The following is a 230686-nucleotide window of genomic DNA, read 5'->3' as shown; positions in this document are numbered from 1 at the left end:
GAAAAAGATTTCCGTAACGAAGGAGCTTCCTCCGGTATATGCGGATGTCGAGGTTCCCGTCGTAAACGGCGGATTTGAGCAGGTGAATGGAGACGGTACGATTCCTGGGTGGCAAAGCTTCGGCTTCGGCACGGGGCAAGCCGGAATTTCGGTATCGCAGGAGCAAGCGAAGGAAGGGCAGAACAGTCTGTTAATCGCGGACACTTCAACGACCGCCGAGACCGGGGTGATCTCCGATCCGTTCCCGGTCACGCCGGGTGTGGAATATACGGGGAAGACGAATATTTATTTGAACGGCGGACGAACGATCTTCTCCATGAAATATTATGATGCGGCAGGCAAGGAAATCAAGGTAACGCCTGCGCCGGCCAACTATTTCTCGTCTCCGGTAAAGCAATGGGCGAATGCGGAGTTCAGCTCGATTGCGCCGCAAGGCGCGGTTTCCGGCAAGCTTGTGTTATTTTGCTCGCAATCGTGGGTAGGTACCGCTTTCTTCGATCATGTCAAAATGTATAAGAAGATCGCGGTGGAAACGCCGCCGCAAGGTCCAGTTGCGCAGGAGCTTGAAGTAACGAATGCGGGCTTCGAGCAGCCGCTTCAAGCAAACGGCGCCATTGCGGGGTGGGCGATTCGCAACCCCGCAACGCTCGAAGGCAAAGATGCAGTGATCGAGCTTTCGTCGCAAACGGTGAAGAGCGGCAGCCAAAGCATGCGGCTGTACGATAACGATACCGCTTTGGAAGTGGCGGTCGATTCCGATTTGATCCCTATTGTCGGGGGAAGAACGTATACGGTGGCGATGGACGTAAATCGCACCGGCTATCCTCCCGGGCGTTCCTCCAATCGTCCGATTGTGCAAGTTCGTTATCATGACGCCGCAGGCAAGGAGATGGCGGTTGTACCGGGCGTTACGATGAGCAAGGAAGTGACGACGGCGCTGAATCAATGGGGCTCCGTGTCTCTAACGACTCCGGCCCCGACCGGCGCGAAATTCATCCGCTTGACTATAATCGGCGCCAAAACTTATGTTGCTTCCGTATTTACGGATAATATCTCGTTGACGACGACCGTCGATGCGGAGGAGCGCTCTGTGATTATCCTTCGGCGGGAACCGTTGACGAACGTAAACGCGGGAACGGATGTCACATTTGATGTAACGGCAACGAACGGTTCGACGATTATTGTGAAGGAAGGGGAACGGACGGTTGCCCAAGCGGCCGGAATGGGAGAGGCGACGCCGTTAACGGTGACGATTCCGGCTCCCGCGGCAGGAACCCACGATTATTCGGTATATGCCTATGTGTCAGGGCTGGGCAAAAGCTCAGTTGTTTCATTGCCGGCCGTTACGGTGAAACCTGATCTTGCAGGTCCGTCCATTACGATTGGCGGAGTGACCGAGGGCGGCGATTACACGGACTCGGTTTCGCCAACCGTCGCGGTTGTGGATTCAGGCAGCGGCGTGAAGCAATTCTCCATCAAGCTGAATGGAGAAACGTGGGCTTCCGGCAAGCCGATAACCGCATCGGGAGCACACACGCTATCGGTAACGGCTGAAGACAAGGCGGGCAACACGGCAGCGAAAGACGTACATTTCAGCGTGTACGGCAGCACAACGCTTACCGTGGACAACGCGGCAGGGGTATACAGCGATGCGGCGGAACTGAAAGCATCGCTGACGGATCGAAACGGCAGTCCGATTGCCGGCGAATCGGTTGCGTTCCAGGTGAACGGTCAGCCGGTTGGCGCAGCTTTGACGGATGCGCAAGGGAAAGCTGCGGTTCCTTACGCCGTAGCGATTAGCGTCACGGATGCAACGTACGGGCAGAACGGCATTACTGCCGACTATGCGCAAAACAGCGCCAAATTTCTGCGCGGCGCGAGCGGCGAGGCACAATTGGCGGTAAGCAAGGAAAAGGCGGCTGTCGCTTACGCGGGCGATCGTACGTCTGACGAAGGGAACGCTCTGCTTCTGGCGGCGCAGGTGCGGCAGGAGGAGGACGGAAGCCCGGGCAAACTTGAAGGACTACCGGTCCGTTTCGTGATCCATGCGATCGGAACGGACGGTTCCAGAACGCGGATAGAGGCGCCTGGCTTGCAGGAAACGCACTCTACCGACAATCGGGGCCAAGCCTTCGTCAGGGTGACGCTTCCTGCCGGATTGTACGATATTCAAACGAGGCTTCTGGAGAACGGCTATTATACGGCATCGTCGGAAAGCTCCGACTTGGCGGTGCGCAGTGGCGCTCAAGGGGAAGTGCGTGCGGCAGGATTTATTCGGCTCCCGGCCGACAGTTTGTTAGGACGGGCCGGCGATAAACTGCACGTTGACGTGAAGCAGGGCGGCGATCAGAAACAATGGCACATGCGTGTTGAGCCGAAAGGTATAGATTGGAACATTACCTCGGTTGAATGGGTTGTCGTTTCCGGCAACAGCGTCTACCTGCAGGGCAAGACTTTGCTGAATGGGGCGGTTTATACGGTGCGTCTGATGGCAGGCGAAGCCTCCGGACACGGGGCGCTGTCGATTCGGATATGGAACGGAAGCGATTCAACCGTTCAACCTGTAGAGATATTACATGCGGACTTTACGGGTGATATCAAAGTGAAAAGCAAGTAGCCGTAACGGGAGAAAGATTACAGGATGTTAGCAGCAAATAGGATCTCATTGTCGCCGCGATAATCGCGGCGTTTTTTTTGCCCAAAAAACGATAAATGGTGCAATATGGTATAATGGGCTTGAATCGGGAGAAGAGGGAGAGGAGTACTGGAATGAAGATGATCGACTTGAGCGTTACGATTAGTCCGCGCATCCGCGAGCCGTTGCCGGCAAAGATCGATTACGCGTCCCATGAAGACGGAGCGCTGCAGGCGGCTGCCGCACTTGGCCTCAAACCGGACGACTTTCCGGAAAGCAAGGCTTGGGCAACGGAAACGGTAACGCTTAATACGCACGCGGGGACTCATATTGATGCGCCGTGGCACTACTGGCCGACTTCGGAAGGAGAACGGGCAAGAACCATTGACGAGCTGCCGCTCGAATGGTTTTATTCGGACGGCGTCGTGCTTGATTTCAGCGCGAAGCCGCCGGGTTATGAGATTACGACAGATGACCTGATCGCCGAGCTGAAACGGATCGGGTATACGCTGAAACCTTTCGATATCGTACTTATTCGAAGCGATGCGGATAAACGGCTATATCACGAGCATTATGCTTTCTTGCACGCCGGTGTTTCGGCAGAAGCAACGATTTGGCTGCTGGACCAAGGCATCAAAGTTGTCGGAACCGACGGCTGGGGTTGGGATATTCCGCTGAACCTTCAGGCGGAATCGTATAAAAAGCAGCCGCGTGAGGGCGTCTTGTGGTCCGCGCATTATGTCGGCAAAGACCGGGAATATTGCCAGATCGAGAAACTGGCCAATTTGGACAAAATTCCGAAGCCGTTCGGTTTCAAAGTTTGCTGCTTCCCGATCAAAGTGGAAAAGGCGAGTGCCGGCTGGACCCGTCCGATCGCCATCGTAGAGGAATAAGGCTACGACCCGCGCCAAATCTCGTTTTTACGGTCTCTTTCACCAGCCTCCGGAATTCCCCATCAGCGAGACGCCCTTACTCATTTTGATGTTAAGGAGTCCGATGTGAATATCGCCTTAAGCAAGTAGCAGCTTTAAAACAGCCTTCCGACATGCCGCGGAAGGCTGTTTCCGTTATTCGAACCGAGACGGTTTTTCATAAATTACGGGAATGGCTCGATGGAATAATCCCCTGTGTGACAAAGCTCACAGTTATCAAAAAGGGTATACTAGTACAATTGAACTATATTACATAGTTGTAGGAGTGCTTGACCATTTCAAAAGGGTGTGTTTCCCGTGAAATCATTGGTAAAAACGGAGCCATTCGAAGAGCTGAGTGTCGACGAGAAACGAACCCTATACGTTATCTTTTCCGGATTGCTCTGTATGGTGGCCATTACCGTGTTCTACGAGCCGATTTATAGGGTGTACAAACCGGAATACTTTGTCGTTATGCACACGATATTTGAAGTACTAAGCATAATCGTATCCTTCTCGATGGCGCTCCAAGGGTGGCTGGTCCTTCCCCACATGCTTTCCAGGCGAAGGCTGATGATTTCCTGTCTGTTCCTGATGATCGGTACTACCGATCTCATGCATGCGTTCACGTACGAAGGAATGGGGGCTTTTTCCAATGTACAGCTTGCCACCTGGCTCTGGATCATGGCCAGAACGTTGGAAGCTTTAGGCCTGCTATTCGTTTATGCGGTCCCGGACAATACACTCTCCGCGAATCGGAGAGCGATCGGATTCGGAATCTCCTTCATCGGCCTGGTGCTGCTCCTTACCTTTACTTTTTATTTCCGGGACAGCTTGCCCGTCTTGATTACGGCAGAACAAGGTCCGAACGTTTTCAAAAAGGGTCTGGAATACGGGCTCTGCTTCATCCGGATTCTGGTGATCGCACTTCTCTTCCGCAAGTATTCGATCGAAAAACAAGTTTCGTACTTGTCCATCATTAACGGCCTCGTTATATTGCTGTTCGGCGGATTTATTTTTACGCTGTATAAGGATGTTAGTGATATTTATAACCTTTTCGGACACTTGTATAAAATTGTCGGCTATTTTTACCTTCTGAAAGGAATCTATATGGCCGGGATTGAGGAGCCTTTCCTCAAAAGCCAAAAAGTGGAGGAGAAATTGTTCAAAGCCGCTTATTTCGATGATGTAACCGGACTTCCCAATCGGAAATACTTTCAGGAAAAGCTGGAGTCGGTTGTACATAACGCCGGAACCGGATCGACCGGCAAGGCCGTCATTCTGCTCGATATCGACCGTTTTAAAATTTATAACGATTCTTTGGGACATGCTTTCGGAGATATCATACTTGCGAATATCGCTAGCCGATTGCGTACGAATTGTTTAACAAACGTACTGATCGCGAGGATGGGTGGGGACGAATTCGCGTTTCTGTTGTCCGGCACAACGGATGCTGACGAGGTTGCGCAATATGCGGAAAACCTGATTCGGGAATTCGGAGCGCCTTTCCTGATCGATGGCAGGGGATATTCGATAAGTGCCAGTGCGGGAATATCGGAATTCGACGATCGATTTTGCACCGCCGGCACGATTTTGAAGCAGGCCGAAATCGCCATGTATCGCGCGAAGAAAAACAGAAGCGGATTTCTTTTCTACTCCCCGCAAATGAACGATGATAGTCCCTCCAAGCTCATGATGGAGAGCGATTTGCGCATGGCGCTTGAGCGCAATCAGTTTTCGGTATATTATCAACCGAAATTCCATATCGGTTCGAAAAAATTGATCGGTCTGGAAGCTCTTATTCGCTGGCAGCATCCGGTAAAAGGGCTCGTTTTGCCAGGGGCGTTCATTTCGACGGCGGAAGAAACCGGGTTGATTATCCCCATCGGCGAATGGGTTATGTTTGAAGCATGCAGACAGCTTAAAGCGTGGCAGGAAGCAGGGCTGTCCGATGCGACAATATCCGTCAATTTATCGCCGCTGCAATTTTATCAGGCAAACCTTGTTGCAAAAATAGAGCGTGTTGTTAGAACAACCGGGATCGATCCCCGTTGTCTTGAACTCGAAATCACCGAAGGTTTGATGATGGAAGAGGTGTATGCAAAGGATAAGTTGAACCAGCTTCGCGGAATGGGTATACAGATCAGCATCGACGATTTTGGAACGGGATACAGCTCGCTAAGTTATTTAAAGCGTATACCTGTCGACCGTCTGAAAATCGACCGTTCGTTTATTAAGGAAATTCATATCGATTCTATCGATACAGCCGTAGTTACGGCAATTATGGAGTTGGCCCGCCTTCTCAATCTGAAAGTGATAGCCGAAGGTGTTGAAACGAAGGAGCAGGTCGATTTCCTGATCGAAGCCCAATGCGATGAGGTGCAAGGTTACTATTTCAGCCCGCCTCTTGTGCCGGCAGAGTTTGAGAAACAATATGTGCTCCGAAGAACAGCAGATAAACGCTGAATTGCAGGCTTGGGATGCAAAGAGTCCTGATCGCCAACCTCCAATCCAAGACAGGTGATGCACAACCATGAAATCGATACGACAATCGGCCTTCCATCGAATGTCCGCGTATAAACTCACGTTTGCTTATCTATTGATCGGTGCGATATGGATCACCATTTTCGATTTGATCATCGCCGGCAATCGTTCAGATAAGACGGGGCAATTGACCGTAGAGCTCTTTAAAGATTTTGCGTTCCTGTCCATCTCATACGTTATGTTAATGATTACGATCTATGGGTACGAGAAAAAACAGGCAAATGTACGGCTGGAAAGACGCAAAGCGGAAGAAGTGTTGAATCTATACGGCAGAGTTTTCTATTCCGCGTCAGAAGGGATTATGATCACGGATCATAACGGACTCATTCAATACGTCAACCCCGCCTTTACCGGGATTACCGGATATGAGGCACACGAAATTATCGGCCGAAACCCGAATATGTTGAAGTCGGGCGTTCAAGGGACCGATTTTTATGACGGCATGTGGGCATCCATTCATGATTTCGGCAGCTGGTATGGGGAGGTTTGGAACAAGCGAAAAGACGGAACCGTCTACCCCCAATGGATGACCATTACGGCGGTTAGGGATGAACACGGCGAAATCACCAACTATGTCGGTATTTGTTCGGACGTGTCCGTTCTGAAGCAGGCGGAAGACGAACTGCGGCTTCATGCCAAAGTATTTGAAAACGCCAGCGAGGGGATCATCATCACCGATACGAAAGGCGAGATCATATCGGTGAATCCGGCCTTTTCCGAGTCAACGGGGTATGTCCGGGAAGAGGCGCTCGGCAAGACGCCGAAAATGCTGCATTCCGGTAAACAGGATGCCGACTTTTATATCAATATGTGGGCGTCGATTCACGCAACGGGGGGCTGGCAGGGCGAAATATGGAACCGGAAGAAAAACGGCGAATTGTTTCTCGAATGGCTGAGCATAAATGCGGTTCGCGACGATAAAGGGCAAATTACGCACTACATCGGCATTTTCTACGATATTACGGAGCGTAAACAGTCTGAGGAACATCTGAAATATCTCGCGCACTATGATGTGCTTACCGCTTTGCCGAATCGAACGTTGTTCCACGACAGGCTTCAACAGGCGATTCTATTAGCCGCACGTCAAGAGACGCGCGTCGCACTGCTGTTTATTGATCTGGACCGTTTCAAGCCGATTAACGATACGTTGGGTCATGCCATAGGAGATCAGCTTCTGCAGCAGGTAGCGAAGCGATTAAAATCTTGCGTCCGAAAAAGCGATACCGTCGCCCGTCTCGGAGGAGACGAATTTACCGTCATTCTCCCCCGATTGAGAAACGAGTCGGATGTTTCCATCGTAGCGCAAAACATCATCGACGCCTTGGCTGTACCGTTCCGGATCGGCGATCACGAAGTATTCATCACAACGAGCATCGGGATCGGGATATACCCTTTCGACAGTACGGACGCGGATTCTTTGATCAAACATGCGGATTGGGCGATGTATCGCGCCAAGTCGACACGCAACAGCTATAAATTGTATTCCGAGGAGATGTTCCAGCCCGTTACGAGAAGGATGCAGCTGGAAAGCGGCTTGCGCAGGGCGATCGAAAAGGGGGAGCTTTCCGTACGTTACCAGCCGCAAGCAGATGCCCAATCGGGTGCTCTCGCTGGAATCGAGGCGCTGTTGCGCTGGCATTATCCGGAATTGGGGGACATTCCCCCTTCCGAGTTCATTCCGATCGCCGAGGAAACCGGTCTAATTTCCGAAATCGGCGAGTGGGTCATACGAACCGTATGCAGGCAAAACAAAACATGGCAAGACAACGGGTATATGCCCGTAAAAGTTTCCGTCAATTTGTCGGCCCGGCAAATCCAACAGGAGCATCTGGTGGAGAAAGTAAAAGAAATTCTCGATGAAACCGGATTGGACCCGAAGTACCTCTGTTTCGAAATTACGGAGAGCATCAGCTTGCATAACATCGAGTTTATTTTGCAAGTACTGGGCGAGCTCCATGCGTTGGGAGTCGAAGTAGCCATCGACGATTTCGGAACGGGGCATTCGTCATTGAGCTATTTAATAAAATATCCGCTCCACGTTCTGAAAGTGGATAAAAGCTTCGTCCGCGGGGTCGATACAGAGCCGGTAAACCGATCGCTTGTCAAAGCGATCATTGATATGGCTCACGGCTTAAAGCTCAAGGTCGTCGCAGAGGGAGTGGAAACGCAAGAACAGTTGGAAGTACTGCAAAGCTTGGAGTGTGATTATATCCAGGGCTATCTGTTCAGTCATCCGCTTTCTTCCGAAGATTTTGAGAAGTTTTTACGCGCAGAAACGCACAAGAAAAGATAGATAAAGAAAATGAAAACAGGCTGTCTTGCCGGAAATGCATAATCCGGCGAGGCGGCCTGTTTTGTTGGGGCAAAAATGACGTACATTTCATGGATGATATGCCCTCATCGCCATCATTCGCGGTTCTCCAGTTTGGCCCTCTCTCTGTAAGCGGAAGGGGAAAGGCCTATTATTCGTTTGAAAATTCTTGAAAAGAGAAGAGGGTCCTGGTACCCGACAGAGCGTGCGATTTCGGCGATTCCAAGCAGCTGTCCGCGGAGAAGGCGGCAAGCTTTCCTCATCCGAACATCGGTCAAATACCGATAAGGAGACATGGACAGACGCTGCCGGAAGAGCCGGCATACGTATTTGGTGTCAAGCCCGATATGGGCCGAAATGTCCGCAAGCCCGATTGGATCGGCGTAACGGGCGTTGATGAAGGAGACGGCTTTCCTCACGTGAAGGCCGACGTCGTGGCGTAGCGGTGGCGTATCGTCCGGGACGGCCAACGTGCCGAAGATCCGGTACAGCAGCCCGGTGAGCAGGAGCTCTTTGGCGGGTTCTTCACGCAGGGCGAGCAAATCGTGAAACAGCGGAGCGACGGACACGGCCGGATCGGGAGACCGGACGGGAGCAGGTCCGGTGAACCCGGCCTGTTTGCCGAGTCGGGCCGCCATCGTACCCGCGAAGCCGAACCACGAATAGTGCCAAGGCTCGTCCGGATCGGGCCAATACGCATGGACGGTGTCCGGCACGACGAGGAACAGCCCGCCGGGTCCGACCGGCTCCCGGCTGCCCCCCGCCGAATAAGTGCCGTAACCGCTGTGGATGTAATGAAGAATGTACATATCCCGTACCGCCGGACCAAACTTCATAGCCGGGGTACAAACCTGCGTACCAACCTCGAGCACCGTGAGATCGGTCAGTCCGATCGGTTTCGTAAAAATAAACTCCATCCGATTCGCGCCGCCTTTCCATCATGTAGAGAAGATATGCTATAAGATGAAGAACTCTGACTATTTCATTATAAGGGAGGATCTATACAATCTACAGTAGGAGGGATCATGAAATGGAATACACTACATTTGGCCGAACCGGCCTTCGCGTGTCGAAGCTCGGTCTTGGCGGCGCACCGCTGGCTGGAGTTTTCGGACCGACCGATGAGCGTGAAGTCGAGAAGATGATCCATGAGGCGATCGACGGCGGCATCAATATAATCGACACGGCTCCCCGTTATGGCCGAGGTGAATCGGAACGACGGATCGGCCGCGCGCTGCGTGGAGGGAAACGCAATCAAGTTATTCTGGCCTCGAAAGCGGTGGGACCCGATGAATCGTTTCGTTATGAGGAGACGATCCGGTCCGTTGAACAAAGTCTCGAGCGGCTAGAAACCGACTGGATCGATCTCATGCAAATCCACGATGCCGAGCAGGTGCCGTACGAGACGATCGTGGGCGAGACGCTTCCGGCGCTCGAGAAGCTGCGGGAGGACGGTAAGATCCGTTATATCGGCGTCTCGACCCGGGTCCTTCCGCTCCTGATGCGCTTCGTCAGGCTGAACCGGTTCGACAGCATCCAGTTTTATGCGCGGTACATGCTGATCGACCATACGGCCAAGGACGAGCTGCTTCCACTGGCGGCGGAGGCGGGGATCGGCGTCATCAATGGCAGCGTGCTCGGACTCGGGCTGCTCGCCGACACGCCGGCACCGTTTCTGAACCGGACTATCGTGGAGGAAGCGGCGGAGCGTATCGAGCAGCTGCGCTTTTTGCGCAAGCGGGAGCCGCACGGTCTTGTCGAGCCGGCTATGCGCTTCAGCCTGGCGCAGCCGGCCGTTCACGTTACGCTTACTGGTGCGGCGACTCGGGAAGTACTCCGCACGAACATGACATACTGCGACGGGAAGGGACTGGAACCGGAGGAGCTGGATCGGGTGTACGCCCTGTTCCAAGGCAAGAAGCTGTTCAAAGAATAGGAGGAGCCCATCGTGAAGGAGCAGGGAAACGAACTGCCGCTGATCGAAGCGACAGAACGAATGGTGCCCCCGGCGTGGGCATTGAGGGAGCAATGGCTGATCACAAGCTTGAATCAGGCGGCGAAGGAGTTCGTCGAGCGTTATACTCAGCCGGACGGCAGTCTGATCTGGCAGAAGGAATGGCCGGGGATGGACGGCTCGGACGACCCGTATGAAGGGTTCATGAACCTGGCACTGCTTTACGTGTTAGGAGGAAGCCCGGAGTTGCACGACGTGTCGCGAAAAATATGGGAAGCCATCACATGGCAATGGACGGAGTACGGACAAATTCATAAAGAATTCGACGCCTACTACGATTGGATGCATCACGGGGAAGGATATTTATTCTTGTACTTCTTGGGGCTTGCCGGACCGGCAACATTGAAGGATCGGCAGCGGTCGGTTCGCTTCGCCCGCATGTATACGGGAGACGATCCGGATGCCCGGAACTACGATAAAGCACTTCGGCTGATCCGGTCGCCTCTGAACGGGAGCAGGGGGCCACGCTTTACCGTGTCGGAGGAGGATTGGAGCACGCATCGCGGCATCCTCGACCACTATCCGGCTCCTTACGAGGACATTCCGGGCGTAGATTATGCGAGCGGTAAGTGCTCCTGGTCGGACGACGAGGTGTATCGGCAGCTGATCGCGACGATGAACGAGCGGATGAACCGCGGAGACGTTCCTTTGAATCTGAACGCCAGCGGCTTGATCGCACACGCCTACATGCATACGGGCGAGGAGACGTTCCGCGAATGGGTGACCGATTATCTCGCCGCCTGGGAGGAGAGAACCCTTCTTAACGGCGGGATTATCCCTGACAATATCGGTCTGACGGGCAAGATCGGCGAATATAACGACGGCAAATGGTGGGGCGGGTACTACGGCTGGAGGTGGCCGCACGGCTTCATGACGATCATCGAGCCGCTGACGAACGCGTGCATGAACGCCGTTTTGCTGACGGGGGACATGAACCGCCTGGCGCTGGCCCGTTCCCAGCTCGACGCGAACTGGGAGCTGCGCCGGGAGGAGAACGGACAAGTACTCGTTCCGAACAAGCATGGGGATCGCGGCTGGAGCGATTGGCGCAAACCGCTGCTCAAGTATCCGATCTATCTATGGACGATGTCGATGGCGGATGAAGATTTGCGGCGGATCGAGCGGATTCCGAAGGATCACGACTGGAATGAAGTCATCGTGCCGGTCGTATCGGGGAGGGATGGCCGAACCGGAAGGGAGACGAAGCACTATATCGGCAACACGGAGCCTTGGTTCCAGTACATTCGCGGCCGCAATCCGGATTATCCGGAAACCATATTGGCCGCCAATATGGAGCTTGTCGGCCGGCAGCTGGAACGGATGCGCTCGGACGAGGGCGATCCGCGCAATTGGAGCAGCGGCTTCCATGACGGAAACTTTTCAAGCATTCATATTTGGCAGGAAATGTGCCCGCTATACTTCGAGGCCCTTGTGCAGTTGACGCTGGGCGGGCCAATGCACATCTCGCACGGCGGCTTGCAGCATGCGCGGGTGCGCTACTTTGACGCGCAGGAGCGACGCCCGGGTCTTCCTGCGGGGGTTTCGGCACTCGTAGAAGCGCTGGCGGCCGATAGCGCAACGCTTCAGCTCTGCAATACGAGCCTGTTCGACGAACGGGAGATCGTCATCCAGGCGGGGACGTTTGGCGAGCACCGGTTCATGTCAGCGCAGCGGCTCGGTCTCGATAACCGTCCGCAAGAGACGTCCGTCGAGATCCGGGACAAGTGGCTGGCTGTCCGTCTGAAGCCCGGAGCGGGCATCCGGTTGAGGCTCGGCATGGAGCGGTATGTAAATGCGCCAAGCTACGACGGGCCGTGGGAGAACCGTTATTCCTCCGTTCCGCTGTTAAGCGGGCGGAGCAGGCAAGGGGGCGAAGCGCCGTGTACGTAGACAGCCACGTTCATTTCTGGCAGCCGGAGCGCGGCGATTATGGCTGGCTGAAGCAGGAGAACGCGCTGCTTTATCGGGATTACTTGCCGGAGCAGCTGCTTCCGGAGCTTCGAACGTACGGTGTCGAGGCGGTTGTCGCTGTCCAGGCCGCCCCTACGGCGGAGGAAGCGGCGTACCTGCTTGACCTGACGCGGAGCGGTCCGGTTGCTGCGGCTGTTAGCGGCGGGCTTGACCCATTCGCGGAGCGCTTCGCCGAGCAGCTCCAGTTGCTGCAAGCGCACTCCCGCTTCACCGGGGTCAGGATCAACGGCAGCGCCTTTCGCGGGGGACGGTCCGCGGACGACCGGAACAAGCTGCAGGCAGCGCTCGGCCGTTTGCTGCAAGCCGGGCTGACGCTGGACCTGCTCGTCCAACCTGATGATCTGATGGGCGTCGCATCGTACCTGGAGAAGTTGCCTGCGTTGAAGGCGGTCGTCAACCATCTCGGTTGTCCGGCCGTCCGAGAGCAGCGAATGGAGCCGTGGCGGACCGGCATGGTACATCTTTCCCGGCTTCCCGGCGTGGCGGTCAAGCTTTCCGGCATGATCACGATGGCCGGCGGATCCTTTCCGGTCCTTCTTCAGCCTTACATTGACCGGCTGATGCAGCTGTTCGGCTGCGACCGGCTTCTCTTCGGCAGCGATTGGCCGGTAGCCTTGCAGGCCGGCGGCTATGGAGACGTCATCGCCTTGTTCGAGGCGCTGCTGCCGAACGAGCAGACCGAAGAGGAGAAAGGAAAGATTCGTGCGGGCAACGCCCGGCGTTTCTACAGGATCGAATCATGATACAAAGACGGATGTATCGGGCGCAGTTGAAGGAAGGGACACGCGACGGCTTCGTCCGGTTGTTGGAGGATACCGGTACCCGCTGGGGGAGGGAGCTTCGGCGGCAGGGCATGCATGGCGGCTGTCTGTTCGAGAAAGAGGGCGGTTTATTTCTTTATCTCGAGACGGCTGGCGAAGAATTCGAATGGGAATGGCCCGATGGTTGCCACGAAATGCTGGAGATATGGCCGGGGCAGAAGAGCGGCGGCCGACTGGCGGTGCCCATGCTCGATATTTATCACGACGGGGAGGCTGAGCCGTCGAAATCCCGCAGCGGGCATACCGTCCGGGAGCGGATCGGCTCGCTGGCGCGGCTGAAGCCGGAGATGTACGGCAGCTACGTCTTTTATCATCACGCCAAGCAGGAGGAGACGCCGGAAAGCTTTAATCCGACCTATATGATCGGCGCGCACGAAAATATAATCTTTTCGTATCAGGAACAACCGGCGCCAAGGGGCGAAATCCGGGCGACTCGAAGAACGTGGCCGGCGCCCATCGCTCCGAACAACTGGCACGAAATCATGCAGCCGCATTTCATTCCCTGGTCGGAGGGAGAACGGGGACCCGTCCTGTGGGAGAGAATGAACATTCTTCTTGACTTCTAAAAGGAAAATAAGAAGGCCGGAATACTTCCTTCCAGGAGAGTAGACCGGCCTTCATTATTTGCGCCGCGGCGTTGAACGAAAACAATCATAATACAATGTATAACAATCAAAATATATTGTAAAACGATAAATGTTATGTTATATTCAAGCTGACAATAACGAAGTGAGGTGCACATTATGAAACGAGGAACAACGCTCTTTTTAAAGGTAGCTGTTATTCTTATTGGAATCCCGGTACTTGCTTTGTGCATATTTTTGGTGCCCGAGATCGCGAATTATGCAGCGGAATTGTATCCGGATCATACTTACTTGAAATATCTCATTTTTATCGATTTGTATGTATCGGCGATACCTTTTTACTTTGCTCTGTATCAAGCTTTTAAACTTTTATGCTATATTGACAAGAACAAAGCTTTCTCGGAATTATCCGTACGAGCTTTAAAAAATATAACATACTGTGCTGTCACAATCAGTGGCGTATATGTACTGGGCATGCCGCTTTTCTATCTCATGGCGGAGAGAGACGATGCCCCGGGTGTCATCCTAATCGGATTGGTCCTGATTTTTGCCTCCATGGTGATTGCCGTTTTTGCTGCCGTTCTCCAAAAGCTTTTAAAAGAAGCGATTGATATAAAATCAGAAAATGATTTGACGGTCTGAGGTGAATAACATGGCGATTATAATCCATATAGATGTCATGCTGGCGAAACGAAAAATGAGCGTAACGGAACTTTCCGAAAGGGTTGGAATCACAATGGCCAACCTTTCCATATTGAAAAATGGAAAGGCCAAAGCGATTCGAATTTCAACTTTAGAGGCGATTTGCAAAGCTTTGCAATGTCAGCCCGGAGATATTTTGGAATACAAAAGTGACGAAGACCCCAATCATTAAATGAACAAGTCGGATCGCCGCTTATCGGAAGAGGGACTATGGAGGAAGAGGCTGCCGATTCGGCAGCCTTTCTTTGCAATCAAGCCAAATGTCTTATAAGTTACCCCACTCATTTACGGGAAGCGGAAGTTTTATCGTATAGCTTCCGCAAACATTTCCAGCAAATTTTCTCCGGTCGCGTGTTCACTTCGATCAACCACGGTTTTAGTTTATCGTCCAATCCGACATCGATCCCGAATAATCGAATGCCTGCGTATTTAGGTTCCAATCGTTCGCATACGCGTCTTCCCAACTCGTTAAGCTTTCTCTTGATTTTCGTTTTCGTCCCTCGGTCGGTGTATGGATCGAGCAAATCTTCGATCGATACGGCAGTCCCGCCGCTGCGTATGTTCGTTACAATTTTTTTCGGGTGTGCGGCGCGGCCGACGAAACCTTTATTCAGCCAAATGTTGTTCCGTTGCTTGGTCATCATTAACCGCACGTCAAAAGGACGCTTTTTCCATTGGAGCAGATTGATCGCCTGCTGCACGAGATAATCCGGACGAACTAGGTTTTCCGTTACATATGCGTAAAGCTGATCGTTCGAATTTAGCTTCTTTTGGCGGCTCCCGCTATGCACGACGAAGGCGGGTTTCTTTCCTTCGGCGATGGAATGAACCCGCATTATTCCTATACCGAAAGCACCCACATTCGGCTTTAAGTAAACCTTCTTATACTTGGAGAGCATGCTGATCAGGTTTCGTTTGTTCAATTTCATCGTATCGGGAATGTGGCTCTTCAGCTTACCGTCCTTCTTGAGCTCCATATAATGATCCCATTTGATCCCTTTCGCCGGTTTATTCATAAATCAGTCTCCTCGCTAGGTATTCCAATATACTATATTCACCTATATGGAAACGGATTGTAGGCGATCGTCCAGGGAGCGAGCAAACGGTTTTGGCTTGAATAAGTTGAGCATAGGGAAGAAGGGAGAGACGCGATGAAAATAACGATTGCCGCCGTCGGAGATATTTTGATGAAGAGTGAAATCGTATCTTCGGCTAAACAGCAGAGCGCTTATAAGTTTGAACCCATTTTTGGCAAGGTCAAATCTTATTTATCCAAGCATGATGTAACGATCGGCAATTTGGAGACGACGTTCTCCGGTAAGAGGACGCTTGGGGTAGTCCGAAGATGTCCTACGGGCAATTGCCCGAATGAGCGACGCCATCCGCAAACCGGCCGTCCGGTTTTCAATTGTCCCGACGAGCTGGCTTCGGCTCTTAAACGTGTCGGATTTCGCTTGTTGACCACGGCAAACAATCATTGTATGGACGGCGGAGCAGCGGGATTAAAGCGAACATTAGCCGTCCTTGATAAGAACGGCTTGAAGCATACCGGAACGTTTCGTACATTCGAGGAGTCGAAGCGGGATTTAATATTAAATGTGAAAGGTGTCAAAATCGGATTTTTAAGCTATACATCGGGGACGAGCTCCATTCATGTACCGCAGCGGTGGATGGTCAATCGCATCGATCCGAACAAGATGGCAGCGGATATTCGTAGATTGAAAAACAAAACGGATTTTATTATCGCGTACTTGCATTTCGGAAAAGAGTATCGTTCGTCGCCCAACCCTAAACAAAAGCGGCTGATCCATTTTTTATTTAAACAAGGCGTCAATGCCGTTCTGGGCGCACATCCTCACGTGCTTCACCCGGTCAGCGTGAGTCAGGAGCGTGACATCCACGGTCAAATGAGGCGACGAGTCGCCGCATCGTCCTTAGGCAACTTTGTGTCGACGCGGTTGAGAAACGATATGAATACGGTACATGGAAAAATATTGATTCTGACCCTAAAGAAGCAAAAGGGAGGGGTAACCGACATAACCAAAGTGGAGCACAAACCTACAATTGTGAAGCGGACGGTTCTGAAGGAAAGGACATTCTATAGTGTGGTACCTGGTCGGCAAAGGAGCGGTAGCGGGTGGTGAACTCGGACGATTAACTACTCTATCCGACAATCGTTGAACGATACGGACTCGAATGCTAAACATCATTTGGCTGCCGGCAGTTTAGGCAGCCTTTCGCATAAGAGCAGGTCAGGATACATTATCATAAAATATTCTTTCCCTTCCTTTTTTAAGGCCGATTTGGTATCGTTGGTTGACCGTAGACCTGAAAAGGGAGGAATCGAAGGCTGATGAATATAGCAAGTATCCGTTACGAACCATTCAGCGAAAAAGATTATCATGCCGTCAAACAATTGTTAAGCCATGACGTCGAGGCGGGTGAAGACATTCTTCGGGTGCTTGCCGAATATCCGAAATTGTTTATTACGGCGTATATAGAGGATAAGCTTGTTGCTCTGGCCCAAATGAACGAGCCTGCACCTCAGTCCTATTTAACGGTGTTTGTCGCTCCGCAGTTTCGCAGGCAAGGAATCGGTTCTGCAGTGGTAAACTATGTTGAATCCGAATTGCGGGCGGGCGGAACCCAAAAAGTCAGGAGTTCCTTTCGAGCCGGTCATCCATCCTCTCAGGCGTTTGCGCGCAAGCTCGGTTATGACAAATACTTTTCATCGACATACATGCAGAGAACCGGCGATCCCTTTCCTCTGGAGGAGCTTCCGGTGAGGCCGTATACGGACGAAGACTATTTTGCCAGTCAGTCGTTCTATGCTGCTGCTTTTCATGAAATGCGCGTCCGTGTAGGGTGCTTTCCTGATTCCGTAATTGCAGAGCCCAGTGAAAAAGAACGAAGCATTTGGAAAGAGGGTGCGGAAAACCGTTTCGTCTACGTATTAAATGGGGAAATCGTCGCCTATAGCAACCTTCCCGGTAATGAAATCGGCAGTGTTTCCGTCCGTACGGACTTTCAGGGGCGCGGGATCGGAAGAAAGTTTGTTATGTATTTATGCAACGAGATCTATCGGCGTGGCCATGCGAACGTCAACCTTTGGTGTGTTGTCGGGAATTATGCCAGAAATCTGTATGACAGCCTTGGCTTTACCGAAAAGTATACGATGGAATTCATGCGGAAAACGCTTTAATTTCTGCCGTATTCCCTTGACAGGAACACATTGCATACAACGATTAGTTAAATGAAACAGCGACAGTCCAGGACTCTTTTATCTCGTCCGCGGCTGTCGCTGTTTCATTTTTCGTTATGACGTTCCCGGCTCGCTCCGTTTCCCTGCGGCGCTTTGCTCCGAAACCTGCAGCAGCCGGTATTGCCCCGGCGTATGCCCGGTACGCGACTTGAACAGCTTGTTGAAGTAACTGACATTGGAATAACCGATTTCCCGGCAAACGTCCTCGAGCGTATATTTCGGCTGCCGCAGCAGCTCGCAGGCCCGCCCGATCCGAAGATGGATCAAATAGTCGTTGATCGTCGTGCCTGTAGCTTCCTTGAAAATTCGGCTCAAAAAAGAGGTGCTTCGCTGCACGTGTCCGGCTACCGTTTCGATCGTAATATTGTTGTTGTAGTTTTTCTCCATGAATTCGATGGCGAGCTGCAGCGTCATGTCGTTCAGCTTCAGCCGCTTCTCCCGGTTATGGGCGATGATCCGGGCGCACAACTCCAGCAAGCGGGTCTCCATATCGCGTATCGTCTGGATGCCGGTCGGCGTGAATGGCCGCTCGCCGAATACGACGGACATATCCCCTCCGGTTTGGACCAGCGTCTTGACGATTTCTCCGCTTAACTGGAAGAAGAGCTGCTGCACATTGGCTTTCCCCAGCCTGCGGGCGGTTACTTCCCGCGTTATCCGGCTGATGATCTCCGCGCATTCCGCTTCGTCCAGCTGCAGCAGCGCCTGAAGCAGCTTTGTTTCCAGCTCGTACGGGTAATAGTACGTTTCCTCGTCCTGCTTCCAGCTGCTTACGATCGAATAGGGCACAATTTCTCCCTTGCCGACATACATCTTGAGGCTGAGCGCTTCAACCGATTCCTCGTAAGCGGACTGGACCGACTGTACGCCGGAGTGGATGCGACTAAGACCGATCGTCGCCGTTACTCCATAACGGCCCTCAATCGCCTGCTGTAGCCTCCTGGCCAGCTCGACCGGAACTTCTTCCTCGCCGGACGGTACAGTGAGGAGGATGACGGTTCGTTCATCGTCCCTGGCAAAGATTTCGCCGTCGATTTCGGGTTCGAGCTCTTCGATAACGCCGTACTGTAACAGGTGAAAGCGAAGCTTGCCGGTCGAATCTTGAAGCAGCGCCGGCTCCTCCAGCTCGAGAGTAAGGATGGCAAACGTTGCAAAATCCAGCTTTAGCCCAAGCAGCTCCGCTGCGTCCTTCTCGAGTCCGGTATTCTGCCGGGAAACCGCTTTACCTTTGACAAGATCGCTCAAATATTTCTCCTTGATCGCCGACCGATTCGCTCCGAGGAGCGTCTCCACCCGCGTCTTCTCGTTTAGAATCGCTTCCCGGCTGTGCCGGAGCCATTCGAACGATTGCCGGATGAAGCTCGCTTCGTCGGCGGGCGGCGGGGCGGATTCCGGGCTTGCCCCATCGCCGGAGGACGAACCGTTAATATATGCTACGACGTTTTTCAGAGGGCGATACAGCCGCTGCGAAATATAAAATGATAGGGCCAGAGCAGCCGTAACGTATAGAACGGAAACGGCCGCCACAAGTATTTTAATCCGGTCCAAGCCTTGGAGAAGCATCGATTGCTTGGTTACATTGACGAACTTCCAGCCGGTCAGCTCGGAGGTCGTATAGGTGACGATCCAATGGCGATCGAAAACATACGATCCGCTTCCCGCAGAAGTTAACGCTGTGGCGTCCAGCCGGGACGCCAGCTGCGTTGCATCGTCCGTCTCGCTATAGAGCAGCTCGCCGTGCGGCCCGAGTACAAGAGTCGTCCCCTTCTTGTTGCGGTAATGGCCGAGATAGTCCCTAAAAAGCAAGTCGAGCTTCAAATTCATGAGGATGGCGCCTTCGACCGGGCCGATGAGCGGCATTTTCTGCATCAGGCTGGTGGCCGGCTTCCCCTGCGCAAGTCCGTTCGGACGTCCGGTTAGCCATACCGTCCGGCTGCCGGATTCCTCGTTCATCTCGGGAAGCCAGGAGCGGTCGGCGAACGAAGACAAAGGGGACATTTTGATATCGGACCGGGAGGTCAGAACGAGATCCAGCTTGCCGTAGGCGAGATAGATCGAATCGACATACGGGCTCAGCTTCTGCTGCTCATCCACGACACGGGACAAGTCGATCAGCGAGCCGACGCTTATCTTATCGTTAATCGTGTTGAATAAATACGACTGAGTCATGACCATGCTCGAGGCGATATTTTTGACGGCGTTCAATTCTTTATGAATCAGTTCCCGCTGCTGCTCCAGGATCGATTGATTGTACCCGATCGAGTTCTGGATACTCGTATCGGCCGAAATCATATACGTCACCGTGGAAATCGAGATGACGGTGACAAGAACGATGACCGTCATGGACAGCAGCAATTTGACGAATAAAGACCGGTTTCGGATTGCTTGACGACCGATCATTCTGACCCTCCTTTGTTTCTGTTAGCGTTTTCATTTAGAAAGGAAACCATTTGAGCACACGCCAAAATTATAGCACAGATCGCAAAGACGGGAAGGCAAGGGGCGAAAAACATACAAAAAATCGAATAACATAACGGCCGGAAACGAGCCTCCGAAAGGAAAAACATAATGGAAATCGAATGAAACGATTGTGCTGCCGCCCGCTGCGGGATATCGTAGAAATGTAACCGTTCGCAAGTCCCGGCCGGACAGCACTAGCGGGAAAACGTTTTACCAAACCAATAGCAGGGAGAGATTGTCGTGGGCTATATAAAAATGAAGCCTGTCGTGCTTTCCGTCATGGCAGCCGGTATGGCGGTCAGCCTTCTCGGCGGGTGCACTTCAGCAAAGAAAAACAACTCCGAAGCGGGTCCAAGCGGCACGGCCAAACCGATTGAAATTAAATGGGGGATTCACTTCCAAGCGGCGGCGGTCGTCGCCGATACGCAAGTACAGAAATGGCTGGAACAAAAATTCAACGTCAAAATCAAACCGGTCAAAGTGACGGACGCCAGCATCGCATCCGGTGATGTGCCTGACCTGTTCATGCTCGGCGATCCTTCCAATGTATCCGCTTACCAGGGGCAAGGCGTGCTCATGAGCATCGACCCGAATATGATTAAGGAGAAGATGCCGGAATACTACAAAGACGTAGAGCAGTCGAAGGCGCTGTTCCAAACGGTAACGTTCGGAGATAAGCTGTGGGCGATTCCGATGTTTATCGATTTGAAGCCTTACGATTTGACGATGCTGTGGCGCAAAGACTGGCTGGACAAGGTCGGGATTTCCAAACTGCCGGAGACGCTCGATGAGTTCGAGAAGGCGGTGTACGCGTTCACCAAGCAGGATCCGGACGGGAACAGCAAGAACGACACGTACGGCCTGACCGGTACGGCGACGTCAACTTGGTCGACAGGGTTCTATTCGATCTTCGGCGCCTATGGCGTGGAGCCTACCATGTGGCAGGAGAAGAACGGACAGGTCGTGAACGGATCGGTTATGCCGGAGGCGAAGGATGCCCTTGCCAAGCTGCGCCAATGGTTCGCCGACGGCGTCATCGACCCGGAGTTTATAACCGATACGCAGGATACGTACCGCAAGAAGCTGTACAACAATCGAATCGGCGTCATCGAGGAGCAGATCGGCAGGGCTGCGCTTGACGACGGGGCGACCGTCGTCTCGATGAAGGACGTAAACCCGAACGCCAAGCTCGTGCTGGGCAAAAATCCGGCTGGCCCCGGCGGCAGCGGAAGCTGGGATTGGGGGGTCAAGAGCAATTACGTCGTGATCGGCAACAAGGTGAAGGACGATCCCGCGAAGCTGAACAAAATTTTCGAGATTTTGCGGGCGGAGAGCAGCGACGAAGAGACGATCAATATGACGACTTTGGGCGTGAAAGGAACGCATTGGGATTTTGCGAGCAGCGGTGCGGCCTCGGGGGCAACGAAATATTTGCCCGGCTACGAGAAGCAGGAGCAGCGCGATTCGATCGGCGCACGCTTGTTCTCGCTCGGCAATATTACGACGCGCAGCTATCGCGACAAATATTCGAATCCGAAGCTGAACGAAGCGGTCCGCACGTATTCGTCCGCGCCGCGCTGGACCGACGCGCTGCTGTTCGCGGCGCTGCCGTCGGACGGCAAGTATAAGAAAGATTTGACGGCGCTGACGCAGAAGTATTTCGCCCAATTCATCAGCGGGGAGATCCCGCTCAGCGACTTCGACAAATATGTGGCGGAATGGAAAGCGAAGGGCGGAAACGATCTGACTAAGGAAGCGAACGAGATGTATCAGAAGCAGTTCAAAAAATAACCAGATAGCGAAGCGATTTCACGTCCCCGTCGACCAGGCGACCCGCTTTTTCTTCGGGGACGGATCGAATTCGGCTTAAGGACGTGCACAAACCAATGAAGACCATCATGAAGCATCGGGAGCTGCTTGCGCTCTATCTGTTTGCCTTTGCCTTTTTCCTCGTGTTCAAGTATGGTCCGCTGTACGGCGTAATGATCGCGTTCAAAGATTTTCGCGTCATCGACGGCATCTGGGGCAGTCCGTGGGTCGGACTGAAGCATTTTGAAGCGCTGTTTCAAACGGACGATTTCTACCGTTTGCTCAAAAATACGCTGCTGCTGAATCTGTATTTGCTGGTGTTCGCTTTTCCGGCCCCGATCGTGCTGGCGCTGCTGCTGAACGAGATCCGGTCCCGCTTTTTTCAACGTTTCGTGCAGATCACGATGTACATGCCTCATTTTGTCTCTTGGGTCATTATGTCGGGTCTCGTGATCTATTTCCTGTCGCCGACGACGGGCATCGTGGCCGTAATCGTGGAATGGTTCGGAGGAAAACCGGTTTTTTATATGGGGCAGAAAGAGTATTTTCGCTCGATTGTCGTCGTATCGGCCATTCTGAAAGATATCGGGTGGGGCTCGATTATATACTTCGCCGCGCTCTCCGGCATCCATCCGGAGCTGCATGAATCGGCGACCGTCGATGGGGCGAACCGCTGGCAGCGGATGGTTCACATCAGCATTCCGTCGATCATGCCGACCGTGGCGATTTTGTTTATTCTGAGCCTCGGCGGCTTCTTGAGCGCCAATTTCGAACAGATCATCAACTTGCTCAACCCCGTCACCTACGACACCGGAGACGTCATCGACACTTACGTGTATCGTGTCGGTCTTCAGCAATTCCAGTACAGCTACACCGCCGCAATCGGTCTGTTCAAATCGCTGGTAGGGCTCTTGCTGATCCTGGGGGCGAACTTCTTGGTGCGCAGGCTGAGCCGCGGGGAGAGCGGCCTATGGTAGGAGGAGGCGCAGCATGAGAACCGAAAGCTGGCAGGATAAGCTCACAGTTTGCTTGATTTATATCGTATTAGGCCTACTCGCAGTCGTTGTCGTATACCCGTTCATCCATGTGCTGTCGGTTTCGTTCAGCGGACGGGGGGAGGCGCTGCGCAGCGGCTTTCATTGGATTCCGAGGCAGCCTACTCTGGTCGCGTATCGGGAAGTCATGACGTATCCGTTCATATGGACGGGATACGGGAATACGCTCTTCCGTATGGTCGTCGGGACGGCGCTGACGCTGCTCGTCACCGTATGCGCCGCGTACCCGCTGTCGCGCAAAGATTTTCCGTGGAAGCGGGTGCTGGTGCTGCTCCTGCTATTCACCATGATCTTCGACGGAGGAATTGTTCCGAATTATTTGCTAATGAAAGATTTGCATCTGCTCAATACGCGGTGGGTTTATGTGCTGCCTCATGCGGCGAATGCGTTCCAGGTGCTGGTCATGATCTCGTTCTTCCGTTCCATTCCGGATGCGCTCGTCGAGGCGGCAAGGATTGACGGTGCTCGCGATTTGCGCATACTTACCCGGATTTTGTTGCCGTTATCGATGCCGGCTCTTGTAACAATCGGCCTCTGGTCGCTCGTGTATCATATCAATGCTTTTATGGACAACTTGCTTTACGTGACGGATCAAACGAAATTCGTCCTGCAGCAGATCGTGCGCCAAATCCTGATCGAGAACCGTCTGGATCCGTTTACGTCGGCGGTGAACGAGATCCCGCCCGCGCCGGAGAGCCTGAAGATGGCGGCTGTGATCGTCTCCGTGTTTCCGGTACTGGTGGTGTATCCGTTCCTGCTTCGCTATTTCGAGAAAGGAACGATGATCGGCTCGGTTAAAGGATAGCGCCGAGGTATAAAATGAAGACATCTGCCCATTATGCAAGGGGCAGATGTCTGTTTGCTTAAAGAGGTCGCCTCATCTTATGTCCCGCGGCGTATCGCTCTGCCTCCGCTGCCTTTCCCAAAGCCGAAGCCGCCGTTTACTTCTGTCATTTCTTCTTCAGATAACTCTTTAGGAAGATCGATTAACTCGATTTCTTGCTTATCTGCTTCAGATTTTTGCTCAATCGGTTTCTGAACCTCAGACATCCAAATCACCCCGCTAGTTCGATACAACAACTTTATCATCGTCGTATGAATACATCCATCCCCCAATCGGGGTATTCTCGAGAAAGGGACGATGATACGCTAACGACGCGGTCCGGCGGCTGCCCGTTTATCGTGATCATATAGCTTAAGGCTATAACAGGATATAATAAAACCGTATAACGCTATAGCCAATAATATGTGTTATCTTTCTATTATCGGACGATAGACGATACAAGTGATTCACTAGCCGCCCGAGGAATGGACAAGAAGGAAGTGCAGCCATGTTAAAGCAGAAAATTGCTGATAGACAGTCCGGCATCTTGACATACGGCATTACGCCGCCCAAATGGAATACCGACGCGGAGAAAGTGCTGGAAATCTCGCAAAAGCAAATCGCGAGATTGCAGCATCTCGGCCTGGACGGCCTGATCGTATACGACGTACAGGAGGAGGCCGACCGGGTCGAGGAGGAACGGCCTTTTCCGTATTTGCGGACGATTGACCCGAACGTTTACTGCAAAACGTATTTGCGGCAATGGGACGTGCCCAAAATTATATATCGCTGCGTCGGCAACAACACGGAAGCCGAGTTCGCCGAATGGGTCGCCGCGGATCCGGAGCAGGACCGGTTTTCCGTGTTCGTCGGGGCTTCTTCGAGCAAACAACAGGTTCGGCTAAGGTTGCCTGACGCGTATCGGCTCACACGAAGCTTGAACGGCAATTTGACGATGGGCGGAGTCGTCATCCCGGAGAGGCATATCCAAAAACAAGACGAGCATGTCCGGACGGTGACGAAAACGATCGACGGCTGCAAATTTTTCGTCACGCAGGCGACCTACAACGTGGAAGCGTCGAAAAACTTTTTGTCCGATTATTACTACCACTGCCGGCAGCAACAAATCGAGATGGTTCCGATCTTGTTTAACTTGGCTCCGTGCGGCTCGCACAAAACGCTGCAATTTATGAAGTGGCTCGGGATCAGCATTCCGCGCTGGCTGGAAAACGAGCTTGTTCATTCCCACGACATTTTGGATAAATCGGTTGCTTTGTCCCGCGACATTTTTGCCGAATTGTTCGAATTCGGCTTGGAAAAAGGAATCCCGATCGGCTGCAGCGTGGAGAGCGTCTCGACGCGGAAGGTGGAAATCGAGGCTTCCGTTCAATTGGTGAAGGAGGTCAAGGCGATTATGGAAAGTAATAGATCCTAATAAATGACAAGTAAGACACATGCCGGGAAGGTTGTTGAAAAAGTCTTCTTTACACTCGAATCCCATTTTGCGGATTCATGTCGGTGCCGAGAGTTTCGTTCGGATGACGGCACGGAGCACTGTTTCGTTTTTTGTACGACAAGGGCGTCTCCTTAGCCAGCCTCCGGAATTCCCGGTAGAAGGAAGAGGTGCTCTGAAATCCGCACTGCTCGCAGATGTCCTCGATAGGCAAGTCCGTCTGCACCAGCAGCCGCTGAGCAGCTTGAACGCGCAGATGGAGCAGGTACGTCTTGAATCTTTCTCCCATCACTTCGGCAAACAAATGACGGGCCCGTGACGGGCTGAGCGATATTGCTTTGGCGACGTCATCGAGACCGATGTTCTCCCGATAATGGGTTTGGATGTAAGCTAGCCCCGAGCGGACCGTTGCGTATTTGGCATAAACCCGCTGCCATACTCCGTTTGTTTCGGCATCGTAATGGCGCGCAAGCAAGGAGCAGATGTGAAACAACAAGCTTTTGATTAGTGTGCCGTAGGCCGGACGGCGCTCCGCAAGCTCCTCCTGCATTTGCAATATAAGCTTGCCGATTTCGCGAGCTACCGGGAGCTGCGCCGGTATGCGATGCGTAAACCGATCGCGGTCGTACAGGAACGGGCGGAGCAAATGGAAGTCCAACTGCTCGATCGTCGAGGCATGGAAAAATAAAAATAGATTCGAGCAAGTGAAGCCTCTGTACGATTTCGACGTGTGCCGCTCGACATTGTTGACGATGACAAGATCGCCGGGACCGATGTCGTATTCCCGGTTTTTGAAATAAAACACGCCTTTGCCGGAAAGGCAGTAGCATATCTCCAACGTGTCGTGCCAATGCGGAATTTCCGGAATCGTCGGCAACATCCAAGGAACGAGAGAAATCCCCGTCTCCGCGCTCGGTATATGATTGTTCCGTATCGCCTTGACGGACTGAATAATGTCCACTCGCCACAGCCCCCTCATGTTAGCGCCTCTCGGTACCAGTATAGGACCAAGACCTTCGCCATTCAATACATTCAGGAGCAAGCAGCCGTTTTTGGGAATAAAAGAGACGCTGCCGCCATTGTTTCATTTGCTGAAAGTTTTTAAGATGAATTACGATCGGCGATTGGAAAAAAGGAGGGCTTTCTTTGACAACTCATGAGACATTGCCTTACCGCTTCGAATTCGACAAGAACGAAGTGCCGCACATCGTGGAATGCAATGAACAGCACGGCTTTGCCATCGTAAAAGGGATGCTGCCCGGAGCTATGGTGGAAATGCTGAAAGCGGAAGTACGCCGCGTGCTTGAGCCCGTAGTGCAGTCATCCGGGGTCATTACGTACACGCATAACCATTTCATCGAGTTTTCTCCCGTTTACGCGTCTTTAATGACGTATGAGCCGTACATGCGCATCGCCCGCGCGCTGAACGGCGACGAACCGATCTCGTTGAACCGTTCCGCCGCCATTTACAAAAAAGCGGGCTGCGGTCCGATGGCGTGGCATACGGACTGGGGACCTCTCGAGCATCCGTATGATACGAACGCGGTCCTAAACAATTCAGGCGCCAGCTCCATGTGGTTTTATTTGAACGGCATCGACGACGTGCGGGGAGGATTGGCGATTATTCCGGACTCGCATACGGAGGATTGGGATGCTCCCGAGGGTTTTGCGTTTACGGAACGGAAAAAGTCGTTTTACAAAAAGGGCGCCGCGCCTACGCCTCATACGCGGATGGACGATGTGCCGGGATCTATGCCGGTCGTCGCCGAGCCGGGCGACATGATTCTGTTTGCGGAACGGACGTACCATGGAGTATATCCGCATCGAGGTACGGAAACCCGGTTGAGCTGCGGAATGAGCTTCCGTAAGCAAAGCTACAAGCCGGAGCAAGTATGGCCGTTGTCCGATTCGGCGAAGCGGTTCATCGACTTTTGCCCGTCCGAGATAAAGCCGTTCGTCGAAGGGTATATTGGAATGGGTGGGGATTGGACTAGCGTTCCCCGTTAGAGTAACCGGAAATCCGATAAAGCGGCGGAAAGGTGCGCCCGGGACGGCACGACTGTCTCGGGCCTGTTTCCGCTTCGGGGAAGAGACGGTAAACGATGTTGTATACGGTACGAGTATATACGCACATTCAAGGCTGGACATGCCCTATACAGTTAAAATTTCTAGCTTTCGTGATAACGTCGAGATATGAGAAAATGAATCAATCAGGAGACGACATTACTTATTGCGGGAGTGATATTGATGGAGCAGCTGTATAAGCCTATCATTGCGAGTAATTGGAGCGTGTTGTTCAAGCCTGAAAAAACCGGTTGTTATGTGAACGATCATACGCTGGTTCGGGACCGGGACGGATCGTGGCATCTCCATACAGGCATATCCGATTTCACCAGCATGTAAAACATTACGGATCCGCGTAAACCGCGGATTTTTTTATGTCTATAACAATATAAACATGTTTATATATAATAAATAATTATTGAATATCGATAAATCGTGTGTTAAAGTCATAATGGACAACTCCCGTATCCATCATTAAAGGAGGCAGTGTATGAGCAATGAACCTATCATCAGCTTGCGAAATGTGACCAAACGGATCGGCCGGACCACCATCATCGACGATCTTACGTTTGACGTTCCGCAAGGCGAAATTTTCGGCTTTCTTGGCCCGAACGGGGCTGGCAAAACAACGACAATCCGCATGATCGTCGGACTGATGTCGATCACCAAGGGTCAAATATTGATCAGGGGGAAAAATATTAAAACCGAATTCGAGCAAGCGATCCGGCACGTCGGCGCCATCGTGGAAAATCCGGAAATGTACAAGTATCTGAGCGGGTACCATAACCTCGTTCATTACGCCCGCATGGTGCCTGGAGTGACCAAGGAACGGATCGACGAAGTAGTTTCGCGGGTCAAGCTGGAAAACCGCATTCACGACAAAGTGAGTAAGTATTCGCTCGGCATGCGCCAGCGCTTGGGTGTCGCCCAGGCGCTGCTGCACCGGCCGTCCCTGCTGATTCTTGACGAACCGACGAACGGTCTTGACCCGGCGGGGATTCGCGAGCTGCGCGATTATTTGCGGCATTTGACCCGCGCGGAAGGAATCACCGTCATCGTCTCCAGCCATCTGTTGTCCGAGATGGAGCTCATGTGCGATCGGGTCGCCATCCTCCAGCGGGGCAAGCTGGTCGATGTGAAGCCGATTCAGCTTTTTACTCAGGGGAACGACGGGGCTCAAACCTATCTGATCGAAGCGCAGCCTCCGGAACAGGCGCTGGCAGCCATGAGGCAGATGGATGGGGTTTGTGTCCAGGGGGTCAAGCTCGTTCAGGAGGGGCTCGTCGAGGTCGCGATCGAGCGGGAACGCGTCCCGAACATTTTGGCAGAGCTGATGCAGAATAATATTCGCATCTATGGCGTCCAGTTGGTTCGCAAGACTCTGGAAGATCGATTCCTGGAAATAACGGGGGATGAGCAGATTGGTTAATCTGATGCGGAATGAAAACATGAAAATATACCGTCGTGTGCGAACGTGGATCCTGATTGGACTCATGGCCGCTTTTGTGCTTTTTGTCAACATCATGTCATGGCATTTTGATGGAAAAGAGGCGCAAGGCGAAGGCTGGCGGGCGGAACTGATAAAGGAGAAGGAGCACCGGAGCGAAAATCTAAAGAAGCCCGACCTGGATGAAGAGAGTCGAACGTACAACATGCAGCGAATTGCCGTCATCGACTATCATTTGGAGCATAACATTCGCACGACGGATGGCACGATGTGGGATGGCGTGAACGGCTCGGCCGGTCTGGTTCTTGTGATTACTGTCTTCACCATCATCATTGCGGGAGACAGTCTGGCAGGCGAATTCTCGTCCGGTACGATCAAGCTGCTGCTCATCCGGCCGGCCAGTCGGGTCAAGATTCTCGTATCCAAGTATATCTCCTTGCTCTTGTTCGGCATGCTGTTGCTGCTCATTCTGTTCGTCTTATCCGTCACGGTGAACGGAATCTTATACGGCTTCGGCTACATGGATCTGCCTTTGATCGATGTGACTGTAGAAGGGATTATTATCGAAAAGAATATGGTTCTCAACCTATGGAAAACGTATGTTTTCAACACCGTATCCACGGTCATGTACGTTACTATGGCCTTTATGATTTCATCCGCCTTCCGCAGCAGCACCATGGCGATCGGGTTTTCGATCGGTGCCCTGTTTGCGGGCAATATTCTTCTGGAGGTGCTGCACCGGTTCGATTGGAGCAAGTTTCTGTTGTTTGCGAACACCGATCTCACCCAACACCTGACCGGACATCCGTTCCAGGAGGGAATGACGCTTTCTTTCTCCATCGGGGTGCTCGCCGTCTATTTCCTCGTATTCAATCTGATCTCATGGATCATGTTCACGCGAAGAGACGTGGCAGCATAACGCCCGGCATCGCCGAGAGACACATTCTTCAAAATCAATCGCGGGTGTGCCCGGGCTCTATGACGTAAACGTGGGCGGGAAACGATAGTTCAAAGCCAACTGCTGCCGGATCGTGCCGGCAGCCTTTTCTTTTTAGCGCCGCCGAAGTTGTCATCCGGATGACAAAAGTGGTGACAACACGTTCCAAGAGATGGGTCGTTCGTTGCTATGTTGCGGATAGCGATTTCCCGATAATGAAATAAGCCGACACTGCACTCCTTGTGGCGTATGAAGCGCAAAAAAAGAGAAGGGATGATCGTATGAAAAAACATTACGATGTTATCGTCGTCGGGGCTCGGATCGCCGGCTCGTCGCTCGCCTACGAATTGTCGAAAGCGGGCTATGATGTACTGTTAGTGGATAAGAGCGCATTTCCGAGCGATATTTTGTCGACCCACAATTTTTTTGGAAACTCTGTTGCGATGCTGCGGGAGATGGGCGTCCTGGAGAGCCTGCTGCAAACGGGCGCACCGCTGTATAAACGGGCGGTCGTTCAATTCGAAGATGCCGTCATCGACGGAAAGTTCCCCGAAGTGGACGGAGAGACGGAGTGTTTGTGCATCAGACGAACGCATTTGGATCATATCCTGTTCGATCATGCATCTTCGCAAGACCGCGTCACTTCGATCGAAGGCTTTCGTGTTACGGATGTAATTCGGGAGGGGAATGCGGTAACTGGGATTTCGGGCGTTCACCGCAGCGGAGAAAAGGAGAAATTCTCAGCCAAACTTGTCGTCGGCGCTGACGGTCGCCGCTCGACTTTGCGGGGGCTCGTGAACAGTAAGCGCAAAATGGCCGTGCCCACCGACTTTGCTTCCTATGTCGGCTACTTCGCGGACTACGCGCAAGAGGGCGACATGCATGCGGAGCTGTACAAAATCAGCGACAAAATCGGCATCGTGTTTCCTACGAGCGACAATTTGTACGTCATAGGCGTTATGTTTCCGCTGAAGGATCAAGAATGGGGCGGGCGGTTCGCTCAATCTCCGGATACGGCGATGCGCGACCTGATCGACAGCGGTTTTGCGGACTCCCCCTTGCCGGCGCGGCTGCGAAAAGCATCGCTTGTCGGCTCGATACGAGGGTTGCGCGGCTACGATAACGATTGGTATCAAGGGATGGGTGCAGGATGGGCGCTCGTCGGCGATGCCTTGTCGTTCAAAGATCCCGCCGTCGGGCAAGGGATGCAGGATGCGCTTTACGGCGCGCGAATATTGACCGACGTTCTAACCCGTTATGACGACTGGAACTCCAACTGGGAGGAGATGATCCATAGTTACGATAGCTTGATGGAAGCGAAGATGAAGTCGCGCTTCTATATGGCGTGCCAGTTTACGAAGAATGTCCCGTTTACGCCGGAGCAGCGGCTCGTCAATCGGTTGATCGCCTCTCATCCCGAAGCGACCGAGGCTTTTCTCGGCATTTACAATCGTGCGGTTGAGCCGGAAGAATTCGAACGGATGATCGTGAGACTGCTGCCGGGATCGCCGGTGTGAGGGACGAAACTCTCTTTCCTCAAACAACCGAGCAAAACTAGCCGTCGCCGCACCATTTCATTAAAAGTCGCAAATAATGCGGCTTTTTATTTTTAACCAATGCACTAATTATAATATTAATGTAATCCAATGCATATAATTAAACATTGACTTACCAAAACATGAACAATATAATTTCTGTGTAACGGTACCTTGTATTAGATTAATCCAAAGTATGTTCCAATGTATATGATGACGTAAATGTATAATCATATATGCATTGGTGGCTTGCGGAAGTCGAGGGGGTGCGGCTTATCGATCGGACGTGATAAAATAATCACGGATGTTTATGACCGTGCAGAAGGGGAATTCAACCATGAAAGTAAGACCGACAAACGAACAATTCCGAGAAAAATTGGAGCAGGTGAAGGTTGCGCTGCGGAGCGAAATTATAGATGGAAAATACGCTCCCGGAGAATTTTTGCCGTCGGAAGCCTCATTGGCCGAGGCATTCGGGATGAGCAACAGATCGCTGCGCAAAGGTCTCGACTTACTGGTTGAGGAAGGCTGGATTGAGAAAATTCCCGGAGTGGGCAACAAAGTGTTGACGCGTCAAACCCGCGTCGTGCTGAAGCTGGTGTGCAATCAGGTTACTCATCGCAATTTGCTGCTGTCCGAGCTGTTGAGCCGCTTTCAGGCGCAATACCCGTGGATTTCCGTAGAGACCGAACTGTATTCTGAAATACCGGGCCCCGATTCCGTCAAGAAAATCGACCTGGTCATGATCGATAATTTTCAGTTTTTACAGGCGATAGAGAGCGGGGGCGCGGAGAAGCTGGAGCCGCTTCCGGTTCATACCGGCATCTTTTCGGCGGTTTCCCGGCCGTTCTTTTATGAAGGGCTGCCCTATATGCAGCCGATCATATTTTCGCCCATAGTGCTGTGCTACAATAAGGCGCATTTTCGCGAAAACGGCTTGCAGGAACCGAACGGAAGCTGGACATGGAACGATTTGGTGCAAAGTGCCGAGCTGCTGACTAACGGCAACGGCCGGTACGGCTTTTGCTTTCACGGGCCGGGCATCAACCGCTGGCCGGTATTTTTGCTGCAAAGCGGGGAGCGGTTCGAATGGTCCGGGCGCAAGCCCAACTCGCTTCGCGGCACGAAACTGCTAGAGAGCTTGAAGCTGTTCCGGTCGATCATCGAAAACCGCAACATGTTTCCGCTCTATTGGTCCGAGGACAGTCGCGAAATCAATCAGATGTTTCTGGAAGGCAGGCTGTCCATGACGCTTAACAGCTATATGGGGTTCAACCAGTGGATGGATGCGGACCCGGACGCGATTCCGGACTTCGATATTTCTCCGGTCCCTTTCATCGACGAGCCGAGAACGCTGGTCATCGCTCTTGGTTTGGGGATCGTCCGGCATACTCCGTACATGGAAGAGGCGAAGCTGTTTCTGGACTTTATGACTTCCTTCGGGACGCAGCAATTCATCCGTGACGAAACGGTCAGCATCCCGAGCCTGCAGGCTGTGCATTCGACGATAGCCCCGAGCTCGATGCAACGGCCGAACCGTTATCCGTTGTTTCGCGAAATGCTGTTTTCGTACCGCTCCTACAGCGACCTGAATATTCCCGCTTCGGCGTTTTCGAAGCTGTACAACCATTTTAAAGCCTACTGGGCGAATATTATCGACGAAGACGAGCTGTGCGCCAGAATCGACAAAACCCGGTTCGGCGAAACGGACGTCAGACAATCAATCGGCACGTAACCAGCATGGGAGGGAATCCATATGATCATGAAAAAAACGGGATTGGTATCTGCGGTGGCGGCTATGGTGGCATTGGCCGGCTGCGGCGGTGGCGGAGGAAATAGCGGCAAAGAAGCGGCGGGAAGCAACGCTCCGAAAGGTGCGGAGCCGCAAGCAACGCAAAGACCGGCCCGAAACGGACCGCTCGACATTACGATGTATACGGCGGGCGGATCCGTTACCCAGGAGGCGTTCGACGACATGTACGGGAACGCCTTGCGCAAAAAGTTTCCAGACGTCACCTTTACGTATATCCCGAATTCCAAAGGATCGCAAATTCAGGACATCATCACTTCGGGCACGAAAATCGACGTTATGTTCGATTCGATCGGCTATCAGGCCACACTCCGAAATTTGGACATCCAGGCGGACTTGACCCCGTTCATCAAAAGCTTCAATCTCAACTTGAGCAAATTCGAACAAACGACGATCGACTACCAGCGGAATAATGGAAGCGGTTCCATGCTGGGGCTTCCCGTCTGGACCGCGACCGCCGGCTTGTACTACAACAAAGATATATTCGACAAATTCGGAGTCGCCTATCCGAAGGACGGCATGACGTGGAGTGAATTGCTTCAGCTGAGCAAACAGCTTACCCGGAATGACGGGGGCATTCAGTATGTCGGCTTTGTAACGAGCCAGGCTAGCCATGCGACGACCAACCAGCTCGGACAGAAATTCGTCGATCCGAAAACCGGCAAGGCGCTGCTGGAAAGCGACGGCATGAAAAAAATGCTGAGCACACTCGCGTCTTTTTATCAAATTCCCGGGCCGACCTGGAACAGCACGAACCTTGCGGTCGCAGCCCAGCGGGCGATGTTCGAAAAAGACCGTACGGCGGCCATGTACACGAACTATAGCGGCGGCACGCCTCCGGCGGATATGAACTGGGACGTCGTTTCCGTGCCTTATTACGACGATGCCAAAGGAGTCGGCGCGCAAGCGTACCCGGCGTACTTATCGGTTTCCAAGCTGAGCAAAAATCCGAATTTGGCCTTCGAAGTAATCGAATATTTGGTGTCGGAGGAATACCAGCTGGAAAATACGAAAAAAGGCCGCGCAACCGTGCTGAACAATCCGGATATATTGAAGCAGTATGGCGCGAACGATCCGAAATTCAAAGGGAAAAACATCGCCGCCATGTTCCCGCAAAAACGCGCGGCACTCGGCGACTACTCGGCGGAAGAATCGGCCGCATCGGCGCAATTTTCGTCCGCGTTCAGCGCCGTCGTTCTCGGCAACAAAGATGTGAACACCGCTCTGCGGGAAGCGGCGGAAGCGGCGAACAAGGCGATCGAAACGCTGCAGGCGGCGAAGAAATAGGCGAACGCTCGACGGGTAACTTCGGATAGCAATGAGGGTACACGTTTGGAACTTGCATTGATAGACGACATGAGCAATAGCGCTAAAAAATCCCCATAGTATGGGGATTTTTTGTTCAAAACTACTATCTATACCATCGAACATTTGTACGATATAATAACCGTGTACCGCCGCGAATAGGCAGTTTAGGAGATGCGGCCGGAAGACTAAAGCGCACAATCGGAGAGAGACAGCATGGGAATCGAGCGGCGGTCCGTACAAGATGATCGAAGGCTTTCAAGAGAAGCGCGCGTCACACTAGTGATGCAGGGCTTGTTCATATTCGCGCATTCGATGGCGGGAACATTTTTAAGTTTGTATTTGTGGCGGCTTACGCACAGCTTATCGATAAACGGCATTTTTAATATACTCCTTTACACATTTACCGCTGTCGGCTTCGTCGTCGGAGGGAAGTATGTAAAGCGTAAAGGCACGATGACCGTATATCGGCTAGGCATTGCGCTGATTTCTTTATTTTACTTCGCAGTGGTGGCGGCCCGGGAGCGGGTCGTCGATTACTACCCGGTGTTCGGCGTGTTTTTGGGCCTGGCGGGCGGGTTTTATTGGATCGGTTATTGGACGCTCTCGTACGTCGTATCGGACGAGAAGAACCGGCTGCGGTATATCGGGCTTAGTTCGCTTACGTCCACGATCGCAACTTTGGCGGCACCCCTTACAGCTGCGGCTATATTCAGTTATTCCGAGGGTCTGCGCGGGTATGTGATCTTGTTTTCCGTCGCGCTTCTCGTGTTCCTGTGCGCCGCTGCGATCAGTACGCGGATCAAGGTGCCGGACACTAGAAGGAAAACTTATTATTTGAACCATATGGCTTCGCTCGTACGCAGGAACGCTTCGTTCAGGCGGTCGCTGATCGGCAATACGCTGCTCGGGGTGAAGCAGGGCGCGCTGCTATTTCTGCCTCCGATCCTGCTATATCAGGTGCTGCAGGGAGAGAACAAGGTCGGCGTGCTCAATGCGGCGCTCTCGTTTCTCGCCATTGCAGCCAGCTACTTGTTCTCCAAGTACGCGACGGCCGGCGGGACGAAGATGTACTTATTCGTGACGGTGACGCTTTACACGGCGGCTTCGTTGCTGCTCGTGTCAGGCATTTCGGCTTGGACGGTCATCACATTCCTAGTTATTCACTCGATCTGCGGTCCGATTAAAGCGGGTACGTACGACGGGTATTACTATAGGCTGATCGGGACGCTTCCGCTGAAGGGTGAGCTGCGGGTGGAATCCATGGTGATCCGCGAGGTATGCTGGAATGCAGGCCGCGCGTCCTTCCTTCTGCCGCTGCTATTGTTCGTCCCCGACTTGGAAACCGGTCCGCTGGCATGGATTGTTCTCGGCGCGATGGTATCGCAATATATGCTGGCCATGCTTCTGGACAAACGTTTTTCTTCTGCGTCTGCTATTGCATCTCCGACCGCGGGAGACGAGGCGGGGCCCAAGCAGGCGACGGGCGTTAGACGCGGGGCAAACGGTTAAGCCGAAGATATTTCGAAGGACAAGAACCTTAACTATGCAAAAGTCGCATATGATGCGGCCTTTTCCTTTTCAAGCATCACCTATCCGATCATTTTCGAACAAGCACGACCTGCGGCAATTACAACCGCAGGTCTTTCTTCATTCGCGGTGAAATCGCCATCTAGAGCCGGACAACAAAAAATGATAACTTCTTCCCCGAATGTTGTCTAGAACGGAATCGCCGTATTTTCTATGATGGAAATGAGAACGGAGAGCGACGAGCACTCCGGAAAGGGGAGGAGGACCTATGAAAATCGGATTAAGCTCCTACTGTCTCGTCCGGGCGATGCGATCCGGGGAGATGACGATCGAAGACGTCATTCAGTGGACGGCGGACCAAGGCGGAGCCCATATCGAAATCGTACCGGTCGGCTTTGCGGCGGACGGCGACTTCGACTGGGTCGATACGGTACGCGCGAAAGCCGAGCAAGCCGGAATCGCGATTTCGAGCTATACGATCGGCGCCGATTTCATCACGGACAGTAGGGAGCTGTACGAGGCGGAGATCGAAAGGGTATGCCGGCAGGTGGACCGCGCCTATCGTCTCGGCGCGAAGCGGCTGCGGGACTATGGGAAGAAGCATGAGCGCACTTCATGCAGCGGCGTCAGGAAAGCGGAACGAACCGTTTCCGGTATTCCATCGGCGTGAAGCCGCTCTGCTCCTTGAATACTTTGTCGAAATAGTTAATGTTGCAGAAGCCGCTCCGTTCGGCAATTTCGGTCACCGGTATTTCCCGATCGACAAGCAACCGCTTCGCCTGATCGATGCGAATGCGGGTCAAATATTGGACGGGCGGGATGCCGAACGTTTTCTTGAACATGCTGGAGAAATGATACGGACTCATATTGACCGTTTTGCATACGGAATCCATGTAAAGTTTGCCGGCGTAATAGCTCTCCATATAATCGAGCGCAGGCTTCAGTCTGCGGTAATAGGCGGCGTGCTTGCCGGGATCGCCGCTTCGCGGATCGTGTTGATGCAGACGAAGCAGAGGGGTCATCATCCGGTACAGACACGACAAGATGGCGAATTCGTAGGCGGGCTCCTGTCCGGTAAATTCTTCATACGCCTTGTCCATCGCCCCGGATAGTTCCTCCCATTGCGGATCGTCCGGCGTATACCGGTTGCGGATCACGTTGGCGCCGCCGAGCAGCGAGAACGTTTGGCGCATCTCGAGGTTGTCCGCCGCGAGGAACAAGATCGATTTGTCGAACACCATGCCCAGCAAGACGCCGTCGCCGTACTCCCGCTCGTTCTGCCATGTCGTGGCGGAATGGATCTGATTGCTGTTGATGAAGTAAATGTCGCCCTTGCGCGTTTCGAACGTTTGGTTGTCGATGTGCAGCGTAACCGGCTCCCGCAAGATACGGATAAACTCGAGGTGCTCGTGCCAGTGGGCGCGCACCAGATGGGGCGTATGCCGCTGTATCCCGATTTTGAACGGAAAGCGCTTCCCTTCGAACGTTTCTTTTTTCTTCATGATTTCCATGACATACCGCCTCCCCGCCGACGTTGACAGCCCCATTGTAGCATAAAGAATGGGGAGCTACGCGGAAATCGAAAAAAACGGTAACTTTTTCACCGAAAATTAGGGAACCGTGCAAGCCGGATGCAAGTACCGCCGATGTGTCAGTACAAGTGGGCCACAAAATGAAAGCGATTACAATTGAGGGGGATTCACAATGTCTGCTCAACGATTGCGCTTATTGGCCGTTACATGCTTTGCCGTCGCGGTGACGGGATGCTCCGGAGGAGTCGGCAGTTCCACGCCAACATCGCCGCCCGCCGATAGGCAGTCCGGAAAAGTCGAGGTGTCCACGGAGCCGGTCACCTTGAACTTTTATACGGAAGGGAATTCCGCCGTGCTCGCCGATCAGATCGGAGCGCTCGTGGCGAAGAAGTTTCCGCATATTAAGCTGAACACGACGGTGGGAGGGGGTACTATCAAAATCGAGAACGTCGTCGGCGCCGGCCAGGTGCCCGATCTGATCTCGTATTCGCTCGGCGGCGTGACGAAGCTGAAGGAATTGCAGCTCGTCACCGACATGACGCCGCTGATCAAAAAGCACGGCTTCGACTTGACGCGTCTCGCCGCAGGGGTGGAGGAAAACGTCCGCTCCTTCTCGGACAATGACGGACGCTTTATTCTGATGCCGTTCGAGCTGAACAACAACGCGCTGTTTTACAACAAAACGATTTTCGACAAGTTCGGGACCGCATACCCGAAAGACGGCATGACATGGGAAAGCTTGCTCGATACGGCGCGGCAAGTGACGCGGATGGACGGAGGCGTGCAGTACAAAGGCTTCCGGTTCGAGGAGACGAACCTCGTGTTCAAAAACCAGCTCGGCCTCTCCTTCGTCGATCGGGGCACGCTGAAAGCTTCGGTCAACAATGACGGCTGGAAGCGCTGGCTCGACACGATGACGGCATTCCATGCGATTGCGGGCAATACGTTGAATACGAGAGTGTCCGAGAAGGACGAATTCATCAAGGAGCAAACATTGGCGATGCGGACCGGACCGAACTATATGAGCGAACTGCCGGCCGTCGCCGGCAAAGGAGGCTTCGACTGGGACGTCGTGTCGTTGCCGGACTTCAAAGGCTTCGAGGGCAAGGGCTCCCAGTTTAACGCGCCGTATTACGCCATCCCCCCGACTAGCAAATACAAGGATCAGGCGTTCCAGGTGATCGAGTATATGATGTCCGAAGAGGTGCAGACGATCATGTCGAGGCAAGGCCGGCTGCCGATCGTCAAGAGCGACAAAGCGAAGAGCGAGTTCGGCGCCGGAATCGACGGCTTGCAGGGGAAAAACTTGCAGGCGTTCTTCAAAGATACGGTCGCCAAGCCGGCTCCTGCGACGATTTACGATACGATCGCCAAAACGACCATGGTCCGCAAAGGGATACGAGGCATCGCCGTAGACGGCAAAGACGCGAACACCGCGCTTCGGGAGACGGAGGATGAAATCAACAAGCAGATCGAGGCCGAGAAAGCGAAATGATGCGGCAATTCGCCAGAGCGCAATAACGGCAGGTCGCTCGGAGGCGGTCGCCGAACTATAAGGAGGGACCTAACCATGACCAATCACGACTCCGATTCGAAATGGAGCAGAAGAACGTTGTTGACGAAGGCGGGGGCGGCGGGTGCCATCGTGGCGTCGGCGGGCCTGTTAGGCCATGCGAGTCTGGAGCAAGTCGCTGCGGGCGCCTCGGTAACAAGCTCGGTGTACGGAGGCGATGGCGGGGCCGGCTGCTGCTGCAAGCGGGTAACATTGGCCGAATTACGGACAGAACCGGCGCCGACAGCCGAGGTATTATACTTGGTAACCGATCCGGGACAAGAAGGTTGGTTTGTGTTCGATTCGTCCGACACGGTATCGGCGGACAATACGGGGACCGTAGTCGTGTCGACGGACGGGAGCCGCTACAAGCGATTGTATGACGACATGATATCGCTGAAATGGTTCGGAGCGAAGGGCGACGGCGTCACGGAAGATACGGCTGCGTTCCAGGCGGCTTTCGATGCGGCGGCGGGTCGCAAGCTATTCGTCCCGAAGCAAAGAGGCGGCTATTATTTGAGCCATCAGCTGTTCATTCGGAGCCGTACGACCGTCGAATTCGAAGCCGGCACGATCGTGCAAGCCGTCGATACATTGAGCGTGACGGCTCCGTACGAGAAGCTGTTCCGCCTGCTCGACGTCAGCGACGTGCGGATCATCGGCAACGGCGCCGTACTGCGGATGAACAAAGCCGCCTATACCACCGGCGAGCATGCCCACATTTTCGATATTAGCGGATCGTCCAACATCACGATCGAGCATGTAAACGCCAACGATTCCGGCGGAGACGGCTTCTATATCGGTGCCTATCAGTCCGTGAACACGGTGTGCCGCAATATCGTGTTTGTAAACTGCCAGGCTGACAACAACAGGCGCCAAGGGATGTCGATCATTTCCGCGGACGGCTTGCTTGCGGACAACTGCCGCTTTACGAACACGATCGGCACGGCCCCGCAAGCCGGAGTCGATATCGAGCCGAATCATCCGGGCGACCGACTGCGCAATATCCGTTTCGTCAATTGCGTCGCCGAAGGGAACAAGTCTCGCGGCTTCATGACGATGATCAAGAAGCTAAGTCCCGCGAGCGAGCAGGTCGACATCGTGTTCCAGAACTGCGTTAGCCGCAACAACGCCTTCGGGTTCGCGACCGTGTACGGCAAGGACGGCTCGGCCGCCGCCAAAGGCGAAGTGAAATATATCGACTGCAGGGCCGAGTACGAGAAATGGTCGGGATTTTTCGAATTGTCCAGCTCGGCCGACAGCGTCCGCACGACTTATGTCCGTTGTACGGCGTATAATTGCAATGTCAACAACGGAACGGGAGCGGCCTATTCGTACGCGGCGTCGTTCTTTATCAGCTCGGTAACGTCGGAAGCGAGAGCGAGCGTGGGCAATTCGCACTTTTACGACTGCCGCTCCATCGACGACCGCAGTCCGTCGCTTATTCGCCGGGGCTTCGCCACGTACGGCTACGAAGGCTTTGAGGTCAAGGATTTGGTGTTCCGGGAATGCGAATCGATCGGGCATACGGTAAGTCCGTTCCAATTCGATGAGAATACCCGCAATATTCGCGTGGAACAGTCGTCGCCCTATGTGTATCCGGTATCCGCATCCGGAACGGTCAGTCTGAACTGGCTCGGAGGCGTCATTACGAATGCCGGTGCAACGGAAACGATCGAACTTGCGCTTCCGCCGGCCCGGGAAGGATTCGGTTATACGTTCCGCGTAGAAGCGGCCCATGCGATCCGGCTTGTACCGCAGAGCGGCGACGTTATTATGTCCGCATTCGGCACCGGTTGGGATGTATCGTCTGCCGATATCGGCGACTCGCTGACACTGCATGGGCGGGACGACGGCGGCTGGCTTATTTCGAACTGCAGGGGCAGCTGGCTTCCGCTCTCCGCGCCTCACGTCAAGCTGCCGTACCGTACGGTGACGGCCGATACGACCCTGGACGGCAGAGACAGCCAGCTTATTGCCGACGCATCGGTGCAGCCGATCGTCGTTACGCTGCCTCAGGCTTCCGACGCAGCCGGCATGAAGTTTGTCGTGAAAAAGCTCGGTCCCAGCGCGAATGCGGTCCACATCCAAACAACCGGCTCCGAGCCGATCGACGGGGGCGGCGCTTCTATTACGTTGAGAACGGCGGGGGAATTCCGCAGGTTGTTCAGCATTGGGACGGGTTGGATTACCGTCTAAACTTTGACCGAATTGGATGGAAACAAAGAGCCGCAAAACGCGGCAACATATTTGCTAAGAAAAACGCGCGCATGGTATCATTTAGGAAATCATTGGAGGAGGCGGTTATATGGTTAGCAAAGTCGCAGCAATAGAGGGACATCAATCGAGGGGAGTTCGCATCGTGGCCCGATAAACTGCGGGAATCCCCTTAACTGCGAGAGGGGTACTTTTTTTGAACGATCGTGCCGAAGTAAATTCACGGAACGAAGAAGAAGTCGTATTGTCTGTAGACAAGTCCGTTTCTCGAAAGGAAAACATAGTGCTTAGGCCTTCCGGTCCATGGACAACATACGTGTTTTCATTACTACGACATTTAAAGAATGCGGGCTTCACGTCAGTCCCGTCCATTATCGGTTCCGGGCTAGATACGGAGGGCCGAGAGATGCTGAGCTTTATAGAAGGGGAGTTCGTACACCCCGGTCCATGGAGCGATGACGCAATCGTGGAAGTGGGTAAGATGCTGCGGAGACTTCATGACGCGACCGCGATGTTCGAGCCTGCCGCCGATGCCGTATGGAAGCCATGGTTCTTGAGAGATCTTGGCGGACCTCATTATGTATTCAGTCACGGTGATATTGCACCTTGGAATATGGTAACAAGAGAAGGATTTCCTTTCGCCTTAATAGATTGGGAGTTTGCCGGTCCTATTGATCCGATGGTAGAACTTGCGCGAGTGTGCTGGCTGTTTCCCCAGCTTCATGACGACGACGTAGCCGAGAGGGTTGGGCTCCCTTCACTTGATGTGCGAGCGCGACAACTTCGCCTTCTGGTTGATGCTTATGGCGTTGATCCGATCCAACGACGTTCATTGTTCGACCTTATCCTGGAAGTAGTTATACGTGAAACTGCTGAAGAAGCTATCGAAAAGCAGGTTACTCCGAACTGTCATGGTCCACTATGGGGATTGGCTTGGAGAGCACGAGCCGCATCATGGATTGTGCGTCACCGAATCGTTTTACAAAAAGCGCTTCTATAGAACCATTGGGTCCAATTTTGCCTTGCCGTGAAACATTATGCCGTATGACAACTCCGTCATCGGCTTTTTTTCATTTCAAGTTCTTTGACAAAACAAACATTTGTTCCCATTTCTGTGGTATCATAGACGCGGGAGATGAACGGCCATGTTACGAACGTATAAGTATCGTTTGTATCCCACAGCAGAGCAACAAGAAAAGATTCAATCGATCAAACTGCAATAAAAAAAGATGCCATAAAAGGAGTGGATGTAAATGACAAAAGAAGGCTTTCAGGGACATGTCGCCTACTTACATTTGCCGGTAACCCGGATGGACGAATCGCTGGCTTGGTACGAGCGGCATCTTGGAGCGAAAATATCGGGAAAACCGCATGACGATCTCGGTTTTATCGACTTTCCGGAAGGGCCGAACGTGCTGCTGCCCGGTACGAACCAGCCTGCACGATCGGCGTTCTATCTAGGGGATGAGCGCAAACAGGCGGCTGGATTTCGAACGACGCGGATTGAAGAGCTTCATCGTCATATGAAGGAGGGTGGTGTACCGCTTGAGCCGATCGTTAGCTATGGGCATGGTCTTTTCTTTTACTTTGACGATCCGGATGGCAATTTTTTTATGGTGCATCAACTACCTGACGCGGTAAGTAGGGAAGATGATCCGCTGGTCGAAGGGATCCGCTACATCGAAATGCCGGTTTATGATTTGGAACAGACAACAGATTGGTACGTAAACATCTTGGGCTTCAACAAGACGTTGCCGGGCAATCCGGATCTTGTTTTTCTTGACAGAGAGCCGGGTCCAAACTTTCTGATGTGGCGATCGCAAATCAGAACGAACTTGAACGTGTATCGAGGCGATGAAGTCACTCCTTTTATCGGATTTCGAGTCAAAGAAATGGACGAGCTACATAGGTACCTGAGAACATCGGGCGTCGCTGTTGGCGAGATCGAAGACGCCGGGACGTTAGGTCGGTTTTGCCGGTTTACCGATCCGAACGGAAATTTGTTTATGGTGCACGAGCCTTCTCAAGCCAAATTGTAAGATGGAACTTTATACGGAATGATTCACTAACGGGCTCGACAGCGCGGTGATGGATCCGATCCATCTCTTTTTTTCGTTGTCGTGGTATTTCTCGACAAATGCAGGGGGATGCATCTTCATGTTTTACTTGCATCTACCTTGCTTTTTTGTTATCTTTGATATTAATAAATTGTTATTATCAATATGATACTAAGATAAAATTGAATGAAAGCTGAGGGGATCCAAGTGAATACAACATGGAGAGGATGGAACTTGTTTGAAATAGCCTGGCTGGCTTTGTTTACATCGATTGCCGTCGGGTTTACGGTTATTTCTAAAGATTCCTTGCTGGGGTTTACGGTCTTTATCACCGGGGTTCTATGTGTGGTGCTCGCGGCGAAAGGCAGCCTGATGAGTTATGTTTTCGGGATGTATAATACGGTCGGTTACGCATACTTGGCTTATGTCAACGGTTTATTTGGAGAGGTCATGCTGAATCTGCTATTCTTTGTACCTATGAATGTCGTTGGCTTCTACATGTGGAAAAATAACCGCCAAGACGGCAAATTATCCATGCGCCGGATGGAGCCTAAGGGTCTGCTTCAAGTAGGAGCAGTCTGTATAGCAGGCTGCCTGCTGTTGGGAAGCGGGCTATCTTACATCCCGGGGCAGAACTCGCCATATATCGATGCTATTACGACCGTATTATCCATCGTGGCCACCGTTTTAATGGTCAGAAGATTCAAGGAACAGTGGCTCGTCTATATTGTTCTGAATATGTTCACGGTACTGCTATGGGTGATCCGGATGCTGGAAGGCAGTGGAGAAGGGTTGCTGATGATCGTCATGTGGAGCGCGTATCTGGTTAACGCGGTGTACGGCTACTACAATTGGAGCAAAGGGACCAGGGAGGTGTCGGCATGAAGACACTTGGATTAACGCTCGGGAAGTTTGCCCCGCTGCATAAAGGGCATCAATTCATGATTGAAACTGCGCTGCAAGAGGTCGATGAATTGATTGTGGTAATCTACGAGACGACGGTGACTCCGATTCCGCTTCATATTCGGGCGAACTGGATTCGCAAGCTGTATCCGGCGGTCCGGGTGATCGAGGCCTGGGACGGCCCGGACGGGTATTCGAACGACCGGGAGCACGAGATTCGGGAAGAACAATATATACTGGCTCTTCTGAAGGGCGAGCAAGTGACGCATTTTTACTCCAGCGAGTTTTACGGGGAGCATATGAGTGTCGCATTAGGCGCGGTGGACCGGCGGGTGGATGAAGCCCGTCAGCGGGTACCGATTTCGGCTACAATGGTCCGTTCCGATCCTTTCAAGCACCGCGAATTTATAAGTGATGTCGTGTATAGGGATTTAATCACGAAAGTGGTGTTTGTGGGAGCGATGTCTACCGGCAAATCCACAATCACCGAAGCGCTGGCGCGGCGGTATCGCACAACCTTTGCGAGCGAATACGGGCGCGATTATTGGACCGAGCATCAGGTTGATCGTAGAATCGGCCTGGAAGCGTTCGATGAAATCGCAGTGGGCCATATCGAGCGGGAAGAGCAGGCTTTACTGAAAGCGAACCGGTATCTGTTTGTCGATACCAATGCGATTACCACATATATGTTTGCCCTGGATTACCAAGGCCGGGCACCGGAACGCTTAACCCGGATCGCCCTGGAAAACGCGCAGCGTTACGATCTGTTTTTCCTGTGCGACGATGATATTCCTTACGAGGATACATGGGATCGCAGCGGGGACCAGAAGCGGCATATTTTCCACAAGCAAATCATTGCGGATTTGAAGGAGCGTCGAATTACCTTTATCACTCTTCGGGGAAGCCTAGAGGAGCGCATGCGCAAAGTAGACGAGGTTTTGGCTAAGTTCGAGCCCTACCGGAACTATTTCGGGGAACTGAACGGTTAGCATATTCAAAATCTATAGAACAAAGGAGGCATGGACGTTGGATTTGTTGGATCGCGATGGACTTACGGAACGCGAATTTTTAGAGACTTACCGGGCCGGGGATTACGAGCGGCCTTCGGTGGCTGCCGATATGGTCATTTTCACCGTCACGAACACGGAGGCCGACAGCTACCGCAAGCTTCCGGAAAAAGAACTGCGAATTCTGCTCATAAGAAGGGGAGGGCACCCGTTCCTCGGCAAATGGGCGCTTCCCGGCGGTTTCGTCCGGCCGAGCGAGACGACCGAGCAGGCCGCTGCGAGGGAGCTGCGCGAGGAAACCGGCGTGGATGACATTTATTTGGAGCAGCTGTACACGTTTAGCGATATCGGGCGGGATCCCCGCACCTGGGTGATGAGCTGCAGCTATATGGCCTTGATCAACAGCGATCAGGTACAGCTGAAAGCAGGGGATGACGCAACCTATGCCGCCTGGTTCAAGGTAACCTATCGGCTTCTGCGGGAGCGGAAAGAGCATTATGAGGAAGGATATGTGAAAACGCTGGAATACGAGCTCAAGCTAAGTAACGAAGAAGAAGTGCTTACGGCAGTTGTGGATCGGACGGTGACGTCCAAGCCGACTTCGACTTCAACCGTATACTCCATCGTATCTAATGAAGGATTGGCTTTCGATCATGCCAAGATTATAGCCTGCGCTATTGAGCGACTGCGGGGAAAAGTGAATTATACCGATATTGCGCTACACTTGATGCCGCAGCTGTTTACCTTGACGGAGCTGCAGCAGGTTTACGAGGTGATATTGGACAAAGAGCTGCTGAAAGCCGCTTTCCGGCGCAAAGTGGTTGATCTTGTGGAGGAGACCGATTATTACACGGAAAATGCGGGACACCGTCCTTCCCGCTTGTACAGGAGAAATATGGAGGAATATCGATGATGATGGAAGAAGGGAAAGGAAATGAAGCGAAAAGAAATTGCCGAGGAAACTTTGCGGATACAGCGGCAAGGCTTCTATGAATATGAGGGGCGCCGGGTAGAATTCGCCGCTGCGCAAAAACATTCGGAGGAGAACAGCGAGCTGATTACGCCGGAACAAGGAGAGGAGCTGGTACGCGGAATTGCCGGACTGACTGGGCAACTGCAAACAGCCGCTTGTTCCGTTGCCAACGAGGCCACAGTGAAGGCGGTTATCGATTTTGCGGAGGCAGGGAAAAAGCGCGTCGGCGTACTGAACTTTGCCAGCGCCAAAAATCCCGGAGGAGGCTTCTTAAACGGGGCGATGGCTCAGGAAGAAAGCTTGGCGGCTTCCAGTGGATTATATGAAACGCAGCTGCGCAACGAAATCTATTATAAAGCGAATCGGGCTTGTAAATCGATGATGTATACCGATCACGCCATCTATTCGCCGGACGTGGTGTTTTTCCGCGACCAGCGGTTCGACCTAATATCGCGGCCGGTGACCGCTTCGGTATTGACGCTGCCTGCCGTCAACTATGGGCAGGTGCTGCTTAAGGGAGAGGACTCCCGGGAGGCGGAACGCGTGATGAAAGACCGGATGCGACTGGTTCTGGCGGTATTCGCCCATAAAGGCGATAAGAACCTTATCTTGGGTGCCTACGGCTGTGGAGTATTCCGGAACGATCCGTTGAAGGTGGCCGGGTGGTGGCGGGAGCTTTTGCAGGATGAAGGCTTGGGACTTCTGTTTGCGGAAATCCACTTTGCGGTATTGGACACTTCCAAAGAAGGTAAGTGCATTCGTGCTTTTGAAAAGGAGTTCAATGGCTGAATGAATGTGAGTGACTGGAACATATAACATTGTTGGAGCGAGAAATTTTCCTTGTGACAAATAAACCCGAATCCGGAGAATGGATTCGGGTCGATCGGAGGATTTAAGTTACCGCAATTTCAACGATAATGGGCACTGCGGGGTCAAGTGCGTCGCCGCCTGGTATGGTGATCGCTGTCGTAGTGATTGTCGAGGTATCGCCGGTTTGAATCATGCTGTTAATATAAAGGTTGTAGTACGTAGGAACCGGAAATGCCGCGGCGGCTGTACCAGCGTCTGTAGTAAAGGCTGTTGCGGCAATGGAAAAAGTCGCGCCCGTACCGGTTCCGGCTCCTGCTGTAGAGGCAAATCGTCTCGAGGCTATAAAAGGTTTGATAATGGCCACCTTACTCACCTCCTTTCTCCATTAATAGTTACTGCAACCACGGAAATAGGGAGGGGCTAAAGAATTAGTGATAGGATCGCGTATTATGAGACATGTGCCAGAAAATGAATGATTTCTAAAGTTATCGGTGTGCCGGCATAAATTGTGCCTCCATCGGGCTTCAATGTCAAAGTATTCGAGCTAACACTGTATGAGTTGCCTCCTTGCAATATCCCGTTGATAAAAAGATTATGATAGCTATTTGGGCCAATACCTGGAAAATCAGCGGTGCTTTTTTCGTCATCGTCCGTAAACTGATCCACTGGAATTGATACGGGGACGGAAAAAAATAAATCTATAGTCGGAACAAAATAATATCTGCCTACCTTCGGAATAATGATTATTTTCGGAAGTGGTCCTGGCGGCCCTTGTACCCCGGGTAACCCTCTTTTACCATTGGGACCAGTTGGCCCTTGTTCACCGGGCAACCCTCGTTCGCCTCTGGGACCCGACGGTCCTTGTTCACCGGGCAACCCTCGTTCGCCCGAAAATCCCCTCTCTCCTTGGGGGCCAGGAACAGCTACTGTTACTCTTTTCCTGCGTATACATATGAATTTCCGGATAACCTTACATTTTTTATGCTTTTTGCTTGTTTTCTTTAGTGGGACCCCCTTTCTTTTTTTTGGACAGCACGGAAATCGGTGTCGCTTTTTTCTGCGGGTTTTACATAGCCTCAAGTAAACCATCCCCCCAGACTTGGCAGTTGTATAAATAAAGACGTTACCCATGTTTTTATATACGATATGTTATCCGAGAATTTAAAGTATGGACGGGTAACCCATCGCTTGCAGACTAGAATCTATTTCCCGATAAAAAGGGCACGTGCATCCAACGCAAAGACAGCCGGTCAGAAACGATCGGCTGTCTTTGTTCAACAAATGGGGAGTATTCTTGACAATAAAAAAGGGTAACCTATTATCCTCGAATGGTTAGAAGCATGTTTGTAAGAAATCGTATGCTTGATCGAGAACTTCCAACGGTGGACGATGTCCGCTTGCATGATTGATGAAGAGATACCGCGACGAATCGGAATAGCCGGCCCGCATTAAGTAGTCCAATGCATCTTCGTTGTCGTAAAGTCCCGCGATTAGTATAAATGGCTTGAGTCCGCTAATGCGGAGGAGCTCTGCATGGTCCATTTGGGCGGCTTTAAGCTGATTGATCTTTTCTCCCCAATACCAGGGCTCCGCCCAATTCGTCCTATCCCAATCAATCCCGAAGTCACTGCTTAAGATAGCTTTGATACGAGGATCCAAACACCCTGTATATAGAGCCATTTTACCTCCAAGCGAATGCCCGACTATACCAATACGTTCGTTGTCGACTCTAGGGTCTGAGCACAGGAGGTCCACCAGAAGTTGTGTATCAGCGATCAGCTTGCCAATGCCTGTCCACTCCGGGTGGTCGTGAAGCAAAGTGTCGGCGGTTAGCCGCCATCGTGAGAAATCTTGTCGTTCAAGTTCGAGGTTCCGGTAGGTCAGGTGATAAGCCTCCGCTGTAACCGTAACATATCCGCGGCGCACCAGGTGTAGAGCCATCGCATTGTTAGGTTCGTTCGTCGGCTCAAGTGTGTCGAGGTCGTATCCCGCCGCCCGGTCGGGGTAGTAAAACGGAACGACTACCGCCGGCAATTTTTCGTTGATGGTTTTGGGAAGCATCAATAGCGTCCTTTGCACGGTACCCGGACCGTTTGCTTGCTCATAAAGCTCTCCATCAAATTCGGCCGTCTCGAATTTGCGAATAAGCTGCAGATTATGCTTGAAATCATAATTAACCGGCTTGCCGATCAAATCCAGCCATCTTTGAGTAAAGTCCTTATATTCGTTCATTCTGTTCTCCTTATACATGTATATAAATGAAAAAGTAAAATTCACCTACACTAGCGTGCCTGACTCTTGATATCGATTTAATCCCCCCTTTCCAATCTAGATTCTCCAAAAAGAAACGTATTCCCTCCTTTGTGTAGAAATAGTTTGACGCAAAAAAGTGTAAAATATTGGAAACCCGCATGATTTGTCAGCGAACGGGGAACCTTATGAGTGAATGGAGGCGATCCTGTTGAACAAAGGCCAACAAGTTGCAAAAATACAAGAATATGCGGAAGCCAAAATCGCTATCCAAGCCGTTGAGGATAAGCAAGCTTACGCATCAAGCCGGGTAATGGAAGATGAGGGCGTTGCGGAAAAAACGACAAATCAAGGCCAGCCCAAAAAAGGATACGACAAGCTCTAAACGTTCGAGGTTCAGGATCAGGTCACATACGCTCTGACAAGCTGCCTTAGTTCGGCATACCGAACTAAGGCTTTGTCGTTTCCGTTAAATTCTAAACATTCAAGTCAATTGTTACTAGCAGTCAGAAGACAACAACACATATATGGATACGAGTCCGCGTAAAACGCGGCTTTTTTTTATCGATACACGTTCTTGCCCAGATGTAAGGCCAGATAGCCTTGCGCAAAGTCCATATCGCCAATGGTCAGGCGGTGAACTGCTGCGATAGGCTAATGATATGCAAACGCTTACGATCATTCAATCATAAGGAGAGATTGCGATGGAGAACAAAATAATGAGCCGTCGAGCGATGCTCGGCACGGCAGGAGTAGCGGGGGTGATGTTGGTAACGGGCAGTCTGATTGCGAAGAGCGATGTGCATGCTGCCAAAGAAGAACAAATGATTGTAGTTGATGATATAACTGCACTGAAGGCGCTGGCCCATCCGGAGAAAGTGCAGTTCGTGATGACACGCGGCTATTACGCATCCGGTGACCGCGGAGGTGCGTTATACGGCATCGTGGCCAGTACGAGCTATACAGGTACACCGGATGGTTTTGTGGATCATGCGTTAAGTGCCGCAGGAAAAGTCGCCGTGATGGATATCTCGAACGGCATCGACATGAAGCAAGTCGGCGTCCAGTCCGGCGTCGATTGCACCACGCGCGTTCGTGCGGCGTATGCAAAAAACGCGAAGACATACACGTACACGGGAGATATGGCGCCGATCATCGATTGCGACGATCCGAACTATCCATCGTCCAAATTTGCCGGCGGCATCTTCCCACCAAGCTTTAGCAGCCATTGGTTTGATGGGCAGTTCCGCTTTCAGGCAAAAGGGAGCGCGAACGGGGAGTATGTTCTTTTTAATTTTCAAGGCCGCGAGTATGTGACGATGTATCGCCCGTGGATTGTTGGCGATGTTGGTACAACGCATACGGGCACGGGCGGTGAATGGGGCTTCGGGTTTTACCTCGTTTCCGGTGCGAAGCATATTACGATTCAAGACGGATTGGCAGAGAAGTTCTGGGGCGATGGCTACTACATCGGGATTTATCCCGCGAATCCGAATTTGCCGATCCCGGAGCATATTACGCTGGAAAACTGTATTGCCGATTCCAACCGAAGACAAGGCTTATCCATTACGGCGGTCAAGCATGGTCGTATCGTTGGCGGCGAGTATCGCAATACTGGAAAAATTGCTTCTGCAAACCCTGCCTATGGCATCGATATTGAGCCGAACAATCAAACGAAGGCATATATCGATGTGTCGTTGATCGATGTCGCGACACGAGGCAATGCACGCGGCGGCTTGCAGTTCGTACCCGGCTTTTTGTCGTCGCCGCTGCCGGAGCTGCCGTTCTACAACGTCTATGTGAGCAACTATCGTTCAGTCGAAGATGGCAATGTCGGCGCGATGCGGTTTGCTTATCCGGACTTATCCGGCAGCATTAATATCAATCGCAAGTTGTACGGTTGTATTGTCATTCACAAAGCAACGATTGAGCGTCCCGCCGCTAAGGGCGTCGATTGGAGCAGATGGGTCCATACTGCGCCGGAGGTGATTGCATCGGACGTTACGGTATTGGATGCGAACATGAATGGCGTTGGCGGTTCGTCTTATCATGCACGCTGTGCCTTTTCCATGATGATCGCTGCAGACGATGTGACGAAAGGCATGACGACGGTTGGCAAAGTGACCTTGATACGCCCGAAAGCAATCGATACACGGTCGACACCGAAAATGATGGCGCCGTTCTGGATGCAGACAGCGCCGGGTTCGTCCATCCGGCGGTTGACGATTGTGGATGCATACGGGGAGAACGATTTGGATGGCAACAAAGGATTTGTTCGTGTCAATGAAGCGGGAGGTGTAACCATTCGCTATGAGGGAGACCGTCCGGTGAAGCTGCTTGATCAGCCGCTTGTATGTGCGGCGGGGACGTGGGCAGGGTACGAGCTGCGCTTGCCTGCGGCAGCAACGGGTGTGCTTGATGTGGAATTGCCTGCTTCGGCGGTATCGCTTGGTTTGACGTATACGATTGTCAATGCGTCCCAAGCGGGTGGTCAAGTGCGGATCAAAGCGACCGGATCGGACCAGTTAAAGCGAAACGGGGCGGCAGGCAGTACGCAACAGATCGCGGATGCGCAGGAGATCTATACGGTAAAGGCCAATATCGTAGGCATATGGACGCTGATGGATCAAATCCAATAGGAGACGGGGTGCAAAAGTTGGAAAGACAAAAGATGAGTCGACGTGCATTGCTTGGAACGTTGGGGCTTGCAGGTGGCACGGTGTTGGCAGGGAGCATGCTGCCGCTTGTTCGCGCCGAAGCGGCAAGCTCGTCATGTATGCAAGTGGACACGATTGCACAGATGCTGCTGCTAAGCAGCGTGGATGATGGACAATGGGTCATGACGCGCGGCTACTACGCCTCGGGCGACGGGGGAGGCGCATGCTATCGCATAATAGCGAGTACGAGCTACACGGGGACACCGGATGGATTTGTGGATCATGCGTTGAGCACAGCAGGAAAAGTCGCCGTGATGGATCTATCGAACGGCATCGATATGAAGCAAGTCGGCGTCCAGTCCGGCGTCGATTGTACCGCGCGTGTTCGTGCGGCGTATGCAAAGAATGCGAAGACATACACGTACACGGGAGATATGGCTCCGATCATTGATTGCGACGATCCGAACTATCCGTCGTCCAAATTTGCCGGCGGCATATTCCCGCCAAGCTTCAGCATCCATTGGTTTGACGGACAGTTCCGCTTTCAGGCAAAGGGGAGCGCGAACGGGGAGTATGTGCTGTTTAATTTTCAAGGCCGCGAACATGTGACGATGTATAACCCGCGGGTTATTGGGGATGTGGGTACGACGCATTCGGGCACGGGCGGCGAATGGGGCTTCGGGTTTTACATCGTTTCCGGGGCGAAGCATATTACGATTCAAGACGGAGTGGCAGAGAAGTTTTGGGGGGATGGCTATTACATCGGGGTTTATCCCACGAACCAGACTTTACCGATTCCGGAGCATATAACGCTGGAAAACTGTATTGCCGATTCCAACCGAAGACAAGGCTTGTCGATTACCGCGGCGCGCTGTTGCCGTGTGATTGGCGGGGAGTATCGCAATACGGGGAATATCGCCTGGATGGGTCCGGCGTTCGGTATCGATATTGAACCCAATGCGCAGGCAAAAGCTTATATCGATGTGTCCCTGATCGATGTTACGACGCGTAACAACAAGATGGGTGGCCTTGAGATCGTACCCGGTTTCTTATCCCGTTCCGTTGTGGAGGACCCGTTTTTCAATGTGTACGTTTCGAACTATCGATCCATGGACGATGGTCCGACAGGCGCGATCAAATTTAACAACCCGGCTCCAAGCAGCGCGGCCGAGCTGCAAAAAACAATTCGCGGGCAAATCGTGATCGAGACGGCAACGATTGTGCGGCCCAAACGCAAAGGTGTTGAATGGGGCCGTTGGGGAAAACATGCCCCGGTTGTCACTGCTTCCGATGTGATGGTGCAGGACCCGAATGAGGAAGGGGTAACCGGAAGCAGCTACACGCTGCAATGCGCGTTCGTTCTCACCTTGACCGCGGATGATGTCGCCAAAGGAATAACGCACACCGGGCGCATTACGCTTATTCGTCCCCGAGCCGTCGATACGCGCACGACACCGAAGATGAAGGCGCCGTTCTGGATGCAGACGGCTCCGGGTTCATCCATTCAGCGTTTGACGATTGTGGACGGATTCGGAGAGAACGACCTGGACGGGAACAAAGGATTTGTGCGGGTCAATGAGGCGGGCGGCGTGACCGTTCGCTATACCGGCGATCGCCCGTTGAAGCTGCTGGATCAGCCGCTTGTCTGTACGACAGGCATGTGGGCCGGATACGAGCTGCGCCTGCCTGAGACCGCGACGGGCGTGCTCGATGTGGAATTGCCCGCTTCGGCGGTATCGCTTGGTTTGACGTATACGATTGTCAACGCCTCGCAGGCAGGCGGTCAAGTACGGATCAAGGTAAGCGGTGCGGACCAATTGAAGCGAAACGGCGCAGCGGCGGCAACGCAATGGATCGTCGAGCCGCAGGAACGGTACGCAGCAAACGCAAACATTGCCGGCTTATGGTCGCTATCGGATACGATCTGAATCCGGGGCGATGCACGATGTATGAACATCGTCACGTTGAATCATCAGCAGAGCTGTCTCCGTCGATCATCGCACATGACGAGGAGGCAGCTCTGTTTGCCGCTTCCGCGCCTGGCCCGGGGACCAAATTGTGGTACAATAGACAGGGACTTCAAGGAATGAAGGTGTCACGGAGGAGGGACGCAAAGTGGAGATCAAAACGATGTCCTATTACAAACATCCTCGCGATTTTCCATTCTGGATCAAGCGTAACCGTCACGACAAGCATGACATTCCGCCGCTTCACGGGCATGAATTTGTGGAATTGATCTATGTGGAGTCCGGGCAAGCGACTCACCTGTTTCAAGATATTTCGTATGAGGTGCGGGCAGGCGACATTTTTATTATTAATCCGGGCGAAGTGCACGGTTATGCGATCCAGGACGGTCAGCAGATCATTGTGACGAACTGCTTGTTCGATCCGGGTTTTATACCGACTTCACTGCTGCGCGAATTGCGTCTGTCCGATGCGCTGGACTTTTTCTATGTACAGCCGTTTCTGAACAAGGAAGCGCGGTTTCACCATAAGCTGAACTTGCGCGGCTCCATCGAGGATGTGGTGCGTTCCGGTCTGAAAGAGCTGCACCAAGAACTGCTGCAGGCCCGCCCCGGCTACCAAGCGGTCGTCCAGCTGCGGATGACGGAGCTGTTCATCCTGCTGTCCCGTTACTATACGGAAGAGCAGCGGACGAAAGGTGGAAGCGCGTCGAGCGAACTGCTCGTCCAGCGGATGTGCGGCTATGTGGAACGTCACTATGACCAGCGAATTACTTTGTCCACGTTGTCGGAGCTGTATCATATCGGGGTGCGCCAGCTGAACCGTCTGTTTCATCGTCACAAAGGCTCGACGGTGATCGAGTATTTGCACCGGGTACGCATGGAAAAGGCGAAGCGGCTGCTCGTCGATACGGACGAGAAGATGAACGTCGTGTCGGAGATGGTCGGGTACGAGGATGTCGCGTTTTTTAGCAAATTGTTTACCAGAGTCACGGGCACGACACCGGGAAAATATAGGGATATGCATCGTTGATCATTACAAGTTGCAGCGGACTTTTTTCGGATGACCGGATCGCCTTGTCGAATGGCAATATAGCCAATGGAGGTTCGTTTGCGCACCCTTTATGATGGATTGGAAGCGCTTCGAAGCATTCAATTCTATATGTAAAGGGGTCAAGCAACATGAAAATGAAATACCGCGCAGTCGTTTTTCCAGTATTGCTCGGTTCGCTGCTGTCAGCTTGTTCGTCCGGAACCGGGCAAACGGGACCGAAAGAAGGAGCTAGCGATCCAACGCCGCCGGTAAAGCCAAGCGAGCCTGTGGAATTGATTTTCTACAGCACGTCCGGCGAATCGGCAGAAAGCTTCAATGGAAAGTTCGGCGATGTGATCCGTGCCAAGTTCCCGGATTACAAAATCTCGTACTTGCGCCAGGAGCCGGGCTCCTTGATTCCCGAGGTGATCATGACGGGACGCCGGGTGGATATTGTGTACAACGTCTTCGACTACGTACTCGATCCGCTGCTGAATTCAAGCATTGCATACGATATGACCGACTTGGCTAAAAAACACGGTGTCGATTTGAACCAGTTTGAGCCTTCTGTCATAGACGGTATTCGCCGTGCAGGCAATGGCAAGCTGTACATGCTGCCGACCAGCCTGCAAGTGCCGATGGTGTTTTACAACAAAAATCTTTTCAACAAGTTCGGCGTTCCATACCCCAAGGACGGCATGAGCTGGGATGAGATGAAGGCGACGTCGCAGAAGTTGACGCGCAAGGACGGCGATGTACAGTACTTGGGCTTTGTCGGTTCGCCGCAATATGCATTGAAAATGACCCCGTTCTCCGATTCTTATCTGGATGAGAAGACCGGCAAATCGACGTTCGAGCGGGAGACTTGGAAAAAGCTGATCCAGACGATCTTTATCGATACCGATGCGAACAACGGCATGAAAAACTATGTCATCGCGAAAAAAGCGCTCCCGAACCGTCTTAACTTTACGAATACGCAAGATGTGGCGATGCTGCACTTCCATTCGGAGTTCCCGGCGGCCGTGCCGAAAGACTTGGAGAAAATCGACTGGGATATGGCTGCGCTACCGACGTTCCCGGAGTTGAAAGGCGTCGGCGGACAGGCGACAGCCGTTGCGATGAGCATCACCTCCATGGCCAAAAACAAAGATGCAGCGATGGAAGTGATCAAATTTTTGGCGTCCAAAGAGGCACAGACAGCCAACTCGAAAATTGGAATGATGTCCGTTCTGAATGACGAATCGATCAAAACCGTATTTGGCAGCGGAAGCCAGTTTAAGGATAAAAACTGGAAAGGCGCGTATTACAACAAGCTGGCGCCGATCGCGTGGAAGTCGACGTATGAGCTGCAGGTGGATCGTGTCTATGCGGCGGGGGTGCTGGATGCGATCCGCGGCGAGAAAGATCTTAATACCGTGCTGCGCGAAACGGCAGAGAAAGCGGACAAAGCTGTTGCCGAGTTGAAGGCAGCAAACAGCAAGTAATATTCGATCCCAACATGACGAAGTCGGGAGAAGCTGTCAGATAATTATGACAAAGGCGTCTAGGGTGTGTCATTCATCCTCACCTAGGCGACCCCGTATGCGCCCAAATGTGATGTAGCAAAATTAAGCAGGCCTGACACACAACAAAACTAAGTCATGATCCAAAGCTTCGGCGTATCGCGCCGAGGCTTTTTATCGCGTTGACAAGGTCGAATGGGGCATAAATTAATAATTACTTACAGTTTTCATGTGGAGTTTATAAAAAAGTTGACATGACACCAAAAGGTGTCCTATGATAAAAACTGGACGCAACAGGGACGGGAAGGTTAACCTTCATCTCGAACAAACCGGGTTCACCAATGCTCAGGGAGTCTAAGGCGCTAAGCATTAAGTTTACAACCGGTTTATATCTACTTCGGACAAATGGTACAATGTGAATAATAAGAAGAAATTAACATTATCGGAAGGAAGTTGATCATGAGCGAATCTAATCAGGAGTATATCGTAATTTCCGGTGCGAGGGAAAACAATCTCAAGAACGTATCCTTGCGCATTCCAAAGCGGAAGATCACGATCTTCACCGGGGTATCCGGATCCGGCAAGTCGTCGATCGTCTTCGATACGATCGCCTCGGAATCCACTCGACTGCTTAATGAGAATTTCAGCATGTTCGTTCGCAATTTCCTGCCCCGCGTTCCGCAGCCGGATACGGACGCGATCGAGAACCTGAGCATGGCTGTTATTGTGGATCAGAAGCGGCTGGGCGGCGGTTCCCATTCCACTATGGGCACGATTACCGATATTTCTCCCATTCTTCGTCTACTCTTCTCCCGCGTGGGCCAGCCCTATGTTGGACAAGCGCACATGTTCTCGTTTAACGATCCGCAAGGCATGTGTCCCGAGTGCAACGGGATCGGTCGCAGGCTAGGCGTCGACATGAGCAAGGCAGTGGACATGTCAAAGTCGTTGAACGAAGGGGCCATCTTGCTGCCGGGCTATACGGTGAGCAGTTGGGAATGGAATATGGCCGTGCAGTCGGGATCCTTCGATCCCGACAAGAAGCTGAGCGATTATTCGGATGAGGAACTGGAGCAGCTGCTGTACGCCAAGGCGAGGAAAGTGGAGATGGATTTCGCCGGGAAGGCAATGAATATTACAGTGGAAGGCATCATCGAGAAGTTTACCAACAAGTACATCAAACAGGATGTGAAGACGAAGTCCGAACGCACGCAACAAGCCGTGGCGCCATACATTTCCGAGGGTCCTTGCTCCAGCTGCCGCGGCGCGAGACTCAGTCAGGCCGCGCTCGGCTGCAGGATCAATGGACGCAACATCGCAGAGCTGTCCTCCATGGAGGTCGGACAGCTTATCCGCGTCATTCGGGAGATTGACGATCCGGTCGCCGCGCCGGTCGTGAAGTCTCTGGCGGAGAGGCTGCAGCATCTGGTGGATATCGGACTTGATTACTTGACGCTGAACCGCGAAACAGATACCTTGTCCGGCGGCGAGTCGCAGCGCGTCAAGATGGTGAAGCACCTGAGCGGCAGTCTGGTGGATGTCACTTACATCTTCGACGAGCCCAGCGTCGGCTTGCACCCCCGCGATGTACATCGGTTGAATGAATTGCTTCAGAAGCTGCGCGACAAGGGCAATACCGTCATTGTCGTCGAGCATGATCCCGATGTGATCAAGATGGCGGATCATATCGTCGACGTCGGGCCTTACGCCGGCAGTCGCGGCGGTAATATCGTGTACGAAGGAAGCTTCCAAGGCTTGCTGGAGGCAGGCACGCTCACGGGTACCCATATGAAGCGGCCGCTCCAGCTGAAGCACGATTGCAGGCAGCCGTCCGGCAAGCTGTCTATCAAGGATGCCAGCCTGCACAACCTGCGGAATGTGAGTATAGATATTCCAACCGGAGTGCTGACAGTAGTAACGGGTGTCGCAGGCTCGGGCAAAAGTACGCTGATTAACGAAGTATTCCTTAGCCGGCATCCGGATGCGATCGTCATCGACCAATCGGCGGTAGGCGTATCAACACGCTCGAATCCCGCGACCTACACGGGGATTATGGACGATGTGCGCAAGGCGTTTGCATCCGCGAACAAGGTCAACCAAGGCTTGTTCAGCTTCAACTCCAAGGGGGCTTGCGAGAACTGCCAAGGGCTGGGGGTTGTGTATACAGACCTTGCATTCCTCGACAGCGTGAAGCTGCCATGCGAAGTATGCGGTGGTAAAAGGTTCAAGGAAGAGGTGCTCGAGTACAAGCTCAACGGCAAGTCCATTGCGGAAGTGCTGGAGATGACTGTGGAGCAGGCTTTGGAATTTTTTCAGCTGAAGGAAGTTGTGCGCAAGCTCCAGGCGATGAGTGACGTAGGGCTGAACTATATTACACTCGGCCAGCCGCTCAGCACGCTCTCGGGCGGGGAATGCCAGCGAATCAAGCTGGCAAGCGAGCTGCATAAGAAGGGCAGCATCTACGTGATGGACGAACCGACGACCGGTCTGCACATGTCGGATATCGGTCACCTTCTGGAGATCATGAACCGCCTCGTGGATGCCGGCAATACGGTGATCGTCATCGAGCACAACCTCGATGTGATCAGCCAAGCGGATTGGATCATCGATATGGGACCGGACGGGGGCAGCAAGGGCGGCCAGGTGGTGTTCGAGGGCTCTCCGGCGCAGATTATCCATGCGGAACAGTCGATCACGGGAAGATACTTGAAGTAATGCTTCAAATCCACTTTCGTAATAACGACCCTATTGTCCTTACATTCCGGCCCGCCAAGATCTCCGAGATCTTGGCGGGTTTTTGGTTTTGGCGGCCAATAGCACTTCGAAGCAGGGCACCACTTTGCGGGGCTGACGAATTCCTTTGCAAAGTAACATTTTTCGTTGATCGGTCACGTAGATAGATGAATACCGGTCCTATATCATGATAGTAAGCCTCGGGGCAAGATCGACAAGTAGAAGGTGATGAGTTGGAAACGGAAGCGATTGCAAAAGGAAAGGTGCGGAAAGAGCACGGGAAGCCGTTATGGAAAAGGATCGCGATGCAGTGGGATGCCCAGATCATGGTCATTCCGGCATTGCTCTTTATTTTTGTGTTCATGTACATCCCGATGTACGGCGTTTTGATGGCTTTCCAGGATTACGACATTTTCAAAGGATTTATCGGAAGCCCGTGGGCGGGGCTTAAACATTTTCGCATGTTTTTCGAAGCGCCCGAATTTTGGAGCATCATGCGCAATACGATCGTAATCAGCCTGCTGAAGCTCCTGATCGGCTTTCCGGCGCCGATCGTACTGGCGCTAATGCTGAACGAGGTAAGACACCTCTTCTTCAAACGGCTCGTGCAGACGATCAGCTATTTGCCGCACTTCCTTTCGTGGGTCATCGTCTCGGGACTCGTCATCTCTATGCTGTCGGTGGATAACGGCAGCGTGAATATATTGCTGCAGAAGCTTCGTCTAATCGGCGAGCCGGTCAACTTCCTGTCCATTCCCGACTATTTCTGGGCGATTCTCATTACGACCGGGGTTTGGAAAGAAGTCGGCTTCGCCACGATCGTATATTTGGCGGCGATTGCCGGGGTGGATCCCCATTTGTACGAAGCGGCGGCGATCGATGGAGCCGGACGCTGGAAGCAAATCGTTATGATTACGGTTCCATGCATCGCGCCCGTCATTATCATCTTTCTGATTTTGGCGATAGGAAACATTTTGAACGCGGGATTCGAGGATATTTTGCTGCTCGCCCGCAACCCGGTGCTGAGAGACGTATCCGACGTCATCGATACGTACGTTTACCGTGTCGGCATACTCAGCTCCCGGTATTCGTATGCGACGGCGGTCGGCTTGTTCAAGGCGGTAATCAGCGTGGGCTTGCTCACGATCGCCAACGCGATCGCCAGAAAGTTCGGCACAAGCTTATGGTAGTAGCGAATGCGAGGGTGAACAAAACGTGAAGCTCAGTCCGGGAGATAAAATGCTGCAAGCCTCGATCTACGCGCTGCTGACCGTATTCGGAATCGCATCTCTGTATCCGTTCTGGAATTCGATCGTCATTTCGTTCAACACGGGCGCGGATACCGCATTGGGCGGCCTTACGGTATGGCCGAGGCAGTTTACGCTGGAAAATTATGCAATCGTGTTACAGGATAAACGGCTATTGAATTCGTTCGTCGTCTCGGTGACGAGAACGGTAATCGGCACGGCCCTTTCGATCTTTTTTACGGCGTTGTTCGGTTACGGAATGTCGGTCCGAGGGCTGATCGGCAAGAAGGGATATATGATTTTTTGCATCGTCACCTTGTATTTCAGCGGCGGACTGATCCCGTTTTTCCTGCTCAACCGGGAGCTCGGCATGATGAACAGCTTCTGGGTGCTAGTGATTCCGTCCATCATCAGCGTCTGGAACATGATCGTGTTCCGCACGTTCTTCATGGGGCTGCCAGCCGGGCTGGAGGAGTCGGCGAAGATCGACGGCTGCAACCATCTCGGCATTTTCTTTAAAATCGTAGTGCCGATATCCGGCCCGGTCATGGCCACGCTGTCGCTGTTTACGGCGGTATATCACTGGAACGACTGGTTTACCGCAAGCATTTTTATATCGAATACGGATCTGCTGCCGATCCAGACGGTTTTGCAGCAAATCATGAACTCGAACATTATGTCGGATCAGCTGATGCAGGCCAATTCCGCGGCCCAGGAGCATATGACCCGGATGATGAGCGTCACGACTAAGTCGCTGACAATGGCGACGATGATGGTGGCTACCCTTCCGGTCATACTCGTATATCCGTTCCTGCAAAAGTATTTCGTAAAAGGGGTTCTGGTCGGATCGTTGAAAGAGTAGCTTTACTATCCATTTTTAGGAAATGGGGGAGATGGCATGAAGTTTCGGAACGGTTGGTCCGTCATGCTGGTTATAACGTTCGGTATGGTGATCACAATAGCCGGCTGCGAGAAAGGAATGGACGGGGAAGTCGAGAAGCCGAATCAGCCGAACGTTTCGGAGGGCAAATTCACACTTGGCGAAACTCCGCTCGCGTTCAGCTTTTACGGAAGCTACGACTGGTATACGATGCAGCCTTGGGGAGAAGACATCGCGAGCAAATGGATCAAGGAGAACAAAAAAGTAATCGTCAACAATATTCCGTCCGGCGGGGCCGCCGCGCAAAAATTCAATACGATGATCGCCTCCGGCGAGCTGCCCGACGTCATCTTCACCGAGCGGGGGGCCGACGTGGAAAGGCTGCGCAAGGCGGGAAAGCTCGTCCCTCTCGACCCGTATTTGGATAAGTATCCGAACTTGAAAAAATGGGCGTCGCCGGCGGCGATCAGCATGCTGAAATCCGAGGATGGAAAGCTGTATCAGTTCCCGAACTGGTATACGAAGCTTCCGACCGGTAACGGCGGCTATATCGTCAACAAAAAGATTCACAAGGAGCTCGGCTCGCCTGCTTTGGAAACGTTCGACGACTTGTACGCCTTTTTGAAACAGGTGAAGGACAAATACCCGAATGTCATTCCGTTCGAGGTAACGATTGCCGCGCAAGGGATCGACGTCCTGTACTCCGGCTTCGCGAACGACCATCCGACCCAATTCGTATCTCAGCTCGCCGTCCCGCAGGGGGACAAATTGACATCGGTATTCGCCGATCCGGTCTATAAAGAAACGATGCAATTCGCAAGCAGGCTGTACCGCGAAAAGCTGATGACGCAAGATGCGCTGACGCAAACGCTGGACCAGGTTAGGGAAAAGGTTACGACCGGCAGAGTGGCCGTTGCGGCGGCGTTCAACGTAACCGATCTGGGCAAACGGGGAACCGTCGCGCTGCAGGGAAAAGATCCCGAGGCCGGCTATGCGATCCTTCGGCCGCTGCATAAGAAAGACGTGAACGAAAACAAAGTATGGCCGACCCAATACGATGTGCTCGGCTGGAACGTGAACCTCATCACGACGAGCGCCAAAAATCCGGAGGGCATATTCGCTTACTTGGATTGGCTGACCTCAGAAGAAGGGCAGCGCGTCATCAATTTCGGACCGGAAGGAACCTACTGGCAAGGAACGGACGATCTGGGCGCCCCGAAGCTGGGGAAGGCATATTTCGATCAGTCTACGGAAATTGCGAGGCTGCTCGGGATATGGGATACGTTCACATGGGCCGGCAATTCCACCTTCCTTGGCGAAATCAACGATCGGGTAATGAAGCAATTTCCTCCAGGCAAGGATGATTGGGCAGCGGGGGCGCAATCCGTCACCCGTAAATCCTCGTTCAACGTGACGGAATTCATCAATCTGGAGCCCGCGCCCGATTCCGAGGAAGGGATTATCGCCCAGCGGATCGGCGATATTTATACGGAAGCGAGAGCGAAGATCCTGTACGCGAAAACCGATGAAGAAGTTAGCGGCATACTGGAGAAGGCAGGGAAGGACGCGAACCAGGCGGGCTACGATAAATTGCTGAAATTCAAAACCGACAGATGGCAAGCCAACTTGAAAAAAATCGGCGCGAAGTAGACGTCGGCGGGAGCCGAAAGCGGGAGAACGTATGCATGCCCATACAGGCATACGTTCTATTCGCATGTCCATGGGGGGCAAAAGATGTAGAATATGGATGATTTGTTCGTTATAAAGATCAAACCGGCACCGTTTTACAGTTTTATAAGGCTCGCGATTCTTGACGAGAAACTTCATTACGCTTAAACTCGTGGAGGGAAGACTGATTGTTAGTCCTGGTGCATAAGGATTATATTGTACTTTATAAAGAACATGTGCGAAGTAGTAAGGGAATCAAGTGGGGCGTATACATGAAACAGCATGGCGGGAAATGAGACTCGAAATACGGTCCGGGGAGGAACGACGAGTATGTACAGGGTGCTGTTGGCCGACGACGAGCAGCTCGATCTGGAAGGACTTCGCCAGTTCGTCCCATGGGAACAAGTGGAGATGGAAGTCGCGGCTGCCGTGTACAGCGGATTTGCGGCGCTCGAAGTGCTGGGCAGGGAACCGATCGACGTTCTCGTGACCGATATCAAAATGCCGAACATGTCCGGACTGGAGCTTGCCCGCAAAGCGCTGGAGCGCTGGCCGAAGCTGAAAATCGTCTTCGTCAGCGGCCATGCCGATTTCCAGTACGCGAAACAGGCGATCGCGATGAACGCCTGCAGCTACGTGTTGAAACCGGTCGACGACGACGAAATGATGCAGGCGCTGCGGACGGTGAGGGACAATTTGCTCGAGGAACGGCTCCGCACAGACTTGGAACGCACGTTTAAACAGGCCGAGCCGTACGTCAAAAACGAGCTGATGAGCCAGTGGCTCGAGGGCACGGCGGAGGCGGAATCGGCGCTCCCGCTTATGGAGCAGGTTGGGCTCGACCGGATACCGTTTCCCGCGGTCGTCGCCGTCTTCGAATTCGACGATCTCGCCTGGACTTTGAACCCTTACCCGGAAGAAGAACGGGACGACGTATTGCGCCAGTGGTTCAACTCGCTGCTAGGCAAAATCGGCTCCAGCGGTATCGAATACTGCTGTACGACTGCCGATCACCGCATCGCGGTATTCCTCGTCGAACCGGATCCCGTGCCGATGCTTGAAGCCGTAATTGCGGAAGCAAAACAAGATACGGGGCTTTCCGTGACGGCGGGACTCGGGGAGGCTGCAAGCGGCATGGACGATATTCGCCGTTCGTACCTTCAAGCGGTGGAGGCTTTAACGTACAAAATGTTTTACGGCAAAGGCCGGTTGATCGGGTCGGCCGACCGCAAGCCGGACATCGTCAGGGAAGCCAAGGAGCTCGACGATATATTGCAGTCGCTTTTTTCGTCCATGGCGCAATACCAGCTCGTGATTCTGGACGATAGTATCGAGGACCTGTTCGTGCTGGCCAAAAGCTTCAAGACGAAACTGTCGATTTACCATTTCGTTTTGCATACGATTGCCAAACTCGATCACTACTTGCACTCGTTCAACGAAAACTTTTACAAGCTTACCGGCTTGGAGTTCCAGAATCTGGAGCTTCTATTTTATTTTGAAACGGCCCACGATATGCAGTCCTGGCTGCGCCGCAAAGTGTTCGAAATTTCCGAGCAGCTGCACCGCAAAAAAATCAAAAAGAACCGCAGGCTAATCGAAGAAATCCAGCGCTACGTCGCAGATCATCTCGATAAGAACATAACGCTCCGCGATGCGGCGAACCTATTTTCGTTCGCTCCGAACTATTTGGGGCATTTGTTCAAAGAAGAAACCGGGATCAATTTCAGCGATTACGTCATCGCCCAGCGGCTGGAAAAGGCGAAGAAGCTGCTGCAGGACCCGAAAATCAAAATTTACGAGGTTGCGGAACAGGTCGGCTACAAAAGCTTGCCGTATTTCAGCCGGCACTTCAAGGAGGTGACCGGCATGACGCCGGGGGATTACCGCAAACAGTGCTAGGGCGGTGCATACGCGGGACTTTCAACCGGAATTCACCGGACGGGGTGGAATGGGTGGGAAGAAAATCGGTTACGTTCGGCCAGAAGCTTGTATTCTCCTTCCTTGTTTTCGTGTTAATCCCGGTCGTTCTGATCGGTTACTACGCCTATACGTCGACTCTAAACTCGGTCCGGGAGCAGATCGCCTCCAACATTCAAGGGACGCTGCGGCAGATGAAGGATAACGTCGCATATACGCTGGAAGATTTGAAGCGCGTATCCGAGCTGCTGTATTACGACCAGAAGTTTCAGCAATATTTGCGCAGCTATGAGGAAGGCTGGTACAGCTATGAGGCGACGACGAATTATTTGAAGCCTAAGCTGCTCGGCACGATGAAATCGACCGGAACCCCGATTTGGCTTTCGGTATATGTCGCCAACGATACTCTTCCGGAAATCTACTACTCCCAAGATTTCGACGTCAATCCGCTTCGCTTCAAGGCAGGCCAGTTCGAGATGTATCATCTCGACCGGATCGCGGATCGCCCCTGGTACATGGAGCTTCCGGACGTTGCGGCAAAGCTCGACGCGAGCCTGTATTGGAGACAGATCGAGACGGACGCCCGGTTTCACAATATTTCTCTTCTTCGCAGGCTGAACGACGAAATGCGTCTCGACCAGCTCGGATTCATGCGCATTACGATGAGAATCGGCGACCTGTTCAAAACGATCGATGCGCAAAAAATCGGGGAGGCGAGCTACATTGCCGTATTCAACGAAAAACGCGAGCTGATGCACGATTCCGGCACATCGTCCGTCCAGATTCAGCTGCAAGGAGACACGATGGCGGCGAACGGTTATTTCAGCGTCGAAGAACCGGTTCCGGGAATCGGATGGAGCATCGTCGCGTACATCCCGAATCGCATGATCGAGAAAAGCGCGCTCAAAGTACGCAACTTAACGCTGTCCGTCTGCGTTGTCAGCTTTTTATTTTTGGCACTGCTCAGCATGGTGGTGTCGCGGTATTTTTCGCGGCGGGTAACGAAAATCGTGTCGGTGCTGAACGCGTTCCGAGAGGGCGATTTCCAGAGGCGGACGACTTACTCCGGAAACGACGAATTCGCCCACATTTTCCGGGCATTGAACGAGATGGGGCACAACACCGACAAGCTGATCCGTGAAGTGTACGTCTCCAATCTGCAAAAAAGGGAGGCCGAGCTCGCCGCGCTGCAGGCGCAGATCAACCCGCATTTTTTGTACAACACGCTGTCCTCGATAAGCCGGCTGGCGAAGTTCGGGGAGATCGGCAAGCTGCACGAAATGGTGATGGCGCTGGCCAAATTTTACCGGCTGACTTTGAACGAAGGACGTATAATCATCTCCATAGACAACGAATGGCAGCAGGCGAAAGCCTATATCGACATCCAGAAAATCAAGCACAAAGACCGGCTCGACTTCAGCTGCCGCATCGATGAGAATATTTTGGAGTTCGATACGATCAAGCTCATATTGCAGCCGTTCATCGAGAACGTGCTGGAACATTCGTGGTATGGCGAAGACCGCATCCATTTGAAAGTTTGGGGGTATTCACAGGACGATTCGATTGTCTTCCAGATCATCGATGACGGCATCGGCATGCCGCCGGGTAAGATCTCCGACATTTTCGACCCTAACGGCATCAAGGTCGGCTACGGCATCCGAAACGTCGACGAACGCATCAAGCTGCAGTTCGGGCACCAATACGGCGTTTCGATTTGCAGTAGACGGGGCATCGGTACCGCCGTCCGGATCGTCATTCCCAAATTCAAGGGCGGATGAACTCGATTTCGCTTCCATTCGGGAAAAGGCCTTTCCGCTTTAGTGGACGCGTTGGCACCCATTTTAAAACAATCGGTGAAAAGTATAATATTTCGTTGATCAGGATGCTAATACTTTCCTTGAAAGCGCTATAAGATGGAAGCGAAAGGAGGTCCATCTTATCAAAGCTTCAACATCAAGATTCTGGCATCAGGGAGAGGATAAGCGATGATCAAACGGAAAGCGGCAAAGTTGCTAATGTTGGCTGTCATGTTGTCTTCGTTGTTTACGCTTCCCGCATATGGAATGGAAGAAACGAACGTGCCAATGATCATAGATGCGAATAACACGAGCGGGTCAGTGGAATGGACGGTGAAACGATCGGAAGAAATAACATGGAAGCAGACGGAAGAGATCACCTATGCGGCAAAATGGAATGAGGCGGGGATCGGTACGGGAGGTGACGGCGCCGGCAAGGCGTTTCAAGTGAACAATACGGCTTATTTGAATTCTTATTGGTTCAGCGGAGCAGAGCCACTGACGGACCAACAGATGAGAGAACGCGTACTGGAGTTGCAAAAATACAAAATCAAATATCAACTGGCGGACATCGGGATATTGGTCGCGAGCGAAGACGAGTTCAACGGTACTCTGCCTGAAGACGGCTACTCGGAACTGGGTCGCTGGATGAAAATATCGAGAGAAACGGATCCGGCCCAAAAAATTATCGCGACGGTGAACTATGGCAAACGGTATTTTTGGCAAAACGGCCAAAGAGTAAGCAACCCGAGCTTTGGGACTTCCGTATACAACAACAATTTGAGAGCCGTTGCCGACTTGTTGGTCAATCAAGGCGTCGAGTTTGGCGGGAAGCTGTATAAAGCGGATGGAGTCCAGCTCGATATCGAAGGGTTTTTGCCGAATGATCCTGTATTGAAAGCGACGGCGCAATTCGTTCGGACCGCTTTGAGCGACACTGCGATATATTCGATCGCTTCTCCGGCGGACCCGGCCGTATGGTCCAATGCTTATGTTAGCGAAATGGCCGGCATTTTCAATATGCTCAATCCGATGATGTACGATCAACTGGGATGGGGTTCCCCCACCAATTCTCCGGAGACGTATCAGCAATTATGGAAAACGACGATCATCCGATATGCGCATGCGATCGCGAACAGCAGCCGTCCCGACACGATGCTGAACCCTACGATGCCCGCTTATGAGAAGAAAACAGCCGAAGACGGCACGGTGTATCACGATCCGGCCATTGAAAATATATACAACGCAGCCAAAGGTCTCAAGATGGCCAGGGATCAGTTGGCGATCGATCGGAAAACGAACCCGAAACTGAACAAGAACGGCTTGAACGGCGCCGGTATTTTCTGGTGGAGCAAGTTTATTCTCGTCGGTCCCGACCTGAATGACCCCGAGGGTCACGACTATGCGCCGGATCGCCAGTGGTGGATGAAGGAATGGGTGCAGCAAAAATAAACGCGAAACGAAGAAGCATTTCATAACCCGTCCCGGGTGGGGCGGGTTATTCGTATAGGCTGGCGCGCTACGAGATGCTATGAAGTTTGAGCAAATTGCATCGAGATAGATTGTGAAACTTGTTCTATATGCGAATCCGCTTCTTCAACGCATCGATAAATCGTCATCGGCACGGAGCCGTTAAAGAATTTTTGTTATGATAGTTCCACGAAGTTCCTCAATATCAGATTATTCTACATTTCGTCTTAGCTTCGGTATAGAATGGGGGAAGGGAGAAGAACCGTGAATCGGGGTGCCGTTATGAGAATCAAATTGATGAGACAGTATTCGCATCCGCGCGATTTTCCGTTTTGGATTCAGCGAAACCTCCATGACGTGCGGGATATGCCTGCCATTCACACTCATGAGTTTGTCGAACTGATCTATGTTGCCGAAGGTCGGGCCACGCATTTGTTCCAAGATATTTTTTACGAAATCCGGGCGGGGGACGTATTTATTATCAATCCGGGCGAGAGGCACGGCTATGTGCTCGAGGAAGATCAGCAAATCGTTGTCTTCAACTGCCTTTTCGAACCGGACTTTATTCCGCATTCGCTGCTGAGCGACTTGCAAATTTCGGATGCCCTCGACTTCTTTTATGTCCAGCCTTTTCTGAACGGGCATTCCCGATTTCATCACAAGCTGAACTTGCGGGGCGAGGCGGCAGACAAGACGAGAGGCATATTGGAGGAGCTTCATCAGGAATTGGACCGTCGACAACCGGGCTATCAGACGATGATTCAGCTGAGAATGACCGAGCTGTTCATATTGCTGTCGCGTTACTATAAGGACCGCAAAAATAAAGCTGAAAGTCGCTCGCCGAACGAATTACTGGTCCGTCGCATATGCGGGTATGTCGAACGGCACTATAACCAGAAAATTTCGCTGTCCAATTTATCCGCGCTGTTCCATATCAGCGTCCGGCAGTTGAACCGGCTGTTCAATCAGTATACAGGGTCGAGCGTAATCGAATACGTTCATCGAATTCGGATGGAAAAAGCGAAGCGCCTGCTGACGGATACGGACGAAAAAGTGAACGTCGTTGCCGAAATGGTCGGCTATGGGGACCCGGCTTTTTTCAACAAGCTGTTCGTGCGGGAGGCGGGATGCCCCCCGGGCAAATATAGGGAAGAGAATCGATGATCTCCGCACGCCGGCGCGGAGGTTTTTTTTATACGTATTTTCCGATTTGACCTCATCACCGAGACGGAGGGCCAGATCACCAATGGAACGATGCGGGCGGTCTCCTTTAAAATGATTAATGAAAGCGCGTTCATTTCAGAATAGGACATTTAATAAAGGAGCGGTGAAAAATGCCGAGGGACAATGGTAATCAAAACAAAATAGCGGTTAGCAAAGCCGTTGACGCGAAGATGAGCAGGAGAAAGTTATTAAGCATTGCGGGCACTGCAGCGGTTGCAGGAGTCTTATTGGGAAAAAGCGTAAGCTTAGCGCGTCAGGGAAACGATGTGGTAAATGACGTTTATGGGAACCTGACAAGCGGCGTTAATAGGGAGGCCAATGGTATTCGCCGGATCGTGGATGAGGCGATTCGGGAGTACGGTCACATTAACGTTAAGGAGTTCGGTGCCGTTGGCGATGGTCTAACCGATGACACACAAGCGTTTAGGGACGCAATGGAGTATGTTTGTAACCATCATTTGACTTTAATGACCGATCTGGGAAAAACATATATCGTAGATAACATCGTTGTAGATGGGAAAACCGACTTTAGACTAGTATTCAGGGGGGTCGTAAAAAGACCTAATAATTTGCCTGCAACCAATCCTCAAACTAGAACGTTGCAGTTTAATAACTGCTCTAATTTTGTAATCGATGAAATACACTTTGATGGCAATCACTTAAACAACAATTGCGTTGTCGGCGGGGTTTACAATACTGAATTTTTACAAGAATATAGGCATTGCCTGTATTTACACAATTGCAGAAATGCAAGTTTCGGCAGAATTTATGGAAAAAATCCGTCTGGAGACGTTATTTACATCAATGGAGCCAGTACATATAACCTGGATTTTGATTATGTTGAAGGTGTTTCCGTTCAAGCGGATGGAACAACGCCCGTTGCACTTGGCCGCAACACAGTATCCATATGCGAAGGGAAAAATATTACGTTTAATGTCGTTAAATCAATAGGAGTTGGCCATATTACAATGCCCGGAGGGTTTGACATAGAGCCGAATTGGGGTGAACAAGTTTCTGATGTATATGTAAATTATCTCTATGTCCTTTCAAGCTCAATGAGTGCTTTGGGTATTACGACAAAATATGGAGAAGGAAAAAACATTAAAAATATTGAAATTGGAACCGTTCATATTGAAAATGACGTGGTTGCTACAAAGCGATTGCTTGTCATTACAGGATGCACGAATGTTCATATGAACCGTGTTTATATCAAAGGTACTGTTGAATCCTATGCGGTACATATCGGGATAGCGGGAAACGCTCAGCCGGTTTATAATCTGAAATTCGACTCTCTTGAAATTGATACTTGCAGATACGGCATTATGGCCAACCATTTAGATGAGGGGTATATGAATGTCGTTGTCAAGAATGCATCGGAAAACTTGCTTAGGTTATACAATGTTTCAAATTTTGATTTTGATGTAAAAGGTCATTTCAATCCTTTAACTACGTTTCCGAATAAACCGGTAAAAAACTTTTGTATTTATCTTTATATGGCTGGCACGAACTATTTGAATAATTGCAGATTCAGAGGTGATCTGGCAAAAAATAAAGTAGGTAACGTTGCAGAAAGATGCATTTCCGCGAACGCATCAAACGGAGCTGCTCAAATCACGAACTGTGAATTTACTAACATAAATTTGGATGGGTGGGATGAGGCTACGAAGTTTGTCGGACAGTTAACTCATACAAGAAAAATCGATTTCACACGTTCGAATAACTTGGGAACGACTGGAATGAGACCAACTGCCAATCTTACGCAAGGTTTTTCATACTATGATACCACTTTAAATAAGCCGATATGGTGGAGTGGCGCGAATTGGATTGACGGTACAGGGGCAATGGTTTAACGGACAACAAATAGATCATGTTGCGCCTGCTGCCGTACGCCGGCAACATTCGGGCGAGCAAGGTCCGAACAGGAAAAGCCCTAAAAATGGGCTTTTTTTGTTGTTCGTCGATATCGTCAATTCGATGGATGCGGAATCCGAAATCTCGATATGAAATGGATATGTTTAAGCTTTAATATGGAATCGTCCAAACATTAGATCGCAGGGAGAGAGAAAAATGGCAAATATTATGATTGTGGACGATTCACCCATTTTCCGGAGAAGCTTGAGGGAAATCTTTGAGTCGGCCGGACATCGTGTTGTTAAAGAAGCGGAGGAGGGACAAGAAGCGATAGCCGCGTACACACAAGGCGGAATCGATCTGATCTCTATGGATATTCAGCTCCCCGGAATGGATGGCATCGAAACGGTTCGCCGCATCCGTGAACAAGATCCGAAAGCGATCATTATCATGATCAGTTCACTCGAGCAACGCAGCAAGGTATATGAAGCGATCAGGCTCGGAGCGAAGCATTACATCACCAAGCCTTTTACCGATGAGAAAGTTATCGAGGTTCTGGCTGCCGTGCTGAAAGCCGGCGGCAAGGAGACGATAGCCGGAGAAGCTCCATCCGAGCAGCTCAAGGAACAGATGATCCGGCCGGTGCCCAGACGGGAATTGCTGAAGCTGGATGTTCCCGCCTTATCCGAACTCCCGTTTGAACTCTCGATTCAGGACGACCTGGCGGAGCTGAGCATTCACCGGCATATCACCGACGGCAATATTCGCTACCTCCACAGCTGCTTGCAAGGTTTGCTATATTATCGCAAAGCCAAGTACCTGTTGATCATCGAGGAACCGATCCTGCACGAGGATGGTAATGGGTTGTTGTTTGACTTCGTCAGTACGGTACGCGAGCGTCAAGGGACTGTCGGGATCATAGCGGAAGATCCCGGTTATTTCATCCCCTTGCAAGCGAAATTCAAGCATTGCGTTTATCGATCGCGGGCGGAAATCTGGTGGTAACGTTTGCGAAGTGCGTACCGCAGCACCGTTGCCCCGGGTCCGACACAATATCAAGACAGCAGTGATTGAACCCGGGGAAGGATGAATGTAAACGTTGTGCCGTGTTCCGCATCGCTATCTATGCGCATGGTGCCCTTCAGTTCCCGCAGCGCCTTGTGCACGGCGGACAAGCCGATCCCGCGGCCTGATAATGGAGTGACCGTTCGTTTCGAGGAGAAGCCTTCCCGAACGATAAGCATCCGCTGCTCATGGGCAGACATGGCGTCAAATTGCTCGGCCGTGCACATGCCTTGCTCCAGCACACGGCTTCGGATGACCGAAGGATCAATGGGTTTGCCGTCATTGGACAGCTGGAGCTCAATTCCCTCGTCGGTTGCGATTATGCGGCAGCCAATACGTCCCCGGGGATCTTTACCCAGCGCGATACGTTCGTCCGGCATTTCGATGCCATGGTCGATCATATTGTGAAAGACATGGATCAAGCTGCGAGAGAAGACCGCATACACGTCCGGATCCACCAGGAAATCCCCGCCTTTAATGGCCAAAGGTTCAATCTCTTTACCTGTTTGCCTCGCAAGCTGCTCCGCATAAGCGGGATACATACCGAGTAATTGTTCGAACGGACAGTATTGAAGCTGGCGGATTTCCGCAACCAACGACTCGCTTTCCGGTCCGGGATATAGTGTCATGATCCGCTGCTCCAATCGCCTTAGCCGTTCCGATTCGATCATGATCCTGTTGTCTTCGACGCTGAAGCGATCTCCCAGTACGCCGTTCAAAATACGCATGTCGTCCGCCAGCTCATTCAGCAAGTCGAGCTGACCGAGCCATGCGGCAAAAGAGACTGACGGCTCCGATTCGGAAGGAGTATGGCTCAACCGCTGCTTCCAGATCTCGAATTGTGTCTCCATATCATGCAGACGCCGGGGAAGGTGGACAAAATCGAATTGGGCGAAATTCCCTTTATACGTGTGAATGAGCAGGGACAATTCGGAGCATTTGTCCATCGCTGACGATGCATTGTTGATCAAAGCATGAATACCCGTTTGTGCGAACGACCGGTAATCCGACAGCAGCTCCTTGAAGTCGCGATCAAGCTTTACGACCTTGGCGACCATTCGCATTGCTTTTCGTTCATCTTCCATGTGATGCTCCATGTCCCGCTTTTCACTGATATCCGTCATCACGACCATGACCATGTGCGATGCGGAGGACGGCTCCTTGATCCACTTATACTGCAGCTTCACCGGTATTCCTTCTACTTCCGCTTCCGACGGCAACAGTGTTAGACAAACCTCGCGCTGCAAATCGTCTTCTTCAAAGACGGTATGAAGAATGTCCTCAAGCAGCAGCCTTTCTTGAACATCGCAAGGAGCCAGCAGCTCCACAAATTTGTTGCCGGCGATGTCTTTTCCGAACAAGCGGAAGCACTCCTTACTGTATTCCTCCTGAACGACCAGTCGGCGATCGAAGGTGAGAAAGCCTTGCCCTGCGTGATCCAGCAAATTTCGGAAAGCTTGGGTACGCTCGCGCAAACGTTTTTGGGTTTTGATCAGCAGATCTTTATGATAGAGCGCGATAATGCTAAAAAGCACCGGGATGTTAAACACGGACAAATAGCGGATGAGCGCATAATAAGCAGGGTCCGCATCAACCAGCGGCCCGTTAAAGCTGAACCAATATTCCAACAGGGAAAAGTGAATCAATCCGACTGCCGCGACCACGAGAAAATGCCGTGTTTGGGGATACACGACGAAAGCGCTGGCGATGTACATCGTAATAAATAGCTGATTTTCCGTCTGTCCGCCGACCGAGAGGACGTTGATCGTAATAATCGCGACGGAAGTGGCCGTGAGATAAATCCGGGCCGCCATGTATTTTTTGTTGTGATTAATCAGCAAGATCAGCGGCCATAGCAGGGGAAACACAACTCCGTTGATCGCAAACACCGCCGAGTCGGGCCAATACGGCAATATAAGCGGAACAAGCGAAAGCATCCATATGGATATAAGGACTGACAATCCGTTGCAGACTTGAATATACATGACTTCCTGGTCGTTCGTGGTTTCGTCGATCCCGATGTTAATGATCTTCAGCCAAATTGATCGCACTCTTCTATCGATCCTTCCCGGATTATTCTCGCTCTGCCATCGATCTATGGATGAGTCGTTTGATTGCCGTCACCATTTCGCGGGTCGCCCGGACCCCTTCCCGGATGTAGGCGGTAGATGACTTAAACGTGTTCACTTGAATATTCAGTTGCGGATTTAGCACTACATCCGCCAGTTGCAGCTCTTCCCGAAGAATGTTGTCGCTCATAATTTCCAATGTATTGAGAATCGATACGACAAAGTTTTTCGGATCTCGCTTGGCGTATGACGAGGTACCGAGATCTGCCGCGATGACGATATCCGCGCCCATGCACTTAGCCAGCTGTACCGGCACCGGATGTACGACGCCGCCGTCAATGAGCAGCCGGTGATTGTATCTCACCGGTTTCATGACCCCGGGGATCGCGGTTGATGCACATACGGCAGCGGACACGGGGCCCGTATTCAGAATGCAGCCTTCGCCTGTTGCGGCGTCCGCAGCCGTCACGGCGAAGGGGATCGGCAAATCTTCAAAATGAGCGGGCCCGATATAAGATTCAAGAAACCGAATCATCCGGCGGTTATCGACGAAAGCTTTCGGCGGCAAGGTCAAGTCCAGGAGCTGCCGCCAGCGGACTGTCGGCAGCACTCTCTCGAATGCGGAGATCGGTTGACCTCCCGCATAAAGCGCCCCGATAAACGCTCCTACGCTGGACCCGGCAATCAGATCAATGGGGATCTGCTCTTCCTCCAAAACTTTCATGATGCCTACATGTGCCGCGCCGCGCACCGAACCGCTGCCTAGAGCCAGTCCGATGGTCGGTCTGGTTCCCGGTTCGCGGACGCGGTCAAAGCGCAAATGCAAGCTGCTAATGCTCTTTCCTCCGCTGCGTGCAAGAGCCTTCTTCAAGATCCGATGCAATCCGTCGATGTTATCGTCCGGGTACGGATACATCGAGAGCATGCGAAGGGCTTCTTCGGAGATCGATTCCTCGGGGGAGGGAATCCCTGACTTTATCAACCATGCATATACAAGCGCGGGGATATCTTCCGATCGAAGCCGGAGCGGCGCGACCATAATGTGCCGTGCGATGACATCCGGCATGGTTTGCCCCGTCATGATGATTCGCGACTTGTTTGCGGACCGGATCAGCCGGTGGAGCAGATCGGCGGGCATTAGATCCGACTGCTCGATAATGATCGTCCCGCCCGCGGCTGCGCGTACGGTCATTTCCCATGCTTGCGCATCGTAGCTGTCCGCAGCCACACTCAGAATAGGGTGAAGACTGCGGTCGGAGCGATAATGAATTTCGCATGCGATATGAAACTTGCCCACGCCTTTTTCTCCAATGATACATACCGGCTCATCTTTGGAAGCGAGAACATCAATCTGTTGTCTGAGCCCCTGCATAATCCTGCTTCCGCCTGCAAGCGATCCGAGGCGCAGCTCTCTCGTCTCATCCAGCTGCCGCAAGGTGGTGGGAATTTTCCCGGCCTTGCTCCATATCTGTTCATTCCGTGTGCGAATGTGTCGCATCATGATCTCGATGATCCGATCACGAAAAGGAGGACATCGGTCCATCAAGATCACCATCCCCGGGCGCGAAACGGATAATGTCCGAAGGTTCTCGTCCGCCCTGTATTCGGCATGAACCGGCTCACCCGCCAAACAGGACCATTCGCCGAAAAATCGCCCCCGTCCCAATTTCGCCAAGCTAATATCGTTCTCATGCTCGATGTGTGTTTCTACCGTACCGGATAATATAATGTGCAGGCTGTCGCTCACTTCTCCCCGCGCGAGAAGAAGCGAACCGTCGGCATGTTCATGTTCATCCACGTAAGGGAGAATCGCGACCAGATCTTCGTGATTCAACTGATTCAGAAACGGGTGCTCATGAACGGGCTCATGGTTCGGCATGCCATCCCTCCTTGGACTCGGCGTTCCCGTTTCGCCGCTTACCACTTGATTTCCTTATACGCGCGATAGACGTCATCCCCCAGGTCGGAAAGCCATTCGGTATAATACCTCGTATCATCCGTGACCACCGCAGCCTTTCCATGCCGGCTCCTGACATCTTGAATAAATTCGTGCAGCAACCGGGCGCCTTCGCGATGCCTGACCGGCTCCCACAACTCCAATACAAACTTCATTTTCCGGAAATAGAGCAACCCTTGAAGACATCGGTACAATAAATATGCATTCGTATCGGTAATCGGGCTGCGAATGATCAATAGGGTGCGTTCATCCATATGAAATAGTTCAAACGGCAGAGATTCAAGGTTCTCCGACTTCAAAAGCATCCCTCCCGCGGAGTCTTCCATCCTGCGCGCCGTCTGCACCCGGAAGTTCGCCTCAGGATTCTCTCGCAGGGCTTCTGTCCGATTCGGGTTCGTATCGAAGCCAAGCACTCTACCGATAACCTCTTTTATTTTCGTTTCAGTAAAAGGTTTGACGAAATAATGCTTCGCGCCCAGTCGGATCGCCTTCAGCACGTTGCTGCGATCCTCGACCGAGCTGATCATCACGATCGCCGCCGACGGGTTGTGCTCCCGGAGCAGACGGATCACTTCCATGCCATTGATGCCCGGCATTTCAATATCCAACGTAATCAGATCGATCTCTTTCTCCATCCGCTTGTAGTTCTCCAACGCTTCTTTCCCATTCGCTGCCTCGGATACGATGCAATGTCCAAGATCCTCAAGAATGGCGCGCAATCGTTGCCGAATGATCTTCGAATCATCGACAATCATCAGGTTAGCCATCTGATTCTCCTCCGTCCAAATCGGGTTTGCGGAATTTCCTGAATTCCCGGACGGTTCGGAGGGAATAACGGAGAAACAAGCCCGGGACAAACCTGTACAGGAACGTCAGCAAACCTACATAGGAAGGAAAGGCGATGATGGCGCGGTTTTTCCCGACTTTTCGCAGTACGAGGCGAGCCGCTTCCTCAGGTTCAACCAATCTCACGGGAAGGGTGGAAAGGACGTCCCTGGCGTCGGCACGGTAAGTACGCACATGCTCGACTAAAGAGGTACGGATGTAACCGGGGCAAACGGTGCTCACCTTGACACCCAAATCCAAACCTTCCACTCGCAAAGTCTCCGACAACCCGACAACTCCGAACTTGGACGTCACGTACGGCAAATTGGTCGGACCCGGCGCAAGACCGAAGCCGGAAGCGGTGTTGACGATATGTCCGAATCCTTGCCGCGCCATGACTCGAAAGGCAGTATAGGATCCGTGAAGAACACCGGATAAATTGACGTTCAACACCTTCTTCACTTCAGCAAGCGGCAAATCCCGAAACTCGCCGAGGACGGCGACTCCTGCATTATTGAACATGTAATCGATGCGCCCGTATCGTTCCAATGTTTGGTTGACAAGCGATTCCACCGATTCCGGGATTGTTACGTCTACGGGAGCTGCAACGGCCTTGCCGCCTTCGTCCGTAATTTCCCGCGCGACCATGTAAGCCGCTTCTTTATTGAGGTCTGCGACAGTCAAGATCGCTCCTTGTTCCGCCAACTGACGGCACAGCGCCCTGCCAAGTCCCGACCCGCCTCCTGTAACGATACATATTTTTTCCCGAAACACACTCATATTGAATTCGTTCCTCCTCCAAACATGCCGCTTCTTATATGCGGTTACGATTAGACTCAACTATACCAGCCCCATATATCTGGAACGTATCGGGCAGAGAGGATTTTTGCTATAAAATGTAGAATAACGCATGGTGCGAAAAGGGAGGGTGTTTGCAGCTTTGAAACGGATTCTCATCGTTGAGGATGAACCGGATATTTCGATGGTGCTGAAGCGGTATCTGGAAAGAGCGGAATTTGAGGTTGAGCAAGCCGATGACGGCGAGAAGGCGATCCTCTTGTATCATCAATGGAAACCATCGCTCGTATTGCTCGATGTGATGCTGCCGGATATCGACGGCTGGACCATTCTGAAGCATATACGGTCGCATAGCTCGTGTCCGGTCATCATGCTTACCGCACTGAACGAGATCGGTTCCAGGCTCGGGGGACTGAATGCCGGCGCCGACGATTACATAAGCAAGCCGTTTATAGCGGATGAGGTGGTTGCCCGCGTGAAGGCCGTGTTGCGACGATGGCCTCAAGTCAGGGTCGAGGATACGGTTCTTTTCGGCGGCTTGAAAATTGACTTCGGCTCGCGCGAAGTGTTTCTGAATGGAAGGCAAGTGCGATTGCCGCCGCGCGATCTCTCTTTGCTGCTGTTCTTTGCCGATCATCCGAACCAATCGTTCGACCGGGAACAATTGATCAGCGCGGTTTGGGGGATGGATTACGAAGGAATCGACCGCGCCGTAGATTTGGCGGTTGGCCGGATCCGTCAAGCGCTCGCGGATTGGTCCGGCGAAGATGGGGAAATTGAAACGATGAGAGGGTTGGGGTACAAATTCCGTGTCAAACCGAAAGCGTAAATCTTTGCTGTACTCCTGGTCCGTCCGTTATTTTCTCGTGGTGCTCCTCAGCATGATCGTCATTGGAACAGCGACCTTGTTCATGATCCAAAGGAACAATGCAACGATGCAGTACAAGGCGATCGAACGGATGGCGCGGGACATAGCCGAGGAAGCGATAAAGCATGGCGGCCGGCTGCCGGAGGGGGAACCGCTTGCACGTTTCCTGAACAATCGGATACTGGAATACGGTCTGGGAGAAAGACCGGTCATGGCGATCCTGAATGTGCAGGGACAGGTCGTTCAACATCACCCGCCGGTTCTCCCTCAGGAGACCGTTCAGCTTGAAGCCAGATTGAACGACATCAAGAGCGTGAGACCTCGAGTGTTCGAATTGGAGCCGCTCGGGAACCGCATGCCTTATTTGACGGCCGTCCATCCGATGACCACTTCCTCCGGGACCATCGGTTACGCCCTCTATCTATCGCCAAAAACGAATGTGCTGCAAGGGTTGCTGGAATTCAAGCTATTTCGCATCGCAGCCCTGATCGGTTTCTTGTTAAGCGGTTGGTATATCGTCTATTGGCTGACAAGACGCCTCGTCAAACCGATTCGGGAAGCGGTCGACGCCGCCAATCAGATTGTAGCGGGAAATTACGATCTGCAATTCAACATGGAGCAGTCTGAGAAGGAAATTCATCAATTGATGCACGCATTCAAGGAGATGGCCGACCGATTAAGCCGGCTCGAGGCGACGCGCACTCAATTGCTGGCCGGCGTAACGCATGAACTGAAAACACCGGTCGCCTCCATAAGCGGGCTTATTCAGGCGGTGAAGGATGGAGTCGTTTCCGGGAAGGAAGCGGAGAAATTTCTGGACAACAGCCTGAAGCAGGTCGACCGTCTGCATCATATCATCGAAGACCTGCTCGCTTTTAACAGCTTTGCCGGCAACGTGGCGGCAGTGAAGGCGGAGCTTGTCGAACTGGAAGAGACCGTAAGGGATATCGTCGAGCGTTGGCGCCACAGCCGGCCATTCGCCGGTTTGGAAATGGTTGTCGAGGCGGATCGGGCAGTGCGTAACCGGCAGATTTGGACGGACTCCGCCCGCCTCGAGCAAATATTGGTCAACCTGCTGAACAATGCGCAGGATGCGACGGATAGCGGAGGCCGGATCCGGGTACGGCTGCTCACGGGCGGAGCGGAAATCCATATCCAGGTGGAGGACACAGGATGCGGCATCGAGCCGGACGAGCAATTGGATGTATTCGAACCGTTCTATCGCGGCAAGGATAAGCGAAAGCGGGTGAGGGGGCTCGGGCTGGGACTGCCCTTCAGCCGCATGATTGCGCGCGCCTTGGGAGGCGAACTGATATTGACGAACAGCGGACCCGGAGGGACGACCTTTACGTTAACGCTGCCAGTGAAGCGACCTGATGCTGGATAAACGATTAATTCAAAGGATTTTAGGTTCTTGTTCTCGGAACAGGACAAGAACCTATATCCTTTACCGTATCTGGACAAGAACATAGATTCATACAGGACATCTTCAGGCGAAAGATGTCCCTTTAATTGATTGTTACTTGCGTTTTTTTCCATTACACTTGGGAGCGAAGGGAGTTGAAGCCGATCGTTGTATCAAGGCTCTGGATTGCAAAAATCGGCTTGATGCCTGCTTCTGTACTCGGCGGGGGTCATCCCCATTTTCTGCTGAAAATGGTAGTAGAAACGGTGGGTCGAGGCGCAGCCGACTTCCTCGGCGATTTTTTCAATAGGCAGATCGCTTGTCCGCAGCAGGTCCTTCGCCACTTCGATTCGGGTATCGAGCAGCTTTTGCCTGAATGAGGTTTGGAAGTACTTCTTGAGAAGTCGGTTGACTTGCTTGGTGCTTAAACTCAATTGCCCGGCAAGCATTTCAAGAGTCAGATTTTGCCTGTACCCCATGAAAAATATATCGATGATATGAGAGCGCAAATCGTCCTTGGCCCTGCTTGGCATGGAATATTTGACATTCGTTCCAGTATTCAAATGGATCGCTCGCGCGACACGAACGAGGATCAGCGCGAACAAACTGCGCACGTTGGTGTACGAACCCAGCAGAGGAGACTCGGTTTCCAACCGGACTTCATCCACAAGACGGAACAACATTTCATGATCCGCTTGGACGGGCAACCGGCAATAGGTGACACCGGACAGCACGGCTTCCAATTGCTCCGATTCCGTCCGGGGGAACAAAGGATCGTTCTCGTTATCTTCCCGGAATGTAAAACGAAGCGTGCTGCGGACTACAGGATCGTTCTTATCCGGCTTGACCGCATGAAAGATGTTCGGCCCGATCAGATGAATGGAACCGCTTACAAGGTTCTGCTCCGTTTCGTCGAAGATCAGTGTACCGGAACCGGACCAAATGAATTGAAGCTCGTAGGCGGCGTGATTATGCTTTTCTTGCACGTACTCGAGCGGCCGGGGAACGATATTGTCGTTGAGCAAAACATCGAACAGCAGCGAGCCGATGCGAACCTTGATATTCAAACGATCCCAGAATGTGGTGACAGCCGCATCGCGCGAATGCGCCATTCGTATCCCCCCTTAGCTAACTCGGTCGCATTTATTTTATCACAGAGGCGGTCAAGGGCGTCAATGTTATGTTAAAACTAAAAAGGAGGAGGTTCGAATGACAACCTCGATGGAACATATGATACAGTTCGGCGAACAAATTCCGATAAAGACCGAATACGGCCCGATTGCGTTCGGGCTTGTAATGGCGGGATCGATGGTCAGTTGGTCGGCAGAGCGGGCCAAAGATTTGCTGATCAGCCGAATTTGGTCGGGGATCTATCTTTATCCAACCGATCAGTTGCAGGACAACGAGCTGGACATTCCGCCGAAGCTGGTATGCAAAAACAAATTTGTTCCGACAATGGGAATCCCGGCCGACTGGAACCGGGACGGCGAGGACGATCTGATCGTATCCGACCGGTACGGGTTCTTGTATTTGTTCGAGCGGAAAGGAACATATCCGGACATAACGTTCGAATACGTGGATAGAGTACAGGACAGCCGGTCGGGTTTGCCGATCAATATTCCGTACGATAATCCGATTCATGCGATAGGCGACGGGAACGGCTACATCGACCTGAACTTCTACAACTATATTTATCCGATGGCGTATCCCAACACGGACGGGCAAGCGATAGATCTGATTGTCGGGGATATGTCGGGCGTCCTTTGGTGGCTGCCTGACGGAAGCGGCGGAGAAGGAATACCGCAATATACCGGCACCGAGTATACGAAGCCTTTGGAAAATTCAAAGGCGGCTTACGGGAAAAGCTTATTGGAAACGTTAGGCACCCAATATATACGGCCAGCAGAGAAAATAAGCGACGAGAACGGGGTTCCCTTCTTGCTTGGGGACGGTATCGAGGACGGCAAACGCTTCCGGGGCTTTTTTGCAAGACCTGTGCTATATCACAATCCGCGGACCGGATCCGACGATCTTCTCGTTCTGGCCGGGTACGGACTGCCGAAGCTGTACTATTTGCAGCGGGTGAATACCGCCGACTACGGAAAGCCCGTTTTCAAAAACTTGGGCGAAGTCAAAATCGACGGATTGGACAAGTCGATGTTCGGGCTGTTTTCTTTGCATGCGAAGCTGATCGTGGACCAAACGGACGGCAACGACGACTTGCTGCTAACGGCGGGAACTCACATTATGAGACTCAAGAACAAACAGTCGGGCGGTCTGGTTCCGGAATATGCCTGCATCGGTCCGATCAGCGGACGTAACGTTGTCACCTCCGGATACAATTATTCCGAAGTGCTGAAAGACCGGCGATCCGGGAAACGATATTTGGCGGACAGTACATGGACTCATATAGAAATACGCGAAATAATCGATACGCAGGATGGCGTTTATTTAGCTCCGGAAAGAAATGCCGTGGAAGACCAGAACGGCGTTTTCCGCATGGAGGGCGAAACGGACGGGCAGGAGTCCCCGGACAGCGGCTTTCATCAACTGGCCAAATGGGACTTCGACGGCAGCGGACGCCAGCACCTCATTGCGGGAAGCGACAAAGGCTTATTGTATCTGCTTATTGACGAAGGTAATGCGGGGAGCAACGGGACATTCAAATTCCGGTCCGCCGGTCCGTTGAAGGACTGTGAGGGAAACGTCGTCCGGATTCATAACCGGGTATGTCCAGCAGCTGTGGATCTGGATGGAGACGGAGTGGAAGATTTGCTCGTTGGCGGAGCGACTTATCAAGGCGGATTCAAGACAGACCCGAATCCCGGAGCGGGTGTCTACTATTTGCTGAACAAAGGCGTCGGTCTAGATGGATTGCCGATCCTCGAAAAGGCACAAAACATGCCGATTACCGGTCACGAGTTGACTGCGACTACGAATAGAATGATCGAGATTCAAGCCGTCGATCTGGACAACGACGGTTATAAAGAAGTGATCATCATGTCCGGTGCCGACAGGCAAACCGCTCGGGTATTCAAAACGACATGTCCGATCGGATTGCACTATACGGGCAAGATCGTGCCTGGTATGGGGCTGCTCAAACGCGTTCTGGATCTCGACGGCGATGGCGAACTGGAGCTTGTTTACGCCGGAGGCGAGCCGGGAGTGGCGTGCTATTGGAAAACGATTTTATGATCGTAAGGCAAATATGAATATAACAATGAAGAGGCTGTTTTCGTCCGTGAGCGGCCCGATTATGTTACTGCGGCTCTGCCGAACAGCCTTTAAGCGCGCAAGCGCTTCTTTTTGTTTTCTCCCCTTATTTGCTATGATTGAAAGGAGTTATTCATTTTGGAGGGATGGACATGAACGAAAACAAATCTACCAACAAAATCGCAACACAAGTAGGTGATCGCGAGATTGTGATCACCCGTGTATTTGATGTTCCACGCGATCTTGTGTTTGATTGTTGGACGAAAGAGGAGCACCTGTCGAAGTGGTGGGGACCTCGAGGCTTTACGACAACGACTCAGAAGTTTGAAATGAAATCGGGCGGTACATGGGAGTTTATTATGCGCGGTCCTGATGGCGTTGAGTTTCCCAACACCAATGTCTTTGTCGAGGTCGATAAACCTGAGCGAATCGTCTTCAAACATGATGTATTTCCCCATTTTTTGGCGACAGCAATCTTTGAGGATCTGAATGGTAAGACCAAACTCACTTATCGTACCGTTTTTGAAGAAAACGCTGCTGTATTCGATAAGGTGAAAGAATATGCCGTCCCAGGTGCCGAACAGACTATGGATCGTCTTGAGGAGCTTCTTGCAAGTATGTCTTAGTCGAAGATGAAATCGTATCGTTTTACGGAATGAAGATAGCAAAGACACATTCCTAAAGGCTGCCAAAACTGTGGCGGCCTTGTCGTGCTGATGTATAAGTGGACACGGGATTTTGAGCATACCAGAAGTAGTTTTGAAACCAAGCTAAACTTATACAATGAGAAAGTGACCAGGCGTTGACAAATACGCAAACGTTTGTGTATTCTAAAGTTGGAAGTCATATACACGAATCGAGGGCTGAGATGGTCACCATTAAAGACATCGCCAAGCAAGCCGGCGTTACATACGGCACCGTATCCAGGGCGCTTAACGGCGAACCCGGGGTGAGTGAGAAGACGCGGGCTCGTATTAGGGCTATCGCCGAACAGATGAACTATGTTCCGAACTTGGCGGCGAAGCGGATGGTAGACCGTTCCACGAACTGCATCGGAATTATTTGGCCGAAAATCGAAGGCTTGTTCTTCTATCGGTTAAGCGAACGGATTCAGGAGGAGGCATCCAGGCGAGGCCTCAGGATCATGCTGTCCGTAGCCAAGCCGGAGGACGCTTTGAACTCTTTTCAGGAGCATTTCATCGACAGAGTGATCCATTGGGTATATACCGAGCAGACCGCCGCATTCATCGCCGCCAAGCAATCGTTCCCCGGTACCGTTTTGGAGGTCGGGGGCCGTTCCGCAGGGGAGGGGCCTTGTCTGGAAATCGACCGGAAAGGAGCCGTCTGCAAAGCCGTACGGCACTTGGCGGAGCTGGGGCACGAGCGGATCGCCTTCATGGGGGCCAAGACCGATAAATGGGTCGGCTATACGCAGGGACTCGTAGACTTCGACCGGGACTACAATCCCGACGATATCGTAGTGACCCGGCCGAGCGATCCGGACATGGAAGCGAAAATTACGGGCTACTTGAACAGGGACCGCAAGGATAGGGCGACGGCCGTCATCGTCGACTCCCAGGGCCTGATGTTCGAGTTCGCGAGATTGGCCCAAGCGGCGAAGGTGCGTATCCCCGAACAGCTGTCTTTGGTTGGTTACGATGACGTTCCCGAGCTGCACCGATTGCTGCCGGTATCGATTACGACGGTCGGGCCGGATATCGATGTGCTTGCAAATCGCTTGATGGACACGATTGCGCAGGCGGATGCCGTGGAGAATAACGATCGGAATGACCGGAGGATCGAGGGCGTTCTTACGGTTCGAGAGTCGACCCGGCCTCCATTCGGAACGTAACAGGGGGTGAGCCCGATTAAAGTAAAAAGCAGCCGCGATACCGAATAAGCGGCATTTTTTTATCTCATTTAGACAAACGTTTGCGTAAAAATATAAATAATTTCGGCTATTTATATAGAAAACGTTTGTAAACTTCGATAAGGGGTGATGCCATGACCAGATAAGCTTTGAAGGCAAGCGCCGGCTGCCATTTTGCCGGACGAACCGGTACGTTTTTGTTGGCGGCAATGAATGCCGCCGGTCTGGATCATGCACGAATGGGGAGGGAGTCCAGTTGAAACGGCATTATAGGATGTCCATTGTTCTTTTTATCGTTGCGGCGGTATTGTCCGCTTGCGGCAGTGCGGGAGACGACAATACGGAGTTGATCAAGAAGCATAATATCGACCTGAGCTTGCTGGAGCCTACGGTGGTCGATGCGGTGAAGCAGGCGTCGGGAGGCAGCATGTACGGAATTCCCGTCCTGAGCAGCAACTTGGCACTCTTCTACAATCAGGACCTGTTCGATACATTCAGTGTGCCGTATCCGAAGGCGGGCATGACCTGGGACGAGGTGCTCGAGCTCGCCAAGAAGCTGACCCGCATGGACGGAGGCAAGCAGTTTTACGGATTTGCGGCCTACAATGCGTTGGTCAATATGAGTCCGTTGTCGATCCAGCACGCGGATCTGAGAACGGAGAAGCCGACGATCCTCTCGGACGAGCGCTGGCGTACACTGTTCGATACGGCATTCGTCAGGCCCGCACAGGATTCCGGCTACCGGGAAGGCATGCGCACGCTGAAGGACTTGCCGGGCTTGAACCAGTTCGCGAAAGACAGGAGCCTTGCCATGCTCGTATATTTGAATACGCTGCCGACCTCCGTCTCTACGGAATTGAAAACGATGAAGTGGGACATTTTGCCATTGCCCGAATTTGCTGATATGCGCGGGGTGGGCAGCCAATTGCTGCCGACGTATTTCGGGCTGACCTCGCTGACCCGGAACAAGGATGCGGCCATGAAAGTATTGAAATACATGGTATCGGAACCGTATCAAAATCATATCGCCGGCAAAGGGCTGATCCCGGTGTTGAATACGGACGGAGTGAAGCGGCGGCTAGGGCAGGACACCGAGTTCAAGGACAAAAATTATGGAGCGTTCCTACAAAATAAGCCGGCTCCGATCGCGCTCAAAACCGAATATGACGCCAAGCTCGTATCCATCTACCGGAAGCAAATGTTTCCGCTCGCCGTCGGGGACACCGACTTCAATACCGCATTCCGCGCCGCCGAGGAAGAAGCGCTCAAAGCGATTGCCGATAGCAAGAAGTAAGAGCCCATCTGCTTAAAACCCACATTTTGCAGGGAGAGGTGCTGGACATGAAGGAAGGAACACAACCGAAATCGGCGATCAGCCGCAGAAAACTGCTCGCTTCGATGAGCATGGCGGCCATTGCGCTCGGATCAGGAAGTATGCTTCACGCCCGTGCGTTGCATGGCGGAGGAGCCGTTACCGAGTCCGTGTACGGGAAAAACCGGTTAGGCGGTATGCAGCTTTGTATAGGCACGGCGATGGCGGAATTGCGGGCGAACACAGACCCGTCCCCCGATTTTTTATACTATGTTACAGATCCCGGTCGCGAAGGCTTCTTTTATTATGATCCGCAAGACTCCGGCTCCGTCGACAATGACGGAACGGTCATCGTTGCGCCGCTCGGGGAAAGGTTCAAACGAATTTGCGATAAGGTCATAACGGTCAGCTGGTTCGGAGCCAAAGGCGACGGCAGCACGGATAGCACGTCCGCTATTCAAAAAGCAATCGATTGCTTGAGTGTCGAAGGCGGAGTCGTCTATATACCGAGCGGCGTCTACATATTGACCGACTCGCTGCGAATGAAAAGCTCGGTCGTGCTGCAGGGCGAAGGGGCGCAAACGATTTTGAAAGCGTCGCAAACGTCGGGCTGGAACGAGAGCTACAGGGCCATGGTGGAGCTGGTCGGGACCGAAGCTGCCGAGGTGCGCGATCTTGTGCTGGATCAGCATGGCTCGGGCCGCAACCCGTTCGAGCATCGCATCAGCTATACGATGCTGGTCAACGATGCGCAAAACTGTACGATCGACAACGTGATATTCCGGGATGCCGGGTACGATATCGGTTACGGGCGTCCGTCAGGTCCCGTGCTCCTGTTGTCGGCCAAGGATAGCGGCGATACGAATGCAGGTACGGGCGGCGGTATCGGGGGGTGCCGCAACATCAAGATCGTGCGCTGCACGTTCATCCAAAAGGGTACTGCCGGAGTAGGTTTTTGTATCCGGTTACATTCCGATTGGCTGCAGATGAAGCCGGAATTCGATCATTATGTGGAGCAAGTCGTCATCGATTCTTGCCGGTTTGAAGGTGAATATTCCTGGAATGTGATCGAACTGGCGGGAGGAGCCACGCGCTGCAATAAAATCGTGAACTGCCATTTTGAAGGCAAGACATTATCCTCGATCGATTTCGACAAGGGGACGCATCGCAATGTCGCCTCGAACAATACGATAGCAGGCGGAGGCAAGCCGGACATGTACTTGACCGATTCGGCGACGCGCCTCGCTTGCATAAACGTGCACGGCACCGGAGAAGGCGGGCAATATTATTACACGCATTCCAATTCGGTCGTCAACAATTTTATTAGCGACTGCGGCAACGATGCGGCCACGGACCCTTACGAGGCGGCGATCAGCGTGGAATATGCGCACGATACGCTTATTAGCGGGAATATGATCGGCAACATCAACAAGGGTCTTGTCGGCGGCGGGATCTATATCGGGAAGAGCGTGACGCGATGTTCGATCCATCATAACCATATCCGCGGAACGCGCAACGGGATTTTCATGAATGCCAACGGATCGAGCACGAATGATATTAAACTGATCGGCAACGAAGTGCAGGCGAACAATTATGCGGCAAATCTGACTATGCAGCCCGGTGGAGGCAAAGGCTTCCTTCTGCTCGGCAACAGCTTCCGGACGGAAGGAACGGCGAATCCGTGCGTAGCCGGAGGGACGAATTCGTTGAAGGAACCGGTATTCGCGTTCAACCATTTCGAAGGCGGCGCTACAGGACTATCTCTGGCGTATGCGAATTCGCTCGCCGTAGGCAATGTGTTCCGCGGCGCGCAGCGCTCGATCCGGACTTATCAGAAGGCCGTTCTTATCGGAAATGTATCCGTCAATGCGCAATCCGAAGACATGCTGGTGACATCGGGAGAACCGAGCCCCCTGCTGCTCGGTAACCGGTTTACGCATCCGGCGAACTCGGTTGCGCCGGTCGTTACCTATGGAGATGCCATCCCTGGCGGCGGCCATATGTGGTCCCGACGGGACATCGTCTACAATACGAATCCGGTTTCCGGCGGGGAGATCGGTTGGGTTTGCGTTTCCGCCGGTTATGCTTCCACGGACGCTTGGGCACCGGCGAAGACATACGCCGCGGGAGTCGTCGTACATGCTTCGGACCGTGTATATAAATGTACCTTAGCGGGAGTGTCCGGCCTCTCGGCGCCAAGCCATTCTTCCGGAACGGCTGCCGATGGCACGGCGAAATTTCAATACGTGGGGACGGGGCTCGCCGAGTTTAAAGCTTTCGGGGCTATTGAGGGTTAAGATTGCTGAAAAATTGTATCGAAGGGAAGAAGTATGCCATGAACAGGAAAGCCGCGTTCATTTCGACATTGGTCATCCCGGCCTTGCTAGTCGCTTGTGGAAAGCACAGCGGTACGGGCAAGGACGGAAATACGGCTGAAAATGCTTTAATGGAAGCCGAAGCGGCGCCGGCCGAGATCGTATTCTACACGTCCAACGGAGATTCCGAGGAAAATTTCAATCGGCTTTACGGAGAACCGTTGCGTAAAAAATTCCCTCAGTATACGATCAAATATATATTGAGCGGCGCAGGCGGACAAACTCTCGACACGTTGCTTGCTTCCAAGACGCGATTCGACGTCTTTATGCAAGGTCCGGGATTCTTCGAATCGCAGGCGTTTCCGGCCGGCATCCAGTTCGATATGAGCGGACTGATCCGGACGCATAAAATTGATCTGAACCGATTGGACAAGGCGTCCGTAGATTATGTCACGCAAAGCTCAGGCAACGGAAAACTGTATTTCCTGCCAGTGCAGCTGGAAGGGATGGTGCTTTACTACAACAAGTCGTTGTTCGACAAATTCGGAGTTTCCTATCCGGTGGATAGCATGACCTGGGATCAGATGCTGGAGAAGGCGAAGCTATTGACACGCAAGGAAAATGGCGTCCAGTATTTCGGCTTCGGGACAAATTCGAGCACCATTCAAGGAATGAACCCTTTGTCTATCCCTATGGCGGATATCGCTACCGATACGCCTACCATTAACCGGGACGAAAGATGGCGTACATTTTATGATTACTTTTACGACCGACCGAACAAGATCCCCGGATATTTGGATGGCGCCAAAGCAATCAATGGCATTCCGACTAGAGAAATGTTCGTCAACGACCAAACGGTGGCGATGTTCGCCTATCAATCCGGCTTGATCAACGTCTGGGAGGAGCAGCTCAAAGGGCTGGACTGGGACATGGCGGCGCTGCCGGAATTCCCGAACCAACGAGGGGTTGGCAGCATGGCGAATCCGAAGCTGTTCGGCATAACTTCGATGGCCGAAAACAAAGACGCGGCGATGATCGCCATCCGTTACCTGCTGTCCGATGAGCACCAGCAGTTTCTGGCGCGCAAAGGCTACACGCCGATCTTGACCAGCGATGCGGTAACACGGCAACTCGGCCAAGATTCGATCTACAAAGACCGGAATTGGCAGTCGCTCGTCTATCGCGAATTCGCCCCACTTGCGCTCAGACCGGCCTATTACTCGCAATTGAATGCGATCTACCAAAAACATTTTAAAGCGGCTTCGCTCGGCCAAACGGATTTGAACACCGCGCTGAGAGCGGCCGAAGAGGAAGCGGTAAAAGCCATTGCCGAATTCAAACGCAAATAATTTGATGCTGCCGGAAGGTCGGAAAGGAAGGGATGATCCCCCCATGAGCATGAAAGATTATTTGAATAAACAGGCTCGCGCCGCGTCGGCACGGGCGTTTCCGGACTTCCGCACGCCGGAATCATTCGAGAACTGGCGCAAGGACAGACAGCGAAAATTTCACGAGATGCTGGGCATTGATGTGTATTTGGCACAAGAACGAACGCCATTGCACATATCGATTACCGGATCTGTCGACTGCGGGACCCACCGGATCGACAAGCTGCATTTTCAGAGCTTGCCGGGTCTGTATGTGACGGCGAATCTGTATGTGCCAAACGACTTGAAGGAGCCCGCTCCGGCCGTGCTTTATTTATGCGGTCATCATGCAGGGCAAAAGGTCCACTATCAGACGCATGCGCGTCGTTTTGCCCAGGAGCGCTTCGTGACGCTGGTGCTGGATACGATTCAATTGGGAGAGGTGCGCGGGGTGCACCATGGAACCTACTCGCAAGGGAGGTTCGATTGGGTCAGTGCAGGCTATACGCCGGCGGCGGCCGAAGTATGGAATGCGATTCGCGGTTTGGATGTATTGTGCGGTCTGGACGAGGTCGACCCGGATCGGCTTGGCGTCACGGGACATTCCGGCGGAGGGTCGATCAGTTGGTGGCTGACGTGCGCCGATGATCGGATCAAAGCGATGGCATCGTCATCGGGCACCGGCGACTTGGCGTCCCACCTTTACGATCGAACGCTCGATTATCATTGCGACTGCAATTTTCCGAACAATCCCGACGACTGGTCGTCCGCGGAGAGCTACGCTTTAGCCGCTCCTCGTCCGGTGCTGATCGTGGCGCCCGATCGGGACCGGGTGTTTCGAATACAATCCGTACGGCATGTCTATGAAAAGCTGAAAGAATTGTACCGGAAGCTCGGGTATGAGGACAAGCTGGATCTGTGCGCCTTTCGCGCCCAGCATATGTATACACCCGAATCGCGCAAACGCATCTTGAGCTGGTTCTTGACCCATCTTGCGGGTAAGGATGCAACGCCGGAATCCGTGGAGGATGTGGACGGGATTACGCTTAAGGAAGTACAGCTCCTCGTCTACAACGGGAAGCCGCCGGCACAAAATCGCGTGACAACGGTGCAAGAGTGGTTCATTCCATCGCCGCCGCTGCCGGATATCCGCACAGCAAGTCAATTCGAAGCCGTCAAAGCGACGATATTGGCGGGTTTGCGCCAAGAATGCTTGAATACGATTCCCGCCAAGCCATCGGAAGCTCCATGGAGCATCGAGCAGGAGTATTGGGCGGGCACATCGTTCGCCCGGAAATTTTCGTTTTCCCCTGAAGCGGAATGGCGTCTTATGGGCGAGCTCCGGGGGCTGTTGAACGAAAACGGCAATCACCCGCTGGCCGTCTGTATCCGTCAGTCCCGCCACCGCAAAGAGGAGGATGCCTATGACGTGCTGAACGGGTTGAAGGAGGACTGGCTTCGCGGACGCATCGACGTGCGGGGGACCGGCGATTCGGCATGGGGAGCGGAACTGAATTGGCATATTCGCCGGGCGGCTGCACTGACGGGACGGACCGTAACGGAAATGCGCATCGGGGATATGCTGTGCGGCTTGGACATATTGCGTCGGATGCCGGAGGTTGACTCGCATCGCGTGCTGTTGGCCGGCCAAGGCGAATCCGCCATTGTAGCAATGCTTGTCGCCCTGCTGGTTGGCGGGATCGAGACTTTGGTGCTTGAGGACATCCCTTCATCATTCAGGCATACCGATGATCACGCTCAATTGGGCGAAGGCTTTGAAATCATCAATATTCTTCGCCATGCAGATATTCCGCAGCTTGCCGCATTGTTATGGCCGGCGAAAATCGTTGTCATCGGCAAGAAGTGGGATCGATTCGAGTGGACGGAACAGGTGTATGCTTCCCTGGGTCAACCCGGACAAATTTTACATTATGGCAATCGGGAAGAGTATATGCGCGATTGATCACGGCAGCCTTCAAGTACCTGCTTCTGTAATACCTGAAAAAGTCTCTTAAACCTAAAAGGGTACAGTTTCTCATGAAAAATGAGGAGACTGTACTTTTTTTAGTTAATAAACAAGGTTCAAGCAACCGTTAGTACACATCATGCGCCGCCGTTTTTTCGGGTTAAAAGACAAAAACGTCGTTCTAAAAACCAAAGAAATGAAAGGTCCGCGTAGCTATAATGGCCTTAACACCGAATAGTAACGCTTAAGCTCATGCTCATTTAAAGGAGGAGTAAGTAATGTTTGAAAACGGAAACAAAAATGATACGCAAAGCGGCAATGGGGGCAACATCTCGGTCTCCGGGCCCGAAGCCGGACCGAAGCTGAGCAGAAGAAAATTGCTGGCTTCGCTCGGAGTGGCGGGGGCTGCAGCGGTCACGGCGGAAATGCTGGGGATGGGCGGCAGCGTTTTCGGAGAAACGGGCGGGGTAACGGATGATGTATACGGCAATCGGTTGAGGAAACGTCTTCCCGGGCTGTTGAACACGAGCCTCGTTATTTCTGTCACGATAGCCGAGCTGAGACAGATGACAGTTCCCGAAACGGACGATGTGTACTATGTAAGCGACCCCGGAAAGGAGGGATGTTTCTATTACGACTCCGCGGATTCCGCATCTCCGGACAATACGGGAACGGTTCTAGTCTCGGCCGGCGGAGCCAGATTTAAGCGAATCGTCGCGGGCAACGAGGTGAACGTATCGTGGTTTGGCGCTGCGGGGAACGGGACAGCGGATGACGCTCCCGCCATTCAGGCCGCTCTCGATGCGATTCCGCCGGGCGGAGGCACTTTGATCATTCCGCCGACGGCGTCGTTCTACGCGATGGAAAGCCGAGGAATCACGATGGAAAACCGGAACCATATTGCCATCGTCTCATCCGGGGCAACGCTCAAATTCAAGAACGGAACGCCGGACATCCAGAACAGGGACATGAAGCACAGCAACATGCTTCTGAAAAACTGCCGGCATATTCGTCTGGAAGGGCTTGTCCTCCACGGCAACTTGTCCGGTCGGCAGGCGCGTTCCGGCGCGGAAAGCTTCCATTCCTGCCTGAGCATCATAAAATGCGAAGACGTTCAGATCCGCCATTGTACCTTAACGGAAGGAATGACCGACGGGATTTACGTAGGCGGGATCTACTCCGGCCCCGCCTCTACCGGTACGGTGGCGGTCAGCAAGCAGATTCTCATCGATTTTTGCATCCTTACCTTTTGCCGCAGAAACAACATCTCGATCGTGGCGGCGGATGGCGTCACCGTTTCGAATTGCCGCATCAGCGATGCCGGTAAAATTCAAGGCACGGCCCCCAGAGCCGGAGTCGATGTCGAGCCGAACAAAGGATGGTACGGCAGCTGCCAAAACATCGTGCTCCGCAACAACACGATCGAGAACAACGAGGGCACGTACGGGGTAACTTTCGGAGGAAGCGGCAACAAAAATGTGCTGGTGGACGGCAACCGGATCATCGGCAACAAAACAGGACTGAATTTCAACAATAATGCGGATGCGGAGGACAATACGAACGTATTGGTGACGAACAATACGTTTAGCCAGAATATAACGGGCATGCGGATGGTCCGCAAAAATGTGGATGCGATCCGCGGCAACCTGTTCTGCGATAATGCGAGTGTCGGACTAACCATGTTCACTTTGATTGACGGCGTATCGATCACGAACAACAAATTTATCCGCAATGCAAGCTACGGCATTAGCGGAGGATATCCTGCGGCCACCTCCGAGAACAATATTTTGTCGGTAATCATTTCGGACAATGTATTTCAGGACAACGTGTCCGAGTCTACAGCGTCTTCGGGCACTTCGGTCAGGCTGTATATGCGCGACGAAACATCGGTGGCGATATTCAACAACAATACGCAATTCAATTCGCCGGACGCCCTTTACAAAATGAAAGGAGTCTTGATCGACAAAAATTGCAACGCCCGGGCGAGCGGCAATACGTCCTGGAATTTGTACGACAACAACAAACCGCACGACCGATTCGCCGGGGCGGGCAATTATGCAGTTGGGGCAACTGTTCCGACGCCGTAAAGCTGCCGGTTGCCAAAGCACTGAAAATTAGACAAAAGGGGAGTCGATCTTCATTGATGAAAAATAGATGGATAACGGCTGGCATGGCGCTCGTCCTGTTGTCGGCATGTTCCGGCAATAATGGGAGCGCTAACAAAAACGATCCGGCTGCACCGCCAACGAACGAGCCTCCGAAGCCGGTGACGTTGAACGTATTCACCGACGCATCGGCGACGATCGACATGGAGCAGGAGCTGCTGCAGAAGAAGTTCCCTCATATTACGCTCAACATCATCAAAAACGGCAAAGATACGCGGATCGAAAACGTGGTGGCCAGCGGTCAGCAGCTCGATCTGATCAATCATTCCATGGGATCGATCTGGAAGCTGCTCGACCTTCGACTGCTGTCCGACTTGACCCCTTACATCGGCAAGTACAAATTCGATCTGAACCAGTACATCCCCGGAGTAGTGGAGTCGATGAGAAGCTATTCCGATAAAGGAGAGCTGCTGGCGCTTCCTTACGAGTTGAACAGCAGCGTCCTGTTTTACAACAAATCGATTTTCAACAAGTTCGGCGTTCCGTACCCGAAGGACGGCATGACGTGGGACGATGTGTACGAGCTGGCAAGACGGGTAACGAAGCAGGACGGCGGGGTTCAGTATAAAGGCTTCCAGTTTCAGCATCAGAACTTGACCTGGAAAAATCAGCTCGGTCTTCCGGTCGTCGACGCGCAGACGAACAAGGCGCTCGTCCAAAACGACGGATGGAAACGGTTTCTGGAAACGATGGGCCGGTTTTACAGCATCCCGGGCAACGAGCCTATCGGCGGCGATACGGATAATTTCTTGAAGACGCAAATTTTGGCGATGCGCGTAGGTCCTAACATCTTGTCCGGAATTCCGGAAGCGGTCAAAGCGGGATTGGACTGGGATGTAGCGTCAGTGCCGGTGTACGCCGGCAGCACGAGCGGCGGGTCCCAGCTTATCGCCCCGTTCTATTCCATCCCTGTCGGCGGCGCCAACAAAGACGCGGCGTTCCAGGTTATGGCGTTTCTGCTGTCGCCCGAAGTACAAATCGTGAAATCCAAGAGCGGCAAAATGCCGATCATAAACGATCCGGCCGCAATGAAGGCGTTCGCTGCAGATATGGAAGGAATCCAAGGAAAAAATATGGGCGCCTTCTTCAAGGAAACGATCGGCAAGCCGATCAAAGCGACCCGATTCGACGCTATCGCCAAGGACGAACTTTGGGGCAAAACGCTTAAAGACTACTACGAGCAAAAGAAGGACGCCAATACGGCTCTTCGAGAAGCGGAGGATGCGATCAACAAAAAAATCGCCGAGCAGGTACAAATGGGAAAGTAGCGAACGATGAACAAAATGGATTGGAAAATCGCGCTCGCGGTTTTGCTATTGACAGCAGGAGGGATCGGTTGGATGGCGGTAAACAAGTTTTCCGATAAACCGCAAGCGAATGGGTTTTATTTGGTGAAAGAAGGGAAAGCCCAAGCGGTGATCGTTCGGCCGGCGGGAACCTTCGGCCAAGAAGCGGTCAAGGAATTTCAAACCGATGTGCTTCGGGCGACCGGCGCCGCTTTGCCGATCGTCGATGCGGAAAAGCTGAAGGACGTACCGGAGGGGCACGTACGTGTGCAAATCGGCCCCGGGCCACTGATGGATGACGAAGAGGCGATCGCGGACCGGGAGTCGTATCGGATCGTTTCCGAAGGGAACCGGCTTCTGTTTGCCGGCGGCTCGGACGACGCGGTTTTATGGGCGGTCGCCTATTTTCTCGACCGGCATATGGGGGTTCGCTGGCTTTGGCCGGGCGAATTGGGCACTTACGTGCCCCGCGCCGACAGCATCGCGCTTCCGGAGCTCGACGAAACGGCCCGGCCGGGGTTGGAGATGCGTCATTTGCGTGTGCGCAAGTCGGCCCCGATGGAAGGCCATCTTTGGCTCCGGCTGCACGGAATGGGAAGTCGCACGTCATATGCGTTCGGACATGCGTTTACGAAATGGTGGGACAAATACGGCAAAGAGCACCCCGAATATTTCGCGTATCCACCCGAAGGACAGCAGCAGGTTCGGGCCGACCGGATCAAGCTGGACATCAGTAACGTTGAGGTCGACGAGGCGATTATCCGGGAATGGCGGCAGGCGGGAACGCCGGCCAACTGGAACGTGTCGCCCAACGACGGCAGCGGCTTTTGCGTCAGCGAGGGCTGTCTGGCCATGGACGTTCCGTCCGGCCAATCCGTGACGGCCATTTGGCGGGCCGAAGGCCAACTGACGGCGCGCTACGTCAAATTCTGGAACCGGTTGATCGGCAAAATGCGGGCAATCCGTCCGGACGTTACGTTGTCGACCTACGCCTACAGCTCTTACAAAGCGCCTCCTCCGCCGGGCATTACTCTGAAGGATGGTTTTGTCCTGCAAATTGTCGGCTTCTACGACGATTACAAGCAGTGGCAAGGCTGGTTCGACGCTGGAGCGAAGCTGTTTTTGCGGCCGAATTGGTGGCATTCCGGAGCGATCGCGCCGAACCTGCCGTTGCATGCGCAAGGCGAGTTTTTCAAATTCGCGGAGAGTCACGGGATGCTCGGGTTCGATTTCGATACGATGTTCGGCTATTGGGGAACGCAGGGACCGAACTATTACTTGATCGCGCGGCTTTCGGCGCGCCCGGATTTATCCGTTGACGAAGTGATCGCGGAATATGCATCCGCCTTCGGCAAAGCGGCGCCTGCGATCCGTGATTATCTCGACTACTGGGAGCGGTTTTCCGAGGAGGCGGGCTTCAACATCCAGCTGTACCCGAACGGCCGTTACGAGGCGTTGGCCACCCGATACGACCTGCCCCGTTCGACGCTGAACGGAGGGTGGTACATTTTGCCTTACTTGATGACGGACGACGTGCTCGGTGAAGCGGAGGCGATTTTGGACCGGGCGGAGGGACTTGCCGCCGGAGACGGGGAAGCGGGCGCACGAGTCGCGTTTCTGCGTGACGGGCTTCGGCATGTCGCTTTGACTCGCGAAACGGTCCGGTACGGGTATGAGAAGAGCCGGCCGCAGGGCGCGACGAAGGATGACTTTATCCGGCTGCGCGAGCGACTGGAGGCGTTCAGAAAGGAGCTATCCGCGCGTCATGTCATCTGGCTCGGCACATTAAACGAGTTTGAGGAGCTGAGAGGGATTCCGACACATGAAAGCCGTACGACCGGCTGGGACGTACAAGGCCCGGGCGGTCCCGGCGGCAAGGAAATGGACGAGCAAGTGCTCGGCATGTAGCGGCGTCAGGGAGCCCCCGTTAACTACAGAAATTGGCTTCGCATAATTCAATCAAAAAGAGATTGCAATCCGGCAGAAACCGGATGCAATCTCTTTTTTCTTACCGGCGCTAGATCACGATCTACGCCCGCAACGGCCTTACCGTATCCCCTTCGAAGAACGTCCCCTGCAGCATCAAATGCTCGTAGGGGAGGCTCGGGTTGGCGAGCCGCCACAGCATCCGCTCCGCAGCGCGAACACCGGTTTCGTATATGGGCAGCAAAGGACGCGTCAGCTGCGGTACGAACTCGTTCGGCTCGTGCTGCAAGCTAATCAGGGAATAATCGTCGGGAATCCGTTTGCCCGACGCACTGCAGGCATGGTAGATCCAAGCGAGATTTTGGTGGATGGCATTCAGGATCGCCGTAGCTCCCAGCGACGACAGCTTGTTTTTTACTTGCGTGATCAAGACTTCCTGATCCGGAATTCCATGCGTGATGTGGCCGTCCGGAGCCGCATCCAGCCCCGCTTCCTTCATCGATTCCACGAACGACTGCCAGCGCAGCCGAAACCCGCGGTGACCGGAAATGTTGCCCATGTACAAAATGTTCCGGTGTCCGCTCGCTACCAGATGACGCACGGACTGGCGAATGGCGGTGCCGACGTCCCAGATGACACTGTCCGCCTCGCAGGCGGCGGACGGGAAGTTGAGCAGCATGCGCGGCAGCGGGAGCTTCAGCAGTAAATCCTCGACGGTCGGATCGATCATCGGCGGAATGAAGACGCCGTCTGCGTACATCAGGTTGTTCTGCTCCGCCCAAGCTTCGAACGTTTCCGCCCTCGATCCGGAAGCGGGGACCATCACCATGTCGATCGTATGGCCGTATTCGGACAGCTTCTCCTGCACCCCCCCGACCAAAATCTGATTCAGCCTGGAAAAGCCGGAGACGCCGGTAAAGACGAGCTTGAATTTGCGTTGGCGGTTCGGGAAAAGCGGAATATGCTCAACGGCGAGACTGTGCTCTTGATCTTTGGTCCGGTACCCGAATTTCCTCGCGGTCGAGAGCACTTCGTGCCGGGTTTGCTCGGACATGCCCGGCATGCCGCGCAGCGCCTTCGACACCGTATGGACGGACAAGCCGAGCTCCGCGGCGAGGCTTTGCAAAGTGACCGATTTTTTTCTGGGCATAAAGCGCCTCCGATTATGGAAAGATGCAAGTTACATTCATACTATTTTAGATGAAACAAAAATGCAACTAAAATAATAACCAAAACGAAAGTATACTGAATGTATATCGAACCTACATTACATACAAGCAAAGGGGAAATACGTTCATGATCGACTTTCATACCGTCAAGTATTACAAACCGACTCCGGTCGCCGCCAAGCCGCAAACGGTCCGTGCGGATGTGTGCATTTACGGGGCATCCTCCGCGGGAATTGCCGCGGCCGTGCAAGCTTCGCGCATGGGGCTCAAAGCCGTCATCGCGGAATTCGGCTCGCACATCGGCGGCTTGACAACCGGCGGGCTGGGGGCGACGGATATCGGCAACAAAGGGGCGATCGGCGGCATTTCCCGCGAGTTTTACCGCGCTCTCGGGACCCGCTATGGGGTGAACGAAAACGGCGGCACGCACTGGCTGTTCGAGCCGAAGGTCGCTTCCCAAATATACAAGGAATGGTTGGAACAGGCGGAGGTGGACGTATATCCCGAACGTCATTTACAACGGGTCGATGCCGCTGGCGGGCGGATTAAGCGGATCGTGATGGAGAACGGCGACGCGTTCGAAGCGGGGATGTTTATCGACGCCACATACGAAGGCGATCTGATGGCGCTCGCGGGCGTCTCGTACCACGTCGGCAGAGAAGCGAACGATGTATACAGGGAGACGCTGAATGGCGTTCACTTCGGCCACCCGAACCATAATTTCAAAACATGGATCGACCCGTATGTCGTGCCCGGCAAGCCGGACAGCGGACTGCTGCGCGGTGTGACCGATGCCGAGCCGATGTCGCAAGGGCAGGGCGACTCCTGCGTGCAGGCTTACAATTTCCGGATATGCCTGACGGACGATCCGGACAACAGGCTGCCGTTTCCCCGGCCTCCGCACTACGATCCGGACGACTACGCTTTGCTCGCCCGGTACATCCAATCCGGGGTATGGGACGCGCTCAAGCTGCACAAAGTGATGAAGCCGACGCGCAAGACGGATTTGAACAACTTCGGCGCCGTTTCCACCGATTTTATCGGACGCAATTACGAATGGCCCGACGGCGATTATGCGACCCGGGAACGGTTGTTCCAGGAGCATTACAACTACAATTTGGGGATGCTTTATTTTTTGTGCCATGACGAGAGGGTCCCGCTCTCCATTCGCAATGAAGTGGCGGCATGGGGCCTTCCCGCCGACGAATACGTGCTAACTGGAAATTGGACGCCGCAGCTCTACGTGCGGGAAGCGCGGCGGATGATATCCGACGTCGTCATGACCGAGCGGCACTGCCGAAGCTACGAGAAAACCGCGGATTCTGTCGGTCTGGCCGCCTACACGATGGATTCCCACAATTGTCGAAGGCTTGTCGTGGGTGGGCGCTGCATCAACGAAGGCAATGTGGAAACCGCGTTGGTCGCGCCGTTTCCGATTTCATACCGATCGATCGTGCCGAGGGGAGACGAATGCGTCAACTTGTGCGTTCCCGTCTGCTTGTCCGCTTCACATATCGCCTTCGGCTCGATCCGGATGGAACCGGTGTTCATGATATTGGGACAGTCGGCGGCGACCGCGGCCGCTTTGGCGCTCGAAGCGCAATGCGCCCTTCAAGATGTCGATTACGGGAAGCTTCGCGAACGGCTGTTGCAGGACGGGCAAATTTTGGATTGGAGCTAAAGTCGGCAGGTCGCTTAAACCGATGAACAAGGAAAGGGGAACGCAGAAATGGAATTGGCGATGAAGAAGATGGATCGCGTGATTGAAATCGACAACATTGTAACATTCCATTACCGGGAGCTTCCGAAGCAATTTTCAACCATTGGGCAGTCGTATCCTTACTGGGAGATGGTGTACGTCGACAAAGGAGAATTCGCCGCGGTTTCGGACACGGGATCTGTGCAGCTGAAGCAGGGAGATACCGTGTTTTACCCGCCCGGGGAACGGCATGGCGGCACGGCTCACGTTCGCATCCCGCCCAATCTGCTGATTGTCGGGTTCGAATGTGCGTCGGAGGCGATGAACGATCTGCTGCGGACCCCGTTCCGTCTCGGCGATGCCGAACGCCGCTTGCTGACCGATATCGTCCGGGAAGGCTTGTATCATCTCGAGCCCGTTGTTCCGCTCCGCCGGCAGGAGTCCGCCGTCCGGCAATCCCGATCGTCAATCGGGCAGGAGCAGCTGGTGAGAAATCAGCTGGAAATTTTGTTCATCCGTCTGCTGCGCAAAAACGCACCGACGGAAGCGGGCGGCAAGCTTTCCTCCGTACAAAAGGAGCACCAGGAAACCGATATCGCGCAAAAAATCGTCGATTACATCGAGCGAACGGACATTTCCGAGCTTTGTCTCGACCGCATCTGCCGCACGTTCGCGCTTAGCCGGACGCATCTCGGCGCCATCTTCAAACGTTCTACCGGCTGCAGCGTCATGGAATACGTCCGCAAGCTGAAAATCGCCAAAGCAAAAGCGCTTATCCGCGAAGAAACGTACAATTATTCGGAAATCGCCGAGCTGCTCGGCTATTGCAGCATCCATTACTTCTCGAAGGACTTCAAGAAGTGGACAGGAACCGCCCCGTCGGAATACGCGAAATCCGTCATAGCGCGCATATGAATCGAAACAAGACAAGCGGTGCAGGGGGTATCCTGTACCGCTTGTTGGTTAAGTCGTTGCTAAACCTGACTGTCCGTCAGCCAATCGCCGACAACGGATGCGATCTCCCACTTGTAATCGTCGCGCCCCATCAGCGTAACGGAACTTCCTGGCGCGGCGCAGGCGATGACCGATTTCGCACCGGCCGGTGTCACAATGTCACCCGGCGAGTGTGCTTGCAGAGCAAGGCGATGCGCAGCATCCACGATGAAAGTAAATGCCATCCCGGGTTTTGGAACCGGCAAAGACATAACGGCTGCTGAGGTAGCAGGCTTGTTGGTGATTTTGGAACCGATCCGGTCATAGGCAATGGCAGTGGACGCGGCGACAGTGTAAATCAATTGCGGTTGATTGACAGCTGAAATATGTTCTGCGGCTGAATCGATCAAATACGTATTTTGATTGCCGCCGATCGTAGTACAGTTGAAATAACGCACATTGCTAATTTTTTGCGCGGTCCGCTTTTTTAAGGCGAATCCATGCTTTACTAGTGGCGCAGGGCGTGTATCGATCGACTGGCAGTCGATATATTCCGCATTGCCGATAACTGTTCGCACCCTCGAATCCGCATTCGTGATCACAAACGACGAGCTGAATCCATACTTGCTGTCCGGCGTTTCGGTCACTTGGCAGTTGATCGCCCGGCAACGGATATAGGAACGACGAATGCTGTCGGCCGAGTTGGCAATATCCCAGAATCCCGATGAAAGGGCTTCTTCGGCAGTACAGTCGATCATTCGGATCTCGCCCTGCGGCGCATTAACGCCTTCGCCCGCGTTATTGACTACAAAGCCGTAAAGGTTGCCGCGCGTCGTGCAGCCCTCGAATGTCACATCAATGAGCGGGGACTGCCGGGTCGGCTTGAGCAGCGCAGTCAGGAAACCGGAGCCGGCGTTGCCTTGCGCCAAACAGTTCACAAAACGGATGTTGCGCAGCGGTTGGCTTTGCCCGTTCGGCTCCAGATCGACACCGGCTTCCGGGGCGGTCCCTTTCGTATTTGTGAAACGGCAGTTTTCCACGAGCAGGCCGTCCACTGAAATGACGGACAAGCCTTGTCGCCGGTTGTTGTCCGCGGAGCAGTTGCGCAGCACGATGTTTTTGCAGGAAGCGAACCCGCTGACCACATCATACGCGCCGACATAGAAGCCATCGCCGCCGCTGTCGTTGCAGTTCAGGTTTTCGATGACGACGTTGCGCGATCCGCTGACATCGATGCAGTGAGCCTGCTCGCCGCTCGTATAGGCGGCTTTGTTCATGCGCAGTGTTGCGCCATTGCCCCGGATATGGACATTCTCGACCATTTTGAGGCGCAGCAGACGTTCGTAGGGGGCTACGCGGCTTAACGTGTCCACCGCCTGCACAATGGTGCCCGGTTCGAATTCAATCGTCGTGTTGCCGGGTACGAACAATTGGCCGCTCAAATAATACGGACCGCGCTGCTTCGGAATGTACAATGTTTTCCCTTGTGCCGCTTGCAGTGCAGCTTGGAGCGCGGCCGTATCCGCGGTAACGCCGTCCGACTTGGTGCCGAACCAGGATGCAACAATGACATCGACGATATCGCGCTTGAATCGTTTGCCGTTCGAGGAGACGAGTACGGTCCCCGTGTTGTCCGCGGCCGTTGTATCCGCCGGGTCGTACCGGAAGAAGCCCTCTTGCCCCGGATTGGTTACATAATAGGCGATTGCCGCATCCGGCTCCGTTAATGCCCGAAGCTCTTCAACCGTCACGGCGAGGCAGAAGTGCAACGCATCGAGATAAAGCAAGTCTTTCCAATGTCCCTTTCCGTTGTCGGAGCTGTAGACTTGAGCGAATACCGACGAGGCATCATTTCCTTTCCACAGCATGGTCGACGTTGCAGCGATACCGGTTGCACCGAATGCGGCGAGCAGCTTGCGTCGGCTAATCGGACGAGGCGAGGGAGCGGGAGCAAGTTCTTGTTGACTCGTCGAAGGATCGTTTGGCTGGATACGGTTGGTCATAGCAAATTCCTCCTTCTGGGGCTTGACTTTTGACAAGGTATCAGTTTCCTTTTTCGCAAATTTCCTTGTTTGCGGCCTCCTCCGCCTCACGGATGGCGGTGTTGACATCGATTTCTCCATTGATTGCTCGTGTCAGCGCGGTGTTCACATGCGGCAAGACAAAGGCGGCATTTTTATGCGGCGGAACCGGTGCGGCGAATTGACTTTTGAAGACGGCTTTGATGTTTTTGCCCTGCAGCGATTTCATGTTGCGACCGTACATCTCTTTGATCGACTGATCGTTAAGTGCGGTGAATCGGCCATGGTCAGTAATCAATTTCTGAACGCCGGGCGAGCCAAGCAATTCGATCACCTTGAACGCTTCTTCCTTGTGCTTGCCAAGCGACGACATCAAAAGGAAGTGACCGGACGACGCGACGGTCGTATTCGGCTTTTCCTTGAAGCTCGGGAACTGGGTCAGATCCCAGTTGAAGTCCTGCGGAGTACCGTACAATTTCTCCAACGCGGCAATCCGCGCATCGTAGCTGATCGCCATCGCGACGCTTTGATCTTTCAGAAATCCGTTGTTCAATGTCGCCGACGCGGAAGCGTTTTTGTTTCCCGGAATGTCGTTGAACGCTTTGTATAGATCGAACAGTCTTTTCCAGCTATCCTGAGCGGCCAAGCTGGCTTTGCCTGTTTTCGGATCAATGAGAGGCAGGCTCAATTGCGTAGACACATCACCGATTCCTTGTACAAACGCGCCTTTGTACTCGATGCCGTCCATCACGCGGGAAAGCTTCTTGGCCGTCTCGAGCGCATCGTCCCATGTCATGCCTTCTTTCGGATAGGGCACGCCAAACTTATCGAATATGTCTTTGTTGTAAAACGTTGCGGTAAAATTGAGTGAAAACGGAAGCCCGTACAATTTCCCGTCGCCGGAATACACTTGAGCCGTTTGGAGAGCGGCGGGATCGTATTGTTTCAGATCGACTTTGTTTCTCGCGATAAACGGATTCAAATCTTCGACTGTCTTCAATTCACGGTGATTCGTAATGCGCGGGTATGTACTGAAAATCAAGTCTGGGAATTCGCCGGAGGCGATGTAGTTTTGCACGCCTTCGTCGGCTTTGCCGTTAGTTGCCAGTTCCATCGTGATGTGCGGGTACTTCGCTTTCACAGGTGCGGCAATCAGATTGGCGAATTCATCCTTCGTTAGGGTTGCGCCATCCTGGAGCATAACCAAAGTGACCGGCTGTGCGGGCTTGTCGCCCGACGGCTGCTGCTGCGCGCCTGCTCCTTCATTGCCCGGAGACGCCCGATTTCCGGCATCACCCCCGCATGCGGTTGCGGACAATGCGATTAGCGTTGCCGTCATCAGCACTCCAAAACGTTTTCTTCCCATGGCTGCAATCCTCCTCATTCTTGCTCATCCATTTTAATATGCCAGAACTTGATCGGATTCCAGCAGCTTGGTCCGCAGCTGCCGGTAATCCACCTCCTGTACGGCACAGCCCGCTTCCAGCGCAAGTGCGGCCGCCGTCGCCGCCGACTGGCCCAAAATCATGAAGACCGGCTCCATCCGGATTGAACCGAAGGCGATATGGGAGGCGGACAAACAGACGGGCACGAGCAGGTTGACGCATTCCTCTCCTCTCGGCACGATGGCCCGGTACGAGATCGGATACGGCGATCCGGGAGGCACCTCCACATTGCCCTCGTTGACGCACCTTCCGTCAATGACGAGCCTGCGGCAGTTGTGGGAATCCATCCTGTAAGCCGCCAAGCCGACCGGATCGTCGACAACTGCGTACCCGCGGCAGTGATGCTCGGTCATGACGACCTCGGACACCATCCGGCGAGCTTCCCGGACGTACAATTGCGGCGTCCAAAGACCGCTGTCCGCATATTCGTCCGCAGGAAGCCCCCACTCGCCGACTTCGCGACGGATCGGTTCGGGAACCCGTTCGTCATGGCTGAGGAAATACAGCATGCCCAAATTGTAGTGGAGGTGTTCGCGGAACAGGCGCTTCCGGGTTAGCGTATCGCCTTCCGGCCAGTTGTCGCTGCCTCCGATGTAATCGGTGGAGACGGCGCCATAATTGTTCAGATCGGTTTTCCCATTCGGCATCTTGCAGTGAAGTCTCATGGCGTCCCATACGCCTGCGCGGATATACCTGGCCAGCAGCGTAAACGTCTCCGGGTCGTAGCCCGGCGGCTCGGGAAACGGAATCCGGTTGCCGGGCATATTCGTCAGGCAGATGCGAAAGTTGTACGCCTGCACGCTCTTGTCGCCCTGCCCCTGGTGCAGCACCGGAGCGTCCGTCACCCCCGGAAGCAGCCCGCTGTCCGGCTTTCCCGGGATCACGTAAGGATCGACCCACGCCTTGAAATTGTGGTTCGGGTGTCCGTAGTGTACGCCGTTCAGCGTCTCCCGGTATACCGAATTCGCTTCCCGCCCGACATGGTAGGAAACTCCCGCTTGCGCCATCAGATCCCCTTCGTACGTGGCGTCGATGAACGCGGAGGCGCTAAACCGGCTGCCGTCCCGCATGACCAAGCACAAAAGCTTTCCTTCCCGCATTTCCGCTTTCTCGAGACTTTGGTTGAAATAGACGGGTACTTGCGCCGTTTGAAGCCAGTCCTCGAAAATTCGTTTTGCTACGCCCGGTTCGAACTTCCATGCTGTCCCGTCCGGCTCCGTGCTGCCATAATGCTTGCCGACCGCTTGATAAAATTCGCGGGCAATCCCCCCAATCGCGGCTTTGTTGCCGATGTCCGTTTCGCCCAGTCCGCCAGCCGTCAATCCGCCGAGATGGCGGCCGAAATCGGCGATTACGACATTTAGGCCCATTCTCCGGGCTTGGACGGCCGCGGCAATTCCGGCCGAAGTTGCCCCGTATACGCACAAATCCGCGTGAATTGTCTGCGGACCCGTCGCCGCGGCCGTTTCGGCGCCGTACTCCATTTTGTCGAAAACGATGCTTTGCATGGCTCTCTGCTCCTTTGCCTTCTATGTATCGATGGCTGTATCCGGTTACAAGATTGATTTTAAGTAGAAATGTAAGTTTAACTCTAGTTGAAAAATACTATAACTTTTATTAAAATGATGCTGCATGATGGAAGAAAACGAATCGGGTGAAGCACATGCGCAAAAAGAAGTCGGTCACATTGAAAGACTTGTCCGTGAAGTCGGGCTTGTCGGTCCAAACGGTAAGCAAGGCACTCCGCGGCTTGACCGGCATGTCCGAGGAGTCCCGCCATCAAATTCAGACGCTTGCGGAGGAGCTCGGATACCGGACGAAGGATCAGGAGCGGGCTCATGCGGTCGAGCGGATACCGCTGCATCCCCGCAAGCCTCTCCGATTCAAGATGGTCGTTTCCGACAAACACGAAACGTTCGACATGAATCAGCTCATATTGAGCGGGCTGCAGCAGAAGCTGTCGGAATACGGCCATTCCATCGAGCTGTTAACGATTCCGTATCGTCTGGAACATGACGCAGTACTTAGGAATTGGGCCAATGTACACCAATTGGAATATTGTGACGGCGTGTTTATTACGCCGATGATCGGCAGGGAACAGGAAGCGCATCTGCTCGGCTACGCGATTCCCCGCCTGCTGATCAATTTCCCGGGGCCGGCAGCGGAGGCGGACAGCGTCGCATGGGACGTCGGGACGGCGATTCACAAATCGGTGAGGCAACTGCTGTCCAAAGGACATACCCGGATCATGTACGTCGGGGAAATCGACATTCACAGAGGATTTGTCCTGCGCTGGCAATCGTTTACGGCGGCGATGAAGGAGGGGGGGATTCCGGTTGATTCCGATACCCATCTGACCGACTCTTGCGGGAGCAGGGAAAACTGGACGGCAGAGCTGATCCGGAAAATGCGGCGGTACGAGCCTACGGCGATCCTGTGCGCGTTGAGTTACAACCTTGCCTGGACATACCATGCCTGCGCATTGCTCGGCAAGCGCATTCCCGACGATATTTCGCTGATCAGTCTGCAGCATGCGGAGAACGCCTTCGTTCCCGATCTGTCCCGACCGCTGCTCATGATTCGGGAAGCCGGCATTCGCGCCGCCGAGCGGATGCTGTGGCGCGTGGCGAATCCGAACATGCCTTACGAGCACATATTGCTGCAAGGGAGCTTTTGTGAAGGTTCGACGGTCAAGGTGATTTAAAGGATGGACTGTAAGAGCGGAGACCCCGGGGGCGAACCTCCGGGGGATTTCATTTGCGCTTCAGATTCGCGTCAGTGTGTACGCAGATGTTACAAGGAGAGACGCACCGACAATAAATTACATTAGAAGGCTGCCGAGATCGGCGGCCTTTTTCCGCGAAAATCTTTCATTATTCTTTCATTGGCGGATTCTATAATGAAACTGGCATTATGATTTGTATGGAACTACCGCAGGTGAGGATGATATCCTATTCTGGGGTATCTTTACGCCGAACCGACCCGTAAAAAGGCTTCGGCAGCCACCTGATTGTAGGGAGACATTGGTTGTGGACACTAGACAATGGATGGCGGTAACGCTTTTTCTCGCAACGGCGCTGATGATGTTCGTCTCCTATTTGTCTTACCGCAAGCGCCATCTTCCCGTTGCCAAAACGATGATTCTGACGATGCTCGCAGCGGCTTTTTATGCGTTCGGCTCCGCATTGGAGGCGATCAGTCGGAATTTGGAAGATGTGAAGCTGTCGTTGCAAATCGAATATTTCGGCATTCCTTTCGTCACTACGCTCTGGTTATTTCAAGTGATCCAATTTACCGGGACCGCGGCCCGCTTACGCAAACGTCTTGCCGTCATATTATTCACCGTCCCTGTAACGGTTTTTTTCCTCCATCTGACCAACGATTGGCATCATCTGATCTATGAACGCTATATCCCGAATCCCGACGGCACGATCCCATTGTATACGACGATCAAGGGACCTTGGTATAAAGTGCATACGATCTATAACTATTCCGTCTTGCTGTGCGGAATATTGTTGTTTATTCCCATGTACTGGCGGGCTTTGCCGATCGTGCGCAGGCAAATTGCCGTTCTCCTTACGGGTGCGGCCGCTCCTGCGCTATTCAATTCGTTTTTTTGGTTCGGCTGGCAAGTCGATTTAACGCCGTTCGGATTTGCCGTATCGGGTGTCGTCTATGTTTGGGGGATACTCCGGTTTCATTTGCTGCGCCTGACGCCGCTCGCGCAGGCCCAAGTATTCGAGACGATCCGTGATGGGGTCATCCTGTTCGATTACGAGCATCAAATCGTCAGTTTCAACCGAGCGGCCGAACAAGTGCTTCCCGAACTGGGTCAAACGAAACAGTATCCCGCCGATATGGACGTGATTTTGTCGGCCAGTCCGTTACTGCTTAAACGCATTCGCGAGAGTGATAGTGACGAGCGGTTTCCGTTCCAAACCCTTCGGGATAGCCGGATGAAATACTATTCTTGCAGTTTGTCGCTTGTCTACGATTCGGGCAAGAACAGGATCGGTAAAATCCTCATGTTCAACGATATTACCGAGCTGAAGGAGAACGAAGCCCGATTGCGCGAGAGCGCCCGGCAGCTTTCCGAGCTCAATGCGTTCAAAGATAAGTTGTTCACCGTCGTGGCGCACGACATTCGCGATCCGATCGCACTCCTTGTCAGTTTGACCGAGCTGCTGGGCGACGAACTGACCGCCGCAGACGACGAGCATGCCGATTTGGTGAGGGAACTTAAAGGTCAAGTGCAAAGCACGTTTCATCTGGTCGATAACTTGCTGGACTGGTATCGCAGCCAGAAAGGGAAAGTCGTGTTCCGACCGTCGGCCTGGAATTTGCGGCAGGTGGTTCAGCAGGCGCTGCTGCTTGCCGGTACGAAGGCGGAGATGAAGAAGATTATCATGACGGAGCGAATCGATGAGAAACTTTCGGTTAGAGCGGATAAAGAGATGCTGGATCTCATCCTGCGAAACCTGCTATCGAATGCGATCAAGTTTACCGGGATTGGCGGAGCCATCGAGATCGAGGCCGAACCAAGAGGAGATTGGATTGTCGTTTCCGTTCGCGACAATGGAGCGGGAATCGACGTTTCGACGGCGGAACTGCTTCGAATGGAGGAAAGGTTTATAAAGGGAACCGCCTCCGGCGACGATACGGGGGAGACGAGGTTCGGATTGGCGTTAACGCGCGAATTCGTTCGGATTCATGGCGGAAGCCTTTGGTTCGAAAGCGAGCCGGGCAGAGGGACGATCTTTTCGTTCACGCTGCCCGGTACGGCCGGAGAGCGGAACCCGATAGAAATTGACGGCAGGGAGGGGGAAGGTTGATGAAAGTGATTTTGGTGGACGATGAACCGACGATGCACTTGATTTTGCGCAAAATGCTTGTTAAGCTGCCTGAGATTCAAGTGGCGGGCGCTTTCACGGATACGAAATCCGCCGCCTCCTTCCTGCAAGAAAACGCCGATATCGGCTTGGCATTCGTTGACATCTCCATGCCCGGAGAGAGCGGGATGGAATTCGCCGGCCATTTGGATGCTTTGAGCTCCCCGGTGCAGGTCATCTTCGTGACCTCCCATAAGGAATATGCATTGGAAGCTTATGAACTGTCCGTACTGGATTACTTGGTTAAGCCCATCTCCCAGGAGCGGCTACAACGGGCGGTGAATCGCGCACTTGCGAACCGGCGGATGCTGCATCCGTCACCGCTGTCGACTACAGCTGACGCGAATTCGAACAGAGCTGTCGTAACGATGCTCGGCGACGTTTCCGTAAGCAATGCTGAGGGCCGGATTAAGTGGATCTCGCGAAAATGCGCGGAGCTATTCGCATATTTGTTGCTTTACCGGGGCAAACGAATTCCCCGTACCCGCTTGGTTGCGGATATTTTCGGAGGGATGCAGCAAGCCGGTGCGGAGAGCTACTTGAACACGACGGTTTATCAATTGCGCAAATCTTTGGAACCGCTCGGTTTGCGTGAAGCCGTACGGTCGGAGAACGATGGGTATGCGCTTGAATTGAAAGACCCTCTGATCGATTACAAGGAATTCGAAATGCAGGCGGAGAAGCTGCTGCCGATCCATAAGGAGGATATAGAAAGCGCGATTCGGATCGAACGGCTTTATACTGGCGACTTGTTCGGGGACAAAGCGTATGTGTGGGCCATCCACGAAACGGAGCACTATGCGGAATTGTATGCTTCATTTGTGAAGCGGCTTGCGGAAGCGATGACTTCGATTGGCGATACGACCTCGGCATCGAAGCAGCTGCTCAAGTTGAAAGAACGGAACCCGCTCGACGAATCGGTAATTCGCCAGCTTCTACCGATACACGAAATGACCGGTGACAAAAAAGGATTGACGGCATTATACACCGATTATGTGCGACTCCTAAGCCGGGAGCTTGGCATTCGCCCGTCCGAGGAATTGATCCGTTTGTATGATTTGCTGATCAGCAAATTTTCCGAGAAAAAATAAGGACGTTTCCCCGATAAACCGCGACTCGCGATGCTGCGCGGTTTATCCGCTTGAATCGCATCATTCTTTCATAATTCTTTCATCCGGCCTCGCTAAACTGAAGGTATGCCAGTGGAAGGGAAAGGTTTCTGGCGAACGAGTTTCTGGAGGAGGTGACCGAATGGCGGAGCAAAAGAAGACGGACGCGACCAAGGAATCCGTTGAGACGAATGAGGCTAACGGGATCAAACTGGACAACTTGCCGAAGAAGCTGACCGAAGAAGAAGCGAAGAACGTGGCCGGAGGCAAAAGAGCCCTCTGACGCAAGAACGGCGCGGGAGCGACTCCCGCGCTTTTGTACAGGAATCCATAAAGGAGTATGGCATGATGTCACTCGATCAAGTCGTGGCTCTTCAAATAGATGATCAAAGCTTTTCGTTAGAGACCGTGCTGCGATCCTCCGTCTTGAGGGGCAGCTTCGGCGCCATCGACGACTACATCTCGGCTGCGCTCGTCGCCTCTTACGCGGAAGTAAACGGCATAGCGGCCGGTCAGGAAGAGATCCAGGAGGCAGTCGACGACTGGAGAGTCGAGAATGGGCTTTATCTAGCCTCGGAGGTTGCGAATTGGTTGGCGGAGCGCGCGCTTTCGATGGCCGATCTGGCCGAATTCGCCCGGATGAAAGCGTTGAAGGAGAGGGTTCGTCATCATGTGGCGACCGGCAAGGTAGAGAGATACTTTACGGAGCATCGGCCCCGATTCGAGGCGGTTGCTCTCTCGCAGATCGTCGTGGGCGAACGAGGGCTGGCGCGCGAGCTGCGGTTCAAGACCTTGGAGGGCGAACCCTTTTACGTGCTGGCCCGTACCTACTCCATCGACGAGTCTTCCAGACTGGCCGGGGGACATATCGGCCGAAAGGAGAGAGCGCAGTTGCCCAAGGCGATCGAAGCGCAAGCGTTCGGGGCGGTTCCCGGAACGATAACCGGGCCGCTCGAGATCGACAAGAAATTTTACGTGATCAAGGTCGAAGAGGTATACCCGGCGGAGCTGAACGGAGACACCCGGGCGAGAATCGAACGAATTGTATTCGATGAGTGGCTTGCCGCAAGGCGCAAGGTAGCGAACGTGCGAAAGCCGCCGTTGTGGACACAAGACTAGGTTATAGGGGACTCGGATACGATGGACACGAACAGGCAGCTCGGCTATCTGGAGCACGTTCCTTTTTCCGGTGTACTCAGTATTGGCGAGAAGCAAATGCTGTCCCGGCATGCGCGGATTCTCCGGTTCTCGATCGGACAGACGATTCTCGAGAAGGACGACATCCCGCAATATTTGTACTGCGTCGTCTCGGGAGAGGTAAGGATGATCGACGAACGGCCCGACGGTACGGAATGCAGCCTCGGCCTGTTGAAGGACGGCGACAGCTTCGGATGGGGAGGCGACGCAAAGCGGGCGGGCAATCCCGTCGCTTACAGTGCGGCAGGAAACACACGGCTGCTGGCCGTTCCGGTCGAGACGCTTCGCGAACTTTTCTCGCATAATCCCGGGCTCGGAGAGTTGCTTGGCACCTACATGTCGTCCCGCGCCGTCATGATGTTCCTTAGGCGAACGGCGCTTATATTCTCCGAAGATCATCAAGCGGTCCGGAAGTTCCTTGAACGGATGACCGTGATCCAAGCGGACAAGGGACAACCGATCGTTCGCCAAGGTGACGAGGGGGATGCGTTCTTCATCGTTCATTCGGGACATTGCGAGGTCGTCAAGGAAGAGGACGGCTCCGTCATCAACAGGCTCATCCCCGGCGACTTCTTCGGGGAGTTGGCTTTGCTTACGGGAGCGAGGCGCAAAGCGTCGGTCGTAGCCGTCGAGGCCGCGCAGCTGTTTCGATTGAGCAAGAGCGACTTCGATGCGATGATCGTGGAACACCCTGCTCTACGGACGGCGATCGAAAGCGTTGCTTCCAATTACGCAACCCATGCTGCCAAATATGACGATGACGATGTTATGGGGGAGCTTGCGGCCGTTTCCAGCGAAGCGGTTCGATGGACGGAGGCTGATTGGAAACGCCCCGCTCGATTCCGTTTCTACTTGCGCAAATATCCGATACGCTTGCAGCAAAACGAGATGGACTGCGGTCCAGCCTGTCTCGCCATGGTGATGGCGTACTACGGTTCGCGGATGCCTATAGTCCGGATTCGGGAGCAGACGGAGATGTCGCGTTCCGGAAGCACGCTGTACGGCCTGACGGAGACGGCGGAATCGCTGGGGCTCGCCGCGCAAGGCTTCACGACGCAGCTAGATACTCTATCACGGATGAAGCTGCCCGCGATCGCACATTGGAAGGGCGAGCACTTCATCGTCGTATACGAAGTGACCAATACCCACGTGATCGTCGGCGATCCCGCATACGGGTTGGACAGAAAAAGCAGAACGGAGTTCGAATCGGGCTGGAGCGGAGCGGTTCTGACGTTAACGCCGACGGATCGGCTCGCTTCCCGTGAGCGCATGCGCAGCCCGATCTCGCGGTTTATCGCGTATTTAACTCCGAACCGCTACGCGCTGCTATCGCTTTTCGTCACGTCCTTGCTCGTGCAGCTGACCGCGCTCGCGATTCCGATTTTTACACAGGTGATCGTGGATAAAGTGCTTGTCGATCGACAAAGCGACCTTCTCCGGATTTTGCTCGTCGGCATGCTGGGGCTGTCCGTTTGTTACATCGTCGCCAACTCGTTTCGCAATTTTATTGCGGCCCGAATCGCGTTAAAGATCGATATCGACATGCTGGGCGATTTCTACAAGCATTTGCTCGGCTTGCCCTTGTCGTTCTTCTTGGCCCGTACGATCGGCGACCTGACAAGCCGGGTGGGCGAGAATCAGAAGATCCGCAGAATGCTGACATCCGGAGCGGTCCAATTGCTGCTGGACAGCCTCACTGTTTTGATATACGGTACGCTTATGATGGTCTATCATGTCAAGCTGTCGCTTATCGCGTTCGCCATCCTTCCCTGTTATGCTGCGCTCGTGCTTCTGTTCTCCCCGCTTATGCGCAAAAACAGCCGCAAGCAATTCGAAGCGGAGGCGGAGTCCCAGACGACGATGGTCGAAGCGATCAAGCTGATCTCGACTGTCAAGGCTCTTGCCGCGGAACCGGCAATCCGCTATAAGCTGATGGATAAGCTGCAGCTCTCGCTGAAGCAGCGGATCAAAGCGATTCAATTGCTGGTAGCGTCCGAGACCGTCGCCGACTTTATCCGAACAATCGGAAACGCCTTGGTGCTGTATGCAGGCGCGGCATTCGTCATGCGCGGCCAACTGACGGTGGGGCAATTCGTCGCTTTCTTGTCGGTCTACTTTACGGTTGCACAATCGGTCGCCCAAATGCTGCAGATGCTAAACGACATGATGGAAGTCAGGGTCTCGATGGAGCGGATCGACGACGTGTTCATGGCGCATCCGGAGGAGCCGGAGCCACAAAACATGCGGAGATTGGCCGCGTTAAAGGGACATATCCGGTTCGACGACGTCTCGTTCCGTTATAGCAAGGACGGGCCGGACATCTTGAGGCGGATTCGTCTCGGCATAGAACCGGGCCAGACCGTGGCGATCGTCGGCAGAAGCGGCGCGGGCAAATCGACGTTCGCGAACCTGCTGACCAAGCTGTTCACGCCGACGAACGGTACAATCCGTATAGACGGGCACGATATCCGGCATATTCACGCGGCATCGCTACGCCGAAAGATCGGGATCGTCCAGCAGGAGAATCGGGTGTTCCGCGCATCGATCCAAGACAATATCGCGATCCGATTCCCGTCCGCCACGCTGGAGGAAGTCGAGGCCGCGGCCAAGCTGGCCGGCGCGTACGATTTTATTACGGCGCTGCCGCTCGGCTTCAAGACGATGATCGGGGAGGGGGGGCTGAGCTTGTCCGGAGGACAGCTTCAGCGGATCGCTATCGCGAGAGCGCTGCTCGGAGAGCCGGGCATTCTGATCTTCGACGAGGCGACGAGCGCTCTGGACTCGGAGTCGGAGCGGATCATTCAGCAGAACATGGACGCGATGCTGAAGGGCCGAACCTGCCTCATTATCGCCCACCGTCTAAGTACGGTCCAGAGAGCGGACCTCATTATTGTCCTGGATCGCGGCGAGATCGTGGAGACCGGCTCGCACGCCGAGCTGATCGAGGCGAACGGGCTTTATTCCTATTTGGTTAGCCAGCAGTTGAGTTGAAGGAATCGACGAGTTATTTCCGAGAATGAGGTGGATTTCATGGATTTCCAGTCCCGTTCCCCGCATCAACCTAACAAAACAAGCCCGACTTCCACGCTTTCATCCTCCCAACATGAAGCCGAGTCGATCGGGACGGCCGAGTACGGCGCAGGCTTAAGCCGCCGCTCCGTGCTGTCCGCGGGGCACATTATGCAGCTGCAGCGCACTGTCGGCAATCAGGCGGTGCAGCGCATGCTGTCTGGTATCGCGGCACAGGGAAGGGTACAGCGAGCGCATGATCGGACGAATAACCGGGCTCAGGCTGATAGGGAACTTACTGCCAATGGCCCGGCGGCGGCACGATCCGCTGTCATACAACGGGACGGGGAGGCCGCCGTCGTTCCGCCAAGAGCTGCCGCGCCAAGAACCGAGGCGGATTTGCGCTCCAAGGGCGAATACTACACGATCTACAAATGGCTGAAAAGCGAGGCGGAGAAGGCAGGGAAAACGGCATTATTCGGCTTCTTCGACAGCCTCGATCCCGGCCAAAAGATGACCGCCATCCGTTTGATGGCAGGCAATGCCAGACATCCGGATTTGGACAAGGTGAAAGAGAATATGATCACCGGTTTTTTCAGCAAAAGCTTCGATTGGAACCGCTTCTCGGAAGTGTCGCGCGAGGCGAATCAATCCGACACGGTCAATTACAATGCCGATCAGGCACGCGATTACGCCAGCTACACGGCGATCGGCACATCGTCCGCCGCCGGTGGCACGAGCGGCAGCGCCAAGATCAGTTCTGAACTTGGCGCGCGAGGCGCGCTGCCCGTGGCGACGAACGGCGCGCCTGTAGCAGCCGGCTTAAGCGGCTTGGCTTCGCTCTCGCAAATGTACAACGCCACGCAAAATTATGATTCCAGCTTATCCGCAGCCGACAAGGCACAGCTTGTCGTCGGCGAAGGCGGGGGCGGGGCCGCCGACTTCGCGAGATTCACGGCGGCCGCCTCGGACGGTCCGACTGCGGTTGCGAGCGGCGCGGCTACGATGGCGGCGGGGGTCGGGGGCGTCGTCGGCGGAGCCGCCTATCTGGTCAGCGGCGTAGCCGGCTATCGGGAGGGGCGTAAAAATGCGGAAAAGCTGGAGGGCCTGGAGGGCAGCTTCGGCGAACGGGCAGGCGACGCGCATGCGGCGCAGCTAGGTCATGCGGCGCATTTGGGAGCGTCCACCCAGCATTTGAACAAGAATAAGAGCGCCGCCACGGCGGCGAAGGGCGCAATGATGATCGTCGGCGGAGCGATGATGCTCGCGGCCGCGGCGTCCCCGATCGGGCCGCTGCTCATTACGGCAGCCGCTATATTGGGCGGAATAGCCGCAGTCATTAAATTTTACAAAAAGAGCAAGCGCAAGGAATCGTTCGTCGATCGAGTGCTCGGCACAGAGGCGGAGGCGGCGAAGCCGGAAAACGCCGGCTTGGGCAAAGAGAAAGTAAGACAGCGGATGATGGAGGCACGCGGGTTCAACAGCGTCGATCAATGCTACAGCCAGATCGTGACGGACCTGGCCGGCATGCTGTTCGACGGCGGCGTCAAGGGCGAAGACGAGGAATGCAGACAAGTTTTGGAGGCTATGGGGCTTAAAATCGATAAGAAGAAACAGAAGCCGAGCAAGGAACTGATCGCCAAAAAATTACACACTTGACGGAGGACGCTATGACCAGTGCGGATAAGTTGCCGGATTCGTTCTTGCTGCAATGTTGCCGTTATTATGAAACGGCCGGGCTGACCGTTCGTTTGGCGGAGCCTGTCGAGGAATCTCCCTATTATTCGCTGATAGTCCGTTTTGACGACATTGGCGAGCGAGGCTCGATTGTCGACCTGGAGCTTTGTTTTATACCCGGATTGGAACCGTTTGCCCGGGAGGGCGTGTACATCTTGCAGTCGTTCGCCGTTCTTGTCGATCGTGTACCGGCCGACAAGGCCCCCGAGCTGCTCCGTGCGACGGCATGCGTCAACATGCTGCTGCCGCTCGGTGCGTTCGGCTTGTACGAGGGAAGCGGCACGCTTTATCTCAAGCACAATACGATGGTGCATCGCGATTGGTTGACGGAAGAGACCGCCGTGATCAGCATCGACAGACAGAACGGACTATTGCTGCACCAATTGCATCAATATGCCGAACGCCTGATTGAGGTTGCGGAAGGGAACCGGACCGCAGAATCGATAGTATAACCAAACTGGAAAGGCAGCGAAGCCAGTCCGTATCAGACGATACGGCTGGCTTTTTTGTTTTTTGCATCTCCCCGATAGATTAGCCGTTTCTGGGAAAAAGTCAGGCGCTGCTGTTATTGTTGCATGCCTGCAAGAAATCTAAGATAAAGTTGTCTTATTCGATAAGAGGGCAGGGGGGCATTGTATGATTAAAAGAAACATGCGGCGTTTGGTACTTATGGGATCGATATCCGTGATCGTTATTAGCGGATGCAATGGGAACCGACAATCGGCAACTACTGACATTGCACTTCAGCAGGCGGAGAAGACGCCGGAGGCGACGAAAGATCCGATCGAGCTGATCGTGTATTATCCTTTTGGCGATGATTCGCCGGACGCCTTTCAAGAAAACTATTGGAAAATCGTCCAACGAAAGTATCCAAACTTTCATGTCAAATGGTTAAACACGAAAACGCTGTCAATGAATGATCTTGCCGCCTCCCAAACAGCCGTCGATATTATTTTCTCCAATGCAAATCATGCTGCATAGCTTGCGGATCTCCGATATGTTTCCGATATGAACGATCTGATCCAAAAATATAAGTTCGATCTGAGCCGCATCGATCCGACAGCAATAGACATCGTTAAAAAGGCAAGCAATGGCATGTTGACGGCGCTTCCGATCTATATCAACTATAATCTAATGTTTTACAACAAAGATCTTTTCGATAAATTCGGTGTCTCCTATCCGGTTAACGGGATGACCTGGGACGATACCTACAACCTTGCGAAGAAGCTGACGCGATACGATAACGGCATCCAGTATGTCGGGTTCAGCTATCATTTTTTGAATGGGAATATGTTGTGGTTAAATTCATTCGGGCAAGAGGAGCTGAATCCGAGAACAAAGAAGGTCACTTTTGATAGTGGAAGATGGCCAGACATCATGCGTAATTTCTTGCGATTTTTCGAGATACCGGGGCACGAGTATTTGATAGGAAATGCGTCGCTTAACGGCTTCGCCAAAAAGCAGCGCATCGCGATGCAGGTCACATACAGCAATCGCGTAATCGGAAATCCCGATCAAGTGCCGCCCAATTGGGATATTGTTTCCCATCCGGTCTACGAGGACTTGAAAGGGATCGGCTCAGGGATCGAACCGCTCTATTTTTACCTTTCCTCGGTCGGTAAACATAGGAATGAAGCTTTCTTGGCTATAACGGCATTGCTTGAGGATGAGGCCCAAAAAACGTTGGCCCAACGAGGATTCTATCCCGCAGTTAAAATACCGGATTTGAAATCCGCATACTCGCAAGTACCCGGGTTAAAGGGGAGAAATGTCGATGCGATGTTCGTCAATAAGTTCGCACCGGCTGTAACGATGTCCCAAGATGTGCTCGCTATCCGGTCAACAATAAGCAGCGCGGTTACGAATGTGATGACGGGCAAAAAAGATATAAATACCGCCTTGCGCGAGGCTGCGGAAGAGGGGAATAAGAAAATGGAAGAGCGCATCGCGTCAGGGCAATCGAAATAATCGCAACTGTCGTTAAGACATATGAACGGGACATACAAGACTGGATTATCCAGAGAGGAGGGAAACGATGGACCATTCGAATTCATGGAAAGATTATGCTGTCGTCACGGACAGCGTCACATTGTGGAACGAATATGCCGCGGCAGCGCAGACGCATACCCATATACCGGACTGCTCGTTTGCAGGATACCGTTACAGCGAGCAGACTTTGCCCGATATGCCCATAGTCGTCAACGTGAAGGATACCGGTGCAGCCGGAGACGGACAGAGAGACGACACCCTCGCATTCAAGCGAGCGATCGAACGGGCGGCAATTTTGGGAGGCGGGGCGATTTTCGTTCCCGAAGGAGAGTACCTCTTATCGGACATTTTGTATATTCGTCATTCCGGCATCGTGATGCGCGGAGCGGGAAGAGACAAGACGAAGCTGCTGTTCGTCAAATCGTTGACCGATATTCTGGGGCCGCAACGGTTCGGGGTTCGTCGACAGAGTTCGCAGTATGCATGGTGTGGTGGGCTGATCTGGGTCGGACCGCCGGCTTCAATGACGAAAGACAACTGGGAGAGGTGGGACGACAAGGAGATACTGGCGTCGCTGACCACTCCAGCCAAGCGGGGAGCCATGACCGTGCAGGTGAACGAGGAAGATGCGGGAAAGTTTGCTCCGAGCATGGCGGTTAAGATGACGTGGGATAACCCGTCCGATCACTCTTTGCTTGAAGCGATCGCGGGGCATGAGCGGATGAAGGCTACCGATTGGGTATCGGACGATATTACGAGGATGTCTTGAGCGCGCGGGGCACATAGAAAGCGGGGCCTGTGCGCCCCGCCTTGAAACCTATGCCTATTTATAAAGAATGTCATCACGTAAAACCGCTACTTTATTCAAAGCTTGATGGATATCCTCTTCAACGACCCCAAAGAGAGCAAGCGCATCGTGCAGATGCTTCACGATTGCATCAAAATGCTCAGGCTGAATGTTCATCCCGTTGTGTGCTTTTGCCATTGAGTTACCTGAGTACTGATTGGGCCCCCCTAAGGCGAAGCTGATAAATTTGGTTTGATGACGGCGCTGTTTGTCCATATCCGTGTTTTTAAAAAAGTGGTTTACAGTTTCGTCTTTCAAAACCAATTCATCGTAAAAATAATCAACCACTTTTGAAATTGCTTCTTCTCCGCCTACTTTTTCGTACAAGCTTGTTGTTTCTTGCATAAAGAACACCTCCATTTTTTTGACCAGCCTATTATTCCAAAATGCGTCTAATTGCATTCATTCTTCGATACGCCTGCGGAGTGGTCCCGGTCCGTTTTTTGAACGTTTTGCAAAAAAATGAGGAAGAGGTGAACCCAAGCTGCTCTGCGATGAGGGCGACCGGGAGTTTGGTGTGTGCAAGCTGCTTACGCGCCGCCTCGATCCGAATGTCCGCCAATTTCTCACTGAAGGTTTTCTTGTACATCTGCTGCAGGACTCGAGTCGTTTGACGAGTGCTGAGGTGAAGCAGGCCGGATAAATGTTCAATGGTCAGCTGGGAGGAATACTGATCGAAATAGTTATCAATTAACTGGCTGCGCGCATCGTCAACACCTGGGAGAGGAGTCGGAACGGGAGCAGCGCTGAAGCTAGTCAAAGCACGCATAAGCTCGATCAGGATTTCGTTGAAGCCCGCCTGCACGATGGTATAGTAACCAAGACGACGCTCTTGCAATTCACGGACGATCCGTTTGAACAATGGTAGCAAGCACTCTTGATTCGGGATACGGCGAAGCTCCTTGGAAAATAAAACTTCTTTCAACGTTTCTGCCTCTTCAGGCGGGCCATCCGAGAGCTCATCGGTTACGGAATATTCGAAACGGAACGTGTATTTGCGTAACAGTGTGAAGCGATCCGACTGGAAAGCGTGGTACAGGCCGGACGGAATCAAGTAGACCGTATGAGGGATGAGTTCTTCCTCCTTACCGCTCAACGCTAACAGACCGGAACCGGATTCAACGAAATGCAGTTCGCTCATCGCATGATTGTGCTGATTCTGCATCGCGGGCGAGCCGTCACATAAAAAGGTTGCATCCATGTGTATGGTAAACATCAAGCTCCCAATCCGGGTTTGGATCATAATATTGGTTGCAGCGATGAATTCGATAACCATGCCCTCACTCTCAAATGTAAGCTGAACTTGCACTATAGTGACATGATTCTGCAAAAGATGGCGTATGGTCGGCTACTTCCTTCCTATCCTCCAAGCTATACTCATGGTGCAGTTAAAAAAATAGTACTATAAACGGAGGAAACAAGCTATGGCACAACCATTCGTGAAGAAACTTTCCCAACTTCCCGGCTATGAGGGGGATGGCGTCACCTTCCTGGAAGAACACGAAGCGGAGACGATCTCCAGCAACTATGTCCGACTCCCCAAAGGCCAGAGCACAACGATCGGCAATCACGACGATGAAGAGGAAGTCTACATCATCATGGGTGGTCGAGCCAGTCTCAGACTGAACCAAACCGTTTATGAGGTCGAGTTCGGGGACGTCGTCTACATCCCGCGCGATGTAGAGCACCAGGCGACCTGTATCTCCGAAGAGGATTTCGAGTACATTTGCGTCGCGAACTGGCCGGATCGAATCCCGGGCCAACCCGTCCATCACAAGTAAGACGAAGGCAGGTGAGAATGATGCGTTTTGGAGTTGCCAAAGATTTGATCACCCCGGATTTGCTCACTTACATGGGGGGATACGGCTCCTTTTTCAATAAACCGTTTCAAGGCATACACGACGATCTGTATGTGCGGACGTTACTTGTGCAAGACGGTGAGACGAAGCTGATATTCGTATCACTCGACCTGTTGTTCCACGATTTCTCCCTAACCGAGGAGCTGCAGAAGTGGGTCGAAACAGCCTTCAGTATCCCGGCGGACCATTTCTTCCTTACCTACAGCCATACTCATGGCGGTCCCGCAATGGCGGGTTATGACGATGCAAGCCAGCATTCGCCCGAGTATGAGCGATTCTTGATGGAAAGAATTAAGAGCTGCGTGTCGAGGGCAATGGTCAATACGTTCGAAGGGACGCTGCAGTCCGGAGGAGTGGACGGGGACTGGAATATCAATCGCAGGCTATTGGTAAACGGAGAAATGCAGAACATGCCGAACCCGGAAGGGGCAAAAGATGATCGCTTGCATGTGCTGAGGGTATTGGATTTAAACGGACGGACAAAAGTCGTTTTGTTCAATTACGCCTGCCATCCCGTCACGGTCCGAGATACTATGTACCTCTCGGGGGATTATCCCGGCCGTATATGCCACCTGCTTGAAGCCGAGTATTTCGGTGCGATGGGCATTTTCTTCCAGGGGGCTGGCGGAAACAGTCGGCCGAAGGCGACGGCATACAAGGGTACATTCATTACGTGCACCTATGACGAAATAAATGAAATGGCGATTTCAATCGTTCAAGCGATCAAGCTGCTCTTTTCCAATCCGAAGGCTATGGTTCAGGTGCAACCGGATGTGGCCGCCTTTCAGTTCAGGATACACCTAGAAATAGATCCATATCCGAAAAACCATTTTGCTGCAATCGCAAATGATCCAGCCTCCCGGCCGGGGCTGGTCGGCATGGCGAATAGAGTACTAAACCATTATGATCACATGCCGGACTATGTCATCCTACCAGCCGGGCTTATCCGGTTAAGTGCCGATCTCTATATCGCCTATATGGGCGGAGAGCCGTGTTACGAAGTGAAGAATAAGCTGGAGCGGCTGTTCCCGGGTGTCACGCTTCTGTTCTGGGGGTATGCGGATGCGACCGCCTATATACCCGATGACCAAATCATAGCTGAGGGCGGCTATGAGGCAGAAGGATCTGTCGTCGAATACGGACTGAAAGGCCCTTTCCGCCCCGGTATTGACACGCGGATGGCAGAGGCGTTTACGGCGGCATTTTGTGCTTTGTAGTTTAAAGAACACTGTGCTGCTAAAGTCAGCACGACCGGGACGACAGCGTCGGACACCTACTCGTCTCCGGCAACAATACGCATACACCGGTGCGATGGGACTGGCCGGCGTCAGCCGCTGCAGGCATGAGAGTCAATAGACACGGGAAATTCCGTTAATTCAATTCATGGCTGAGGAAGTCATACTTAAATTTACAAAGGTTTTTTATCTTGCAACCCCACTTAAGCTGCCGTAAGATCATCGGCAGCTTTTCTTCATTTCCAAGCAATTATTTCGATTGATAAATAAAATACAGTATTATATATTATATATGTTATGAAATATATAAAAATATTCGATTTAAAAGGGGGTGATTTATGGATCAAGTCAAAGGGAATTCGATTACTGGTGAAAAGAAGGGATTGCGGCCATCCCCCTTTTAACGGCGTGCGATAAATGCGCAACCGAGATCTAGCCGACCGCCGCATTATTGTCGCCCGAAGGGGGATCACCCCCTAAGCCGGAGTCGAACGAACCGGTCTATCCGGTTGTTTTGCGATGTGAAGAGACGGTTCCTTTCGGGAGGAAAAAGATGGCTCAGACAACAGCGCAAAAGTAAAGCGTTAGGCAAGCTGAGTCGGAAACATTAATGGATATCATCGTCGGCTGCTGCCCGTAGGGGAGTTCGTCCGGTTCGCGGTGCTATGGCAGTTGGCCGGCGGTAATGTAATGACCGACGAGGCGAACGAATGGCATGGCAGCGAGGATTATCAGGGTACGAATAAATTCAAGGGGGAAATACGATGGTTGACAGGAAGTTGGCTTTGATAAGTTTTGTGGCTCTTGCCGTCCTGGCTGGATGCGGCGGGGAGAGCGGCGCAGGGAAGGGCGTTGCCGGAGAAGGGACTGCGGGCAAAGACGGGAGCGGCCAGACGGCTAAGCCCGGGGAACCGATCGAGATCGTCATTTATTCTAATGCGGGCGCCAACGAAGAGAGTTTTAACGATCAATACGGCAACGCGCTGCGCCAAAAATTTCCCAACTATACGATCAAATATATTGCAGACGGTAAAGGCAAATCGATCAACGAGCTGCTGGGTGAGAAGCAACAGATCGATATTCTTTTTCAGTCCATCGCCTACTACCCCCAGCTGTCGCAATCGTCCAATCTCCAGCACGATATGACGGAGCTGGCCCAAAAGCATGGAGTCAATCTTGGGACGTTCCAGCAATCGCTGATCGACGGCATCCGCAGCTCTGGGGGAGGCAAGCTTTATGCGCTGCCGGTCACCAATACGGTGCAGGTGATGTATTACAATAAGGGCTTGTTCGATATGTTCGGTGTTCCTTACCCCAAGGACGGCATGTTCTGGGATGAGACGCTGGAGCTGGCTAGAAAGCTGACTCGGAATGAAGGGGGCAAAATGTACCTCGGCTTCGCCGCGTCGGCCCCCCACCTGCTCGGGAACAACCAACTGTCGCAGCCTTATTTGGACCCGGTTTCGGAGAAGGCGACGTTTACAGCGGACGCCTGGAAAAAAATGATCTCGACTTATTTTATCGAACCCGCCGCGGATCAAGGCTACAAAGACCGCGTGACCGCCCTAAAGGCAATCCCGTATCGGTTTGAGCTGACGAACAGCCAGGAACTGGCGATGTTCGCCTTCCTTTCGCAGTTTCCGTTCGGCGTTCCGAAAGACATGGAGAAAATCCAGTGGGACCTCGTAGCGCTGCCGACGTTTAAGGATAAGCCGGGCGTCGGCTCGCAGATGGCACCATTTGTCTTCGGTGTTACTTCCATTTCCCGGCATAAGGACGCGGCGATGGAACTCATCAAATACCTGACGTCCGCGGAGCAGCAGATGAATTTTTCCAAGAAGGGCTTCATGCCTGTCATCGATGACGAGCAAGTTAAGAAAGCGTACGCCCGAGAAACCGTCTTCAAGGACAAAAACTGGAACGCGGTTTTCTACAACAAGCCCGCGCCGATCGTGATGAAATCGAAATACCAGCTGTCCGTGAAGGGGCTGCTGACCAAGCGTATTCCCGATATTGCGAAAGGCACTGTTGATCTGAATACGGCGCTGCGCGAAGCTGCGGAGGAGGCGGATAAGGTTGTGGCGGAAGCAAAGCGGAATTAGGCTAGTGGGGCGCCAGAACGATTCTTGTAGGACCCGCGGACGGACAACATAACAAAGGGAACATACCGGTGACCAAAGCGTTCGGCTACCCGATACAAGCCGCATCATTTGCTGTAACCGGTTGCAAGCGCTTGAGGCTTATATTTCCATTGCGATTTTGAAAGCTTGAAAATAAGGTGAATCCGCATTTTGCTAAAGGAGTTTTAGTATGGATAACGGCGACAAGACGATCCGTCCCTATGATTTGCTGCTGCCGTCCGTCATCCCGGCCTTGGCCGGGTACGAGATGAACGTCTACTTCGACAACTTAATCGCCGGGGATGCGTATCGCTACGATTTCGACGTACGGACTTCGATCGGATGCCACTGTAACGAGCGATGGACCTGCGTCGCGGATCGGCCGGGCGATTACGCCTTGATCATCGAAGTATATTCCGAAGAAGGCGAACTGCTGACGACGGGCGAGACGATTGTACGCGTCAAAGCGACTGATGCGTTTTCCGGTGCGGGCCGACGCGTTTTGTTCATCGGAGACAGCACAACGGCGGAAGGGCACTATACGGCGGAGCTGCTCCGGCTGTTCGCGGCTGATCCTGGCGGGATCATGCTGCTCGGAACGAAGGGGGAGGGATTGAACCGCCATGAAGGCCGAGGCGGCTGGAGGGTGGCCGATTACTTTGGCATCCCGGAAAGCCCGTTTTTATTCGATGGCAAGTTCGATTTCATGAGGTATATGGAGCGCAGCGGGTACGACTCGGTCGACGACGTATGTATCCATCTCGGAATCAATGACGTGTTCCACGCGAGCGAAGAGGATGGGATGTCGGCTTTACTCAGGAAAGCGATGCCGCAGCTCGAGACGATGATCGAGGAGTTCCGGCGTTTCAATCCGGACGTTCGCATCGGCATTATGATTGCGATTCCGCCTTCCCGGACGCAGGACAGCTTCGGTAAAAGTTATGGCACTCGGCAAAGCCGGAGACAGTACAAGCGCAAATGGTATTTGTGGAATCGCGAACTGCTCAGCCGCTTTTCGAACCATAAAGGTATCGAACTGATCCCGCTGCATATCAATCTCGACACGGCGCGCAACATGCCAGTCGAACTGATCGAAGGCAACGCCCGCAACATGCGGACGGAGATTCGGCAATGCAACGGCGTACATCCCGCACCGGAAGGGTATCGGCAAATGGCGGACGTATTGTACGCCTGGCTTAAGCCGTAAAGCGGCACTTTCCGCCAGAAATGCTTTCTTATAGCATGCCAAGAGTCTGCCCCCGCCTAGGCCTAGGCGGGGGCGTTTTATGAGCCGCTTTTATTTTTTATCCGACAGCTGCTTTCAAGCCTTCTCCTTCTGTTTGGAGACCCCGCTAATGTATTACCCGCGAAGCTCCAATCACTTCACTTTTGGGAGACTAAACCGGGGATTAGACAGTGTGCGCTTTTCTATATTTCGCCGGGGTAACCTTCATATGCTTCATAAAAATCCGGTTCAAATAGTAACCGTTCTGATAACCGATGCTTTCCGAAATTTGTTCCAATGTCAGAGTCGTTTCCAACAGAAACCGCTTCGCCTTCTCCAGGCGGATGGAGGTGAGATGCTGCATCGGCGTAATTCCGAAGTCTGCTTTGAATTTCTGGGTAAATCGCGCGGGGCTTAAACCGAGAATGGCGGTGTCTTTGCGCTCCCAATACATCGAGTAGATTAACCGAGGCACACAATCGCTTAACAAGAAGCTATCCACTGGGTTTTCCCCCTTTGAAACAAGAAGTGCGCGACTAAATTATGTATACATTTTAATTAAAAAAATGACATTTTAAAAGGAAAACGGCTGTTCTACTATGAAGTCAGAAACAGAACCTATTAAATTTCGCGGAGGAAACCATGCAGCTGAATCCAGATGACCGCAAAAGAACGATTCTGAACACGCAACTATTCGTTGCGGGAGGGGGGCTTGCAGGAGTATGTGCTGCACTTGCAGCGGCGCGCAATGGAGCCAGGGTGATCCTATGTCAAGACCGATCCGTATTGGGAGGCAACGCTTCGTCGGAAGTCCGAATGCACGTATCGGGCTCGTCTCCACGGGGGAAAGAACTGCAAACGGAGGCGAGGGAGAGCGGGATCATCGAAGAAATGATGCTGGAATGCGCAGTACGCAACCCTCAGCGAAGCGCTTCGATGCTCGATTTGATTTTGTACGAAAAATGTTTGGCCGAACCGTTACTGACGCTAATGCTCAATACGACGGTCGTCGGCGTGAGGAAAGAAGGGAACCGAATTGCGGCCGCATTCGCCAACCGGGAGAGCACAGAAGACCGCTTTGAAATTACGGCGGAAATTTTCGTCGACTGCACGGGGGACGGAAGACTAGGGTACGAGGCGGGTGCGTTGTTCACAACCGGGAGGGAGGGGGCCGAAGAGTATGGAGAATCCGCAGCAGCCGCTCTGCGCGACGCATACCGGCTTGGTTCCTCTCTTCTTTTCACGGCACGGGACGAGGGGAAGCCGATGCCGTTTGTAAAGCCGGCATGGGCGCGCACATTCAGCGAGGACGATTTGCGTTTCCGTGGGCATAACTCGTGGGAATACGGATTCTGGTGGATTGAGTTCGGCGGCATGATGGATACGATCAAAGACAACGAAACGATCCGCGATGAGCTACTCGCGATCATGATGGGTGTCTGGGATCATATTAAGAACAGCGGGAATCACCCCGAATCGGCGAACTGGGCGCTCGATTGGTTCGGTTTTTTACCGGGCAAACGGGAATCGCGCCGGTTTATTGGGAAGCATGTGCTTACCCAGAACGATTTGGAGCAGGCTGTCGATTTCGAAGATGTAATCGCTTACGGCGGCTGGTCGATGGATACGCACCCACCGGCCGGCATCGACGCCAAAGAGGAGAAGCCGTGTTCACAGCCGTACACGCCTTACATGTACGGCATCCCTCTGCGTTCGCTAGTTAGCGTTAATATCGATAACCTGATGTTCGCCGGGCGCAACATGTCGGCCACGCACATCGCTTTCTCCAGTACGAGGGTGATGGCAACATGCGCGGTAGCGGGGGAAGGACTTGGCACGTTCGCCGCTTGCGCGTTGAAATCGGGAAAAGCGCTGGCGGATGCTTGGTGCGACAAGCAGCTTATCGTTGAAGCTCAGCAGCAGTTGCTCCGGCAAGGAGCGTTTTTGCCGGGACGGCTGCTGGCGGACGGCAATCGGGCTGCGGAATCGCGGATAACGGCCTCCTCCGAGCAAGAAATCGGCCGGGCCGCGCAAGTAGCGGACCGTCATACGAGGACGGTTTCGGGACCGCTTGGTGTACGACCGGATTTAACCGAGCCCGGTACACACCGCTGGATGTCGGAGCCATCCGACAAGGCGCCGTGGCTGGAGCTGCGTTGGGAACAGCCGATCGACATTCGCAGCATCACCGTTGTGCTTGACACCGGACTGCATCGTCCCTTGTCGCTATCGCATCAAAAAGCGAATCAAAACAAAATGATATGGGGGCCTCAGCCGGAAACGATCAAGCAATTTCGGATAATGGCGGAAATTAGCGGCGAGGATAAGGAGATTGTCCATGTCCGCGACAATTATATGCGCCAGTTGAAGTTCGACGTTCCGATTGACCGCGTTTCCTGCTTGCGGATTGAAGTGATCGAAACGAACGGTCTCAATCATGCCCGAATCGTAAATATTCGTATTGAATGAACGTCGAAGGAGTCCGTCATAAGCATGTCCTTGTCGTCGCCGCTTCCTATTACAAATTGAGAGGGTGCACATATGAGAACTAGAAGCTACTTGTTCCTGTTGAGTATTGGCGTATTCCTATTTACCGGCTGCAGCCGGACATCGTCCGAGCAAGGGGCTCAAGGCGAACAGCCTACACCTCCCTCGGCCAAAGCAAACCCGGTAACGCTGCAGGTGGCAAGCCAAGGCGCCAGCACGGTTCTGGATGAGGAGTTTAAACGTGTCGTCCAATCGTTTTTGGAAAAGAAAAACCGCATATTACGTTGAACTACAATCCGGAGAGCGCCGGTACGTCGCTTGATGCGCTGCTAGCTGCCGGAACTGTGCCGGATCTCATCGTAACCTTCAACGGCAATCTGGCTTCGTATAAAGAAAAAGAACTCGTTTCCGATATGACGCCATTGTTCAAAACATCCAATATCGACCTCAACCGTTTCGAGCCCGGATACATTGGCGATGTGAAGAACGCCTCGGATAAAGGCGAAATGTACGGACTGCCCATTAATGTGAACTACCACGCGATGTACTACAACAAAGACATATTCGATAAATTCGGAGCGACTTACCCGACGGATGGGATGAATTGGGAGCAGCTCATTGATTTGGCCAAAAAAGTGACTCGAATGGAAGGGGGGACTCAATTCCGCGGATTAGATCCGGGAAGTACCATCGTGTGGATGTCACAGCCGTTATCGATCGCGGCGATCGATCCGAAGACGGATAAAGCGAGCGTCAATAACGACAAATGGAGCAGAGTGTTCAAGCTGGCCAAATCGATGTACGACATTCCCGGCAACGGTATCATAACGGCCACTCCGAAAGATCAGTTCATGAAAAGCAAAACTTTAGCCATGCTGCTCGATTTAAACATCTTGACCCAACTGTCGGCAGCCGGGAAAGAAGGATTGAACTGGGATGTAGCCCAGTATCCGAGCTATACGGAAAAGCCGAATACGTATGGCAACGCCAGTGTATACGTCATGCTTGCGACAAAAACGGGCAAACACCGGGATGAAGCGGTAAAAGCGATCGAGTTGATCACTTCGGAGGAAGTGCAGCTCGCATTGTCCAAGAAAGGAAGACTGTCTCCTCTGAAGAGCGATCAAGTGAAGCAAGCGCTCGGCGCCGACAATCCCGACTTGAAAGGTAAACGGTTGCCAAGCATCTTTAAAAGCATTCCCGTTGCGTACCCGGTCGCTTCGCCGTATAGAGCGAAGGCGGAAAGCATCCTCGTAAACAAATTCAGAGAGTATGTAAACGGTTCGATGGATGAGAATACGGCGCTCGGTCAAGCAGAGGAAGAAATCAACAAGATGGCTGCAACGGAAAAAAGCAAATGACTTTTTTCGCCAAGTAAGGCGGGAAGCTTCAGCGGCTGTCCAAACGTTTGGAGCTGGTGTTGTTTCCGGAAGCGGAGCTATGCCTAATCATGTATACGATGAAGGACGGGCTGATTACGAAGCCCGTTTTTCGTTGTATAGAATAAAAATATCACGCAAGTGGGAAACTCCCTTTAATTGGGGGTTAGCTGATATGGATATAGCCATTCGAACGATCACATCATTTCTCTTTTTGTTAGTCCTGACTCGATTCCTTGGAAAAAAACAAATAAGTCATATCACATTATTCAATTATATTACGGGTATAACGTTCGGCTCGATTGCCGCCTCTACTGCCATTGATACCCAAATTTCCATGAAAAGCGGATTGATCGGCCTCGTCATATGGACGATACTAACTTTTTTTGTTGGAAAACTTTCTTTAGAGTTTCCTAAAATTCGAGTGTTGCTTGACGGCGAACCGACCATTGTAATAAAAAAGGGGAAAATCCTTGAAAAAGCAATGAAGTCCATGCATCTAAATATGGATGATTTAAGCATGCTGCTTCGCGAGAAAGACATTTTCTCCATTAGTGAAGTCGATTATGCAATTCTCGAACCGCACGGCAGATTAAGTGTTTTGAAAAAGGCGGAGAATGAGCATGTGACCAAGAAAGACATGAAGCTCTCAATCACCCCCCGTATTTATATGCCAACCGAGGTTATTGTAGATGGTCAAATCGTTACGAAAAACTTGAAAGACTTGAATCTTAGTGTGAAATGGCTTGAGGAAGAATTACGGAGAACAGGGTATGCACTTGAGCAATTGAATCAGATTTTCTATGCTGAATTGCAAAGTGACGGCAACATTCACGTTGACGAAAGAAGCGATAGTATGCATTAACCGGTACTAATGGAACAGTTCTATTCATACTCTTATTAATGAAAATAATATGAAGGAGCGAACCGTTATTTGATAAAAGTTAATGTTGGTCTACGGCCCATTGTAAGCAAGATAAACTTGCCCACTGTTTTGAAAACGACGATACTTCCGGGTGACTCCATTGAAAGATTATTTATTGCAACCCAGACGGGAGAAATCTTTTACATAGGGAACGGGGATATAAGAACTTTTTTAGACATTCGCCCACGAATCATAAAGTTAGGTGTCTCGAGCGGTGGATATGATGAACGGGGATTACTGGGGCTAGCCTTTCATCCCCAATTTTATTATAACGGTCTGTTTTATCTCCATTATTCTGTAGCTGGAACCCAAGGTCCAGGTGCTCTTCCAGGTGCCTTTGAATCTTTTAAGCCTAACCCGTGTGATCCCAGAACGTTAAACCTGAAGTGGATAAATCGAGACATTCAATATGATCATATTGATACAGTTGAAGAATGGATATTGCAATCCAATGGTCAACCTCAAAAAAAGCGGACATTACTCAATCTAAGAAGACCGTTTTTAAATCATAATGGTGTCAACAGCTTAAACTTTTCACCCGAAACAGGAAAACTTGTTTTGACAACCGGAGATGGCGGATCAGGCTATGATCCATTTCATTTAAGCCAAGATGATATGGAAATCGCAGGTAAAATTATTGAAATTGATATCGTTACAAATACATTTATCGATGATCCGCCCGTAGTCACACGTTTTTATGAGCTGCCCGTACCTATTCAGGAAACGCTTACGGTTATTGCCAAAGGTGTTCGCAATATACCAGGCATTTCATTTCAAAGATTTTATAATCAGTATATCAAATACGTGGGAAATGTCGGACAGGATCTCGTTGAGTCGATTTTTTCGTTCATTCCGTATAAACCAATACCGGTTACTCAGCTTATTCAAGCTTATTTAATGAAATCCGAGCTTGACCAAGAAGGATTTATTAACTTTGGCTGGCGAGGGTGGGAAGGCGTTTTTCCAACTTCGATCCTAACAGCCTGCTCTGCAAATCCGGGTTTGGATGAGAAAACAATTGCTTATTACGATGACGCAGTAAAAACTTCAGTGCGTCGTCTTCAACCTCTAATTAGTTATTTTCATAAAGATCCCCGAGCCGATAAATTTGGAGCAACAGCACTTACAGGAGTCCAGCCCTATATGGGAAATGAAATCCCCGGTTTAACGGGAAACGTTGTGTTTACCGATCTGGTTCGGGCTAATGAATCTCAACTTCCGGTTAGAGGGGTATTAGCTTATACGAGGGCAAGAACGGATTGCAAACTAAATGATTTTAGTGTTATTGAAACCGATTATCATTTTGGTTCTCAATCCGCTTATTATGTTAGTTTGGGAACGAATCTGAACCAATCCAAACTATATTTAGGGGTTTATGGATCTATGAAAGTAGCTGATTTTAACCAAGGTACTGTTTTTGAAATTGTGCCATAATACTTTTGATCTGTCCCGCTGGGTACTCAGCGTCCCCCCCCCCAATCCGAGGTCACGCATCGGGTTGGGGGTTATTTTACCCATGCCTTGTCCAAACTCTCTTCATCTCTACTGAATATAGTATTGGAAGGAACGGTGGGGGTGAAGCAATATGAGCAAATATTTGAAGCCTAAAGATTTGGAGCGTATCGGACGTTGGGTGAAGAAGTTGGATAGTTATATGCTTCTGGATCGGCCGTCGGATGACATCGTCCTGGGCGTTCTCAACCTCCCGTATAAGTATATCGGGAGCGGAAGGCACAGGATCGTATTTGACCTCGATAACGGTTATGTGTTGAAGGTGGCCAGGATGGGGAAAGGCATACAACGCATTCGAAACGAAGTCGATTTATACCACAGCGTCCCTTTTGATCTGAAAATCCATCTTTGCAAAATCGCAGATTACGGAGAAGGCTGGGTCGTAATGAAGAAGCTCGATCAAAAGGTTCCGCGTAATGAACAATTTTATAAAAAAACGAAGATCATGCATGACAAGTTTAGTCATTTCGGCATGAAACTTTCCGATGTCACCGACGGCAAAAAAGCGAAGATGGGTAACGTTCGTTTATCGAAGGGCAAGAAGATCGTCATCATCGATTATGGCAACATACACGCTTAATTGTCTTCGCGCCTGAGGAATGGGGCCATCGGCAAGTTGCCCGAACATGTAGGCAATCAAGCGAACTTCATGTATAGTAACGATACATGGTATGTGCGACTGCGTAAACGTGGGGTACCACAAGGGAACACATATTGCAAGAGCCGTACGCCTGGGCAAAGTATTTGATCTCATGATCAAGTACTTTTTTTTCTAGTGAATAATGGAGGGTGAAGGTAATGAGGATGGCGTTTGTGTTATTCGATGGTGTGACAAGCATGGACTTCGTCGGCTTTTATGAAGCCATAACCTGGTTAGCGATCTTGAAGGCGAAAGAGAATGTATCGTGGACTTTTTGCGCCGACAAAGCCGAAGTAACAGATGACCGAGGGTTAAAAATGAAAATCGACGAGGTACTCCCGGATTTGGGTAAATTTGATCTTGTTTTTCTCCCGGGCGGCATGCCGACTAGGAAGCTTCGGTTCGATGAGGCCTTCATGGGATGGATCCGGACTGCGGAGGCAGCTCCCTATAAGGTATCCGTTTGTACAGGTGCCTTGCTTCTGGGGGCGGCTGGATTCCTTGAGGGAAAAAAAGCGACAACTAACTCGTCGGCTTACGAATTGCTGGCTCCTTACTGTGGTGAAGTCGTAAAAGCTCGCGTAGTAAGGGATGGCCATATCGTAACCGGAGGCGGCGTAACAGCATCCATTGATCTGGGCTTGTATATGGTGGAATGGCTGACGAATAAGGACATAGCCTTACAGGTACAGGAAAAGCTGGAGTATCCGTATTACCAGGTCGGCAGCTTGAGTGATATTTATATGGGGACTAGGTGAAGGAGTTAGACGAGAACACAATATTACGACATAAAAGAGGCAGCCGGCGCAATCGATCGGCTGCCTCGCTCATTTAACATGCGGTTTCCTGCAGCAAACCTTGTCTAATCGTGTTTTTCTTTCTTATAGAACAATCGTGAAAGCAAGACGCCAATTCCTCCGAGTCCGATAAATAGGACCGCTTTGATGACCACGGAAACAGTCGGGAGGTCGAAGAAGATGACTTTCATCAAGGTCAAGAATAACAAAGCGATACCGGCAAGCCGAATTTGTTTGATTCCCTTCTTGAGACCATAGGATATAACGGAAATGGCGTACCCCACCCAAGCAGAAGAAATGATTAAATGCTGAATATTTTCACTTACATTCAGCGTTGCAGCGGTAGTGACATCGGTGATAAAGAATAAGAATAAAATGCCCCATCCGTAGTACAGCATTTTCATGATTACTTTGGTTGGGCTTCCGATAGGATAACGCCTTAAAAGTTTTGTAATGGCTGCAAAGGTAAGCAGCAAAACAATCCATATAAACAAATTGACTGAAGCGAGGGAGGGCATGCCATCTGATAAAATATTTAAACCGGCGATGCACCCCAAGAGGTAAATGAGAAGCCCGTTTATTTTTTGGAATACCGATTTAATGATAAAACCAAGAGCAAGAGCGATAAAGCCTTCAAGAATGTAAAATCCGACAACCGCTTCACTGTCAAAAATAGTCATCATGAAGAAAAGTAAAGCATAAGAAGCTATCGCCAGCACAAAGGGTAAAGCCTGTTGGAAATTCTTTCTCCAGAAGTAAGCCGATAACACACTATAGAAAAGAGTGAAAGATAGCAAGATAGTATCCATGTCTGAGGAATCCAAGTCTAATTTGAACCAGAGAACAGTTAAGACGAAGCTGGCCCCTAATATCCGAAGTTGATGGTTCAGAATTCCCGCCCTAAGCAATATCGAGCCTAAAATAATGATGTGCTGGACCAAAACACCATAGGCAAGCCATCTATCAGATGAACCCGATCCAAAGTTAAAAATTATAAAAGCAGGCTGCATCAAGATAAATGACGTGTAGAACAAAGTTACGAATCGTTGTTTCATTGCAAAAATCATAAAGCTGGTGTAGAGCAGGACTTCGTACGCTACAAAGAAGATCGTAGGTGGATTGTTGCTGTCGACCAAGAAGGGAGTAAGGATTCCCGCGATGCTTGCCAAAACGCCTAATGCTTGTGATTTGTATCGGTAAGAAAACCAAAGTCCCAGTATCGTCCAAAGTACGCCAAGAATAAAAGCCACTGGCGCACTGATAAGCTCATACAAATAATGCGCCGCGAATGTGGTTAGCATGAAAATGCCTATAGAGCCCCCAAATAGCACTTGCGATAATAAAGGGCGACGATGCCGGTATTGTCTTCTGCCAATATAAACGAAAGCGCCGCCGGCAAGCAGTCCAATAAAGCATCTCATTTCTTCTGTAATAAAACCGCCGTCTACGGCTGCTTTAAAGCCCCAGATAAGACCGATTAAAAGGACAAACATGAACACGCGGGGGAGCCATACTCTGGCAATGAGATGTTCCCAATCGGTTTCTTTTTTCTTGATTGTCACACTTTGGGTTTGCTCTTTCGTTTCCCTGTACGGAGAGACGGATGGGGAGGCATCTTCAACTAATGGTCGAGCCTGTGGTGTTGTATCAACCCTGTCGGATAGTCGATTCTTTTTTAATTCGTTTACTTCTTTTTCAAGTTCAACAATTCGCTTTTCTAAGCTATTCAAACGTTCATCCTCATTCAATGACATCCCCCCCTTTATGTATGCTTTAATGCTACCTTCACATGAAACAATTCCTTTACAATACAAATTATACAAGGAGATATCCATGTAAATAAGTACTAAGTTTATGTAGTACCAATATGACTTGTATGGGATGCCTTCCGACCTGCCATACCTAGATTTTAACAGCATTTTAACGGGCATACCCTCTACTGCATATATTAGGAATAGTACGGTAGAGGTGAAACCGCATGAGCAAATATTTGAATCAAGAAGATTTGGAGTCTATCAAACGTTGGGTGAAAGAGTTGAAAAATTACAAGCTTCTGGATCGGCCGTCGGATGATATTGTCCTGGGCGTTCTAATGCTCCCTTATAAATATATGGGGTCCGGTAAGCACAGAATCGTATTTGACCTGGATAACGGTTATGTACTTAAGGTTGCCAGGATGGGGAAAGGCATACAATGCAATCGAAACGAAGTCAAATTATATCGCAGCGTCCCTTCTGAACTGAGAAAACATCTTTGCAAAATCGCAGATTACGGAAAAGGCTGGGTCGTAATGAAGAAAATAGACCGAGGGGTTCCACGTGAAGAAACCTATTATAAAAAAACGAAGCTCGTGGAAAACAAGTTTCGTCTATACGGCGTGAAGCTTTCCGATGCCACCTCACGGGACGACAGAAAACCGAAGAGGAGGAACGTTCGTTTATCGGAGGACAACGAAATCGTCGTCATCGATTATGCCAACGTATACGATTACTAAAGCAAAAGTCGCATACTCGTACAACTTCGTAAGAGAAGATATCCTGCAGGTATTGAAACGTTAATTGACGAACATTCAATAGAGTTGATATTTCATTGAATGGGCGGGCTAAATATGGAAGGATTAATTATGTATAAACCTGAAATGAAATTAATGGGCTTGGCCACGCGAGTCACCCTTAATGATGTTCAGCAAAACAAAACGACCCTTAAGCTAGCGGCAGAGTTTTATGAGAGAAAGTCTGAAATTCGAAATTGTACAAATGAAAAAAAAGTTTTTGGGATTTCAACGGACCCGGCGGATTATCATCCCGAGACAGACTCATTTGAGTACTTTATTGGGATTGAAGTTGAAGTTGCTCCTGAAGAAGAACTGCCAGAAGGAATGGTCATACGACAAATTCCGGAGAATGAGTACGTCGTATTTACCTTTAAAGGATCGTTTGAAAACGCCGGCGCTGTACATGCCTACCTATACTCCACTTGGTTAAAGCAACACGAATACGAACTTGCAGATCTTTACAATATCGAGGTCTATGATGAACGTAATCTGGGGCCTGAGTCAGAGGAGTCATTAACTGACCTTTATTTTCCCATTCGAGTAAAACAATAAGAAGGAAGGTTCAGACATATGTCGAATTGTAGGTTATAATTGCATTATATTATTAGGAGGCATTGTAGATGTCAGCCGAGACGAAAAGCATGCTGGAATGGACTTTGGTAGCAGAGTGCCCAATTCCGCAAGATGTAAACGCTTTACTGGTAACTGGGGAGGTGGCGGTAGCAGCATATAAAACCTTTAGGGACTCTGCCATTTTCACAAATAAAAGGTTGATTGTGAGAGATGCGCAAGGCCTTACAGGTAAAAAAGTGGAGATATATTCCTTGCCTTATTCCTCTATTAATATGTGGTCCACAGAGAACGCCGGCGGGTTTCTTGATTTTAATGCGGAGGTCGAGTTGTGGACAAGGGCAGGTCATATCAAAGTCAAATTGCAAAAAGGGATAGATATACGCAAGTTTGACATGTTAATCGCAAATGCTCTTTTGAAAGATTGATCTGAATAACCGGAGCAATGGCATAAATATTAGATAAAACATCATCACATTTGTGGCGATGTTTTTTTGTGTACGCCCAGTAATTATATTGATATCGATCACTGTAACCAAAACACGCCAAGTCAGGTCGTACCTTTATTTCGAATTTCATCATAAATTGCAACTTTTATCCTTTTGATAGGTCTAATAAGTATAGATTCCAGCTTCTTATCAGAGCAAAAGGAGTACCTTCTAATCATGAGCAAACTGTTATATGGTTTCCTAATATTTTGGTTCATCATGATCTTTTTGCCGGGATGCGGCGGAACCGAACAACAAGAAGAGACAACGGTCAAAATTAAAGTGATGTACGATAATGAAGGAGCCTTTTTATCCGACTATGGTGAATTATTTCTGTCCAAGCATCCGGGTATTGATTTCGAGGTCGTATCCCTCTCCGAACAATTCGCATCCGGCAAAAATCCGAGACAAGCTTTCGAAGCCGTCTTGCAGCAAGCACCGGACATCATGATGCTGGGTATCGATCAGTATACTAAATATGCCGCTGAAGGCTATTTGTATGAGCTGAGTCCGCTAATTCATCGTGACGGATTCGATATGGACGGCATGGCTCCTGCGGTTATCCGGTTATTGAACTTAAGCGGGGGAGGCAAATTGTTCGGATTGTCGCCTACTTTTACATCTTCGGTCCTGTACTACAATACCGACTTATTCGATAAGCACGGTATTCCTTATCCGACGAACAGGATGAGTTGGAACGATGTTTTGCAGCTGGCGCAAAGGTTTCCGGACAATGGGGAGGGGGAGCGGCGTATTTACGGATTGCAACTGCCGGCCGGATCGTCGTCATACTATTTTGCCATGGGAATCGGCAGGACACGTGGATTAGACTTAATCGACCCGGTAAACGGCAAAATTACGGCAGCGACATCGGCCTGGAAGGACATACTTCATACCGTTATTGCGGCTAATTCTCCAAAGGCAAATATATATCGGCAAAAGCAGCCGCAGGGTGGGAACGTTTCGAACTTGTACCGCAATGATGCGTTCTTCAACGGCCGCGTAGCGATGGTCATCCGAGGGATCGACATGATGAACGAGCTTAAGAAGGCTAAAGACGTGCATAATATCGAAACGCCAAACTGGGATATCGCGATGCCCCCAGTGGATCCTCGCGATCCCGACGTCAATGTCGATATAAGCGTGCAGCGCATATTTGCCATAAATAGCAAGTCCCCTAACGTGAACGAAGCGTGGAAACTGTTGAAGTATATACATAGCGACGAGTACGCAAAAGTCAAATCCAGATCCGAACGATTCTTTCTTTTGACCAGAACAGGATACAGCAGCACCATGTACGGCCGCAGCTTGGATATGCTTTACAACGCAACGCCATCTTCGGATGCTTCCAGAAATATTACCGATCAACTGCCGGCATCATTTATTCAACCGTTTATACAATTGGCCGGTCGAGAAATAGAGGCTGCCGTGAACGGCTCCAAAACAGCCGAAGCGGCGCTCCAAACGATACAGGATCAAGGCCAGGTGTTGTGGGACAATGCCAAATTGGAAGAAAAGCATCAAAAAACCGCAGTACAACAACCATGAAGGTAAAGAAAGAGGGAGCCCCTTGCGATTCGTACCTTTATTTGTCCTTACGTCGGTGATCTTTCTGTTTTCGTTGGCAGGGTGCCGTCCGGACGGTCGCGAAGACGTACGAGATTGGAAACCGATGGAGGAGCACACTCCAGTTTCATTAAAAATTATGTATCCTAGTGAACAGCGTTTTTATGAAAAATACGGCAATCTATTTATGTCCAAATACCCGAATGTAAATGTCGAAGTTGCTTCTATGGAAAAAGTATATAGCACGTCCCATAATCAAACTGCTGCAATGGAGGAATTTATTAATAAAGAGCAACCGGACGTGTTGTATTTATGGAACATGGATCAATATATCCGTTATGCTGCCGAAGGCAAATTGTACGCTCTGGACACCATCATCCGTCAGGATCGGTTCGATCTGACCGCTCTTGCTCCGCCTGTTATTGAGCTATTGAGATCAAAGGGGGAGGGGCGGTTATACGGCCTCGGAAACTCCTACTACGCTCTCGCTTTGTTCTATAATAAAGATTTGTTTGATCAAAATGGCGTCCCTTATCCGAAAAACCGGATGAGCTGGGACAAAGCTTATGACCTTGCTCGCAAGTTTTCTGCCGGGTCGGACACCAACTTGCGCATATACGGACTGCAATATAGAAACGGTACTCATCCCTATTACTTCGTGCAGTCGATTGGTGGAGGTCAACAACTGGAGATCATAGATCCGGAGCTTAAGAAAGTGAAGATAACTGCCGAGGCATGGGAAAACATTATTCGGAAAACTTCGGACGTGTATAAGTCGGGCTCACTCTACTTAGATTCGGATTCGCTGCACGATAAGCAGGTTTTCAGCGACCCTCGAAAACGGGATCCGTTTATAGCCGGAAAAACTGCGATGGCTATTGACGATCCCTCTTTGCTAGCCATTTTGAAAGAGAAAGAGGCGAAGAAAGAGACAATGTTCGAATGGGACTTGGTCACGGTCCCGGTAGACCCAAAGCATTCGGATACAGGCTCCGATTTTATGATTAACGACTTATTTGCGATCAACTCCCGTTCGTCGCAGCTGCGTCCGGCGTGGGAGTTTATCAAATATATACATGACGACGAGTATTCGAGAATCAAGTCCAGGACCGAGAGAGGTTTGATGACGAGGGTGAAATACAGCAATGAAAAGTATGGACTCGATCTAGAAGCCTTTTATATGTTAAAACCTGCCGATACTCTTTTGCAAATCGGATATAGTCAAATCCCTTTTGACGTTCAGCGCGAGTTTAACATCATCGCAGGATCGGAAATTGGTGCGATTTTTAACGGCGAGAAAACGTCGAAAGAAGCGATCCGTGCAATACAGGTAAAAGGACAAGAGCTTTTAGACAAAGCGATCTATACGGAGTGAGTCATCCGAGTATGAAATCTTATACGTCATCAATCTGACAGCCGGCGATATGCCAAAAACGCACAGAACCAGTTCTCCAAAGAGGACTGGTTCAAATGTTCATGGCATTACCACGATTGCCGCAGCGAGAACAGGTCGCGAAGCTCATCGTTCGAGAGCTCGGTTATCCAGCCTTCGGAGGCGGAGATGACGTTCTCGCTCAAGCTCATCTTGCTCTCCAGCATCTCGTCGATCTTCTCCTCCAATGTGCCGAGGGAAATAAATTTGTGCACTTGCACGTTACGCTTCTGTCCCATTCGATAGGCTCGGTCGGTCGCTTGGTTCTCGACAGCCGGGTTCCACCAGCGATCGAAGTGAAATACGTGATTGGCCGCCGTCAGGTTGAGGCCGACGCCGCCGGCCTTCAGCGACAGGACGAAGATGCCGGGTCCCGAACCGTCTCCCGCCTGAAAGGTTTGGATCATCTTATCGCGATCCGCTTTGGGTGTGCTTCCATTCAGGTACAGCACGGTCTCGCCCCGATGCACCCGCAGCACGTCGGCCAACATGCGGCCCATGCCTACATACTGGGTGAAGATCAAGCAGGAATCGCCCTCGTCCCGCAGCTCGTCGACCATAGCGACGAGTCGTTCCAGCTTCGCAGATCGGGTGATGAACGCATCCCGGTGCTCTTCGAAACGTAACATTTCCTCAGACGGCACAGCTTCCTTCGTCAGCAGCACAGGATGGTCGCACAGCTGCTTGAGCTGGGTCAAGGCGGCGAGAATGGCCCCCTTGCGCTCGATCCCCTCCAGATTGTTCATCCGCTCCAGCAGTTGCTTGACCGACTGCTCGTAAAGCGCTCCCTGCTCGGCGGTCAGGTTGATATATACTTTCATCTCCAGCTTGTCCGGCAGATCGAGCTGGATCGCGGGATCGTTCTTCTTGCGCCGCAGCATGAACGGCTTGACGAGCTTCTGGAGCTGAGCCGTTCGCTCCGCATCCTGATGCTTCTCGATGGGACTCGCGAACCGATGCTGGAACCCGCGCTGGTTCCCCAGGTAACCGGGGTTGAGGAAGTCGTAAATCGACCACAGCTCCGACAGCCGGTTCTCAATCGGCGTTCCGGTCATTGCAATGCGATGCCTTGCTTGCAGGGAGCGGATGGCGACCGATTGCTTGTTCTGCGCGTTCTTGATGTTCTGGGCTTCGTCGAGACAAAGGGAGCTCCATACGATCTCCTGCAGCACTTCCTGATCCAATAGCGCCGTGGTATAGGAGGTGATGACGACGTCTGTATCCTTCACAGCCTCGATAATCCCCTCGCGAGTGAGCCGCCCTTTCCCATAATGAAGTTTAACCCTCAGCTCGGGAGCGAATCGGGCAAGCTCCTTCTGCCAGTTGCCGAGCACCGAAGTGGGACAGATGAGCAGGGCGGGGAATTCGAACTCGGCTCGGTGCCGGAGCAAATAAGTGATGAATTGAACCGTTTTCCCGAGTCCCATATCATCGGCGAGACAAGCGCCCAGCCCGAACGTTCTCATATGGCTGAGCCAGGTGAACCCTTCACGCTGGTAGCCGCGCAGCTCAGCGCGCAGTCCGTCAGGCACCGATAGCGGAGTCAATTCCGACGGCTGCCCAAGCTGACGGATCAGTGCCAAAAGGTGCGTATTCAACTCCACCTCCAGTTGAAGCTGATCTTCCTCGTCTTCGGGATCGCCCGCATCTTCCCGGGATGACCGTCCGTGTGTGCCTGTCCTCTCTTGCTCCGATTCACTTAACAAGTGGAGTTGGAGAATGTCCTGCAAGGACAAGCCTTCTTCCGGATTGACGCTTGCCATGAGCCTCCGGATTTTCTCCAGCAGAGCAGGGTCCAGGATGACCCATTCCCCGCGGAAGCGGATCAATCGCTCCTTATGGCTCAGCAGCTCTGCGAATTCAGCTTCGTTCAGATCCGCATTGCCGATCGCAATGCGCCAGTCGAAGTCGACCAAGGCGTTCAGCCCGAATAACGACCGGCCTTTGCCGCCTACATCCGGTGTAACTTGTGCGCGTAGGCGGGGCTTCCGCTTCGAGGCGGCTTCCCACCAGCCGGGCAGCATGACATTCCAGCCGTCACGGAGCAATTGGCGGCTGTCCGTGGTCAGGAAGTGCCAGGCGGCCTCGTCGCTTAACGGCGCAGCGAACAATTCACCGCGGCTGTTCGCGTTCGGAAGTGTCGTCAGGAGTCTGGCTGCCCATCCGGGAGAACGCTCTCGGATGAAAGAGCTCCAGTCGGACGTCCATACGCCGGAAGCATGTCCGTCTGCGTCGAGGCGGATCGGCACAAGTGTCGATCCGTCACTCTTGTCCTGCAGCACCAGACGCAGGCGCCAATCGTCTTGCTCTTCATCCGGCTCGAGCAATTGCAGAGTAGGGCGGAAGGGAGCCAGGTCCGGCTTCCAGCCGAGCGATACGAGCCACTCCTCCTCCGTTAGCGCCATAGCCGAGTCTGTCGGCTGCGGTCGATGGAACAAGGCGGGATACTCCCGCCGCAGATCGGACACGGCTGCTTCGTCCGCATAGTGCTTCATCGATACGGTGGTCGAGAAGGCGGAGCGCAATCCGGACATGTTGTCGTCGGAAGCGTCCAGACTCGTTAGCGCCTCCCAATTGAGCTGTTTCAGCTCGTCGGAATCCGCCTCCCACGTCCATTGCAGCTTCCCATTCCGATAAGCGCTGAAGCTGGGAATATAGCGGCCCGCTTGTGCTTCTCGGTATAGAACCGGTGCAGCCTCCAACAATCCCTTGGTCCCTTCGTCCCCGCCTTCCCAGCGGATAACGTCCATGAGATTCGGCTCGGCGAAGAAGGGAAGCACCATCTCCGAAGGGAGGACCGTCACGACAAGCTCCCCGGCCTGCTGCAGCTCCAGTGTTGTTCCGTAGCAGGAGGGCTCGTGCCAGGCGAACATCAATTTGCGGAACGTATCTCCGCTTACCGTGCGTCCATCCATCAGTCCCCATAGCAAGGCGTCTCCGGCATCCGTCATGATTACATGTATAGCCATATCGCGTAGTTTCGTACTCATTCCAGCAGCTTTCCTTTCTTTATTTCCTCATGCAGCGCCCGCAGCCGGCTGTTTCGTTCCACGAATCGAGAGAAAAAGCGGTCCCAACGCTCGAGCTGCTTCATCTTCTTATACACTTTTACCAGACGTTTCAGCAGCTTGACCGCTGCCTTGTAATCCTGCCGGTTTTTGAGGGCGACATAATGCTCGATGGCTTGATGGTAGTAAGGGAGCAGAAGCTCCGGTGCTTCCTTCTCGATGGGCTGCAGTACACTCACCTTATGATAGAAAAGATCACGTTCCAGGAGGATCTGCATCTCGATCCATGCCTTCCAGTTGTGCCGTTCGTACAGTATATCCTCGATAACTTTGGTCGAATGGGGCAACATCCCTTCCAGTACGCTCCACAGCAGCTCCTCGGCTTCAGGAACATGCTCAACCGCTTCTTTCCAATATTCGATATAGGCTAGACGTTCCTTGGTCATGGGACCATAGAAGTGCGAAGCCGTTCGCATCAACCAATCAACTAACGCTCCCCACTCGCCGGAACTTGACAGCAGATTCAGATAAGGGAGAAGGAGACTCGCCGGTGCTTGGGCTAACGTACCGCTTGCTTCTAACGCCGCCCATGCTTCGCTGCTTTTGGCTTGATGCAGATATAGGAAAGCTTTTGCCGCTGCAAGAGAAGGGGAGCCGATATCGGCAGTCTGCTGCTCCATGGCGTTCAACTCTTGAGACACCCAGTAGTCGGCCTCGGGCTGTGGCGCGATCCAGTACTTCCACATCGCCGTATACAGGCCGTATTCCAGGTACTTATGGCCTTTCTCTTCCGATATCCGCTGCCGGAGGTAGCCTAACGTTTGTTTCAGACGTTCGGCAGAGAGCGTGAAGTTGAATAGGGTTGCTTTCTGGTGCAGGAGGACGTGCACTTCATCGTACAGCCGGTACTTCACATAAGAAATATTGTGGGCTGTACTCCCCTGAGCGCTCGACTCGACTACCTTCTGCAGAATGAACAAGAGTTGATGCAGTTCGAAGTAGATCAAGTCCATCGCCGTGAATGGAGTGGGACCCTTCATGAGTTTAGACAACTGATTCCGCAATGCCTCTATGTATATCCCCTGATCATAACCGGGTCTCACAAGAGATGTAGCTTGGTTCATGAATTCATGCCAGCCGTATACATTCATGTGGGGCAATTCCTTCAGCAGCGACTCGTCAGACGAAGACGCTGCGGCCCGCAATAGGTGCTGCTTCGCATTCACGATCTGGGAAGACGGGTATCCGAGCCGGTCAGCCAGCTCCATCATAACCGCAGCCTGATGCTTGCAGCAGGTGTGGACGGGGCAAGTGCAATAGCTGGAGCCGAGCTGTTCCAGCAGGAGTGTAACCTTATAGTCTTCAGGGCCGGTTACCTTCGCTTGAACCGTACGATTCTCGGTAATGGTTAGGGAGGTGACGTACTGCTGTTTGAAATATTGAAACCCTCGACTCAAGGTGACTTCATTGAAAGAATCAGCTGCATACTTCAGCAACTGCGACCATTGCTCATCGTTTAACGGCGGATTCGCACTCTTCATGACAAAACTCCTTGCAACAAATAAAAGATAGTATTCCCCTATTATACTAGGAAAAACGCAAGGATGCGCCATATCGACGAGAATGGAATTCGGGTCTATCAGAATAAGGTGAACTTGTCTAAAGATAGGTATGGCATATACGTAGGTTTAAAGAATCGGATATAACGAAGACGGAAAAAAAGTAACACCGCCGGTTTATAAAATAGTAGGAATTATATATAACTGGTTTATTTAAAAATAGTTACAAAACAAAAAATGCTGTGATATAATCGGTTTCAAGCAAGTTAGCAAGTCATTTTTAAACCGGTTTATATAATCGTTTTGATTTAAGTAAACCGGGTGAGAAGATCGAAAAAAGAAGGAGGGATTGTCTGGCGGAACCCGAATAAGTAGGGCATAACGATGAATGCACAAACATAAGGAGAGATCCGCCCGATGAGAGGAAGACCGACGAACGAACAGTTTCGCCAACTGCTTAATCATATGGTCCAAACGCTGAAACACGAGATTGAGGCAAAACAATACGAACCCGGTGCCGACCTGCCTTCGGAGAAGGTGCTTGCGGCCCGCTTCGGACTCAGCAATTTGTCTGTACGCAAAGGACTCGCGACGCTCGCCGAGGAAGGCTGGATCGAGAAAATCCCCAATGTCGGCAACCGGGTGCTGGGCAGGCGGCAGCGGATCGTCCTGACGCTCGGTTTGAACGAGACGACGATGCGCAACCTGGCGCTACCCCGGCTTCTGGAGGACTTCAGCCGGCTATATGCCTGGATCGAGGTCAAAATCAAAATCTACGCCCCGGGCGAGGACCCGGTCCATGTGGAACTGCAGGCGGAGGGGCAGCCCGACGTGTATACGATGAACGATTTGCAGTTTCAGCAGATGTGCGAGCGCGGCAGGGCGACGTTGGTCGAGCCGCTGGACGCCCATCCCGGCGTGTTCCCGCTTCTCAACCAAGATTACCGGTTTGAAGGCGTCAGCCGGTTGCGGCCGATTATTTTTGCGCCGGTCGTGCTGGGCTACAACAAGCGGCATTTTCGCGAGAAGGGGCTGTCCGAGCCAAACGGCTCCTGGAGCTGGGACGATCTCGCCGCGTGCGCGGAGCAGCTGACCGAAGGGGAACGCTACGGCTTCTGCTTTCATTTGCCGGATGTGAACCGTTGGCCGATTTTCCTGCTGCAAAGCCTCGACCCGGCACATGGGCGCGGTGAAGGCGAAGCGGGTGTGGACGACAAGGTAACGCTTCTGGTGGAAGGGGCGAAGCTGTGCAGGCGCATCGTGCACAACCGGCGCATGTTTCCGCTGTACATGTCGGAGAACAACGGGGACATCGAACAGATGTTTCTCGAAGGCCGACTGTCGATGGTGCTGGCCAGCTACATGGCGTTGAACGAATGGAAGGACGCCGGGTTGGAATACGACATTTCGCCGGTGCCGTTTGTATCCGAGCCGCGTACGCTGTACATTTCGACCGGGGCAGGCATTGCGCGGACGTCCGTCCACCGGGAAGAAGCGCGGCTATTGATCGACTACTTGACCGGCGAACGGGCGCAGACGCTCATCCGCGAGCATACGCTCAGTATTCCCACGATGCAGCGCACAGGCCAGTCCGGCTGGGGAGAGCAGACGATGAATCGACCGGAGCGATACGGGATGTACAGGGAAATGCTGTTTTCGTGCCGGACGCACCGGCATTTGCCGGTGCTGCCGATGTCGATCGGCAAGCTCGCCGGTTTGTTGAAGGCGTTTTGGGCCAATATGATTTCGGAGGAGGAGCTGGGCGAACGGATCGGTGTTCTTGTCCGCGAGGCGGATATGCACGGAACACATAACGGGGGGAGTCCACATGTTCAACTTGAATAAACAAACGGCGGTCGCCATACCGCTGGTAGCGCTGCTGGCGGTATTGCCCGCATGCGGAGGCGCGGAAAAGCCGGAAGCCGGTGGGAAGCAAGCGGAGGGGAGCGGCAAAGCGGTCAAGAAGGCGGATCCGTTTACGATGACGATTTATGCGGCGGGCGTGAAGAAGGAGGAGTTCGACAGCCGTTTTCGCGGCACGCTGGAGAAAAAATTTCCGCACATTACGTTCGACTACCAGACGAGCGACCAGGGCAATTCCATTACGGAAAAGGTGACGCGGGGCGAAATTCCGGACATTATCCGCACCGACACACCGACGATGAAGAGCGGTTATCTGGACTTGCAGCTCGGCTATGACTTGCGAGAGATGGTCGGCAAATACAAGTACGATCTGAAACGGTTCGTCCCGTCGTTTATCCAGGACAATATCGACGCCGGACAGACGGGTGCGCTTTACGGCTTGCCGGTGCCGCCATATTTTCCATCCGTGCTGTATTACAACAAGGATCTGTTCGACAAGTTCGGCGTCGCTTATCCGAAGGACGGGATGAGCTGGAACGAGATTTACGATCTTGCGGTGAGGCTGACCCGGGTCGAGGGCGGCAAGGTGATTCGGGGCTTCAGCACGAACCTGATCGCGCAGCTGCGCGACAATCCGTTCTCGCTGCCGATTCTGGACCCGGTTAAGGACGGCTTGGCCGACCAGACGAAATGGAAAACGATTTTCGATAATTTCAAGCGCTTTCACAATATTCCGAACAACGGCGTGCAAAGTACGTTTGCGCTCGAAAACGCCCTGTTCACCAAAGGCGAATCGGCGATGTATTTGGGCCAGCACAGCATTTATCTCATCATCCCGCCCGAAATCAACTGGGACATCGTATCGGTGCCGACGCTTGACGGGGCGCCAAAACGGATGGGCCAGCGTTCCCCGGCGTACTGGTCGATTACGCAGCAAAGCAAGCATAAGGACGAAGCGTTCCAAGTCGTCATGGAAATGCTGTCCGACGAGGTGCAGATGCAAGATTCGCGCAACGGGATATTGACGACGCTGATCAACAAGGACATACGCGATGCGCTAGGCAAAGCACATCCGGTGTATGGTACGAAAAATATGAAAGCGCTCACGTTATACGAACCGACCGATCCGACGCCGAAGCGTGCGTCCGGAAAGGTGAATGTTTCCGGCAGCCGGCAGGAGACGATCATTTGGCAGTCGTTTGTCAAAGCGGCGCAAGGACAGCTTGACGTTAATTCGGCGCTGCGCGAGGCGGACGAACTGCTGAAGCAGGACATCGAGAAAGAGCGCAGCAAGTAAGGAGATTCAACGGATTAGCGTACGTATTCTCCGGCGACCGGGGCTTGCGGGACCGGCAAGTCGGTTGTCGATCAGAGAGGCTAGATAGAGGGAGAGAACGACTGTGGACATCATTCAAGTAACGGTAGCCCGAGAGGGTGAAATTCGGATCGAACAGCAGGCAAAACCGGCCCCCGGCGAGCACGAGGTGCTGGTCAAAACCGAATTTTCCGCGATCAGCAATGGTACGGAGACGATGGTGCTGAACAACAAGGCGAGCGGCACCCGGCTCGGATACAACTCGGTGGCGCACATTGTCGCCAAGGGAGCGGGAGTGGAGCATTTGGACATCGGTCAACGCGTCGCCTGCTATGGCGAAGGCGCGCATGCGGACTACCGGCTCGTGCCGAAAATGCTGGCCGTTCCGGTGCCGGACCATGTCGATTCCGAGGAAGCGGCGTTTGCCGGGCTCGGCGCGATCGCGATTCACGCGCTGCGTCAGGCGAAGCTGCAATTCGGCGAGACGGTCGTCATTGTCGGTCTAGGCATCCTCGGTCAAATTACCGCACAGATCGCGCATGCGGCCGCATACGAGGTGATCGGCTGCGATCTGCTGCCGGAGCGCTGCGAGCGATTGCAGGCGGCTTGTCCAGGCATCACCGTATGCTCCGATGCGGCGCAGGTAAATGAAGCGCTGAAGAGGCTGGGCGCGGTCGGCCTAATGGGAGCGGATAGCGTGCTGCTGTGCGGCGGAGGCAAAGGAGACGGCTTGCTGGACCAGGCGATCGGCTGGCTGCGCGACCGGGGCAATGTGGTCATCGTCGGCGTACCGGACACGGTGTTTACTCGCAATGCGCTTTTCCGCAAGGAAGCGGAAATTCGCATTAGCCGGGCGGGCGGGCCGGGACGTTACGACGAACGCTACGAGCGGGGCGGATACGATTATCCGGGCGGGTACGTGCGGTGGACCGAGGGGCGAAACGTTGCGGAATTTGTTCGATTATTGACCAATAATCGAATATCACTAAAGCCGCTTGTGCGGCACCGGTTCGCATTCAGCCAAATCGCCCAAGCGTATCGGTTGTGCCGGGAGGAGCCGGAGCGGACGCTCGGCATCGTGCTGCAATACTGAGGAATTTCGACGGAACAACGTGTCTTGTCCGCAACAAGCATCCGACCTAAGATTCCGGCTCGTTGCAGCGAGGGCTGCATGTTGTGCCATCTACATAAACAAATATCGGCAGGCAAGCTATGCGCCGCAACGCGACAAACCCCGCGTTGCGGTTTTTCTCCTTTCGGGCGATCTTCACAATGATTATGGTGTGGTGGTTCTCCAAGAGTTTGATGTAATTAATTGCCAAATTGGTTGTCCGGCTGAGCGGATTTGGTCCAACAGCCTATAACCTTCCGTTAAGATTATCCATAAGCTGTTGGAGTTAACGATTCATGTTTCAAGGTGGGAGCAGACGAGCCTAACAAGCAGTATGATAAAAATTATGGATGGGACCGGTAAGACCGTGTTTGCTTCTCGCGGATTATTGCGATCGCTCGGGATCGAAAATGCACGAGAAATTCGGCTGACGCTGGGCAACAAGTCGACAGCAGTCATCGTGAAGCCGCTGAGTTCAAACGGGCATTCCTTGCTAATCCCATCCTTTGTCGCCCGTTCGTTAAGGCTTCCTTTCTTCGGAAAATGCCTCCTTTCCAGCCGGGAACATAAGGAAATTCGGATCGGCCCGCTCATCGGAGTGTTGACTGCATCCGGATGGAAGGATGGCTTTGGCAGAAGAGGGCGTGACGTGGTCAAACAGTTGATGGGAGCAGGTAAGGACAGATCGTTCGTCTTCGCCTTCGACAGAAATGATGTGGATTGGAACAGCGAGACAGTCATCGGTTCTTTTCCCCGGCGATCAGGCGTCTGGCTGCGCCGGAAGATTCCGCTGCCCGATGTCGTTTACAACCGGTTCCTGAACCGAAAGGCGGAGCAATCCTCGTCCATGGACCGTTTTAAAAGACGGCTCGTAGACAAAGGCATCCCCGTTTTCAATTGGAGTTTTTTTGACAAAGGGGACGTCTACAAATGGTTGGAAGGAGAAACCGAGTCCAAATATATCCCTGAATCGATTGCCGGTCCTTCCGCCAAGCAGATCAAGCAACTGATGGAGAAATACCCTTTCATCTATTTGAAGCCGACCCACGGCTCGGAAGGTAGAGGAATTTATCGGTTGTCCTACGTCCCGAAGCGCGGATATTATATCCGGTTTCGACACGGCGGGAAAAATGTGCAGCTCCATTACTCCCAGTTCGACGTACTGATGAACATGCTTAAGAAGCGAAGCAAGCTGAGCCGCTACATCGCGCAACAAGGAGTCCGTTTGATCGAGCTCGACGGCTGTTCGGTGGATTTCCGTTTCCACATGATCAAGAACGGCAATAACGAGTGGGTGATATCCGGTATTGGAGCGAAAAAAGCGGGGAAGGGGAGTGTTACGACGCATGTACGCAATGGCGGACAACTCATAACGCCGATGCGCGCGCTTTCCGGAGCGTTCGGTTCAAGGGCGGGTAAGGTGCTTGACCATGCCAAAAAAGCCGTCACCGAGCTGTCTGAGGCGATCGAGCGCAAATGCCCGGAAACGCTGGGAGAGCTGGGGCTCGATATCGGGCTGGATCGTAGTGGGAATGTTTGGATGTTTGAAGCAAACGCCAAGCCCGGTCGTACGATTTTTAAACACCGCTCCATGAAATCGGCCGGCCGCAGTTCGTGGGTTCACTTGTTTGAACATTGCTTGTATCTCAGCAAATTTCGAGGAGGAAGGGGTAATGAAGCCAATAATCGCCATTCTGGCGTACAAGGACCATAATCGGATGCGCGGCAACAAAGAGAATTTTGTCGACTTGATACGGACAGGGCACAAACTCGGTGCGATCGTATACGTCACGACGGCCGGCGATCTGAATCTGTCGGAAAAGACGATCGTTGGGTACGAGTACGATAACAATAACAAGACATTTATCTCCCGGAAGTTTCCATTGCCTTGCGTCGTGTACAATCGGATTCCTTACCGAAAATACGAAAGGACTCCGGAAGTACGGGAAACCATTCAGGCTTGTCTTGCGGATCGGCGCATTCGCCTTTTTAACCCGTTCTTTTTCAATAAGTGGAAACTGTACGAATGGCTATCGAAATCGGATAAAACAAGACCGTTTCTTCCGGTTACTGAAGAGTTGTTGTCGTCCAAAAATCTGGACTCGTTATTCAAGCTGGATTGCTCCATGTGGTATGTCAAGCCTGTCAGCGGGAAAGCCGGGAACGGTATCATACGGGTAGAACGAAATAGATCCGATTCAGATACGAAGTATCGAATCATTTTCCGCAGAGGAGGGACGCAGGAGAGTGACGACTGTGCAAGCATAACGGAGCTTTGGGAGATGATGAAGAGAATAATCGGGAATAAGAAATATGTCGTGCAGCAGGGCATCGAGCTTGCACGATACCGTGAGCGTCCGTTCGATTTGCGGTTGCTCGTGCAAAAAAACAGCATCGGAGAATGGGCGGTAACCGGCGTCGGAGCGCGGGTCGCCGGAAAACGGAGCATTACGACGCATGTGCCGCGCGGTGGATCAATCCGGGACCCGAGGATGCTTCTGAAGTCCCTTTTCGGTACGGACAAAGCAGAGAAAATTATGCGGCATGCCCACCGATCCGCACTCTTGATCGCGAGCCGAATCGAGAAGGAAGCGGGTCATACGTTGGGTGAAATGTCCATGGACATCGGTGTTGATACGAACGGCAGCATTTGGTTTTTCGAAGCGAATTCGAAACCGATGAAATTCGACGAGCCCCATATCCGCCGCAAGTCACTCAGCCGGATCATCCAATATTGTATGTTCTTATGCGGGGATCATAAGAACTCGCGTTAATGGAGGAGCCGCCTCCTCTTGTTGGGCTGAGGCTCCTCCAATCGTCTAATCACCCTTGAAAGGCTTTGTGCAATTCCGCAAGGTTAAACTTTTTCATCTTTAAGAACGACTGCGTGAGGCGATCGAGTTGTTCCGGCGTGCCCTCGGCCATCATCTCGTTCAGTGCGACGGGGGAGATTTGCCACGAGACCCCGAATTTGTCCTTAAGCCAGCCACACTGCTCGGCCTGGGGGACGGCGGAAAGCTTTTCCCAGTAGTAGTCGATTTCATCCTGCGTCTCACAACAGACCATTATGGAAATCGCCTCGTTAAAGTTGAACGGGTGCTCCAAAGCACTGTCCATGGCCGCAAACCAGGTGTTTTCCAGCATAAAGTCGGTGAACATAACCGTCCCTTCTTTGTCCGGCTCCTGGCCGCGGCCATATCGGAAGATGGAGCCGGGCTTGGCATTGCGGAAGATCGAAAGATAGAACTCGCGTGCCTCTTCCGCCTTGCCGCAATTGTCGCCCACGAACATCAAGGAGGGGACAATCGTAGGCCGCGGCTCCCCGTCCGGATTCGTCAGAATGAGCTGCCAGGAGACACCGTACTTGTCCTGGACCCAGCCATAGCGTTCGCTGAACGGATACTTATCAAGCGGCATAAGCACGATGCCGCCTTCGGACAATTTGCTCCACACCTCGTCTATCTTTTCTTCCGCGTCCATATCCCGGGACGGATCGAAATTTGCCATAAACGAGATTGAAGGATTGCACTTAAAGAACGGGCCTGCAGATATGGCCATAAACGGAAGTCCCCAGACGTTGAACGAAATGAGATCGCAATCACCTGAGGGTGTGTTGTGCAAGGTCGTCGTACTCGTGATTTTTGAATCCGGGAATACAGAGCAATAGAACTCCGCGGCTTCTATCGCCTCCTTGTCGAACCACAGATGCGGGGTGATGACATTCATCCTAGTTCCTCCTTTTTCAATCCATAGTAGTACAATCATTTTTATTTTAACACAAGGTTTGATCATAAATTTCTTTCCGATTGCTGTGTTAATCGAGTCCCTAAGATGTACAATTTGACGCAGAGGCGCGAAAAAACGCCTTTTTTCCGCCATTCTGTCCATTGTTCCGCTGCGCGCCTTCCCTATAATGAACTCTAGTGATAATCATTCTCACAGTTGAAAGGCGTTTTATGCGGAGTGGAGAGAGAAAAGGACGGTCTGCTGCATGGCTGCTGTCGCTGCTGTGCGCGGGTGCGGCGATTGATCGACAGCGGCGAGCAGATTGAAAAGGAGATCGGCATGGCGCGATTGACCGACTATGTGGGCGGCTGCGATGATTTGTTCGTCATCCATGAGGGCGAGGGCATCGCTTCGCTTGCGGATCGCCCGCTTTGGCGTCAGCTGCCCGCAGTCGCGTCCGGTCGGGCGTTCGAGCTGCATCGATCTTGAGCCGAACAAGACGACGTCCGGTTCGGACATCGTCGAGGACGTTTGGATCGAAGGGAACGTTTTTTATTCGGAAGGTCTATTTATCAATTCCCTCTGTCCTAATGACGGGTTCAAAAACAGACGCATCACCATTAGCGGAAACAAGGGAAGGTCCAGCTTCTTCTTTCGCTGCAACTCCAACGATGTCGGCAACACGGAAGACGTGATCATCACCGATAACGTCTATTACGGATCGGTCGGAAGCGCGAGAATGTTTTCCGTCTCGAAAATCGTGAAAGGGCTGAAAATCCAAGGAAACAAAGATTTCGGAACAGGGAGCTCCGGCTGGTACATAGCCAATGCGTTCGCGCCGATTATTTGTCATAACCATATCGAAGCGGCGCGTTCCATCGAGCTGTCGTTCTGGAATTGCGAACGCGTGCTGTTCAGCGGAAACGTCATCAAAGACGTGTATTCTTCGTACGGCGCCGTTCGTTTTGTCGGAGACTCGGCAACCGGGGGGCATATGGTTACGTCGAACGCCTTCATCCATACGGACTACAGTTGTTTGATCGGCGCCGTCGTTGCGAAAATGACCGTCGACGGCAATCAATTCGACGCCGAACGATTCGCCGTCCAAATCGACGCGGCTGCGGTGGGTTCCGATGTGCGTATTATGCCGGGCAATGTGTTCGACGGAAACGGCTCGCCCGTCGGTTCGCCCGAACGGTTAGCGAAAGCGCGCTCCCCGGAGGTGCTTGCGAAAGGCACAACGGTCAGTTGGGCCAATGCCGTACCAGCCGCGGGCGATTGGGTACGAGGCTCGATTGTGTACAATGCTTTGCCGTCGGCTCCCGGCGTACTCGGATGGGTATGCGTATCCGGAGGGAGTCCCGGCGTCTGGGAGCCGTTCGGCGCTATCGGCTTGACCGATGAAACGGCTCGTTTACAACGCAACTCCCTTGATCGGCCTGTTCATCCCGTTCAGAATTAGATTGCCGCCCGTATTGTTTACGAACAGGCAGTCGGCAATCATGATGCGCTCGACTGCCGTCCCCGTGTCCGGCTCGATATCGATACCGGACTGGGACGGCGTTCCGTTTCTAATTGCGAAGTTGTAACCTAAATCTTTCTTGCAACAATGAAATATTCCTGAGAGCATTTCTTCAAGCAATCCGTTTCGACGATCGAAAAATTCCCTTCCTCAATTGTATCGACTAAATTGCGTATTTTAAATGCTCTTATTCTCGGCACTAGACCAACTCTGCCTGCGAAGAAGAACAAGTTTCTTAGAAATATTTTTTCTCCCACGCACGGTGTCGCAGAAATCAATAATCCTCCTGGTTTCAACAGTTCATTCATTCTTTGTAGAACGATATGTTCATCTTCCAACAAATGCAGAACATGAAAGACTAGGATGACGTCAAATGAGCATTCCTTATACCTTTCATCAAAAATGGTCGAATGAGCATAATTTATATTTGCAATGTTGCGCTCTTTTGCCTTTTTTTCAGCAATTCCTATCATATTTGAAGATATATCAATCGCATGAATCCCTTTCACAAATTCTGCAATATCATTGGATATCCATCCAGTCCCGCAGCCGTAATCCAAAACAATGTCGCTAATTTTGAGATGCGTTTTCGTTCTATTTATGATATTGATGTAAGTCTGTTCATCCTTCATCTCTAATTGATCATATTTACTTGCTGTTTTGTCCCAAAACCTTTCGGATTTATTCATTTCAGTTACACCTCCGCCCGGTCGAATCCTTTCATGATTAGCCATACAGCCAAAACCAATTGTTGAAAGGCTATTGGAATGTTCAACATCATGTAGGTTGCATCCAGTCCGATGAAGCGAATCATAAAGAATAAGCTTGCCAGTATGGACAATGTAGACCCAATAAGACCCGAAACGGACAACCAACGTGGAACTAATTTTGTTTGGTAAAAGATGCAGTTAAACAAGAACATAGCTATAACAAATGCCAATGTCGTTGCCACATGGTTTACCAAATCACGTCCGTCCCGCAACAATCCACCCAGGGTCTGAAAGGACGATGCATTCAGAGTTCCAACTTTTGCAAATTCGTGGCTTAATGTCAATAGCAGCAGAAGAAGGATTACGCCAATCATAATGAACACGCCCGCAATGATGCCGAAAGCAACAGATCCGAGAGCTAAACCTTTATTATGCTTATTTATAATCGGATACATCATAATAGGAATCCCGACATATGCAACAACCATTAGTAACTGGAAAAACGCTCCTGTTAGTACTTGATTTTCATTTGTAGAAGCCATGACAAGGTAGTCTGCTCCATCAATAACAGGAACAACACTAAATATTCCTGTAATCAACCCGGCTATTAATAACACTCCGGTAATTACTGCAGACCTTCTGCCTGAATTTGTACTCTTCCTCAGTCCAATCAACCTCCAATAATTGGCGGATGTTCGCGGGAGTTTTTATCCATGTTTTATTGCTTATCCTCATATTGAAAGACTTCTTCGATGGACTTTCCGAAAACACGCGCGATGCGAAAAGCCAACTCCAATGAAGGTGAGTAATTCCCCTTCTCGATCGCAACAATCGTTTGTCTGGTGACTCCGGCCAAATCTGCTAATTGCTGCTGGGTCATCTCGTTATGATGAAAGCGAAGATTCCGTATATGATTGCTGATCGCATCCTTACCCATGCTAAACTCCTTTTCTATAAAAGTATAATTGAGCGATACGTCCCATTAAATCGGATAAAAAACCGAAAAAGATTAACAAGAGAAATGTTAAGTAAGTTGGAAGATCCGTAACGAGCGGAACCATGGATAGTAGAAAACCGAAGAAAAACACATAAAGCGAAATCCGGTCTGCCTTCAACTCGATGATCTTATCAAACTCATCCTCAAAAGAAGGTCCATCTTCATTCGTGGCGATTTTATTGAAGATGACAAACCCGATATGAATGATAATTTTAGCTACAATCGACACCGGGAGCAGCACCAGAATGAAGGAACCCCAAAAGCTGAAGTCGCTAGCCGATGTGATGCTGCCTTCCTCGGCATTTTTTATCGCGTATAACGTGTAGAGGGTGAAGATGAGAATACTGCTGATGATGGAAACAAAAACTTTTTTTTCTTGATAGGACATTTTGACCTCCTTATTGTTTCCGAAGATGTAAACTAAACTATACACAATGTAATTAAAACCGGATTCGTTGTCAAGTTTGTTTTACATACACAGCTACGCAAACAGTACAGGTTTGCACCGGACGGTATCAAGCCAGTCGGAGGACAGCTTATTCTTCATTAGGGAAAGCTGTATAGCTTTTATTACCGAAACCTGGCTTCCATTTATGCGATTACGACGATCACAGGAAACGAAATGAACTTATGGCAAACGGAAAGCGACAGCGGCATCCTGGACCTCGCTGTGTTTCGGTTACCTTAGAGACAAGAGGAAGAGGCTCGCAGCCTAGCATTCTCCAGAAGCTGCTGCCCTATTTGCAGAGGATTATCTTATTGATCGCGGCGGGGAATTTATTGCCGTCTGGAGGTGGGAGCGCGTCAATCGATACGCTCCCCGAGAATGTTCGTACCTATACGCTACCATGAAATGTCGACGCGACCGGTAATGCCGGACAATATTAGCTTATTGCCATGGCGTTTGTCAGTCAGGTCGAGATAGACCTTATTGTTGTGTAAAACTTCGACCCGGTCCGCTTCGAGCGCTTCAAGCGGAGGGTAAATCGTCAATACGGCGTCTTGCAGTCCGGATACCGTAATATTCCGAATGGCTCGCTTTTTAGGCGTCGGAAACGGTTGATTGACGCGGGATACGACCCGATTCGGATTTTTCTGGTTTACGAACAAATGGCATTCGTCACGGAACGTGCGGTCGAGCGCATAGGTCGACACTCCTTCTCCCATAACCGACGTTTGTCCCATCAGCACCGGCACTCCTTCCGGAAAGCGGAACTGCAACAACACGGACGTATCTTGCCGGCACCCTGTAAAAATGAAACCGTTGTCACGGCGGCCGATAAAGAGAAGGGCAGAAGGGGAGGCATCTTCCGTCTTGGCCTGCAGAAGCGTATAGCCGAAATCTTGGAGCAGATAGCGCGCAATTACGGTTGCATCCGTCCATTCGTTGGCTTGCCGGATCGGCAGCGATGTAACATTCCCGATTTGGAACGGCAGCGAGCCGCGTATCCATCCAATCGTACCGCCGTTCCAGGAAGGCAGACTGCGGCTTACGGCGAACGCCCGCTCCTCGGAGCCCTGCTTTACCACTGCACGAACCCGGGTATGCGCGTCGCTTGTATCCGCGATCGTTTCCCGGAGCGATCCTGCCGAGATGAGAGAGACGTGTCGAAGCTTTCGCGCAGTCACGGGCTCCGACAACGGATCCTGCATCAAATCAACGAAAAGATCCATATCCCCGTCGAGGCCGTCGGCCAAACGGAGGTTCAACAGCCGGAGCAGCGCCGGATCTTCCAATGGGCCGTAAATCAGCACTTTTTCGCCGTTTTGGATGGAGTTCACGATAGATTCGGCTTTATCTTGCTTCAACCAGAAGGCCGAGGTGAACAAAATCGTCTCTTTCATCTTATGCGGCGCTTTTTCCCGAACCGAGAAGAAATCATCGGAACTGATTACGGTATTGAGCGGCAAACCGTTGTTAATCGCATTTCGAACGAACCAATCATGAAAAAATGCGTTATTGAGACCGCCCGGCCTGTCGGCCGCTGCGGCATGAAGCTCCCGGAATGGATACACCCAAGTCAAGATGCCCGCTTGATCCGGAAAATCTTTCAGCGCTTTGCGGATATGGGGAACGATTTCTAAAGCGCAGTCCTCATTCAGCTCTCCGCGTTCGGTATCGATTGTCAATATTTCAACAACACCCGGAGGCTCGATCGCCCCGACACCGTTCATCCGGCCGGCCATCAACGGGCAATATATATCGTGTGGTTCCCTGTCGTATACATCCCACCACGGATTTTGCCAAAACCACGTATCGTTGGCATAGAACCGGTACGGATATGTGGTACCCGGGAGCACAGACATGCGGGACATATAGCCCGTCATTTCAAGGCCGAAGTCGAAATTGAGCGCTCCCCATGGGGAATTTGGGGGCGGCAGCTCGAGGTACCGATTCTCGTACAAGTCGAGAAGCGGAATGCAGTCTTTGGCCAAATCCATACCGGTGCCGAAATTCGTGCCGCGGACTTCCGTCCGGTAGCCCGGGCAATACCGTTTGAACAACTCCCAGAACGACAGCACCTTCCCCGATACTTCCCGGTAATCGAATGTTCCCATCTCATTTCCGTCGAAGCCTGCCCCCAGATAAGTCCAGGGAAAATACGAAAGGGCGAATCCGTTGGAAAACCAGATGTAGTCAAAGCCGATCTCAGGCAGGAAACTGGCGCATTGGCGACCGAGATATTCACCGAACGGAGTTCCTTCGGGAATACCGTCCGGATAGGCGGCATAAGCCGCTCGGTCCTCCCGAAGCTTCGACCAGCTGCAGACGACCGTATAGTCGGTTTTAAGCGCGACATACTTTCCGCTGATCTCGGCACGGTTGATTTCCGGATGGTCCCTATATTTGAAGTCGGAATAAGCGAATTCCGGGCCGGCGTCGAAAGTCGCTCCAACCTCCATTCGTATGCCGAATCGTTTGGCGGCAACCCGCTTGAAAGAGGAGACGATCGTCTGCAAGTGACGGTAGGTCATCCTTACCGGCTCGTCTGTATAAAGAATGGCGGTTTTCGGGTCATTCGCTCCTTGGGTATGGCTGAACATTTCCTCATTGCAGAAGCCGATATAACGGGCCCATTCGATCTCGCGGTCCAAATGGCCGTCCCATGTTAAAATCTCGCTGCCATCCGCTACCCAGAGCAGCATGGAGGCGTGATCGGCAAGGCCGACGAGCGGGAGCCATTGCCTGATTGCTTCGGCACACACCTCATCGATAGCGGGAGGCTCCAGGCTTTTGAACGGTTTCAGCCCCATTTCGAGTGTAACTCGCTTCAGCGTTCGGTCATGCTGCGCACGTTCCATCGTTCTCGTCCCCCAATTTTATTTCACGATTTGCAATTCCAAGCCCATAATGTTGGCGAAGTTGCGGATTTTCTCACTGACGTGCCCGACGCCCAGTGCAAAATGATGCGTCGGCCCGGCCATGCACCACTTCTCGATGAATTCGGCAACGGTGCCGCCCATCGAGCAACGGGTATTCGTATTGCCGGTTTGTGGAATTTCTCCTTTGATCGATTCGCCTTCCGCGGCGATCAACTTGAAGCGGCCATCGGCGGTTTGACCGATGCTCAGAATCGTAACGGGACCTGCTTTGATACTGAATTCCACGCCGACCCCCGAACCGCTCTTGCCATGAAACAGATCCAGGCCGCGGATAATGGGTTTGGCGTCGCTGATCCGGATGTCGTGCGGACCGTCATGCCCGACCAGAACGATATTATCGGTAAAATCACACGGATGCAGCTCGGCAAACGAACCGCCCGCGCCAAGACGGTCCATGATCAGCATGGCGGCACACGTTTTCAGATCGGCTTCTCCCGCAAGCGGAATGCCTTTCCTGGTCAGAAGCGAGTTGCCCAGCACCATATTGGAGCCGATACGCTCGTATTCGTTGTTGTCCAGGCCACGATAGTAGTAGGCTAGCCCGGTCAGTCCGAATTCGCCGATCAGCTTGTCGAGACCGACTGCCACCTGAGCCGCCCATTCCAAGTCTTCATCTCGAATCGGACGCGTTATCGGATCGAGAAACGGATCGGCGATCTCGAATACGCTGTGGATTTCCTCGATTTTGGCGGATCTTTCCCGCGGAGTAGCCCCGTTAACGAGCTTGGCCAAATCGCACATCTCCAGCATTTGCACATGCGCGCCAAATGCAAACGTAAAGGCCGACGGATCCGAGTTCATATCGTACATTCCTTCGTACGTATGGCCCAAATACCCAATCTTCGCACGTCGGAACGCTCGTCGTGCGCCCGCTGCTTGACACCAGGAGCGCAGTTCGTTTCGTACTCGGTTGTCGTCGAACAAAGTGCCTACTATTATGCCCGCAGCCGGCTTCCCGGCCCGGATGAGCACACCCCCGATTTCCGGCAGCGAGCAGATGTTGTCGTTAGCCAGCTGCAGGTAGGTTGTCGTGTTCCGGTAATCGAGCTGTTTTCTCGGCTGCAGCGCAACGAGCACGGTCGGCACGTCCAGGGCGAGAACCGCGGATACCGCCGTGGAAGAGGTCACGTATGTGCTTAAATACAGAAACAAAAAATCGATATCTTTGGATTTCAAATCTTGTGCTGCTGCGAACGACTTGTCGACTGTATCGACGAAGCCGGACGTGACGACCTCTACTTCCTCGGCGGCTAGTATACTCTCGAAATGGCGCCCGTTTCCGATCAGTTCGTCCTTCAGTCCCGGAAATTGTGACCAATAAGGCTCATGGCCGACCGAGATGACGCCGACCCGGGATCTGGCCCTTGGAAATGCTGCACTCATGAGACTTGACATCTCCCTTTATGTATATGGAATCGTAACACCTACCCCCATCTTAGGATAACGACGCAGCAAGAACAATGAACGCAGCAACTGCTTTTTGAACGATTCTACGAATTCGTTCAGCCTCTCCACATTTTCGTTTTTTCTTTCAAATACGCGGATGGAGGGAGCCCCGTCACTTTCTTGAACACTTTGTTGAAATACGACTGCTCGCAAAAGCCTAAATATTCAGATATTTCTCCGACCGTCATCTGCGAATTGATCAACATATTGCATGCTTCGGCAATCCGGATTTGCTGAATATATTGGGTAATGGTTTGTCCCGTTACTTGTCGGAAGATGGTGCTGATATAGTTGGGGGTTCGCTGAACGTTCTGTGAGAGGGCGGCGATCGTAATGTTTTCGCGAGAATGGTTCAGAATATAGTCTTGGATTTGCATGGCGATCGAATAGGATTTGGTCGGGACGTTTCGGGAATCGGATTCGCCGTTCACGATGGATAGCATTTCAAGCAAAATGCTATGGTAGATCGTTTCGTAGTAAGCAGGTTTTCTTAGCCAATGCTGTGTCAGCAAAGAGAACCTGGTTTTTAGATAATCTCCGCTGAACGGCTGCAGATAGCGGTACTCACGTTCTTGAAGCAGAGGAATCGAGTAATCGTTGTCCTGGAGACGGAAGTGGGCCACATACATGTGGTGAGGGTCCCGCTGCCCGCCTCGGGCGGACCGCATCAAGCCTTCAGGCACGTAGAGAACATCACCCCGGTGCAGCTCAAGCTCGTCACCGCCCACCGTATAAGTGAAGGAACCGTCGGTCACCAGAAGAAGGATATGGTTTGTGGTAATGTTTCTAGGGACTATCCAGTCGGGCTCGCATCGCTCGAAGTATACGGCTATAGGTGAAATCACGGGTATTCCCCCCTTGCAAACGTATTGGATTGGCGTATTGTCTACCTAATAAATTATTGATTCTCACAGCAGTATAAGTCAGTTTGCGCTTATCTGTCCAACAAGATCGGGATCGTAGATTTGTTCAAATAACCGTATTTGGATTCATTGAAACCGCTTTCCCGCGTGAGGTATGCTTAGGCTGTATGTTGGCCGCATATGGAGTGCGTCATCGCCCTAAAAGCACGGGGGGACGTAAATGCTTGTTTTTTATTCATCTTAATTGGGGGAGATTGTTATGAAATTTATTCAAAAAGCGGGAATTGCGATTGGCCTGTTCGGCTCGCTCGGAGCGATGCTGGCCGGGTGTGGAAACGGAGGCTCGGCGGATACGAAGCTTCCTGCACCAGGCGCCTCGCCGACTGCCGATAAGCCGCCGGTCAAGGACACCTCTCCCGCGAAGTTAACCTTATATGTCATGGGCGGACTGACCGAAGATTACGCCAAACAATATATTGTCAGCCACGTTCAGAAGCAGATGCCGTACATTACTTTGAACATTATTGTCGAAGGCAAAGGCGCAACCCCGAGTGAGCTTGTCACAGCGGGCAATATCCCGGATCTGATGTTTTTCCCGAACAACCGGTTGCACGAGATGAACGATTTGGGGCTGCTGACCAATCTCGATCCGTTAGTAAAGTCGCATAATATGGATCTGAACCGTCTGGACGACGGACTTGTCGACAGCATACGCAAATATTCCGATAAAGGCGAGCTCCTTACGATGCCATGGGGAACGAGCAATTACGCACTCTATTACAATAAAGATATATTTGATAAATTTGCCGTACCTTACCCGAAAGATGGGATGACTTGGGACGACGTATATCAGTTGGCCGGAAGGTTGACTCGCAACGACGGAGGCGTACAGTACAAAGGCTTCGATTTCGCGCCTTCGATCTATCTCGGCTACAATCCATTGTCCGCGTCCCTTGTGGATTCGAAGACCGGCAAGGCTGCCTTTCAAACGGATGCGTGGAAAAAAATGTTCGAGACGTTCGGTAAATTCATCAAGATCCCGGGTAACGATACGGCGGGAGCCGGTAAAGAACTGGACGATTTTACGAAAACCCGTACGCTCGCAATGAGAGCGGGAACGACGATGCTTCCGCAGCTGCTGGCGCTGGAGAAGGAGGGGAAACCGCTTAACTTCGATCTCGTTTCGTTCCCATCGTTCCCGGAAACGCCCAAAACTAGTTTACAGTATTTGGCCAGTACGTTTGCAATCTCTTCACAAAGCAAATCCAAAAATCAGGCGATGGATATCATTCAAATCATGTTGTCGGACGAGGTGCAGAAGGAAGGAGCGGGCATTCTTCGCTTGACGGCTTTGAAAAGCCAGGACGTCCGCAACTCGACCGGCAAAGATTATCCTTCCATTGCGGGCAAAAACATTAAGGCTCTCTACGCAAACAAGATCGCGCCTACGAAGGACGCGACCAAGTACGATGAAATCGCCCGGAAGGCGCTTCCTGAATATTTCAAAAGCTACGTGCAAGGCACAAAGGATTTGAATACCGCTCTCCGCGAACTGGAGGAGGATGTCAACAAGAAGATTGCGCAAGAGAAAGCAAAGTAATAGTAAAGCTAAACTGCGAAAGCGAAAAATCGACCAAGGTCAATGGATTTCGTTATGCGTAGTGCCTAAAAACATCAACTGAAGGAGGAGGTACTTTAATGGCTGATCTGCAATCGGAAAACAAGGACGTTCAACATTCAGAAACGGAAGTCCAAATTAGCAGGAGAAAGCTTTTGTTATCTATTGGCGCCATGGGAATGGCGGGCGTTGCTCTATCGGTTCCCAGTATCGGCAAAGGAAGAGTAACCGCAGATGTATACGGGAATTCATTGGAATGTTGCGACTTCATAGCGGGAACGATCAGCGAGTTCAGATCTCTGGCCATACTGACTCCGCATACAATTTACTATGTTACCGACATTGGACAAGAAGGCTCCTTCTATTATGATTCTTCTGATACGACTTCGGCGGACAACACGGGCACCGTACTCGTTACTGCATCGGGAGCCCGATTCAAACGAATATACGATTCAACCTTGAATGTCAAATGGTTCGGGGCCAAGGGCAACGGGACCACGGATGACTCGCAAGCGATAGATGCGGCTCTCTCCTGGGCTTTGACAAGCAAGTCGGATCTATTCTTCCCGGCAGGCACCTTTGTTGCAAGCAAAATCGTCTTGAGAACCGGTGTAAGTATACGGGGATCAGGGAGAACGAAGACAATCCTGAAGCCTGCCGTCTCAACGGAAAAAGGCTTTGTAACAATGGAACTGCCCGGTCCTGTTCAAAAAATGTCGATCACGGAACTGTCACTCGCAGGTGTGGGATCAGCCAATCCCGGTCAAAACGGATTGCATTTCGACGGGGTTGAGGAACAAATTCCCGCCCATACGGGAGGCATTTGGCACTGCAACTTTGATAATGTGGATATTAGAGGCTTCCACGGCAATGGCATCTATTTGAGGGCCATTAATGGGCGCGGAGACATTGCGAATCAGTTTTTGACGTTTTCCAATATGGCCGTTTTCAGGGATAACCATACGTCGAGCCGTGCATTGAAGGCTATCGGTCAGCTTGGCCAGGTTACGTTCATCAATGTCGAGCTGGACGCCCTTCCCGCGTCAGGATCGATATCTCCCGGGACAAACGTCGAAATCAGCCGATCATTCGACGCGAGCGGAATACCGGAAGAAGACACGGCTCCGTCCGTTGTAACTTTTTTGACTTGCACCTTCCAGCGCTCCGAATATGGAGTGAGGATTGACAGGTCGTCCACCATCAACTTTTATAATTGCTGGTTTGAGAATTTAAAATATGCCGTAACACTATCGGCTGCCGCTGCGGCAAATCACTTCAATAACTGTCACTTTGCAAACGCTTGCTCGGATGGCGCGGGCGGAGGCTATGGCATCTTTATTGGAGCAGGGTGCAGTGCCAATGTTGTCCATAATCATTTCGTAGGGGCGGTGGATCGTACTGTTGTCGGAAGCAATCATCTTGGCGTCGAACTGCGAGGAAACCTTCACGCAGCAACTGCAGCGACATCCGGCATAACCCGACAAGTGGCTGTCGGTACAGACGGTTCCGTCAATCTTGCCAATTATAGGGAAGTTCTGATGAATACATCCGCAACGACTCTCAAAACAATCATATCGACACTCAGCGTCGGAGAGTCGATCACCGTCAGGGCTTGGGGCTCACAAGGCTATTTAATAATAGACCGCGGCGGAAATATCGTTATTCCGAGCGATGCGGGACCTATTGTTCTTAAAAACAACGAGACTGCAACATTTTATAAATCAGACTTGGCGGGGGGCTGGGTTCTGCAAAGCCTTGGGAAATTGGACATCAAGGTATCCTCGATCGACTCGGCGCCGATCCTCTCCAAATACCACTTGCCAGGGGATCTGATTTACAACTCCGTTCCGGCTTCCGCAGGAGCTGTCGGCTGGGTTTGTGTCAGGGAAGGGATCGGCCACTTATCGTCCGCAACCGCGAGCATGACTGCCGGTCTTGATGACATACAAGTCAGCCCGGGCAACCAAAGTTGGTCGGTAGGGAATAAGATTTTTGGAGACGGAATTCCGGATGGAACGACTATAGCTGTTGTTGGGAGCAACGGCGTTTCTTTGAAATTAAGCCAAAGCTGCACGAAAACGCAACAAGTCGTACCGATTTATGACGCGATCTTCAAGCCGTTCGGCATGATTTCTTAATGTGAATCGGGGAACTGCTTCCGCTATAGTGAAAGAAAAGGCTGTGCCTTAAGCCGTCGGCGGCTTCGGGTACAGCCTTTCGATAGAAATGGGGGAAAGTGCGGTCAACCGTTAAACAAAGACTCGTCTACACGGTCCAGCCTATATCGGCCCACCGGACCCGGAGTCCGGTTCATCCATTTGCCCCTCGTAAAGTCGGGGATGCTGACCGGGGCGCTGCCGAGCGCAATCGAATCTTCGGAAAGCACGGTAATCGCCATCCACACCGCCGTGTCGTAGACGTCGATCGGCGTGTCCGTCCCGTTTTTTACGCTTTCGGCGAAGGCGCGGATCACCAGATGGTCCATGCCGCCGTGACCGCCTTGTACCCCGTCGCGCAAAAATTGCTTCCAGATCGGATGCTCGTATTCCTCGCGGTAGCCGTCGAACGATTCCCACTTGTGTTGAGGGCTTCTTCCCTCGATATGAATCGAGTTGTTGTCCTCCATCCACAGCCCTTTCGTTCCTTGCACCCGGCACGCCCGGGAATAGGGGCGCGGAAGCGTCGTATCGTGAACGATCGAGATCGTTTCGCCGCCGGCGCATTTGATCATCGTTGTGACGATATCGCCTTGGGCGAACTCCTTTTTGGCTAGCGGGTCGGTTTCCCCGAACTTGTCCGTCGCCCACTGGCGAATGCCGCGCGCTTTCGAAGACATCGAGGTCAAGGTCATAAGCCGGTTGCCGCGGTTTATATTCAACACTTTGGACACCGGGCCGAGTCCGTGGATCGGATACAGCTCGCCGTTGCGGTGCAAATAGTTGCTATAGCGGTTACGGCGGTTCTGTTCGCCCAGCGCCACTTCGCTGCGCAGGTCATGTTCGTAGCCGCACTGGCAGTGAATCAGCTCGCCGAACAGCCCTTGCTTGACCATATGGAGGACGGCAAGTTCATCCCGTCCGTAGCAGCAGTTTTCCAGCAGCATACATGGCACACCGGTTTGCTCCGAAGTCCGGACCAGCTCCCAGCACTCTTCGAGGGCAGCCGCTCCGCCAACCTCGATCCCCGCGTATTTGCCGGCTTTCATAGCCGCAATAGCGATCTCGGCGTGTGTAATCCAGGTCGTGGCGATAATAACGCCTTGTATGTCGTCGCGAGCAAGCAGCTGCTTGTAGTCCGAATACCCTTCCGCCTTCGGCCTTCCCGTTTCCGCTACGATTTCCAGCGCTTGCTGCAGACGGTCCTCGTAAGGATCGCATACAGCCGGTATTTCCACGTCGTCCATGACCAGCAGATTATGAAGCAAGCCTTTTCCTCTAGCGCCTAGTCCAATAACTCCCAATTTAACCTTTGATTCGGGTTGCACGAACAATTCCTTCCTTTCGTGGGATCATCTCGATTTTTCGGCAATTTCTTTGTTCGCTGCATCTTCAGCTTCGCGAATGGCCGTGTTGACATCGATTTCACCGTTGACTACCCGAGTAAGCGAAGTGTTGATATGTTTGAATACATAGGCTGTATTTGTATGTGGAGCTACCGGTGCAGCAAACTGGCTTTTAAATACGGATTTAATATTTTTGCCTTTCAGCGATTTCATATTGTTTCCGTACATTTCTTTGATCGATTGGTCGCGGAGTGCGGTGAAGCGGCCATGGTCGGTAATCAATTTCTGTACGTCGGATGAACCGAGCAATTCTATAACCTTGAATGCTTCTTCTTTATGTTTGCCGAGAGAAGACAGCAGCAGGAAATGACCCGACGAGGCGACCGTTGTATTCGGTTTTTCCTTGAAGCTCGGGAATTGGGTGAGGTCCCAGTTAAAGTCTTGCGGCGTTCCATACAATTTCTCCAACGCAGCAATACGAGCGTCGTAACTGATCGCCATTGCCACCGTCTGATCTTTTAGAAACCCGTTGTTCAACGTCGCTCCCGCAAGGGCGTCTTTGTTATTTGGGATGTCAGTAAACGCTTTGTACAGATCGAATAGCTTTTTCCAGCCCTCTTGGGCGACCAAATTCGCTTTGCCTGTTTTCGGATCGACGAGAGGCAGACTCAGTTGTGTAGATACATCGCCGATCCCTTGTATGAAAGCGCCCTTATACTCAACGCCGTCCATAACACGCGATATCTTTTTTGCCGATTCCAGTGCATCGTCCCATGTCATACCGTCTTTCGGGTAAGGAACACCAAATCGATCAAAGATGTCTTTGTTGTAAAACGTAGCCGTAAAGTTAAGTGAAAACGGAAGTCCGTACAGCTTGCCGTCACCTGAGTATACTTGCGCGGTTTGAAGAGCGGCGGGATCGTATTTCGTCAGATCCATCTTGTTCTTGGCGACTAACGGATTCAGATCCTCGACTGTCTTCAAATCCCGGTGGTTCGTAATGCGCGGATACGTGCTGAAGATCAGGTCCGGAAACTCGCCGGAAGCAATGAAATCTTGAACGCCTGCATCCGCCTTGCTATTGATGACCAATTCCATGGAGATGTGCGGGTATTTGGCTTTGACAGGGGCAGCGATCAGATTTTCGAATTCATCCTTCGTAATGGTAGCGCCATCCTGCATCATAATCAGTTTTACCGGTGCCGGCGGTTCGCTCGGTTTTTGGGAGACAGGGGGAGAGGACGAGTTATTATTTGCTCCTGTTTCCGGTGTCGCACTGTTGCCGCAAGCGGACAAGACGGCTCCTAACATGCCAAGTGTTGCAATCGTGCTAAATGTTTGTTTCCAGACCATATCGAAACATCCCCTTATTCCTTATACGTAATCGATTTCTATTTACAAAGGTGCGAACGTCTGTTTGATACGATTATACGCTGAGTGAAAGGTTGCCTACTCCGTCAAACCGATCGTGCGGATGATCCGGGTTCAGCAAGTAACGCGAAACGTTGCCATTTGCTACTGCGATGCAATTGATGTCGATGAGGACGCCCTTCATTTTCGGCGATGCGGTTGGTGTGTTGATTTGTTTGTTGTTATCGAAGACGACAAGTGACGAAGCGTCGTACATCGACAGCTTGACCGAGCAGCTGTGGCTGGAGAATGCGGCAGAAGCGTTATCTTCAAACCAATTGTTCGTAATGTAGAGGGAGCGGATTTTCAAACTGGCGTCGGACGTACTGTTGAAAATGCCGGCTACGCCGTTGCGAATAAATTTGTTGCCCGTCACCATCATACCGTCGCTGCTGTAGAGGAATAACCCGATCTGTTCATTGTCGACGAATAAGTTGTTGCTGATCAAGTCGACATTTCGGCCTACGACTCGCAAGCCATACTTGGTTCTGGTAAACGTATTATTGACGACGATGACATTGGAGTAGAGCGGCTGATTTTTCCCGGTCTCGATGTTCAGACCCGTTCCGTTACTATCGTGAATGGTGTTGCCGTCAATCAAAATATTATGCTGATCCGCACCGCCGCAACTAATTTCGTATTTGCCTGCGCTTCGGGTCACTATGTTATTTCGCAGAATGACATTTTGGCTGCTGCGCGGCCAGGACGGATTCGGTTCCACATCAATCCCTACCATCGGCTGTGTTCCTTGGATGGTCCCGGCTTGATCAACCAGACAATTCGTCATCGTAACACCGTCTTGAGCGATGAGCGATACGTTATTGCGCCGGCATTTGGTTACCGTGCAGGAATCGATCAAGATTTGCTTGCTCACTTGCACTTGACGTGTCGGAGTGAACTGGTAAATACCGGTGACGGTAATGCCATCCGTCATAGCCTCCGTAATGATGCAGTTTCGTACAATCACATTCGTGCAGCCTTTGATTTTTAGGCAGGTCTGGAAGCTTTCACCTCCTGCCCGAGCGGTCCGATTCGAGATGTTGCCGTTAAGCTGCAGCCCTTCTATCGTCATGTTCGTGCAATTTTGCAAGTATAGCAACGAATAGTTGTCCACGGATGTGGTGTAGGTACTGTCTTGCTGCTTCGGAATATCGGGTACGCCGTCCTTGATCTTCAACATCGCATGAGAAGAGTAGATGTGGATATTATTTCGATCGCTAAGCCATAAACCGCCGGTTTCCAAAGTATAGAAGGCCGGTGCCGGCGGAATATATAAGGTTCCGCCTTCCGGAGGGATTGCATCGATTGCGGCTTGCAAAGCTGGTGTATCATCGGTAACGCCGTTACCTTTGGCGCCAAACCAGGTGACGTTGTACGTGTTCCGGTCGATGTTACGTTTAAAGCGAGCGCCGCTTGAAGAGACTAGAATCGTGCCCGTGTTGTCGAGAGAAGACGAATCCGTTGGATCGTAATGGAAATGTCCTTCGTGACCCGGATCGGTGAGATAATATTGCTCGTCGGTTTGAGGGGAGGTGTAGCTGCGCAGTTGTGCGATGGTCATAAGGATAACACACTCGGGGCCGCTGCCGCTCGTATTCCCGTTTCCATTGCCGTTGCCGGCACCGTGATTTGGAATACCTCCCTGGTTGCCATATACAGCCGCAGAAACAGTCGACGCTCCTAGTGCTCCGGTCGGCAGCAGCCCGGCGGCGGTGAGCGACATTCCTGCCGCACCAAGCATTGTAAGCATTTTGCGTCTGCTTACTCCTGTCTTAGTCTGTGCTTCGCTCGCAGTGAAATCGTCCGCTGTTACGGACTGAGGGAATTCGTGTTGCTCCAGTCGGCTTCGATCGTGTCTCATATCCCCCTCAGGACTGATGTTCCTCTTGTGCATCTTGATCGCCTCCATTATTGGATGAAGTGAAATCGATTACTGTAGACATCGGTAATCGCTTTCATGAGTAACATTACAATACGAAGAGGGGGACTGTCAATGAAAAAGTGTCGTTCGTTACTTGAAAATAACTATAGTTACTAATTCCTTATTTCCGTGTTTGATATAAGGTGGCTTTGCCAAGAAATTCGACTTTGTCGACGTACAGCGTAGTTGCTTGGTCCTCCGTGAGCAGCCCTTCGATCTGTTTCATCATGGCTTGCATCATCTCTTCAGAGTCAACCCGCACGCTGGACAAAACCGGTGTACTCGCCGTAATTAAACTTGTGGCACCGAATCCAAGCAAGCTGACTTGTTCGGGCACCGCTACGGAATGATCTTTGTGCCATTGCAATGCGGCGAACTGGGCGATCGTATTGCAGCACAAAATCGCCGTATACGGCACTTCATAAATACGCAATCGGCGGCACAATTCATAGCCGTCTTCTTCCTTACAAGATTGCACCAGTCCCATATCGGGTGTAATTCCGTGATCAATCAAAGCTTGGCGGTAACCGCGCAACGTGACTACGTGGACTTGAAGGTCAATACTCCCGAGAAAAAGTGCGATTTGTCGATGACCGAGGTCGATCAATTTCTTCGTCGCCTTATAAGCCACTTGGGATTGATCGTAAATAATTTGCCGCATGTTGCTGGAGGGGGCCGGCATATGTTCTTCGAAAGATTGCAGCAAGTACGGTACGGCCGCTTGCTCCAATGCTAGAATCGTCTCTGCGGTGTAAATACCCCGTACAATGATGCCTGCAAGATCGGTCGTATGCAAAAAGTGCGTTAATTGGGCTATGGAATCGTTCGTCTGCGGAATGTATTTGAATATCAGATCGCACTGCATCCGATCTGCAGCTCGCGTAATGACATCGAGCCGTGACATGAAACGCGGATCGTCGACCTCCATATTGATGAGCAAGAGGCAGAGGCGATGGCGTGGAGTAGTATCTTTGTAGCCTAGTTCTTTGGCGGCTTGCAGAATGCGGTCTCGAGTCTCTTGCGAGATGCTGCTGGATGGAGAATTGTTCAGAACAAGCGATACGGCGGTGCGGGAAATACCGAGATGATCGGCGATTTGTTTTTTTGTTACGCTCATGCGGGACGCATCCTTTGCTTCATAATTTGAAATTGATACTAACGTCTAGAATGCAGGATTACGGCTAGTATAACACTCGTTACTCGAACTGTACAATCGAGTAGGAGGGGGTGGCAGTATCAGACTTTTACAACTTTGTGCCTTATGTCAATTCAACCTTTTGCGAGAAGCGGTTCCTATATCACGCAACTATTTAGTTGCTTATACTTGACAAGCAACCGTGAAGTTGCTTATACTCGATATATGAATTGGGACAAAGACGCTATATTCAAAGCACTTGGCGACTCGACTCGGCGGCTTATATTAGACGAATTATCCGAGCGCAACGAGCAGACGCTGTATGAACTTACAGTGCGTCTCATTACGAAGCACAAGCTTTCCATTACGCGGCAGGCGATAGCTAAACATCTTTCTGCATTGGAAGATGCGGGGCTCGTCAAATCAGAAAAGAAGGGAAAATTTCGAGTGGTTATATTCAACAACGAACCACTCAAAAATTTGCTGAAAGGATGGATAGAGTAATTTTAATTATTAACTTCTGACGAAGGTATGGATTTTTCTGATTAGAGCCAGATTGTTAGCAGAGCGCCAAAGTCGCAAAAATCTAAGGAGGCCAAAACATTATGAAAATCATCGTTACCAGTGTATTCGTTCAAGATCAAGACAAAGCATTGAAGTTTTATACAGAAACGCTGGGCTTTGTAAAAAAACATGACATTCCCGTCGGAGAATTTAGGTGGATAACGCTTGTTTCTCCCGATGAGCAAGACGGTACCGAGCTTTTACTCGAACCGAATGACCATCCTGCCGCCAAAGAGTATCAAAAGAAAATATTTGCCGATGGTATCCCGGCAACAATGTTTGGCGTTGCAGATATTAATAAAGAGTACAAACGATTATTGGAAAACGGCGTGAAGTTTACGATGGAGCCGACAAAAATGGGCGAACTCACAATTGCTGTCTTCGACGATACAAGCGGCAACCTGATTCAGATTGCGCAGAAGTAACTTTATGACTGCAAGTTTCCGCAGCCGGGAACAGGGAGGCCGCGAAGTATTTCTGGATGACTTTTGAAACATGAGCCACGCGGATATTATCCGCATAAATCGCAGCGTTTATTTTAAGGAAATAGGATCTTGTCCCATGATCGGGGCAAGATCCTATTTCCTTTGTCGGATTAGAGATTCGATCACTCTCATGTACGTTTCCGAAACGTTGTGGCGGAGACCCCGGTGTGCTTGCGGAATAAGAGGGAAAAGTAAGCCGGATCGTCAAAACCGAGCTTGAATGCGATTACATTTACCGGTATATCCGTGCTTCGGAGCAGACGTTTGGCCTCCGTTATCTTGCATTTTCAAAAGCCACCCGGTTCCGTACCCGCGTGCATCGCAATACCGGAACAACGCGGAGGTGATCACTATCAATACATTCAAAACCTACCTAGGCGATACTGTCGACGTCAATACGGTTTTGAAACAGACGGAAGAGGAAATCAATAGTATGGTGGTAGCGGAAAAGGGTAAAAGCAAGTAGAGTAGGCGGGACAGCGGGGGGGTCGCATGCAAATCAGAACGTTCGATCAGTATACGTTTCCATCCGGTTATACTCGCAAGAGCGGGGGCATCCACCCTTACTTCGAAATGCTATATGTCATGCAAGGGAAAGCCGTTCTGGAGTGGAGGGGCTGCGAGTATGCGGCTCCTTCCCCAAGCCTGTTCGTCTTGACGCCGAACACGCCGCACATGATAGGACGCTTCGAGACGCCGTTCAGTTTCTGGTATATTGAGTTTGATATCGGGGAGCGCGAAGTTGAATTGAGCGACGAGCAGGTCGCCCAATGGAACCGCCTGCAGGGAAACGCCGATTACGGCTCGGACGAGCTCCGTCCGGTGAAGCAGACGCTGGACGCGTTGAGCGTTTCCCTGGGGTACAAGCAAAAAAGCGGTTTGTATGACGAAGAAATCGTCAAATACGATATTCGCAAAACGTTCCGCCTCCTTTCCAACTATCTCCGGACCGAAGCTAGAACGTCAGCGGAGGAGAAGGGCAAGGCGAGCCGGGATTACATCCAACCGTTAATGAGGCACATGGAGTCGAGATATCGCGACCCGATCAATCTAGCTTCCTTGTCAGTCATGGTACATCTGGATTCGTCGTATTTGGTGAGAGCCTTTAAGCAGGAGACGGGCGTTACGCCGATACAATATTTGAATAGTCTTCGGCTCAGTGCGGCAATCAGCTATTTGGCCAACACGGATATGGGCATCGAGCGGATCGCCGAGGCGACAGGCTTCAACAGCATTCACTACTTTTCCCGGCTATTCAAGCAAAAGGTCGGCATAAGTCCCCGGCAGTGGAGAACTGAGCAAAAAGATAAGGCGAGTCGGTCCGGCTTCGACAGCGGTTAGTGGCACCACCATTCTAACAAAGGGTAGTTCCAACACAATAAATCTGCTGAACGAAAGTAGTTGTAGGGCCTCTCCATCCGATTGAAATGAGAAATTCATTTCGGTTAAAATATAGTTATAAAAGGATCGGAGAGATTAACTTATGCCTACTTTGCAAGATATCGCTAATATTGTCGGGGTTTCCAGTGCTACCGTTTCTTTGGCATTATCGAACCATCCGCGCATTTCAGATGAGATGAAAGCCAAAGTCCGCAAAACCGCGTTGGAGATTGGCTATAAAAAGTTTTCCAGGGGAGACGATTTGCAACCCGACCCCAATGCCAGAAGCCGTTCAATCGGAGTCTTGTACTTAGGCTCCAATCCCCAGAGCTTGAATCAAGGTTTTTTTAAGGAAGGCTTGATGGGGATTTGTCAAGAAGCCGCTCGGATCGATCGAACTGTCGTTATGCTGGGCATTCAGGCGACGGAGCAAAGAGTGGACCCGGAGACGTTATATGATCAAGTGATTCGTTCGGGAGCTGAGGGAATTATCGTCGTATCCACAACGCAAAACCTTTACGGACTTGACAAGCTGCTGGGTCAGGGCTACCCGATGGTATTTGTCGGCAACCGTACGCTCGCCGACCGCAAGGAGAGACTGCATACCGTCGCTACCGATTTGCAGGATGCCAAACGAACGGGGCTCGACTATTTAATCGAGCTGGGTCATAGACGCATCGCCATACTGATGGCGGAATCCAATGTTTCTCAATGGACAAGAGATTGGCCTCATTATGAGGAGGCTGAGATCGCAACCTTCCTCGTATCCGCCCCTTTTGATCCGAATAGGGAAGGCTGGGGAGAATTGACGGACTTTGGCGCGACTGCCATTTTCACTACTAACGTTCCGCTTGGTCATGCTGCGATGAACTATTTACGCGCACTCGGTAAAAGTGTTCCCGAACAAGTTTCCTTGATTTCGTATGATGATGCGCCTTCCTATCCTTATGAGAATCCTCCGATCACTGCAGTGAAGCAAAACATGGAGTCGATCGGCAGGCAATCGACCAAAATGCTGTGCGAGCTGTTAGAAAACCCCGGTCAGTCTCCTACGCAAGTGATGTTATCCACTCAGCTTGTTGTACGAAAGTCATGTGCCACTCCAAAATCGATGTAACCTTCCGCATGCAGCATCCGTGAACTGTGAAACGAAGATTACGGATGCTTCTCCTCTTATTCCACATAAATACGCCTCTTCAATAGAGCTCTTCCGTATCATTTCAAATAATATGAAAGCGCCTTATTGACATTTCGGATGCAGATACATATACTTTAGTTAAAATATTAACCTGATATTGGATTAATATTTAACTAATACAAAGTAACCAACACACCAGATGCGCATTCTCTTCGCAATGATCTATCTTCCGGAATTTCCACAAGGCAGTTCAAATCAAACGTTACAAGGTTACGGGACGCTTCACCAGATCATGCTTTGTTGACTGCATGTATGCCTATCGTGTGCATAAGTGCGGATGGATCATGTTGACAAAGAAAATAGGGGGAAAATGGGAGGCAGGTGATGCACTTAGTTAATAATTAACTAAAGAAATCGACTTGTAGGATTGCGCTGTAGAACAGTTCAGAATGAGCACAACAGTTTCATATCCAGACGTCCAAACGGAACGAAACGGGGGATTTCCATTGAAATGGTGTGGATGGAACAAGGCGATCGTTTTCGTCATGCTGTCGGTTATGTTGGCGGCATGTTCGTCGGGTCCGGGATCAAGCCCGAGTTCGTCCGGCGATGCGCAGGGAGACTCGAGCGCAACTTCCAAGGGACGCGACAGCCAACCGGTGACGCTGACGATTTTTGCTACTCTTGATCCGGCTTTTATGAATCAAATGGGTTTGGAGGAAGCGATCCGGAAGAAATACCCGCACTTATCCATTAAACTCGTATCCATCAATTCCAAAGATATTACGTTTCAAAGTGCTTTAGCGTCGGGGCAATCCCCCGATCTCGTATGCTGCAGCATTGCTTCGATCGGCGAACTGAAGGAGTTGCAGTTGATCTCCGATCTGACGCCATTGATGAATGCCGTCAAATTTGATGTGAACCGATTGCAGCCCGGCATGGCTGATGTGGTCCGATCCTATTCGGAGAAGGGCGAATTTATACTGATGCCGTTTTATACGAGCTCGGCCGTTTTGTACTACAACAAAGGAATCTTCGACAAATTTGCCGTTCCTTATCCGAAAGACGGCATGACTTGGGATGAATTGTACGAAGTGGCGAAACGGGTAACCCGGCTGGACAACGGGATCCAGTACTTTGGCTTCACGTTCAACGAGCAAAACATTACATACAAAAATCAACTGGGACTCGCCTTTATCGACCCAAAGACCAAGAAAGCAGCCGTTAACAACGATGGGTGGAAACATTGGATGGAGACGATGTCCATGTTCGCCCGTATTCCCGGGAACGTGCTCCCGCCAGGAGCCAGCGAAAGCCGAGTCTTTCTGAACGATCAGCGCACCGCCATGCGAACCGGGCAGACCTTGCTGCCGATGCTGCCTGAGGCGGAGAAGAACGGATTGAACTGGGATCTGGCTGCCTTGCCGGAATTTACGGGTATGAAAGGAGCCGGCACGCAGATGAATGCGCCGTTCTTCGCGATCCCGCCGGCAAGCAAGCACAAGCATGAAGCGTTCCAATTCATTGAAGTGATGCTTTCGGAAGAAGTGCAAAGCAACTTGTCGGCTCTCGGTTATGTGCCGGTCATTCGCAGTGAAATGGCGAAGCAAGCATTCGGCAGCAAATATCCGGAACTGAAAGGGAAAAATTTGCAGGCTTTCTTCCTTGATGCGATTGCGAAGCCGGCACCTTACTCGGATTACAATTCGCATGCCGCCAACATCATGTTCAAGAAGCTTGTCGAGGTGGGGGGCGGCAAAGATGCCAACACTGCGCTGAGGGAAGCGGATGAGGCGATTAACAAGCAATTAGCTGAACTTATGCGTTAAACCAAGTTGCCGCCGCTTATGTGGCGGCAACCCTACGTAGAAGGGCGGATAGCGAAGGAGCGGAGGGAGATCGATGAACATACTGGACACCGACATTTTGGTGGTAGGCGGCGGGACAGCCGGGATTATCGCGGCTTGTGCGGCTGCGGAAGGAGGCGTTACCGTCACGGTGGCGGAATGCGGCCGTGGACTGGGAGGCGTCGGGACGCATGCCGGTATCCATGCCTATTATTTGGGTTGTCATGTAGGACTGCAACCCGAAATGGACCGTCGTACGAGAGAGATCGGCAAGGAACTGGGCGGTAGTGTCAAAGGCTTCCACGCGGAAGCGAAGAAGGCGGCCATACAGGAACGGTTGGCGGCGAACGGTATCCGTGTTCTATATGACTGCATGGCCGTCGATGTCATCCTAGACGGCCGACGGGTCACGGGCGTTCTCTTCGAATCGCCCGAAGGTCCGATTCAGGTCAACGCCAGTCTGACGCTTGACTGTACGGGGAATGGCGACATATGCGCATTGGCCGGAGTTCCGTTCACGAAGGGACGCGAATGGGATGAGGTTATGCAAGCTTACTCCGTCGTCCCCCGCTATTTCAAAGGCGATGAGAAGACCGACGATTTTAAAAACTACGATGCGGGCTGGGTCGATTCCTCCAGCACGCGCGACGTCTCCCGGGCATTGCTGGAAGGTCGGCAGTTGATTCGGCAGCTGCCGGAACTGCAAGAGAACAAAGTATTTTCCATTTCCCCGCATTTTGGCGCGCGTGAAGGCAGACAAGTTAGGGGCGAATATGTGCTGGGACTGGAAGATCTGATCTTGGATCGCCGTTTCGACGATGTGGTGATGAAATGTTATTCCCACTACGACAACCATGCCACGGATATGGCGAACGAAAGCCGACTTGCCCAAATTTGGACTGCCATCGTGGGAGCGTGGAGCTTTCGCCTCGGATGCGATGTGCCATACCGATCCTTTGTACCGGTTGAAACCGACGGTCTGCTGATCGCATGCCGCGCGCTGTCAGTCGATCACGATGCTTCCAGCGCCGTGCGCATGCAGCCGGATATGCATGCCGTTGGGGAAGTTGCCGGTACGGCGGCAGCTTTATGCTTGCATACCGGACGGCAGCCGCGCGAAGTCGATGTGCCCGAGTTGCAGCGCCGGCTCATAAAACGAGGCGTGCTTACCGCAAGCGATCTGTCCCGTCCAAGCGCACCGTGGGTAACGTTGTTCGGGAGCAAGAGGGGGGATGGCGAATGGACGTTGGACACGGTCGTTCAGCCCGATCGTCTCAACAGGCTGCTGGACGCTATGGGCACGGAGGAAGAAGGAAAAGCGTTGTGGTGGATTTGGAAGGCCGGAGATGCGGCATTGCCGGTCTTGCGTAAGCGGTTTGCGGCTGCTCAAGGTCTTCCGCGCAGGGGAATCGCTCTCGCCCTTGCGTTGATTGGCGATCGAAGCGGTGTACCGGATTTGAAACGCTCTGTGATCGATCGCGACGAAGACGGACTGCCCGGTGTTGAGCCTCGGATTCCACCGCGCTGGATCGCTTGCCTGCTCGGGCTGCAAATGTTGAGAGAACCTTCATGCGCAATTATTTTGCTGGACCGGCTGCCGCCGGCGAAGCCGACTGTACGGCTAACGTCTTATGCTGAAATACTGCATGTGCTCCACTATGTAATCGAAGTGGCTGACCAGTTGGCCCCTGCACAGCAGCTCAAGGCCGTTCGCGTGATCGGGGAACTGCTGCGCCTGCCGCAGCTCGGCGACGATTGGGTTTCCGGTGGGGGAATGGCCAATGTGCAGAAGGAAGTGTCCATTCGATGGAATATCGAAATGACGGGCGCATTTGCGCTTTGCATACTGGGTGAACGAAAGGGGTTCGCACTTTTGGAGAACTACTTGCACGACTGGCGCATGTTTGCTCGCAATATGGCTCGTGTTTTGATAGAGCGGTTAGCAAGCCGAACCTTCACAGACGATATCGAGGCGGTGAAACGGACATGAATCGAGCGAAGATCGAGGAATTGCCGATATATGGGGAATATGATGCGATTGTTTCCGGCGGCGGGTTGATCGGAGTAACGTGTGCTGTCGCCCTGGGGCGTTCCGGCAAGCGGGTTGCGCTTGTGGAGCGGCGCAGTACATTAGGCTGGGAACTGGTGCGTGCCCGGCGAATCCTAGGTTGGCCACCGGCAGAGAATCCGATTTCTTCAACCTACGCGGCGGATATCGCAAAAGCACAGTCGCTCGGCTCGCGGCAGGGAATGGGGTTTAACGCGCCTGCCGTCGAGCTGGAGCTGGACCGATGGGTGCTGGAAGCGAATGTCGATGTGATGTTTCATGGATGGCCGCAAAAAGTAACGGAGAGCGGCGAACAAGTTGACGGGCTGGTTGTCGGCACAAAGGAAGGCTATGTGCGCCTTCTGGCGCCGCTCGTGGTTGAGACAGACGATTCCGGCCGTTTGATCGACTCGAGCATCCCACGGTTAGCGGTGTCCAGACCGATCTGGCGTTCCTGTTTGCTTCACGACGCTGTATTGTCCGGCAATCGGGTCTTAGAGCATGATAACGGCCGACATATTTCGCTTCGGCCGTTATCGGAGGATCACTGCCGCGTCGACATTCCGTTAAAAGGAGAAGACTTGCAGAGCCGCGACTTGGAGTTTCACGCGGCGCTGTTGGAAGCGCTGCCCCTCATTCGGGGCGAGTATGGATGCGAATCGGCGAAGCTGTACTATTTGGCGGAGGAGGAATGGGCGCAGCCCAGTTTTCGTCTATCGGCCGAGGCGAAGACGGAAGGGGAGCCGGTCATCGGACAACGGATGCAAGGTTCATTTCCATCGGGTCGAGTTCTAAGCCAGGCGCCTCAACGTTTAACTTCGCGGCATATGGTCGCCTCGCACATCAAAGGGCTTGTACTGGGAGGACCTTGGCTGCCTAGTTATTTAGACATTTCTGCGGACAGCGAGGAAGCGGGAATGGTCAATCGGGTATTGCTGGGAGAGTCTATAGCCGCTTTTGCCGGCTGCATGGTCATGTCGAAGGCATGATGTCTTAGCGGATCGGATTTCGTTGTCTCTAGGAGGAACAGCTACGATCTGCACCGTGTCGATGCGTGGAGTCGCTTTTTTCTTTTACGGATTTACATCTCTGTCGGTTTTAGATATACTTAAACCACAGTTTTTATATACGTTGTCTCATAATACGAGATAGAGCAGGGCTTATTATGAAGTGAGGGATGAAGACGTGACATTTCAGAACATGATCGCAAACTCCTCAATTCGTCCGTTGGTCAAGAGGGGAACGATCCGTCTTGCCGTGCTCGGGATGGTGGACGGCAATGGACATCCCTACTCCTGGAGCGCCATATTCAACGGCTATGATCCGGAAGAAATGAAGCTCTGTCCATATCCTGCTATTCCGACTTACTTGGGCAAGGAGCCGAAGCATACGCTCAGAATCGAAGGAGCGAATGTGACGCATATATGGACCGACGATCCTCAGGATGCAATACGGGTATCCCGGGCGTCGTTAATTCCGCATATCGTGTCCCGCCCCGAGGACGTGATTGGTCAAGTGGACGCAGTAATCGTCACTACCGACAAAGGACACGAGCATGTGGAACGGTGCCGTCCATTCGTGGAGGCGGGCATCCCCGTTTTCGTAGATAAGCCGCTTGTCGATAACGAAGCAGACTTGCTCGTATTTTACGACTGGGCGTGTCAAGGCAAAGCGATCCTTTCATCGAGCAGCATGCGCTACTCGAAGGAGTTTTTGCCTTACCGGATATCGACAAGCAGCCTTGGACAAATCCGGTTCGCCACGATCACGACTCCGAAATCGTGGGAGCGATACGGCATTCACGCCTTGGAAGCGATTTATCCGATTGTCGGGCCAGGCTTCGTCTCTGTCCGCAATACGGGAAGCGCGGAAAAAAACGTTGTCCATCTCAAGCATTCGATTGGAGCGGACATCATAGTAGCTGCCCAGTCGGACATGTATGGAGCATTCGGACTGCTGCAGCTATGCGGGACAGCAGGTAACGCCGTCACGCAAAGCCAGGATACGTTTTTTTCGTTCAAAGCACAGCTGCAAAGCTATATCGATTATTTGCGCACAGGGGAACGGCCGTTTCCATTCGCCGAAACCGTCGAGCTGATGAAGCTAGTCATCGCAGGCATCCGCAGCCGGGAAGAAGGGGGACGCGAAGTAACTTTATCGGAAATCGCCCCGGCCATATAGGACTGACCTGTCTCAACAGACTGGGAATACGTCTCATAATTAGAGGAATTAATTTGTCTGAAGGTCAATGCTCCGATTTCGGCTATTATTGACAAAAAACAGACGTTACTATATCATTTTCTTATAATTATGAGAAAAGTTCTCTTATTAAGAGACGGACTGGGAGGACTGCCTTGAAGAAAGAAAATACGCCGTACTATATCGTACAATCCGTCGATCGAGCCTTCTCGATATTCGAATTGTTCATTCGCGAGCGAAGACCGCTTGGTATTACAGATGTAGCCGACGAACTAAAGCTGCATAAAAGCGTTGTTCACCGACTGCTGGCTACTGCGGAAGAGCACCAGCTTCTCGAACAGATCCCGGAGACCGGCAAATACCAAGTCGGGCCCAAGTGCTTCGAACTTGGCTCGGTTTACGCCAATAACAGTCTCATTACGGAGGGGAAACGTTTCTTGCCGGAATTGGCCGAGAAGGTGGGGGAGAAGGCGCATTTGGGGATTTTGCACGAGGGGACGGTTCTTTACTTGCTGAACCAGGAATCGCCGAAATCGACGCGAATCAATGCGCCTGTAGGCGTTCGGAATCCGGTTAGTTCGACAGCGCTTGGCAAAGTGCTGATGGCTTGGATAGACGAAACCCAAGCAATGGACATTTTGCGTAAACAAGGACTTGCGATCCACACGCCAAAGTCGATTTCGACTATTGAAGCGTATATGGAAGAGCTTAAGCAGGTGCGCGCTCGCGGATATGCGATCGACGATGAAGAATTGTCGACGGGCTTTCGATGCGTAGCTTTCCCAATACGGGATCAAACGAGCAAGGTTATAGCAGCGATAAGCGTCGGCGGCCGATCGTTCGGGACTGGCAGTCTGGAACCGATCGCCGAGGTCGTCCGCAACTATGCCGTCCTTATTTCCGAGCGGCTGGGCTATGTTCCGAAAGGCATATTTGAGTAACGGAAAGGATTCGTTACAAACTGACTTTCTGTAAAGAAAGTCAATTCTTTTGCTATTGTAACGAGAAGAAGTCTCGTAATAAGAGAATCGAGTTAATCTGCTGGAAGGGTGACGAACGTGGCGAACATGATGGAAGCGTTCTCGTTGCGCGGAAAAGTTGCGGTCGTAACGGGAGGGGCCGGCAAATACGGCCGGCAAATTGTGAAGGCGTTGGCTGAAGCGGGAGCGCGTACCTGGTTTACGTCCAGCCGCCAAGACCGGCTTGAAATATTGGAACGGCAGTTTCAAGAAACCGGGCATGCGGTGAAAGCGATATACCTGGATTTGAACAACGAGTCTTCAGTAATTGCAGCCAAAGAACATATTGTTCAAGTTGAAGGGAAAGTAGATGTGCTCGTTAATAACGCAGTGGCCCGTCCGATGAAAAGAGGCTGGGAAGAGGAGGCGGACAAATTCGGAGAAAGCATGAAGTTGAACGCAACAGGACTTTTTGTCGTAACACGCGCATTCGGTAACAACATGGTCGAACGGCAAACCGGCTCCATCATCAATATTGGATCGATGTATGGTATGGTTGGTCCCGACTCCACACTTTATGAAGGACTCGGTACGCGCGTCAACCCGGATTACTTCTTTCATAAGTCGGGCATGATCAATTTCACCAGATATGTGGCGAGCCAATACGGTCCTGCGGGCGTCCGGTGCAACTGCGTTAGCCCCGGCGGTTATTGGACGGATCAAACATCGGACGTTTTTGTCGAAAGATACAATAGACGGACGCTGCTTGGCCGAATGGCCAACGATACGGATCTTATGGGGGTCATCGTATTTCTTGCCTCGGACGCATCATCCTATGTCACCGGCGCGAACATACCTGTCGATGGCGGATATACGGCCAAATAAACGGAGGAGACCGATTAGAGGCGGCACAATCACACTGAAGAGGTGGGAATAAGATTGCGATACGATTATATCATCGCCGGGGCAGGAATCATCGGGCTGTCGATCGCAAGAAAATTGATCACCCGGGAGCCGCACGCCCGAATCGCGATTATCGAGAAGGAATCGGACGTCGCCAAGCATGCCAGCGGCCGCAACAGCGGTGTTCTGCATGCCGGATTCTATTATACGGAAGACAGCTTGAAAGCAAGATTTACGCGCGATGGCAACCGAGCGATAAAGGAGTACTGCGAGCAGAACGGATTGAACATAAACCGTTGCGGCAAGCTCGTAGTAGCCTCGGACGAATCGGAGCTCCACGGGCTCGAAGTGCTGAAACGGCGCGCGACGCGTAACGGCGTACGGCTCGAATGGCTGAGCGAGGTCGAGGCCGCCAACATGGATCCGAACGTTAGAACGTACAAAAAGGCGCTGTATTCTCCCGATACCGCATCGGTAGATCCGGTGGAAGTGTGCCAATGTCTGAAACGGGAAATTGTGTCAAAGGGCGTAGATTTATTTTTCGATACGAAATATATCGGAAGGTCGCACAATACGATCCGGACGAACAAAACGGAATTCACTTGCGGATATTTTATTAACGCCGCCGGTCTTTTTGCCGATAAAATTGCGCACGACTTCGGCTTTGGATTACAGTATACGATTATTCCGTTTAAAGGCATCTATTTGAAATATGCGAAAAACAAATCCGATGTTGCGACGAATATATACCCGGTACCGAACTTGAACAACCCTTTTCTGGGCGTCCATTTTACAAAGACGGTCGATGGGAGCATCAAAATCGGACCGACCGCAATCCCCGCCTTCTGGCGAGAAAACTACAAAGGATTTCAGCAGTTTGATCTCATGGAGTTTATTCAAATTATGTACTATGAAGCTAAGCTGTTTCTGACCAATTCGTTCCAATTCCGCCGATTGGCCTTCGAGGAAATGAAGAAATATAACAAAGCGAATTTCATTGATTTGTCGTTGAAAATGGTCAAAAAGCTGGACCGAAAAGGGTTCGGCGATTTCTTGCAGCCGGGTATTCGCGCCCAATTACTGAACAAAAACACGCTTGAGCTCGTACAAGATTTTGTTGTCGAGGGGGACGGCGATTCCATCCACGTGCTGAATGCCGTTTCGCCAGCCTTTACTTGCTCATTCCCTTTTGCGGAATATGTGGCTGATCTTGTTGAGGAGAAGCAACTGGGGAAGCCGGCCATCGAGAAATTGTTGGAAAATCGCGCACGGAAATAAAAATAAATGAATCGCGATTTCAACTGACTTTCTGAAAGGAAGTCCATATTTATTAATTAACTTACGAGACTCAGTCTCTTATTGCGAGAAAATGATGGAGGTGCAGCATGTCCGATCATTTTAGGGTTGGATGGGCGGAGGTAGATATTACGCCTGAACAGCCGGCGTTACTTTCGGGAATGTTTCACGCCCGATTATCCGAAGGCGTGCTCGAGCCGCTGTGCGCAACCGCATGGGTGTTGGAATCGGCCGGGGAGAATTCCGTTATCGTCAGTTGCGATCTGCTTGCGATATCCGAAGAGCTGCGTGATGCAGTACGCGCAAAGCTCGGACATTTCGTCGACGAGCTTGATCCGATGCATGTCCTTATCCACGCCACGCATACGCATACCGGTCCGGAAACCCGCTTCCCTTCCCCACTGGCCGCCCATACTGCGCTCGGAGTCGGCGTCGAGCTCGAGTATATGCCCGTAGAGGCGTATGTAGACTTCGCTGCCGGACGGATCGCGCAGGCGATTGCCGATGCTTGGAATAAGAGGGAACCTGCGGGAATCGCATATGGAATCGGGAGCGCGGTACTCGGACGAAACCGCCGTTGGGTTAATCATAACGGCGTCAGCGCCAAATACGGGTTGGTGCCGCCCGTCACGGATACCTTCAACCATGTCGAAGGGTATGAGGATCACAGCCTCCAACTGATTGCGACCTATGACCGGAACGGGGGATTGACAGGTATTGTTATCAATGTGCCATGTCCTTCGCAGCTAAGCGAGAGCGAATTCTCAGTTAGCGCGGATTACTGGCATGAGGTGCGGCTGGAGCTTCGCCGGCGTTTCGGGGAGCGTCTCTATATACTTCCCCAATGCAGCGCTGCCGGTGAACTGTGCCCGTTTCCGTTGTTCGAAAATGAAGCATACGAGCGAATGCGGATGTTGAAAGCACAATCGGCAAGGCAAGAAATCGCTTCGCGTATAGCTGCTGAATTGAGCGTGCTGCTGCCGTCAATCGGGCAAGCTATCGAATTTGCTCCCATCTTGCGCCATCGTATTACCCGTATAGACCTTCCCGTGAACCGTCTGTCCGAAGCGGATGCCGCAAATGCCGAACGCGAAGCGGAACGTTTGCGAACCGTTTACGAAGAAGAGCTCGAAAAGCTTGAACACGACCCGAAGAAAGAACGATGGTATGTTGCGGCAAGCGCGGCTTATCGCCAGATGCACTGGAATAAAAATGTGGCAAACCGCTACGAGCATCAGAAGCGGAACAGGACTTTGCCTGTAGAATTACATATGCTTCGTCTCGGCGATGTGGCCATCGCTTCCAATCCGTTCGAGCTTTACGTCGATTATGGCATACAGATCAAAGTCCGAAGCCCTGCCGTACAAACGTTTCTCGTACAGCTTGCAGGCGGAGGCACCTATTTGCCAAGTCCCAAATCGGTCAAAGGAGGAGGATACGGTTCGATTCCGGCAAATAATCCCGCCGGTGCGGAGGCTGGTGAGCAGCTCGTCGATAAGACGGTGCAAACATTGCGGGAAATATGGGCCGATGGCTGAGGGCGTATACAACATTTGGGCTTAGCGCCAAACAATTTTTGTCCGGTGGATTTCAGTCAAACGATTGGCGTTTCCATAGCGATTGTTCAAAACAAGTCGGATTCCCTTACTTAGCGTACGGAAATCAGGCTTGTTTTTGAGTTTAAAAATGTTGTTGACAGGACACCAATTGGTGTCCTATAATCAAATCGACACCAAATAGTGTCTAATTATCGGGTAGTTATCTGGAAAGTTTGGCAACAATGATGAGGAGGAACAATTGAGTCCATTGATCGTTACGGGACAATCTGGCAAGCAGAAACCCATCCCCGAGGAAAAAGGATAGCTTAATAGTCTGTCACGCTACTACTGGCATCAGCCGTTAAGTTAAGAGGTATCGGGCAACTGATGCAACCTGGGGGAGTTCAGACTGGCCATTCATACCGTCAATAGATTTCTGCTTCAGATAAATAAAGTTTTGGAGGGGGTGCAATGAACGAGAACAACCAGTTGCGTGACGTGTTTGACGCGATTGCTGACCCGACCAGGCGCCGACTGATTCACTTATTGGCAGAGGCAGAGGAACTGCCGCTTCATGAGATAACGGCACATTTTCCAATGGGCCGTACAGCGGTATCCAAGCATTTGACAATCCTCAAAGAGGCGAGGCTGGTCCTTGACCGAAAAGTCGGCAGAGAAACGCGATTTCGGCTAAACGCCTCTCCACTCCGTGAAATTCAAGATTGGGTCGCTTTCTACAGCAAGTTCTGGAGTACGAATATGTTGCGCTTAAGCCAGCTATTAGAGGAGGAAGAAGAATGAGTTTAACCTTATCTACGGATTTTCAGTTCACGACTTCGATTGAGAAGCTATGGTCCGCCTTAACCGACTCAAGCAAGCTTGCCAAGTGGGTGGCCAATATCCACACCGGCGAGGGGATGGAAAATAATTTTAAGCCTGTCGTAGGACACCGTTTTCAATTTCGCACGCAACCGACCGAATATTGGAATGGGATTATTGAAGGCGAAGTGCTTGTCGTAGAGGAACCAAGCCGATTGTCCTATACTTGGGCCAGCGGAGAGAAGCACACAGTCACCTGGACGCTCCAGGAGTTAGGGGACGGGAAGGTGAACCTTCATCTCGAACAAACCGGAATTTCAAACGCTCAAGCGCTGGGTGGCGCTAAGTATGGGTGGGGGAAATGGTGCGGTGAGCTTGAAAAGATGTTGGGACAGTAGCCGCAATCACTACAAACTAAGACCGAATACGAGGAGAGATGGAAATGTCCTATATCGTTGATTTCAAAAATGTGTCTACGGTCGGTTTAGAGTCTTCACCTGTAGCAGAAACGCTTGCTGGTTTACGTGCGAATGAAGCCCGTTATTTTATGACCAAATACAAGCATGAATTTACGGTGGTACCGGCAAGCGAAAGCCAGGAGACCCTTGATTATGTGAACCGAATTTTGAAAGAAGAGCGTGATATCGAGTTTTCGAGCAAACCTTTAGAAACGTCGCGTTTTCAAGTGGAGAATATCAAAATGTCCTACGTCTTTTATGAGGACGGTCTTGCGCTCAACGTCATGTATACGGTCGATGACCCTAAGAAGCGAGCCGTTGGTTTTAAGCTTTCTGAGGGGATGGAGGTACCTAAGGAATTAGAAGCGAAGTTTAAGTTTGCCAGGCAGAAATCCAAACTAGCTGGAACAATCCGGGGCTCGTTTTTTGTAATTAAAGGAGAATATTAAGTAGAAAGCAATAGAACCAGATCACTTCCCTGGCTTCGATCATATTGATCGAGGCTTTTTTAGTAGGCTTAGAACGAGTGATTTTATTTGGGGCCGGATTTAAGCCCTACATCGAGGATGGTCAAACCGTAATCATAAGTCCGCATAAAATTTTCGGACCTGAAGCTAATGACTTGGTTTTGCAGCTGCGAAAATAAAACTGCAAAAACAAACTTTCGAATGATTGCTAGTGCATCATGGTCTACAAATGAGGCGATATATATAATGAAATCCGTTCGAATGCGCAACCATTTTGCGAATATACTAGAGAGCGGCTGCCGATTGGAATTGGAGAAGGGGAAATGACGATGGCGACTCGATCCGAAGCAATTTCGATCGTCTTCGACGATGTTTCGTATCGGTATTCGGTACAGGACGATTGGGCATTGGCCCATATTCGGTTCAGCATCGCTCCGGGCGAGCGGGTGACCGTCGTGGGAGGAAGCGGTTCGGGCAAGTCCACATTAGCCAAGCTCGCGAACGGTTTATTGAAGCCGGATACAGGCTGCGTGACGGTTTGTGGAGAGGATACTACGTGCGGAGATGTGCGGAAAATCCGGCAGCGTATCGGAATCGTCTTCCAAAATCCCGACGATCAAACGGTCGGCGGGACGGTCGAAGAAGATATCGCCTTCGGGCTGCAGAACTTGCAGGTCCCCCGGGACGAGATTCGCCGACGGATCGATCGGGTCTTAAGTTTGCTGCGGTTGACGGAGCTGCGGAGCCGCCCCGTTCACGGATTGTCCGGCGGACAAAAACAAAGACTTGCCGTTGCCGGCGTACTTGCGATGAACCCGAGCGCTATCGTATTCGATGAATCCGTGTCGATGCTGGATCCGGAAAACGCGACGCATCTACGCTCGATCATGCTCGACCTTCATCGCTCCGGCATCACGATTATTCATGTTACGCACGATCCCGAGGATCTCTTGAAGTCGGAGCGGATTTTGGTTCTAAACGAAGGACGGTTGACCTTCGACGGCGATTGGCGGGCATTGGCCGCATGCCCCGGTGTTTTGGAGGAAGCGAATATGCTTTCTCCGTTTCTGATTCGGTTTCAAAATGAGATCCGGACGAACGGATTCGACTGGCCGGTTTTCATCGGATCGGAAAAAGAATTGGCGAGGACGATATGGGAATTCACTTCCAAAATGTAAGCTTTACGCATGCCAAACGATCGCCTGTCCGTCAAACGGCGATAAGTCGTTTCTCGCTGGAAGTGCCGGACGGGCAAATCGTTGCCGTTATGGGCCCTTCCGGCTCGGGAAAATCGACCTTGGGTCAATTAGCCGGCGGGCTGCTCGTCCCCGATGGCGGAACGGTATGGGTGGATGGCGTCGATACGAAGAAGCGCGGTAATCGCCGGATCCTTTTGCAAAAAATCGGATATGTCGCCCAGTTTCCCGAGCATCAGCTGTTCGAAGCGACGGTGGTCCGGGATATCGGGTTCGGTCTTCGCGGGCTGAGAATGACCGAGCGGGAAGTGGCGGATCGCGTGAAGCGGGCGATGGAAAGCGTCGGTCTTCCGTACGAAAGATACCGGGATCGTTCGCCGTTTCGGCTTAGCGGAGGGGAGAAGAGGCGGGTAGCGATTGCCGGCGCTCTGGTGCGGGATCCGGGCATTGTAATACTCGACGAACCGACGGTCGGGCTGGACCCGGTAGTCCGCATACAGCTGCTGGATTTGCTCAAACGGATTCAGGCCGCGAACCGTATAACCGTCCTTTGCATTACTCATGACTTGCAGGGCGCGCTGGAATTTGCCGATCGGCTAGTTTTCCTCGATAATGGGGAGCTGGCAGCCGACGTCATGATTTCCGAAATGACGCCTGCCTGCGAGATCGCCTCTTCGTTGCCGCCAACGCCTTTGATCCGCTTGCTGAAGGAGCTCGAAGCGGTATTTCCCGGACAAATTCCGGCAGGACTCGTTCGGGAGCAAGCGCTCCTCGACTTTATGGCGGAACGCTTGTTACATACGAAGGGGAGAGGCGGCGTATGAACGAAACCGGAGTCTTGTCCGCCCTGCAGTATTCGCCGGATACGTCATTACTGCACCGGTTCGACCCAAGGGCAAAGTTCATTTTTTTCATTTCGTATTCGACGCTGCTCTTCACTTCTACTTCGTTAATGGCGACGCTCGGACTTGGCTTGATTGCGATTGTCCTGCTCGGTTGCGCAAAGTTCAACCCAATCCGGCTGTGGAATTCCGTCAAGGGGATCGCCGTACTTTTATTGATCATGGATGCGGTACAAATGGTCAGCCATTCGGGCGGGAAAGTCTTCGTCGCTTGGCAGGGAATAGCGATCACCGCCGGGGGAATCGAGACGGCCGCATGGCTGACATGCAGATGGTTTTCGTTCTACCTCATCGTTTTGCTGATGTTCGCCACAACCTCTCCCGCCAAACAATTCGAAGCCTTGCGCAAACTGTTCACGCCGCTTCGGCGAGCCGGGATCGAATTGGAGGCGTTCGTTTTCATGCTCACGATTGCCGTTCTGTATATTCCTTATCTGATCGAGGACATGAAGCGAATCCTGCAAGCCTGGAAAGCGAGAGGGGGGCAGCCTGCCTTCTGGCACGTACCAAGATGGGGCAAAGAAGCGATGAATCTTTTGTATCCGTTAACGATCGGGATTTATCGCCGGGCGGAAGTGTTGTCTGCGGCGATCGAATCTAGGGGCTACCGGCCCGGCTATCCCAGAACGGAGTATGAGCCGTTGCGATTCGGCATCAAGGATACCGCGCTCGTGGTCGGGGCATGTTTGCTTCCGTTCGCCGGACTGATACTTCAATAGTTGCGTAAAGGAGGGCCTCACGCGATGCTAAAATTATGGCTGCAATATTGGGGACAGCCTTTGCCGGTCGACGTTTCCTCGATGAGGGCGAAACCGGATGCAGGCCATCAGACGAAGCAACTCGTAACGGTCGCTTTGCTTGGCGCTTTATCAGCGCTGCTCCAATCCGCAGGGGGCCTCCTGCCGGGACCGGGATACTTGATCAGTCCGTTCGCTACCGCCCCGATCGTACTGGCAACGGCGATGTCGATTCGTTCGGGATTGAGCTCCTTCATGCTCGCCCTCGTTCTGCTGCTTATCATCCAGCCGAGCGAACTGATCGTATTCCCGTTTACAACCGGGCTTCTAGGTTTAGCTATCGGTTACGGCATCCTTCGCTTCGGTAATCGGGTAAAGGTCATTACATTTGCCGCACTCGTGTTAGCGGCCGGGATCGTGCTGCTGATTTACGGCTTTCGTTTTCCGATATTGGGGCCTTCCGGCGTCATGGATTTTCGAATAAGCACATTCGTATATGTGGTTCTGTTTTCGTGGATTTACAGCGCGATCTGGCTGGAAGTGAGCTTACGCTTGCTGAGCAGAATCAAGAAGGCGATTTAACGGCCCGGACTGGACTTGCCGAAACGGTTATGTTAAAATTCCGATGACACTTAAACGTTAGGAGATGAAGAGGATAATGTAATAGGTCTTGCCTTTGATTAAAAGAATAAAGCGGATTTTGTTTTATTCTTATAGGCAAGAAAGTTACCTTATTCTTTTCACTCAAAAAATATTTCCTTTTCATACTCTGCACGGGGATGAATTTGCCATATTTTTTTGAGCTACAAGAAAGGTAACTTTCTTGTAGCTCTTTTTTATCGACTAGTCCATTTCGGGAGGATGAATGTGATGTTGATTGAGGTTGTAGATGATTGGGTGAACCGGTTCCTGCCAAGAGAAGTGGTTCACCAACACACAAATCGGTTGCCGGAGGGTTACCTCTCTATCGACAGATGCACGTAGCGATCCGTCTGTGGCGCCTCGTGCATTTGCATAGTTGGCTAATGACGTATTAAGGCGCCGGCTAGCGGCTGCTTATTACGTTTTCTCCGGCAGTAAGGAGAAGACATGAGACCAACATCGAAATATGAAATGATTCGGCGAATAGTATCCGACTTCAAGCAGCCAACGTATCGGTATAGGCAAATTACGGACGCGATATTCAAGCAAAACGTTGGCGAATACGAGCGAATGACCATGCTGCCCTCATTATTGCGCGACGAGTTGATTCGGACACTCGGTCCGTACGTCTGCAGCATCGTCCCGGTAAAGGAGCTCACGTCCAGACAGGTCAGTAAGGTGCTGTTTGCCATTGCGGGCAACGAACGCGTAGAGGCCGTACGACTTTCCTATGAACGGGGATGGAAATCGTATTGTATTTCCACACAGTGCGGCTGCGGGTTCGGGTGCAAATTTTGCGCTACCGGTACCATCGGTCTGAAGCGAAATCTGACCGCCGACGAAATTACCGACCAATTGCTGCACTTTCACATAAACGGACACGCTTTGGACAGTGTCGCCTTCATGGGTATGGGGGAGGCGCTAGCCAACCCGTATATTTTTGATGCGCTGACGATATTGACCGACCCGAGTCTCTTTGGTTTAGGCCATCGACGAATTACGGTTTCCACCATCGGTCTGTTACCGGGGATCGAAAAGCTGACTCGGGAGTTTCCGCAGGTTAATCTAACCTTCTCGTTGCATTCGCCTTTCGACGATCAGCGAAGTGAGCTGATGCCGATCAACGACCGGTTTCCAGTCCGTGACGTGTTGAATGCATTGGATCTCCATATCAGGCATACAGGGAGAAAGGTCTATATCGCTTATATTCTTCTTCGAGGGGTAAACGACTCGATCGTACATGCGGAAGCGGTCGCCGAATTGCTGCGGGGAAGGGGACCCGGAGAACATCTCTACCACGTAAACCTGATTCCGTACAATTCGACCGAAATTACGCCGGAAAGCTACCAACAATCGTACCGGGACCAGGTTATAATGTTTGTTCGCATATTAAAGTCAAAGGGCATCAACGTCACTGTGCGAACACAATTCGGGACAGACATCGATGCGGCTTGCGGTCAACTATACGGACACAGTCAGTGAGATGCACGGAGTTTTTATTAAGCTAAACGGGCATCAAGGTTGAGTCAATGGTGAAGAATGTCGTTTGTCAGACGGAACCGGACGATCGACGCTTCGGCATAACAAGTAATGGTCAGGTAAGCCCCCAATGCCGACAAGCCGGTATATGGGGGCTTCTGACTGTTAAATGGTGCGATGTCGGAGTACGAAGACCGTCCGGATGTTTCTGGTAGTTCTCGGACGGTGTTACCTATCCATCCGGTTGGGGAGACACCATGGAAACAAACAGTTTACATAACAATTATTATGTAAACTAGAAATGGGCGTAAAACAGATTGTACAAACGATCCCCCAAAACTTATATATAACGGGAAAGCATCGCGAACTCGCCTCTTCGACTAGACTGGCTGTACCCACCGGCGCGCAATGATTTCGTGCAACTGCCCGGCGAAAGAGGAGGCAGATTCCAGGCCGGCCCAAAACCATTCCATGCCTTGCTCCAGGTCAAGAATGTCTATCGGATTCGGAAACAACTCATGCAAGAAATAACTGTTTGCAATATCGCCGTTGAGAATATTAAGCGAATGCAAATATTCGTCGCTCCAGACCAGCGGGTTTACTTGTTTCAGTACGGAGATGAATCGGGTCTGTTCGACCATTCTTTTCTGGACATCTTCCCGGATCGAAGTTTGCACGAACAGATTGGCCAGTTCGACATTTCGACAAGTGGAAGGAATAGCGAGTAAATTGGCCACCACCGTCGTCGCTTCCGACGGGCCGAACGGTATCGCCGTGACTTGGGGTTCGAATGGCATCTGTTTTCTCCAACCGGCTAATTCCATCGAGGTGGTCAGCACCATAGCTGCTCGTTGCCTAGGAAATGCGTCCCCATTGATGAGAAAACGCCGGCTCTGGAATAAGGTTGCGATTTTATAACGGAAGAGCAGATCATGGATGAAGTCCAACGAATTTTGAATCGGTTCGATTTGGCTGGACTTCGTGAAGAAGCGAACATCGTTTTGCAGAGCAAAAACAAGCCAGCGACTGAAGGTAGATGACAAGGATAGACCGTATTGGTCCGTGATGCCGTCGCCGTTCGTATCAAGTGTCAATTTTTGCGCGGCACGCAGCAGATCTTCCCGCACCCAATCCGCGGTCGGCTTTGGTACGTTATATTTCTCAAACATACCGGGATTGTATGCCATGAATATGGTAGAGAACGTCACCGGGATCGCTCTGAACTTGTCATCCCTCCAGAATGCCGAGAGTAGCTTCGGGTATATGCCGGTAGCGGATTTGGATACCGAAACGTGAAACTCTCCGAACACTTCGTCGCTCTCGATCTCGGCGTATTGTCGATCGGTTATCAATAGAAGATCAGGCTCCATGCCGCCGTTCAGACAATCCCAAAAGGAGCCGGCCGGATAGCCTATCACTTTCACTTTAACATGCGGATGCTCCCGTTCGAATGTCTCTATGACGATCGGAAGACAAGCATTCATAAATTCGGAGGGGGAAGTACAGACGATTTGCAACGTTCTATGCTGTTCCCTCGGTATTATGAGATCGGGCGATACCATAGAGCCGCGGGAAGGCTGCTTCACGATAAGGCCTTCTTGCATCAGTTTGTCCAAGGTCGCCCTGACGGATGTCCGACTCATGCCGTAATATTCGCTCAAGCGGTTTTCCGACAACAAGTACTCCCCGGGCTTGATATACCCCGAATAGATTTGCTCGCGTAAAATATTGGCCAATTCCGTATATCTCAACTCGTTCTCTCTGCGCATGGAAACGTATCCTTTTCTAATGTCATAGTATTGCTATTGTAGCAAAACAGACCGGATCAATACAACACCTCTCAAAAGAAGAGGCCTTTAAATTATCCTTGTCATCTGTTTCGAAACAGGATATACTCAATCTCGACCGGTTCAATACCGGTTTAATGAATCGGTGTGAGGAGGATTGAATGTTTATCGTTCAAGGCGATGGGAAAAACAGTCGTTTTACCTTTTTATTTAAGTCATAAAAGTCTTTTTTACGAAAACACCATTGCTCAATCTATAAACCGGTATGGTACCGGTTTATAGATTGAGCACAGAATGGCTATGACCGACATTGGGGGACCGCTTATGAAACTGGCGCGAATCGCAGTTTGGTTCGATCGGGAAGTTGCAGAAGCTCGTTGGCAATACGGAATGAACGTATTTGAAACTTACTTGGAGGAACTGTTGAATCATCGGGGAATCACATTTGAGATGCCGGAACGGTTGGACGACTTGCTGCGAAGCCGCTACGATCTAGTATTGGTTGCCTTGGCCGCCGAGAACGAGGCTTCTGTCGAGGTTCTGTACCGCTTTGCCAGCGAGGGTGGGGGCGTCGTCTTGTTCGCCAATCTAAACCGGATGGCAGCAAGACTCGGATATGTCAAAATGCCCCGGCATCAATCCGGGTATGCGTATTTCCACTCCCGGGAGAAAGGAACGGAAAGCACGGAATCCCGACCGTTGCGGTTTCTTGATGCTTTGCCCTGGCTGCCATTCGGGAATGACGTCACTCCGGCCGAAAAACTGGGAAAAATCCGTTTGGACGCGGCGCTAGACGACGCAAATCATGACGTTCTCCCCGCACTGCTCCGATTCCAAGTCGGCTCCGGCTTCGTCGATCGGTGGTCGGTCGGACTGCTGACGACAATCGTAAAGCTGCAGCAAGGGTCCGCGCCGCTCGTGGAGGACGGCGCTCCGGCACCGGACGGCACAGCTTCCGTAAATGACGGAATTTTGAAGGCGGACGATTCTATTGAGCAATGCTGGGAACGCGACCGGCTGATCAGCGAGACGGGTGCGCCATATTTCGCTTACCCGTACACCGACGAATGGCGTGAGGCGATAGTCGGACATATCGTTAGGCGTGCGGCCCAACACGGCTGGAGCGTGCCGTATTTCGGCTATTGGCCGCCGGGCGTCGAGTCGGTCGCGATGATTTCCCACGACAGCGATGGCAATGAAGAGGAGCATGGCATTACGACACTCGGGCTAATGAAGGAATTCGGCATCCGTTCGACCTGGTGTATGATCGAGAGCGGTTACAGCCGCCCGCTGTATGACCGGATCGAACAGGACGGTCATGAAATCGCATTCCACTACAACGCGATCGACCGGAACGGCTATTGGGCCGAAGCCGAATTCAAACGACAGTTGGATCATTTGAGAGCGGTTGCGAGCGATACGGCCGTCGTGTCGAACAAAAACCATGTTACCCGCTTTGAGGGCTGGAGCGAGCTGTTCCGTTGGTGCGAAAAGTATGGTATCGAGAGCGATCAGACGAGAGGGCCAAGCAAAAAGGGGAATGTCGGCTTCTTATTCGGAACGTGCCACCCTTACCGGCCGATAGCTTGGTCGGACGAACGAAACCGGCTGTACAACGTCCTGGAGATCGGTTTTTTGACCCAAGATATGGATCATGGCAAATGGACCGATACGAGTGTAATCGTTCCTTTTCTGGAGGCGGTGCGCCGTGTTGAAGGAGTTGCCCATTTCCTGTTCCATCAAGTGCATCTGCATCAAAAGGCGCCGGTTCGGGAAGCGTTCAGGCGCACGGTTCGGGAAGCGAAGGCGCGCGGCTTCGAATTTTGGACCGGAAAACGCATAAACGACTGGGAGCGCGCCAGGCGCGGCCTGCGTATCGTAAGCGGCGCGGACGACGGGGAAATCTCCGTCGTAGCCAAGACAGCTGAGGCGGAGAAGGTCGAAGCGGTGCTGTATATTCCGATTCCAGCGGGAGCAAACGCCGGACAATTGCACGCATCAACGCTCTCGGAGCGCTATGGCGTAACGACAATCCGAACTACGACACGCCTGGCCATGCAGACGTCGCAATTATAAGGGGGAGCAGGATGAAATCGGATTTGTTGGCTTCTGATGGAGGTATGCCGGTTAGAACCGCGGAATTCCCGCAATGGCCGGTTTTCGGCGAGACTGAGGAGCGGCTGCTGCTGGAGACGCTGCGTTCGGGCAAGTGGGGCGGGGCGAACCGGAGCAAGCTGCCGGAGCTGGAAGAGAAAATCGCGGCGCTCCACGGGGCGAGGCACGGGTTGACGATGGTGAACGGGACGTTGTCTTTGACAGTAGCTTTAAAAGCGGCCGGCGTACAGCCCGGCGACGAGGTTATTATGCCCTCGTACACGTTTATCGCTACGGCGACCTCAGCGTTGCTGTTTGGAGCCATTCCCGTCTTTGCCGACGTCGAGCCCGATACGCTGCTGCTCGATCCCGAACAGATCGAACGGCTGATCTCGCCGAGAACGAAAGCGATCGTGGCGGTGAATATTGCTGGAGCGCCAGCCGACATGACCCGGCTGAAGTCGATCGCAGTTCGACGCGGTCTCGTCTTGATCGAAGATTCCGCCCAGGCCATCGGAGCGGAATGGGATGGGAAGCCGGTTGGGGCGTTGGGGGATATCGGGAGCATCAGCTTCCAGAGCAGCAAAAATTTGACGGCCGGAGAAGGCGGGATGCTGCTTACGAACGACGACAAGCTTGCCGACGCGGCATGGTCGCTCTCCAACGTGGGCCGCGTGCGCGGGGGAGAATGGTATCAGCACGAGAGGATCGGTTGGAATTTGCGGATGACCGAATTCCAGGCCGCCGTTCTGCTCGGCCAACTGACGAGGCTCGAGGAGCAGCTTCGGCACCGGGAGCGCAATGCTGAGCTGCTGACGCAATTGCTGGAGGAGATCGATGGTGTCGGGGTGATGAGACGGAGGCCTCTGCAGACGAGGCATGCGTACCACTTGTATATGTTCAGACTAGAGCCGGAGTTGGCAGTCCGGTTCGACAAGAAGGAAGCGATCGGGAAAATTAACGCCGAAGGTATACCGGTAAGCGGGGGGTATGTTCCATTGAATCGGAACACGGCCATTGTGGAAGAGACCGAGCGATGGACGGGGCGAAAGCAAGTATGGGATTGTCCCAACAGCGAACGTGCGAGCGACAAGGAAGTGCTGTGGTTGAGCCAACGGGTGTTGCTTGCCGAAGAAGGCGACATGTACGACGTTGCTCATGCGGTCCGCAAAGTAGTCCGTCATCTGCAGTCTTAACCAAAAGCGAGTTGAGAATAAACTCATGGTTTTAACGAACGCAAAGCGTCGGGTCACTTTATATACTCCTAGCAAAATCGCCAATGCGCGGGCGAATATCGCGAGCTGCGGATGGGCCCGTGACATGATGGAGCGGGCGGCCGCCAAGGCAGACGAGGCTTTGGAGCGCGGAGCGGACTTCTGGTGGAGCCTGATTCCTCCCCAGTCCGTTCCGCGGAGCTATGCTACGAACCAAGTGGAAGGCTCGCCCGTTACCGGGAAATCGTTTCTCGCCCGATACGGCCCTTACGGTTACACGCTCGACCTGAACGAACCTTGGAAAATAACGGACCCGAGCAGCGGCTTCAAATTTCCGGCCAACGACTTCGCCGCCTATTACGCCAGCGGACTCGATCGGCACGGTATTTTCGATCCGCGCATGGCGGACCGACGACTGCTCGTAAACACGCTCTATCCCGACAAGGGGAAAATGTGGGGTGTCGACGACGGCTTCGGTTGGGTGGACGATCAAGGAAACCGCTGGACATTCGTCGCCTATTACCATCACTTTTTGTGGAAAAACGTGGTGATGGACGTACTTGCCTGCCTTCGGGACGCTTATCTGTACACCGGCGATATTCGCTACGCCCGGATTGGTGTCATCATGCTGGACCGAATCGCGGACGTTTATCCGGATATGGATACGTTGCCCTATGACAAAACCGTATTCCTCAATTCTCATGGCGGTGACGGTCTCGGCAAAACGATCGGCTCGATATGGGAAACCCGTCTTGTCAAATTATACGCAAGCGCCTACGATGCGTTCTACCCGATGATGGACGATGCGGAAACGATCCGCTTTCTGCAGCAAAAAGCGAACCGGTATGGCCTGGACAATTCGAAAAGCTCGGCGGAGGCGATCCGCCTGAATATCGAGAATGGGATTATCCGGGAAGTGTACCCGGGCGTGAAAAGTGCGCGAATCCGCGGCAATACGGGCTACCACCAAAGCGCTCTGGCTATGGCGGCCGTCGTGCTCGACGAGCCCGGCACGACGGAGGAGTGGTTGCAATTCGTCTTCCGACCGGGAGCGTATTTGAAGAAGCCCGTCCATCATATATCCGGCGGCGACATGCTGGCTTCGCTAGTCAATCTCGTGGACAGGGACGGCCACGGCGACGAAGGATCGCCCGGCTACAACAGCGGCTGGCTGGAAGGCTATGCGCTCATATCCGATGTATTGGCCGGGTACGATAGCACGTTCGAGGGCGCCGATTTGTACCGGAACGTAAGGCTGAAGCGTATGTTCCACTCCCAGATTCCGCTTATTATGCTCGACAAATACACGGCCCAGATCGGAGATACGGGGCTGACCGGCAACGCCTTCCGTTTGATCGATAAGAAGGTAGCCGTGAAAGCTTACGAGCTTTATCGAGAACCGATCATGGCTCAGGTCGCCTATTTTCTGAACGGGAATTCGACAGCGGGCATTCACGGCGACATATTCTCGGAAGAGGCGGACCTCCTCGCGGACCAAATCGGACAAGAGATCGAGAAGCATGGCGAGTGGAAGCCCCGGAGCGAAAATATGACCGGCTTCGGGTTCGCCGTTCTGCGGGACGGAGACAATGCGGACCCCCTCTTCGGAGATACGAGGCGGGACATATGGATGTATTACGGACGTTCGGGGACGAGCCATGCCCATCGCGACAAGCTGAATATCGGCGTACACGCCTTCGGGCTCGATCTGAGCCCCGACCTCGGATACCCGGAGGCAACGGGGATGTGGCCGAAGCGGCATGAATGGGAGAACAATACGATCAGTCACAACACGGTAGTCGTGGACAACCGGAAGCAGAACGGTACCTGGGTCGGCTTTCCGCTTCATTTCGACGACGGTCCGCAGGTGCAACTGATCGAGGTGGAGGATCCGCAGGCGTATCCGCATACGGACATGTACCGGCGGGCGACAGCGATGATCCGTGTCGATGAGGCTCAAAGTTACACCGTCGATTTTTTTCGCGTCAAGGGGGGCGGCGACCATCGCTACAGCTTCCACGGGACGGTTGGCGACGTTAGTGTCGAAGGACTGCGCCTCGTACCGCAGACGGATGAGACCGGAAAGTTCGTCGGAACTTATGCCGGTCCGGATGTGCCGTACGGGGTTCCGAACGACGTCGATCCTGCTGAGAAGCTGTATCAAGGAAGCGGCTACCATTACCTGAAACATGTGGAACGAGACACAAATCCTCCCGACCGGTTCAGCGTCGATTGGGCGGTCGTTGACTTTCGCGGCCTTTCGTCGGATGCAAAGAATGTTCACCTGCGATTGACGATGCTTGACGAGTTTGACGACGTTGCTCTGGCCGACGGCGTACCTCCGCAGAAGCCGTCCAACCCGCCTCTCTTGAAGTACGTCATCGCGCACCGGCAAGGGGAGAACCTCGAATCGATGTTCAGCTCCGTTATAGAGCCTTATCGGGACCATCGGTTTATCCGGTCGATCGAACCGTTGGAAGTGAGAAGGGCTGACGGAACAGTTGCGGGGCATTTCGAAGCGAGAGCGATCCGAATCGGGCTTGAAGACGGCAGGACGGATACGGTCGTCTGTACGCTGTCGCCGGACACCGAATTTATCGTGGACGGAACGCTGAAGTTTGCCGGATTTTTCGGCGTATATGCGGAGCGGGATGGCCGTGAAGTGTTTGTCTATGCAAACGATGGCCGGTTCACGGACTTGTCCGGCGATAGATGTACGTTTGTAGCGGGAAGGATCGTCGATTTCACGCGGGAGCTTTCCTATCGCAACTTTCTCGTGGTGGAACTGGATGCTTTGCCCCGGGAGGGCGCCATCTATACGTCTGCCGACTGGATCGGCCGGTTCGTCTATGTCTTAAATGACGGGGTTCGCAATGCGGCTTATCGGATCGAGCATGTCGAACGAATCGACGGCAACCGTTACCGCGTCGATATCGGGGAAGCGTCCCTTGTGAGACGGTACGCCGATGCGAACGATTTCTCCAAAGGATACGTGTACGACATTGCCGAAGGCGCAGCTTTCCGTATCCCGCTGTCTCATTTGATCGTCAGAGGGGAAACCCGTAAATCATGAAAGGGGAGTTCCACATGTATGCTAAAAAAACCGCATCACCTTTTGCAATCATGCTCGCCACCGTATTATTGGTTTCGGCCTGCTCGGGTGAAAACGGAGGAAAGCGGGGGGAATCCGATTCGGATTCCGCCCAGCCGAAGGCGCAAACGCCGGTCAAAAGAGAACCGGCGGAAGTCGTCTTTTATTCGAACAACAACGATCCGACAGAAAGCTTCGACTACCGTTTCGGCAATACGCTGCGCAAGAAGTTTCCCGAATATACGATCAAGTACATTCAAAGCCAAGGCATCACGCTTGAGCAAATGATTGCAACGAACACGACGTTCGACATTTTCTTCCAATCGATCGGGAATTATGAAAACTTCATGATGCCGGCGGCGCTCGAGTATGACATGACCGACCTGATCCGCGAACACAAGGTCGACCTGAACAAGTTCGAGCCGACTATAATCGAAGCGGTGAAGCAGGCATCCGGAGGGAGAATGTACGGTTTGCCCGTCTTCACCAGCAATCTAGTCCTTTATTATAATAAGACGCTTTTCGACAAGTTCGGCGTACCGTATCCGAAATCGAACGCCACCTGGGAGGAAACGATCTCGACGGCAAAGAAAATGGCCCGCAGTGAAGGCGGTGTTTCTTATTTCGGCTTGACCCATTCCCAGAAGCATATGTTCCGTCTGAACCCTCTCTCGATCCCGAATGCCGATCTGGCCGCCAACGCGCCTACAATCAATAAGGACGAACGCTGGAAAACGTTCTACCAAACGCTGTTCACGGATCCTTTCCAAGATCCCGTCGTAACGGAGTATATAAGAACATCGGGGAAAATTCCGGATATCTACGATTTTACCGATAAGCAGAGGGTAGCGATGTTTCCTTACTTGTCCAGTTTGATTTACGCGTGGGAGCAGCAGCTTAAGGCGTTCAACTGGGATATCGTCGCACTGCCCTCCTTCTCCAATCTCCCGAATACGGGCTCACCTTCTTATCCGACCTACTTCGGCATTACGAAAACATCCAAGAGCAAGGCGGCCGCAATGGAAGTATTGAAATATATGGTATCCGACGAGTTTCAGATGGAATTGGCCCGAAAAGGCATTATGCCGGTATTGAAAAGCGATGATGTATTAAAAACGTTCGGTACGGAATCGCCGTTTAAGGATAAAAACCTGAAAGCCGTGTTTGAGAAAAAATTCGCTCCTAACGCTCCCAAAGCCCTTTACGACGCGAAGTTGATCGATCTGTACACTGCCTACGGACTGAAGCTGCAAAAAGGAGAGCTCGATTTGAATACGGCACTGCGTCAGGCGGATGAGGACGCTGTAAAGTTAATAGCAACGGAGTTAAAAAAGTAATGGGCGTTGCCCGATAATTGGAGGTCGTACAAATGTCCGAAACTAAGACGGCGATCAGCCGGCGCAAGCTGCTTTCCGGGATGGCGATGGCAATGGCCGGAGCCGCCTCGGCCGCAAGCTTCGGTTATTCAGCTGCAGCTATGCCCGGTAACGTAACGAAGTCCGTCTATGGCCACGGTCCGGAGTTAACAGAGGACTGCTGCGAGCAGTTGGCTGCCGATCTGGCAAACGGGGCGGACCCGGCAAAAGGAGCGGGGCTCATCGGCTACGACGGGGGGACCGTTGCCGGTTTGTTGGGAACATTGATATACACCGGCGGCAAAAATTATGCAGACGTGCAAGCGGCGCTCGATGCCGCGCAAGGAAGGACGGTCCGCTTCTCGCCAGGTACTTACGATTTTACGGGTGGCACGCCGATCGTCCGATCCGGCACCCGCTTGGTGGCGGAAGGGGAGGTGATCATCCTGCAGCCGAATCCGGGTGCCTCCGCGGGCTTCGCCGTCGAGCCCGGAAGTCGCGACATCGCGATCGACGGCTTCGACATACGCGGTCCGTGGTATGGCACGGGCGTTCCCGACTGGGTAAACGGAGACCAGGATGCAGCGATTTGGAACGCCCAATATGCCGAAAATATCGGTATCGATATACGAGGCAGGTGGTATCAACGGGGAATTCTCGGCTACAGTGCCAATCAAATGCAAGCGCTTACGGACGTGGGGGAACGGATCGTCGTCGAGAATTGCCGGATCGAGGGGTTCGGCCAGTCGGGCATTATCGCAGACAATGTCACCTATTTCCGCGCGATCAATAACAAAATCCGCAGGTGCGGTCGAGACGGCATTCGATTGTACGGCATCGTCGACGGCAAGTGCATCGGCAATACGATACAGCAATTGTCCCCCGGCTTTGCGGGCGCAAAGCCGAATTACAACGTGTACGGCATCGCCGTCACGCGGCTTCATGGCAGCACGAGCGTGCCTGATCCGAATCTGACCATCGGTCGACCTTCGGATAACGTAGATATCGCCTTCAACCGTGTCGAGGGAGCAACGACATGGAAGTCGCTGGACACCCACGGGGGACGCAACATCCGGTTCATCGGCAACGTGACGAAGGGATCGTATATCGCCATCGGCATCGACGAAGGCGGCTCCAATGATACAAATGGTAAAGCTCCGCCGCGCAATATCGTATGCATCGGCAACGAACTGCTCCTTGAACCGTCGGACCCATACCGAAGAGCGGCCATTACCGCCTTCAGCCCGGGCGGAACGCACGATCTGATCGGACGCAACCTGATTATTTCGGATAACTACATCCAAGGCTACGGCTATCATCCAAACGACGGCGCGGTCAGCATCTCCTTCTTCGAGAATGTGACCCTTAGCGGAAATGTGTTCCGTGATTCGCTGCGATCCGCTCTTACGCTGCGAAACATGGTGAAGGATTTCACCTTCACGGGCAATGTCGTGGACAACGTTCAGGTGAGCGACTATAATGTCGCTTTCGGAGTGCTCGTTGCCTCGGCCAACGTAAGCGGTATCATTGACGGCAATTCGTTTCGCAATCGTGATCAACCGTTTATGACAGCCGGCGTATCGCTTCCGGCCCCGGCGTCCGGCTACGGAGTCAAGGTCGGGAAAGACAACACCTTCTATGGAGCGATGAACGCAAAGGTGAACACAGCGGCCAATGAAGCAGGAGGGTCGTGGTTTTTGACACCGGTCGCCTATGGACATATAAGTCTGGATGGCACTGGCGCAATCTTGAAGGCGGGGAAGGGGATCTCTACCGTAACGAGAGTCGGTATCGGCTTGGTCGACATCGTCCTTATCGAATCGTTGAGCTCGGCGGACAGCGTCGTTCCGCAAATAACTACGAGAGGCGGTGCGGCACTCGTCTATTCGATTGTATCGTCCGCTATGAATGGCATTCGGCTGCGGATTGCAGATACGAGCGATAATCCGGTCGACGCAAGCTTCTATATCACCGTGCTCGGCTACTAGTGCGGGCCGACTTTGATGCACTACCCATTCAAGATGAGAAGGAGACGGAGTATCGCTCTCAGGTGCCAGGCGTGATGCACGCTTTCGGACATGGCGAGTGCAGGCACCGAATGAATTGCCCCTTAACCCACATACAGCTAGGATATGAGCGGTTTGCGCATACTCCTAGCTGTTTATTGTCGTGCTTAATCGAATGGAAAACAGGGAGACCGGCAAATTCGAGTATGCGGATATTTTTTTTATTTTAGTATTTACTTAATTAAGTGATGGGTTTATAATAAGACCATGGACACCTTCACAGCAATCGCCGATCCGAACAGGCGCCAGATCATCGAGCTATTGGCCACTCACGAGCAATTGACCGCCACGGAAATTTGCGGCCATTTTCAGATTAGCGCTTCTGCGGTATCGCAGCATCTCAAGGTGCTGCGCGAAGCGAACGTCGTCACGATGGAGAAGCAGGCGCAGCAGCGCATCTACCGACTGAATCCGGAGGCGATTACCGAAGTGGAAGAGTGGGCGAGACGGTACCGATTGATGTGGAGCCGCAAGTTTGAAAAGCTGGACATTTTGCTCCAAGCACGCATGAAGAAGCAGAACCCCAAACCAAACGAAGGGAACGAAGAACAATGACCACACTGAACGAAACGAAACTGATCGCCGAGCCGGGCTCGCAAATGATTTTCATCGAGAGGGAGTTTGACGCACCCCGGGAGCTGGTGTTCGAGGCATTCACTGACGCAGATCTGTTCGCGCAATGGTCGGGTCCCGACCGCCTAACGACGGAAATCATCGCTTTCGAAGCGCGGGACGGCGGACATTGGAAATACGTCTCCAAAGATCCGGACGGCCACGAATTCGCCTTCAACGGCGTATTCCATGAAGTCACCAAGCCGGAAAGAATCATTCAGACGTTCGAGTTCCTGGGGCTGCCGGAACGAGGTCACGTCACGCTGGAGACGGCTTTGTTCGTCGAACTCCCCGGCGGACGGACGCTGGTGAAGATGGAATCCGTTTTCCGCTCGGTCGCCGACCGTGACGGCATGCTGCAATCCGGCATGGAAGGCGGCATGAATGAAGGCTTCGCTCGCCTGACCGAACTACTGAAGAAGCTCCAAGCCAAGTAAGCGCATTGAACCGTGGAGAAGCTGTCGGGCGAATTGCCTTGGCGGCTTTTTTTGTTTGAGGATTCCGGAAGATCTTTCGCTCGTCGCCTACGACGATGTTCCGGAACTTGAGGAGATGACGGAAAATGACTGAAAAGCTTGTGTGAAGGGTAAGTTGAAAAGATTTCCCTATAATAGGGTACTTCATAATATAATGAATAATCATAGATTAGGGAGGGAAAGAAATATTTTGTTAATTGCATGCTTGGACAGCGAAGACATACAAAGGCGGAGTGGTTGAACTTTGTATGGAATAGATATCCTCGATACATGCAAGTCATCTCCGGACTGAAAGGAATTGTTTCTAATTGCAGTGGTGATTCCACAAAAGCATACATATCTAACTGCGAACTTAGATACGGCTACGCTCACAATTTCTTATTGAAGAAAGTTTTGGCGACAATCATTTGTGTTCCAGAACTGCATTACGACTTGATTTTAATGTCATACCAAGGGGGTTTTACCGATTGATCTAGAGGGTTTTATTAATTTGAGTATGTTGGTAATTATACTTATAGTGCCTGTATGCTTTGCGATATTTAGAGTAAGTAAGGTCCCTAAGAAATCTTTAATATTTCAATCGCTTGGTGTTGGGTTTAGTTTATACGTCATTGCATCTATTATGTCCTTTTTTGTGTACACTGACGCTCTGAATATACTAATCTTCCTGTTCCTCTATACGGTAGGTTTTATTTTGAGTAGTCTGATAATTATTGGATTCATAGTCATTAGAAAACGTAAAATATAATGTTTATAACGCTTTCCCCGTAAAGGGCGGCGACTTAACCGAAAAACGTTCGAAAAGTTTTAGAGACATCGGCATACCAGGCTCTTGGTGGAGATATAAGAAAACGAAAGGGCAGTCTACCGATGGGTAAGGCTGCCTTACTATTTTTTTAGCTTCAAAAATAACGATTTCATTTATCCCGGTTGTAACTCACGCCCACACAACAACTCTATCTCAACCTATGTACTTGCGCAGAGATCGGTTTGGGTATCGGCCCGAATCGGACAACAATAGGCGAACGACAATTGACTACCGTCGCAATGGTTCATAAGCTGTAGAAGTTTTGAGTGGTCGAGGGGGGATGAGCATGAAGTGCGGATTATGTTGCAGCAACTGCGGGAAACGCCGAACGTTTCAAATGAAAGATACTCGATGCGGTTGCGGCGGCACGATGCTGGTGGAATACGACCTGGAGCGGGCTAGCCGAACATTGACAAAGGAAAGCTTAAAAAATCGACAAACGACGATGTGGCGGTATGAGGAGTTGCTGCCGATCGAAAAAAACGAACATATCGTCTCGCTCGGCGAAGGATGGACCCCACTCGTTCGTCTGTATGGGGCGGAAAAAGCGCTGCCTCTGCAAAAGCTGTGGGTGAAACGGGAAGAACAAAACCCGACTGGCAGCTTTAAGGCGCGTGGCTTTTCCGCGGCCGTTTCGCTCGCGCGCGAATATGGGATTCGCAAAGTGGCGGTGAACTCCAACGGAAATGCCGCATCGGCGTTGGCCGCCTATGCCGGCTATGCAGGAATGGAAGCATACTTGTTTCTTCCCCGGGACTGTCCTGGGTTGATCGTCGAGGAATGCATCCATTACGGCGCCCGTACGTTTCTGGTAGACGGGTTGATCCATGACGCCGGACAAATTATTCGAGACGGGGAACGCGACCAAGGCTGGCACCATGTCGGTACGCTTAAGGAACCCGGAAGAGTGGAGGGCAAAAAAACGATGGGGCTTGAGCTGGCGGAACAACTCGGCTGGAAGCTGCCCGACGTAATCGTTTACCCGACGGGTGGCGGCTCTGGCATTATCGGAATGTGGAATGCTTTTCGCCAGCTTAAACAGCTTGGAATGGTCGACGGTGATATGCCGCGGATGGTAAGCGTGCAGGAAGCGGGGTGCCAGCCGGTTGTACGGTCGATGGCGAAGGGAGAATTCGTCGCCCAAACGGAAGGAGTCACCTCCAAGCCGACAGGGATGCGCGTACCGAATCCACCCGACGGCGGTTTAATCGTCTCGATATTACAGGAATCGAACGGTACCGCATTGTCCGTTACCCCGAAAGAAATTTGCGATGCCCAAGCGGATATGGGCAATCAGGGAATATCGGCATCACCGGAAGGGGCGGCAGCCTGGGCGGGCTTGCTGCGCTTGATCGATCGAGGATGGATTCACAAAAACGATGAAGTCGTTCTGTTCAACACATCGCATGCGATGAAATATTGGCCTTGGCACGCAGTACGCGTGCCTGTTGTGAGGACATATCAGGACTGGGTCGATCTGCATAAATTATGATGGTGAGTGTGGTGGGACGGTTATTTAGTATCGCTGTCTTTTTTGCCAGAGTAACAAATCCGCTTCACCTACAATATGATGAGTATAGAAATCTACAGAGGTGAGCGAATGGCAGTCGTAAAAGCTAGGAAACAGGATATTGATATGTTGGCAAGGTTGCTTCGAGCTGAAGCTGAGACCGAGGGCGAAAAGGGTATGCTCCTTGTCGGAAATGTTGGCATTAACCGAATAAGAGCGAATTGCTCCGATTTTAAAGGAATTCGGACAATTCCCCAAATGATCAACCAGCCGCATGCGTTCGAAGCGTTGCAACATGGTTTGTACTATCAAAACGCAAGAGAGAGGGAACGCCGTCTGGCACAACGGGCTGTGAATGGGGAGCGGAGTTGGCCAGGCAAATTCTCCCTATGGTATTTCCGTCCAGGAACGTTCGAAGAACCCGGACCATGTCCGCCAACTTGGTATAATCAGCCGCTCGCAGGACGATGGAAGAAGCACTGTTTTTATGAACCGACCGCAAAAGAATGTGACAATGTTTATAATACGTTTTAATTTTATAAACGAAAAGAGCTCAGGGTCTCTTAACCTGACTTGTCACTGCTATGTGCCGGTTGACATTGGATTTCTAGGAGCTTGTCGCGACGCGACAGCTCCTTTTGCATTTTTCGCAGCCGGCTTTTTTAAGAATAGCGTAATGAAGCCGCCGTTTGATTAATCTCGCGGCAGCCAGCTTTTGCACTGCGCTTCTATTCTATTTTTCCGGAGACCAGCAAACCATCATTAAATTACCGTCTACATCTTTAAAATTGAATTCTGCAAAATCGCCGTAATCGCGTAGTTCCCCTACGATTTCCACTCCATTTTCCTTCATGATCTCATAAGTTCTCCTAATGTCCGGAGTGTAAAAACCAAGCCGCACTCCTGCATTATGTCCTGGATCGCCGAGCATAGTAATTCCTACTCCATGCTGGATAGGCCGGGCTGTGCCCAATCCGTTTCCTAAATAGGCGGCAGTTAAACCAAGCTTTGTGGCGTACCATTCACTGGTTACCGTCGAATCCTTTACTTCAATAAAGACTGAGCCAATACTTCTCAGGTCAGGCACCTGGACAGTACGGTATTCTCCCATAATCCCTTTGGAGAGACGCTGTATATCCAATGATTTAACCGTAATACTCACATCTTTGTACGAGCTAATATGTACCGTATTCGTTAATTTGGAGTAATCTCCGGTTATCCGGATTAATTCTTCATCATTGAGTTTAACAACGGAATAGTCAGGGAGAATGTCCCACTGTATGTGAACAAATTCATTTGGTTTAAAAGAGATCTGTTTCGACAATGCTGTCTCTTCCTTCTCTTCCTTCGTAACGGGATCGCGTGAAATCAAGAAACCGTCCAATCCATTAATACGAATGCATGCATTAGGTCCGACATGAAGACGAAAATCCGCAACCGAGCTTCGTATTTCTGCCTTGATTTGCATGGGTGCGGAGAATGCCATGCCGGCCGTTCTGGCACAGCCCCACCGATCATTATACGAAAATTGAAGGCCGTCATTCGTCAGCTCTGAATCAATATGCGGATCCGGTACCAGGTTCCCGAGGACAATATCGCCGTTTGTTACGAAAAGTCCTTTCTTTTCAGCGAGTTGCTGCATACTCATATTCATCGCTCCTAACATATGATCTTTTTTAAACTCCGCTAAACGTCTCCCATTTGATATAGCTCATTAAATTGACATAGTGTGCAGCTTGTTTCCTTCTGTATCCCAAAACTCAAACCCGTGGCCATCTTCTGAAATATCTGTTACTTGCACACCCTTTTCTCTTAAATACCGATGCGCTTCAGCCACATTCGTACATTGAAAATGAAATGCTGCGTAAGGCAGAGGAGTGACTTTTGTAGGCATCCCCACAATGATAAATCCTGTTCCAATCTCCATGTTGAATCCGGCAAGAGGTTTGTTATTATCGTTACTTGTCCAAGCAGGCTTTAAGCCCAAGATGTTCGTATAGAAATGATATGCTTTCTCGAAATCATAAACGTGGACATAACAGTTCCCAATCCTTTGGTTGAACGGAATGTTGTTTGCAGTATTCTCACTTATAGGTAATCCATCCTCCCTGGACTCTTCATTAAAATTACCTTGAATTACTTTTAAAGCTTTCGGAATGTTTTGAGGCTTGTAGCCATCAGAATTACGTTTGTTTTGAAAGTTTGAATTCAGAGCATTTTCCACTATTGATGAACTCCTCCTTCACTGGTAGTTGTTTCCTCAAATGCGCTTGCTTTAGCAAGTATATCATCCGGTAAAAGACTTGTATGTGTCTTTTTTTATCAATATTTTAACACCAATCCGAAAGAAGTCCTCTTCCTCTGCAGGGAGGGGATGAATTTCGGTTAGGCGAAGCCTAAATGAACTGTTTTTTGTCGAATCCCTCGTGTTTCCCCTTGTAACATTTTCTATAATTGGGTGGAGGATAATGGGAACATACGTTCTTGCAAGGAGGCATGCATGCGCAAATGACCTTTCAGTTTCGTCTTTATCCGACTCCCGAAAAGGAACTACTCATGAATCGAACACTGGAATTGTGCCGGAAGCTGTACAATTGGGCTAAGGAACAACGCGAGACCGCCTACAAACAGGAAGGCAAAACCATCACCTATGCCATGCAGCAGAATGAACTGCCTGCCTTCAAGAAGGAGTTTCCCGAATACAAGAACGTTCATTCGCAGGTACTGCAGGACTGTTTGCGGCGGTTGGATGATGCGTATCAGCGTTTCTTCCGCGGTGAAGCCGGGTACCCCCGCTACAAGTCTACTGACCGATACGTTTCCATTACTCGGGGCGATCGTCATCTCTACGGACGACACGGCGGTCGAAGTGTTCTCGAGTGTCGTCATCCGCAACAACTTGTTCCACAATTACGGCCGCCAAAATGCGGATGCGGGCATCGGTCCGATCGGGGTAGTGGAGTTTTACGCCTCCTGCGATAAGTTCATAATTGAGGGTAACCGCTTTTTCGATTCCTACTATACGCCGATCAAAGGTAAAACGAATTCCCGAAGTTGCGTCATTACGAACAATATCATCGAAGGGGCGATGATCAACGCCAATTCCGAATTGAAGCAGTTCGGCATCAACATCGGCAGGGGAAGCTATTTCGGGATTTATGACAAGTACATCATCTCTCATAATATTATCAAATGATTCGGTTCGCTATCCCCCGAAAACGGACGAACAGCCGCCAACTCCGCTTTTGCCAGTGAGTATTCCAATGAGACGAAGGGAGAGGCGGTCGCCATGGCGGCAATGCAGCCTATCGATCCGCTCTCTGGAACGGAAGACAAGGGCCATTTCGTCAAGTTCAAGAACGTAGATGTGCTGGCGGGCACGGGCCAGAACGAGACCGTAACGTCGAAATAATCGAGTAAGAGAGGGCGGCTAGCCCTCTCTTACTCGATTTTGGCATAACGTGAATTTAATCGACGTTCCTATCCCTCGCAATGGCTTGAAAGAAAATTAAAGAAAATAAGAGAAAATAAATAAAAATATTGCGAAAATATTAAGAAAAACCTATAATGTTTCCTAAAGGGGACGCATTGGGTCTCCAAATAACCGGAAAGGAAGGTCTTTATTAAGTGTTAGAAACCGATTACTGTCGATTTGGTTCGAAAGGTTCCAAGCGAAAATAAGAAAATAGGGAGGTTGTAACGTTGTCGAAGAAAATGGTTTCCATGATCGCCATGCTTTCCGTTATGTCAGCGTTTGCAATGGGGTGCGCAAAAGGTAGTGGCGGCGATAGCGGGGCGGATGCGGCCAAAGACGATCCAAACAAGTTTAATCCGAACGAGCCGGCGGAACTGGTCGTATTTACTAGCAGCGGGGCTGACGAAGCGAGCTTCAACGACCGTTTCGGAAATTACTTGAAAAAGAAGCTACCGAACTATACATTCAAGTTTATTCAAAGCAAAAAGGGCACGACCTTGCCGGAACTTATGGCAGCGGGTGAAAAATTCGATATTTTCTATCACACCATCGGAAATTTCGAGTATGACTTATCCCAGTACAACTTACAGTACGATATGACGGAGCTAATCAAGAAAAACAAAATTGACCTGACCAAGTTTGAACCGACCGTCATCGATGCGATCAAGCAAGTGTCGGACGGAAAAATGTATGCGCTTCCCGTAAACATTTTCAATATCGTACTCTATTACAATAAATTGATCTTCGATAAGTTCGGGGTTCCTTATCCGAAGGACGGCATGACATGGGATGAGACGCTCGCGACTGCGAAGAAGCTGACAAGGACCGAAAACGGGCTGCAGTATTATGGCTTCGCCACCTCGCCGCAGCATATTTTGCGCATGAATCAATTCTCGCTGCCGACAATCGATATTAAAACAGGTGCTCCAACGATCAACCAGAACGAAAAATGGAAACAGTTTTTCCAAACGGTCTTTGTCGATCCCGCCGAAGACGAAGGATACCGGGCCCTGAAAAAAATCCCGGCGTTAAGCAACTTCACGCAGGAGCAAAATGTGGCCATGTATGCGTATTTGTCCGCCCATATCTTCAATAATATCAAGGGTGTTAACTGGGATCACGTCGACATGGTCTCGCTCCCGACGTTTAAAGAATTGCCGGGAATCGGTTCGCAGGCATATCCGTTATACTTCGGTGTTACCAAGCTAAGTAAAAATCCGGAAGCCGCGTTCCATGCGCTGATGCAGCTGACTTCGGCGGAATTCCAGACGGAGAGCGCCAAGCAGGGCAATATGCCGGTGCTTGTCGACGAGTCGATTCGCAAGCAGATCGGCAAAGAGGCGGAGTATCCGAATAAAAATTACAACGCACTGTACTTCAACAAGTTTGCGCCGATTCCCCCGAGACTTCCTTATGACGCAAATCTTGTCGTTACTTATGCCGCTCAGGCTAACGCGCTGGCCGCGGGCACTACCGATATGAATACGTCGTTCCGCAAGACGGAAGAAACGGCTTTGAAAGCGATCGAGGATCTGAAACGGGCGAAATAAGAGCTTTCGATGGGCAGGACTTTATCCAAAATGGAGGGGTTTCCTATTTCGAACGATAAGCTGGAGCACGTCGAGGAAGCGTTGGAGTCGGAGCATCGCCGGGAATCGGACACTCAAGTAAGCCGCCGAAAGCTATTGACCGCTTTCGGGATGGCCGGAGCGGCTTTGGCTGCAGGCAGTGTGTTGAAAGGAACGTTGAGCGTCTACGGGAATGAAAAGACAACGGTTACCGGATCGGTATACGATCAATATTCCGGCAATGGCATGAACATGCGGAGAAGCAGCGGATTGCGCGCGTTGACAGGGCTAGCGACGGTTGATACGATCGATGACTTGCGTGACTTGACCGGCATGAACAACGGAGACGCGGCCATCATTACGGCCACCGGCCGTGCAGGCTTGTTCCGCTGGGATTCCGGCGACCGATCTTCCGAAGCTGCCGCCGATACGCAATCCGGGATATACGTAGCGCCGACCGGGCAAAACGGAACGGGCGGAGCGTGGATCAGAGTCATTGACGACGGGGTCATTTTGCCCCAGTACTTCGGCTTTCAGGAAGGCATGGGTACATCCAATCTGGCTGCTTTGCAAGGGGCGATGAACGCAGCCGCCGTCATGGGGGCGGAGCTGTTTGTCCCCGCTGGAACCTACTACGGCAACCTGACAACGCAACCGTCGTTTTACGATTATGTCGTTACCGATTTACCGAGTAACCTGAAGCTTGTAGGTACGCCCAATACGAGGTTTGTAAACTTTATTTTCCGGGCGAGGCTGCCCCGCAAAGAGAACATCCATCTCAGCACGTTCCAATTTGGTCATGATTCCATCATGACTACCAGTTATTATCATTTCGACATCAATGTGAAAAACTTGCGCGTGGAACATGTGACGCATTTCGATTCGACCGGGTCCGTTAGCCCGTGGATCTTTATTCGCGAAGGACAAACCGATGCCGAGCCGTCGGAACATAATTGGTTTGTCAATTGCGTATACCGGGACAGAACGAATATTCACGTATGGAGCGCCAAGCACATTTACTTCGTAAACTGCGACCTGAAAAATAAGGTGCGGGAAGACGGCATAGTCATCAAGACAAGAAAAGGAAGAGGGCCGTCTCACGATGTCCACGTCATTGGCGGGACATTCGATGCGACGACCGGACCGATGTCGATCGGAACGGAGCTGGGCGAAGATGTCTACAATTGTTCGGCCGGAGGATGCACGCTGATTCGGCCGGGATATGTGGCGCTGCTCAAGCCGAACAACTCGGTTACCTCCGATCCGCAATATCGGGGCGGCAATATACGGGACATCAACTACCACGACATCCAATTGGAGGATGTGAATGGAGAAGAATGGCTCTGCTTGACGCAAATTCGGGTAAGCGGCGGTTCCGTCGTCGAAAGAGTCGCGTTTTCGAATATTAGGGGCGTCGTTCGCGCTCGATCCGGCGCTGCGGATTGGCCGTTGCTGTTATTTGCGCAAGTAAACAATGGTTCGACAGGAGCCATACGTGACATAACGTTTGACGGGGTCAGTCTGATCGACCGGTATCCCGGTGCGTTAGCTCCGGGGAACACGGATATCCATAACGAAACGGCGTCCGGATATGCGGTTGCGAGCTTAGTTTATGCAGACTCTTATACGCGTTCCGCGAACGCGCTGTCCAATATTATCGTCAGAAACGGCTACTTCTCGGGCGTATCCAGAAACGGCATTGACTGCTCGCTTCCGATTCAGTGGAGCGACATTACGCTCGCCAACTCGCTATTCTCCACTCTAAGTCCAAGAGGATTGGTTCGAATTGGCAAAGGCAAAGATGTGCTGGCCGACGGAGTGCGGATCGTCAATTGTTTGGAGCCTGCCCGGCTTGTACAGCGGGACACTTCGGGGACTGGAACCTATGAAGGGGTGCAATTGCCGATGAACCGGCCGGTCCGAGTACCGGCTCTGACCGGCGTCGATGTTCCCCTGTACGTATTCGAAAAGATCACTGTCATCATACGGATAACGGCGGCATTGGACTCCGCGGTTACTGGAAACGCGTCAAACTATGCGCAATGGAAGTATGCGATCCGCCGGCAGGACGGCTCTGTTGTCGAGCTTCACGCGCCGGATCAGCGCCGAGCCGCATCTGCGGGGGCAAGCTTGGGCGAACGGATCGTCACATGGGATGCGACGAATGCCCCCACGCCGACGAATCAGCTGATATATGCGAAACCGGGGGATGTCCTGTTGGTCAGCAAAGTCGATGTGGGGACGGGTGGGGATATTCCTTCCGGAACATACGTGGTTGCCGGCATCGAGCTAGAACATTAACTGCAGGATGTTCGATTACAATTTTTTCATATCCCCCCCTTTCGTTGTATACTGAACATAGAAATTTCGAAAGGGGGCGGCCCAATGGCCACAATTCGGGATATAGCCGAAGCGGCCAATGTCACGATCAGCACCGTGTCCAAAGCATTGAACAACGAGCCGGGCGTCAGCGAACAAACTCGCGCTCGAATTCGACAGATCGCCGAGCAATTCAATTATAAGCGTGCAATAAGGACGGCAGCAGACGCCGCTCCGCCAGTTATCGGACTCATATGGCCGCAGGCAAACGGTTTGGCGTTCGCTCATACCATCAATGCGATCCGAAGAGAGGCAGAAAAACGCAATTATTCGGTTGTCGTTTCGACAGCCTTGGCGGAGCACGCGTTTCTCACAATGAAGCAGTTGTCGATTGCCCGCATCATATATTGGATGTCGCCTAGTTGGATTCCGACTGACGATTTATTGCTGCAATGCCAGTCTTACGAGGGAACGCTAGTCGTAGTGGGGGGGAACTTGCCCGTCCATTCCCATCAGGTAACGATGCATCGTGAGCATGCAATCGAGCAAGCGGTTCGTCATTTGGCCGGTCTGGGGCACGAAACGATCGGGTTTATTGGTATAAAAAATGAGAAGCTGATCGGATATACGGTCGGGCTGCTTGGCTGTCAGCTTCCTTACCGTCCGGAGCTGGTCATTCAATCCAGCATATATAGACCTTTTCCGGACGAGCAGTTATCGGCCATTTTGCTCGGCGACCCGGCCACAAGAGCGACCGCGTTAATTATTGAATCGCAGGGGACGCTCAGACGGTTTGCCCGGTATGCGAAACGATACGGTGTACGGATTCCGGAGGACGTATCGGTTGTTGCATACGACCATATTCCGGAGATGGAGGAAATGTTGGAAACCCCCGTAACGACGGTGGGGCCGAACATTGAGGAATTGGCTAGAGAAGCGGTAGAGCTGGCGTTCATGCCGAAGACGGGGGGCGACGGCCCCGGGAAGACGGTTCCTATCGCGATGGAATTGATTGCCCGAAGCTCTTCCGGATCACCATCGAAAAATTGAACACAGTAGCCGTAAGGCTTATCCAAACAGCCCCCCGGAACCGCTCTACTAGCAAACGTAGCATAGGTTTGAGGAGGACTCCATGAAAACAAGCGTCTTTTTATGCAGCTATAGCACCTATTATTCCAAAGGCATGACGCTGCTCGAATCGGTCGATCTTGCGGTCGAACAAGGCTTCGACGCCTTCGAGCCGTATCCGATGAAAGATCTCGCCACGATCGACGACGCAAAACGGTTGGCGGAACATGCGGGCAAGCTCGGTATTCCCGTGAGCTGCTTCTCGATGAGCTGCGATTTGTTGTCGCCCGATATCGCATCGGCTGTCAAACAGCTCAAGCATTATATCGACATCGCGGCCGTCTTGCACTCGCCTTATTTCCACCATACGCTTATTCCGCATTTGAAACCGCTTCGATTCGGTCAAGCCGATTTTGAACGTCTGCTCCCCCTCATCGTCCCAGCGGTAAGAGAGCTGTGCGATTATGCTTCCGAACGCGGCGTAACTTGCGTTTATGAGGATCAAGGGTTTGTATTTAACGGCGTGGAGCGATTCAGCCGTTTTTGGGCCGAGCTCGATCGTAAAGACGCCGGAATCGTGGCCGATCTCGGAAACATCCTTTTCGTCGACGAGACGCCGGAGCAGTTTGTCGGCCGGTTTTCGGGCGAAATCGTACACGTGCACGTGAAAGATTATTTGCTGAAAAGCGGCGAAGCGATGAATCCGGGAAAAGGTTGGTATATGACGCGAAGCGGAAACTTTTTGCGGGACACCGTTATCGGACACGGTGCGATTTCATTTACGCAAGTGTTTCGAATATTACGCGCGATCGGCTACGACGGATACTTTTCAACCGAATACGCCGCTCCGGAACCAACTGAAACGTGGCTTCCGGCCAGCGTCGAGGCAATGAAACGTAGCTACGAGATGGCGCAATAGAAAAAAACCTGTGTCGCGGAAAGAGCAAGATTGCTCAAGAGAATCGCCGTGATGCAGGTTTTTTTGTTTTCATAACGTCAAGGTTGTAACAATAGATGAGCTTGATCCTTACAGCTGCTTCAGGCACAGTCGCTCAAGTTCCTGGTAGCCGTCGTAGAAGTTAAGCTCCGATCTGCATGCCTCGGAAAGACGGCCGCAAGCTCACCAGCAAGAATCCGGAAGTAATCCCGAGTAAGGCATGCATATGACTGAACTTTGGAAAAAGTGGGGGATATCTCCGCCAATCATTGGGCCTTAAATACAACCCGAATACCGATATTATATATACCGAATATGCTGGAACTGACAAAGATTTTTCTTAGGAAAGTGTCACATTTTACTCCCTGGAAACGTCCTTTTCATAAAAAAGTGAGGTGTCCAACATGGGGCAGTATGATGCCGTGATCATAGGCGGCGGTCTTACCGGTTTAACCGCATCGATTTATTTGGCAAGAGCCGGACTATCCGTAATGATACTGGAAAAAACAAATCAACTTGGCGGTCGTGCGCTTACCATAAAAAAAAGCGGAGCATCGCTTAATTTGGGAGTGCATGCGTTATATCGGGATGGGGCAGGGGAGGCGATTTTGCGCGAATTAGGTGTGGAGTTGAAAGGCGCCTACCCGCCCGCCTCGGCGGGAGCTATGTGGAATAACCGGATTTATCCGTTGCCATCAAAACCATTGGAACTAATCACATCCCGGTTATTTTCATTCTCGGAAAAAATCGAGCTTGCCCGTCTAATGCTCAAGCTGAGCAAGATTGATTCGAAGCAGATCGGCCAAATCAGTTTGAAGGAATGGGCGGAACAAGAAATTCGGTATCCGATGCTGAGGCACGTTGTTTATTCAGTGAGTCGGGCTAACTCTTTCGTTCCTCACCCTGAACTTCATCTTGCGGGTTCTGCCGTGCGGCAGCTTCAACAAACGTTTGGCGGAAAAGCTTTCTATATTGACGGGGGATGGGGCACGCTAGTCGACGATTTAAGAGAGCGGGCCATCCGCGCGGGCGTCGCGATTATTCGGCAGAAAAAAGTGGTCGAAGTTGAACATGACGGGACGGTTCGACGTATCCGGTGTACAGACGGCGATACGATCGAAACTCCTCATGTCGTAATCACGGCGGGTCCGAAGGAGGCTTACGATTTGATCAAAAACGCGAGCAGCACATCAATGGCCAAGTGGAAAGTTGCCGCAAAACCGATTCGCGCTGCGTGTCTCGATCTCGTTTTGCACCGTCTTCCCGATAGAGGTTCCAACTTTGTTGCCGGATTTTGGCTGGATCAACCTATCTTCTATAATTCCCCGTCTACCGTTGCGAAGCTTAGCGATGACGGCTCTATCGTCATCCACCTGATCAAGCATCTTGGAATGAATGAAAGCCACCCTGAAGCGGATCTGTTGCAGTTGGAAAAAGCAATGGATCTCGTTCAACCCGGGTGGCGAAAAGAGGAAATGTCCAGGCAGTTTTTGCCGAATCTAGCCGTTGCTCATGATTTCAATACGGTGGATAAAAGCGGTGTTTATAACGGTCCTGCAATTCCGGAAATACACGGATTGTATGTGGCAGGAGATTGGACGGGGCGTGGAGAACTATTGGCTGATGCGTCGTTTGCCAGTGCCAAACGAGCGGCTCAAGCGATCATTGCCGACAATCGTTCGAGAGGGGGAGAACTGCTCGTTGGAGAGGGGAAAGTTATATAGCGATTTAAAACCATTGCTCTTGTCGTTAGCGTATCATACGCTGGGAAGTATCACAGATGCGGAAGATATCGTCCACGAAGTGTTCCTGTCATGGGAAGAGAAACCACCGCAGCAAGTACAAGATGTCAAATCCTATTTGTGCAAGTCGATTCATAATCGTTGTGTAGATTTCATTCGATCATCGAGCAGAAACCGAGAAGCGTATGTCGGTCCATGGTTGCCGGAGCCTGTTGATACGGGAGAACTTCGGAAGAACGATCCCCTCGCGGAAATGATATGGAAAGAATCCATTTCAACTGCCGGGTTATTATTGTTGCAGCAGCTCTCTGCGACAGAACGGATTGTATTCCTGCTGCGTGAAGTGTTTCATTATCGTTTTGATGAAATTGCTGAGATCGTCGACAAAAGCACGGCAAATTGCCGGCAAATTTTTCATCGGGCGAAGAAAAGTATCGGTCAATTGCCTGATCGGAGCCCGGAAGTCATGAAAAAGAATACTGCATCAGCTGAACGATTTGCCGAGGCGTTGATGACCGGGAATATCGGATTGCTCATTGAACTTTTATCTTCGGATGCCGTACTTTATACCGACGGAGGCGGCAAAGTAAAAGTGGCACTTCGTCCAATAATGGGTTCGGACAGAATTATTCGTTACTTCGTCGGTATTTCGCATGAGATTCCGGCTGGAACTCGATATGAAACTTGTGAAATCAACGGCATGCCGGGAATTAGGTTAGTCGTTGGAGAGATGATTATCGCAGCGATTACGTTTCAATATTTCCAGGATCAGCTATCTAACCTTTATATCGTGATGAATCCGGAGAAACTGTCCCATTTAAACGTATGAAGTAAGGCTTGTTTCGCATTTATTTTGGTCATATTCCCCACGTAATTCGGGGAGGGCGCTTAATGCTCTGAAAAATTAATAGCATTAAATTATGCGCTCTGAAAACCAATTGGATAATTTCCGGAAAAGTCCTTGATATTTAAGGGCTTTTTTATTTTTGAAGAATAAGTCTGTCATTTGTTTTATTGGTCGTAAGTTAAGTGAAATTGGAGTGTCATAGGACAAGAAGTCGTTTAACAACCGTCTCTCGGTTGGACATTATGCAGTAAACCTGATTGGAAGTGCGGTAATGCCAGTAGCTCGACCCTGTTATGATAGCATTTAACCACATTAAGTATTGGTTATATATGACAATCGTGCAAGTTTATTGTCGTAAAATCCAAAGATTTTTTTAAATGAAACCATTATGCTAGAAATAACTGTGAGCGCTTTCAACAAGATCATCGCCTAATCCATTGGTTGTGTACGTAGATGACACAAAGAAGAGAAGAGGGAGATGTGTATGAAAGTAAACAAAAAGTTTCGTGCCGGCAAACGATCAGCGTGGTCCCTGGTGACAACGCTGCCAGTCGTGGCCCTGCTCGTCGCCTCATGTAGCGGAGGAAACGCTACGCCGAGCTCCACAGACAAAGCTCAGGATACGAAGCAGCCGGAAGCAGCCGCAACGAAAGATTGGACGAAGGAGAAGGTGGAACTGACGTTCTACTATATGTATGACGATGATATAGAGCAAAGTTTTCGCGAAGGAAACGGGGCGAGTATTCAGAAGAAATACCCGAATATTACGTTCAAATTTCTTCAAAACAAAAAGGGTACTACGCTGGCCGATATTATTGCTACAAAAACGAATGTCGACTTTTTCGGCGATACGCAATCCGGTGTGGCCAAGCTTCGGGATGTCGGCCTAATGGATGATTTATCCGACCTCATAAAGAAACACAAAGTGGATTTGAGCAAAATTGAACCGAACGCAATCAATGCGTACACATTTGCGGGCAATGGGATTTTATCGGGCCTTCCCGCCAAAATAAACTCGACCGCACTTTACTATAACAAAGATCTGTTCGATAAATTCGGCGTTCCTTATTTGACCGACAATATGACATGGGAACAAGTTTTCGAAACCGCAAAAAAATTGACTCGTTCTGACGGTGGAACACCTTATTACGGGCTCGGACTCAATATATCCAACATGCTGTATGTAAACGAGAAGGTGCCGGGCTTGGTAAATACACAGACAAGAAAAGCGACACTCAATTCGGATCATTGGAAGAAAATGATGGAGCGCATCGTGCCGATGGCTACGATCTCGGGGAACCAAGCCGCGAACAACGACCTGGCCAACTACGGAAAATCATACATTCAATTTTACAAGGATCGAAATATCGCTATCCAGGTCGGCAACAATACCATCTATAATATACTCCACCAAAATGGGGACGGCATGAGATGGGATATTGCCACATTCCCCTACTTCAGCGACATGCCGAATGCAGGTCCGAATTCGAGCCCGTATGGCTATTTTATATCCAAGACGAGTCCGAATCGGGAAATCGCGTTCCTAGCCATCGCCGCTTTGCTGGAGGAGAGCGCCCAACTGGACGCAGCCCGGACTAGCGGAGCCGTACCTGTCATCAAGAATCGTTCCTTTCTAGACATAATTGGAAAGGATACGCAATATTTGAAGGGTAGAAATGCCAAAGGGTTGGTGCCGAGGATATACGGCGAAAGCATTCCGGTTGACCCGCTTTATTCCGCCGCGACGGGTGCCTTGAGCACCGCCTTCTATAACGTAGTGGCCGGCAAGAGCGACATCAATACCGCTTTGCGTGAAGCGGAGGAATCAGCAAACCAGAAAATTAGCACACTTGGCAAATAAGGCTTAAAAGGGAAGAGACCTGCGGAAGCAGGTCTTTCCCTTTTATGAAAACAGGTAAGCGGCACAGATATTTTTCTTTTTTGGCAAACTCCATTTGCAAATCTGCGGCGGGCCGGAACAAACTTAACCAGCACGTTCGCCACGGTGCTGAAGCGGCGGGGACTGGTTGTATTTCGCTTGAGAGGACAAGAATTCACTCTCAGGTCTTTTATATTTTTGACCTGGAACACGCAGTTTGTTTTCTTATGTCAGAAACAGCCACTGTTACGGTAGCTGTTTATTTTTTAGGAGAGATTGGATGAAAACGTACATTGTACAAGCAAGTCAGCATACCCAATTACAAGAAGGGAAACAGGTCATAGAGCAGCCGCTCCCTGAATGTTATTTGAATCCGGGTATTTCGGACAACGGATCAGTCGAAGTCGGAATATCTCAGGAAATTCACAGACGCCTTGTACTCAGGAGAAGTAAAGCAGACGTTGCGTACTTATCGTTGCAAACAGTGCTCGAGTGATGTATATATCAGATGAACAGGGGAGTCTGGGACCATCGAGCACCTTAAAAATGAAGGCCGTGCGGGTTGCGGCCACGATAAGGTTGAGTTGATAGCCAATAAAACCATATTCAGTTTATAGCCTGGTCTCATTCGAGCGCGCCTTTCAAGAAGGGGAAGGAGGAGGGATTCAGCATGTGGAAAAGGTGGGTGCGTTATCAGAAAGAGCGAATGTTCTGGGGCGCTGTAGGCATTCTGGTCACCAACCTAATCGCATTTGTGGTCGTTGTGATGTACTCCATGCATTACTTGTTCGGGTATACGTATCTAAAAGAGATCGACTTTGTGCGGTTTCAGACGGCGGCAGAGCTTGCTGCAGCTTCCCCGGTCATTGTCAAAGCGACAGCAACCGCAGATGCCGCGCCTTACGACCTTCCGTATGATCACTATACAAAAACGAAAGTAACGATCGAAGAGGTACTAAAGGATGAGAGCGGATCGTTGCAGCCCGGCGAAAAGATAACGGTGTTAGAACAATATTGGATGAAAGGACGGGCGATGTTTCCGAAGCAAACGGTTTACAATGGCAACTATTATTCGAAGCTGGTTTCGGGAACATCCTATTTGCTCTATTTAGCGGAAGCACCGGAGCATGACAGTTTCCAAACCGTGGCGTTTCATCAGGGCAAATATAACCTTGATCGCAAAGACAAACTGGAGCGGCGTATGGAGAAAAAGGATCCGCTCTATGGCGAATTAAAACAGTCGGTTCAGGCGGCATATGCCGACAAGCGCGAAACGCCCTCACCGCCTGCGAATAAACCATGACCTCCGTTGACCGTCGCTGCAATTGCTATGTGCTTTCCTTATCGACAATGTTATTCATGCAGAAGCGTTAATACATCATGAATCATGATTTCTATTGAAAATCGAAATTTAATACGGGCAGGAGAGTGGAACAAACAGGAAGGAATTCTAAGATAAAGAAAGAATAGTAGTGTAATTAAGTTTAAATAGCCTAGCCTTGAGGGGTAGGCCGTGTTCTACGAGCAGATTAGCGCGATGAAATGGGCCGGCTGTACGTTATGGTCGGCGTCGTTTTCTGGCTGAAAGGATAGTACACTTATGTTACGATTTGTCGCTTACGAACCAAGCATGCAGGCGGAGTGGGACAAGTTGGCGCTCGCGAAGGGCACCGTCTTTCATACGACGGCATTCCGTGACGTGCTGATGCGGGCGTACGGCTACACCTGCGGCTACCACGCCGTTATCGATGAGGCCGGACGCATTCATGCCCTCGTGCCGCTCGTCATCGGGCGTAGCCTCAGCTTGAAGAAGGCGGGCGTGTCGCTGCCATTCGTCAACTACATGGACGTTTGTGCGGAAAGCGAGGAAGCGTTTCAATTCGCCGTCACTGCCGCGGCTGGCCTCAAGGACAAGCTCAAGCTCGCTTACGTAAAGCTGCGGCTAAAGGAGCAGCAGGTGAGTGATCCGCATTGGCACGCGTGTCTGCAGAACTATACTTTTGTCCTCCCATTGGCGGACAACGAGGAGCAGGTGCTGGCACTATCCTCGAGCAGCAACCGCAACCATACTCGCAAAGTATACAAGAACGACTGGTTTGACGTCTCGTTCGACCACAGCCATCTGGAGGCGTTTCACCGCGTGTACGTGAAGCGGAAGAAGCAATTGGGGTCGCCAGCGGAGGGGTTGCGTTTTTTTCGGCAGTTTTTCGAGTGTTTGCCGGACAACAGCACGCTGCTTACGGTGCTGGACAAAGAGACGCGAGAGGTGATCGGCGGCATGCTGCTGCTGACAAGCCCGAGCAACGAGACGCTGTACTACCCGTATGGGGGGACCTTGACGCAGTACAACAACAAGTACTTAAACAACTTCATGTACTGGGAGGCGGTCCGCTTCGGCATCCGCAGCGGCATGAAGTATTTGGACCTTGGCCGTTCACCGGCGGGTTCTAGCCACTACAAATCCAAGGAGAAGTGGGGCGCGAAACCGCAGCAGCTGACCTACCTCGTCTACAGCGGCGGGGCGGCTAAGCAGGGCCCGCCCGACAAGGAGAGCCTCTGCTTCTTTATCGAACTGTGGAAAAAGGCGCCGAGCTTCATGACCAACAAAGTCGGCGGCGTGCTGATTAAATACATTTTGCCATAAATAAATGCGGAGGACCGAAAGACGATGAGCAGTATCTCAACCGGCAGCAATACCGAATGATCGGTCAAGAAAGTTTACGTGAGAAGGATTCCCCCATTCGCAACAATTCATCATTTAAATGGCGGTAAGGTTGGTCCGGCACGCGGGGGAATCCGGTTCAACTTTGGAAATAACAGTCCGTAGCAAAAAGCAAAAAAGAATGATTGCGGGAGGAAAGCTGCTATGAATCTTTTCGTTTCGTCCGAAAGCACCGACCCGTCTTTTATCGTTCACGACCAAGAGACGTTGAGATCAAGGATGGACGAATATCTGCAAGCTTATGAGCAATTGGACTATTTCAGCGGTTCTGTACTGGTAGCGCACGATGGCGAGATTGTGTTAAACGAAGGCTACGGGATGGCCAACCGGGAGCATGAAGTCAAAAATACACGTGATACGATCTTCCGACTGGGATCTGTAAGCAAGTCCTTTACAGCTGCCGCGATCATGCTGCTGCACGAGCAAGGCGTAATTAACACGGATCATACTATCGGCCGGTATTTGGCCGATTTCCCGAATGGGGATAAAATCACCATTCATCATCTGTTGACGCATACGTCCGGTCTTTCGCATCCCGTGGGCCTGAATACGAAAGTGTCCATGAAGCTGGAGAATGTCGTTCATAAATTCCGGGATCAGCCGCTTGCCTTTCCTCCAGGAGATCAGTTCCAATACGGGAATTCCGGATATATTTTACTGACCTATTTAATTGAGCAAGTCTCGGGGAAACCGTTCGAAGCATTTTTGCAGGATCATATTTTTCATCCTCTTGGCATGCATCATTCCGGTTACGATGTTCATAATCGCATACTGAAGCATAGGGCAGACGGTTACTCTGCGACGGGAGACGAGGTCATTCATGGAGAGTATGCACATATGTCGACCCATGCCGGAGCAGCCGGACTGTATTCCACTACCGGTGATTTGTACTTATGGGACCAAGCCCTGCATTCCGACCTGCTGTTCAGCCGGCAAACCAGAGAGCGCTTATTTACCCCGTTTCTGCAAAACTACGGGTATGGATGGTATATTGACCGGCAGTCTTTAGGCGGACGCTTAAGAACCCGAATCCATCACGGGGGGTTGGGCAATCCCGGGTATTTCACCCGAATGACCAGATTTGCGGATGAACGGCTATTGATCGTTGTTTTAAGCAACTTCCTGTTGTCTCCTCTGGAAAGAATGAATCGGGACTTGGCCGGAATGATGTTCGGGGAAACGGTAGCTTTCCCGGACAAGCCAGAAATTCAGGCGCCGGTGCAACCAAGGCGTTACGAAGGGTTTGCCGGAACCTATGAAGCGTTTATACCGATTCATGTAACCGTGGAGCATGGGCGTTTGTTCATCACCATATTCGGATTCAAACTGGAGCTTTTCCTCCAATCCGAAGCTGCGGAACAGATCGATTTTTATGCGAAAGCGGCATACGTTCGTATTTCCTTCCGGAAGGACTTTTCCGGAAAAATCGACGGGGCGACTATACATTGGCTCGGGGGAGAAGGATATTACGCCAAAAGGAAAGTTGAACATGAATGAGCAAACCATCCATTCAAGTTTACAGCAAAAGCAAAAGCTGGCTGTATGCTTTTAGACTAACTGAAAAAAACAATATCGCTAACCTAACGAAAACGTTAGTTGAATAACGAGCAAGGTCGTCGATTACTTGACGGCCTTCTTGAACGTTCAGAAACAGAAAGCTTGCTTAAAGTCAGACAAATAATGGCTCGTTCAACCGCGTATTATTTTCATCGACTTATTTTCGATCAAACTCAGCATAGATAGCACGCACTAGCTGCCTTGTTTGTTCCTCGCTGTATCCGAGTTTTTGCGCGCCGAGGATCACATATCCGAGGCAGGTGTTATTGCTCCACCGGCTCGCGCCGTTCCGCTATCGAAGCTAAACGAACCGCCCATCGGGCCGTCGGACAAAGGTTTGGGTTCTCTCCATACATTAAAAATGGTAAAATAGAAACAAATGTTCTGCGGGGGTGTTTGGATTGACTGGGGTTCCGAAGCCAAAGAAGAAATACGATGTTAAGCGACCAACTCGTGACGAATTTGCATTGGAGGAGCTGGCGAACCAATTGAACGAAGCGAAGTCTGAAAATGCAGAGGTGTTATTGACGGTGTGGGGTATGGAACTGCCCGTTCGTGGTCGAATAGAAAATATGGATTCTCGTACCGGTAAGGTGCACATCCAAAGGCACGGGGAAACTACCAAAGTCGCATTCATGGATATCATGAAGGTCGAGAATCCCAGGGACTAAGCTGGGAATAAGCTGTATCGAACCGCCGGCGGCCGTTAGCCAACTCCTTGCGAACCTGGATCTGTTCTCGCAGCACGCGGGTGTTTGAACGAGTGCTGTTACAAGCGCAACGCGTCCCAAGACGAGATTGGTTCTTTAACATTATCTTCGGTGCAGAAACACACCCAAGAGGATGGGGACGATGATGGAGGCACCTCCGAGCAATAATGGAGAGGGCAAAAGCCGGGCGTAAATGATGCTGAATGTCCCTATAAAACCTGCGACTAAAAAATAAATATTCGCTCCAGGGGAAGGCAGACGATCACTCGAAGAATAACGAAAAGAATCGTAAATTACTGCTACATAAAACCCGGGGTAAAACAAAGCAAACTGGATATCCACGCTTTGAAAAGCTTCCTGATGCAGCCCATTTAAGTCTAAGTATATGCCTTCGTTGATATGAGCCAACGTGTTCAGGACTTGCTCAATAATCAAAAAAATAATACCTTTGACAAGTTGTCCGTTAATCATTTGTCCCAATCCAGGCATCACAATCGAACATAACAGTGCAAACACTCTATTCATCGCTTCACCATTGGAAATATTTTACCTATTTGTCAAAGGCGCTTCTTTTTATTCTGCCGAACGGACCTGCCAAAACCCTTTACAAGGGCGAGCATCAACAATGCTACATTAAGAACTTGCTTGATTTTGATTTAAATCAAATGTCTTATGAAACAACCGACCATATGGTACAACTTCTACCATGGAGCATTCGTCCGTTCGAAGTTCCGCGTTTTTTTTTGTTAGCGGATGATGCTCCGTCAAGCAGCGGTTGTTTTCCCCGTCCGACTCAAACCCCTCGAATGGGAGACCAAGGCGTCGGAAGCTCCAATCCACCGCATGGCGGCGTGTTCGACTTGGTGGCTCGCGGACCTGTTGTCGGAGTCAGGACACTTACGGGCAGTATTTTGAATGCATGGTGGTTTATCTTTGACGATGGCTCTACCAGCAATCAACTGGGAGGCAATTATCCAGGAGGCGGCGATCACAGCTTCAGCTACCCCGACGAGATCTTGTCCAGCATAAAAATAATGGGTGTCAGTAATTATTACAAAAGTGCGGATTGCGCTGTGTTTGGATTTAAATTCAAGCAAGAACAAACATTGCCGGAACCTGCAGTGTTACGTACGATGTACGTGGCGTCTCCCGCAAAGATTAGTCCGCTCGAACTGGCCCGTAGTGTCGGTGCCGAGGATATCGATAAAACCGGTAATCTCATTCAGGAATGGTCTAATTTCTATCATTGGGATACAATGCGTCAAAATCATTGGGACAGGATCCAAACCATGGTTGACTCACAAGGTAAATAATCCGATAACCGCCCGCCGGCTGCGGGCGGTTATTTTTGCGTGAAGGGATTTAAAAATTATTTATTTGTCCGGCGACACAAGCATAGTTCAGTAACATTCAGGGACTTTTCGAAAGCCTTGCGGCTTAAGGGAGAGTCCCGTTTGTTTTTGCACTTACTCCGCTCCGGATCGTGTGCTAAAACCGGATCGTCTCCACCGTCAGGCCGATCCCGGCAAATATTCGGGTTTAAGAAAGTATATAAATTGTTTTTTCCTTGCATGTATTTTGGGAAGCGATTTAATTATAGTTTTGTTCAGAAGGTTCATACTTGGTTAGGAGCGAAGTGGATGAAAACAGTCTTCAATAGAATAATCGGTCCACCCGAGCAGCTGGGAGAACCCGTTCGATGTCGCCTTGGGCAAGCGGCAGCGGTGGGTGTGACTCCAAAAGGGGAGAAGGAGCTGTATTTTGCCTCCAACGGTTTGCCTGCAACGTTCTACGTACTGGATCTGGTTAAGAGGGACATCAAATTTTCGTTCGATATTCCCGGGTCCAATGCGGTTTGGGCTATGGCCGTCGCTTCGGATGGAAATGTTTATTTCTCGAGCTCGTCGGACGGCGTGCTTTACCGGTATTCACCGGAGACCAGACAAGTCACTTCAGTTGCGGCGTCCGCGGATGACTTTTTTGTCTGGGATATCCAGGCGGCCGATAACGGCACAGTTGTAAGCGCAACCTATCCACACAGCAAAGTGTTTGAGTACAACATCGAAACGGCGCGATTTTCCGATTTGGGAAGGATGTCCGAGGAGGAGCAGTATGCTCGGAGCGTAGCCGTTACGGCGAATTATATTTATTCCGGTATCGGAAGTACGATCCGCCTGTTTCGGTTTGACCGCAGTACTTGCGCGAAAGAAGAGCTGCATATTGACGGATTCACGGGGGAAAAAGGGTTTATCGATCGCATTTGGGTGATGCACGGGCTTTTGTTTTTATCCGTTAATCAACAGGAGATCGTCATCTACGATGAGATTCACCGCCGGATCACCGGCCGTTTTGACAGCGTGGGGGCCGTTGTTCACTCAGAAAAAGATCAAGCGGGCTACTACTTCGTTCACGAATCGAAGCTTTTGACTTACGATAGGACAACCTGTGAGATCAAACCTGTACGGGAATTACCAGGGGCCGCAAGATCCGCAAAAATTAAGCTGATGCAGTGGATGACGCTTTCCGGGCCGGAGTGGGCAACAATCGCTGGAGCACACATACCCGATGCCGCAACGGATTCCAGTCCCCGGCATACCGTCGGAGAAAAATCGGTTTTAATGATTGTCAGTGGTTACGCGGACGTCTGGTATTATGATCCGCAGACGAATGATATCCATCACCGGGTATTGGATGTTCCGTCCAAACCATTACTAATCCAATCCATCGAAGCGGATGAGGATGGGATGCTGTATATCGGCGGCTATCACCGGGGGCTGTGCCTATATAGCACGACGGAGGAACGCATCCTTTCCCAAATACCCGCTTTCCCGCAAATCGAAGGGATGGGATTTTTAAACGGGAAAGTGTATTTCGGCACTTACACGAAAGCGAATGTATATGTTTATGACAAATCCAGACCTCTGAATATGTTGCCCGACGATCGAATGGCCGAGGCGAACCCGCGATTCGCTTTTCCGATCGGCCATCAGCAGGACCGGCCGTTTACGCTTGCTTCAGGCGAACATCAGCTATACATCGGTACCATCCCGGATTACGGTTTGAACACAGGTGCATTAACGGTTTATTACGAGTTGGAAGATGAATGGACCGTTTACCCGGAGATAGCGCCAAATCTCAGTATCGTCGGCCTTGCTTACAAGGATGGACTGCTCTACGGGGGTACGTCAATCTGGGGCGGGATTGGGAAGGGGCCGGCAGAAAACGTTGCCCACCTGTTTATTTGGGATACGGTTAAGAAAGAAATCGTTAAGCGATTTATCCCGGATATTCCGGATCTGGATACTCCTCCGCTAATGATCGGTGAATTGTCGGCGGGACCGGACGGAAATATTTGGGGGGCGGTGTACGGAACGATTTTCGTTATGGAGCCGGTTAGCGGCAAAGTGATCCGCAGCCGGCGCGTTTGCGAAAGCCAATATATAGGCAAATTCCGCCCTGTTTACCTCCGCTGGGGCACGGACGGATTGTTGTACACGGCGCTTGGCAGGAAGCTGGTCGTCGTCGATCCCGGCACGCTCGATTACGAAATCATCGATCACGGTCCGCTGTCCATTATGGCGCTTGGTCAGGATGGGCATCTGTATTACGCTCTTGGCTCAGAGCTTTATCGAAGAAAGCTTTCGGATCAGGCTAACGATGCTTCAAGCCGTATTCTTTCCGGTACTGCGAAGGAGTCATTCTGAAGTGCTTGGAGAAAACCCTGCTGATATAAAAGCCGTTATCGTATCCGCATAACTGCGCGATATGATCGATCGTATAATCGGTTTGCGTCAAATATTGCTTGGCTTTCTCCATTCGGACGGACAACAGGTACCTGGAAGGGGAGGCTCCAAAAAGATTTTGAAATCGGGTGTTAAATTGAACGGGGTGCAGTCCAATCCGTCCGGCAACGTCTTTTAAAAGAATTTTTTCCGAAAGGTGACCGTCGATCCATTCTTTGGCTTGTTTGACCAACGGATCATCCTTGATCATGCTGTACTTAGCGAGATACTCGGCTTCCATGCTAAGAAGCGCCCAAATATCGTTGATAAAATGGTTTTTCCAGCGGATGGATTCGGCGTCGTTCTGTGTATTTAGGTGGTAAAGATGCAGTAGCGTTGCATTAAGGCTAACATCATGTAGCAAGTGAATTTTGTGATTGTTTTCACATAATTTTTCTTTGTACAACTCGAAAAAGGTTGTCTACTCGTAAGAGCAGGAACATCCATTTACAAAT

The 230686-nt window shown here is 51.8% G+C and carries 185 protein-coding genes, 1 pseudogene and 1 riboswitch (1 of these 187 cut by a window edge); of the genes and pseudogenes, 144 read left to right on the top strand and 42 right to left on the bottom strand.

Features of this window, described 5'->3' with window-relative positions; all coding sequences use genetic code 11:
• The 4 genes from FE783_RS16890 to FE783_RS16875 all read left to right on the top strand — a co-directional run.
• Window positions 1-2617, top strand: the 3' portion of a protein-coding gene (locus tag FE783_RS16890) for a hypothetical protein (protein WP_138880554.1). It extends 2027 nt beyond the left edge of the window; the window shows 2617 of its 4644 coding nt (coding positions 2028-4644); its start codon lies beyond the left edge, outside the window; the stop codon is at window positions 2615-2617.
• A 152-nt stretch (window positions 2618-2769) separates the two neighbouring features.
• Entirely contained in the window at window positions 2770-3528 is a 759-nt protein-coding gene (locus FE783_RS16885) for a cyclase family protein (RefSeq protein ID WP_138880553.1), read from the top strand.
• Between the two features lie 336 nt (window positions 3529-3864).
• The gene (locus FE783_RS16880; protein ID WP_138880552.1) at window positions 3865-6012 is read left to right on the top strand and encodes a bifunctional diguanylate cyclase/phosphodiesterase; all 2148 of its coding nucleotides are present in this window, start codon (window positions 3865-3867) and stop codon (window positions 6010-6012) included.
• Window positions 6013-6079: 67 nt separating this feature from the next.
• Window positions 6080-8383: an EAL domain-containing protein gene (locus FE783_RS16875; RefSeq protein ID WP_138880551.1), complete on the top strand. Its 2304-nt coding sequence runs from the start codon at window positions 6080-6082 to the stop codon at window positions 8381-8383.
• Window positions 8384-8496: 113 nt separating this feature from the next.
• Here FE783_RS16875 and FE783_RS16870 read toward each other — a convergent pair whose 3' ends face one another.
• Window positions 8497-9318, bottom strand: coding sequence for an AraC family transcriptional regulator (locus tag FE783_RS16870; RefSeq protein ID WP_138880550.1), 822 nt, complete (start codon window positions 9316-9318; stop codon window positions 8497-8499).
• Between the two features lie 113 nt (window positions 9319-9431).
• Between FE783_RS16870 and FE783_RS16865 the strand changes: the two genes are divergently transcribed.
• The 6 genes from FE783_RS16865 to FE783_RS16845 all read left to right on the top strand — a co-directional run bounded on the left by FE783_RS16865 (window position 9432) and on the right by FE783_RS16845 (window position 14665).
• Window positions 9432-10337, top strand: coding sequence for an aldo/keto reductase (locus FE783_RS16865; RefSeq protein ID WP_138880549.1), 906 nt, complete (start codon window positions 9432-9434; stop codon window positions 10335-10337).
• A 12-nt stretch (window positions 10338-10349) separates the two neighbouring features.
• On the top strand, window positions 10350-12305 hold the full coding sequence (locus FE783_RS37605) for a DUF8034 domain-containing protein (protein WP_158301864.1): 1956 nt from the start codon (window positions 10350-10352) through the stop codon (window positions 12303-12305).
• Window positions 12296-13129 carry an amidohydrolase family protein gene (locus FE783_RS16860; protein WP_158301863.1) on the top strand — a complete coding sequence of 278 codons (834 nt, stop codon included), beginning with the start codon at window positions 12296-12298 and terminating at the stop codon, window positions 13127-13129. Before FE783_RS37605 ends, FE783_RS16860 begins: the two co-directional genes overlap by 10 nt.
• Entirely contained in the window at window positions 13126-13773 is a 648-nt protein-coding gene (locus FE783_RS16855; protein WP_138880547.1) for a hypothetical protein, read from the top strand. The genes FE783_RS16860 and FE783_RS16855 overlap by 4 nt, the downstream gene beginning before the upstream one ends.
• Before the next feature lie 177 nt (window positions 13774-13950).
• Window positions 13951-14433, top strand: a complete 483-nt coding sequence (locus FE783_RS16850; RefSeq protein ID WP_138880546.1) for a DUF2975 domain-containing protein — start codon at window positions 13951-13953, stop codon at window positions 14431-14433.
• Window positions 14434-14443: 10 nt separating this feature from the next.
• Window positions 14444-14665, top strand: a complete 222-nt coding sequence (locus tag FE783_RS16845; protein ID WP_138880545.1) for a helix-turn-helix domain-containing protein — start codon at window positions 14444-14446, stop codon at window positions 14663-14665.
• 109 nt (window positions 14666-14774) lie between these two features.
• Here the strand turns inward: FE783_RS16845 and FE783_RS16840 are convergent, their stop codons facing one another.
• Entirely contained in the window at window positions 14775-15509 is a 735-nt protein-coding gene (locus FE783_RS16840) for a YheC/YheD family protein (RefSeq protein ID WP_138880544.1), read from the bottom strand.
• 135 nt (window positions 15510-15644) lie between these two features.
• Here FE783_RS16840 and FE783_RS16835 point away from each other — a divergent pair, with 135 nt between their 5' ends.
• A complete protein-coding gene (locus FE783_RS16835; RefSeq protein WP_138880543.1) occupies window positions 15645-16637 on the top strand; it encodes a CapA family protein in 993 nt (330 codons plus the stop codon).
• Between the two features lie 209 nt (window positions 16638-16846).
• Window positions 16847-17695, top strand: a complete 849-nt coding sequence (locus FE783_RS16830) for a GNAT family N-acetyltransferase (RefSeq protein WP_138880542.1) — start codon at window positions 16847-16849, stop codon at window positions 17693-17695.
• Window positions 17696-17809: 114 nt separating this feature from the next.
• On the opposite strand, the gene FE783_RS16825 is transcribed toward FE783_RS16830, so the two are convergent.
• Window positions 17810-20155 (bottom strand): helix-turn-helix domain-containing protein, encoded by a 2346-nt coding sequence (locus tag FE783_RS16825; RefSeq protein ID WP_138880541.1) that lies wholly within the window; start codon window positions 20153-20155, stop codon window positions 17810-17812.
• Between the two features lie 300 nt (window positions 20156-20455).
• Here FE783_RS16825 and FE783_RS16820 point away from each other — a divergent pair, with 300 nt between their 5' ends.
• The 3 genes from FE783_RS16820 to FE783_RS16810 all read left to right on the top strand — a co-directional run bounded on the left by FE783_RS16820 (window position 20456) and on the right by FE783_RS16810 (window position 23884).
• The gene (locus FE783_RS16820) at window positions 20456-22006 is read left to right on the top strand and encodes an extracellular solute-binding protein (RefSeq protein WP_138880540.1); all 1551 of its coding nucleotides are present in this window, start codon (window positions 20456-20458) and stop codon (window positions 22004-22006) included.
• A gap of 95 nt (window positions 22007-22101) precedes the next feature.
• Window positions 22102-23001: an ABC transporter permease gene (locus tag FE783_RS16815; RefSeq protein WP_138880539.1), complete on the top strand. Its 900-nt coding sequence runs from the start codon at window positions 22102-22104 to the stop codon at window positions 22999-23001.
• Between the two features lie 13 nt (window positions 23002-23014).
• Window positions 23015-23884 carry a carbohydrate ABC transporter permease gene (locus tag FE783_RS16810; protein ID WP_138880538.1) on the top strand — a complete coding sequence of 290 codons (870 nt, stop codon included), beginning with the start codon at window positions 23015-23017 and terminating at the stop codon, window positions 23882-23884.
• A 77-nt stretch (window positions 23885-23961) separates the two neighbouring features.
• On the opposite strand, the gene FE783_RS37600 is transcribed toward FE783_RS16810, so the two are convergent.
• The gene (locus tag FE783_RS37600) at window positions 23962-24129 is read right to left on the bottom strand and encodes a hypothetical protein (RefSeq protein ID WP_158301862.1); all 168 of its coding nucleotides are present in this window, start codon (window positions 24127-24129) and stop codon (window positions 23962-23964) included.
• Window positions 24130-24410: 281 nt separating this feature from the next.
• On the opposite strand from FE783_RS37600, the gene FE783_RS16805 reads away from it, so the two are divergent.
• Entirely contained in the window at window positions 24411-25337 is a 927-nt protein-coding gene (locus FE783_RS16805) for a methylenetetrahydrofolate reductase (protein ID WP_138880537.1), read from the top strand.
• Window positions 25338-25386: 49 nt separating this feature from the next.
• On the opposite strand, the gene FE783_RS16800 is transcribed toward FE783_RS16805, so the two are convergent.
• Complete coding sequence (locus FE783_RS16800; protein ID WP_158301861.1) at window positions 25387-26316, bottom strand: AraC family transcriptional regulator; 930 nt, start codon at window positions 26314-26316, stop codon at window positions 25387-25389.
• Window positions 26317-26501: 185 nt separating this feature from the next.
• Here FE783_RS16800 and FE783_RS16795 point away from each other — a divergent pair, with 185 nt between their 5' ends.
• From FE783_RS16795 to FE783_RS16760, 9 genes are all read left to right on the top strand, one after another.
• Window positions 26502-27362 (top strand): phytanoyl-CoA dioxygenase family protein, encoded by an 861-nt coding sequence (locus FE783_RS16795; RefSeq protein ID WP_138880535.1) that lies wholly within the window; start codon window positions 26502-26504, stop codon window positions 27360-27362.
• A 240-nt stretch (window positions 27363-27602) separates the two neighbouring features.
• The gene (locus tag FE783_RS37595; RefSeq protein ID WP_158301860.1) at window positions 27603-27758 is read left to right on the top strand and encodes a hypothetical protein; all 156 of its coding nucleotides are present in this window, start codon (window positions 27603-27605) and stop codon (window positions 27756-27758) included.
• Window positions 27759-27909: 151 nt separating this feature from the next.
• The gene (locus FE783_RS16790; protein ID WP_138880534.1) at window positions 27910-28848 is read left to right on the top strand and encodes an ABC transporter ATP-binding protein; all 939 of its coding nucleotides are present in this window, start codon (window positions 27910-27912) and stop codon (window positions 28846-28848) included.
• The gene (locus FE783_RS16785) at window positions 28832-29785 is read left to right on the top strand and encodes an ABC transporter permease (protein WP_138880533.1); all 954 of its coding nucleotides are present in this window, start codon (window positions 28832-28834) and stop codon (window positions 29783-29785) included. Before FE783_RS16790 ends, FE783_RS16785 begins: the two co-directional genes overlap by 17 nt.
• Before the next feature lie 299 nt (window positions 29786-30084).
• The gene (locus tag FE783_RS16780) at window positions 30085-31320 is read left to right on the top strand and encodes an NAD(P)/FAD-dependent oxidoreductase (RefSeq protein WP_138880532.1); all 1236 of its coding nucleotides are present in this window, start codon (window positions 30085-30087) and stop codon (window positions 31318-31320) included.
• 355 nt (window positions 31321-31675) lie between these two features.
• Complete coding sequence (locus tag FE783_RS16775; RefSeq protein WP_158301859.1) at window positions 31676-33073, top strand: extracellular solute-binding protein; 1398 nt, start codon at window positions 31676-31678, stop codon at window positions 33071-33073.
• Window positions 33074-33094: 21 nt separating this feature from the next.
• Window positions 33095-34435 carry an ABC transporter substrate-binding protein gene (locus tag FE783_RS16770; protein ID WP_138880530.1) on the top strand — a complete coding sequence of 447 codons (1341 nt, stop codon included), beginning with the start codon at window positions 33095-33097 and terminating at the stop codon, window positions 34433-34435.
• 234 nt (window positions 34436-34669) lie between these two features.
• Complete coding sequence (locus FE783_RS16765; RefSeq protein ID WP_138880529.1) at window positions 34670-35965, top strand: MFS transporter; 1296 nt, start codon at window positions 34670-34672, stop codon at window positions 35963-35965.
• A gap of 286 nt (window positions 35966-36251) precedes the next feature.
• Window positions 36252-36653 (top strand): sugar phosphate isomerase/epimerase family protein, encoded by a 402-nt coding sequence (locus tag FE783_RS16760; protein WP_138880528.1) that lies wholly within the window; start codon window positions 36252-36254, stop codon window positions 36651-36653.
• Here FE783_RS16760 and FE783_RS16755 read toward each other — a convergent pair.
• Window positions 36610-37494, bottom strand: a complete 885-nt coding sequence (locus FE783_RS16755; protein ID WP_158301858.1) for an AraC family transcriptional regulator — start codon at window positions 37492-37494, stop codon at window positions 36610-36612. The two genes, FE783_RS16760 and FE783_RS16755, sit on opposite strands and share 44 nt — an antisense overlap.
• Window positions 37495-37687: 193 nt before the next feature.
• Between FE783_RS16755 and FE783_RS16750 the strand changes: the two genes are divergently transcribed.
• The 9 genes from FE783_RS16750 to FE783_RS16710 all read left to right on the top strand — a co-directional run bounded on the left by FE783_RS16750 (window position 37688) and on the right by FE783_RS16710 (window position 47013).
• Window positions 37688-39010, top strand: a complete 1323-nt coding sequence (locus tag FE783_RS16750) for an ABC transporter substrate-binding protein (RefSeq protein ID WP_138880526.1) — start codon at window positions 37688-37690, stop codon at window positions 39008-39010.
• A 75-nt stretch (window positions 39011-39085) separates the two neighbouring features.
• Window positions 39086-41266 (top strand): right-handed parallel beta-helix repeat-containing protein, encoded by a 2181-nt coding sequence (locus tag FE783_RS16745; protein WP_138880525.1) that lies wholly within the window; start codon window positions 39086-39088, stop codon window positions 41264-41266.
• A 424-nt stretch (window positions 41267-41690) separates the two neighbouring features.
• Window positions 41691-42284: a phosphotransferase gene (locus FE783_RS16740; RefSeq protein WP_238403111.1), complete on the top strand. Its 594-nt coding sequence runs from the start codon at window positions 41691-41693 to the stop codon at window positions 42282-42284.
• A gap of 145 nt (window positions 42285-42429) precedes the next feature.
• The gene (locus FE783_RS39000) at window positions 42430-42507 is read left to right on the top strand and encodes a helix-turn-helix domain-containing protein (protein WP_138880623.1); all 78 of its coding nucleotides are present in this window, start codon (window positions 42430-42432) and stop codon (window positions 42505-42507) included.
• Between the two features lie 30 nt (window positions 42508-42537).
• Window positions 42538-43323: a VOC family protein gene (locus FE783_RS16730; protein ID WP_138880523.1), complete on the top strand. Its 786-nt coding sequence runs from the start codon at window positions 42538-42540 to the stop codon at window positions 43321-43323.
• Window positions 43324-43548: 225 nt separating this feature from the next.
• Window positions 43549-44226 carry a nicotinamide riboside transporter PnuC gene (gene pnuC / locus FE783_RS16725; RefSeq protein ID WP_238403110.1) on the top strand — a complete coding sequence of 226 codons (678 nt, stop codon included), beginning with the start codon at window positions 43549-43551 and terminating at the stop codon, window positions 44224-44226.
• Entirely contained in the window at window positions 44223-45233 is a 1011-nt protein-coding gene (locus FE783_RS16720; protein ID WP_138880521.1) for an AAA family ATPase, read from the top strand. The genes pnuC and FE783_RS16720 overlap by 4 nt, the downstream gene beginning before the upstream one ends.
• 37 nt (window positions 45234-45270) lie before the next feature.
• Entirely contained in the window at window positions 45271-46164 is an 894-nt protein-coding gene (locus tag FE783_RS16715) for an NUDIX hydrolase (protein ID WP_138880520.1), read from the top strand.
• A 21-nt stretch (window positions 46165-46185) separates the two neighbouring features.
• On the top strand, window positions 46186-47013 hold the full coding sequence (locus FE783_RS16710) for a TIGR02452 family protein (RefSeq protein WP_138880519.1): 828 nt from the start codon (window positions 46186-46188) through the stop codon (window positions 47011-47013).
• Window positions 47014-47116: 103 nt separating this feature from the next.
• Here FE783_RS16710 and FE783_RS16705 read toward each other — a convergent pair whose 3' ends face one another.
• The 3 genes from FE783_RS16705 to FE783_RS16695 all read right to left on the bottom strand — a co-directional run bounded on the left by FE783_RS16705 (window position 47117) and on the right by FE783_RS16695 (window position 49266).
• Window positions 47117-47398, bottom strand: a complete 282-nt coding sequence (locus FE783_RS16705) for a DUF4183 domain-containing protein (protein ID WP_138880518.1) — start codon at window positions 47396-47398, stop codon at window positions 47117-47119.
• 83 nt (window positions 47399-47481) lie between these two features.
• Window positions 47482-47865 (bottom strand): DUF4183 domain-containing protein, encoded by a 384-nt coding sequence (locus FE783_RS38675; RefSeq protein ID WP_274381450.1) that lies wholly within the window; start codon window positions 47863-47865, stop codon window positions 47482-47484.
• A gap of 501 nt (window positions 47866-48366) precedes the next feature.
• Window positions 48367-49266: an alpha/beta hydrolase family protein gene (locus FE783_RS16695; RefSeq protein ID WP_158301856.1), complete on the bottom strand. Its 900-nt coding sequence runs from the start codon at window positions 49264-49266 to the stop codon at window positions 48367-48369.
• Window positions 49267-49495: 229 nt separating this feature from the next.
• Here FE783_RS16695 and FE783_RS37585 point away from each other — a divergent pair, with 229 nt between their 5' ends.
• The 15 genes from FE783_RS37585 to FE783_RS16625 all read left to right on the top strand — a co-directional run bounded on the left by FE783_RS37585 (window position 49496) and on the right by FE783_RS16625 (window position 72231).
• On the top strand, window positions 49496-49669 hold the full coding sequence (locus FE783_RS37585) for a hypothetical protein (protein WP_158301855.1): 174 nt from the start codon (window positions 49496-49498) through the stop codon (window positions 49667-49669).
• Window positions 49670-49988: 319 nt separating this feature from the next.
• On the top strand, window positions 49989-51923 hold the full coding sequence (locus tag FE783_RS16690; RefSeq protein WP_138880516.1) for a hypothetical protein: 1935 nt from the start codon (window positions 49989-49991) through the stop codon (window positions 51921-51923).
• Window positions 51924-51955: 32 nt separating this feature from the next.
• On the top strand, window positions 51956-53869 hold the full coding sequence (locus FE783_RS16685; RefSeq protein WP_138880515.1) for a hypothetical protein: 1914 nt from the start codon (window positions 51956-51958) through the stop codon (window positions 53867-53869).
• A gap of 187 nt (window positions 53870-54056) precedes the next feature.
• The gene (locus tag FE783_RS16680; RefSeq protein ID WP_138880514.1) at window positions 54057-54938 is read left to right on the top strand and encodes an AraC family transcriptional regulator; all 882 of its coding nucleotides are present in this window, start codon (window positions 54057-54059) and stop codon (window positions 54936-54938) included.
• A gap of 149 nt (window positions 54939-55087) precedes the next feature.
• The gene (locus FE783_RS16675) at window positions 55088-56422 is read left to right on the top strand and encodes an ABC transporter substrate-binding protein (protein ID WP_138880513.1); all 1335 of its coding nucleotides are present in this window, start codon (window positions 55088-55090) and stop codon (window positions 56420-56422) included.
• Window positions 56423-56899: 477 nt separating this feature from the next.
• Window positions 56900-59155: an ATP-binding cassette domain-containing protein gene (locus FE783_RS16670; RefSeq protein WP_138880512.1), complete on the top strand. Its 2256-nt coding sequence runs from the start codon at window positions 56900-56902 to the stop codon at window positions 59153-59155.
• A 323-nt stretch (window positions 59156-59478) separates the two neighbouring features.
• A complete protein-coding gene (locus tag FE783_RS16665; protein ID WP_238403115.1) occupies window positions 59479-60363 on the top strand; it encodes an ABC transporter permease in 885 nt (294 codons plus the stop codon).
• A gap of 49 nt (window positions 60364-60412) precedes the next feature.
• Window positions 60413-61282 (top strand): carbohydrate ABC transporter permease, encoded by an 870-nt coding sequence (locus FE783_RS16660; protein WP_138880621.1) that lies wholly within the window; start codon window positions 60413-60415, stop codon window positions 61280-61282.
• 36 nt (window positions 61283-61318) lie between these two features.
• Complete coding sequence (locus FE783_RS16655; RefSeq protein WP_138880511.1) at window positions 61319-62950, top strand: extracellular solute-binding protein; 1632 nt, start codon at window positions 61319-61321, stop codon at window positions 62948-62950.
• Between the two features lie 348 nt (window positions 62951-63298).
• The gene (locus FE783_RS16650; protein WP_158301854.1) at window positions 63299-64867 is read left to right on the top strand and encodes a response regulator; all 1569 of its coding nucleotides are present in this window, start codon (window positions 63299-63301) and stop codon (window positions 64865-64867) included.
• Window positions 64868-64920: 53 nt separating this feature from the next.
• Window positions 64921-66663 (top strand): sensor histidine kinase, encoded by a 1743-nt coding sequence (locus FE783_RS16645; protein WP_238403109.1) that lies wholly within the window; start codon window positions 64921-64923, stop codon window positions 66661-66663.
• 207 nt (window positions 66664-66870) lie between these two features.
• Window positions 66871-68133 carry a glycoside hydrolase family 18 protein gene (locus FE783_RS16640; RefSeq protein WP_138880508.1) on the top strand — a complete coding sequence of 421 codons (1263 nt, stop codon included), beginning with the start codon at window positions 66871-66873 and terminating at the stop codon, window positions 68131-68133.
• Between the two features lie 300 nt (window positions 68134-68433).
• Complete coding sequence (locus FE783_RS16635; RefSeq protein ID WP_158301853.1) at window positions 68434-69315, top strand: AraC family transcriptional regulator; 882 nt, start codon at window positions 68434-68436, stop codon at window positions 69313-69315.
• Window positions 69316-69485: 170 nt separating this feature from the next.
• The gene (locus FE783_RS16630; RefSeq protein ID WP_138880506.1) at window positions 69486-71225 is read left to right on the top strand and encodes a polysaccharide lyase domain-containing protein; all 1740 of its coding nucleotides are present in this window, start codon (window positions 69486-69488) and stop codon (window positions 71223-71225) included.
• A 217-nt stretch (window positions 71226-71442) separates the two neighbouring features.
• Complete coding sequence (locus FE783_RS16625; RefSeq protein ID WP_138880505.1) at window positions 71443-72231, top strand: response regulator; 789 nt, start codon at window positions 71443-71445, stop codon at window positions 72229-72231.
• A gap of 50 nt (window positions 72232-72281) precedes the next feature.
• On the opposite strand, the gene FE783_RS16620 is transcribed toward FE783_RS16625, so the two are convergent.
• Genes FE783_RS16620 through FE783_RS16605 form a run of 4 tightly spaced genes read right to left on the bottom strand, consistent with a single transcriptional unit; the run spans window position 72282 to window position 77922 of the window.
• Window positions 72282-74342, bottom strand: coding sequence for an ATP-binding protein (locus tag FE783_RS16620; RefSeq protein ID WP_138880504.1), 2061 nt, complete (start codon window positions 74340-74342; stop codon window positions 72282-72284).
• Between the two features lie 22 nt (window positions 74343-74364).
• Window positions 74365-76239: a patatin-like phospholipase family protein gene (locus FE783_RS16615; RefSeq protein ID WP_138880503.1), complete on the bottom strand. Its 1875-nt coding sequence runs from the start codon at window positions 76237-76239 to the stop codon at window positions 74365-74367.
• Between the two features lie 38 nt (window positions 76240-76277).
• Complete coding sequence (locus FE783_RS16610; RefSeq protein ID WP_138880502.1) at window positions 76278-77084, bottom strand: response regulator transcription factor; 807 nt, start codon at window positions 77082-77084, stop codon at window positions 76278-76280.
• Window positions 77077-77922, bottom strand: coding sequence for an SDR family NAD(P)-dependent oxidoreductase (locus FE783_RS16605; RefSeq protein WP_138880501.1), 846 nt, complete (start codon window positions 77920-77922; stop codon window positions 77077-77079). Before FE783_RS16605 ends, FE783_RS16610 begins: the two co-directional genes overlap by 8 nt.
• 160 nt (window positions 77923-78082) lie before the next feature.
• On the opposite strand from FE783_RS16605, the gene FE783_RS16600 reads away from it, so the two are divergent.
• Both FE783_RS16600 and FE783_RS16595 read left to right on the top strand, forming a co-directional pair.
• The gene (locus FE783_RS16600; protein WP_138880500.1) at window positions 78083-78769 is read left to right on the top strand and encodes a response regulator transcription factor; all 687 of its coding nucleotides are present in this window, start codon (window positions 78083-78085) and stop codon (window positions 78767-78769) included.
• Window positions 78750-80195 (top strand): HAMP domain-containing sensor histidine kinase, encoded by a 1446-nt coding sequence (locus FE783_RS16595; protein ID WP_138880499.1) that lies wholly within the window; start codon window positions 78750-78752, stop codon window positions 80193-80195. Before FE783_RS16600 ends, FE783_RS16595 begins: the two co-directional genes overlap by 20 nt.
• 191 nt (window positions 80196-80386) lie before the next feature.
• Here the strand turns inward: FE783_RS16595 and FE783_RS16590 are convergent, their stop codons facing one another.
• Window positions 80387-81325: an AraC family transcriptional regulator gene (locus FE783_RS16590; protein ID WP_138880498.1), complete on the bottom strand. Its 939-nt coding sequence runs from the start codon at window positions 81323-81325 to the stop codon at window positions 80387-80389.
• 97 nt (window positions 81326-81422) lie between these two features.
• Between FE783_RS16590 and FE783_RS16585 the strand changes: the two genes are divergently transcribed.
• The 10 genes from FE783_RS16585 to FE783_RS16540 all read left to right on the top strand — a co-directional run bounded on the left by FE783_RS16585 (window position 81423) and on the right by FE783_RS16540 (window position 97615).
• Window positions 81423-83408: an FG-GAP repeat domain-containing protein gene (locus FE783_RS16585; protein ID WP_138880497.1), complete on the top strand. Its 1986-nt coding sequence runs from the start codon at window positions 81423-81425 to the stop codon at window positions 83406-83408.
• Between the two features lie 170 nt (window positions 83409-83578).
• Window positions 83579-84052 carry an SRPBCC family protein gene (locus FE783_RS16580; RefSeq protein WP_138880496.1) on the top strand — a complete coding sequence of 158 codons (474 nt, stop codon included), beginning with the start codon at window positions 83579-83581 and terminating at the stop codon, window positions 84050-84052.
• Window positions 84053-84294: 242 nt separating this feature from the next.
• The gene (locus FE783_RS16575) at window positions 84295-85278 is read left to right on the top strand and encodes a LacI family DNA-binding transcriptional regulator (protein ID WP_138880495.1); all 984 of its coding nucleotides are present in this window, start codon (window positions 84295-84297) and stop codon (window positions 85276-85278) included.
• A gap of 274 nt (window positions 85279-85552) precedes the next feature.
• Window positions 85553-86590, top strand: a complete 1038-nt coding sequence (locus FE783_RS16570; protein WP_138880494.1) for an ABC transporter substrate-binding protein — start codon at window positions 85553-85555, stop codon at window positions 86588-86590.
• A gap of 47 nt (window positions 86591-86637) precedes the next feature.
• Window positions 86638-88905 (top strand): glycosyl hydrolase family 28-related protein, encoded by a 2268-nt coding sequence (locus FE783_RS16565; protein ID WP_138880493.1) that lies wholly within the window; start codon window positions 86638-86640, stop codon window positions 88903-88905.
• Between the two features lie 38 nt (window positions 88906-88943).
• The gene (locus FE783_RS16560) at window positions 88944-90272 is read left to right on the top strand and encodes an ABC transporter substrate-binding protein (protein WP_138880492.1); all 1329 of its coding nucleotides are present in this window, start codon (window positions 88944-88946) and stop codon (window positions 90270-90272) included.
• Between the two features lie 43 nt (window positions 90273-90315).
• A complete protein-coding gene (locus FE783_RS16555) occupies window positions 90316-92253 on the top strand; it encodes an alpha/beta hydrolase family protein (RefSeq protein ID WP_158301852.1) in 1938 nt (645 codons plus the stop codon).
• Between the two features lie 281 nt (window positions 92254-92534).
• On the top strand, window positions 92535-94343 hold the full coding sequence (locus FE783_RS16550; protein WP_138880490.1) for a right-handed parallel beta-helix repeat-containing protein: 1809 nt from the start codon (window positions 92535-92537) through the stop codon (window positions 94341-94343).
• A gap of 56 nt (window positions 94344-94399) precedes the next feature.
• The gene (locus FE783_RS16545) at window positions 94400-95689 is read left to right on the top strand and encodes an ABC transporter substrate-binding protein (RefSeq protein WP_138880489.1); all 1290 of its coding nucleotides are present in this window, start codon (window positions 94400-94402) and stop codon (window positions 95687-95689) included.
• Window positions 95690-95695: 6 nt separating this feature from the next.
• On the top strand, window positions 95696-97615 hold the full coding sequence (locus tag FE783_RS16540; protein ID WP_138880488.1) for a DUF4838 domain-containing protein: 1920 nt from the start codon (window positions 95696-95698) through the stop codon (window positions 97613-97615).
• A gap of 121 nt (window positions 97616-97736) precedes the next feature.
• Here the strand turns inward: FE783_RS16540 and FE783_RS16535 are convergent, their stop codons facing one another.
• Entirely contained in the window at window positions 97737-98783 is a 1047-nt protein-coding gene (locus FE783_RS16535) for a LacI family DNA-binding transcriptional regulator (RefSeq protein WP_138880487.1), read from the bottom strand.
• A gap of 146 nt (window positions 98784-98929) precedes the next feature.
• On the opposite strand from FE783_RS16535, the gene FE783_RS16530 reads away from it, so the two are divergent.
• Window positions 98930-100483, top strand: a complete 1554-nt coding sequence (locus FE783_RS16530; RefSeq protein WP_138880486.1) for an FAD-dependent oxidoreductase — start codon at window positions 98930-98932, stop codon at window positions 100481-100483.
• A gap of 48 nt (window positions 100484-100531) precedes the next feature.
• Window positions 100532-101416, top strand: coding sequence for a helix-turn-helix domain-containing protein (locus FE783_RS16525; protein WP_138880485.1), 885 nt, complete (start codon window positions 100532-100534; stop codon window positions 101414-101416).
• Between the two features lie 59 nt (window positions 101417-101475).
• On the opposite strand, the gene FE783_RS16520 is transcribed toward FE783_RS16525, so the two are convergent.
• Genes FE783_RS16520 through FE783_RS16510 form a run of 3 tightly spaced genes read right to left on the bottom strand, consistent with a single transcriptional unit; the run spans window position 101476 to window position 106408 of the window.
• Window positions 101476-103437, bottom strand: coding sequence for a right-handed parallel beta-helix repeat-containing protein (locus FE783_RS16520; protein ID WP_158301851.1), 1962 nt, complete (start codon window positions 103435-103437; stop codon window positions 101476-101478).
• Window positions 103438-103477: 40 nt separating this feature from the next.
• Window positions 103478-104821 carry an ABC transporter substrate-binding protein gene (locus FE783_RS16515; RefSeq protein ID WP_158301850.1) on the bottom strand — a complete coding sequence of 448 codons (1344 nt, stop codon included), beginning with the start codon at window positions 104819-104821 and terminating at the stop codon, window positions 103478-103480.
• 33 nt (window positions 104822-104854) lie between these two features.
• The gene (locus FE783_RS16510) at window positions 104855-106408 is read right to left on the bottom strand and encodes an FAD-dependent oxidoreductase (RefSeq protein WP_138880482.1); all 1554 of its coding nucleotides are present in this window, start codon (window positions 106406-106408) and stop codon (window positions 104855-104857) included.
• Between the two features lie 155 nt (window positions 106409-106563).
• Here FE783_RS16510 and FE783_RS16505 point away from each other — a divergent pair, with 155 nt between their 5' ends.
• From FE783_RS16505 to FE783_RS16460, 11 genes are all read left to right on the top strand, one after another.
• A complete protein-coding gene (locus FE783_RS16505) occupies window positions 106564-107604 on the top strand; it encodes a LacI family DNA-binding transcriptional regulator (protein ID WP_138880481.1) in 1041 nt (346 codons plus the stop codon).
• A 325-nt stretch (window positions 107605-107929) separates the two neighbouring features.
• Complete coding sequence (locus FE783_RS16500) at window positions 107930-109732, top strand: sensor histidine kinase (RefSeq protein ID WP_138880480.1); 1803 nt, start codon at window positions 107930-107932, stop codon at window positions 109730-109732.
• On the top strand, window positions 109732-110880 hold the full coding sequence (locus tag FE783_RS16495) for a response regulator (protein WP_138880479.1): 1149 nt from the start codon (window positions 109732-109734) through the stop codon (window positions 110878-110880). The genes FE783_RS16500 and FE783_RS16495 overlap by 1 nt, the downstream gene beginning before the upstream one ends.
• Before the next feature lie 160 nt (window positions 110881-111040).
• Window positions 111041-111181, top strand: a complete 141-nt coding sequence (locus FE783_RS37580) for a hypothetical protein (protein WP_158301849.1) — start codon at window positions 111041-111043, stop codon at window positions 111179-111181.
• 62 nt (window positions 111182-111243) lie between these two features.
• On the top strand, window positions 111244-112017 hold the full coding sequence (locus tag FE783_RS16490; RefSeq protein WP_138880478.1) for a peptidylprolyl isomerase: 774 nt from the start codon (window positions 111244-111246) through the stop codon (window positions 112015-112017).
• A gap of 21 nt (window positions 112018-112038) precedes the next feature.
• Window positions 112039-115086 (top strand): peptidase domain-containing ABC transporter, encoded by a 3048-nt coding sequence (locus FE783_RS16485; RefSeq protein WP_138880477.1) that lies wholly within the window; start codon window positions 112039-112041, stop codon window positions 115084-115086.
• A 39-nt stretch (window positions 115087-115125) separates the two neighbouring features.
• Entirely contained in the window at window positions 115126-116763 is a 1638-nt protein-coding gene (locus FE783_RS16480; protein WP_138880476.1) for a hypothetical protein, read from the top strand.
• An 11-nt stretch (window positions 116764-116774) separates the two neighbouring features.
• Window positions 116775-117293 carry a hypothetical protein gene (locus FE783_RS16475; protein WP_138880475.1) on the top strand — a complete coding sequence of 173 codons (519 nt, stop codon included), beginning with the start codon at window positions 116775-116777 and terminating at the stop codon, window positions 117291-117293.
• A 184-nt stretch (window positions 117294-117477) separates the two neighbouring features.
• Window positions 117478-117822, top strand: a complete 345-nt coding sequence (locus FE783_RS16470) for a hypothetical protein (RefSeq protein WP_138880474.1) — start codon at window positions 117478-117480, stop codon at window positions 117820-117822.
• A gap of 27 nt (window positions 117823-117849) precedes the next feature.
• Complete coding sequence (locus tag FE783_RS16465) at window positions 117850-118809, top strand: extracellular solute-binding protein (protein WP_138880473.1); 960 nt, start codon at window positions 117850-117852, stop codon at window positions 118807-118809.
• A 67-nt stretch (window positions 118810-118876) separates the two neighbouring features.
• On the top strand, window positions 118877-119599 hold the full coding sequence (locus FE783_RS16460) for a glycosyl hydrolase family 28-related protein (RefSeq protein WP_138880472.1): 723 nt from the start codon (window positions 118877-118879) through the stop codon (window positions 119597-119599).
• A gap of 54 nt (window positions 119600-119653) precedes the next feature.
• On the opposite strand, the gene FE783_RS16455 is transcribed toward FE783_RS16460, so the two are convergent.
• Together FE783_RS16455 and FE783_RS16450 are read right to left on the bottom strand one after the other, a co-directional pair.
• Window positions 119654-120022: a group I truncated hemoglobin gene (locus FE783_RS16455; protein WP_138880471.1), complete on the bottom strand. Its 369-nt coding sequence runs from the start codon at window positions 120020-120022 to the stop codon at window positions 119654-119656.
• 31 nt (window positions 120023-120053) lie between these two features.
• Window positions 120054-120953: a helix-turn-helix transcriptional regulator gene (locus FE783_RS16450; protein WP_138880470.1), complete on the bottom strand. Its 900-nt coding sequence runs from the start codon at window positions 120951-120953 to the stop codon at window positions 120054-120056.
• 148 nt (window positions 120954-121101) lie between these two features.
• Here FE783_RS16450 and FE783_RS16445 point away from each other — a divergent pair, with 148 nt between their 5' ends.
• From FE783_RS16445 to FE783_RS16430, 4 genes are all read left to right on the top strand, one after another.
• Entirely contained in the window at window positions 121102-121458 is a 357-nt protein-coding gene (locus tag FE783_RS16445; protein ID WP_138880469.1) for a cupin domain-containing protein, read from the top strand.
• A 17-nt stretch (window positions 121459-121475) separates the two neighbouring features.
• A complete protein-coding gene (locus tag FE783_RS16440; RefSeq protein ID WP_138880468.1) occupies window positions 121476-122753 on the top strand; it encodes a neutral/alkaline non-lysosomal ceramidase N-terminal domain-containing protein in 1278 nt (425 codons plus the stop codon).
• A 782-nt stretch (window positions 122754-123535) separates the two neighbouring features.
• Complete coding sequence (locus FE783_RS16435; RefSeq protein WP_138880467.1) at window positions 123536-124873, top strand: ABC transporter substrate-binding protein; 1338 nt, start codon at window positions 123536-123538, stop codon at window positions 124871-124873.
• 208 nt (window positions 124874-125081) lie between these two features.
• On the top strand, window positions 125082-126098 hold the full coding sequence (locus FE783_RS16430) for an SGNH/GDSL hydrolase family protein (RefSeq protein WP_138880466.1): 1017 nt from the start codon (window positions 125082-125084) through the stop codon (window positions 126096-126098).
• A gap of 202 nt (window positions 126099-126300) precedes the next feature.
• Here FE783_RS16430 and FE783_RS16425 read toward each other — a convergent pair whose 3' ends face one another.
• Entirely contained in the window at window positions 126301-126618 is a 318-nt protein-coding gene (locus tag FE783_RS16425; RefSeq protein WP_138880465.1) for a helix-turn-helix domain-containing protein, read from the bottom strand.
• Window positions 126619-126758: 140 nt separating this feature from the next.
• Here FE783_RS16425 and FE783_RS16420 point away from each other — a divergent pair, with 140 nt between their 5' ends.
• The 7 genes from FE783_RS16420 (at window position 126759) to FE783_RS16390 (ending at window position 133817) form a co-directional block, all read left to right on the top strand.
• On the top strand, window positions 126759-128585 hold the full coding sequence (locus FE783_RS16420; protein WP_138880464.1) for an FAD-dependent oxidoreductase: 1827 nt from the start codon (window positions 126759-126761) through the stop codon (window positions 128583-128585).
• 72 nt (window positions 128586-128657) lie between these two features.
• The gene (locus tag FE783_RS16415; RefSeq protein WP_138880463.1) at window positions 128658-128891 is read left to right on the top strand and encodes a hypothetical protein; all 234 of its coding nucleotides are present in this window, start codon (window positions 128658-128660) and stop codon (window positions 128889-128891) included.
• Window positions 128888-129964: an extracellular solute-binding protein gene (locus FE783_RS16410; RefSeq protein ID WP_158301848.1), complete on the top strand. Its 1077-nt coding sequence runs from the start codon at window positions 128888-128890 to the stop codon at window positions 129962-129964. The genes FE783_RS16415 and FE783_RS16410 overlap by 4 nt, the downstream gene beginning before the upstream one ends.
• On the top strand, window positions 129894-130847 hold the full coding sequence (locus tag FE783_RS16405; RefSeq protein ID WP_338015865.1) for a DUF421 domain-containing protein: 954 nt from the start codon (window positions 129894-129896) through the stop codon (window positions 130845-130847). Before FE783_RS16410 ends, FE783_RS16405 begins: the two co-directional genes overlap by 71 nt.
• Window positions 130848-130916: 69 nt before the next feature.
• Complete coding sequence (locus FE783_RS16400; RefSeq protein WP_138880461.1) at window positions 130917-132341, top strand: PQQ-dependent sugar dehydrogenase; 1425 nt, start codon at window positions 130917-130919, stop codon at window positions 132339-132341.
• Window positions 132342-132492: 151 nt separating this feature from the next.
• Window positions 132493-132999: a hypothetical protein gene (locus FE783_RS16395; RefSeq protein WP_138880460.1), complete on the top strand. Its 507-nt coding sequence runs from the start codon at window positions 132493-132495 to the stop codon at window positions 132997-132999.
• Window positions 133000-133084: 85 nt separating this feature from the next.
• A riboswitch (ZMP/ZTP riboswitch) is annotated at window positions 133085-133163 on the top strand.
• Window positions 133164-133217: 54 nt separating this feature from the next.
• Window positions 133218-133817, top strand: coding sequence for a DJ-1/PfpI family protein (locus FE783_RS16390; protein WP_138880459.1), 600 nt, complete (start codon window positions 133218-133220; stop codon window positions 133815-133817).
• A 104-nt stretch (window positions 133818-133921) separates the two neighbouring features.
• Here FE783_RS16390 and FE783_RS16385 read toward each other — a convergent pair whose 3' ends face one another.
• Window positions 133922-135604: a DUF2339 domain-containing protein gene (locus tag FE783_RS16385; RefSeq protein ID WP_158301847.1), complete on the bottom strand. Its 1683-nt coding sequence runs from the start codon at window positions 135602-135604 to the stop codon at window positions 133922-133924.
• Between the two features lie 230 nt (window positions 135605-135834).
• Between FE783_RS16385 and FE783_RS16380 the strand changes: the two genes are divergently transcribed.
• The 5 genes from FE783_RS16380 to FE783_RS16360 all read left to right on the top strand — a co-directional run bounded on the left by FE783_RS16380 (window position 135835) and on the right by FE783_RS16360 (window position 140409).
• Window positions 135835-136350: a hypothetical protein gene (locus FE783_RS16380; protein ID WP_138880457.1), complete on the top strand. Its 516-nt coding sequence runs from the start codon at window positions 135835-135837 to the stop codon at window positions 136348-136350.
• Window positions 136351-136464: 114 nt separating this feature from the next.
• Window positions 136465-136962, top strand: coding sequence for a GyrI-like domain-containing protein (locus tag FE783_RS16375; protein ID WP_158301846.1), 498 nt, complete (start codon window positions 136465-136467; stop codon window positions 136960-136962).
• 68 nt (window positions 136963-137030) lie between these two features.
• Window positions 137031-137408: a PH domain-containing protein gene (locus FE783_RS16370; protein WP_138880455.1), complete on the top strand. Its 378-nt coding sequence runs from the start codon at window positions 137031-137033 to the stop codon at window positions 137406-137408.
• 237 nt (window positions 137409-137645) lie between these two features.
• Window positions 137646-139016 (top strand): ABC transporter substrate-binding protein, encoded by a 1371-nt coding sequence (locus tag FE783_RS16365; protein ID WP_138880454.1) that lies wholly within the window; start codon window positions 137646-137648, stop codon window positions 139014-139016.
• Window positions 138967-140409 (top strand): ABC transporter substrate-binding protein, encoded by a 1443-nt coding sequence (locus tag FE783_RS16360; protein ID WP_138880453.1) that lies wholly within the window; start codon window positions 138967-138969, stop codon window positions 140407-140409. The genes FE783_RS16365 and FE783_RS16360 overlap by 50 nt, the downstream gene beginning before the upstream one ends.
• A gap of 107 nt (window positions 140410-140516) precedes the next feature.
• Here the strand turns inward: FE783_RS16360 and FE783_RS16355 are convergent, their stop codons facing one another.
• A complete protein-coding gene (locus FE783_RS16355; RefSeq protein WP_138880452.1) occupies window positions 140517-143456 on the bottom strand; it encodes a DEAD/DEAH box helicase in 2940 nt (979 codons plus the stop codon).
• Complete coding sequence (locus FE783_RS16350) at window positions 143453-145015, bottom strand: SWIM zinc finger family protein (RefSeq protein ID WP_158301845.1); 1563 nt, start codon at window positions 145013-145015, stop codon at window positions 143453-143455. The genes FE783_RS16355 and FE783_RS16350 overlap by 4 nt, the downstream gene beginning before the upstream one ends.
• Before the next feature lie 435 nt (window positions 145016-145450).
• Here FE783_RS16350 and FE783_RS16345 point away from each other — a divergent pair, with 435 nt between their 5' ends.
• The 5 genes from FE783_RS16345 to FE783_RS16325 all read left to right on the top strand — a co-directional run bounded on the left by FE783_RS16345 (window position 145451) and on the right by FE783_RS16325 (window position 152096).
• Window positions 145451-146878, top strand: a complete 1428-nt coding sequence (locus FE783_RS16345) for an extracellular solute-binding protein (RefSeq protein WP_138880450.1) — start codon at window positions 145451-145453, stop codon at window positions 146876-146878.
• Window positions 146862-148193, top strand: a complete 1332-nt coding sequence (locus tag FE783_RS16340; protein ID WP_138880449.1) for an ABC transporter substrate-binding protein — start codon at window positions 146862-146864, stop codon at window positions 148191-148193. Before FE783_RS16345 ends, FE783_RS16340 begins: the two co-directional genes overlap by 17 nt.
• 103 nt (window positions 148194-148296) lie before the next feature.
• Window positions 148297-149304 (top strand): zinc-dependent alcohol dehydrogenase, encoded by a 1008-nt coding sequence (locus FE783_RS16335; RefSeq protein ID WP_238403108.1) that lies wholly within the window; start codon window positions 148297-148299, stop codon window positions 149302-149304.
• A 667-nt stretch (window positions 149305-149971) separates the two neighbouring features.
• Complete coding sequence (locus FE783_RS16330; protein WP_238403107.1) at window positions 149972-151036, top strand: YheC/YheD family endospore coat-associated protein; 1065 nt, start codon at window positions 149972-149974, stop codon at window positions 151034-151036.
• Entirely contained in the window at window positions 150996-152096 is a 1101-nt protein-coding gene (locus FE783_RS16325; RefSeq protein WP_138880447.1) for a YheC/YheD family endospore coat-associated protein, read from the top strand. Before FE783_RS16330 ends, FE783_RS16325 begins: the two co-directional genes overlap by 41 nt.
• Before the next feature lie 49 nt (window positions 152097-152145).
• Here the strand turns inward: FE783_RS16325 and FE783_RS16320 are convergent, their stop codons facing one another.
• Window positions 152146-153048: a VOC family protein gene (locus tag FE783_RS16320; protein WP_138880446.1), complete on the bottom strand. Its 903-nt coding sequence runs from the start codon at window positions 153046-153048 to the stop codon at window positions 152146-152148.
• Window positions 153049-153285: 237 nt separating this feature from the next.
• Between FE783_RS16320 and FE783_RS16315 the strand changes: the two genes are divergently transcribed.
• Together FE783_RS16315 and FE783_RS16310 are read left to right on the top strand one after the other, a co-directional pair.
• Window positions 153286-153537 (top strand): hypothetical protein, encoded by a 252-nt coding sequence (locus tag FE783_RS16315; RefSeq protein ID WP_138880445.1) that lies wholly within the window; start codon window positions 153286-153288, stop codon window positions 153535-153537.
• Window positions 153464-154510, top strand: a complete 1047-nt coding sequence (locus FE783_RS16310; protein ID WP_158301844.1) for a hypothetical protein — start codon at window positions 153464-153466, stop codon at window positions 154508-154510. The genes FE783_RS16315 and FE783_RS16310 overlap by 74 nt, the downstream gene beginning before the upstream one ends.
• A gap of 128 nt (window positions 154511-154638) precedes the next feature.
• Here FE783_RS16310 and FE783_RS16305 read toward each other — a convergent pair whose 3' ends face one another.
• The 7 genes from FE783_RS16305 to FE783_RS16275 form a co-directional block, all read right to left on the bottom strand.
• A complete protein-coding gene (locus FE783_RS16305; protein ID WP_158301843.1) occupies window positions 154639-155259 on the bottom strand; it encodes a class I SAM-dependent methyltransferase in 621 nt (206 codons plus the stop codon).
• Window positions 155260-155264: 5 nt separating this feature from the next.
• A complete protein-coding gene (locus tag FE783_RS16300) occupies window positions 155265-155954 on the bottom strand; it encodes a DUF4386 domain-containing protein (protein WP_238403106.1) in 690 nt (229 codons plus the stop codon).
• A 44-nt stretch (window positions 155955-155998) separates the two neighbouring features.
• A complete protein-coding gene (locus FE783_RS16295; RefSeq protein ID WP_138880442.1) occupies window positions 155999-156217 on the bottom strand; it encodes a helix-turn-helix transcriptional regulator in 219 nt (72 codons plus the stop codon).
• A gap of 1 nt (window position 156218) precedes the next feature.
• Window positions 156219-156665, bottom strand: coding sequence for a hypothetical protein (locus FE783_RS16290; protein WP_138880441.1), 447 nt, complete (start codon window positions 156663-156665; stop codon window positions 156219-156221).
• 455 nt (window positions 156666-157120) lie between these two features.
• A complete protein-coding gene (locus tag FE783_RS16285; RefSeq protein WP_138880440.1) occupies window positions 157121-159580 on the bottom strand; it encodes a hypothetical protein in 2460 nt (819 codons plus the stop codon).
• 18 nt (window positions 159581-159598) lie between these two features.
• The gene (locus tag FE783_RS16280; RefSeq protein WP_138880439.1) at window positions 159599-161044 is read right to left on the bottom strand and encodes an L-fucose/L-arabinose isomerase family protein; all 1446 of its coding nucleotides are present in this window, start codon (window positions 161042-161044) and stop codon (window positions 159599-159601) included.
• A 119-nt stretch (window positions 161045-161163) separates the two neighbouring features.
• A complete protein-coding gene (locus tag FE783_RS16275; RefSeq protein WP_138880438.1) occupies window positions 161164-161952 on the bottom strand; it encodes a helix-turn-helix domain-containing protein in 789 nt (262 codons plus the stop codon).
• A 277-nt stretch (window positions 161953-162229) separates the two neighbouring features.
• Here FE783_RS16275 and FE783_RS16270 point away from each other — a divergent pair, with 277 nt between their 5' ends.
• Both FE783_RS16270 and FE783_RS16265 read left to right on the top strand, forming a co-directional pair.
• Window positions 162230-163570: an ABC transporter substrate-binding protein gene (locus FE783_RS16270; RefSeq protein WP_138880437.1), complete on the top strand. Its 1341-nt coding sequence runs from the start codon at window positions 162230-162232 to the stop codon at window positions 163568-163570.
• Window positions 163571-163668: 98 nt separating this feature from the next.
• Window positions 163669-165726, top strand: a complete 2058-nt coding sequence (locus FE783_RS16265; RefSeq protein ID WP_138880436.1) for a right-handed parallel beta-helix repeat-containing protein — start codon at window positions 163669-163671, stop codon at window positions 165724-165726.
• Window positions 165727-165830: 104 nt separating this feature from the next.
• On the opposite strand, the gene FE783_RS16260 is transcribed toward FE783_RS16265, so the two are convergent.
• The 4 genes from FE783_RS16260 to FE783_RS16245 form a co-directional block, all read right to left on the bottom strand.
• Window positions 165831-167072, bottom strand: a complete 1242-nt coding sequence (locus FE783_RS16260) for a Gfo/Idh/MocA family protein (protein WP_274381449.1) — start codon at window positions 167070-167072, stop codon at window positions 165831-165833.
• Window positions 167073-167096: 24 nt separating this feature from the next.
• Complete coding sequence (locus FE783_RS16255) at window positions 167097-168443, bottom strand: ABC transporter substrate-binding protein (RefSeq protein ID WP_138880434.1); 1347 nt, start codon at window positions 168441-168443, stop codon at window positions 167097-167099.
• Between the two features lie 73 nt (window positions 168444-168516).
• On the bottom strand, window positions 168517-170250 hold the full coding sequence (locus tag FE783_RS16250) for a right-handed parallel beta-helix repeat-containing protein (protein ID WP_202916203.1): 1734 nt from the start codon (window positions 170248-170250) through the stop codon (window positions 168517-168519).
• Between the two features lie 292 nt (window positions 170251-170542).
• Complete coding sequence (locus FE783_RS16245) at window positions 170543-171538, bottom strand: LacI family DNA-binding transcriptional regulator (protein ID WP_138880432.1); 996 nt, start codon at window positions 171536-171538, stop codon at window positions 170543-170545.
• Between the two features lie 243 nt (window positions 171539-171781).
• On the opposite strand from FE783_RS16245, the gene FE783_RS16240 reads away from it, so the two are divergent.
• The gene (locus FE783_RS16240) at window positions 171782-172060 is read left to right on the top strand and encodes an ArsR/SmtB family transcription factor (RefSeq protein ID WP_138880617.1); all 279 of its coding nucleotides are present in this window, start codon (window positions 171782-171784) and stop codon (window positions 172058-172060) included.
• 101 nt (window positions 172061-172161) lie between these two features.
• On the top strand, window positions 172162-172545 hold the full coding sequence (locus FE783_RS16235) for a VOC family protein (RefSeq protein WP_138880431.1): 384 nt from the start codon (window positions 172162-172164) through the stop codon (window positions 172543-172545).
• A gap of 188 nt (window positions 172546-172733) precedes the next feature.
• Here the strand turns inward: FE783_RS16235 and FE783_RS38995 are convergent, their stop codons facing one another.
• The gene (locus tag FE783_RS38995) at window positions 172734-172883 is read right to left on the bottom strand and encodes a helix-turn-helix domain-containing protein (protein ID WP_138880616.1); all 150 of its coding nucleotides are present in this window, start codon (window positions 172881-172883) and stop codon (window positions 172734-172736) included.
• A 214-nt stretch (window positions 172884-173097) separates the two neighbouring features.
• Between FE783_RS38995 and FE783_RS16225 the strand changes: the two genes are divergently transcribed.
• The 18 genes from FE783_RS16225 (at window position 173098) to FE783_RS16130 (ending at window position 192615) form a co-directional block, all read left to right on the top strand.
• On the top strand, window positions 173098-173946 hold the full coding sequence (locus tag FE783_RS16225) for an AraC family transcriptional regulator (RefSeq protein ID WP_138880430.1): 849 nt from the start codon (window positions 173098-173100) through the stop codon (window positions 173944-173946).
• Between the two features lie 142 nt (window positions 173947-174088).
• Window positions 174089-175102, top strand: a complete 1014-nt coding sequence (locus tag FE783_RS16220) for a LacI family DNA-binding transcriptional regulator (RefSeq protein WP_138880429.1) — start codon at window positions 174089-174091, stop codon at window positions 175100-175102.
• A 527-nt stretch (window positions 175103-175629) separates the two neighbouring features.
• Window positions 175630-176952 carry an ABC transporter substrate-binding protein gene (locus tag FE783_RS16215; protein ID WP_158301841.1) on the top strand — a complete coding sequence of 441 codons (1323 nt, stop codon included), beginning with the start codon at window positions 175630-175632 and terminating at the stop codon, window positions 176950-176952.
• A gap of 73 nt (window positions 176953-177025) precedes the next feature.
• Window positions 177026-178960, top strand: a complete 1935-nt coding sequence (locus FE783_RS16210; RefSeq protein ID WP_138880427.1) for an FAD-dependent oxidoreductase — start codon at window positions 177026-177028, stop codon at window positions 178958-178960.
• On the top strand, window positions 178957-180006 hold the full coding sequence (locus tag FE783_RS16205; RefSeq protein ID WP_138880426.1) for an FAD-dependent oxidoreductase: 1050 nt from the start codon (window positions 178957-178959) through the stop codon (window positions 180004-180006). The genes FE783_RS16210 and FE783_RS16205 overlap by 4 nt, the downstream gene beginning before the upstream one ends.
• A 196-nt stretch (window positions 180007-180202) precedes the next feature.
• Entirely contained in the window at window positions 180203-181198 is a 996-nt protein-coding gene (locus tag FE783_RS16200) for a Gfo/Idh/MocA family oxidoreductase (protein WP_238403104.1), read from the top strand.
• A 173-nt stretch (window positions 181199-181371) separates the two neighbouring features.
• On the top strand, window positions 181372-182157 hold the full coding sequence (locus FE783_RS16195) for an IclR family transcriptional regulator (protein WP_138880425.1): 786 nt from the start codon (window positions 181372-181374) through the stop codon (window positions 182155-182157).
• A 126-nt stretch (window positions 182158-182283) separates the two neighbouring features.
• Window positions 182284-183060, top strand: a complete 777-nt coding sequence (locus FE783_RS16190; RefSeq protein ID WP_138880614.1) for an SDR family oxidoreductase — start codon at window positions 182284-182286, stop codon at window positions 183058-183060.
• A 54-nt stretch (window positions 183061-183114) separates the two neighbouring features.
• Window positions 183115-184356, top strand: coding sequence for an L-2-hydroxyglutarate oxidase (lhgO, locus tag FE783_RS16185; RefSeq protein WP_138880424.1), 1242 nt, complete (start codon window positions 183115-183117; stop codon window positions 184354-184356).
• A 107-nt stretch (window positions 184357-184463) separates the two neighbouring features.
• Complete coding sequence (locus FE783_RS16180; RefSeq protein ID WP_138880423.1) at window positions 184464-185912, top strand: neutral/alkaline non-lysosomal ceramidase N-terminal domain-containing protein; 1449 nt, start codon at window positions 184464-184466, stop codon at window positions 185910-185912.
• A 471-nt stretch (window positions 185913-186383) separates the two neighbouring features.
• A complete protein-coding gene (locus tag FE783_RS16170) occupies window positions 186384-186713 on the top strand; it encodes an ArsR/SmtB family transcription factor (RefSeq protein WP_138880422.1) in 330 nt (109 codons plus the stop codon).
• Complete coding sequence (locus FE783_RS16165) at window positions 186710-187129, top strand: SRPBCC family protein (protein WP_138880421.1); 420 nt, start codon at window positions 186710-186712, stop codon at window positions 187127-187129. The genes FE783_RS16170 and FE783_RS16165 overlap by 4 nt, the downstream gene beginning before the upstream one ends.
• A 44-nt stretch (window positions 187130-187173) precedes the next feature.
• Window positions 187174-187638: a phage tail protein gene (locus FE783_RS16160; RefSeq protein ID WP_138880420.1), complete on the top strand. Its 465-nt coding sequence runs from the start codon at window positions 187174-187176 to the stop codon at window positions 187636-187638.
• A gap of 347 nt (window positions 187639-187985) precedes the next feature.
• Window positions 187986-188834: an ATP-binding cassette domain-containing protein gene (locus FE783_RS16150; RefSeq protein ID WP_158301840.1), complete on the top strand. Its 849-nt coding sequence runs from the start codon at window positions 187986-187988 to the stop codon at window positions 188832-188834.
• On the top strand, window positions 188810-189676 hold the full coding sequence (locus tag FE783_RS16145; RefSeq protein ID WP_138880418.1) for an ATP-binding cassette domain-containing protein: 867 nt from the start codon (window positions 188810-188812) through the stop codon (window positions 189674-189676). The genes FE783_RS16150 and FE783_RS16145 overlap by 25 nt, the downstream gene beginning before the upstream one ends.
• Window positions 189673-190473 (top strand): energy-coupling factor transporter transmembrane component T family protein, encoded by an 801-nt coding sequence (locus FE783_RS16140; RefSeq protein ID WP_138880417.1) that lies wholly within the window; start codon window positions 189673-189675, stop codon window positions 190471-190473. The genes FE783_RS16145 and FE783_RS16140 overlap by 4 nt, the downstream gene beginning before the upstream one ends.
• A 24-nt stretch (window positions 190474-190497) precedes the next feature.
• The gene (locus FE783_RS16135; protein WP_138880416.1) at window positions 190498-191073 is read left to right on the top strand and encodes a hypothetical protein; all 576 of its coding nucleotides are present in this window, start codon (window positions 190498-190500) and stop codon (window positions 191071-191073) included.
• Between the two features lie 507 nt (window positions 191074-191580).
• The gene (locus FE783_RS16130) at window positions 191581-192615 is read left to right on the top strand and encodes a Cfr family 23S rRNA (adenine(2503)-C(8))-methyltransferase (RefSeq protein WP_138880415.1); all 1035 of its coding nucleotides are present in this window, start codon (window positions 191581-191583) and stop codon (window positions 192613-192615) included.
• Window positions 192616-192992: 377 nt separating this feature from the next.
• Here the strand turns inward: FE783_RS16130 and FE783_RS16125 are convergent, their stop codons facing one another.
• Complete coding sequence (locus tag FE783_RS16125) at window positions 192993-194381, bottom strand: extracellular solute-binding protein (RefSeq protein WP_138880414.1); 1389 nt, start codon at window positions 194379-194381, stop codon at window positions 192993-192995.
• A 342-nt stretch (window positions 194382-194723) separates the two neighbouring features.
• Here FE783_RS16125 and FE783_RS16120 point away from each other — a divergent pair, with 342 nt between their 5' ends.
• The 9 genes from FE783_RS16120 (at window position 194724) to FE783_RS16075 (ending at window position 208159) form a co-directional block, all read left to right on the top strand.
• Window positions 194724-196475, top strand: coding sequence for a polysaccharide deacetylase family protein (locus FE783_RS16120; protein WP_138880413.1), 1752 nt, complete (start codon window positions 194724-194726; stop codon window positions 196473-196475).
• Window positions 196476-196486: 11 nt separating this feature from the next.
• Complete coding sequence (locus FE783_RS16115; RefSeq protein WP_138880412.1) at window positions 196487-197689, top strand: DegT/DnrJ/EryC1/StrS family aminotransferase; 1203 nt, start codon at window positions 196487-196489, stop codon at window positions 197687-197689.
• Window positions 197690-197813: 124 nt separating this feature from the next.
• Complete coding sequence (locus tag FE783_RS16110; protein ID WP_158301839.1) at window positions 197814-200780, top strand: heparinase II/III domain-containing protein; 2967 nt, start codon at window positions 197814-197816, stop codon at window positions 200778-200780.
• Between the two features lie 14 nt (window positions 200781-200794).
• Window positions 200795-202135 carry an ABC transporter substrate-binding protein gene (locus tag FE783_RS16105; protein ID WP_158301838.1) on the top strand — a complete coding sequence of 447 codons (1341 nt, stop codon included), beginning with the start codon at window positions 200795-200797 and terminating at the stop codon, window positions 202133-202135.
• A gap of 32 nt (window positions 202136-202167) precedes the next feature.
• Window positions 202168-204141, top strand: coding sequence for a right-handed parallel beta-helix repeat-containing protein (locus FE783_RS16100; protein ID WP_138880409.1), 1974 nt, complete (start codon window positions 202168-202170; stop codon window positions 204139-204141).
• A gap of 285 nt (window positions 204142-204426) precedes the next feature.
• Window positions 204427-204774 (top strand): ArsR/SmtB family transcription factor, encoded by a 348-nt coding sequence (locus FE783_RS16090; protein WP_138880408.1) that lies wholly within the window; start codon window positions 204427-204429, stop codon window positions 204772-204774.
• On the top strand, window positions 204771-205268 hold the full coding sequence (locus FE783_RS16085) for an SRPBCC family protein (RefSeq protein ID WP_138880407.1): 498 nt from the start codon (window positions 204771-204773) through the stop codon (window positions 205266-205268). The genes FE783_RS16090 and FE783_RS16085 overlap by 4 nt, the downstream gene beginning before the upstream one ends.
• A gap of 1133 nt (window positions 205269-206401) precedes the next feature.
• The gene (locus FE783_RS16080) at window positions 206402-207607 is read left to right on the top strand and encodes a threonine synthase (protein WP_138880406.1); all 1206 of its coding nucleotides are present in this window, start codon (window positions 206402-206404) and stop codon (window positions 207605-207607) included.
• A 108-nt stretch (window positions 207608-207715) separates the two neighbouring features.
• Complete coding sequence (locus FE783_RS16075) at window positions 207716-208159, top strand: cell wall hydrolase (protein ID WP_138880405.1); 444 nt, start codon at window positions 207716-207718, stop codon at window positions 208157-208159.
• 199 nt (window positions 208160-208358) lie between these two features.
• Here the strand turns inward: FE783_RS16075 and FE783_RS16070 are convergent, their stop codons facing one another.
• On the bottom strand, window positions 208359-209273 hold the full coding sequence (locus FE783_RS16070) for a VOC family protein (protein ID WP_138880404.1): 915 nt from the start codon (window positions 209271-209273) through the stop codon (window positions 208359-208361).
• A 66-nt stretch (window positions 209274-209339) separates the two neighbouring features.
• On the bottom strand, window positions 209340-209849 hold the full coding sequence (locus FE783_RS16065) for a VOC family protein (protein WP_158301837.1): 510 nt from the start codon (window positions 209847-209849) through the stop codon (window positions 209340-209342).
• A gap of 272 nt (window positions 209850-210121) precedes the next feature.
• Between FE783_RS16065 and FE783_RS38670 the strand changes: the two are divergent.
• From FE783_RS38670 to FE783_RS16000, 14 genes and pseudogenes are all read left to right on the top strand, one after another.
• Window positions 210122-210253, top strand: a pseudogene (locus FE783_RS38670) (helix-turn-helix domain-containing protein); the annotation flags it as partial.
• Window positions 210254-210374: 121 nt separating this feature from the next.
• On the top strand, window positions 210375-210821 hold the full coding sequence (locus tag FE783_RS38320; protein ID WP_238403119.1) for a hypothetical protein: 447 nt from the start codon (window positions 210375-210377) through the stop codon (window positions 210819-210821).
• A gap of 93 nt (window positions 210822-210914) precedes the next feature.
• The gene (locus FE783_RS38665; RefSeq protein WP_274381448.1) at window positions 210915-211037 is read left to right on the top strand and encodes a hypothetical protein; all 123 of its coding nucleotides are present in this window, start codon (window positions 210915-210917) and stop codon (window positions 211035-211037) included.
• Window positions 211038-211327: 290 nt separating this feature from the next.
• Window positions 211328-212650 (top strand): ABC transporter substrate-binding protein, encoded by a 1323-nt coding sequence (locus FE783_RS16050; RefSeq protein ID WP_138880400.1) that lies wholly within the window; start codon window positions 211328-211330, stop codon window positions 212648-212650.
• A gap of 30 nt (window positions 212651-212680) precedes the next feature.
• Window positions 212681-214969, top strand: a complete 2289-nt coding sequence (locus FE783_RS16045) for a glycoside hydrolase family protein (protein WP_138880399.1) — start codon at window positions 212681-212683, stop codon at window positions 214967-214969.
• Between the two features lie 84 nt (window positions 214970-215053).
• Window positions 215054-216037 carry a LacI family DNA-binding transcriptional regulator gene (locus FE783_RS16040; protein ID WP_138880398.1) on the top strand — a complete coding sequence of 328 codons (984 nt, stop codon included), beginning with the start codon at window positions 215054-215056 and terminating at the stop codon, window positions 216035-216037.
• An 82-nt stretch (window positions 216038-216119) separates the two neighbouring features.
• Window positions 216120-216974, top strand: a complete 855-nt coding sequence (locus tag FE783_RS16035) for a sugar phosphate isomerase/epimerase family protein (protein ID WP_138880397.1) — start codon at window positions 216120-216122, stop codon at window positions 216972-216974.
• Between the two features lie 422 nt (window positions 216975-217396).
• Window positions 217397-218716 (top strand): phytoene desaturase family protein, encoded by a 1320-nt coding sequence (locus tag FE783_RS16030; RefSeq protein WP_138880396.1) that lies wholly within the window; start codon window positions 217397-217399, stop codon window positions 218714-218716.
• Window positions 218694-219563: an RNA polymerase sigma factor SigJ gene (sigJ, locus tag FE783_RS16025; RefSeq protein WP_238403103.1), complete on the top strand. Its 870-nt coding sequence runs from the start codon at window positions 218694-218696 to the stop codon at window positions 219561-219563. Before FE783_RS16030 ends, sigJ begins: the two co-directional genes overlap by 23 nt.
• A gap of 502 nt (window positions 219564-220065) precedes the next feature.
• Entirely contained in the window at window positions 220066-221442 is a 1377-nt protein-coding gene (locus FE783_RS16020; protein WP_158301835.1) for an ABC transporter substrate-binding protein, read from the top strand.
• A 688-nt stretch (window positions 221443-222130) separates the two neighbouring features.
• The gene (locus FE783_RS16015; protein WP_138880394.1) at window positions 222131-222763 is read left to right on the top strand and encodes a hypothetical protein; all 633 of its coding nucleotides are present in this window, start codon (window positions 222131-222133) and stop codon (window positions 222761-222763) included.
• Window positions 222764-223060: 297 nt separating this feature from the next.
• Complete coding sequence (locus FE783_RS16010) at window positions 223061-224104, top strand: GNAT family N-acetyltransferase (protein WP_138880393.1); 1044 nt, start codon at window positions 223061-223063, stop codon at window positions 224102-224104.
• A 222-nt stretch (window positions 224105-224326) separates the two neighbouring features.
• Entirely contained in the window at window positions 224327-225679 is a 1353-nt protein-coding gene (locus FE783_RS16005) for a serine hydrolase domain-containing protein (protein WP_138880392.1), read from the top strand.
• A gap of 461 nt (window positions 225680-226140) precedes the next feature.
• Window positions 226141-226410 (top strand): YolD-like family protein, encoded by a 270-nt coding sequence (locus FE783_RS16000; protein WP_138880391.1) that lies wholly within the window; start codon window positions 226141-226143, stop codon window positions 226408-226410.
• Window positions 226411-226551: 141 nt separating this feature from the next.
• On the opposite strand, the gene FE783_RS15995 is transcribed toward FE783_RS16000, so the two are convergent.
• On the bottom strand, window positions 226552-226920 hold the full coding sequence (locus FE783_RS15995) for a hypothetical protein (protein WP_138880390.1): 369 nt from the start codon (window positions 226918-226920) through the stop codon (window positions 226552-226554).
• Window positions 226921-227003: 83 nt separating this feature from the next.
• Here FE783_RS15995 and FE783_RS15990 point away from each other — a divergent pair, with 83 nt between their 5' ends.
• Window positions 227004-227762, top strand: a complete 759-nt coding sequence (locus FE783_RS15990) for a hypothetical protein (protein ID WP_138880389.1) — start codon at window positions 227004-227006, stop codon at window positions 227760-227762.
• Between the two features lie 327 nt (window positions 227763-228089).
• Window positions 228090-230153, top strand: coding sequence for a WD40 repeat domain-containing protein (locus FE783_RS15985; RefSeq protein ID WP_138880388.1), 2064 nt, complete (start codon window positions 228090-228092; stop codon window positions 230151-230153).
• On the opposite strand, the gene FE783_RS15980 is transcribed toward FE783_RS15985, so the two are convergent.
• Window positions 230101-230637, bottom strand: a complete 537-nt coding sequence (locus FE783_RS15980; protein ID WP_138880387.1) for a helix-turn-helix domain-containing protein — start codon at window positions 230635-230637, stop codon at window positions 230101-230103. The genes FE783_RS15985 and FE783_RS15980 overlap by 53 nt on opposite strands.
• Window positions 230638-230686 lie beyond the last annotated feature (49 nt).

This window comes from Paenibacillus mesophilus, from assembly GCF_005938385.1.
GTDB classification, from domain to species: domain Bacteria; phylum Bacillota; class Bacilli; order Paenibacillales; family NBRC-103111; genus Paenibacillus_AB; species Paenibacillus_AB mesophilus.
The sequence above is the reverse complement of the archived record's forward strand: the minus strand, read 5'-3'. Positions and strand labels throughout refer to the sequence as shown.

What these genes read in the sequence shown, in the direction of transcription:
- FE783_RS16885 (WP_138880553.1), top strand. Translation starts at nt 2,770, where the DNA reads ATGAAGATGATCGACTTGAGCGTTACGATTAGTCCGCGCATCCGCGAG.
- FE783_RS16875 (WP_138880551.1), top strand. Translation starts at nt 6,080, where the DNA reads ATGAAATCGATACGACAATCGGCCTTCCATCGAATGTCCGCGTATAAA.
- FE783_RS16870 (WP_138880550.1), bottom strand. Translation starts at nt 9,318, where the DNA reads ATGGAGTTTATTTTTACGAAACCGATCGGACTGACCGATCTCACGGTG.
- FE783_RS16865 (WP_138880549.1), top strand. Translation starts at nt 9,432, where the DNA reads ATGGAATACACTACATTTGGCCGAACCGGCCTTCGCGTGTCGAAGCTC.
- FE783_RS16855 (WP_138880547.1), top strand. Translation starts at nt 13,126, where the DNA reads ATGATACAAAGACGGATGTATCGGGCGCAGTTGAAGGAAGGGACACGC.
- FE783_RS16850 (WP_138880546.1), top strand. Translation starts at nt 13,951, where the DNA reads ATGAAACGAGGAACAACGCTCTTTTTAAAGGTAGCTGTTATTCTTATT.
- FE783_RS16845 (WP_138880545.1), top strand. Translation starts at nt 14,444, where the DNA reads ATGGCGATTATAATCCATATAGATGTCATGCTGGCGAAACGAAAAATG.
- FE783_RS16840 (WP_138880544.1), bottom strand. Translation starts at nt 15,509, where the DNA reads ATGAATAAACCGGCGAAAGGGATCAAATGGGATCATTATATGGAGCTC.
- FE783_RS16835 (WP_138880543.1), top strand. Translation starts at nt 15,645, where the DNA reads ATGAAAATAACGATTGCCGCCGTCGGAGATATTTTGATGAAGAGTGAA.
- FE783_RS16830 (WP_138880542.1), top strand. Translation starts at nt 16,847, where the DNA reads ATGAATATAGCAAGTATCCGTTACGAACCATTCAGCGAAAAAGATTAT.
- FE783_RS16825 (WP_138880541.1), bottom strand. Translation starts at nt 20,155, where the DNA reads ATGATCGGTCGTCAAGCAATCCGAAACCGGTCTTTATTCGTCAAATTG.
- FE783_RS16815 (WP_138880539.1), top strand. Translation starts at nt 22,102, where the DNA reads ATGAAGACCATCATGAAGCATCGGGAGCTGCTTGCGCTCTATCTGTTT.
- FE783_RS16810 (WP_138880538.1), top strand. Translation starts at nt 23,015, where the DNA reads ATGAGAACCGAAAGCTGGCAGGATAAGCTCACAGTTTGCTTGATTTAT.
- FE783_RS37600 (WP_158301862.1), bottom strand. Translation starts at nt 24,129, where the DNA reads ATGTCTGAGGTTCAGAAACCGATTGAGCAAAAATCTGAAGCAGATAAG.
- FE783_RS16805 (WP_138880537.1), top strand. Translation starts at nt 24,411, where the DNA reads ATGTTAAAGCAGAAAATTGCTGATAGACAGTCCGGCATCTTGACATAC.
- FE783_RS37595 (WP_158301860.1), top strand. Translation starts at nt 27,603, where the DNA reads ATGGAGCAGCTGTATAAGCCTATCATTGCGAGTAATTGGAGCGTGTTG.
- FE783_RS16790 (WP_138880534.1), top strand. Translation starts at nt 27,910, where the DNA reads ATGAGCAATGAACCTATCATCAGCTTGCGAAATGTGACCAAACGGATC.
- FE783_RS16785 (WP_138880533.1), top strand. Translation starts at nt 28,832, where the DNA reads ATGAGCAGATTGGTTAATCTGATGCGGAATGAAAACATGAAAATATAC.
- FE783_RS16780 (WP_138880532.1), top strand. Translation starts at nt 30,085, where the DNA reads ATGAAAAAACATTACGATGTTATCGTCGTCGGGGCTCGGATCGCCGGC.
- FE783_RS16775 (WP_158301859.1), top strand. Translation starts at nt 31,676, where the DNA reads ATGAAAGTAAGACCGACAAACGAACAATTCCGAGAAAAATTGGAGCAG.
- FE783_RS16770 (WP_138880530.1), top strand. Translation starts at nt 33,095, where the DNA reads ATGATCATGAAAAAAACGGGATTGGTATCTGCGGTGGCGGCTATGGTG.
- FE783_RS16765 (WP_138880529.1), top strand. Translation starts at nt 34,670, where the DNA reads ATGGGAATCGAGCGGCGGTCCGTACAAGATGATCGAAGGCTTTCAAGA.
- FE783_RS16760 (WP_138880528.1), top strand. Translation starts at nt 36,252, where the DNA reads ATGAAAATCGGATTAAGCTCCTACTGTCTCGTCCGGGCGATGCGATCC.
- FE783_RS16755 (WP_158301858.1), bottom strand. Translation starts at nt 37,494, where the DNA reads ATGGAAATCATGAAGAAAAAAGAAACGTTCGAAGGGAAGCGCTTTCCG.
- FE783_RS16750 (WP_138880526.1), top strand. Translation starts at nt 37,688, where the DNA reads ATGTCTGCTCAACGATTGCGCTTATTGGCCGTTACATGCTTTGCCGTC.
- FE783_RS16745 (WP_138880525.1), top strand. Translation starts at nt 39,086, where the DNA reads ATGACCAATCACGACTCCGATTCGAAATGGAGCAGAAGAACGTTGTTG.
- FE783_RS16740 (WP_238403111.1), top strand. Translation starts at nt 41,691, where the DNA reads ATGCTGAGCTTTATAGAAGGGGAGTTCGTACACCCCGGTCCATGGAGC.
- FE783_RS39000 (WP_138880623.1), top strand. Translation starts at nt 42,430, where the DNA reads ATGTTACGAACGTATAAGTATCGTTTGTATCCCACAGCAGAGCAACAA.
- FE783_RS16730 (WP_138880523.1), top strand. Translation starts at nt 42,538, where the DNA reads ATGACAAAAGAAGGCTTTCAGGGACATGTCGCCTACTTACATTTGCCG.
- FE783_RS16720 (WP_138880521.1), top strand. Translation starts at nt 44,223, where the DNA reads ATGAAGACACTTGGATTAACGCTCGGGAAGTTTGCCCCGCTGCATAAA.
- FE783_RS16710 (WP_138880519.1), top strand. Translation starts at nt 46,186, where the DNA reads ATGAAGCGAAAAGAAATTGCCGAGGAAACTTTGCGGATACAGCGGCAA.
- FE783_RS16695 (WP_158301856.1), bottom strand. Translation starts at nt 49,266, where the DNA reads ATGAACGAATATAAGGACTTTACTCAAAGATGGCTGGATTTGATCGGC.
- FE783_RS16690 (WP_138880516.1), top strand. Translation starts at nt 49,989, where the DNA reads ATGGAGAACAAAATAATGAGCCGTCGAGCGATGCTCGGCACGGCAGGA.
- FE783_RS16685 (WP_138880515.1), top strand. Translation starts at nt 51,956, where the DNA reads ATGAGTCGACGTGCATTGCTTGGAACGTTGGGGCTTGCAGGTGGCACG.
- FE783_RS16675 (WP_138880513.1), top strand. Translation starts at nt 55,088, where the DNA reads ATGAAAATGAAATACCGCGCAGTCGTTTTTCCAGTATTGCTCGGTTCG.
- FE783_RS16670 (WP_138880512.1), top strand. Translation starts at nt 56,900, where the DNA reads ATGAGCGAATCTAATCAGGAGTATATCGTAATTTCCGGTGCGAGGGAA.
- FE783_RS16665 (WP_238403115.1), top strand. Translation starts at nt 59,479, where the DNA reads ATGCAGTGGGATGCCCAGATCATGGTCATTCCGGCATTGCTCTTTATT.
- FE783_RS16660 (WP_138880621.1), top strand. Translation starts at nt 60,413, where the DNA reads ATGCTGCAAGCCTCGATCTACGCGCTGCTGACCGTATTCGGAATCGCA.
- FE783_RS16655 (WP_138880511.1), top strand. Translation starts at nt 61,319, where the DNA reads ATGAAGTTTCGGAACGGTTGGTCCGTCATGCTGGTTATAACGTTCGGT.
- FE783_RS16650 (WP_158301854.1), top strand. Translation starts at nt 63,299, where the DNA reads ATGTACAGGGTGCTGTTGGCCGACGACGAGCAGCTCGATCTGGAAGGA.
- FE783_RS16640 (WP_138880508.1), top strand. Translation starts at nt 66,871, where the DNA reads ATGATCAAACGGAAAGCGGCAAAGTTGCTAATGTTGGCTGTCATGTTG.
- FE783_RS16635 (WP_158301853.1), top strand. Translation starts at nt 68,434, where the DNA reads ATGAGAATCAAATTGATGAGACAGTATTCGCATCCGCGCGATTTTCCG.
- FE783_RS16630 (WP_138880506.1), top strand. Translation starts at nt 69,486, where the DNA reads ATGCCGAGGGACAATGGTAATCAAAACAAAATAGCGGTTAGCAAAGCC.
- FE783_RS16625 (WP_138880505.1), top strand. Translation starts at nt 71,443, where the DNA reads ATGGCAAATATTATGATTGTGGACGATTCACCCATTTTCCGGAGAAGC.
- FE783_RS16615 (WP_138880503.1), bottom strand. Translation starts at nt 76,239, where the DNA reads ATGCCGAACCATGAGCCCGTTCATGAGCACCCGTTTCTGAATCAGTTG.
- FE783_RS16610 (WP_138880502.1), bottom strand. Translation starts at nt 77,084, where the DNA reads ATGGCTAACCTGATGATTGTCGATGATTCGAAGATCATTCGGCAACGA.
- FE783_RS16605 (WP_138880501.1), bottom strand. Translation starts at nt 77,922, where the DNA reads ATGAGTGTGTTTCGGGAAAAAATATGTATCGTTACAGGAGGCGGGTCG.
- FE783_RS16590 (WP_138880498.1), bottom strand. Translation starts at nt 81,325, where the DNA reads ATGGCGCATTCGCGCGATGCGGCTGTCACCACATTCTGGGATCGTTTG.
- FE783_RS16585 (WP_138880497.1), top strand. Translation starts at nt 81,423, where the DNA reads ATGACAACCTCGATGGAACATATGATACAGTTCGGCGAACAAATTCCG.
- FE783_RS16580 (WP_138880496.1), top strand. Translation starts at nt 83,579, where the DNA reads ATGAACGAAAACAAATCTACCAACAAAATCGCAACACAAGTAGGTGAT.
- FE783_RS16575 (WP_138880495.1), top strand. Translation starts at nt 84,295, where the DNA reads ATGGTCACCATTAAAGACATCGCCAAGCAAGCCGGCGTTACATACGGC.
- FE783_RS16565 (WP_138880493.1), top strand. Translation starts at nt 86,638, where the DNA reads ATGAAGGAAGGAACACAACCGAAATCGGCGATCAGCCGCAGAAAACTG.
- FE783_RS16560 (WP_138880492.1), top strand. Translation starts at nt 88,944, where the DNA reads ATGAACAGGAAAGCCGCGTTCATTTCGACATTGGTCATCCCGGCCTTG.
- FE783_RS16555 (WP_158301852.1), top strand. Translation starts at nt 90,316, where the DNA reads ATGAGCATGAAAGATTATTTGAATAAACAGGCTCGCGCCGCGTCGGCA.
- FE783_RS16550 (WP_138880490.1), top strand. Translation starts at nt 92,535, where the DNA reads ATGTTTGAAAACGGAAACAAAAATGATACGCAAAGCGGCAATGGGGGC.
- FE783_RS16545 (WP_138880489.1), top strand. Translation starts at nt 94,400, where the DNA reads ATGAAAAATAGATGGATAACGGCTGGCATGGCGCTCGTCCTGTTGTCG.
- FE783_RS16540 (WP_138880488.1), top strand. Translation starts at nt 95,696, where the DNA reads ATGAACAAAATGGATTGGAAAATCGCGCTCGCGGTTTTGCTATTGACA.
- FE783_RS16535 (WP_138880487.1), bottom strand. Translation starts at nt 98,783, where the DNA reads ATGCCCAGAAAAAAATCGGTCACTTTGCAAAGCCTCGCCGCGGAGCTC.
- FE783_RS16530 (WP_138880486.1), top strand. Translation starts at nt 98,930, where the DNA reads ATGATCGACTTTCATACCGTCAAGTATTACAAACCGACTCCGGTCGCC.
- FE783_RS16525 (WP_138880485.1), top strand. Translation starts at nt 100,532, where the DNA reads ATGGAATTGGCGATGAAGAAGATGGATCGCGTGATTGAAATCGACAAC.
- FE783_RS16520 (WP_158301851.1), bottom strand. Translation starts at nt 103,437, where the DNA reads ATGACCAACCGTATCCAGCCAAACGATCCTTCGACGAGTCAACAAGAA.
- FE783_RS16515 (WP_158301850.1), bottom strand. Translation starts at nt 104,821, where the DNA reads ATGGGAAGAAAACGTTTTGGAGTGCTGATGACGGCAACGCTAATCGCA.
- FE783_RS16510 (WP_138880482.1), bottom strand. Translation starts at nt 106,408, where the DNA reads ATGCAAAGCATCGTTTTCGACAAAATGGAGTACGGCGCCGAAACGGCC.
- FE783_RS16505 (WP_138880481.1), top strand. Translation starts at nt 106,564, where the DNA reads ATGCGCAAAAAGAAGTCGGTCACATTGAAAGACTTGTCCGTGAAGTCG.
- FE783_RS16495 (WP_138880479.1), top strand. Translation starts at nt 109,732, where the DNA reads ATGAAAGTGATTTTGGTGGACGATGAACCGACGATGCACTTGATTTTG.
- FE783_RS37580 (WP_158301849.1), top strand. Translation starts at nt 111,041, where the DNA reads ATGGCGGAGCAAAAGAAGACGGACGCGACCAAGGAATCCGTTGAGACG.
- FE783_RS16490 (WP_138880478.1), top strand. Translation starts at nt 111,244, where the DNA reads ATGATGTCACTCGATCAAGTCGTGGCTCTTCAAATAGATGATCAAAGC.
- FE783_RS16485 (WP_138880477.1), top strand. Translation starts at nt 112,039, where the DNA reads ATGGACACGAACAGGCAGCTCGGCTATCTGGAGCACGTTCCTTTTTCC.
- FE783_RS16480 (WP_138880476.1), top strand. Translation starts at nt 115,126, where the DNA reads ATGGATTTCCAGTCCCGTTCCCCGCATCAACCTAACAAAACAAGCCCG.
- FE783_RS16475 (WP_138880475.1), top strand. Translation starts at nt 116,775, where the DNA reads ATGACCAGTGCGGATAAGTTGCCGGATTCGTTCTTGCTGCAATGTTGC.
- FE783_RS16470 (WP_138880474.1), top strand. Translation starts at nt 117,478, where the DNA reads ATGATTAAAAGAAACATGCGGCGTTTGGTACTTATGGGATCGATATCC.
- FE783_RS16465 (WP_138880473.1), top strand. Translation starts at nt 117,850, where the DNA reads ATGAACGATCTGATCCAAAAATATAAGTTCGATCTGAGCCGCATCGAT.
- FE783_RS16460 (WP_138880472.1), top strand. Translation starts at nt 118,877, where the DNA reads ATGGACCATTCGAATTCATGGAAAGATTATGCTGTCGTCACGGACAGC.
- FE783_RS16455 (WP_138880471.1), bottom strand. Translation starts at nt 120,022, where the DNA reads ATGCAAGAAACAACAAGCTTGTACGAAAAAGTAGGCGGAGAAGAAGCA.
- FE783_RS16450 (WP_138880470.1), bottom strand. Translation starts at nt 120,953, where the DNA reads ATGGTTATCGAATTCATCGCTGCAACCAATATTATGATCCAAACCCGG.
- FE783_RS16445 (WP_138880469.1), top strand. Translation starts at nt 121,102, where the DNA reads ATGGCACAACCATTCGTGAAGAAACTTTCCCAACTTCCCGGCTATGAG.
- FE783_RS16440 (WP_138880468.1), top strand. Translation starts at nt 121,476, where the DNA reads ATGATGCGTTTTGGAGTTGCCAAAGATTTGATCACCCCGGATTTGCTC.
- FE783_RS16435 (WP_138880467.1), top strand. Translation starts at nt 123,536, where the DNA reads ATGGTTGACAGGAAGTTGGCTTTGATAAGTTTTGTGGCTCTTGCCGTC.
- FE783_RS16430 (WP_138880466.1), top strand. Translation starts at nt 125,082, where the DNA reads ATGGATAACGGCGACAAGACGATCCGTCCCTATGATTTGCTGCTGCCG.
- FE783_RS16420 (WP_138880464.1), top strand. Translation starts at nt 126,759, where the DNA reads ATGCAGCTGAATCCAGATGACCGCAAAAGAACGATTCTGAACACGCAA.
- FE783_RS16415 (WP_138880463.1), top strand. Translation starts at nt 128,658, where the DNA reads ATGAGAACTAGAAGCTACTTGTTCCTGTTGAGTATTGGCGTATTCCTA.
- FE783_RS16405 (WP_338015865.1), top strand. Translation starts at nt 129,894, where the DNA reads ATGAGAATACGGCGCTCGGTCAAGCAGAGGAAGAAATCAACAAGATGG.
- FE783_RS16395 (WP_138880460.1), top strand. Translation starts at nt 132,493, where the DNA reads ATGAGCAAATATTTGAAGCCTAAAGATTTGGAGCGTATCGGACGTTGG.
- FE783_RS16390 (WP_138880459.1), top strand. Translation starts at nt 133,218, where the DNA reads ATGAGGATGGCGTTTGTGTTATTCGATGGTGTGACAAGCATGGACTTC.
- FE783_RS16380 (WP_138880457.1), top strand. Translation starts at nt 135,835, where the DNA reads ATGAGCAAATATTTGAATCAAGAAGATTTGGAGTCTATCAAACGTTGG.
- FE783_RS16375 (WP_158301846.1), top strand. Translation starts at nt 136,465, where the DNA reads ATGGAAGGATTAATTATGTATAAACCTGAAATGAAATTAATGGGCTTG.
- FE783_RS16370 (WP_138880455.1), top strand. Translation starts at nt 137,031, where the DNA reads ATGTCAGCCGAGACGAAAAGCATGCTGGAATGGACTTTGGTAGCAGAG.
- FE783_RS16365 (WP_138880454.1), top strand. Translation starts at nt 137,646, where the DNA reads ATGAGCAAACTGTTATATGGTTTCCTAATATTTTGGTTCATCATGATC.
- FE783_RS16360 (WP_138880453.1), top strand. Translation starts at nt 138,967, where the DNA reads ATGCCAAATTGGAAGAAAAGCATCAAAAAACCGCAGTACAACAACCAT.
- FE783_RS16355 (WP_138880452.1), bottom strand. Translation starts at nt 143,456, where the DNA reads ATGAGTACGAAACTACGCGATATGGCTATACATGTAATCATGACGGAT.
- FE783_RS16350 (WP_158301845.1), bottom strand. Translation starts at nt 145,015, where the DNA reads ATGAAGAGTGCGAATCCGCCGTTAAACGATGAGCAATGGTCGCAGTTG.
- FE783_RS16345 (WP_138880450.1), top strand. Translation starts at nt 145,451, where the DNA reads ATGAGAGGAAGACCGACGAACGAACAGTTTCGCCAACTGCTTAATCAT.
- FE783_RS16340 (WP_138880449.1), top strand. Translation starts at nt 146,862, where the DNA reads ATGTTCAACTTGAATAAACAAACGGCGGTCGCCATACCGCTGGTAGCG.
- FE783_RS16325 (WP_138880447.1), top strand. Translation starts at nt 150,996, where the DNA reads ATGAAGCCAATAATCGCCATTCTGGCGTACAAGGACCATAATCGGATG.
- FE783_RS16320 (WP_138880446.1), bottom strand. Translation starts at nt 153,048, where the DNA reads ATGAATGTCATCACCCCGCATCTGTGGTTCGACAAGGAGGCGATAGAA.
- FE783_RS16305 (WP_158301843.1), bottom strand. Translation starts at nt 155,259, where the DNA reads ATGAATAAATCCGAAAGGTTTTGGGACAAAACAGCAAGTAAATATGAT.
- FE783_RS16295 (WP_138880442.1), bottom strand. Translation starts at nt 156,217, where the DNA reads ATGGGTAAGGATGCGATCAGCAATCATATACGGAATCTTCGCTTTCAT.
- FE783_RS16290 (WP_138880441.1), bottom strand. Translation starts at nt 156,665, where the DNA reads ATGTCCTATCAAGAAAAAAAAGTTTTTGTTTCCATCATCAGCAGTATT.
- FE783_RS16285 (WP_138880440.1), bottom strand. Translation starts at nt 159,580, where the DNA reads ATGGAACGTGCGCAGCATGACCGAACGCTGAAGCGAGTTACACTCGAA.
- FE783_RS16280 (WP_138880439.1), bottom strand. Translation starts at nt 161,044, where the DNA reads ATGAGTGCAGCATTTCCAAGGGCCAGATCCCGGGTCGGCGTCATCTCG.
- FE783_RS16270 (WP_138880437.1), top strand. Translation starts at nt 162,230, where the DNA reads ATGAAATTTATTCAAAAAGCGGGAATTGCGATTGGCCTGTTCGGCTCG.
- FE783_RS16265 (WP_138880436.1), top strand. Translation starts at nt 163,669, where the DNA reads ATGGCTGATCTGCAATCGGAAAACAAGGACGTTCAACATTCAGAAACG.
- FE783_RS16255 (WP_138880434.1), bottom strand. Translation starts at nt 168,443, where the DNA reads ATGGTCTGGAAACAAACATTTAGCACGATTGCAACACTTGGCATGTTA.
- FE783_RS16250 (WP_202916203.1), bottom strand. Translation starts at nt 170,250, where the DNA reads ATGCTTACAATGCTTGGTGCGGCAGGAATGTCGCTCACCGCCGCCGGG.
- FE783_RS16245 (WP_138880432.1), bottom strand. Translation starts at nt 171,538, where the DNA reads ATGAGCGTAACAAAAAAACAAATCGCCGATCATCTCGGTATTTCCCGC.
- FE783_RS16240 (WP_138880617.1), top strand. Translation starts at nt 171,782, where the DNA reads ATGAATTGGGACAAAGACGCTATATTCAAAGCACTTGGCGACTCGACT.
- FE783_RS16235 (WP_138880431.1), top strand. Translation starts at nt 172,162, where the DNA reads ATGAAAATCATCGTTACCAGTGTATTCGTTCAAGATCAAGACAAAGCA.
- FE783_RS16225 (WP_138880430.1), top strand. Translation starts at nt 173,098, where the DNA reads ATGCAAATCAGAACGTTCGATCAGTATACGTTTCCATCCGGTTATACT.
- FE783_RS16220 (WP_138880429.1), top strand. Translation starts at nt 174,089, where the DNA reads ATGCCTACTTTGCAAGATATCGCTAATATTGTCGGGGTTTCCAGTGCT.
- FE783_RS16210 (WP_138880427.1), top strand. Translation starts at nt 177,026, where the DNA reads ATGAACATACTGGACACCGACATTTTGGTGGTAGGCGGCGGGACAGCC.
- FE783_RS16205 (WP_138880426.1), top strand. Translation starts at nt 178,957, where the DNA reads ATGAATCGAGCGAAGATCGAGGAATTGCCGATATATGGGGAATATGAT.
- FE783_RS16190 (WP_138880614.1), top strand. Translation starts at nt 182,284, where the DNA reads ATGATGGAAGCGTTCTCGTTGCGCGGAAAAGTTGCGGTCGTAACGGGA.
- FE783_RS16180 (WP_138880423.1), top strand. Translation starts at nt 184,464, where the DNA reads ATGTCCGATCATTTTAGGGTTGGATGGGCGGAGGTAGATATTACGCCT.
- FE783_RS16170 (WP_138880422.1), top strand. Translation starts at nt 186,384, where the DNA reads ATGAACGAGAACAACCAGTTGCGTGACGTGTTTGACGCGATTGCTGAC.
- FE783_RS16165 (WP_138880421.1), top strand. Translation starts at nt 186,710, where the DNA reads ATGAGTTTAACCTTATCTACGGATTTTCAGTTCACGACTTCGATTGAG.
- FE783_RS16160 (WP_138880420.1), top strand. Translation starts at nt 187,174, where the DNA reads ATGTCCTATATCGTTGATTTCAAAAATGTGTCTACGGTCGGTTTAGAG.
- FE783_RS16150 (WP_158301840.1), top strand. Translation starts at nt 187,986, where the DNA reads ATGGCGACTCGATCCGAAGCAATTTCGATCGTCTTCGACGATGTTTCG.
- FE783_RS16145 (WP_138880418.1), top strand. Translation starts at nt 188,810, where the DNA reads ATGGGAATTCACTTCCAAAATGTAAGCTTTACGCATGCCAAACGATCG.
- FE783_RS16140 (WP_138880417.1), top strand. Translation starts at nt 189,673, where the DNA reads ATGAACGAAACCGGAGTCTTGTCCGCCCTGCAGTATTCGCCGGATACG.
- FE783_RS16135 (WP_138880416.1), top strand. Translation starts at nt 190,498, where the DNA reads ATGCTAAAATTATGGCTGCAATATTGGGGACAGCCTTTGCCGGTCGAC.
- FE783_RS16130 (WP_138880415.1), top strand. Translation starts at nt 191,581, where the DNA reads ATGAGACCAACATCGAAATATGAAATGATTCGGCGAATAGTATCCGAC.
- FE783_RS16125 (WP_138880414.1), bottom strand. Translation starts at nt 194,381, where the DNA reads ATGCGCAGAGAGAACGAGTTGAGATATACGGAATTGGCCAATATTTTA.
- FE783_RS16120 (WP_138880413.1), top strand. Translation starts at nt 194,724, where the DNA reads ATGAAACTGGCGCGAATCGCAGTTTGGTTCGATCGGGAAGTTGCAGAA.
- FE783_RS16115 (WP_138880412.1), top strand. Translation starts at nt 196,487, where the DNA reads ATGAAATCGGATTTGTTGGCTTCTGATGGAGGTATGCCGGTTAGAACC.
- FE783_RS16110 (WP_158301839.1), top strand. Translation starts at nt 197,814, where the DNA reads ATGATGGAGCGGGCGGCCGCCAAGGCAGACGAGGCTTTGGAGCGCGGA.
- FE783_RS16105 (WP_158301838.1), top strand. Translation starts at nt 200,795, where the DNA reads ATGTATGCTAAAAAAACCGCATCACCTTTTGCAATCATGCTCGCCACC.
- FE783_RS16100 (WP_138880409.1), top strand. Translation starts at nt 202,168, where the DNA reads ATGTCCGAAACTAAGACGGCGATCAGCCGGCGCAAGCTGCTTTCCGGG.
- FE783_RS16090 (WP_138880408.1), top strand. Translation starts at nt 204,427, where the DNA reads ATGGACACCTTCACAGCAATCGCCGATCCGAACAGGCGCCAGATCATC.
- FE783_RS16085 (WP_138880407.1), top strand. Translation starts at nt 204,771, where the DNA reads ATGACCACACTGAACGAAACGAAACTGATCGCCGAGCCGGGCTCGCAA.
- FE783_RS16080 (WP_138880406.1), top strand. Translation starts at nt 206,402, where the DNA reads ATGAAGTGCGGATTATGTTGCAGCAACTGCGGGAAACGCCGAACGTTT.
- FE783_RS16075 (WP_138880405.1), top strand. Translation starts at nt 207,716, where the DNA reads ATGGCAGTCGTAAAAGCTAGGAAACAGGATATTGATATGTTGGCAAGG.
- FE783_RS16070 (WP_138880404.1), bottom strand. Translation starts at nt 209,273, where the DNA reads ATGAGTATGCAGCAACTCGCTGAAAAGAAAGGACTTTTCGTAACAAAC.
- FE783_RS38320 (WP_238403119.1), top strand. Translation starts at nt 210,375, where the DNA reads ATGATGCGTATCAGCGTTTCTTCCGCGGTGAAGCCGGGTACCCCCGCT.
- FE783_RS38665 (WP_274381448.1), top strand. Translation starts at nt 210,915, where the DNA reads ATGGCGGCAATGCAGCCTATCGATCCGCTCTCTGGAACGGAAGACAAG.
- FE783_RS16045 (WP_138880399.1), top strand. Translation starts at nt 212,681, where the DNA reads ATGGAGGGGTTTCCTATTTCGAACGATAAGCTGGAGCACGTCGAGGAA.
- FE783_RS16040 (WP_138880398.1), top strand. Translation starts at nt 215,054, where the DNA reads ATGGCCACAATTCGGGATATAGCCGAAGCGGCCAATGTCACGATCAGC.
- FE783_RS16035 (WP_138880397.1), top strand. Translation starts at nt 216,120, where the DNA reads ATGAAAACAAGCGTCTTTTTATGCAGCTATAGCACCTATTATTCCAAA.
- FE783_RS16030 (WP_138880396.1), top strand. Translation starts at nt 217,397, where the DNA reads ATGGGGCAGTATGATGCCGTGATCATAGGCGGCGGTCTTACCGGTTTA.
- FE783_RS16020 (WP_158301835.1), top strand. Translation starts at nt 220,066, where the DNA reads ATGAAAGTAAACAAAAAGTTTCGTGCCGGCAAACGATCAGCGTGGTCC.
- FE783_RS16015 (WP_138880394.1), top strand. Translation starts at nt 222,131, where the DNA reads ATGTGGAAAAGGTGGGTGCGTTATCAGAAAGAGCGAATGTTCTGGGGC.
- FE783_RS16010 (WP_138880393.1), top strand. Translation starts at nt 223,061, where the DNA reads ATGTTACGATTTGTCGCTTACGAACCAAGCATGCAGGCGGAGTGGGAC.
- FE783_RS16005 (WP_138880392.1), top strand. Translation starts at nt 224,327, where the DNA reads ATGAATCTTTTCGTTTCGTCCGAAAGCACCGACCCGTCTTTTATCGTT.
- FE783_RS15995 (WP_138880390.1), bottom strand. Translation starts at nt 226,920, where the DNA reads ATGATTAACGGACAACTTGTCAAAGGTATTATTTTTTTGATTATTGAG.
- FE783_RS15985 (WP_138880388.1), top strand. Translation starts at nt 228,090, where the DNA reads ATGAAAACAGTCTTCAATAGAATAATCGGTCCACCCGAGCAGCTGGGA.